The sequence below is a fragment of the Solibacillus sp. FSL H8-0538 genome, assembly GCF_038003525.1.
Taxonomy (GTDB): Bacteria; Bacillota; Bacilli; order Bacillales_A; family Planococcaceae; genus JBBOPI01.
Window position 1 is genome coordinate 2,845,001 of the sequence record NZ_JBBOPI010000001.1, and the last position, 230,686, is coordinate 3,075,686.

The following is a 230,686-nucleotide window of genomic DNA, read 5'->3' on the forward strand; positions in this document are numbered from 1 at the left end:
ATTGAGAGGGAACTTAAAAAGAAGCCGGTTGGGTTGAAAACAAGTTTAGTGATTGCTACATTCAGTTGTCTGCTGACAATTATTTCGATTGAAACGGCTTATTCTACACCCGCGCGTAATGATATTAATATTACAATGGATCCGCTTCGTCTAGCTGCACAGGTTGTAAGCGGGATTGGTTTTCTAGGTGCCGGTGTTATTTTACGAAAAGGAAATGATAGCATTACGGGTTTGACGACAGCCGCTATGATATGGGGAGCTGCTGGTATCGGTATTGCTGTTGGAGCAGGTTTTTATTTTCAAGCATTTGTTACAGTTGTAATTGTCGTGATTGGTATCGAGCTCTTGGCTCCGTTCCTATTAAAAATCGGACCTAGACGCTTACGCATGCGCGAAGTTTCACTTAAGATTCTGATTAGTGAGGTTTCACATATTGAGACACTTATTACTTATATGAAGGAACATGATATGATGGTTGAAAATATTCGCATAAAGGATATTCCATATCATACTAAAGATTTCCACGAGGTAGATATTCGCTTTTCTACCTATAGAAACAATAATACCGTGTCACTTTATAATACACTCCACACATTAACTTATATCGAACGAATCGAAATAGAATACTTAGCATAACGGAGGCGTTTTTTTATGAAAGAAATTTTCTCTTTATTAAAAGGGGGGAATAAACCTTCTTTATTAGCAGCATTTGTAAACACATTTTTAGGCATCATTAAAGGTGTTGCATTTTTCTTAACAGGGAATGTTGCAATGTTTGCGGAAATGATGCATTCACTCGGTGATGCGGCAAACCAATTTTTCGTTTTTATCGGCTCCGCCTTATCCAAAAAAGCACCAACACCACAGTTTCCTAACGGCTACGGGCGAGTTGTTAACCTTGTCTGTTTAGGTGCTGTGTTAATCGTTGGTATTTTGTCTTACGAAACGATTAAAGAAGGTTGGCATCATTTTGTACATCCCGCTACTGAATCAACAGGCATGTGGATTGCACTGGGAGTTCTAGCGCTCGGAACCATTTTAGAGGGTGCCGTACTTCATAAAGCTGCAAAAGAAGTGTTGCACGAAGTTGGCGTTGACAGCAAAGGATTTTTAGCAGTATTTCAATCTGCTACCTATTTAAAACGAGCAAAACCTGCCACAAAGCTCGTTTGGATGGAGGATTTAGTCGCAACAAGCGGGAATGTCCTAGCATTTGTTGCGATATTAATCGCTCACTTTACAGGTTGGTACCGCTTAGAAGGACTCGTATCCATAGTTATTGGACTAATGATGTTTTATGTAGTGGGTCGTGTGTTCCTTGATAATGCGCGGGGAGCAATCGGCGAAACTGATGAGGAAATGCTCGTTCATATCGGAACACTCGTTATGCAAGACCCAAATGTAGATGATATTGCTCGGTTAGAAGTAGTGAAGGAAGGCGAATTTTTACATGTGGAATTGATTGCCGAAACAGACCCCAATTTATCATTAGCGTATCTTGATGATGTACGCGATCATTTATCAGAGATGTTATTAAGTCAAAAGGGCGTAACAAAAGTAACCATCGCTTTTGATGAAGATGACGGGACACTTGATTGGAAACATATTGTATCGAAAGAACCCAACGAAAAAGGAATGATTTAAGAACAAAAGCGCTAAAGCGCCTGCTTAGCCCGGACAAGCTGCTTGCGAGTCCGAAGTGAAGGCGCGCTCTTTGCCTTCGCCCGAGGGATCGAAGCGACCTCGAAGGACTGGCGCTTTAGCCTAGACGTTGCATTTACTTATTTGATTGTTAACCACATGGCGAAATTTTATAATTTCCTTAACAAGAACAAAAGCGGGACAGTTCCAATTTAATTTGAGAACTGCCCCGTTTCTTATTTATAATGACATTTCTAAAATTTCGCGTACATCGCTCGCTTGTAGTTTGGCAAAGTTTCCGAAGGGGCCGTTTATCATCGCATGCTCGACAATTTTATCAAACTGATTGTCGTCAATATTATAATCCGCTAACCGACTCGGCGCACCTAATGAAGACCAGAATGAACTTAGACGGTCAATTCCAGCAAGTGCCACTTCCTCAGTCGTTTTCCCTTCCGTACTAACTCCAAATACACGCGTAGCCATTTGAGCAAAGCGCTCAGGATTCACATGTAAATTATGACGCATCCAGTTCGGGAATAAAATCGCTAATCCCCCTGCATGCGGAATGTCATATACCGCTGATATGGCATGTTCAATATTATGAGATCCCCAATCTCCTCGGGAACCCATTGATAAAAAGTTATTTAACCCAACTGTACCCGCAAGTAAAATTGTCTCACGCAGCTCGTAATTTTCTAAATCCTCTATTAACTTTGGCGCTATATTAACGACCGTTCTTAACACACCTTCTGTCATTTCATCGGTAATCGGTGTATTTGTTGCGTTATTAAAATATTGTTCGAAGCAATGCGACATGATATCGACCATGCCGTAAACTGTGTGGTTTTTAGGCACCGAAAATGTATAGGTCGGATCCAATATAGAGAACTTAGGGAATGTATATGGTGCACTACCCCAACCAAATTTCTCTTCCGTTTCCTCATTTGTAATAACCGAACCTGCATTCATCTCAGAGCCTGTTGCCGCTAAAGTTAATACAACTCCGAACGGCAATGCGTCATTAGCAGGGGCCTTACGAATGACCAAATCCCATGCATCTGCATTACTTTTTGCGCCAGCCGCGATTAACTTCACGCAATCAATAACTGAACCACCACCTACCGCTAAAATAAAATCGATATCCTCGCTCTTACAGATTTCTATACCTTTACGAGCCGTTTCAACGCGTGGGTTTGGTTCGACGCCAGCCAGTTCAAATACTGTTACATTAAGTTTTCCAAGTGCCGCCGTTACTTCATCATATATCCCATTGCTTTTAATGCTACCCCCACCATAAACGACGAGCACTCTGTTACCATAAGTAGGTAATTCTTTACCCAACTCTTGTAAAGCACCTTTCCCGAAATGTAACTTTACCGGATTGTAAAAAGAAAATGTATTCATTTATTTATCCTCCTTTTTATGTACGAACAAAAGCGCCTGATTATTAGCCCTGACAAACTACTTGCGAGTCCTCTGGCGAAAGCACTATTACCTAGAAGTTACTTTTACTTATTTATATGTTCTCCACAAGGCAACATTTTCTAATTTCCTTAACTATTAGAAAGGCACACTTCACCCCCAAAAAGGGTGAGACAATTTCCTGAATTATTTAGTTAAGTAAATAATGAAACTTTACTTAGCCATTTTCTCATATGTATATCCATTTATGGAAGTAAGGTGCTTCAAACAGTACTAAATACAATGTTATTCATATTGTAAGGACAATACTAATAATTTTGTAATTGTATTAGTAGAGAATTAGAAAGACTCCTCTCGTCCCGAAATACGGTAAGATGATGAAACTTATACGATCTTATCCACGAACAAAAGCGCTAAAGCGCCTGCTTAGCCCCGACAGCTGCTTTCGAGCCCGAAGTGAAGGCGCTCTCTTTGCCTTCGCCCGAGGGACCGAAGCGACCTCGAGGGGATGGCGCTTTAGCCTAGACGTTGCATTTACTTTTTTAAAAATTGTCCACATGGCGAAATTTTATAATTTCCTTAACAACAAAAAAATCCTCATTCAAGTTTTTCTACTTGAATGAGGATTTCATTATTTAGCTATTGTAATACTTATACCCATCCACGGAAGCGAGATGCTTCAGCAGTACGGCGCACACCAACCATATATGCTGCTAAGCGCATATCGATGTTACGGTTTGTTGCAGTTGTATAAACGTTTTCAAATGCTGTAACCATTTTTGCATATAATTTTTCGCGTACTTCTTCTTCAGTCCAGTAGTAGCCTTGGTTGTTTTGTACCCACTCAAAGTAAGATACTGTTACACCACCAGCAGATGCTAATACGTCTGGCACTAAAAGGATGCCGCGTTCAGTTAAGATTTTTGTGGCTTCAGTAGTAGTTGGGCCGTTAGCTGCTTCTACTACGATGCTTGCTTTAATATTATGAGCATTTTCAGCAGTAATTTGGTTTTCAATTGCAGCCGGTACTAAAATATCGCAATCTAATTCTAGTAGTTCTTGATTCGAAATTGTGTTTTCGAATAATGTTGTTACCGTACCGAATGAATCACGACGGTCTAATAAGTAATCAATATCTAAACCGTTTGGATCATGAAGTGCGCCGTGTGCATCAGAAATACCGATAACTTTCGCACCTAAATCACTCATGAATTTTGCTAAGAAGCTACCTGCGTTACCGAAACCTTGGATAACAATACGAGCGCCTTTAATATCAAGATTACGTTTTTTTGCTGCTTCTTCAATAACAATTGTTACACCTTCTGCCGTTGCACGGTCACGACCTTGTGAACCACCCAGAACAAGAGGTTTACCTGTGATAAAGCCTGGTGAGTTAAACTCATCCATACGGCTATATTCATCCATCATCCATGCCATAATTTGCGCGTTCGTGAATACGTCTGGTGCTGGAATATCTTTTGTAGGACCTACGAATTGTTTAATCGCACGTACATAGCCACGGCTTAAACGTTCTAATTCACCCATAGACATTTCACGTGGGTCACATATAACCCCACCTTTACCACCGCCGTACGGAAGATCTACGATACCACATTTAAGTGTCATCCACATAGAAAGCGCTTTCACTTCCTCTTCACTTACCATTGGGTGGAAACGTACCCCACCTTTAGTAGGTCCAACTGCATCATTATGTTGTGCACGGTACCCAGTGAATACTTTCGTTGAGCCGTCATCCATTTTTACAGGGATACGTACAGAAAGCATACGAATAGGTTCTTTTAATAACTCGAACATTGCTTCGTCATAACCAAGTTTGCTTAAAGCATCTTCGATTACTACTTGAGTTGATGTAAACAGGTTTAAATTTTCAGCCATTTTAATTTCGCCTCTTTAAAGTTTAATGTGTGATGTTATATCGCAAACATTGTATCACACTTCTTCTAAACTTTGTCTATTATTTTGTCACATTTTGAACACTTTTAACGTTTTTTTTACATAACCAGGTTTAGAGACCTTATATTTTATTAAAAAAAGAGGCGTTTAGCGAATTTAAGTCCTATTAGCGTGAAAGTCTTCAGAACTAAAAGTATTTTTGAATTACAAATTTTCGCCTTGCCATGTAAACCTCTTTATTAGAAAGACACAACTCCCCAAAAATAGGGCGAGTTGATGTCCTTCCTTTTGTGAATGCGAAAGTTAAGCTTTGTTATCCACCAAAATAAAATACGAGAAACGTTCTTCAAAAATAGACGAGCGTTCACCGCTTATTTTTACTGGCCAGATTGTTCAATCCACTCTTGGAGTTTATCTTTTAATAATTGGAAGCCGTCCGCATCTACTTCATTTACGCGGTCCTGGAGTGATTTACGTGGCAGGACTTCTTTTTTTCTTTGAGGAGGTGCTTCTTGTAAAATACGGATGGATAGGCTAATCTTTTTCGATGTTTCATCGACTTCAAGTACTTTCACCGTAATTTCATCGCCAACTTTTAAAAACTCACCAACATCCTTTACAAAACCATATGTTATTTCAGAAATATGAACGAGACCTTGCGTTTGTTCATCTAAAGCAACAAAAGCTCCGTAAGGTTGGATTCCAGTTACTTTGCCAGTTAGCACGTCACCTACTTCATATTTTTTGGCCATAACTTTGTTCCTACCTTCTATTCTTTATATACGAAAATGTCATGTTAAATTATAACATATGGTAACAATCGGAACAAAGAATCCCCTTAACCTAGCAAATTGGTTCAATATTACAGACAGCACTCTCTTGATTAAGGGATTTTTGTAAGTATATTTTATTTGCTGTGGCCTTATTATACGAGCAAATTCTTATACAAAAGAGCAGTGAATTATAGTTAGATATATCCTTCTGTACCTGTTTTCAAGCTATATTTCAAATTTTTTTACAATTGCTTAAAATATTTTGTTTATCGCATTAAAATATTGTAGAATAGTTACTTGTTATACATTTTAAGGAGGTAGTATTTTGTCATCTAGAGATCATTTCACATCTAGGATTGGTTTTATCCTCGCTGCTGCTGGTAGTGCAATTGGACTGGGCGCTATTTGGAAATTCCCTTATATGGCCGGGACAAATGGTGGTAGTGTATTCATCTTACTATTCATTTTATGTACGATTTTTATAGGACTCCCTATTTTAATATCAGAGTTTATGATTGGAAGACGTGGACAGAGGGACCCAATTAATTCATTCAAGGAGCAGGCACCAGGAAAGCCTTGGTATACGGTTGGATGGATTGGATTAATCGCGGCAGGTCTTATTTTGTCGTTTTATAGTGTTGTGGGTGGCTGGATTTTAAGTTATTTATTCCGTGCTCTAACCTTTAGTTTAACAGGGAAGGGCTTAAATTTCGCCTTGTTATTTAATGATTTAATTACTAATCCGTGGGAAGCTATCTTTGCTCAAGGGACTTTTATGCTACTAACATTACTTATTGTTCAGGCAGGCATTAAAGGTGGTATAGAAGTTGCTAGTAAATGGATGATGCCATTACTTTTCATTTTCTTCATTTTGTTATTTATACGTTCTATTACGTTAGATGGTGCTGTTGAAGGCATTAAGTTTATGTTCATACCAGATTGGTCGTACTTTAATGTAGATACGTTAGTGTTAGCACTTGGACAAGCATTCTTTTCATTAAGCTTAGGTGTTTGTGCCATGATTACGTACGCTTCATATTTAGCAAAATCAGAAAAGATCGTTAATTCTGCAGTGAATGTGGCAGCGATGAATATTATTATTTCCCTTTTAGCGGGACTTGTCATCTTCCCTGCTGTTTTCGCGCTTGATTATTCACCGGAACAAGGACCTGGACTAGTTTTCATTATGATCCCAGCTGTGTTTGAACAATTGCCAATGGGCAGTATATTATTAATTGTTTTCTTCATTTTGTTATTATTCGCTACTGTAACATCTTCGATTGCACTGCTTGAAGTTGTTGTGGCTATTGGAATTGGGAACAAAACGCAAACACGAAAAAAAGCAACATGGATTTTTGCCATTATTATTTTTGTAATTGGGATTCCAAGTGCTTTATCATTTGGCTTACTATCGGATCTAAAGATTTTAGATAAATCGATTTTTGATTTCGTTGATTATTTAACGAGTGGTATTTTATTGCCGATTGGTGCACTGATGATTTCATTATTTGCAGGCTTCCACTATTCAAAAAAAATCTCACGCGAAGAAATGCAGTCATCTCCCTTTATTTACTGGACATGGCTCATCATCGTTCGCTTTATTGCACCAATTGCCATTTTAGTCATTTTATTAAATAGCGTATTAGGCTAAGAGAAGAGCATTTATCATCTGGATAAATGCTCTTTTTAATTTGATTTTTAGACAAGAAAACTTCATTTACTCTATGCGCTTTTCATATATATATTAAAATTACTAACAAATTTGGAGAGGAAGTGCTCGAAACTTGAATATACAATTTCACGAACAACTAAAAATTTTACGTCAAGAACGCAATTTGTCGCTTGAAGAGTTGTCTAAAAAAACTCAAGTAGGCGTTGATAAACTTGCTTCTTATGAGAAGGGTGAACTCACTCCTTCCATTCAAACAATTTTAAAGTTATCAACGGTTTTAGAAGTGCCAGCATCAAATTTAATGGACGGCCTATAAGCATTAGAAAAAAGGCAAATCACAATAAAACGTGATCTGCCTCTTTTCTATTGGTCCTGAGAAATTCATTGTAGTTTTTCGAGTGCATTACTAATAAGGCGAGGGTTCACGCTACTGTTGTTTTTAGCTAACCCCACCGTGCTAAAGGACAACGTGATGGTGATCGTGGAGGCGATGTCGCATTGGGCTCGCATGTTTGCCCTCCTCCTGTGCAAGGATCAGCTCCAGTAAGTTTTCACTAGTATTGTTTCCTTTCATAAAAACAAAAATGTTGTTTAACATAGCCAAAAATAAATCACTCATATCCAATTATCCCACATTATTTGCTGAGACATAATTTTCTAACGGGATTTGTCTCAATTGGTGAGATTGAGCTACAACTTATTTGAAATTAAGCGTCAATGACACTTATTTACAGTTAAGTCGTATATTCAAATCATCTATTTTCGTATTTCTTTAAAAAAAAAAGCCGTTAATAAAATAAATTTAAATAATACACTTCGCCTCAAACTTTATCGCAATCAGTTTATACGCGATTGTCACACAGTTTTCAAACGGAATCCATTGTTCAAACGAATGCTCATATACTGTTTGAATAACTTTAGCGAGTTCTGTAGGATCATCTATACCTTGTAATGCAGCAACGACATCCGCTGTTTCTGTATCATAGCTGTTTACTCCTAGATTGAAAGGATCCCATGCTGCTAACATATGTACCGACTTTTGGTTCATTTCCACATTTTCCATTTTTCCTCACCTGACTACTCATAATGTTATTTCGTATGATAACATATTACGTAGAATATCAAAAAGAAAAGAGTGATTTTGTATGTCTATTTTTAATGAAACCGTTAGTCGAAGAAAATCTCAATCTTTTAAATGGGATCAAATGGAGAAGATTTATAACATTCCAGATGCGTCTGATATTTTACCTATGTGGGTAGCTGACATGGATTTTGCTGCACCAAAAGAAGTTATTGAGGCAATTGAAAAACGTCTCCAGCATCCCGTGTTTGGTTATTCTTATGTATGCGATGGCTGTAAGGATGCGATTGTTCAGTGGTTTGAACGCCGTTACAACTGGACGATTGATCTTCAAAGCATTTTATTCCATCACGGGGTTGTTCCCGCAATTGCGAGCATTATCGAAACGTTTACAGCACCGGGAGATAAGGTTGCGATTTCTACTCCAGTTTACCCACCCTTCTTTAATATTCCAACTGCACAGGGCCGTGTTGTTGAAGCTTGCGATTTAGTTGAAAAGAACGGAAGCTATGTATTTGATTTTGCCGCGCTGGAGGAAACGTTTAAACGCGGTGTGAGAATGTATATTTTATGTAACCCACATAATCCAGCTGGGGTAGTTTGGAGTCGGGAGGATTTAGAACAGCTCGTTTCGCTATGTATTCAGTATGAAGTTTACTTACTATCGGATGAAATTCATGCAGATATAATATTTGATAATAAAAAATACGTACCTATTTTAACAGTGAAGGATGCAGAGAAGGCGAAAATAATTAGTTGTATTGCACCAACAAAAACCTTTAACTTAGCTGGGATTCAAGCAGCAATGATGGTCGTGCCAAATAGTAAACTACTCGCACAACTTGAGCTTAATGCACAAGCACACGGGCAAATGGCGCTGAACGCATTTGCCTCTGCTGCTGTACAAGCCGCGTATAGTCACGGCGAGGCTTGGTTAGATAAGCTGATTTCATACTTATCAATTAATATGGCTTATGTTTTGAAGGAATTAAATGCACTTGAAGGGATTTCAGTGACGCAGCCGGACGGAACATATTTATTATGGATCGATTATCGACAAACTGGCTTGTCGGAGAATGATATAATGGAGCGCCTTTTAACGAAGGGCAAGCTAGCACTTGAACCTGGAACAAAATACGGACAAGCAGGTGAGGGCTTTTTACGCATGAACGTTGCCTGTTCCCTTGCCACTGTCCAAGAAGGGGTAAGTCGCTTTAAACAAGCACTTGCATGATTGAAAATGGGGTTTCCATGTAAAATTGGACTACTCCTTTTTTATTACTTCATAACACAAAAAACATAAACCAATAAAAAAATAGATACTTTACTCATATATGTTAATATAATACTTATTAAGACTTTTCAATTGGAGTTACCTTATTTAATACAGTCTTTCAAAAGAGGTGTTAAATCTCGCTCACAACGGGTGAAGCTAATTATGAAAAATGTATCACTACGATTAAAAATGTTCATTTTCTCCTTTGTCATCGTGTTGTTTTCGATTATGACAAGTGGAGTGATGATGATTCACAATATTTCTGGTGCGTTCGAGAAGGAATTCGGGGCACGCGCAATTGCCATTGCACGAACTGTCGCTCAACTTTCTGATATCCAGAAAACAGTTGGCACAAACAAAGGTTTTGAGGTTATCCAACCAATTGCAGAGCGTATCAGACTGGCTACAGATGTCGACTACATCGTTATTTTCGATACTGACGGCGTTCGCTATTCCCATCCTTCCCAATCGAAGGTCGGAACCCTTTTTGAAGGCACCGATCAAAATGAAGCATTATCCCAACACGAATATATCTCAAAGGGGCAGGGTGTACAGGGGTTTTCAATTCGGGCTTTTGTACCGATTTTAAATGTTGAAGGAACAAAGCAAGTAGGCGTCATTAATGTAGGGATTCTATCTCCGAAATGGCATTTGCTTTTTAAATACTACCGTTCGGATATATTAATTTCATTGTTTTGGGGTATTTTAATTGGGCTTATTGGCTCTGTATTAATTGCGAATCATTTGAAACGTCAAACACTTAATTTAGAACCTTATGAGATTGCTCGAATTGTACAAGAACGTTCCAGTATAATGCAGGCGATGGATATTGGGATCTTGGCAACAGATGCACATGGCAATGTTACGTTTATTAACCGACTGGCAAGGCAGTATACACACTTCTTCGGTAATACAACAAGACTAACTGAGTTATTTGATCAAACGTGGCTAGCAGACGATCAGCTTGAAACACATGACAATTATCGACCTCTACTCATGTATGATCAAATGTTTTTAGTCCGTACCTTCCCGATGAGTATTAATGATCGCAATGCTGGTTATTTAATTATGATGACAGACCGTAAAGAAGCGCATATGCTTGCCGAAGAACTGACAGGCATTCGAACGCTTGTTGATTCGCTTCGTGCTCAGCATCACGAGTATATGAACAGGTTACATAGTATTGCAGGGCTTATTCAGCTCAATCGTAACGAAGACGCGCTTAGCTTAATTATTGATGAAATTTCTGATGAGGAAGAATTGACGCAAAACCTGCGTGATAAAATACATGACTACTCCATTCAAGGGTTATTACTCGGGAAATATTCACGGGCAAAGGAACTTGGGATTTCACTGATGATTGATGATGAGTCTTATTTAGATGAGTATATGACAGGGTTTTCAAGTGGGGATATGGTAACGATTATCGGCAATCTACTAGATAATTCGATGGAGGCGTGTCTGCAAAAGGAAATACAAGATGTTAGTCTACTTATCCAAGGCACGAAGCATTCGCTCATGATTGAAGTACAAGATAGTGGACACGGCATTATAGGACCAGCCCAACGTATTTTTGAATATGGTTATAGTACAAAAAAAAGAGAGGGGCATGGCATTGGCTTAGCATTAGTGAAGCAACTTGTCGACTCCAACAAAGGCACTGTACATGTAAAATCTGAAGTCGATATTGGCACAACAATAACAATTAAAGCGGGGATGAACTAAACGATGACGAATTTATCGGTATTTATCGTAGAAGACGATCCAATGGTACTTGAAGTAAATAAAGGGTTCTTAAACCAAATGACTGGCTTTCAACTCGTTGGAGAAGCTTCTTCCGGCAAAGAGGCACTGCAGCAAATTTATCTTCTTCAACCAAACTTAATTTTACTCGATATGTTTTTACCAGATATGACCGGAATGGATTTATTTTTAAAATTACGAAGCGATCGTATTCCAGCAGATATAATTTTGATTACTGCCGCACGTGATGCTCCTACCGTACGAGAAGCAATTCGCCTTGGTGCAGTCGATTATTTAATTAAACCTTTCCGTTTCGAACGCTTCCAAAAAGCACTTCAGGGATACTACCGTACATCTAAAAACACGCCTATTTCTAGCACCCTCAAACAGGAAGATGTTGATCAGTGGCTTGGGCATACGGAAGATGGGATTAGCTTACCAAAAGGACTAAATGACATGACGATGAAACAAATAATCGAGGGGCTTATTGCCGCAAATGCTGCCATTACCTCCGAGCTCCTTGCACAAAATGTCGGAATGGCACGCGTAACCGTCCGAAAATATTTAGCTTTTTTAGCAAATAAAGGAAAAGTACATATTGATTTAAAATATGGCACAGTTGGACGCCCAACGAAATATTACTCTCTAAGATAATGCTATTAAACGCTTGTAAACACTATGTTTACAGGCGTTTTCTTTGTTTTACAACAGATAAAACCGAATAATTTTTGTAATATATCACAAATACCATAATGTTCATTAACACCATAATATTGTTATTTTTTATCTATAGTTTACAATTCAACTAGTTGCAACGGTCATGTGAGGAGATGATTTTAATGAAACAGTTATTCGGAATTATTGCATTTGGTTTTCTACTTTTTATTCCGCTTATACTCGTCTCCTGTCAATCTTCCACGCAGTACCCTGTCGATTATGAGCAATTAAGTGAAGACCAACGCATCGTTATTCGTTTCTCGCACGTCGTCGGGGAAGATACGCCAAAAGGAATGGCAGCCCGCAAATTTGCCCAACTTGTCAAAGAACGCAGTGAAGGCTACATCGAAGTACAAGTATTTTCCAATGGCACCCTATATAAAGACGGTGAAGAAATGAATGCACTCCAGCGTGGTGACATTCAACTAATTGCACCAGCAACATCAAAACTTACAAATTTAATTCCTGAGTTTGCTATTTACGATTTGCCCTACGCCTTCCGAAATTACGAGGAAGTGCACGCTTATGCAAATGGTGAAGTTGGGCTAACACTAACAGAAAAATTAAACGAACATAATTTAATTTCTGTCGGTATTTGGGATAGTGGGTTTAAGCAGTTAAGTAATAGCATCCGCCCTATTTCACATTATAGTGATCTGCGCGGCTTGCGTATGCGCATTATGCCGAGTGATGTTATCGAACAGCAATTTGTAACGGTTGGGGCTAACCCGAAACGGATTGACTTTAACACCGTTTTCAACCAGCTCCAAGAAGGCAATGTTGATGGGCAGGAAAATACATTGTCCAATATTACTAGTAAAAAACTACACTCCTTGCAGAGCTATTTAACGATTAGTAATCATGGCTATTTAGGTTATTTTCTATTATTTAATCTCGAATTTTGGAACAAGTTACCCAAAGATGTACAAACACTTTTAACTGATACGCTTCAGGACGTACAACAATGGCAATGGCAATTTGCCGAAGAAATGAATGAAGAAAAGCTTCAAGATATCGAGAACTGTTCGTGTATCGACGTCAACTACTTATCCGAGGAAGATATTACAGAATGGGAAAAAGCGTACATACCCGTTTACGATTACTATCGTAAAAATTATTCAGATAAATATGTAAACGCTTTACCAAAATTCTCGAACTAACTTTGGTTATTAAGAAAGCGCCTATGCACTTTCTTTTAACAATAAAAACACAATCTATAGGGGGATAAATCATGAAAAAATGGCTATTAGTGTCAATTATAAGTGTATTCGCACTTGTTTTGACAGCATGTGGTGGCAACGATGACAAAGCGTCTTCAGCTTCTGGTGGTAGTGAGTACACGGCTGAGAAACCACTTGTAATTAAATTTTCTCACGTAACATCAATTGAATCAGTTAAGGGGAAAGCGGCTGAGCAATTTGCGAAGTTAGTTAGTGAGAAAACAGAAGGTAAAGTAAAAGTTGAAGTTTACCCTTCTTCTCAATTATACGGAGACAATGACGAGCTCGATGCGTTAATGTCTGGAAACGTTCATATGATCGCTCCATCTGTAACAAAAATGGTAAAGCTTGACCCACGTTGGCAATTCGTAGACATGCCTTTCTTATTTGAAAACCAAGAGCATGTACACGCATTCTTTAACTCAGATTTAGCAAAAGATTTAATGAACTCTGATCAATTAGCAGCAAATGATATTAAAGGTTTAGTATTCTGGGAAAACGGTTTCAAACACTTCTCTAATAATAAACATCCTTTAGTAACAATCGAAGACTATAAAGGTCTTAAATTCCGTGCACAAGCTGGTAAAGTACTAGAAGCACAATTCCATGCTTTAAACGCTGGATCTGCAACAATTGCATTTGGTGAAACATACGCTGCCCTTCAACAAGGTACAGTAGACGGACAAGAAAATACTTATAACAACTTTGATACACAAAAATATCAAGAAGTTCAAAAATACTTCTCTAATACTGCTCATGGTCGTCTTGACTATGCCATCTTCGTAAATAAAACTTTCTGGGAAAAAATCCCTGCTGATTTATTAGCACAAGTAGAAGCAGCATTAGAAGAATCAACTACTCTTGCGTGGGAGCTTGCTGGTGAAGAAAATGAAAAATCATTCGAAAACATCAAAAACTCTGGCACTGTAGAAGTTTATGAAATGTCTCAAGAAGAGCGCGATGCATTAAAAGCGGCATTACAACCAGTGTACGATGAGTTCGGCGAAGTAATCACAGCTGAATTAATCGATGGCATTAATGCACTTAAATAATTACCCGGAGTGTCGGCCACGTGCCGGCACTCCCTCTTTTCCAAGAATAAACTCATAAAGGAGTGTACACGATGAAAATGTTAAAGAAGGCATGGGCATTCATTGAAGAAGTAGCTGCTGGCTCGTTTTTTACTGTTGGGATTGCCTTAATTTTCTACGGTGTTGTCATGCGTTACGTATTCAATGAACCAAAAGCATGGGTAGAGGAAGTCGCACGTTATACAATTATTTGGGGTGTTTTCTTAGGCTTCAGTTTAGCACTTCGTCATAACCAACATATACAAGTAGATATTTTATACGATAAATTAAAGCCAAAAATGAAACGTGTACTAGATATCGTAGCAACATTAATTAGTATTGCTTTTTGTGGCATTTATACATACTACGGTTACATTTTAGTAGAAACGCGTTTCAATTCTGGTATGGTATCTTTAGACGTTGGTATTCCGATGTGGATCATATATTTAATCTTACCAATTTCAGGTGTACTGTTCTTACTACGCTTCGTTGAGCGATTAGTACATATCCTAATCGGAAAGGATGAAAACTATGCTAATCCTCTTAATTAGTTTCTTTGTTTTAGTATTTTTACGTGTGCCTGTTGCAATCAGTTTAGCAATGGCGACAATCTTTGTATTATTCCAAGCAGACTTTAATATGGACATGATGCCTCAGCGTATGTTTACAGCGCTTGATTCATTCCCAATGATGGCCATTCCAGGGTTCGTACTTGCGGGGATTTTAATGGCTCGTGGTGGGATTTCTAAATATCTAATTGAAGCCCTGCGCTCTTGGGTAGGTCATTTACCTGGTGGATTAGCGGTAGTTACTATTTTAGCTTGTGCGATCTTTGCTGCCATTTCAGGTTCTTCTCCTGCAACGGCTGCTGCAATCGGTTCAATCATGATTCCAGCGATGCTTGCTGCTGGCTATGAAAAGCGTTATTCTATGGGTCTAGTAGCTGCTGGTGGTACATTAGGAATTTTAATTCCCCCAAGTATTCCGTTAATCATTTATGGGATTACTTCTGAGGAATCAATCGGGGAATTATTTATGGCCGGGGTTATTCCTGGCCTTGCTTTAACAGGACTTTTAATTGTTATGGCCATCATTTATGCGAAACGTAACGGCTTTAAAGGCGATGTACCTGCTTCAATGGCAGAGCGTGGTAAAAAATCACTAAAAGCAATTTGGGGCGGTTTCTTACCAATCTTAATTTTAGGTAGTATTTACTCTGGTGCAGTAACGCCAACTGAATCAGCTGTTATTGCGGTTGTTTATGGTTTAATCGTATCCATCTTTATTTATCGTGAACTAAAGTGGGCAGATGTGCGTCCGATTATCGTAGAATCGATTAATATTACAGCGATGATTTTCTTAATTATCGGAGCGGCTTCTTTATTCGGGCTCTATTTAACAAATGCACAAGTACCTCACCTAGTTGGACAATGGATTTCTGATAGTGATCTGAACAAATGGCTGTTCATGTTCATTATTAACGTACTCTTCTTCATCATGGGGATGTTCTTAGAGGCAGTATCAATCATTTTAATTACACTGCCAATCTTATTACCAATCCTTGCACACTTTGATATTAACTTAATTCACTTCGCAATCATTATGACAATCAATATGGAGCTTGGTATGATTACGCCTCCTGTTGGTCTGAACTTATTCGTAGTAAGTGGTATTGCTAAAGAAAAGCTTGGGGAAGTTGTAAAAGGGGTAATCCCATTTATCGTCATTATGATTCTTTTCTTAGCGGTTGTTGTGTTCATTCCACAGCTATCACTTTGGCTACCTGAAATCATGAAAAAGTAGGGATTGCCTATGACAAAGGGATACACAATTAGGGATCGCCAATTTTGGGTTATTGTGCTGAGCTTAGGTCTTGCATCGATGTTTATATTTGCTGCAATGTATTCGCTTCAGCCCCTCATCCCCTTGTTTACAAGTGAATTCAATATTTCAATCTCTTCTGCAAGCTTGTCGATGTCACTAACCACCGTCTCGCTGATTGCAGGGTTAATTGTACTTGGATTTTTTTCTGATCGAAATGGACGTGTTTTATTTATTAAACTCTCCATTTTTCTTTCATTAATACTATTTTTACTCATTCCTTACACCGATTCATTTTTCATCATACTAATTTTACGATTCATACAAGGGTTTACATTAGCAGGGGTGCCTGCTGCGGCAATTGCTTACATTGGGGAAGAAATTGATAGTCAGTATAGCGCACTTGCGACTTCGCTCTATATTTCATGCAATGCTTTAGGCGGAATGATTGGGCGCATCGTTACTGCCTATGTGTCTGAACAGTATTCATGGCAGCTTGCGTTCATCTTGTTATGTATTTTTGGTACTGTTATTTTGATAATTGTATTATTCGCCTTACCAAAGTCACGAAATTTTGTGCGTAGCGAGCGCCTGCTACGTGAGGATTTTAAAAGTTTTTTATTTCATTTAAAAAATCCTAAACTACTCTTATTATTTGGACTCGGAATCATTTTACAAGTTTCATTCACAGGGGTGTGGACATATATTCCGTTCTATTTAATTAATCCTCCCTTTTCCCTGACGCTCGATTCGATTTCGCTCTTATATTTTGCATACGGGATTGGTATTCTTGGCGCCCCCATTGCAAGCTGGCTATCTAATCACCTAGGAGTCGCAAAGGTTAGAGCCATTGCAATCTTTATTATGATTGCGGGCATTTTAGCTACACTGAGCACGTCACTTGGGGTCGTCATTTTTGGCTTATGTATTTTATGCTTTGGCTTCTTTACGTCGCATTCCTTAGCTGCCGCTACAGTTAGTCGTACGGCAACACATCAAAAAGGAAGTGCCTCAAGCCTATACTTAGTTTCCTATTATCTCGGTGTTGCCTGTGGAAGCACGCTCTTAAGTTCGCTTTGGAGCACCGAAAGTTGGCTAGTGCTCGCTAGTTTTACCGCAAGCTTACCATTACTGTATTTGATTTTTTTAACTTATCAATTTAAAAAGGTGAATTGAACATTCTTAGAAGTGAGCTTTACTTCTAAGGATGTTTTTTTACGTTTGAAAGACACATCTCGCCCCAAAGAAGGGAGAGATGATGTCCTTACTTATGTGATTGAAAAAGTGATATTTTCTTATCCACAAAAAAAACCAGCCTCCTAAAGAGACTGGGCGAAAATCTAATCTTGTAATTCCTTTGCTAAACGAGCATCGCGTTCTCTAATGACGCGTACTTCTAATTCTTTCGTTTGCTCTGCTTGGCGTTTCGCAATACGACGAATCCATTTAAATGTCGCAAAAACAATAAATATTAAAATGGCAAATTCAATAGCGGCAGGAATATAGCCTGATTTATCTTCAGGGAAATACATAAAACCACCAGAAAAATTCATTAAAAATTGATTCATCTACTCACACTTCCTTTAAATATTATTCAAAAACTGTGATCGATTCAATTTTAACATCTTCTTTAGGTTTATCGCGCATATCTTTAGCAACGTTCGCAATATTGTCAACAATGTCCATACCTTCAACAACTTGTCCAAATACAGTATGTTTGTGATCTAACCAAGGAGTACCACCATTTTCAGCATATGCTTTAATTACTTCTTCTGGGTATCCAGCTTTCTCCATTTGACGGATCATGTCAGGTGAAATGTTTTTCATTTGCACGATAAAGAACTGAGAACCGTTTGTGCCTGGACCTGCATTCGCCATTGAAAGTGCGCCGCGTAAGTTAAATAAATCTGAATGGAACTCATCTTCGAAAGAACTACCCCAAATTGATTCGCCGCCCATACCTGTACCAGTTGGGTCGCCACCTTGGATCATGAAATCAGTAATTACACGGTGGAAAATAATACCATCATAATAACCTGATTTTGCGTGACCTAAAAAGTTCTCAACTGTTTTAGGAGCCTGCTCAGGGAAAAGCTTGATTTTAACTGAACCCATTGTTGTGTTCATTTCAACTAATACTTCACCAGGATTTAATTCTGTCGTTAACTGTGGAAACATATTTGTCTCTCCTTTTGTTCAATAAGTGGATTTTTGAGGGTATATATACTTAGATTAAGTCGTTTCTATACCTCGTAACAGTGTACCATATGATGACTATTATCTGCTAATCACACATGCCAATACTTTCTTCGAATACCGAAATAAGTTATACTAGACGGATGTAATTTTTAATACTACTTGGAAGAATGTGATTTTTTTGCAAAACAAACGACATAACTTTTTCATCATTTTGGTCGCAAATTTTATTGTTGCTGCATCCGCAACAATGATAATGCCTTTCTTATCATTATATATTGATACACTTGGCGATTTCTCAGAAATATTTGTACAAAAATGGGCAGGCTTAATTTTTGCCGCGACATTTATTACAGCCTTTCTTATGTCACCGATTTGGGGGCGCATAGCAGATAAGCATGGCTTTAAACCGATTATGATTATTAACTGCTTCGGTATTGCAACGAGTATTTTCTTAATGGGCTATGTGCAAACCGTGGAGCAGTTTTTCGTATTGCGCCTATTGATGGGGGTTGTTACAGGTTTTATTCCAACATCGATTGCCTTCATTAGTAAGCATACACCAAAGGAAATTGCTGGGAAGACACTTGGTACGTTACAAATGGGCAGCGTCGGGGGGTCTCTTTTTGGACCGGTTATTGGTGGTGCGTTAGCTGATGCAGTTGGTTTTCAATATACGTTTATTTGTACAGCTATTGCCATTGCCATTGCCGCCATTATTATTATAATCGGTATTCATGAACCTAAAATTATTCAAAAGAAAAAAAGCGCTGTCTATTCACGCAAGAATGTTATTTGGGCGATTTTCCATCATCGCCTTATTTTGAACGTCATGCTTGTGACCAGTTTAATTCAAATTGGGAACTTTAGCATTCAGCCGCTGCTGTCATTATATGTTTCACATTTAACGACGTCTCAGGAAGTCGCTTTGCTCGCAGGTATTACCTTTAGTGCAGCAGGTCTAGGTAATATTGCATTTGCGCGCTTTTGGGGCAGGCTTAGTGACAATATCGGCTACGAAAAGGTATTGACCTATTTACTGCTTAGCTGCGTGATTTTTATTATTCCGCAAGCATTCGTCACCGATTTATGGCAGCTAATCATTTTACGCTTCATTTTCGGCATTGTATCAGGCGGGTTAATTCCAGTTACGTCGGCCCTCATCCGACGTGAGGCAGCAATTGAAGTACAGGGGGAAATTATGGGCTACAACCAAAGCTTCCGATTCTTTGGTAATATTATCGGACCTGTACTCGGCGGTATTGTTAGCGGCTACGGTGGCATCCATTCTGTTTTCTATACAACGGGCTTGCTTTTTTTAATTGCTTTTATCGTTGTCTATTTCATTCGGAAATTACCGAAACAATATATGGATGATGTATTGAGGGAACACGTGTAAACAAAGCTATCTGTTCATGTGTGTTTGTGATAATCTTTCATCATGAAGTGTTTTTTTGGAGGAATATAAATGAAACAAATCGTAGGCTACCTACTGATTATATGTTGTGTTCCGGTGTTGCTCTATTTTGGCAATGAACTTTGGAATGAAGTCGCAACAGTCAAGAAATATGAACAGAAAATTGAACAATCAATTGTACTTCCAGAGGTTCAAGCTCAGCTACCGGTTACACTCATTGACTCAGCGGGTGAAGTATTTAGTGAAGAGTATGTTGAATGGGCACAGCCACTGCCGATCAACAAAATACCGAAGCTTGTTAAGGAGTTATTTTTACTAAGTGAGGATGAAGATTTTTATTCGCATATCGGCTTTGATGTAAGTGCAATCGGGCGTGCAGTCGTAGCTAATTCCTCCGAGCAATCGATTCAGCAAGGTGGTAGTACAATTACTCAGCAGCTCGTGCGTATGCGTTACCTCTCTGAAGAGAAAACATACGAACGTAAGTTAATGGAGTTATTTTATGCCTATGAACTAGAAAAAAAATATGAGAAAGAAACGATTTTAGAAATGTACTTGAATGAAATCTATTTCAGCAATCAAGTGTATGGCATCGCTGGGGCTGCAAGTTATTATTTTAATAAAGAGCTTACTAGTTTAACATTGGCGCAAACTGCCTTTATTGCAGCCATTCCAAACAACCCGTCGTTATATGATCCACTTAATAACTTTGACAATACAAAAAAACGGCAGGAACGCTTAATTGATAAACTAGCTGAACATGAAGTCATTTCGCTTGCAGAGGCAGAGACACATAAAGCTGAAGCAATTACGCTGTCAATTAAAAATAAAATACAAAAATACCCGACCTATAGTACTTATGTGTTACAAGAAATGAAATGGTTAGTGGCAGCTCAGGACGGCTTTGACGAACAACTAGCAAATGCCCAAACAGAAGAGGAAAAAAAACAATTGCAGAGCACATTACAAGATAAAATCAATCAATTATTGCAAACTGGAATTATTGTTTACACAGCGTTAGATGCCCAAAAGCAAGAACAGGATGAGGAGCAGATTAATTCGCTTTTAACCGTAAATGATCTGCAAGCAAGTGCGACTGTTATTAATAATACAACCCGAGAAATTGTGAGCTTATACGGGGGGAAAAATTACGAGAAATTCGATTTACATCGCGCATTCCAAACACCACGGCAGCCTGGTTCTTCATTTAAGCCTTTAGCTGTTTACGCACCTTTTTTTGAAACGACGACAAATACAGCGAATTCGACTGTCAGCGGTGGCCATTACTGTGTTGGCAACTTCTGCCCGCAAAACTATGGTGGGGGCGTTTATGGTAACGTCTCGATTTCAACAGCGTTTAAATATAGCTACAATACAAGTGCGCTTCGTCTATACGACACAGTTGGCAACGACACGGCATTCAGCTATTTAGACCGCTTTACTTTCCGTTCGCTTGTAGAAGGTGATCGTACATATGCTGCTGCACTTGGAGGACTCACATACGGTGTCACTACACTAGAAATGACGGATGCCTATTCAAGTTTTATTGATGGCATGTATACACCAGCTCATAGCATTCGGAAAATAACAGATTTAGCTGGTAATACACTATATAGCTGGCCCACTGAGCGGGAGGAAATGTGGTCCCCTTCGACCGTGAAAACGATGCGTTCCTTATTAAATGATGTTGTTCGTAGCGGCACTGGGGCTGGATTATATAGCAGTTCTTCATATATTGGTGCGAAAACGGGAACAACGAATGATTATAAAGATTTCTGGTTAGCTGGATTAACCGATGACTATACCGCTGCCGTTTGGGTTGGTTATGATAAACCGCGCTCGATGCAATCGCTTGAAAGGGCACGTATTCACTTCTCCATCTTCAATGCGATTATGAATTAACTGTGTATTCACGCCCGTTTGCACTCGGGCAAGCAGCTTGCGAGCCCGTAGCGAAAGTTTACGCTCCACCACTTTCGCCCGAGGGAAGACCTCGAGCGTGTGGCGAGAATGCCTAGATGTTACTAAAAAATTTCACCTTCTTATCCACAAAAAAAGGTTTGAGCCCCCTAGCTCAAACCTTTTTTTGTTATTTAGCGAATGGTAAACTCGCTAAAATACCGTTATACAATTTAAAGATCGCGTAGATGACTAGCGTTAACAACATTGACCACATTAAAATTTCAAAGAATATTAATCCAATCATGCCACTAAAAGACATGAAATGACTCATTTTATACACGATATAAATGAAATAGATAAATACCGTTGCTATAAGAATAACTACAAGCACGATAATCGACTGAATCCCCATCACCGACGCAAAAGCACCAAAGAAGAAAATCACATAGCCACCGCGCGCTACACTAATCGTCTCCCCTGCCTTGTCTTTAGAAAAAAACAACATACCTAGTTCGTGGATTGTTTCTCCAATTAATTTTAGTGCAGAAAATAACATAAAAAAGCATAGCGCAAAGACAATTAGTAAGACAAAGCGTAGTTCAATATCTGATAAAAACTCGCGCATTCCACCATAGACACCAATCGCCCGAAACAACTCGAGCGATTCCGTTACAGCAAAAATCCCGAATGTTAAACTAAATAATACAATTGTGAAAAGTGGTAAATAACCATATAAATATGGATTTTTCATAAACTTTTTTTACTCCAAACATTTTATTTCCTACATATTTATAATAGCTAAATTGTATCATCGGTTGCAATAGTAGAAATGCATACATAGGTATGCATTCAAATTAAATATAAGGTATAATTATTATTATTCACTGTATTAACTTGCATTACGGAAGGAGGATTATCTTGATTCAAGTTTTAACTATTTTCATTCCGGTTATTGCGGCAATTTTAATTCCTTTATTATTTAAAACTGTACGTAGTATTCATACCGGTTGGTTTGTGTTAATTGTACCAATACTGTTGGCCACATATTATGCAACTTTTGTAGCAAGCATTGCAAATGGTGATACGTTTATTCAACAATTTGATTGGATACCATCACTGAATATCGCATTCGTTTCGTATCTAGATGGACTAAGCTTACTGTTCTCTCTTCTCATTACAGGAATCGGCGCACTCGTAGTTTTATATTCCATCTTTTATTTAGACAAAACGAAGGAACAGCTACATAATTTTTACATTTATTTACTGATGTTCATGACGGCAATGCTTGGCGTTGTGCAGTCAGATAATATGATGACCCTTTATTTATTTTGGGAGTTAACATCGATTTCGTCATTTTTGCTTATTGGTTATTGGTTTAATCGTGACAAATCTCGTTTTGGCGCGTTGAAGTCCATGATGATTACCGTTGCGGGCGGTTTAATGATGCTTGGAGGCTTCGTGTTACTAGCCATTATGGGTGGTACATATTCGATTCGTGAGCTTGTCCAAAATGCGCCACTACTAGTAGAACTAGATTATTTTGTATTTGCACTAGTATTAGTGTTACTCGGCGCATTTACAAAATCTGCACAGTTTCCTTTCTACATTTGGTTACCCGATGCTATGGAAGCACCTACACCTGTCAGTGCGTATTTGCACTCTGCCACAATGGTTAAAGCTGGTATTTATTTAGTTGCTCGCTTTACGCCGATTTTTGCGGCTAACGAAGTTTGGATCTGGCTCGTAACGGGCATTGGTTTACTGACTTTATTCTGGGGTTCTTTCTTTGCTGTAAAACAAACTGATTTGAAAGGTATATTAGCGTTTTCTACGGTTAGTCAACTCGGTTTGATTATGTCCATGCTTGGCGCTGGTGCTATCGCCTATCATGTAGACGGCGCGGAAAATACGGTATTTAAATATGCCGCTTTTGCAGCGATTTTCCATCTTATTAATCACGCTACTTTTAAAGGCAGTCTCTTTATGATTGCTGGAATTGTCGATCATGAAACAGGGACGCGTGATATTCGTAAGCTTGGCGGCTTAATGAGCGTTATGCCACTTAGCTTTACTGTCGCTCTAATTGGTAGCTTCTCTATGGCTGGTTTACCACCGTTTAATGGTTTCTTAAGTAAAGAGATGTTTTTAACTGCAATGCTGTCGATTAAAGAGTTCGAATTATTCGAATATGGTACTTATGGCATTATATTCCCTATAATCGCTTGGATCGCTAGCGTATTCACGTTTGTGTATAGCTTCTATTTCGTATTTAAAACATTTACAGGTAAGCTTCAGGCAGAGCAATTGCCGAAAAAACCACATGAGGCACCGATTGGCATGCTCATTTCACCGATCATACTTGCGGTATTTGTTATTACGATTTTCTTTATTCCAAACGTGATTGGTGATACATTCGTGAAACCAGCCGTTGCTGCGATTCAGCCATTTCTTTATAACGCACCAAACGAAGTTGATGTGCATATCGCAGCTTGGCATGGGGTAAAAACAGAGCTATTAATGACAATTGGTATTATAGTGCTTGGCTTGGTACTGTTCTTGACACTTGCAAAATGGCAAAAGGCGTACCTTGTTATTCCAGCAAAATTATCACTAAATGCACTTTATGATTTCATAATGGATTCTGTATTAGACCGCGGCATGAACCGCTTCTCGAAGCTTTATATGACGGGCTCTATTCGTCAATACTTAACGTATATGCTTGGCTCCATTGCAGTCATTGTAATCGGAACGCTATTTATTAAAGATGCGTTTAAGCTAACATTTGATGGCGGTACACCGATTCAACTGTACGAACTTACATTACTCATTGTTTTAATAATTGGTACATTAACCACATTACTAGCTAAATCACGCTTAACGGCGATTATTGGCTTAGGTGCAGTGGGCTATACTGTCGCATTGTTTTTCGTTATTTTCAACGCACCAGACTTAGCTCTAACACAACTCGTTATTGAAACGATTTCTGTCGCATTATTTTTACTCGCTTTCTATCATTTACCGAAGCTTGGCAAAGTAGAGGAACGTGTTCGCTTCCAACTTGGACGTGCAGCTGTATCAATTGCAGTCGGTGCGATGGTAACACTTCTTGCTTTGTCTGCACATTCACAAAAGATGATTCCGTCCATTAAGACGTACTACGAGGAAACGGTGTACTCTCTTGCAGGTGGCGGAAATATCGTAAACGTTATTTTAGTAGACTATCGTGGCTTCGATACATTATTCGAAATTACGGTACTTGGCATTGCTGGAATGGGCATTTACGGAATGATTAAGCTTCGTTTAAGTAGAAAGGAGAAAACAAATGAAAACGAATAATGTTATTTTGCAGTTCACTGCGAAAATCGTCTTTTTCATCATTTTCTTCTTCTCGATTCATATTTTCTTCGCTGGTCACTACACGCCTGGCGGAGGATTTGTCGGAGGATTATTGGCATCTAGTGCCGTTGTGCTTTTAGTAATTTCCTTTGATTTAAAAACAGTGCGTTCAATTTTACCGTTTAACTTTATGTTCGTAACTGCTACAGGGTTAATCTTAGCGTTATCAACTGCAGCGTTTCCGATGTTTGTAGGCAAGCCATTTTTCACACATTTCTTTGATTATTTCACATTGCCAATTATCGGAAAAACATCACTTCATACAGCTGCACTTTTTGATTTAGGCGTATTCTTGGTTGTTGTCGGAGTTACGATGACCATTATTCAAACGATTGGAGAAGATGAATAATGGAAATAGTGATGGCATTTGTGTGTGGCTTTTTATTTATGGCTGCCATTTATTTAATTTTATCGCGTAGTTTGCTGCGTATTATTATTGGGACAGGTCTTCTGAGTCATGGCGCTCATTTGCTCATTTTAACAATGGGTGGACTTGGTGGTACTGCGCCACCCGTTTTATCTGAAGGGGTAACAGATTTTGCAGACCCTCTCCCGCAAGCACTTATTTTAACAGCGATTGTTATATCCTTTGGTGTTACAGCCTTCTTCCTAGTACTAGCTTATCGCGCGTATCAGGAATTAAATACGGATGATACAACATTAATGAAAGGAAGTGACGAGGATGAGTAACTTCCTGCTACTACCGATTATTATTCCATTTTTCTTCGGTATGATCTTAATGTTTTTCCAAAAAAACATTCATTTTCAGCGTAAACTCACATTACTTGGCTTACTCGTTGCAACTTTTTGCGCGTTTATACTAATCGTCGATGTGTATAATACGGGTATTAAAGTGTTAACGTTCGGTAACTGGCCTGTTCCATTTGGAATTACGATGGTGGCGGACGGCGTTTCAACACTGCTTGTTTTTACAACATTAGTAATCGCCTTCTTCGTTGTTTGGTATGCGTTTGAATCCATTGGCAAAGAGCGCGAGAAATTTTTCTTCTATCCGGGTATCATGCTTATTATTACTGGGGTAAACGGCGCCTTCACAACGGGCGATATTTTTAACCTTTTTGTATTCTTCGAAGTATTATTAATGTCTTCTTACTTGCTCATTGTTTTAGGTGGCGAAAAGGCACAGCTTCAAGAGTCCATTAAGTATATTTTAGTAAATGTTATTTCTTCAGCATTATTTGTTATTGCTGTTGCTTACTTATATTCAGTCGTAGGTACATTGAATATGGCGGATATTTCAGTTAAGATTGCGGATATTAATCAGCCTGGAATTATTACGACGATTGCTGTACTATTCCTAATGGTATTCGGACTTAAGGCGGCGATTTTCCCGCTCTACTTCTGGCTACCTAGCTCATACGCAGCACCACCAATTCCCGTACTTGCACTATTCGGGGCACTGTTAACAAAGGTCGGTATTTATGCGATTACACGTACATATACGTTATTTTTCGTACATGAAGCATCATATACGCATGAATTACTCCTTATTTTAGCGGTAATTACGATTGGAGCGGGCTGTATTGGTGCACTCGCAACATTCGATGTGAAGCAAATTATTATTTACAACATCGTCATTGCAGTTGGCGTTATTTTATTCGGAGTAGCACAAATGAATACAGTTGCTCTACAAGGTGCTATGTTCTATTTAATACACGACATGATTATTAAAGCGGCCTTGTTTATGCTAGTTGGCATTGTCATTTACGTAACGGGTACAACCAATTTGCGTAAAATGGGCGGGCTTATGAAGCACTACCCCGCACTCGGTTGGTTTTATTTAATTGCAGCATTCGGTTTAGCTGGTATTCCACCGCTTAGCGGCTTCGTTGGTAAGCTTCTTATTGTTCAAGGTGGTTTTGCTGCCGGTAATATTTGGAGCAGCTTATTCATTTTAGCTTCTAGCTTACTCGTATTACTTTCGGTCATTCGCATTTTCGTCTATGCCTTTTGGGGTGAGGGCGGTCAGCTTGAGCCGAACGTTAATAAACAATCGTATAACCGTTTATTTTATCCAACAGCGATTTTAGTCGTTATTTCAATCGCTTATGGTGTCGGATCTGAATGGATTACACCCTTTATGGATAATGCAGCAAATGTACTTAGCAACCCATCTGTCTATGTGGATGCTGTTATGAAAGGAGGAGAATAATATGGCGTTACAACTAATATTAAACTTCTCCCTCGCCTTTCTTTGGATGTTCTTGTCCGATAATTATACAGCTAGCGGCTTCATTATCGGCTTTTTACTCGGGATGCTAAGTGTTATCTCGATGCGTCGCTTCTTCCCAGGACGTCTTTATACAGGGCGTATTTGGGCGATGATTAAACTTACAATCTTATTTTTGAAGGAATTAGTGTTAGCGAATGTCGCGGTGCTTAAGGTTGTTTTAAAACCAAAGCTTGATATGGCACCTGCCTTCTTCAAATATGAAACAACATTAACGAGAGAATGGGAAATTACGCTACTTTCAAGCTTAATTACCTTAACACCAGGAACGGTTGTTGTGCATATTTCCGATGACTCAAAATACTTATTTGTCCATGCAATTGATGCTGCGGATGTAGAAGGTACTATTCATTCCATCCGTGATTCATTTGAAAAAGCAATTTTGGAGGTGAGCCGCGCATGATCTACTTTATTGGGGGCTCCATCGTAATTATTACACTGTCAATGATTGCAGTTATTTACCGTCTTGTCGTTGGACCAAGTGCATCAGATCGTGTTGTAGCACTCGATGCACTTGGCATTTCACTGATTTCATTAATCGCCCTTTTCTCGATTATGGTAGACACGAGCTATTTCCTCGAAATTATTTTACTGCTGGCGATTTTATCATTTATCGGTACAGTAGCTTTCTCAAAATTTATTGAGAAAGGAGATATTATCGACCGTGACAATTCTAGCAAATAGTTTAGTCGTTATTTTTATTTCAATTGGTGTACTATTTATCGTCGTAGCAGCAATCGGGGTTTTCCGCTTGCCGGATCTTTATACGCGTGCACATGCGGCTTCAAAAAGTGCAACGCTTGGTGTCATGTGTCTTTTAATCGGGGTTTTCTTTTATTTCTGGTTACTCGATGGGCATTTTAATCCGCGCATTTTATTGGGGATTTTATTCTTATTCATAACTGGGCCAGTAGGGGGGCATATTATGACGCGCTCCTCTTATATTGCCGGTGTAAAACCTTGGTCTGGGACAGTTCATGATGATTTACATGATGAAATTGCTCGTATGAAGAAAGAACAAGGAATTGAATAAAGAACAAAAGCGCTAAAGCGCCTGCTTATCCCCGACAAGCTGCTTTCGATCCCTCGGGGGGCTGGCGCTTTAGCCTAGACGTTGCATTTACTTTTTTGAATGTTATCCATATGGCGAAATTTTATAATTTCCTTAACGATGAAAAATGGGCTGTGTCAAACGTGAGTACCTCACATATGACACAGCCCTTACTACTGGAAACAGTTCTGCCATTGAAGTTTTTTTACGGCTTTCGGCAATACCTTTCAACGCATAAAAAAGGTGTCTCAGTGATCTTATGAGACACCTTTCTATCAATATGGACGATATGGTGGGTATGGTGGGTATGGTTGATACGTTGGATATGGTGGGTATGGTTGATACGTTGGATATGGTGGGTATGGTTGATAGTATCTTGGCGGTGGTGGATACCGGTAGTAAGGAGGATAACGATTAAACGCCCCCCCTAAAAAACTACCTAAAAATCCACCAATAAACGGCGCACCAAAAGGATAAAAATTCCCGAAACCTGGTGACCCATAAAAGCTGTTATTTCTCACCATCAAATGCCTCCCTTTTCAGCTAGTGTATGTGAGAAAGCCTAGTAGGCATAGTGATTGGCCTAATTTAAACGACTTGCCTATGTTTAAGAAAACTGTGATTGCAATACTTTATCCACGAACAAGGGCTGTGCCAAAAGTGAAAATCCCCACTTTTTGACACAGCCCTTCTATTTTTAGTTTTCTTCACCTAATTGTTCTATAAATGTTGCAATTGATCGTACCATCACGCCTGTGCCGCCTTTTGGTCCTAAATCATGCGGGCCTTGTGCATCAGAAGTACCCGCAATATCTAAATGGATCCACGGTGTTTCTTCAGCAAATTCGCCAACAAAACCACCTGCAAAAATCATATGACCATCACTTCCTGGTGAATTATTTAAATCAGCTACAGTTGATTTTCGAATACGCTTTTTATCATTTTCTGTTAACGGCAGACGCCAAACGAATTCGCCTGTTTCGATTGTTGCTTCCATAAAGCTATCAAAGAACGCTTCATTATTTGTTAGCGCACCTGTTTTATCAAAGCCTAGCGCCGTAATAACACCACCTGTTAGTGTTGCGACATCAATTAAATAGTTAGCACCCTGCTGCTTCGCATACGTTGTTGCATCAGCAAGTACTAAGCGCCCTTCAGCGTCCGTATTTAACACTTCAACGGTTTTGCCATTGTACATTGTAATGACATCATCTGGCTTGAATGCATCGCCTGAAATCATATTATCTGTTGAGCCAATGACCGCGACAACATTTTGATTCGGACGTGTTTCACCAATAATTTTCATCGCGCCAAGAATGGCAGCAGCACCACCCATATCGCCCTTCATACCGACCATGCCTGTCTTTGTTTTAATAGAATAACCACCTGTATCATACGTGACGCCTTTTCCTACTAAGCCGATAACATCTTCCCAATTGTCGCGCGCTTGATATTTAATTGTAATAAGACGCGGCTCTTGTGTTGAGCCAAGGTTTACGCTTAAAATACCACCCATGCCAAGCTCCTGTAATTGAGCTCGATCGAGTACTTCAATGTCAAAATCATATTGCTTTGCCAGGGCTGTTGCATAATCCGCAATATCGGTCGCTGTCAGCATATTTGGTGGTAAGTTAACTAAGCTACGTGCCTCATTTACTGCATCCGCATAAATACGCCCCACTTCAAAGCTTGCAGCCACTTCATCAATATCTGCCTCCGTTACAAAATGAATTGTTTCAAAGTAAGTATCTACATCATTTGAGGTAGTTTTATAGTTAGGTACTGTATAAAACCCTAGTCCAGTGCCCTCTGCAGCTAAAAAGGCTACATCAGATTCTTTAATAGCATCCGTTGTAAATGATTCTAACCAAATCGTTGCATCGCTTGCTTTAAGTGATTTCAGTTGCATTCCGACTAAACCAAATGTTTCACGCAGCTCATCCTCTGTTAATGTTTTGCGCTCACCTAAACCAACAAACAAAATTCGTTTAATGTGCTTGTTTGTACCTGCATACGGCAGCTTCATGATCTTTTTACGATCGGCAGAAATTTCACCTGTACGTAGCCACGCATCTACTGCCTCGCCTGAAAACACACTAAATGCATCCCAGTTTTTCATTTGCCCACGATGCTTCTGTACCCCGATAATTAATGTTTCAGTTGTAACCGTTTCAAAAGTTTTCACATCTTTTACGATATTCATAAAATAGTAGCCTCCTACTCAATAGATACCCCCATTATATACCTTAACAATTAGTTCAGGTATCGAAACAAAAAAAGTTTTCTAATAATTGAAATATTTAATGGTATACTAATGATAAAAGTGTCGAAGGTTGGATTGCATATGGGACTATTACACAATACACCTCTCTTGCTCGGGCTATTTGCCATCGTCTTTGCTCAATTCCTAAAAGTACCGATTTCCTTTGTTATGACGAAAAAAATTAATTGGGGCCTACTTACCTCTACTGGGGGCATGCCAAGCTCTCACTCTGCCGCTGTGACGAGCATAGCCACCGCTGTAGGTTTTGAAACGGGCTTTGAATCACCTACCTTCGCCGTAGCTACGATGCTAGCGGGAATCGTCATGTACGATGCAAGTCATGTGCGCTTCCAGGCTGGTCAACATGCCGCCGCATTAAATGAAATTCGCCATGATCTCCATATTTTCTTCAGTGAAATTAAACGCTGGCCAGGCAAAAATGAGGAAGAAAAAATTCAAGAGCTGAAAACATTGCTAGGTCATAAAAAAAGCGAAGTATTTATCGGAGGACTGTCTGGCATTTTATTAAGCATTTTTGTGTATGCTTTTATTGCCTAAACGCACAATTGAGAACATTCTCCTCTGTGCTTTTTCCTATGGATTCTGTTAAACAAAATTGTTGTTTTTATATAATAAAGATTAGTATTGAAAACTTACTACGACCGTTCCTTGCACAGTGGTTAGCAAACATGCGAAATCGCCCAAAAGACCACACCCGCGTTGGTCTTTTGCACGGTAGGATTAGCTAATACAACAACAGGGGTGTTTAAACTAACGCCTTTCCAAAACAAAAGTGCTAAAGCGCCTGCTTAACCCCGAAAAGCACTGGAGAGTTCGAAGTGAAGGCGCCCTTTGCCTTCCCCGAAGACAGACCGCGACCTCGAGAGGCTGGCGCTTCCGCCTAGGCGTTGCATTTACAAATTTGAATGTTATCCACAAGGAAAATTTTAAAATCCCCTTAAAATAAGGCTCTGTTTAACTACATTGTTGTTTATGTGCAATATTAAAGGCCTATATGAGTAAATTCACATACGCTTTAATTTCATTTATGTATGAAACATCAATTAAACTTTAACTATCCTGAACTTCTTTTCTTCGGAAAAACCAACTTGTTATACCAAAGATAAATCCAGAACTTAGAAAGAATGCATGGAACAGCATTGCTTCTGCCGAGAATATGGCTAATACACCGCCGAAACTAAGTGTAATAAATGCGGTAGGTATGAAAAAGGCAAGCATACAACTTAACGGATAAAAGAAATGCTTATGTTTACTAAATCTAGTATCTATTAGATTTATCATTAATAGATATATAGGAACAGCAATTATGAGGAAAGCTTGACCTCCCCAAAACAAAACAGAATAAGCATCCCCGCCAAGCGATTCGTTCCAAACGAGCTTCAAAGTTAAAACATAACACATAATACCAACTATAAATGATAACAACCCGGCAATAATCGACTTCACTATTATCCCTACCTCTTTATTAATCTATTCTTTACTATAAAACGCACATTCTTTCTAGTCAAAAAAACAACAGTTTCATTAAACAGAGCCTAAAATAAAAAAACGCGTGCACCAAGGAGGTACACACGCAACTGATTAAAACATTCGATATCCTGCTTTTCGTAAATAAATCATGACAATCCCTGCAACAATAGCACCACCAAAGCCCCCCGCTAAAATGACAAAATCAACAATTTGCAGTACTTGTAGCTTGTCCATTAATGCAGGAAATGCAGTACCAGGTTTAAAAATATAATCAAGGAAGCTAACTTCATCAATAATAAATACGACAACAATAGGATACAAGACAGCCATTAACCAAGTCATGCGCAACAGCATGTTTAAAAGAAACCCAATGCCGAAAAACATAACGAAGAATAGAACGACCGAAATAATTAATTGAACTAATGAAACTGAACCACTCATGCTATGTAGACCCCCCATTTTCCTCTCATAAGTTTACATTATTCAGAGGATGCTTTCAATTGAATCCACCACAAAATCATCTGATTCATTATTTTTTAAAAAATAGATTATATTCTGTATAACCAAAAATATCGCCAGGATTAATACCATCGATTTTATCGAGCATATGACGTTGCACATTATGTTTTGCCATTTCGACAAGCATGACAGACGCAATTTCATCTTGTGCAAGGAGCGTTGGATGAATCCATTTTGCCTCTAAAATTTCATGTTCCTGCACAATAATGTTGCAGCTTCCCGGTACAGGTTTACAATAAAAAATAGCCATATTATCACTTATCTCATTGCGAATGACGCCTGTACGAAATCCAATAATACCTTGTACAACACAATCAATGCCGGTTTCTTCTTTTACTTCGCGTATTGCAGCCGAATTGACAGTCTCACCTTCATTAACAAACCCCGCAGGCAATGACCAACGCCCCTTTAAACCACTATACGCTTTTTTCACGACGAGCCATTCACCGTTTTCATTTTCTACTACTGAGGCAACACCTAACCACACTTTCCCACGATCTTTTTTCATCTAAATCACCCTTTTTCTCTTAACTATTTCTATTATAATAGTTTCTCTAGATTAGAAAGACACAACTCGCCCAAAATAAGGCGAGTTGATGACCTTACAAATGTGAATGGGAAAGCTATACTTTCTTATCCACATAAGAAAAACACCGTCTTCTATAAAAGAAGACAGTGTAAGGAATTATTGATTATAGCAATTTAAATTTACCTTTTTTAACTGTAAGACTAACGCCACCTACTAAGTAAAGTGCACGGTTATCTACTACTTTCTTAAGAGCAGAAGCAGATTTACCTAAGAATTTACGGCCCATTGCGTTACCGATTGCATCGTCATGTCCTAATGAACATACTGCACCTTTATCGTCGTAAACAAATTCTTCAGTATCTTCACCTTTAATAAGGTGTTTGATATTTTTCGCAATGTTTACAGCTTGTTGCATAGCGATTTGAGCTGTTGGTGGGTAAGGACGGCCCGCTTCTTCATTTAGAAGGAATGCACAGTCACCTACTACGAATACATCATCAAATTCTGGTGCACGCATATCTTTACGTACAGCGATACGCGCACGGTTAGATGCGATACCAGAAGTTTCTACTAACTTATTTCCACGGACACCAGCTGCCCAGATAACAGTACCAGCTTTGATGAACTCGAACTCATCTTCGCCTTTTTTGATTTTAACGCCTTCTTCAGTTGCTTGTACAACTGGAGTACCGATTGAGAATTCGATACCTTTTTTCGCTAATTGAGTTTTTGCATACTCTACTAATTGTGGGTCAAAGCCTGGTAATACCATTGGAGCTGCTTCGACACATAGTACGCGTACTTTTTCTTGAGGAACATCAAACTCTTTGCACAGTTCAGGAACACGGTTGCCAAGCTCCCCTAATAATTCGATACCTGTGAATCCAGCTCCACCTACAATAATTGTAAGCTTGCTATCATCTTTCACTTCATCTAATGACCAAGAAGCGAATTGATATTCAATATGCTCGCGAATTTGACGAGCTGAATTTAAGTTTGCTAAAGATAATGCGTATTTATCTAAACCTTCAATTCCGAAAGTTTCACCCTCGAATCCAAGACCAAATACTAAATAATCATACGTAAATTCACCAGCAGATGTTTCTACTTTACGTGCGTTTACATCAACATTTTCTACTGTGGCTTGTACAAATTTCACATTGCTGTTAATAACGCTTGAAACTGGGTAACGAGCTGCTTCTGGAGCAATTGTTCCTGCTCCAACTTCATGTAACCAAGTTGATTCATAATGGTAATCATTTTTATTTACTAAAATGATTTCCGCTTCTTCGCCACTAACCAATTTCTGTAAATTAACTACAGTTGTTAAGCCACCGTAACCCGCGCCTAATACTAAAATTGTCGGTCTTTTCACTTAAATCAAAACCCCTTTAATTTTATTGTACTAGCGCAAGTCAAACAAAAAAGTAAATAGATACTTCACACGTTTGTTACGCTAGGTCGACATATTTTCGACAAAATTTCCTAAATACTATATTAGCCCTTTTCCTATACAATTTCAATACATTAGTACACGTTAAAACAAAAACAAACATTACTAGTTTTAATTAAGTCATATCGGATATAACTAGTGAAAAACTACCAAAACAAAAAGATCCAAAAAGCTAATTTTCACCAGATTATTTTGTATACGAAATATATTTTCCGGAATTCTGACTATTTTCAGTTCACAATATTGTGCTCATATAAATAGTCATATGAAATATCTACAAATAGAAATTCATTGTTGTGAAGGGCCATCGAAAACGTTCGTGTGAGCTCTCCCGTTTCAATATCACTATAAATAGCAGAAAACTCGCCTTTTAGATCATTACGCATTTTTATAATATTTAATAAAAAATATGGACGCCAACTCCAGTTTTTCCCTTTCGCTTCTTTTTGAATTTCCCACTGGTGATCTTTCCACATAATATTTGGAGCAGTTTGGAATCCTCTGCCATTACAAATATAAATACGGAAAGCATATTTTTCTAAAGCCTGAGCAAGCTGTAATAGCTTACCTTCATCTGTACTTGATGGATTAAGTTGCTCCACAATTGTACAAATCGTTTTTTCTAAACGTTTCATTTCCTCATATTTTTGTTCAAGTAATTTCTTTTCAGTGACGATGAACTGCTCGCATTCATCTCGGAAACGCTCCTTTAAGCTGTCACGCGGTATAAACCCTTTTTGCGGACGTTCTAAATATTCACCCTTATAGTAACGCGCGCCGTTTTTCCATCCGTGTTGAAGTTGGTAGACTGTTTCAACTTCTTCAATCATAAGCGAGGCACCTATTTTCAATGCTAATGCGCGCAATGTCGCAAAGACGTGATTTTGTGCACCCCATAAATTATAATTTAACTGGCCTACATTTATCTTTAATACAGTTGGCTCTAATAAGAGAATATGGTCTAACTGGCTTTGAGAGCCTACATCTTGTAGTGCAACTTTAATACCGTACGTTTTTAAATAACGGACAACGTGATGTAATTGTTGAATATCACCGACGTATTGATGCTCTGCCATTACAAGTATGATTTTCCCAAGTAACTCTTCTGGCAGCGTTTCCTTTAACATGGCAAAATAACTCTCTCCAAAATCTAGCATTAGTAAATTGGGGTTACATGGGATATATAAATCAATTTCATGTAATGACTGTTTGACGGCCTCGATTGATTGACGAACGACTAGCTGTTCAATTTCGGCGCAAATATCTCCAGGCGCATCCGATCTATATGTAAACTGTTTAATATTCACTGTTTTCTCTTCATCTCGAATTTGCCCAATTACTTCATAAGCAACAATTCGATGCTCATCGGCACTATAAATGGGTTCAAATAATATTTCTATTTGATCAAGCCTATCTAACATATCTAGTACATCCACAGTAAAACCTCCTAAAGCAAATCTGTTATTCCTATAATAAAGCATCTTTTTAGTGAATTCAAAGGCAGTCGCCATTCCTCAGTTACATTCTAGGAATAATATACTTTACTATAAATAGAGACGAATAGACGGCTGAAGAGTGTTCCTTAGAAAAACACATTTGGCCAATAAAAGCGAGATTATATGGATAAGAAGTTTATACTCTCTTAACCACATAAAAAAAGAGAAATAACTACCTCCTAGTCATTCCTCTCCTTAATATTTATTCACAGTTTCCTGGCGTACCCGTTCGTTGTGGCGCTCTAAAGGAAGTCCCACAGCCACAAGATGCAATGGCGTTCGGATTATCGATGGTAAAGCCGCCACCCATTAATGATTGTTTAAAGTCAATTTTTGTACCAGCTAAAATTGGGGCATCTTCACGGGAAACAAGAATTTGAATACCGTGTTGTTCATCTGTGAAATCTTTATCCGTAATTTCTTGATCAAAAGCCATTCCATATGAAAGTCCGCTACAGCCACCACCTTTTACAGCAATGCGTAAGCTTGTATTTTGTTCTTCGTTTTGTAGCATCATTTCCTTCACCTGAAACGAAGCTGCTTCTGTTAGGATAATCACTTGTTTTTTACTTGTCATCCCAGTCACCTACCTTCTTCCTTCATCATATCAATTGTTTTTACTATGTGACAACAAAACTGCTTTTTAGAAAGACACATCACGCCCAAAATAGGTAGGAAGATGTTCTTTTTATATGGTTGAGAAAGGTATACTTTCTTAAGCACATAAAAAAAAAATAGATTAAAATCACTACTTTATGTACTGATATTGTTATAATAGAACTAATATATTTTACGAAAGGTATGAAAATAAATGGAAATATCCCCTTTTTATGAGAAAAACATTGACTGTCTTCACTGTAAGAAAAGTTTTCCTACTCTAAAAGTACGAACAAAAGCTATTAAAGTTGCGCATTCAGAAAGTGACTTCCAGCCTATTTATGCGGACGAAAATGTAAATGCCCTTTATTATAATGTATTCGTTTGCCAACATTGTGGCTTCTCCTTCACGGAAGATTTTACAAAATATTTTGCACCTGGTATTATGGAAGAAATTAACAATCAAATTTCGAATAACTGGGTACCACATAGCTTTAAAGGTGAACGAACTGTATTTGATTCGATTCAGGCATATAAGCTTGCCTTTTTATGTGCCACACTAAAAAAAGAAAAGTTCGTCATTACATCGGGGTTAGCTCTTAGGATAGCTTGGCTTTACCGTTCATTAAAAAATGAAGGTCAGGAAATGCGTTTCTTGAAAATTGCACGTGATCATTATATGGAAACGTTCTCAAATGAAGATTATGCTAGCACACAAATGTCTGGTGTTCGTGTTATGTATATGATTGCAGAATTATCTCGTCGTTTAGAGGACTATGAAAATGCGACACGTTTCTTCTCACGCGTTATAGAAAGCCAACGCGTTGGTGGTGAAGCCAAACTTGTTGATATGGCGAAGGAACAATGGGAACTAGTGCGCCAAGCTCGTGGTCAAGCTATAGGGGCTGAGTAATTGAACATAAAAGGGATAGCGACAAATTAACACGTCGCTATCCCTTTATTAGTTGCTCCTACGATTACTCGTCGCAAAGGAAAATTTGCTCCTGCATCGCGTGCATTCGGCTTCGCTCAATGCACGCTAATTTCGGAGCAGAGTATTTTATTTAGCTCGGCGCTAATTAAAATACTTGCTCTACTTCAATAATACCCGGAACCTCTTCTAGTAACGCTCGTTCGATACCTGCTTTTAGTGTGATCGTAGAACTTGGGCAGCTTCCGCATGCACCTAATAAACGTAACTTTACGATACCGTCTTCAATATCTACTAATTCGCAGTCTCCGCCGTCACGTAATAGGAACGGGCGTAATTTATCTAAAACTTCTAGTACTTGGTCTCTTTGTTCTGTTTCTGTCATTTTACTCGACTCCCTTCACTAAAATTATTATAATGTGAAGAAGTAAAAAAATCCAATGTTGAATAACGGGAGGTCGGAATTAAGTGAAACAAATGAATCCAGTAATTGAAGTTTATGGTGCAGATATTATGTGTGCCAGTTGCGTGAACGCACCATCCTCAAAAGATACATATGAATGGTTACAGGCTGCAATTGACCGTAAGTATCCAAATCTATCGTACACAATTCGTTTTATCGATATTGAAGCGCCTCTTGAAGATGCTCGTGATGCAGATTATGCTGCACGTATCCAGGACGATGAATTTTTCTACCCGCTTGTTCTAATTAATGATGAGGTTGTTGGAGAGGGCTATGTACAAATTAAACCAGTCTTCGCCGCTCTTGAAAAACTAGGCTTTATTTCAGCTGAATAATAAGACGAATCCACTTGCATTGTATTGTGTGCAGGTGGATTTTTAGTTTACTGGCGACTTTGAGTAGTTTACTGGCGATATTTTTTGTTTACTGGCGACTTCAAGGGATTTACTGGCGATAATCTTTATTTACTGGCGACTTCAAGGAATTTACTGGCGATAATCTTTATTTACTGGCGACTTCAAGGGATTTACTGGCGATAATCTTTATTTACTGGCGACTTTAGGCTAGCTCCCTCTAACCTCAAAAAAGACAGCACCGTAGCACTGTCTCCATTAAGTCTATTAATTATCGTTTTGACGTTTATACATCCACAGTAAACCAGACTTCATTAACCGCGCGATACGACCTGTTACTGTTGTATCCGCTAGGTGTACAAAGCCTTGTTTCTTACCTAGTGAACCCATAAAGCCTTTAAGTTTAATTTCAGGCATAACATCTGGTAAATTCTCACCATTCCAACGATGGCGTAACACACGAACAACGCGCTCGGCCTGTTCCTCTGCTAGCTGTGCAGTTGGTGGTAATGGTGATGATGCACAGTCCCCGATTACGAAAATGCTCTCGTCATCTGGTAAATGGAAGTATTGCGTAATTACAGGACGACCAAAATTGTCCTTTTCCGCCTCCATATCACGTACGATTTTTACTGGTTGCACACCAGCAGTCCATACAATGGCATCTACATCGATCACTTGATCATGATTATATAAACGTGTTTCTTCTACACACGTAATATTGGATTCAGCAATCACTTCTACGTTATGTTTTTCAAACCAAGATTTTACGTAATCGCTTAACTTCTCGGGGAAATCGCGTAAAATACGTGGTGAACGGTCGAATAATTTAATTTTTAAATCCGAACGACTTTCGCGTAGCTCACTTGCCAGTTCGATACCTGATAATCCAGCGCCAACAATACCTACAGTTGAGCCTGGTGGAAGACCGCAAAGTTTTTCAAATGTCGTACGTGATTTAGCAATTGTCTGAATACTATACGTAAACTCCTCTGCACCCGGTACATCGTGGTATTTATCTTCACAGCCTAAACCTACAACTAAATCATCATATTCAACTTCTTGTCCATCTTCTAAAAACACTTTCTTTTCTTCACGGTCAATGCGAGTAATTTCTCCAAACACTCGATTTAAACGGTCATTTTCTGGAAATGCAACGCGGATCTCTTTATCAGTGGACGTACCCGCTGCTAATGCATAAAATTCCGTTTTCAAGCTATGAAATGGTGTACGATCAACTAATGTAATTTCAACATCTGATGGAAAATTCGGTAGTAGGCGTAATAAAATGCGCATATTGCCATAGCCGCCGCCTAATAATACTAATTTCTGCATAAGTTTCTCCCTCTATAAAAAATTGATAAGTTATGTTCACAAAGTATCCATAAACGAGTATATCCCATTGTGAGATGTTTCACAATATAGCAATAAACTTTTTGTGAATATTTTCACAAGAAGCGTATTATTGACGAATTCAATAAAACCGAGTAGCATGACAATGAGTGAGGTGACGGTCGTGAATCCAATGGTAGAATTTTGTATTATTAATCTTGCAAACGGTGCACAGGAGACATATGAGGTGCTTGACAAGGACCCCAATATTGATGTACTTGAATATGGTTGCTTAAGCTATTGTACAAAATGTGAAGAGTCTTTTTATGCGCTAGTGAATGGTGATATTGTGGAAGCAGATTCACCTGCTGAGTTAACAAAAAGAATCTATGAATATATTGAAGATAACCCTTTATGGTAAAGATAAACGCTAACATATGTTGGCGTTTTTATTTTGTTATAAGAATTCTACCACAACAGTGCTTTTGCCTAGACGTTGCATTTACTTATTTCATTGTTAGCCAAAAGGCGAAATTTTATAATTCCCATAACAAATAGAAAGCGAACCGAGTTTCACATCGATTCGCTTTCTAATTAATATTCGTCTAAAGAGTTCACTACATAAGTCGGTTGCTGTTCCTTTAAACGAACCTGCTCTGTTGGGGTCACGCCGGTATTGACATGAATCGTATCACAGCCGAAATTGATGCCGCACAAAATATCCGTGTCATAATTATCGCCTACCATGACCATTTCTTTTTTACTAAAACCGTGATCTTCTGCGATTGTTTGTAGCATAACCGGGGATGGCTTGCCTATAAACACTGGTTCCACACCCGTTACATTTGCTACTAATCGTACAAACGAACCGTTCCCTGGCAGGAAGCCGATTTCTGTCGGGAATTTCACATCTCCATTTGTTCCAATTAACTGAGCCCCATTTTGCACCGCTACACAAGCATGCGCGAGCTTTGAATAATCAACTGCTCGGTCAATGCCCATAACAAATACACCTGGTTGATCTTCAGTAACCGTTATTCCTTCTGCCGCTAATGCTACACGTAGTCCGTCTGAACCGATCACTTGAACACTAGCCTGCGGATGATGTTGTACAATATATTTCGCCGTCGTCAGTGCACTTGAATAAATATGCTTAAGTGGTGCATCAATACTAATTTCTTTTAATGCCTGCTGAAGCTGCTCGCGTGTTTTTGAAGAATTATTTGTCACATAAAAAGGCTCTATCCCTTGCGTTTGTAATTTATGAATAAATCGTATTGCCGAGTCAATACCAGACTTGCCGCGATACACTGTGCCGTCTAAATCAAAACAATAAGCCTTATATCGTTTCATTACGCTTCCTCTGGTAAAAAGGCAGACACAGGACCTAATTCATGTGTTAAAAAATTATATACTTTGCCTGAGAATTGTTTTAAGACCGGTAAATTTGCTGTTATCACCTCTACAACCTCCGCATTATCTACTGCTAAAAATTCACGTACTAGCATTTTACGTAAGCCAACAACCGCTTTTAACGGTGCATCCATTTCAGGTGTAATTACTTTTTCATCCACAAAAATATCGATAATGTCTTCATAACTACCTGGATCACGCATAATAAAGCCATCGATGACTAAATTCCCAACGTCCATCATCGCTTCCATCACATTATGACCAATGCGCTGTAATGCTAATTTCGAAATATCATCTTTTAACCAATTTTTCTCTGATTCAAAAATTGCTAAAAGTTCATCTAAATGCGATAAATTCAGTGTAATCTTGTTTCTATCTACGAAATACATAGATAAAGCCCCCATTCAATTGATAAAAGTTGATAGTCATTTCTAATATATAGTACCATATTCTAGAGAACTGGAAGGAGCACATTGCAAAATGGAACGATTTTTCTTATATGATGATGTAGAAGACACAAAAACACGCTTTGTCAGCTTTGCAGGTAAGACGCAACGCTATGATTTAGCCATTTTACAAAGCAGCCGATTTTTTGGTAAAGTGCTTGTATTAGATATTCAGTTTGGACGCTTTGCAATCATTGGCCCAGACGATGTCGAGGAGCCAGGCTATCTTGAACATGTGTACAATCGCACAGAAGAGGAAGCAGCCGATTTACGCGAATACTTAAACGAACTACTAAGTTAATCGTAGAAGAACAAAAGCTCTAAAGCGCCTGCTTAGCCCCGACAACTGATTGCGAGCCCGAAGCGAAAGTAAACGCTCCACCACTTTCGGTAGAGGGCAGACCGCGACCTCGAGGGGCTGGCGCTTTAGCCTAGACGTTGAATTTACTTTTTTGAATGTTGTCCACATGGCGAAATTTTATAATTTCCTTAACAACGAAAAATACCGAACGAAGTAGAATATGCTACTTTCGTTCGGTATTTTTATTCCACCTGTTGCGGCAGTTCGCTTAACTCTGGAACATGAACCTCTATCTCTTTTGGTGCGCGACCCGTTTTACGTAAAATAAAATACGCACAGCCAAAATTACAATACTCATATAAATAATCTTCAAGTGTGCTAATCTTTGTATCAAATGTCGATTTTTGATTTTTATCGTCAAAAAAGCCTTTTAGTCGGAGCTGACCGTAGCCCCAGTCTCCAACTATATAATCGTATTTCCCTAAAATATCTGAATAACGGACGATAAAGCTTTCCTCGTTAAACCCTTCACGAACATCTTTAAGGATTTCATATGCATAGCCTTCAGCAATAATCACCTGGACACCACCTATCTTCTATCCATCATGTTAAGCAATATTGCGCATGAAATCAATATTGTTCACTTGTATTTTGCATAAATTATTTTGAAAGACACATCTCCCCCAATATAGGGCGAGATAATGTCCTTACTTATGTAGATACGAAAGACATGCTTTCTTATCTACTGAAAAAATTTTTTAAACTTCTGCCTTTGCCTGTCTTTCCTTCGCAGCTGCATTTACTTGTTCATCAGCATGATAGCTACTACGTACAAGCGGGCCTGCCTCACAATGGCTGAAGCCCTTTTCCATGGCGATTTTACGCAGCTTGCCAAACTCTAACGGTGAATAGTATTTTTGCACAGCTAAATGCTTCTTAGATGGCTGTAAATACTGGCCAATCGTCATAATGTCGACGTTATTTGCACGCAGATCATCCATTACTTCATAAATGTCTTCCAGTGTTTCACCAAGACCAATCATAAGCGAAGATTTTGTTGGAATCGTTGGTTGCATTTCTTTCGCACGACGTAAAAACTCTAGTGAACGCTCATATGTTGCACGTGCACGAACTCTTGGCGTTAAGCGACGCACCGTTTCAATATTATGGTTTAAAATATCCGGCTTTGAATCCATTAACATTTGTAAGTTTTCTTCATGACCACCTAGATCTGAAGGTAATACTTCCACCGATGTTAACGGGCTTTTACGGCGAATTGCACGGACAGTTTCAGCAAGTACAGCAGCTCCACCATCTTTCAAATCATCGCGTGCAACCATCGTAATTACGACATGTTTTAAATTCATTAATGCAACAGAATCTGCTACACGTTCTGGCTCTGCTAAATCTAATTCATTAGGTAACCCTGTTTTAACCGCACAAAAACGACATGCACGAGTACAGATCGAACCTAAAATCATCATCGTTGCTGTACGGCGCTCGCCCCAGCATTCATGAATATTTGGACAGCGTGCTTCTTCACAAACAGTATGCAAATTTTTCTCACGCATTAGCTTCTTTAAACCTTTATATTCATCATTCGTATTTAACTTAATTTTTAACCAATCAGGTTTTCTTACATGTTCTCCTTTGTTGCTCGTCGGTTTACAAGATGTCATGAATTTACGCCCTTTCGATTTGACCATTAATAGGTACATTACTGATGTCAATGTAACATATTCCACCACTCGCAACAACAAACTTTTCAATTCACACTAATAATTCTTACTATACTGGCAACTATTCATATGGAACTGGTACTTCTAACGAAGGTTGCACGCCTTCACCACCATTAGTATAAATATGTGGGACAGTTCCTCGTATTAATCCGATTGCCACTGGGATACGTTGCTCTACTGTCGCCGAACTGCTTGCAAAAGGAACAATAATTTGGACATTTACTTTAAGAAGGATATTAACCTCTACTTTGGCGTTATTTATACCAAATTCCGTAACGGAAGATTCAACATTACTAGTAACATTCCCTATAATATGAAAGCGAATCGGAATTTTCGGTCCTAAATTACCGATAATAGGTATATTGGCTGCCTGACCAAGCGGGACAAAAAATACAATTCCATCTCCAGCTTCCATTCTGCCTACATCATATTCAACATTTTCCAAGTTCGGTAAATGGGTTAAATCGCCGTTTTCTGCCTGCTCTAAATATTCTTTTACGAGTGTTTGTGTTTCCGCACGCACTTGGTTTATTATTTCAGTGTTAAACTTAGTCGTAATCATATCGGTTGATTGGGATGGAAGGTCCACAATAATATCATTCACGTTGAGTACACGAGATGTTCTTGAATCTATGGCCTTACTTACTACAGATGAGGCTACCTTATATGTTTGTACCTCGGCATATTGTAAATACGTTGGCATCAGTCGTATATTAATAATATATAAACTAGCAACAACCATTATTAACAAGCTCACAAAAAGTAGAACAGCCCAGTTTGATTTCCGACGTTTGACGCGGTTAAAACGCATCCCCTTTTTTCGACGAGAAAACAAAAAAAACTCCTCCTCTTCATATTTTATGAAAAGAAGGAGTTAACTATTCGACATATGTAACATAATCTGTTTCCACTTTTTCGACTTGGACGTCGGGATATTCTGCTAAACTCATTTCATATGTAGCGGTTAACATAGTTTCGTCTTCTTGAAAAACACGTACCCAAGGGCGAGCAGGGTTGTCCATATTTTGCTTTGAAACAATTCCGCGGCGTAGATCTGATAGAACAACAATACAGCCATTTGGATAATGGACAATGCTTCGTTTTAAAGCCTCGACAACACGTGCATCATAAATTTTTCCACTCCCACCCTCAATGATAGCAATTCCTTGAGAAGGAAGCATTTTTTCACGGTATACACGGTTTGAAGTAACTGCATCAAACACATCTGCTACACCAATAACTTTGGCAAAAGGATGGATTTCAAAATCAACAATGCCTCGTGGGTAACCACTACCATCAATTCGTTCGTGATGCTGGAACGCACAATGTGCCACTAAGAGTGACACTGAATGTAAATTTCTGAGTAGATCAAAGCCGTAACGTGTATGCTGCTTCATGACCTCAAATTCCTCTGTTGTTAAACGTCCAGGCTTAAATAAAATCTCTGATGGAATGAGTAATTTACCAACATCATGCAGCATGGCGCCAATGCCAATTAACCGTAAATCTTCGTATGAATAACCCATTTCTTTTGCAATCGCGATTGAATAAAGCGTTACTTGAAATGAATGTTGATACAAATATTCATCATATAGATACGCATCCGTTAATACAGTTAGAATTTCTTTACTATCTAAAATCGAATTTAATAAATCTTCAACGATTGATCCAATTACCTTTGATTGTTGATCAAGTACATACGATGCTTGACCCGACTTCACTTGTTTCACGGCAATAAATGAATCTGTAATATTTTTTACAGCTTTAATACGCTTGGCAGGAGAAACCGTTTCCTCTACTTCAATACCTGTTGAAATTTTATCTTCAATGTATAAATAACGTATATTCAACTGCCTTAATCGATCGATAATACGTTCACTGACTACAGCATCTTTTTGCAACAAAGGATGACCAGCTTCATTCCAAATAGTCCTACCAACTACCATGCCTGCTTTAAGAACATTAATTGATATTAGTCGCATCTATATACTTTTCCCCATTCCATCTACTACATTACGTATTATTATAAAGACAAATTTAAAAATATGAAAGTAATGCCAAAAATTTGTTATTTAAATTTCATTTTACACGATTCTCGAAAAATATCACGTAAAAATAATGGTAGAAAATACTCTTTTTTCGCATATTTAAAATTTGGAAAGAAATAACCAAATGTAAATAAATCAAGTGTTGCCAATTTGTATATTTTTTCTGGGTCTGCTACTTGACCATTTACAATGAGTTCTCGTTTGTCATTCATCTTGAAGCTGTACGTTAATAGCTTACCGAAGATGACTCCACGGAAACCAAGTCCTTTAATTTCAAGCAATGGCCATTCTTCATTTTTCGTCTGTAAAAATACTTCTTTTAATTCACTACCAGTTAAATGTAAGACACAAGTATTTATCGGATGTGGTAAAATTTTGTGAATATCATAAGCGGAAATATCTCCTTTATTCATATCTTCCACAAAAATACCCGCATTAAACATGGCACAGTCAGCCTGCGTATAATCTAATAGTGCATGGGCGAATAGATTGGATAGCTGTGAGCGGTGAAACCATTCTTTAAAATACGTTTTCGTCGTCGTAAAGTATGGTTGCTCGAGCAATGTTTTGGCGTGTTCATGTAGCGTATTTAGCCACGCCGTTTCTCCGTCTACTTCAGGCAATAATGCATTTTCGTAAAGTGTATCCAGCTTGTCCACAATGCACTTGCTATCATGATCAAATTCAATTGTCAAATGCCCTATAAATTGGCCAAATTTCCCTCCACCTGTAAGTAATACGTCGTTCACTAGCTTGCCTTCAGGTAAAATATGATGTGTATGAGAGCCGAAAATTACGTCTATAGCTGCACATTCCTTTGCAAGTAACTCATCTTCTGTAATACCTAAATGCGATAAGCATAAAATAATATCTACTTGGTCACGCAAGCTTATTGCCAGTTCGATTAACTTTGCACGCGGCTCGCTCACTTCCCAATTTAGCGCCCGGTAAAATGCATCAAATTGAGCTGTGGCACCAATGACCGCTATTTTCGTGCCAAACTTTGTCGTTAAGATCGTATAAGGCTTGAGCCACTGAGGATTTTCGCCGTCTAAAGCTTGTAAATTAGCAACGACCACCTCAAATTCCGCCTCTGCATAAAGTGTTCGTAGCTCTTCGTAAGACAGTGTAATGCCTTCGTTATTGCCAATTGTGACAACATCATATTGGGCAGCATTTAGGATTTCGACATTACCCCGCCCAAGCGTCGCCTCTGTATAAATATTCGAACGATCCATATGATCACCGATATCGAATAAAAAGCTTGGCTCATTTCGTGTTGCATAAACTTTTCGCTGCGCTTTTATAAACGACTGCATCCGTGGCCAAAACCCAAAATGACTATGCAAATCATTTGTATGAAAAAAATGAATCCTCTCGCGCACTATGGCCACCTCTTTCAAAAGTTAAAGTAATCCATCTAAAATCGAACGAATTCCTACTATTAATAAAATAATACGCAACACAACAACGAGCGTATTAGAATTTAATTTTTTATTCAATTCTGCCCCTATTTTTGCCCCCATATAGGCAGCAGGAATAACCGGTAGCGTATAAATCCACTGCACATGCCCGAAGTAGATATGACTAGCTGAATTGACAAGTGCTGTTAAAAACACTAAAAACATCGACGTCGCAATCGCCACATGTGGTGGGAATAAAAATAAAATAAGCATAGCCGGTACAAGCATCGAGCCGCCACCAATACCAAAAAGTCCTGAAAGTATGCCCACAAAAAAAGTTAACATCAGGGCAAACCAAATCGGATAGCCGTAAACAAACTCTTTTCCTGCCGAGTCCACGTATAAACGCTTCGTTCCATGTTTAACAAACCACTGAACAGGTTTTAAACGGTCCCTCACGAGTAAAATTGTTGCTAATACAATTAACAAAAGACCAAAATATAAATTAAATGATGGCAAATCAAGCCCTTTATTAATATAAGCACCAATTATTGTACCTGGCACACTACCCGCAAAGAAAATAAAGCCTGATTTAAAATCAACCATTTTTGATTTTACATAGGAAATAGTTGATGCGAGCCCCGTAAAAATCATCATAATAACCGATAAGCCAACTACCTTCTGCGGGGTCATATCCTGAATATAACCTAAATTAATGCCTACAAATATTGTTGCTGGCACTAAAATTACGCCACCACCTAGTCCAACAAGCGCACCAACAGCGCCTGAACATAGTGCAATGACAAATAAAAATATGAACTCCACAACTATTCTCCTTCAAACATGTTTAATTGCTTTGGTGATAATCCTTCATAATCTAGCTGTAACATCTGCTGTAAGCTTTTCGCATTCGCAGTTGCATGTCCCCCAGAGTTATTATTGAATAGCACGAAAACTTCCTTTGCTTGCTTTTGTAAAAACTGAATTTGTGTGCTAAGACCTTGTAGCTCTGACTCATTATAATCGTATAAAAATCGAACCTTGCGCCAATTTTCGTTATTGCCGATATTGCGCCAGCCATGTATATTGCGTCCATGAATACGTACGAGCGCTGTACTCGCTGTCGCAATTGCAACAAACGGAACCGATCCTACACCTGCTTGCGGTTCAACGCATTATATTAGATAACCCGTTGGGTGAAATTAACCTTTTCCTTTATTATCATATGTTATATCAATTTCCACACAATAAGACTTGGGTGGAATAAATTAAAAAACACATTTTTTGTTTATTTCATTGTATCTAATACATATTTATTCACCAAGGTATCGCTCTTTTCTAAGCTAAAAGAATAAAATTCTTTTACGATTTAATTTCTTCAATAACTGTAGAACCTCCTCTGTGTTTGCTCTTCTGTTCAACTCTTTTCCGATATAGTTGAAATACGAGAATAAACCCTGGCTTTTCTTTCAAACTTTTTCACCATAGACCCTCCTGCTCTGATGAATAAAAGAAGACCACAAATTAAGAGTGGTCATTCTTCTTAAATAAATATCCCATTGAAAAAATTCTAATGAGTCAAATTAAACATTTAAACTCTGCTTTAATGGAATAAATATGTTTTCATAATTAAATCGAACACATACACTTGAGAATTCATGTTCTAGAACTTTTAATTCTGTATTGTGTATTTCACTTTTTTCGTCAATATGAATAATCCTCTTAGGATTCATTGGGTCTAAAGCTATTATACCAAGGTCAAACAAAGTGTGATGATTCGGGCATAATGCAATCATATTAGGCAAATCATCCATTCCATTATGCTCTGTTCCATGAGGCTGTATATGATGGACTTCCGAATAAGAAATCGAATCTATTAAAGTAAAACTTGTTCCACATATTTGACAAGTATTATTGTACATTTTTTTATTTCTTTCACCTTTTTGGAGTCTCTATGCCGCTTCATAAGAATGTGGAGTAGTAGCTTATCTTGTTCATCCTCCAATTTTTCTTCTTCATCACTGGAGGTTTCTTCGTTATCATTTTCAAATGATGAAGTTTGATTAAAAAAATCGTTAAAACCGTAATATATCGTATGGTTTGTTGATTCACAATAATTTCCAAAAGCTTTTTGGATGAACTCTGGAAAACCAAATACCTCAATAATCCCATGCAGTGATGCACCTGATGAATTTAATAGTGAATGGTAAACCATATTCGTTTTTAAATGTTTTGCTTTTAAGATATTATTTAAATTCATTTGAACTGAAATATGTTTAAGTGAATAATTTAACAATTCGTGAGGTTGCTTCGGCTTTTGCCTCCAAAGGTTTTTGTCATATTTAAGATTACGGTTATCCCATATTACATAGATAAAGTCATCTTCACTAACAGATGCATTTATTCTACGCTCATAATATTTTCTTATATACTCTGCACATTTTCCTCTTATTATAATTCTTGGAATTGTTGATTTTTTTGAGTAATTAGGGACAGTTACAAAATCATTAGATATTTCCACATTTTCTAACTTTAAAGGAACAGGTGTATTATTGCTCTTAGAAAAATCACCAGTATCATAACCAGCAGATAAACAAAGGGCAATACATGCCTTTATTGTTGTAATGCCATCATATCAACATAATTTTAAGTGTACATAATCAATTTTTTTATTAAAACCCTTTAATCCCAAATATATCATCAATTAAATCAATATGTACATAAAAAATCGATGTACATATTAATCATTTAATATGTACAGTTTTGATTCTAGCATCTAAATTTATTAAAAAAAAGTTCACTTGCATTAAGTTAATGCAAGTGAACTTTCAAAGTAATTTATATTTTTAATAGCCGCATTTAACCTAACTTCAACATCCCTGTTTTACAAAAGAACATTAATAGATCACTGAAGAATTTTTCGAACTTGATGTATAAAGTGACTTTAGCATCTATTTCTTCACCGTTACATTCAATTACTACTAGCCGATCTTTTATTATCGAGGTCATTTTCGAAGTTTCACTGTATGTTAGAACTTCTATTATTGCACCTTTTCTTAAGTTGTCTAATTTTTCATCCCAATCATATCGATCACTATCATATTTTTGGTAATGCTTCACTAGGCGAATTGAAACTTCCCCACTCTTAATGTCATATTCAATATCCCCATGATTTAAAAAATCAATTACAATATCCATTTCTTCATCTGATCCGTAAAAGTAATACTTATATACATCATTGCTCATTACAGAACAAAGCTCTGAGAACTTCTTATTAAAATTATCTGTATTAACCATCTCTTCACTTCTCTCCTTACATGGTCACCTCATGCTATTTGCACATTTAAATTAGGTATTCACATCTTAATACTAAAAGATATTATAAAGCAAACGAAATTACCTTATAAGTTAAATATTTTATATTTAAGTAGTATTTTATGTTTCTTCTAGCTCAATTAGGCTTTAATTGAGGTGATTCAAATGAATTTAACAAAAAGAGTAGGTATGAACATTAGGGCAATAAGAAAGGCTCAAAAACTAACAATCGATGAATTAGCAGAGATGTGCGATTTTCAAGCTCCCTACTTATCAGACGTTGAACGTGGCGAAAGAAATATTACGTTACAAACATTAACGAAAATATTAGACGCTCTACAGGTCGATGCAGCGAATGTGCTCATACCCGAAGCAAGAGCACAACCTGATTCACCGAACAGTAGAAATGAGATTTTAAGCCTTTTAATAAATACACTGGAAGATAAAGATGAAGATGATATTCGCATGTTATTGAATGTATCTAATGAGATTTTTGGTCGATTTAAGGGAAATTAAAAGTGGCTTGGATCAAGAGGAGAAGCTCTTCAGAAAAATGCGGATTTGTAACGCTAAGAATATACAGGATTTTATACAGAATGAGGAATACGTTTTGTAAGCACAAATTCAATCGTTTCAACGTTTTAAACACGCTGCATAAATATTGTTGATAAGAAAAGCACGAAACGTTGATGTGACAACATTCGTGCTTTTTTCGTGTATTCCCAAACTTTTGTTTGGGAAATTTCTTTCGCTTAACGTTGTAAATACATATAAATCTGACCGGACCCTTTTAGATTAAAGTTAAATCGAAAGGTATTTTTTGCGTATTTATTATATCACCATCATTAAGTTCAAAAATCCGAGTTAAACCAGGTGCATATGAAGGACTTATGTTATTGGCGTTTTTAATTAAATAGGATTCAACTGTATTTTGGTAAATATATTTATTTTGCATCGTCATTTTTATTTTTTCGTTCTTGTTTCCAACCACAAGTTTTGGTGAGATCTTACTGGAACTTCCAATAGGGATAACGAAATCTAGAGTTTCGTTGGAATTCCAAGGGAATTGTCCATTTAAATTATAAATAGCTTCCACAGTAGTATTTAATATTAATGTGTCCTTAGTTGGATCATATAAAATATGACTTTGTAAAAATATAATTCCTGAAGTTGAAGAATAATTATTTTTAAATCGCTTTAAAAAATGTTCACACACGTTTGTTATATCGAGATATCTAGGGATTTTAATAACAGTAATATTTTTCTTATTGAGTTTAGTGACATCTTTAAATTTGGCATTCGCTTTTTTTATGATTCGGTCAATTCTTGATAGCTCATTTTCCAAACTAAAATCAAAAAAAGAAGTGTAATCATAACTTATATTATTAAGTGAGTAGCCTTGGGTACCAGGTATTGTAGGTAATCTATGTTTGAAAGAATAATAATTATCAGAACAAATAAATTCAGTAGGTTCTTGTTGTTTAAAATATCTTTCTATATTTGCACCAAACATAAATTTAATTTGTTCCAGTGTAGGAAAAGAATCTATCCTATTTACTTGTGAGGTTAACGTCCAACCAGTAACATTATAATCTTTTTGAGCCTGAATAAATTTATTCTCGGTATCTTTTGAATATGTTTCGAATTCGTAGTAATTGTCGGAAGGAAGACAGACTTTACAGGAAACTTGCAATTCTGTGCCTTTTAAAGTTGTAATATCTAGATCATAACCTTGAGCTGAAGGTGGTAGTAGTTGAACTTTATATTTATTTTCAGAAAAAAGGGTACTGACTAAAAGTTCGAAAATATACCCATTTTGATTTGAAATTTGTTTTCCTAATATTTCAGTTTTTTTTCCATCAAAATCCGTTCTCTTATGACCTTGTTTTCTTAAGTATAAAATTGAGTAGCCAATTAAATATAGTTCTGTGTCTGAAGCCCAATTAGGGTTTTGCCACATTATTTGAATAGGGTGTGTTCCTTTTTCTTGATTAAGCCATTCTTTCCCCAGCCACCATTGACATGCAGCGTAGACTTTAATTAAATTTTTTCTAGAAATATGTTGACTTAAAGTAGATCCTATTTGTGAAATTCCCTTCATAATATACTCCTTTTATTTAGTGGAAATATTGTATACTTATATAAATTTTATTCGCTATCTTACAATAAAAAATCAAACCATTTCACTAAGTCTCTATTATTATGTGAAACATCTTCTAAAATTGGTTTTTCTAAAAATATAATGTTATATTCTATTGCTGAGTCTAAGTAATTTAAATTCTCTTCTATTATAGAGAAAAATATTTGTCTATTAAGACTAAAAAGGTTATTTTCAACATATTTAAACATTGCTGATTTAAATTCTTGTGAAGTTTCATTTTTAATAAAAGAGTCCATACCAAATGGCAATATATAATTAGAATGACTAACAATAATATTAAAATAGATAATATATAGTGCTAAAATATTTTGATTGGCATCATTACCACTCGATTTAATTTCTCTAAAATCGAAATATTCAATCGCATTTAGATTAATTTCTTTCAACTGAAGATTAGCTTTATTTTTCAATTGCTGAAACAAAGTTTTACTTTTTATGGATTTTTCTTTGATTGTTTTTTTTCTATCACTAATTGACTTAGCTATTTCATTTTTTCTTTCTGTCTTAGTTAAAATTTCATTTTTTATTATTCGTTCTGTAAATAAATAATTTTGAGCCAATCTTTTATTAGTTTCTAACTCGATATAATGATTTACATTTGCTGATTTTTCTAATTCAATTAGCGATTCTTTAAGCCTTGTATATAAATTAGTATTTTCTACTTTTATGTTTATAAGAAACTCTAATTTATTTTCAAATTTATTTAATTCATTCTGTTTTATATCTACTTGATGATTAATTTCAAATAAATTGTTTCTTATTTTTAATCGTGTTAGAGACTGTTCATATGTTAGTTTTGAATTACAATGCTTACACTCATATTTTATTTCCGTCTGTATTTCCTTATAACTAGCTGCTAATTTTTCCAATTCGTTTATATCGTATTTCAAAGTGTCAATCTTCTTTTGGATTGTAAAAACTTTATTATTATTTTCAGCAATTACTATTCCAATCTCATTAAATTTATTTAGATGTTCCTCTATTTGTTTTTGATAATACTTTATATCAATTTCTTTATTTTGATTTGTGGCTATATATTTTTGCTGGGATTCTAATAAAATTAAAGAACTCAATTTCCGATTAGCAGTTAAAATTTCTTTCGACAAATTTGCTTTTTTAACTTCTAATTCGATAATATCGGCATTAGATAAACCTATGTAATACTCTAAAACATCTTTAACTATATTACTGTATCTACCATAAGAATCAGATGAATTCTTAAAAATATAACCACTCCATGATTTATCTTGATCTACATAAAACGGTAACAAAACCTCACTTGCATATACGCTTTTTAATTCTTCGCTCATTTTTTCTTTTGAAAGAATATTAATTCCTATCTTATTTTGTAACCATACTGAATATTCCATTTCTGTTAATGGAGATTTCTCTTCATCAATGTAAAATAAATTTTTTAATCTAGTAATTTTATACTCAGTTCCATTAAATAAAATACAGACTTGGACTACTTTATTATCTATTTCCCAACCTTTTGGAAATATTTTAATTGAATAACCTAAACTATAATACAAAGTTTTCATTAAACTAGATTTACCAACAATATTTCCTTTACTAACAAACAAGTTCACCTGAGATGTGAATTCAAATTTATTGATTTTTTTATCTACAAAATCATAAATTACTAGATGCTGTATTTCCAAACATTTCACTCCCTTTCGAACTAATAATTTCTATTGTTATAGCTACTAAAACACTATTTTCAGCTTTTCCCTTAAATCGATTCAAAACTTCATCGATAATTTCTCTATCTGGTTTTAATTCAAAATCAATTCCTTCTAACCAAATTTCAATATCCCTCTTTAAACTCTTATACATTAACTCAATTTTTAATTGTTCACCTTTAACCTTTGCCATAAATGCTGTTGGAAACGTTAATCGATTCAATATATCATCAAAAGTTATAAGTTCTATTGTTTGTATCAAGGTTTTCTTAAAATACTCCTGAGAAAGCTCTTTTAATATTAATTGCCCCTCATCTTCTATAACAATTTCACTTTTTTGATCAATCATTAAAGACAGCTCTGCAATAATTTCTCGCCCTTTATTGTTATCTATTTTTATCCCTTTAATATTTAATTTTCCAGTCAAATAAATAATCACATCTGTAAGTTCATTGGGAAACGGTGGAAAATAAATTTTAAAATTATCTAGCCTAGCTTCTACATCATTCAAATCACCTTTTAAAGTTTGAATTACAGTATTTTTTTGATCAACACTTAATATATATACTCTTTCACATATATCCCCAGGAGTCTTGGTTTCTAGTAACTTCTTTTCTTTTTCAATAAAATCTCGTAAAAATATTTTATGATGATTGTTAGGAGTACCTGTCTCTAAGTTTTTTTGAAGAATAGATGGGAAGACTTTTTTCTTTTTCGTTTGTGATTTAATTAAATTTGAAACACTTAATTTTTGATTTTTACATTGCACAAAAGCTTTATAATTAATATATTCAATTACAAAATCATCTTCCCCCTCTACAACTACAGTAAAATTTTCTTTTAAAAAATTATCTATTATCACATTAATAATGCTAGCTTTTTGAAAATTAAATCCTCTTATTGCATATGCTCCACCATTATCTAAGGCCATTTTATTAACACCTCTATTCACTTTTTACATTTAATTGAGGAAGAATTTCTGGAATGATATCTAAATACATAAAAAAGAATTTTGTATATCACTATAAATAATAACTTAAATATAATTTTTTTCCATATTTATGTTATATAATTATTTATATACAAAATTACGAAATGAGGAATCTCTATGAAGGTTGCTGATTATATAAAGATTTTTACTCAAGCATTGAATAAAGTAAATAATGTTTATTATGGTAATAAGGATTGGGTAGATTCTATGTTAAACGGTAATAATGTCTTTGAAAAAGATCCTCGAAGAGAAAAGTTAATCCCTCTTCTCAGTAAGCACCATGAAAGAGTTTTTTGTTACGAACTTTATCATCAAGCAAGAAAAATAATGGAAACTAAGCAACTTACTAACCAAGTATTTCTTCAAGCAGAGCTTCGAAAAAATCAAGTAACATCAGAAATTGAAGAATTATTCGAAATTAAAAATATTAACGGACCATATTATCCCGACTTTTTAATACATAATCCATTATCTTTTGATGATCAATATTTAATTATAGAAGTAAAGGCAAATCCTGAATTAAATATTAACGATATGGTAAGAGATATTAAAAAAATTGATGAATTTATCAATAAGTATAACTATCAAAAGGGAATTTTCTTAGCTATTAATCTTTCTGAAAAAAGACTGAAAGCACTTCTAAATAACAATGAATTTTTGAAAGAAATCAATGATAGTATTAGTTACAAAGATAAAATATTATTAATTTTTAAAGAGGATGCAAATAAGAATCAAAAATTAATAAACCTTAATACACTTATAGAAAATAAAGGAGTATCTGATGATTTTTGAATACAAATGGCCTCATGCGAATCCAAATATGAAACTTATTAAATCTTTAGAAAACAAGATCACGATTCATAACAATAATACTATGGATAAAGTCTTCTATGAATATGCATGCAATTTCAAAAAATCTGCTAGAATTGTTGTCGATAAATTGGTTAATAATCAAAATATTAGCGAATTGGACAGTTATTTTTTCTCAGTAGCTTTCTTATATAGGCATTCTCTCGAATTGCTTTTAAAAGCTATTGGGTTTAAATCCATTCAAAATGCTGAAGAAGGAAAATTATTTATTAAAGATACATTTCACAATCTATCGGGTTTATTTGAATCTATAATTCCATTTATTAATTGTATTGATTTAGATAGGGTAGAATGGTTAAGAGAATATTTTAATAGCATTAATTCCATGGATAAAGAATCGGATTCTTTTCGTTATCCATTTAGCATTAAGTTCAAAAAAGACGAAGGGAACCCTAAAACATATTTTATTGAACCTTTCTTTGCTAAACAAACCCATATAGATTTAGTATCATTTGTAAATAAAATAGAAGCGGCATTTTCAATTTTAAATAGTTTCTATAAAGAATCTGCTACTTATGATGAATTATATAAAGATTACTCACCTACTTTTTTAGATGAAGGAGGCAATTATCGCCTTCAAAGCGTTATAGGATACAATTATCAAAGACAGCGATTTTATCCACTAATCAGGGCTTATACTGAATGTGCACAGCTGTTATTTTTAGAGTATAAAAATAATAAATATTTAGGCTATACTATCTTTTTCCCGATGACATATTTATTTAGAAACGGGTTAGAATTATCAATGAAGGAAATTCTTTTTGAAGAATGTAATTTAGACTTTCAAACTTCAGCGAAACTTTTGAAAGATTGCAGCCATAATGTAAATAAACTCTGGAAGAATATAAAACCAGAAATTATTAAACACTCTCTTCATTCAGAAGATAATCATACTTTGGATTATGTTGAAAAGTACATATGTCAAGTTCATGATTTTGATGGAGCATCTGATAAATTTCGCTACCCAACTAATAAATATCTTAATTTTTATTTTAATAAAAAAACTAATTTTGATATTGAGAATATTTATGAGTTTTTCACAGAGGTCAACAATTTCTTCGGAGGTGCATCTTCAATGATGTCTTCACAAAATGAATTATTGGCTGACATGGAAGCAGAGTATAGGGCTGAAATGCAATCATACTACGATTATTACTAAAACATCCCATTACTTATAATCAAAATTATTTATTCAAAAAAATCCCTAAAAAACAGCGATTCTTCTTTCTGTACATTAGAAGAATCGCTGATTAAATTTAAAAAGTATCATTTGAATTTTCGAAGATCATACCAGAAATTACATAATTGTTTATTTCATAACTCACAAATTTTTAATCATATCCTGTGTTCTTGCCTCGTTATCAAAATAATTTTTAATCATATAATAAATATCTAATTTTGTTTTTCGCTTCTGAATAGGAATATTAGAAATAATAGAATATAAATACTTTAGCTCTGGAAGAGTAATCATATTTATAAATTGGCTATCCTCTATATCAGAAAATAAATTAGACAGCGAATTATAGTAATAGCTCCTCAATTCATCTATTTGTGTAATATTTGCAATTTCATCACGAAGTACTTCTTTTTTTTCTATTTTTAATTCTTTACTCTCTGATGCGAAAAGTATTTCATGAACCTCTTCTGGAGTATATTTGAAGTTTTTTATAAACTTAGAATTAAAAAATGTTTGTGGTTTAGAACTATTAATTATAGGATATAAAGCTTTGTAAATTTCAAATAAATCCTTTTCTATGGCTTCCTTATCCATGTCTAGCCTCCTAATATTTCAATTAATACATTCGATATTTTCTTATAGGATGGAGTAATTTTTCCCCTAGCTGTATTTTGAGGAATACTTTCTCCACCCGAACGATTATCTTTATTAGCTATATAGTCTTTAAATATATGTTTTGTCTCAAAACTATCTTCACTTTTATTATATCTATATTTATCATAATTTTTACTTGATAGAACCGATTGAATATTTATCTGTGTAATATTCCTATCTAAACTTTCAATTTGATGGCTATTATCTGCATTACCTCTCCTTTCTTTATAAATAGTTTCAAACACCCCCAAAAATTTCGGCTTTGATTTAAAGATCTTAGTTACCATTATGCCACCAACCTGTTCATGCATACTAAACTTATTATAAGTTTTTTCAATTTCAGTGATATAATCAGGTACACCCTTAGTACTTACCTCATCACAAATAGTTGGTACAATATAATAGTCTGAGGATAAAAATACACTTTGTATTAACAAATTGCTTGTAGGTGGACAGTCAAAGAAAATATAATCAAATTTATCCATTCTCCTTATATTTTCGATAAATAATTTCATCAAAAACACATTATTTATATTATCATTCATCCGTTGTGCTAACTCATTTAATCGGCTATTCTCATAGCTTAAACTTGAGGGAATATAATACAAGTTAGATTGTGTTTCCAAACTACACTTTTGGATGGCGTTTTCTATATGTACATTAAATTCGACGATGCCCTCATCAAAATTCCCTGTTAATAACATAAAATCAAATAATGGTGTATTTTTAATATATCGAATATATAGCTCTACAATATAATTAAATGTCTTTTCAACTTGTACATTATTCGATTGATTTGAAGCACATATATTACTTAATGAACATTGTGGGTCCAAATCAATTACCAACACTTTTTTTCCATTTAATGCAAAGTGTCCAGCTACCTGATATACACTTGTAGTTTTCCCTACTCCACCTTTATAATTTCCCCAAAAAATCGTCTTCATTAAACCATCCCCCTTAATTAACTATATAAAAAAATCGATCACACCTACAATAATATACAATTTTCCATTTTTGAACAAAAAATAATTTACCAATCGTTATAACTGTCTCTATTAGTTAACCATTTGAGAGCTTATTCACTTGATTTCAAAGCAAACTTCCCCTAACTAAATTAAAATAAATTTTCAAATTTATCTTTAAGTTTCTCCATATTTATCGAATTTTGTTCCTCCTTCGTTTGCTGTGGTGCAGGGAATAATCATGTAAATTATTTAAACCTAAATTTCTATTAACTGATTCATTAAAATTGATTAAGTTATTTTTCAGCCCCATTTGATTTCTTAAAGTTGCATCTACACTGGCTACAGTAATTTGTTCGTACAATTGCCTGTAGTGCTCTTTTTCTAACTTCAGCTTACCAATATACTCTTCTTGTTCTTTAGCTCTTTCTGTGACCTTCTGGACCGCTTTAAACTTAGCCTTCAATTCATTTCTCTCTTTAAATAAATGTTGAAATAATATTTCGAAATCCTGAAGTTCGTTAATAATTTTATCAGTGTTATTTCCATACAGCTAAAAAATACTTTCAATATTTGGAAAGTACATTTCATCGCCATCTACATTATTAATTTCACGAACAATTGGAGTATTTAATTCTTGTATAAAGCTCTCCAATCTCCTTTTCCAAGTATTTCTGCTTATTGCCACTCGCCCCTTATATATATCTATTTATCATCACGAAAATTATCTGTTATTTGTTGTAGTCTGCTTTTTCTAATCGGAGTAACTATGGTATCTTTTTTTGAATTCTCGTCAATTGTATTTTTCTTTCTATACTCTTCAAACTTTTCATAACCCTCCATTGGATTAGAAAATGCAGTTTCAAAAAACAAATCAACGATAGGTTGTCTCGATTTTCCTGTTGTAATTAAATTTGTCAAAGGAACATCGGTTTTAAGACTTGCGTTGAACCAAGAGAATAATATCATTTGTTGTTGTTTAACTAATGCCTGTAATTCCTTATTTTTTTCATGGTGTACAGACAATTCCTCTTTCATAGTATCTATTTTTACTAATAGATTATTCGATTCTTTAGCCTTTTTCTCATTTATTTTTAAGGCTTCTATTAATCTTTTTTTATCAGATGGTTTCCCCGAAAAGAACTTATTAACACATTCTTCGGTATCCACATAAACACCATGAGATTTATCATTTTTATTAATTATTGTGTTTTCGTATAACTTATTTGTCTTATCAATTATTTCTTTTCCTTGTCTACCATCTCTTCTCCAATAATCTTCACTTAATTTATAGTTTATAACCCTCTCCTCATATAGTTTGTTAGCGAAACGATAGACTTCTGAATACTTAATCCACCCTGTAACTTTTTCCTTTTGAGTAAATAGGTAAATAATATTTTCAATCTCTGCTTGAGGATATATGGAAGGCTTTCTACCCCTTGTTTCCAATTAATTCAATCCTTTCTTTTACTTTTGCGAGATTCACATATTTTCTCACTGCATTGTCTATTCGTTTAGATTTATTAATTAATTCTTTACGAATATCATTGTTATCATTTGAATAAAATTCATCTTTTCCAATATTAGCGTAGATCCCTTTATATAAGTCTTTAAGATTCTCTATCACATTATTTAACTCAGATTCACTGTCTGATAATTTCCTCTCTAAAATACACCTCTTTTCAATAAATTCTTCTTCTGAAATCCTCCATGAAGTACATTGCCAACAATCCTCAACTTTGCACCGTTGGTGCGGGTCAGTACAATAACCATCTATCATTTTCATTTTGAAATTTGTTTGCGACGGTCTTAATACATATTTCTCAATGAAGGACATGCTTATTTGTTGCTCATGGTTGAAATCCGAATCAATTTTATGTTTGTAGCTATCCAAATCACTGTTGGTAATTAACTCTAATACTTCAAGGTCTACAAAACTCTGAATATGGTTAAAGTAATGATTCTGTGTTTGTAATGTAACATGTCCGCCCAGCCTTGCAATCTCGGTAGGATGATAGCCCTGTCTTTTTAGATTGATGAACGCCAAGTGCCTTGTATCACCCACTCTAAGTTGTTGAGAAATACAGGATAAAGTATTTTTACTGGATTCGTTTTTATCTAATCTAACCTTATACTTCAAAAAAACTATATGTTTGTAAAAAGAAGATAAATTATTTCTAAAAAGTGTCAAAGAAAATTTGTATGGTTTAAGTCTAAGTGTATGGTAATAAACATTTTCAACATACTCGCCATTAACGATATTGGGCATTGAAAGATAAGAAATTAATGTTTCTGTTCTTCCATATGATGCTGTTCTATGTTTATATTTTTCTATCTCACTATATAATTTTTCAGAAATCCTAACTTCATTTAAAATTTGTATATTTCTTTTGTTATTCAGCTTTTGTTTATGTCTTGGAAGTTTTATATAATAATTATCACCTTTTTTAAAAATACAGTCTCTGTCTATATTGCAGTATTCACTTGGTCTTATAGGAATCAGAGTAGTTAAGTTCCACCATAACCATACTGGGAACCATTTTCTATATTCTAAATCGGACATCTCATTAGAAAAGTAATCTTCTAAAAGCTTTGAAAAAAAAAGGATATCTTTAGAGGGAGGAAGAAGTCTTGCCTCAACTTTATTTATTACTTTAAATGAATATATCATCGATATATATTCTTCAATTTCAATTGGATAATCATTATAATAATCAAAAAAGTTCAATATACTATTACGAATAGTATTTTTCCTTCTATTTGAGAAAGCAGCGAATTCTTCGGCTATCTCTTCATAATTATTACTTGTAAATCCATTTGTTAAATTAAGAAATGATCTCAATCCTTCGTGTACCATTTGTACAATAACAGTAGAATTATAGCCTTGGTTAATTAATGAAGCAGTCCAACATTTAACTATATTGATAAACTCTGTAGTGTTTATTTTTTTGTTAAATTGTATAGATTTTTTCACTGTATTGAAATCAACAGAAGCTCTTTTAGACTCCAAAGGTAACTCAATGTACCATTTGTTTTCTTTAAATTCACATTTACTTAGTTGATGTATCCTCATTTCATCCTCAAGGATTATTTTCGATTCCTCAATAGAGCTGTTTAAATCATAACTACTATCCGAATATTCCTGAACTTTATCTATTAATTCCTCCATAATATCCGTTATCGTAGTTTCCATAGAATCCCTCTTTCAATCTATAAATTGTAAGTTCTCTGGGTCTGGCTGTTCTTCTAATTCATTTATTACATTATTTAATTCATTATTAATCAACATCACTATTATTTCTTCCCCAAACTTTCTTTTGGCTTCCATAATACTTGTATAATCTCTAAGCAATAAGTTATAAAGTTTATTTTTCTCTCCTAATGGAATATCTGCTTTTCTTGCTATGTCCTTATACTTAATAAGAGTTCGCTTTATCCTCTTAGCAATAACGCTAATTGTATAAAAATGTGGGATAGAAAACGGACAATTACTACATTCAATTTCATTAGAGATGCATTTAGAAAATAAACATTGGTATGTTTGTTCTTTTGCTGGTGAAAGACCAAGATTAATTAAATTTAATTTTTTCTTTAACTCTTCTTTAGGCATTTCTTCAAATAATTTACCTAAATCTTCTCGTTCTTGTGATAAATAATTCAAATAAGCTGTTGTATCTTCCAATTTAACAACGTCACCAAATAAAGCCCTTAGTTCGATTGACTTTTTTGTTTGCTCTATTCTACTGACAGGACTCTCTCCAATTAAGAAATGATTTAATTGAGAATATATAAATCCAAAGTAGCCTGTATCAAATAGCTGCCCCATGATAAAATCTAAATGCTCTGGAGGAAGTTGAATGTAAATGTTAGAAGTTTCCCTGCTTACATGACCCCGTAAATGTTGAGCAATCGTTACCGGATCGCTATCTAAAGTAGATTCAATTACTGAACTTGTATAAGTTAAAACAGTTCTATTCATTTTTCTGGATTCAAATCTAAAATCATCTGAATGATTTTTAAAAAATGAATCATGAGAACTGGAGCTAACTCTATTCTCCTTAGTATAAAAATGAATTAGATTCGATTCATCATCAAGATGTAATTTTCTACACCTAAACTCACATATTAAAATTGCATAAGCCATTGGCAAGGTTAGTAAACTGGAACAATAAAATGTTGCCTTTTCTTTAGTCTTATTATGTTCAAACCATTGTACCTGATAAAAACTTACGATTTTTAATGCATCACTGTAAGTTAATTTAAGGTTTTCTAATGATTCAATAGTATTTATATTCAATTCATCAAACGAGGAACTATGAAAGCGTGGAAAGTCTAAAACAGTGCCATTTCTCCAACCATTGTTCATGTGTAGCAAAACATATAACCACATAGAATCATATTTTTTATATTCCTTACTATTTGTTAATCCTTTTTTAATATCTTCTATCGCTAATCTTTTATGGGTATCATAGTCACTAACATAATTATTCAAACTCAAATATTCCTCAACAGAGTAAATTTCTTTTTCTTTTATGCCTTTGCTATTATTGCTATGTTTAAAATTTATTTTTGACAAGTCAAAAATTCTTTTCCCAAATCTCTGTTCACTATTTTGTGTGATGTTAAACAGGAAAGAACGTAGTTCTTTTCTATGCTTAAACGAGACATGGTTATTAAACAACCCTAAATTAAGTTCTTTCTCAGAGAACTCACTAATTTCTTTACTACCTATAAAATCAACAAAGATTTTTGTGATTTTAGATAAATCTACCACTCTTCTAATACAACTTGTTCTATTTCCGTTCATTTTTTTCAGTTTCCAATCAACATATTGAAACCAAAGTTTTTTAGTTATAGGAGCCTTAAAGACAACATTTTTAATCTTTAAAATTTCTCGGAATAAAAGATGAAAATCATTTGTTGTTACATCACATAATTTTACTATTTCTTTTTCTTTCGTAAGTTCATAAAGGTAGTTATCCATTTCTGCTTTGTAATAAAGAGTAGTTCTACCTTTATATTTATCTATTCGTGCTAAATGTGGAATCTCAGCTGAAAAGGTATATTTTTTTAAAACTTCATGATTCCCTTTTGTTGCACCATAATCGTTATACAATTTAGTTACTTCATCATAGGTGTAAGTTTTTTGTAATAACTCATTACAAGCCTTAATTTGCGAGTCTTTTAAAAATTGAAAATCTTCTTTTTGTATGTATGTTTTCTGATTTCTTCCTTTAAAAATTTCAATGTTATATTCTTTAATTGCCGCATAAAAATTATGAGGAGATAATTTCAAATCTCTCATAGCATCTTTTACTCCTATTTTGTTTTTAAGCACAATTAAGTCTACTTTTTTAACATACATATGTTCATATTTTTTTTGGAATAAAAAAATCCTAATCTTTCTTTTTATTAAACTATCTTTAAAGTGACTAATATCTGAATATATATTGAGTTCGTTAAAGGCTTCAGAAATTGAAATAAACTCCTGCTGAAATTGAAAATAACTACTTTTCTTAATCCAATTTTTTTGTTTTCCGTAAATATGATTATCGAAATTTATCATTTCAAGACATGTTTGTTCAACTAAATTTTTTACACTGGAAATATTCACTCTAGGATTCTCATTCCCTGTAAGGCTGCAAACAAATTCACGTATTGAAATATGATCTTCACGAAACAATTCTATCTTTTTTAGAAATGTTTCAAAAGATTTTATAGAAATATAAGTAAGTCCATTTTCTTCTTTTGCTTCAATTTCACCTTGTTTTATAAGCTCTTGTACTTTTGATTGACTTGCTAATCTATAATTTTTTAATTTATAAATTTCATTTAACTGGTAAAAGAATGCGTATCCTTCCATTTATAAGTTCCTCAAATCTTCGATTTTAGTGTATATTTTATTATTAGCCTGAACAGTTGCTCTTGCTAAAATTTCAATTGCATCTTCAGTTTTCTTTTTAACATTCTGCTCTTCAATATAACTTTGTGCTGATTCTATATTTGAATCTCCTCTCGCAATAGCAACTTCACTTGCAGACCATCTGAGTAAAAACACAAGCATATTAGTGTAAATCCCTCTTCCAATATGCGTAGACCAAGGTTTTGAGGTTAAAAGCAAATAATCCTTTTCACTTGCTTCTAAAACATACTCCAAGAATTTATCTTTTATCTTTGTATAACGTTCCCAATATGCCATTCCTGTAATTGGCTTTCCAGTGTGAATAGAACAAAACATCGCTTTGTTATTTTTTATTTTTCCTGCTCTTTCTAACCTTAGTAAAATCTCTTTATGCTTTTCATACAACTCTAATACAATTGGTACTTTAAATATTGCTTGAGTCCTTACTTTTTTCACTTGTTCAAAAACAGTAAGTTCCTTATCAGAAAAAAGTATTCTCCAATTGTCTTGTATATTAATTGTAAACTCTCCCGAACCGTTCTTCTGAGGTTCTTTAATGCTCCTTCGTAACAGATTTACAACTTCTCCTCTCCTTAACCCTCCATAGAATTGAAAAGCAATTCCTAACGCGATATCAGGGGCTTCTAATTCTGCAACTCTTAAAAATAGATTTACAAGATCTAATCTACCCATACCAAAATCATGTAACTTTCTTTCTTTTATTTGCTGTTTATTTATTTTTTTATTGGGATACTCTGTACCAAGTTCAAAATTATCAAAAGGTGAGATGGTTATTATTTTCCTGTCACCTTTAAAGTTTCTTATTTCTTCCCTATATTGTACATTTTCTTTAATAATTTGTTGTTCCTTTAACCAACGAAAGAATCTTACAAGAATACGCTCAGAACGAAAAACTTGTGAAGGTTGAATCTGTTCTAATTTTACCCTATTAGTTAAGAACGAAATATACCTTGCTCCATGTTGTAGTTCTAATCCATAAATACCTTCCTTCTCCAAATGTAAAAACATTTCATCTTCGTTCTCAATACACTCTAAAATAAAATGTAGAAACTTTTTTATCTCTTCTGCATAATTTTGCTGAGTGTTAATAGATAACGATTTTCTATCCAATTCGCTTTTTATAAAATTTGTTAATGGATGTGGGTATAATAAACCCGTTTCCTTGTCTTTAGTACACAAAAATACTTTCACATTTGAAATTAGTTCGCCATTCCTAATTTCATTTATTTTCATTTGTTTTACTACAAATTCAAAATCTCCCATAATGCCCTCCTCAGAAAATAACTACACCTCTACTCTTTAGAGGACTTTATTCCCCTAGCACCCATAAGTAAATATTCTCAACACATTATTCATCTAATATTATCTTAATAAAGAAATATTTACCACAAAAAAAGGACTATTCGTGTGAAATAGTCCTCCCAAAATACATTGATATATATGGTTATTAATATATATATATATAACCATGTTTATATTGTACCAATATCCCCTAATATAAATCACAAACCGTGTGAATCAATTCATGCGTTTTAAGAAAAGCAAGCGTTTTATCCTTCATAGTATTAGCGTACCATGTTTGATTACGAAATTCGATCGCTATTGGAAAACCCTGTAATTGTTGTTTCACATAGCGAATATATTGTACATTTTTACTCGTACAATCAAACCAAGGAGGAAACTGAACAAGAATCATCGCTAGCTTGCCATACTTTTGAAACACTACGGCACATTCTTTAAATGCATTGAACATATCATTGCGCGTTTCGTAAGGCAAATCATCGCGTAAGTGCCCAGTCATCCCTTGAAAAGCTTTCACAACAAAACGAAAATTATCTGGTGTATCCTTGCACCATTTCTCTATATTAGCGGACGACGGAATGGCATAAAAAGATGTATCTACTTCGACAGTCGGAAAATGGCCACTGTAATCAAATAATTTGTCCCGTGCAGACGTTACCTGACTATATAATGTTGGATGATCGCCCCAGCCTGTTAAACCTATATAAATCAACGTCTTCACTCCTTTTCCCTATCATAGCATACTAATAGTTGTTAATAAAAACGTGCCTTCCCACCGTTATTGAATTTGCTTATGTAGTTAAAAGTGACTCTAATTAATCGTTTTACGCATGGGGTAATAAACGAAAGACTCGAATAATAAAATGCATCAGTTGTAGAGAATTTCTAAAGTAATTTATGGGTCTCTACCCAAACAGTTGCTTTACTTTAAAAGAAAGTGTACTACTTTATAAGCACATGGAACGGAAGGCGGCGAGTGTAGCTGACGGCATTCGCCTTTCGCTACAGAGCATAGCTTCCTGCGGGAAAAGCAAGCGAACCGAGACCCTGGACTGAGGCCAACACGATGTTGGTCACAAAGGCGTTGCCACAGGACGTGGCGTACTTAGCCTTTGTTCCTTTGTTCCACTGAAGCGGCTCGGTGCTTGCCCGCGGAAAGCGTCCGCCTGGAGTGCAATGTGCAGTTAAGTACAGATTTTTGCGTAGCGCCTTATTTATTAAAGGAGATTATCCAAATGAAACGGATAGCTATTATTTTAGTTGTCGTCATAGTTGGTCTATCGCTATTTTTATTCATGAACAATCAAAACCAGCTTCCACAACAATTTTTACAAATTTCGCATCGAGGAGCCTCTGCTTATGAATTAGAACATTCGCTAGCCGCTTATGAGTTAGCTCTTGCTCAAGGGACTGATTACTTAGAGGTGGATGTTCAGCTAACCAAGGATGGACAGTTAGTTGTAGTTCATGATGATGTTCCTACCTTTGGGGATGGACGGCGCGTTGAACACTATTTATTTAGCGAACTGCAACAGGCCCATAGAGCGGATTACGGTGTTCCATTATTAACGGTAGAGGATGCATTTCAGACATTTCCATTTGCAAAATTTTATATTGAAACTAAATCCAATAGCAAAGACCTCAACGAAAAGCTACTACGTTTAATCGAGCAATATCATTTAGAAGATTCTACTATTATTCAATCCTTTCATAAAGGTAGTCTTAAGTGGTTTCGAAAGAACAATGATTCCATTCCGCTTATTCAACTACTATCTAAAATAGAGACTGCTAGATTGAGCCGATTAGACTTGTTTTTTATTAAACGCTATGCAGATGGCGTTGGGGTAAACGATGCAGTATTTAAGCTTGAAGACGTGGAGAAAATTCACCGAACGCAGTTGAAAGTTCATGTATATACGGTGGATGATGCTGAGCGAATGAGAGAACTAATAGAAGCTGAAGTAGATGGAATTTTTACGAATCGGCCGGATGTGCTACACCGTTTGATTGAAGGAACAGTATATTAAATAAAACATTAAAAGATAAACGATTTTTCTGCAGAAGTTTTTACACATTGCCCATAGTAGAAAGTCAGTAAAATCAACGCATTGCGAATTACTCTTTTCAAATAAATTTATTCTTTTTCAAACGCTATCGGCACGTTATACATCAAAGACCACCCATTACGGAGTGGTCTTTTTCTGAGATATTTAACTGGAGCACTCGTTATTTTAAAAATGCAAAATCTTAACTATTGGTTATCATCTTGTTGATCATTTTGATTATCATTTTGATTTTGATCTTCTTGTTGTTCAGAAGGTTCTTCAGTTGGATCTGGCTCCTGTTCATCATTAGGTGTACCACATCCGAACAATAATCCAATAGATAGTATTGCTGTAAACGTACCTAATATCCTTTTTTTCATGTATTCACCTCATTCTAAGGAAATTTTATTCACCATTATTATTGTCTATATTTTTATTACGTATACGGTATAAGCAGCAGACCGAGTTAGATTTAAATAAAAGTAAGAAAATTGAACAAAATAGACCTTAAAACTTCTATCAAAAGTTTCATTGTAACTATAGAATATTTTGCAAGTCTAAATGAAACTTGCAATGTAAGTACTTAAATATAGATCTACGTCAAGATTTCAGACAAACTTCAGTTAACTTTTTTAATGCGCAACTTCCATTTTGCAGATTAGCTGCATCATAAATTCTTTGGATGTTACAGCAACAAAGACCTGTTCATGTTCTTTTGCCCTACCCTTCCTCCCCTTTGATGAATAGAATAATGAGGAAAGGAGGTGTTTTTATGGGGTACTCTGGAAATGTAGGCAGTTATAATTGTAATTACGGAGACAATAATTATGGCTATGGTTCAACATTCGTCCTAATCGTTGTCCTATTCATTCTTCTAATTATTGTCGGCGCTACTTTCATGCATAAAGGGTATTAACGTTTCTATTGTTTTAGTGTAAAAAATTAGGCTATATCTTCTATTTAGATTGTATGTTAATGGATATGGATAAAGTTTTCACCATTGTCCTAGATGTTTCTAAAATCAAATAGCCTCCAAAATCTCTTTCGTAAGCTATAACCCCATTGTAATTGTAGTGTAAAGCTAATTTATCCCCACACCTCTTGGGTTATTATTTTGGGTCATTTTGTATAGGAAGTGATCCTTTTTCTCCCTTTACTGAACAATATCTATAAATTACCCAATAAAACTTTCTGCATACTCGAGCGTCATGCCTTCGATAAATTACTTGTAGACAATTTGATTTTCTAATCCACCGAAGGAAGGTAATCCCGTATTCAAATAACACAAATAAACATGCAGCGCCTCCCGGTATTATAAAGCAATTTTAGCCAAGCGTTCGAAGGTTTGTATGAAGCCAGCATCCCAAGCGTTGGGCACGTAATACAAGAGATTGGGCGGTACGCGAACAAGTGGCGTTAAATCAGGTACGTGAGGAAGAACAGAAGGCTTCATTACGGAAAACTTGATGTCCATTTATCCTGGTGGTATGGATCAAAAGAACGCTTTTCCCTTTTGATCCACATCACCAGGCGGGCAAACGCAGTGCGCTTAGCTTGAAAAGATATGTGGCAAGAGCAGGATAAAAAATAAGAGCACTATATCTACTACATGCGACAACTATATTGACAAACACCGTGTCCTTACTTATGTGGATGAGAAAGTTATACTTTCTTATTCACTAAAAAAAGCGACTAACACCAAAGTTGGCATTAGTCGCTGTTAATTTTGCAGGAAGGCTCGGATTACCCGATAGACCCTTCCATCTCGAATTTGAATAATTTTGAAAATAATAATAGATTAAATCACATGGAAAAAGGCTTTAAATCAATGTTTTTAATAATATATTCGTCAAAATCCATCATACAAAATCAAACGAATTTGGCACGTGCTGAATTCGCATGAAATAAGGGTTTTGAAAAACATGAATTCACTGAATGGGAACTGTGAGTTCTTTTCATTTTACTCATAAATTTTCAGGTACTTTTGTGTGTCTTATTAAATTAACGCACCCCGTTAGTTGCACAAGGACTATCCTATTAATTGTACAATTGAATCGTATTGTTCATTATCTATTCTAATTCCTTTGAATTTCCCGAATCACTCTATAAACTATTAAAGCCATAGTAGTGTTTTTATTCTTCCTATCGGTAAAAAAGGCTAAAGACAACCATTTTTCCATGTTCTTCATGGTGTGTTTGCCCATACTTTTTTCGTTGAAAATCATAACCTATTTAAGTAACCAAAAAAATGGAGGAATATGACTATGACAATAATAACAAAAAAAGAATTTATTTATACAATTCGTAAAGGGGATACTCTTACTTCGATTGCAAAGAGATTTGGAAGCTCTGGAGATGCAATCGCACAAGCCAACCACTTAATGCCACCCGTTACAGACCCTAACCTTATCTTTCCAGGGAATGTACTTGTAGTTCCCAGCCTTTCAGTTTCAGGAAAAGCATCCTATGTTGTAAAATCTGGTGACACTGTCAGTGGAATTGCTTTGAGATTTAGCACATTTACTGATTTAGTTTCAGGTATCAATAACTTGACTAACCCTAACCTAATTATTCCTGATCAACAGTTACTGGTTCCTGTTTTTATCTATGAAATTAAATTGGGGGATACGCTATCTGCTATTTCGAGCAGATTTGGAATTCCACTTTCAAGAATCATTAAAGCAAATCAGGGGCGCCCGGGTTTTCAGAAAGACCTTATTTGGCCGAAGTTTCATTTGATTATCCCCCTGCCGACATCCAAAAATATTGTTGTATGGACTCCTCTTCCTGGGACAAAGATTGCTAGCGGGCAACGCGTAAAAGGACAAGCAAGAGCATTCGAAGCGGCTCTTAATCATGAACTAAGAGATGCAAATGGAGTTATTGTTTCAAATGAGGGCTTTATAACAGCCGATGCAGGAGCCCCTGTGTATGGAAATTTCAGCAGCACGTTGCCCTTTGACAGAAAACCTACATCAACAACAGGGGAACTTCACGTTTTTACTAGAAGCGCTAAAGATGGAAGTATCCAAGATCTTGTAAAAATAAAAGTTCTTTTTAAATAAAATAAGTACCCTGCTTACCCAACAATCATTTGGCTATTCTTGATTTTTTTCAATTCGGGAAAGCCTTTATTTTCACACATTCGCCTAACTTAGTGCGCAATATTTGTCAAATGCACATTAATGAAGTGTTGTTCCTTCTTACACTAACCTGACTCTTTAGTTCAATAACAATTATTTCAAATTGCGAAAAAATTTACAACATTTTCTTTCAAGTATTTGGCCCTTTTAGTTGAAGAACAAAAACGCTAGCACCTCTTTATACACGACCCAAGTGGACTTATTCGCTTGGGTTATTTCTCGTTTGAAACATTTCACCGTTACATTTCGGGCATTCCAGAGATACTTCTTCTCCCTGTTTTTTATCCACCATAAATTTACCAATTAAATAAGCAGGTACCTCATCGATTTCATGACATTTTGTGCATACGAAAGAAACCAGCTCGATTGGTTCATTTAAACCAAATGGATCCTTCTCAAATGCTTCAATCATTCGTTGGCGGTATGATTTTTTCTTCGGTACTTTCCCAAATAAAAGTGATAGTTGTTTTGTACGCACAAATTCATACAAAACCATAGCTTGATTCGTTTTTCATAGCTTCTCCTACTTTATAACCCAAAACGCCCAACCATTCGAAAATGCTTGGGCGGGATGTACTGAAGTAAATTGAATAGAAAACGATAATTCGGTTGTTTCGTTACCACTTTCTTTCCCGTTCGATGATCTTCATACCAAAATGTCACATGTGTCTTGTCGTATCCTTGAATGCGATATTCCGCAATCGCTGGACGCGCTAAATAACGACCAATATATTTCGCTGCCTTCTTCGCATTCTGCATCTTTTTTTCAGCATTCACATAAAAAAACTTTCGTATAGCGTCTATATAAATCATTAATTAATTTTTGAACAGCCGTGTTATTGGGAAACCACCTTTTCATCGAGTCCATCACAATTTTCTGCCAAGACTTCTGTAAATATTCATAAGAAATAAATGTTAGTGGTTTCCAATCATTTGAAGAATCCATTCCACCTTCTGTCACAAGTACATGAATATGTGGATTGAACTTTAAATCTCGTCCGAATGTGTGAATGATTGTAATAATACCAGGCTTGATTTGAAGCTGTTTATTTCTACGCTCATAGTAATAATCAAACACTTGCGCAACTAATTAACTGAATTCGTTTAACTTTTTTCGATCTAGAAAAAATACATTTCGTATTTCTTCTGGAATCGTAAACACCATATGACGATGTGGCACATTGAAAACAGGCTCCTGTTGTTTATCTGACCAATCATCCGTATATTTTTTTCGCATTTATTACAAAAACGGCTTTTACAAGAGAAGTAAACAAAAACGGGTTTTGAACCACCAGGACAACCAAGACATTCATAACGTATGTGCCCCATATCTTTTGAACCGCATCGAATGGTTTTTTGAACTGTTTCTAAAATATCTTGACGATAAGCTGCAGGAAATGCCTCTTGGTTCATCCGCCAAAATCCATCAAAATGATCGTTTAACATTCGTTTGATAATTCCTCGATGATCAAATTGCATTTCCAACACCTCCATCATTAATGTTATTTTACACCAAAGTTATCCCCAGGCTAGAATTATATTATTTCCTTTACAATAAAAAAGCGACTAACACCAAAGTTGGCATTAGTCACTGTTAATTTTGTTGTAAGGTTTGGATTACCCGATAGAACCTTCCATCTCAAACTTGATAAGACGGTTCATTTCTACTGCGTATTCCATTGGAAGTTCTTTCGTGAATGGTTCAATGAAGCCCATTACGATCATTTCAGTTGCTTCTTGTTCAGAAATACCACGAGACATTAGATAGAATAATTGTTCTTCAGATACTTTTGAAACTTTCGCTTCGTGCTCTAAAGATACATTATCATTTAAGATCTCGTTGTATGGAATTGTATCTGATGTGGATTCGTTATCCATAATTAATGTATCGCATTCGATGTTTGCACGAGCACCAGTAGCTTTAGGGCCGAAACGTACTTGACCCATGTAAGAAACTTTACCGCCTTGTTTAGCGATTGATTTCGATACGATTGTTGAAGATGTGTTTGGTGCTAAGTGAATCATTTTCGCACCAGCATGTTGGTGTTGGCCTTTACCTGCGATTGCGATTGATAATGTCATACCACGAGCGCCTTCACCTTTAAGGATACAAGCTGGGTATTTCATCGTAAGTTTAGAACCGATGTTACCATCAATCCATTCCATTGTACCGTTTTCTTCAACAACTGTACGTTTCGTTACTAAGTTGTACACGTTATTCGCCCAGTTTTGAATTGTAGTGTAACGGCAATATGCATCTTTTTTAACGATGATTTCTACTACAGCTGAGTGTAGAGAGTTTGTTGTATAAACAGGGGCTGTACAACCTTCTACATAGTGTACAGAAGCACCTTCATCAATAATGATTAATGTACGTTCGAATTGACCCATGTTTTCAGAGTTAATACGGAAGTATGCTTGTAACGGTGTTTCCACTTTTACGCCTGGTGGTACGTAAATGAATGAACCGCCTGACCATACTGCTGAGTTAAGTGCTGAGAACTTATTATCTGAAGCTGGAATTACTGTACCCCAGTATTTTTTGAAGATGTCTTCGTTTTCACGAAGTGCTGAGTCTGTATCTTTAAATACGATCCCCAAATCTTCAAGATCTTTTTTCATGTTATGGTAAACTACTTCAGATTCGTACTGAGCAGATACACCTGCTAGATATTTTTGTTCTGCCTCAGGAATACCTAATTTATCAAATGTAGCTTTGATTTCTTCAGGTACTTCATCCCAAGATTTTTGAGTTGCTTCTGATGGTTTTACGTAATACGTAATTTCATCGAAGTTTAAAGAAGCTAGTTCTCCACCCCATTGTGGCATTGGTTTTGCATAGAAAATTTCAAGAGCCTTTAAGCGGTAGTCTAACATCCACTGTGGTTCTTTTTTCATATTTGAGATTTCACGAACGATGTCTTCAGTAAGTCCACGTTTTGAACGGAAAATTGATACGTCCTTGTCATGGAAGCCATACTTGTAATCGCCGATATCAGGCATTTTTTTAGCCATTTTTTCTCCTCCGTTCAGGTTTATTTCACTTCGTTTTGCACGCCTTTTTCCATTGCTTTCCAAGCCAATGTTGCGCATTTAATTCGTGCTGGGAATTTAGCTACACCTTGAAGTGCTTCTACATCCCCTAAATCATATTTATCTGTATCAATCTCTTCACCAAGCATCATTTTCGAGAAAAGTTCCGCTAGCTCAAGCGCTTCGTCTAATTTTTTACCTTTAACGATTTGCGTCATCATTGATGCAGAAGACATAGAAATCGAACAGCCTTCGCCGTCAAATTTCGCATTCTGCACAAGACCATCGTTAATTTGTAGTGTTAAATGGATACGGTCACCACAAGTTGGGTTATTCATATCGATTGTGACACTGTTTTCTTCTAAAGCCCCTTTGTTACGCGGGTTTTTATAATGATCCATAATAACTGAGCGGTATAGTTGATCTAAATTATTAAAAGACATCGTTAAAATACTCCTTCGCCGAACGCAATCCTGCAACTAAAGCATCGATATCCGCTTCGTCATTATACATATAGAAGCTTGCACGTGCTGTTGCTGACACAGATAACCATTTCATAAGAGGTTGAGCACAGTGATGCCCTGCACGTACGGCAATCCCACTCATATCTAGAACAGTTGCGACATCATGAGGATGCACATCATCTAAATTGAATGTTACGAGACCGCATCGTTTCATTGGATCACGTGGACCAAAGATTGTAAGACCACTAATCGTTTCTAGCTGGTCCATCGCATAACCTGCAAGCTGATGCTCATGAGCTGCGATATTATCTAGTCCAATTTCGTTTAAGAAATCGATTGCTGCACCTAAACCAACTGCACCTGCAATGATTGGTGTGCCGCCTTCAAATTTCCACGGAAGCTCTTTCCATGTTGACTCGTTTAAACCTACGAAATCAATCATTTCTCCGCCAAATTCAACTGGTTCCATGTTTTCAAGAAGCGTTTTTTTACCATATAGTACACCAATTCCAGTAGGAGCACACATTTTATGTCCTGACATTGCAAAGAAATCACAGTCTAAGTCCTGTACATCCACTTTTAAGTGTGGTGCAGCTTGTGCTCCGTCCACTACCATGATGGCACCGTTTTCGTGTGCAATTTTCGCAATTTCTTTTACTGGATTAATTGAACCTAGTACATTTGAAACATACATAACAGAAACAATTTTTGTTTTTGGCGTAATCGTCTCACGTACTGTCTCAAGAGAGATTGTCCCGTCTGCTTCGAGGTCGATATATTTTAGGACAGCGCCTTTTTCTTTTGCCAGCTGCTGCCAAGGAATAATGTTTGAGTGATGTTCCATGTAAGAAATAACAATTTCATCACCCTCGCACAAGTTTTGACGGCCATAGCCAGCAGCAACTGTGTTAAGAGACGTTGTAGTACCGCGTGTAAAGATGACTTCCTCAGTAGAAGAAGCATTAATGAATTTACGTACTTTTTCGCGTGCGCCTTCATATAAATCTGTTGCACGGTTACCTAAAGTATGAACTCCGCGATGCACGTTCGAATTGTCCAAGTTATAGTAGTTTGTTAATGCCTCGATTACTTGAACCGGCTTTTGTGACGTCGCTGCGCTATCAAGGTATACGAGCGGATGCCCATTTACTTCTTGATTCAAAATTGGGAAATAGCGTTTAATGTCTTTTAGTATCATTATCGAACTTTCCTTTCGATAACCTCCGTCAGTTGTTTTTTAACACCTTCGATTGGCAGGTTGTTTACAACTGGCGCAAGGAATCCGTGAATTACAAGGCGCTCTGCTTCTGTTTTCGAGATACCACGGCTCATTAGGTAGTAAAGTTGAATCGGGTCAACACGTCCTACAGATGCTGCGTGTCCTGCTGTTACATCATCTTCATCGATTAAAAGGATTGGGTTTGCATCGCCACGTGCTTTTTCAGAAAGCATTAATACGCGAGATTCTTGTTCTGCGTTCGCTTTTGTAGCACCGTGTTCGATTTTACCAATTCCGTTAAAGATTGTTTGTGCTGCGTCTTTCATAACGCCATGCTTCAGAATAAGACCTTCAGAGTTTTTACCCCAGTGGCGAACTTCAGTTGTGAAGTTTTGTTTTTGGTTTCCGCGTCCAACAACTACTGTTTTTGTATCAGCGAATGAACCATCCCCAATTAAATGTGTAATGTTTTCTGAAATTGTATCTGAATCGTTCATTAAACCAAGAGCCCAGTTAATTTTTGCATCACGAGCCATGTTAGCACGACGGTTTACGTATGTTGTGAAGCCTTTTGCAAGAACATCTACTGCACCGTATGTAACTTGGGCATTATCTAACGCTACTACTTCCGCAATGATGTTTGCTTGACCTTTTGATTCTTCCACAGTTGAAACATAAGTCTCTACATAAGTTACAACTGAAGATTGTTCAGCAACAACTAATACATGGTTGAATAGTGAAGCTTCTGCGTTATCGTTTACAAACACAACTTGAAGCGGTTTTTCTACGATTACGTTACGTGGTACGTATACAAATACACCACCATTAACAAGTGCCGCATGGTAAGACGTTAATTTGTGCTCATCTACTTTTACAGCAGTTGTCATGAAGTATTTTTGAACTAGATCGCTATGTTCGCGAATCGCAGTTTGAATGTCAGTGAAAATAACACCTTTTGCTTTAAGTACTTCAGAAACTTTACTAAACGCCGGTGTATTGTTGCGTTGGATATAAAGGTTTTCTTGGCCTTCTGTATCGATTAATGCTTGTACTTCTTCAGGAAGTTCCTCTAATGAAGTAAATCCTTTGCTTTCCACTGTGTGAATAGGGAAATCTAAGAAGTTCCATTTCGTAATATTTGTTTTATCAGGCGTTGGCATGGGTAGCTCAGCCGCTTTAGTAAGAGCTGCTTCACGGAAATCAGCAAACCAAGTTGGTTCGTTGTGGCTTTGCGAGAACGAGCGTACTTCTTGTGCTGATAACGCCAATTTTGTTTCAACCGTCATCTCATTCGTCCTCCTTAGTTATGCTTCTGTTCCAACAGTCTCGTCTTCAATGCCTAGCTCTTGTTTGATCCAGTCATATCCTTCAGCTTCAAGTTTTTGAGCTAATTCTTGACCACCCGATTTAACAACTTTACCTTGCATCATAACGTGTACATGGTCAGGCGTGATGTAGTTAAGTAAACGTTGGTAGTGAGTGATCATTAGGCAACCGAATCCTTCGCCGCGCATTTCATTGATTCCTTTCGATACAACTTTAAGTGCATCGATATCAAGTCCTGAGTCAATCTCATCAAGGATAGCGAATGTTGGTTTGATCATCATTAATTGAAGGATTTCGTTACGTTTCTTTTCCCCGCCAGAGAAGCCTTCATTAAGGTAACGTTGAGCCATTTCTTCTGGCATTTCTAAGAAGTCCATTGTTTTGTCTAATTCACGGATGAATTTCATTAGAGAAATTTCTTGACCTTCTTCACGACGTGCGTTGATAGCAGAACGTAAGAAGTCCGCATTTGTAACACCAGCAATTTCTGATGGATATTGCATAGCTAAGAAAAGTCCTGCTAGAGCACGCTCGTCAACTTCCATATCTAATACGTTTTCGCCATCCATTAAAACTTCACCTTGCGTTACTACGTATTTAGGATGCCCCATAATTGCAGATGCTAACGTCGATTTACCAGTACCGTTAGGACCCATAATTGCGTGGATTTCATTTGTGTTAATTGTTAGGTTTACACCTTTTAAAATCTCTTTACCGTCGATTTCAACGTGAAGATCTTTAATTTCTAAAGTTGCCATTAGATTACCTCCATAAGTTCATTGCATGGGCAAAACCATTGCTAATTTATTGTCATTACAATCTTAACTGAAAAGGGTATAGGTTGCAAACAGTTTAGAATGATTTTAATTAAAAAATCTTTCGCACATTTTGGAAATGCTAACAAGAAGTTTATTTATACGATATTAATAGGAGTTTGAATTAATTTTTCATTTTCAATTCGAAATAGATAAATGAGAATTAATTTCACTATTCTAGTTGCATTTTTTCATTAAGACTATTTACGCTACCAATTAAGGCGACATACGTAGTCCCACTGTATGTCAGCCATTGCATCATCTTGTATAAGCCCATAAATAGCCTTTTGTTTCTAAAAGGGGCACTTTAACATTTAATGGAGGCAGTCGTAAAATTGCATTATTTGCTATTAGCTCATAACCATCATTGATCCGTTCAATTTGAATAGGCAGATGAAGCTCTATAAAAAGCTGCCGCATTCGATAAATCGTATTATACAAGTTCGCTAGTGCCCTCTTTTCCTCATGATTCGGCCAAATATCATCTAAAATACTGTATTTTGATACAACCTTCCCTTCTTGGACAAGTAAATAATAAAATAGTTCTTCCGTTATTTTCGTAGGCCATTTCACTGTTTGACCATTTATACGTACTTCAGCCTCTCCATACAATTTAACTTCTAACCTTGCCTCATCTTGTTGTTTATTTACTCCATAATATTTAGAAAGTCTTTCGTCAAGTTGGCGAACCATATTTGGAGTCATTGGTTTTAGTACGTAATCTAACGCTTGTACACGAAATGCATCTACTGCGTATTGTGAGTACGCTGTGGAAAAAATAATCGGTACATCAATTCCCTCATCTACAAGTTTTTTTGCAAGCTCAATTCCAGTCATTTTAGGCATCTCGATATCTAATAAAAACGCATCTGCCTGAATTTTTGTTAGCTCTAAGGCTGCTATTGTAGGAGATGAATAGCTAGCAATCACTTGAAAGCGATGATCTTTTTCAAGAATTCGTTTGTGCAAATCTAAAATCGGTTGTTCATCCTCCACCATTGCAATTTTCCACATCGCTATTCTCCTTCATTCGGTAATTTTAATGTAATAGTTGTTCCTTCATTTGCTTTAGACTTCACTGTCAATTGTGCATTTGGGATTTCTCGTACACGGCGAAGTACATTACTAAAGCCAATGCCGCTGTTACTCATAATTTTCCCTTCCATAAGCATCCCTATCTGCTCATCAGTCATCCCAACACCGTCATCAATTACTTCAATCTGTAACATCTGAGGCAATTGTTGAATGCGAAGTGTAACATGGCCATCCCCCTCTTTTTCAAAAATCCCATGTCGGACAGCATTTTCGACAAAAGGCTGTAAAAGTAAGCTTGGCAACTCTACCTTCTTCGTATCTATCGCACGATCAATATCGATTTGTACAATTAGTCGTTCTCCAAAACGTGCTTGCTCGATTTCCACATAAGCTTGAATAATTTCCAGCTCTTTTTCCAATGTAGCTAGTGTATTTTCTTTACTCGAATTTAATATATATCGCAAATAAGTTGAAAGCATTGTTAATAAGTGTCCGGCCTTTTCACCATCTGTATAACAAAAATAAATAATACTACTAAGGGCATTATATAAAAAATGTGGTTTTATTTGTGCCTGTAAAAATGCCATTTCATGCGCCAACGCGTTGTTCATTGCCTCTTTTGTTAAAGAAATTGCAGATAGCCTAGCCATAATTGTTTCTTTTGTCGCTGGCTTCCGAACATAATCATTTGCTCCTGCATCGAAAACGAATGAAATATTCGTCGGATATTCATCAGCAACAAGCATAATAATAGGTAAATCAAAATAACTATACTTTTCTCGTATAATCCTTGTTAAAGATAAACCATCTTTATATGGCATTACTTCATCTACTAATAGAAAATTAGGCTTATATTCTTCTAATTTTGCCAAAGCAGTTTCTGCATTATGTGCTAACTGAATTGAATAATCACTACTCAGCAACGTTTGTAGAACCTCTGCGTGTGCATAATCATCCTCTACAATTAGCAGTTTAGGCAAAAGAACGTCACTTTCTAAGCTTGGTATTTGGACATTAGAAGCAAGCTGAATATTATGCTGTTCTACATATTTGGAAAACGGTAATGTAATCGTGTAACAGATGCCATTGTCGACAAAATGAACACCATAAGAACCACCCATCTGTTCAATAATGGCTTGCCCAATTGATTGTCCTGTTTCATCTGCTGCTATTTGCCTTGTATCTTCTGGTCCATTTCCTTCTACAGTAATACGAACATCTGTGTCAAGTTGAATAACGGATATGATCACATTCCCATTGACTGCATGGTGAATGGCCGTTTCAAGTATTCGGTACATAATTTGGCTTAGTTTTTGTTCATTCGCTATCACTTCTAAAGAAACATCTGCTTGCACGAATAAACGTATTTTTTCCTTTTCTATCGTGAGTGAGTGTAGGGTAATGACATGCTGGAGTATCATTTGAAGATTAATCGATGCCACATCAATTTGAAATTCCTCAAAACGAATACGTGTGAAATCCTTCAAGTCACTTACTAAATAAAGTAAGCGTTCTAATTGCTGTTCAAGTAAACGTTGCTCATCGGACGGTGTTTTGGCCGCTATTGTCCTCGATACATTTAGTGCATGATAAAGAGGCTGCTCTAACTCCTTGGTTGTTACTTCTAAAAAAGAGTCCTTTCCTATCGTTGCTTTTTCGAGTCGCTCACTGAATCGCTCCGCATCCGTTGTTCGATTAATTAATCGCATTGCGAGAAAAACGTTCATGCTTAAAATAAAGAAAAGCATTCCAATACGATTAAAAATGTTCCGTCCAGAGAAAAATAACTGATCAAAAGTACCACTAAGTGCAAACATAAATAACGAAGAAAAGATAAAAATCAACGTGATTAACTCATTTTTAGGAGCCTTTGTTTTTTTCGTAATAAATATGTAGAAAAAGCGCACGATTAAAATAACCGTGAGTAAACTCATATAGCCGAAAAAAACATATTGCTGACTTGATAATGATCGTGCAGGAAATAACAAAACCGCAATACTATACACGATTAAAGGCATCGATAAAAGGAAAACAGTCCTACGCTTAAGCACTTCTTGGACTGTATAATAAACAAAACAAATGAGCATAAAGCCATTAATAAATGTGATAAAATCCTGGAATCGGAAATAAAACTCAAAAGGTAAATTTGTAAAAAGTCTTAACAGTGTACGCTCTCCACGAGTTAACACAAGAAAAGCCAATGAGATAAAGTAAAGTGCACTATAAAAAAACGCTTTATCTTTCGTTCTAAGTAAAAATAAACTAAAGTGATAGATAGCAAAAATGAGAAAAATAAATATAACAGTACATTCTAAATTCACATCTTTATTGACATCTTTTTTAATTGTTTCTGCTATACCGATATCAATGGGGAAAACGATCCCCTGTCTTGCATTATAAAAATCTGCTACTTGGATTGTAACGATAATTGTTTTTTTTTGGGGTGTAAAATATAGCTCATACGTTGGATTACTTGGCTCTACATCTGCTTTACTAGTTCCTAATGTTCCATGAGAGGCTAGCTCCTCTCCATTCACATATAGTCGATGTGCAGACCAAATATTTCGGACCCGTAAACCAATTTCTTCGAAGTGTTCCGGTAATTCAATTTTGAGCTGATACGTACCAAATTGCACATCATCCTTCCAGGCTCCTGGTACCACTTGTGTAGAAGCATCTTCTTGAAAAACTTGAGGTGAGCTAAATTGTTCAGGTATGAATTTCCACGCACCTGAAAGCGAGACAATTTCCTCATCTAAAGTAATAGACGTTAAATCTAGCACCCCATTCTCTGCTTTAATCTTCGTTTTCCGGGTATCTTGATCATTAAATAACATAAATAAAAGTATCGTCATTGATAGGAATATAAGTATCCAACTCGTTATCTTTTTCCACAAGTTCATTCACCTCTTTTTCATCATACAGTACAAAACTCTCAAAATACTAACAAGTGTCAATTCAACCCTTTTACTATAAGTGTTAGCAAGACACATCTCGCCCAAAAATTGGGCGAGATGATGTCCTTTCTTAACCATAAAAAAATGCTGCTCGAGTTTTCCTCAAACAGCACTTTTATTTTGATGAATTATGCGTTTACTTTAACACGAGTTAAATGGTAATCAACACACACCGCCACCGCACGACCTTCTTTAATCGCCCAAACAATTAAGCTTTGGCCGCGGCGCGCATCACCTGCTGCAAAGACGCCTGGTACGTTTGTTTCAAAATCCTTCATCGATGCCTGAATACGGTTGTTAGTAACGTTGACACCGAAATGCTCCGGTAATGTTCTTTCCGTTCCTTCAAAGCCAATTGCAACAAAGACATGCTGTGCTGGCCACACTTTTTCTGTCCCTGGAAGCTCTTTAAAGTAATGGAAGCCATCATCGCCCATGATTTTTGCCATTTGAATTGTGTGTAGTTCTTTCACATCCCCATTTTTATCCGCCACGATTTTTTGTGTTTGGATGCAATACTCACGTGGATCACGGCCGTATTGTGCGTCCGCTTCCGCATAGGCATAATCTAATTTGTAAATGTTTGGATCTTTCGGCCACATTGTTTCATCCGTACGTGTTAATTCTTGCTGTGGATGCTTCCCGAATTGATACACTGATTTGCATTTTTGACGTAGTGCGGTTGCCACACAGTCCGCACCTGTATCCCCACCACCAATCACAATCACATCTTGGCCTTTGACATCTAAAGCTTTACCGTCTTTAAAGTTTGAATCGAGTAAGCTTTTTGTTGTTGCTGTTAAATAGTCCATCGCTAAATGGATATTCCCTGATTCAGCCCCCTCCATACGAAGCGTACGTTGCTTTTGCGCGCCGACACATAAAATAACTGCATCATACTGAGAACGTAACTCTTCAGCTGTAATAGCTTTACCGATTTCGGTATTGACAACAAAATTAATTCCTTCTAAGCGTAGCAAGTTTACACGACGCTCGATAAGGTCCTTTTCTAGCTTCATATTTGGAATACCGTACATTAGTAAACCGCCTAAACGATCCGAGCGTTCATATACTGTAACACTATGTCCTAGTTGATTTAGTTGATCGGCAGCTGCTAAACCTGCTGGACCTGAACCAACGATTGCGACTGTACGACCAGTGCGCTTTGCTGGAATTCGTGGCGTTACCCAGCCATTTTCAAAGCCTTTATCAATAATTGTGCGCTCAATTGATTTAATCGCTACTGCTGGATCGGTAATTGCTAGTATACAAGAGCCCTCACAAGGCGCTGGACAAACGCGCCCTGTGAATTCCGGAAAGTTATTCGTCATATGTAGACGATCAAGTGCTTCCTTCCACTGCCCTTTATACACTAAATCATTCCATTCCGGGATGACGTTATTAATTGGACAACCCGCTGCTGTACCGCGGATTTCGATACCCATATGACAGAATGGTGTGCCGCAATCCATACAGCGTGCGCCTTGCTTTTGCAAAGATTCATCTGTCAGCCTTGTCGCATACTCATTCCAACTTGAGACGCGCTCTAGTGGCGGTTGTTCTTTCATTTTTTCTCGTTTATATTCCATAAATCCAGTTGGTTTACCCATTCTAGAACCCTCCTCTTATTTAGAACAGTTATTAGCGCCAGCTTAGCAGTAACAAGGGCTAGAGCATTCGGCAAAGTGTGCTTGCACTCGCATGATGAAGGCGAAGCGACCTCGAACGGGTGGCGCAAATGCCTAGACATTACTCGAAATAAAGTAGTTATTGCTCAGCTTATTTGGAAATCGCTTGCTCTTTATTGCCGCCAGTCGTTTCTTCAAATGCTAGCATCGCTGCTAATTCATCCGTTAGCCCTTTAAGTTTATGACGCTCGATTTTTCCGATAATCACCTTATAATCGGTTGGCACTACCTTCACAAATTTCGGTACCAAGTCATTCCATTTCGCTAATACATCCAGCGCAAGAGAGCTATCGGTTTCTTCTAAATGCTTAATAATAAACTGGCGTACAGATTCGATTTCACCTTTATGTTGTAAGCGTTCGAACTCAATCATTTCCATATTACATTGCGCTTTAAATGCTGCCTCGTCTGTTGGGAGTATATATGCAATCCCACCTGACATACCAGCACCGAAGTTTTGACCCACATCGCCAAGAACAACAATGCTGCCACCTGTCATATACTCACAACCGTGGTCACCAATGCCTTCAACGACAATGTTGGCACCTGAGTTCCGAACGCCGAATCGATGCCCTGCGCGTCCGTTAATAAATGCTGAACCACTTGTTGCACCGTAAAGACATACGTTACCAGCAATTACATTTTTCTCTTGCGCCCCTTTAATCGGAGCAATCGCCACTACCTTACCACCTGATAAACCCTTACCGAAGTAATCATTTACATCGCCAACACAGCTCATTGACATCCCACGTGGAATGAAGGCACCAAAACTTTGACCTGCATGACCTGTAAATTTCAATGTAATTGTATTTTCTTCTAAGCCCGGTTCTCCGTATTTTTTCGAAATTTCACTTCCGATTATTGTTCCCATTACGCGGTTTGTATTTTTAATGTTGTATTCCAGCTCGATTTTCTTTTTTTCTACGATTGCTTGTGACACTTTTGGAAGCAACACACGGATATCGAAGCTTTCATCGATATGATGATCTTGCTGAATTTGCTTAGTACGTGTACCTTGCACCTGATGTAGAAGGGCAGATAAATCAAGCTGATTTGCTTTCCAGTGCTGTTTTGTACGCTCTGAAATTTCAAGGACATCTGTACGTCCAACCATTTCCTCTACTGTGCGGAAGCCTAAAATCGACATGTACTCACGCATTTCCTCTGCGATAAAACGCATATAGTTGACTACATGATCCGCATTCCCCATAAATTTTGCACGAAGCTCTGGATTTTGCGTTGCGACACCAACTGGGCACGTATCTAAATGACAAGCGCGCATCATAACACAACCTAAAACGATGAGCGGTGCTGTTGCAAATGCATACTCCTCCGCGCCAAGTAATGCGGCCATCACAACGTCTTTACCTGTCATTAATTTACCATCTGTTTCTAAAATAACGCGGTCACGCAGGCCATTAAGCATTAATGTTTGGTGTGCTTCTGCAAGACCTAGCTCCCACGGAAGACCTGTATGCTTGATCGACGTTTTTGGAGAAGCACCCGTCCCGCCGTCATAACCAGAAATCACGATGACATCCGCCGCACCTTTTGCTACACCAGCCGCAATGGTCCCAACACCTGCTTTTGCTACAAGCTTTACAGAAATACGAGCGTGACGGTTAGCATTTTTCAGGTCATGAATCAGCTCTGCCATATCCTCGATTGAGTAAATATCATGATGTGGAGGTGGTGAAATTAAACCTACACCAGGCGTAGAGCCGCGAACTTCTGCTACCCACGGATAGACTTTATTTCCCGGTAGCTGACCGCCTTCACCAGGTTTTGCACCTTGCGCCATTTTAATTTGCAGCTCATCGGCGTTGACTAAGTAATGCGACTTCACACCGAAACGACCCGATGCAATTTGCTTGATGGCACTGCGGCGGTTATCGCCATTTACATCTACTGTGAAGCGCGCTGGATCTTCCCCACCCTCACCAGAATTTGAACGTGCGCCTAAGCGGTTCATTGCAATGGCTAATGTTTCATGCGCTTCTTTTGATAATGAACCAAATGACATCGCACCTGATTTAAAGCGTTTCACAATTAAATCAACAGACTCCACTTCTTCTAATGGAAGACGACGCTCTGCTTTTTTAAAATCAAATAAATTACGTAGGAAGCCGATGCGTTCTTCATTCGCCATTTCTGCGTACATGCGGTAGAGGCCGTAATCATTTTTCCGTGTTGCCCACTGCAATGTATGAATTGTTTTCGGATTGAACGCATGATGCTCGCCGTCCGCACGCCACTGAAAATTACTTCCGGATTCAAGTTCCGCACGCAGTGATTCAACGGCGCTATCATGACGACGTTTTGCTTCCTCGCCAATTGTTTCTAAGCTAATACCGTCAATTTGAGATGCAGTTCCTGTAAAGTGCTCATCAATTACTGCTTTTGAAATACCGACCGCTTCAAATACTTGAGCGCCACGGTATGATTGCACTGTTGAAATCCCCATTTTCGACATTACTTTCACAACGCCATCTGCAGCACCTTTACGGAATTTTTTCACTGCATCTTTATAAGAAATTGCTAAGTGGCCATTGTCAATCGCTTCTTGAATTGTTGCGTATGCTAAGTACGGATTAATCGCATCGACACCGAAGCCAATTAGCGCTGCAAAATGATGTACTTCACGCACTTCACCGCTATTGACGAGGATGCTCACTTTCGTACGTAACCCAACACGGATTAAATATTGATGCAGTGCACTTGCTGCAAGTAATATGGGCACCGTTAGTTGGTTCGCATCTTCTTCGTAATCCGTCAGCACTACTAAAGTTTTGCCACCAATGACCGCAGCCTCTGCTTCTGCTTTAATACGATTCAACTCTTTTTCTAAATCTTCAGTAAATGAAAGGCGGATTTCAGCTACCTGGAAATGTTCTTCATTATTATTAATTAAGTTATTGTACTCTGCGTTTGTTAGTACCGGTGTATCTAACATAATACGGCGTGCATTTTCTGCCGTTGGATGAAGTAGATCACCTTCTGCACCAAGTAAGGTCATCGTAGAAGTTACGACATGCTCGCGGATAGAATCAATCGGTGGATTCGTTACTTGGGCAAATAACTGCTTAAAGTAATTGAACAGTGACTGTGGGCGCTCGGATAACACCGCAAGTGGTGAATCATTCCCCATGGAGCCAAGTGGATCCTTCCCTTCTTTAGCAAGCGGTACGATATATTTCTGCACATCTTCAAATGTGTAGCCGTTAATTTTTTGGCGTAGCGTTAAGTTCGTTACTTCCACTGCTTGTTCTTCATCCACTTGGACTTTTAACATATTGTCTTCAAGCCACTGTGCATAAGGATGTGCGCTTGCTATTTCTTCTTTTAGCTCTTCGTCTGAAATGATTTTCCCTTGTTCCAAATCAACAAGTAGCATGCGGCCTGGACTTAAACGATCTTTGTACAATACATCTTCCTCTGCCACATCTACTACACCTGTTTCAGATGAGAAGATTATATGGTCATCCTTTGTCACATAAATTCGACCAGGACGTAAGCCATTTCTGTCCAAAATCGCACCAATTTGTTTACCGTCAGTGAAGCAAATTGCTGTAGGACCATCCCACGGCTCCATTAAGCTTGAATGATATTGATAAAATGCTTTACGGTCTTCTGCAATTCGCGGGTTTTCTGTCCACGGCTTTGGAATCATCATCATTGCTGCATGGGCCGGTGTACGACCTGCTAAAACGAAAAATTCGAAGGCATTATCGAGCATAGATGAGTCCGAACCTGTTGTATCAATGATCGGTAATAGCTTTTCTAAATCATCACCAAATGCTTCGGATACAATTTGCTGCTCACGTGCGCGCATCCAGTTAATATTGCCGCGCAGTGTATTAATTTCTCCATTATGAATGATGTAACGATTAGGATGGGCACGTTTCCATGACGGGAACGTGTTTGTTGAATAGCGTGAGTGCACGAGTGCTAGTGCGGAAATGAAGCTTGCGTCTTGTAGGTCCATGTAGAAGTCACTTACTTCCTCTGGAGAAAGTAAACCTTTGAATACCATTGTTTGGCTCGACATGCTTGGGCAGTAGAATTCATAGCCTTTAGCATCTGTCCAGTGTTCTGTTTGTTTGCGGATTAAATACAGTTTACGTTCAAATGCTAATGTGTCTTTTGTGTTCGTTGCTTGAATAAATACTTGGCGTACAACAGGTGCTGTCGCTTTTGCAATATCACTCAGGTTTTCTTTATTCGTTGGAGCAGTTCTCCAGCCAATCAGTACCTGGCCTTCTTGCTCAATTAATTCGTTTATTTTTGCTTCGATTGCATGACGCTGTTGTTCATTTTCTGTGAAGAATAGCTGCCCTACACCATACTCGCCTTTTACTGGTAAATTTAACTCCCTACAGTTTAACTTGAAAAATGCATCCGGAATCTGGACCATTAAGCCGGCTCCATCGCCCGTTTTACCATCTCCTCCACGGCCAGCACGGTGCTCTAAGCGACATAACATTTCTAATCCGTTTTTTACAATTTCATGTGAAGCACGACCTTTAATATTGGCGTACATTCCGATTCCACAAGCATCGTGCTCGAACTCCGGTGAATAAAGGCCTTGCGCTTTCGGTAATTGATGAAAAGTCATTAAAATCCCCCCAAAATCTTTCAATTGCTTATTTACATTTTAAAGTTTTCGAAATAATATAAACAATATATAGTTTGGATGGAATTAATCTAAAAAATAGATAAATGGGGTGAGAACGTTGGAACTACGCCAATTACGTTACTTTGTAGAAGTGGCAGAACGCGAACATATTTCTGAAGCAGCTGAACATTTGCATGTCGCTCAATCCGCAATTAGTCGCCAAATTGCCAATTTAGAAGAAGAACTAGGTACACCACTTTTTGAGCGCATCGGCCGCAATGTCAAGCTAACGCCAGTAGGGAAAATCTTTCTTGAACATACCGTTACTGCCTTGAAGGCAATTGATTTCGCTGCCAAGCAGGTGGAAGAATTTATAGACCCGGCAAAAGGGACAATCAAGGTCGGCTTCCCAACAAGTTTAGCTAGCTATGTTTTACCAACTGTTATATCTGCATTCAAAAAGGAATACCCAGATGTGTCATTCCACTTACGTCAAGGATCCTACAAATTTTTAATTGAAGCGGTAAAAAGTCGCGAATTAAATTTAGCTTTTTTAGGCCCACTACCTCCTAAGGATGAATTAATCGATGCAACCGTACTGTTTAGTGAAAACATTCATGCGCTACTACCTGCAACACATCCATTAGCAAAAAATTCGTCGATTAATTTAATTGATTTACGCAACGATAATTTCGTTTTGTTTCCGGAAGGCTATATTTTGCATAAAGTAGCCGTTGAAGCATGTAAATCAGCAGGCTTCATCGCCAAAGTTACTTCTGAGGGTGAGGATATGGATGCACTGAAGGGGCTTGTTGCTGCAGGAATTGGAGTCACTCTATTGCCAGAGAGTTCACTATATGATTCGACACCACGTTTAACAGTGAAGGTTCCGATTGCTATGCCAAGCATTCGTCGCACAGTCGGCGTCATCTCTCCAACAAATCGCGAGCTCGCTCCATCTGAAAAAGTATTTATTGAGTTTGTTAATAATTTCTTCTCGAGACTAACACAGTTTCAGTAGGGCGTTTTAGTTAATCGACAGTTTTATTTGGTTAATAGACCGTGGGCTCCTGGTTATAGACACTCTTGCGTTGCTAATAGACAGTTCGCTTCCGGTTATAGACACTCTTGCGTTGCTAATAGACACTTCGCTTCCGGTTATCGACACTCTCGTGTTGCTAATAGAGTCTGCGCTTCTGGTTATAGACACTTTTGCGTTGTTAATAGACGCTCCACTTCCGGTTAAAGACACTCTTGCGTTGTTAATAGACGCTCCACTTCCGGTTATAGACACTCTTGCGTTGCTAATAGACAGACACTGCGCTTCTTGTTTATAGACACTCTCTTCGCATTAATAGACAAAACAAAGGACGCCTCTCATTGAGAAGCGTCCATTTTTAGTAATAATTATTTGCTTACAGGAACTACTGCCCCGCCCCATTCTTCAACGATGAAGTCTTGGATTTCTTTAGAATGTAGTACTTCAATTAACTTCACGATTGTTTCGTTGTTTTCTTCACCAGCACGTGTAGCAATTACGTTTACGTATGGAGATTCAGATCCTTCAATGGCAATAGAATCTGTAATTGGGTTAATACCTGCATCGATTGCGAAGTTTGAGTTAATTACAACTGCATCACCTTCACCATTTTTATAGTATTGAACTAAAATTTCTGGTGCAGAGCTTGCATCAATGTTTAAGTTTTTAGGGTTTTCTACAATATCTTTTAATTCAGCAGCTGTTTTATCAATACCATCTGCTAATTTAATTAAGCCTAAATTTTCAAGTAACGACAAAATACGACCTTGGTCAGAAACTGAGTTAGAAATGATAATTGTTGCGCCGTCTGGAAGTTCATCTAAAGAAGCATATTCTTGAGAGTATATCCCGATTGGCTCGATGTGAATTCCACCAGCATTAACAAAACCGTAGCCTTTTTCAGCGTTTTCAAGCTCTAAGTACGGAATATGTTGGAAATAGTTAGCATCTAATTCGCCAGACTCTAAATCTTGGTTTGGCATTATATAATCTTGATAAGGCTCGATTACTAATTCGATCCCTTGTTCAGCTAAAAGTGGTTTCGCTTGCTCTAAAATAATATCATGTAAACCATAAGAAGCACCTACAACTAATTTTGTTGGTTCAGTTGTACCTTCTGTTGCAGCTGTATCGTTTGTATCAGCTGTTTCAGTTGTTCCTTCATCATCGCTTCCACAAGCTGCTAAAGCTAATACAAGCACTGATAAAAGTAAAAATGATAATAATTTCTTCATTAAATTTCTCCCCTTCTCTATATGCTTTCTCTATGTGAACGACCTATGCCGCCGTCACCTAAACTAACGCTTGTCTGTTTTTGATGTAATCGCATCGCCAATAAACTGAAGAACGAAAACGATAGCTAATATAATAATTGTCGCCATTACGGTTACGTCAGATCGGCTACGTTGGAATCCATCAATAAATGCTGTATTCCCTAGTCCACCTGCACCAATAATACCAGCCATTGCTGTATAGCCTACAAGTGCAACCGATGTTACTGTAATACCAGAAATAAGCGCTGGCAATGATTCTGGTATTAGTACTTTCCAAATAATTGTTGATGTTTTTGCACCCATTGAGCGAGCTGCTTCAATAACACCTTTATCAATTTCACGAAGTGCGATGAGGACCATACGTGCATAGAACGGCGCCGCACCGATAATAAGCGCAGGTAATGCCGCATTTACACCACGAATCGTGCCAAGTAAAAAATTTGTAAATGGAATTAATAAAATTATAAGCACGATAAACGGAATGGAACGGAAAATATTTACGACAGATCCTGTTAAAAAATGCGCTACTTTATTTGCCCCTATTTGATTGGGACTCGTTAAAAATAGTAAAATCCCGATTGCTAGACCGAGCACAAAGGTTACACCTGTTGAAATTACAGTCATATAAAGTGTTTCATACGTCGCTTCCCACATTTTGTCCCACACGACGTTCGGAAATAATTGACTAAGCATGCTCAATCACCTCCGTTTTAATTTCATGCTGCTCAAGTATTGCTAGTGCAGCATCTATATCCGCTTGCTGTCCATCAATATGCACGAACAATGTACCGTACGGACCACTAGTTGTATGAGAAATATCACCTTGAACGATATTAATGGCAATATCAAACTGCTTAATAATTTGCGAAATGACTGGTTGCTCTGTCGTTTGTCCAACGAATGATAGCTTAATGATGTTCCCAGATTTATATTTCGCTAAAATTTGCTCTAAAGATTCTTGCGTTTCTTGTGTTGCACCTGATACTTGTGAAACGAATTTTTTCGTAATTGGTGCTTGCGGGTGTTGGAATACTTGTAGCACCTCACCTTGCTCCACTACTTGTCCAGCTTCCATAACAGCGACGCGGTGACAAATTTTACGAATAACGTGCATTTCGTGTGTGATTAGTACAATCGTTAAGCCAAGTCTTTTATTAATATCTAAAAGAAGCTCTAAAATTGAATCCGTCGTTTCCGGGTCAAGTGCAGATGTTGCTTCATCACATAAAAGTACTTCTGGGTTATTCGCTAAGGCGCGCGCAATACCGACACGCTGCTTTTGTCCTCCCGAAAGCTCTGAAGGATACGCTTTGCCGCGACCAGTAAGACCAACAAGTTCAATTAACTCTTCTACACGTTTTACACGTTCTGCTTTGGGAACACCTGCAATTTCAAGCGGGAAGGCGATGTTTTCCGCCACAGTGCGTGACCATAAAAGGTTGAAGTGTTGGAAGATCATACTAATTTTTTGACGAGCCTCGCGTAGTTTTCGTCCTGAAGCAGATGATAGCTCATTGCCACTAACTGTAACTAAGCCCTTTGTTGGCTTTTCTAAACCATTTAACAGGCGAATCATTGTACTTTTACCGGCACCACTATAACCGATAATGCCATAGATTTCTCCTTGCTTAATCGATAAGTTTACATTTTCAACAGCTGTTAAGTCGCCATTTTTCGTTTTATAAACTTTCGTAATATTTTTTAATTCAATCATTACTGTACTCCTTCTAAAAACAGCATCCTCTGCGCTGCTTTATTTTGTAAACCAAGAGTGTTAATGCGCCGGTTTACACCCGAACTGGCGAACTGACCAACATCATGTTGGCATCGAACTCGAGGGCGTGGCGATTAAACCTAGACGTAAACGAAAAAACCTTTCTACTTGAAGACATAGTAGAAAGGTTTTCGCATTTTTATACGTTCAACCGTTCTCTCATCTCTCAAAGCTTAACTTTGTGTGACTTGGCACCTTTTCATCATACATGCTGGTTGCCGGGCTTCATAGGGCACTTCCCTCCGCCTCTCTTTATAAGAGTAACGCTATTAAATTTTTTATTATGAATGTTACTTTATCACGCTATCAATTATGCGTCAAATGTTTTTTTAATATTTCATACAAAAATGGTACGGATTGAAATGCATAGATTTTATCTACGATTTCACCTCTTTGCGATATAACTAGGCAGGGCACACTTTCTATTTCAATATCATAAGCGAGCTGCTCCATATAATTTAAATTGGCTTTCCCTAATGGGAGATTTGGGAGTAATTGTTCCACAACATCCATCATTTTTGATGCAACTGCACACGTACCACACATCGGTGTATATAAATAAAAGGCAGTTAACGGCTGCTCTTGCATTTGTTGTTCCCACTTTTGTCTAGTCCATTCGTTCATCTGCTTCATCCTATACTTTTATTTGTGAACGGCAAATTTTGCTACCTCTAATAGCTGAAGTAAAATAGCACTTGGAGTTTCGGCTACTTCTATATATTGCTTCGGGATGACGAGCTGTATCGCATCAGAATAGCAACGCTTCATGAGCTTACGTAATTTCTCTCCGTTTTTATCGGCATCAAACATTGTATACAGATCGCAATGCTCATAAGGCTCGATAAGCGTGATTAAGTCTTCTTCACTAATCGTACCATTTGTACATAAAATCGTAGCGTTTTCGGCTAATAGAGGGATTATTTTCAATTTGTCCGAACGACCTTCTACGATTATACACTTTTCCACATTCATCTTCCTCCTATAGAAAGACAAATCTTGACCCAAAATAAGGTAAGATGATGTCGTTTATTATGTGATTAAGAAAGCTATAGTTGCTCAACCACGAACACAAGCATCGGAGAGTCCGAAGTGAAAGCGCTCTTAGCCTTCGCCTGAGGACAGACCGCGACCTCGAGGGGCTGGCGCTTTCGCCTAGACGTTACATTTACTTATTTAATTGTTATCCATATGGCGAAATTTTATAATTTCCTTAACAATAAAAAAAAACGCCAAACTCCTGTGACGGACTTTGGCGTTTCAAGAAATTATTCTGCGATTAACTCTTCGTATTTCTCAGCAGTCATTAACTCTTCGATTTCAGAAGGGTTAGTAAGTTCAACTACAACCATCCATGCTTGTCCATACGGAGATTCATTAACAAACTCAGGGTTATCAGAAAGTTCTTCGTTTACTTCAACGACTTTACCTGATATTGGTGCGTATAATTCTGAAACTGTTTTAACAGATTCAACACTACCAAATGGTTGGTTTAATTGAATTTCGTCGCCTACTGCTGGTAGTTCAACGAAAACGATATCGCCAAGTTCATGTTGTGCGAAATCTGTAATTCCTATACGTGCTTTGCCATCTTCAACTTTTACCCACTCATGTTCTTCTGAGTAGCGTAATTCTTTAGGTGTGTTCATCAAAACCCCTCCATATCATATGTAGTACATTCATGTTCAGTGTGCCATATTTCGTTCGGAAATTCAATACAATACGTTGTTTATTTCCATGATTCTAAGAAGTCAGACTCCTTAAATCCTAATGTTACTTTTTTTCCATCTGTTACAATTGGACGCTTAATTAGCATACCATCCGATGCTAGTAGAGAAATTTGCTCTTCTTCAGACATATGTATTAGTTTGTCCTTTAACCCTAATTCTTTATACTTGTTACCAGAAGTATTAAAAAACTTTTTCAGCGGCAAGCCACTTGCTTCATAATATGATTTTAGTTGTTCTTTAGATGGCGTTTGTTCTACTATGTGAACCGCCTCATAAACAATGCCATTAGCATCTAACCATTTTTGTGCTTTTTTGCATGTCGTACATTTTGGATATTGAATAAATTGTAATGTCATAAAATGTCCCCCTTTTATACGAATCGTTTCTTTTCATTGTAATCGAAAACGAATATCCAATGCAAAAAGATGCTGCTGCCGACCTAAAATAAAACCTAAGCGCGGCGCCCCGCACTTAGGTTGATCGTTCTTATTACACCACAAACTTCTCTGCTTTAATTAGTTTTGCACCTGTCGCTTCTCTTTCGGTGCAGAAATACACTGTCTTCATATACAGATCTTTCTTTTGTAGTAATTAAATCTTAAACCACAAACTTCTCTGCTTCAATAAGTTTCGCAGCTGCTTCACGTTTTTTCGGAATTAAGTTGTATGGGTTGTTACGTGTTAATTTACGTAGTGCTGATAAGATCATACGGCCAGCATCACCTTCAACTGAAGCTAGTAATGTATCTTTCGCTTCTTTTTCGATTTCTGAAAATGCTTCTTGTGTGAAGATTTGAGTGTAAAGAATTTTTTGTTGTGATTTTTCAACACCATCGCGAGCAATCGCTTTTTGCGTACGAATTACAGCTGATTCCATTGCGTATAATTGGTTCGCAATGTTCGCGATGTTCACAAGTACTTCTTGCTCTGCATCTAGTTTTGCTCCGAACGCCTGTGCAGCAGCACCAGCAGCTAATACAGCAATTTTCTTCGCATTTTTCACAAGGTATAATTCTTGCGCTAATGGCTCATCACCAATTTCTTCAGGCATTAACATTAGGAGCTCTGCTTGTAATTGGTGTGCTACTTGTAGAAGTGGTAACTCGCCTTTTAGAGCTTTCTTCATAAATGTACCAGGAACAATCATACGGTTAATTTCATTTGTGCCTTCGAAAATACGGTTAATACGAGAGTCGCGGTAAATACGCTCTACTTCGTACTCTGCCATGAAGCCGTAACCACCATGCAATTGTACTGCTTCGTCTGCCACATAGTCTAATGTTTCAGAACCGACTACTTTTGCAATTGAACATTCAATCGCATATTCAGCAATAGCACCCGCAATTTTTTGGCCGTCTTTTTGCTCCTCAAGAGACAACTGGCTTAAGCGGTCCTCGAAGTAACCGACAGTACGATAGTTTAAAGACTCTGAAGCATAAATATGTGATGCCATTGTCGCTAACTTTTCTTTCGTTAAGTTGAATCCCGAAAGTGGCGTTTTGAACTGCTGACGTTGCTTTGTATATTTAACCGCTAGCTCGAATGCACGTTTAGATGCACCGACAGTACCTATTCCTAACTTATACCGACCTATGTTTAAAATGTTGAATGCGATAATATGACCGCGACCGATTTCACCAAGTAAGTTTTCAACTGGCACTTGTGCGTCTTGTAAAATTAAAGTACGAGTAGAAGATGATTTAATGCCCATTTTCTTCTCTTCTGCTCCTACTGATACGCCGTCGAATTTGCGGTCAACGATGAATGCAGTGAATTTATCGCCATCGATTTTTGCGTATACTACGAATACATCCGCAAATCCTGCGTTTGTAATCCATTGTTTTTCACCATTTAATACATAGTGAGTACCTGCTGCATTTAATTTGGCCACTGTTTTTGCACCTAAAGCGTCAGAACCTGAACCTGGCTCAGTTAATGCATACGCAGCGATTAATTCGCCAGAAGCTAACTTTGGTAAGTAGCGTTTCTTTTGCTCTTCGTTACCGAAAAGAACGATTGGTAAAGAACCGATTCCTACGTGTGCACCATGAGTAATTGAGAATCCACCTGCTGGAGACAATTTTTCAGCGATTAAAGCGGAAGAAATTTTGTCTAAAGCTAAACCTTCATATTCTTCTGGAACATCCGCCGCAAGTAATCCTAGTTCACCAGCAATTTTTAATAAGCGTACGGAGTGATCGAATTCATGGTTCTCAAGGTTTTCTACAACAGGTAATACTTCGTTATTTACGTAATCCTCTGTTGTTTTGGCGATCATTTTTTGCTCATCGGTGAAATCCTCTGGCGTGAATACGCGTTCGATTTCTACGTCCTCGATTAAGAAAGCGCCGCCTTTAATAATGTTTGAAGTTTGTTCCATATTAAATTCCTCCCCTAAGGTAATTGTTCGGAAACGCTTAGACACTTCTGACAAAAGCAGCGTTTAAACTTTTGTCTATGAAACTTACAAATTTATTGCTAAGCTACGGAATTGTGCATGGATACACTGACCTTTGCTTTGGTGACGAATTTGGAAGCATCAAAAAACTCGTGACCGCAAACTAATCTTCCTCTTACAGTACTTCGAATACACCAGCAGCACCCATACCGCCGCCGATACACATTGTTACTACACCGTATTTACCGCCACGACGTCTTAACTCATTGATCAATTTTAGTGTTAAAATGGCACCTGTTGCTCCTAGTGGATGGCCAAGTGCGATTGCGCCGCCATTTACATTCACTTTTTCTACGTCGATGGCTAAATGGCGAACAACTTGTAGTGATTGTGATGCGAACGCTTCGTTAATTTCCCATAAATCGATGTCGCCTTGTGTAAGACCTGCGATTTCAAGTGCTTTGGGAATCGCTACGATTGGGCCAATTCCCATTACTTCTGGTGGTACGCCGCCAACTGCAAAGCCTAAAAACTTGGCTAATGGTTTTAATCCTTGTGCTTCAGCTTCTTCACGGTCCATCACAAGTACAGCTGCTGCACCGTCTGAAGTTTGAGAGGAGTTACCTGCTGTTACAGAACCTTTCACGTTGAACGCTGGGCGTAATTTCGCTAAGCCTTCAATTGAAGTACCAGGTCGTACCCCTTCATCAGTATCGAACGTAAACTTCTTCTCTTGTAATTTATTATTCTTGTCTACGTAATACTCAATAACTTCAACCGGTACAATTTCGTCTTTAAATTTTCCTTCGCGAATGGCTTTTTCTGCTAATTCATGAGAACGAACTGCAAATGCATCTTGATCTTCTCGGCTTACTTTATAGCGATTTGCTACCTCCTCAGCAGTGTGACCCATTCCGATATAGTATTGCGGTGCTTCTTCAGCAAGTTTTGGATTTAAACGAACTGTGTTACCAGTCATCGGAATCATACTCATTGATTCTGTACCACCTGCAATTATTGCTTTTGAATGACCAAGCATAATACGTTCAGCAGCATATGCAATTGTTTGTAAACCTGATGAACAGAAACGGTTTATTGTAAGTGCTGGTGTTGTATCCGGCAGTCCAGCTAAAGCACCAATATTACGCGCTACATTCATTCCTTGCTCTGCTTCGGGCATTGCACAGCCTATAATTAAATCATCAATCGGACCTTCATAGCCCGCTCTTTTAAGTGTTTCCTTTACTACTAGCGCACCAAAATCATCTGGGCGAACTGTTGCAAGTGAACCTTTTTTTGCTCGACCAATTGGCGTTCTTGCTCCTGCCACAATTACAGCTTCACGCATATTAATGTATCCCCCTTATCGTATGCTAGCGACGTTTTGTAACTAGCTATAAATTGTTCTATTAAGTTGGCTCTACACCAAAATCTGAACTTGACAGCACATTCCACTCCAGGCGGACGCTTTCCGCGGGCGTGGCTTGAGCCTCCTCGGGCCAACACGATGTTGGTCACGAAGGCGTTGCCACAGGACGTGGCGTTCTTAGCCTTCGTTCCTAAACGTTCGTGCGGGGTCTCAAGGCTCACGCTTTTCCCGCAGGAAGCTTTGCTCTGTAGCGAAAGGCGAATGCCGTCAGCTACACTCGCCGCCCTCCGTTCCATGTGCCTATAAAGTAGTACACTTTCTTTTATAGTAAAGGACATATTTTGGTAAAGACCCATTAAGTTACAAGCAAATTTACCGTCCAAATTTTGAATCGTTCTGACCTTATACGGTTCAAAATCGATGACATCCGCCAGAGACCAAGACTTTCCTGAGTAGACATCTAGCCTGTTGAAGAAAGTCCCTTTAGTTACGTAATGGTTTACCTTTTACAAGCATTTGCTGCATACGCAATTGTGATTTTTGATCTGCTACTAGTTGTAAAAATGCGTCTTTTTCTAAGCCTAATAAATACTCTTCAGACACTTCTGTTCCGTATGGTACTAAACCACCTGCGATAACATACGCTAATTTCTTCGCGATTTTCAGGTCATGATCGCTAATCATACCTGAATTGTAAAGGCCTTGTGCTCCTAAAAGTAATGTTCCATAACCTGGTGCTCCAACAACTTTTACTGGCTTCTTCACTGGTGGCACATACCCCGCGTCATGTAGCGCAATCGCAGCTTGTTTTGCATCGAAAATTAAGTGATCAGAGTTCACCGACACGCCGTCTGCAAAGTTTAAGAAGTTGGTTTCACGGGCTTCTTCACCAGAACCTGATACTTTTGCCATTGCAATTGTTTCAAATACTTTATTTGCAATGTTTTGATAGTCTATTTCAACACCATTTGGTAAACCTTTAATGAATTTTTCGTAAAGACCAATGTTACCTCCACCGCCTGGAATTAAGCCTACACCTACTTCAACTAAACCCATATACGTTTCTGCTGATGCTTGAATGTGAGCAGCTGGTAAACATACTTCCGCGCCGCCACCTAAAGTCATTGAAAATGGTGCCGCGACAACTGGCTTCACACTGTATTTAATACGACGCATCGCTTGTTGGAATGATTTAATAACAAAATCAAGTTCAAAAATATTGTCGTCTTGCGCTTCCATTAGGATCATACCGAGGTTAGCTCCAACACAGAAGTTTTTACCTTGATTACCGATTACAAGCCCTTTGAAGTTTTTCTCTACTTCATCAATTGCGAAATTAATCATTTGGATAATGTCTAAACCGATCGCATTTGATTGTGAATGGAATTCTAAAAGTGCTACCCCGTCACCTAAATCTACTAAACTCGCACCTGCATTTGATTTAATAACTCCGTTTTTCTTTTTATAGCGTTTTAAGTCAATCGCTTTTTCGTTCACAGGTACTTTCACATATTCAGTGCCATTGAAGTAAACAAGATCACCATCAATTTCTGTGTAGAATGTTGAGTAGCCTTTTGCAAGTAAATCTTTTGCAAACGCAGGTACTTCGCGGCCCTCTGCTTCCATTTTAGCAATGGATTTTTCTACACCGATTGCATCCCATAGTTCAAAAGGACCTTGCTGCCAGCCGAAGCCCCATTTCATTGCGTTATCGATTGCAACAATATCATCTGCAATTTCTCCGTTTAATTGTGCAGAGTAAATTAATGTTGGTGCAAAAATATTCCACAATAGTTCTCCAGCGCGGTCATTTGCATACACTAATGTTTTTACTTTGTTTGCTAAGCCTTTTGTCTGTTTTGCCAGCTCAACTGAAGGCGTTTGCAGTTTTTTTGTTGGACCGTATTGAAGTGTGGATAAGTTCAGCTCATGAATTTCTTTTCCTTGTTTAAGGAAGAAACCTTGGCCAGACTTTGCACCTAACCAACCGTTTTCAATCATTTTATTTAAAATTGGTGATTCTTCAAACACTGCCTGTTCTTCACCAGTTGTTTGGTCATAAACGTTTTTCGCAACGTGTGCGAATGTATCTAAGCCCACTACATCAAGCGTACGGAATGTTGCTGATTTTGGACGGCCAATTAGTGGACCTGTTACCGAATCCACTTCGCCTACTGAATAGTTACGGGCAACCATTTCTTGCATGGTTACTAGTAGTCCGTAAGTTCCAATACGGTTTGCGATGAAGTTCGGTGTATCTTTTGCAATTACAACACCTTTCCCTAGCACATTTTCACCGAAAGTTTGCATGAAATCTACAACTTCTAGTTTCGTTGTTATTGCAGGGATTACTTCTAAAAGTTTTAAATAACGTGGCGGGTTGAAGAAGTGTGTTCCAAGGAAATGCTTTTGGAAATCTTCCGAACGCCCTTCAGCCATTGCGTTAATACTAACGCCAGAAGTATTTGAAGAAATGATTGTGCCTGGTCTACGCACCGTATCGATTTTTTCAAATAATCCTTTTTTGATTTCTAAGTTTTCTACAATAACTTCTATGATCCAATCTACATCCTTTAGCTTTACTAAATCATCTTCAAAGTTACCTGCAGTAATTAATGCTAAGTTTTTCTTGGCAGCTAATGGTGCTGGCTTTTGTTTTAGCAGCTTTTGCAATGCTCCGTTTGAAAAACGATTGCGGACTGCAGACGATTCGAGCGTTAACCCCTTCGCTTCCTCATCCTTTGTTAGCTCTTTTGGTGCGATATCTAATAATAATGTTGAAATACCAATATTTGCTAAGTGAGCAGCAATTCCTGACCCCATTACCCCTGAACCTAAAACGGCTGCTTTTTGAATTTTGTAAGACACGAGCAATTCCCCCTTCTTCCCTCTTTGAATGAATAGTCATTCATTTTTGAACGAAAAAAAACTTGAAACAGCTTTTCTGTTCTTAGTGTAGTATAATTTGTCAATTTTATCAATCTTTTTTAACGCAATTTTCTATAATTTTATTATACTGCTTTAATAATAATAGGTTCATCTGTTATTTCAATGAGTAATCATTCAGTAAGTCAATTTCCTTTTCTGTGTCGACCAAAATGTGTAAAATAGTGTTAAGGAGTGTGATTAATCATGCAAGAAATTACTACATTAGAACAATTTAATGAAATTACAGGCACAGAAAAATCAGTTGTTATTAAATTTTTCGCAGGCTGGTGCCCAGACTGTACACGTATGGACATGTTTATTGATCCAATTATTGAAGAATACACACAGTACGATTGGTACTCAATCAACCGCGACAACTTCCCAGAGCTAGCTGAAAAGTATCAAGTAATGGGTATCCCATCACTATTAATTTTCAAAAACGGTGAAAAACTTGCTCACTTACATAGTGCAAATGCAAAATCACCTGCACAAGTAACAGAGTTTTTAGACGCACAAGTATAATAAAAAATGGGCCGCAAAGTGCGCGCCCGTTTTTTTATTGTTTAACTGCCTGTTCAAGTGAATTCAGATTATAATAGTAGGTTTTTTGGAAAAATTCTTCACTATAGCTTAGTCGGAAATTCCCCCCTAAAAATTCTACCGATAGGAAATCTTGTAGCCAAGCTGGACCTTCCACATGATTTTCTATAAAGGTATGAATTAGCTTTCCATCTTTCACCGTCACAATTTGCCCGTTTTCCCCTTCTAAAAATAGCAGTTCTTCACCGATTTCTTCCCTGTTGTACATCGTACCTCCCGTATACTCCCCTGGCACTCCTTCAACATATTGATATGCATCCAACTGTTCATTATAGTACACGTAGCGAATTTGCTTATCTTCAAAGGAGCTGAAAACGATTACTTCGTCTCCATTTGAAAAGCTATGAATGCCCGCATGATAAGGTTGGTCCGCATTTTTATCATACGGACCGATATACCCCAAATCAACGATATGTTCCCCGTCTATTAAGTAAAGTTGCACATTCTCTTCTTTAATAAGCGGCCACAGTTGAACTCCATTGGGCAATTCCAACGTGCCATGCGCAACCATTAAATTATGCAGTGAGCCGTTTGGTGCCGTCTCTGCTACTGGCGCCTCCCTATAAGTAAGTGCAATCGATTTTGGCGCAACATACGGCTCATACAGAAGCCACTCTTCATACACATCTTCATACACTCGGACATCTGATTTGGAAATCATTTGTATATTTAGATCATGAATATACGTCTGACCATCTATAAGATTTTCATGCTGCATATATAACTTCGTAATTCCTTCTTCATTAGGAGGCATCATCTTTAAAATACGTAACGAAGCAAAATCCACGTTGGCGTATTTTTGAAATACTTCTTTTGGAGATGCTACCACTTCAGTAGCCGATACCTTCTCAAATGCCTCATAATCTTCCCATTCAATTGCAGTTAAATAAGCAATTGCTCCTTCTGCCTGTTGTTCTGACAATAGTTTATTAAAATAGACTTCACTAAAGCTCGCCGGTTGCTCGACAGACTGTTCACCCATTGATAAATATGAAAATGAGCCGATAAGGCCGATTACTAGTAGTACAAATACAGGCTGAAGTGCTTTTATGAAAGATTTATTGGATTTTCTTTTCTTAGAAGCTATTTTTGTCACGAGGCGATCCGTTAGCCATTGTTCCTCCCCAATGACCTCACCAATACTTTTCTTGATTTTGGAATCCTTCATAGAGCGCACTCCCATCTAATTCGACTTTTAATTTTTCTCGTCCGCGTTTCAGTCTTGTTTTTATTGTATTTACCGGGCATTGCATTAGCTCAGCTATTTCCTCAGTTGACATTTCTTTATAATAGTAGAACACAATGACTTCTCGGTATTTCACCGGCAATTTTAGCACGGCATGACCAAGCAGTTTTGACTCATCATTTTCAAGGACTAGCTGTTCTGCAGACACACTGCCTTTAAAAATAGACTGTATTTTTGTTGTGACAAAGGTATTTTTGTAGTGCCAGCTGCGTAAGTAATCATGACAGCGATTAATCGTCATCCGAAATAAATATGTTCTATACGACGAACCCCCGCGGAAATCAGTTCGCTTTTCAAACGCCTTCAACAATACGTCCTGAACAATGTCTTCTGCAATTTCTCTATTTTTCACATATGTAAAAGCAAGGCGGAGCAATTCTTCCCCGTGTATTTTAATAAATGCTTCCAGTTGTTCCGTCTGCACGTAATTCCTCCCTTATTTATCAAATTCACCTCACGTTAGACGGAGCAAAACAGCAAACCGTTTCACTATTGTTGATTTTTCCCACAAAAGTGGTAAGATAATTGAAATCTCATTTTTTGGGTATATTATAACTTAAATCTTAATGGAGGTGACTAGGATGCGAGTACTATTAAATGTGAATGGAATGTCCCAGTATAGTGCGGAAGTTCGTCCTGAGTATCAAAGTTCTGCATGTGGTCCCACAACTGCGCACGTTATTTTAAATTATTTATCCCAAGATGAAGCAATCATTAATAAAGATGTAAATGAATGGTACAAAACGCTTGGCGGCACTAAAATTGGCCTTTTCAAGTGGCGCATGATTAAAAATCTACGCAATGCACTTGGTCCTAATTGGACAATCGATAGCTGCTCTTTAACGGAAGCTATTGAACAGCTTCGAATTGGTAATCCAGTTGCCATGAAGTTCGACAATTATTTTACATTGCAGTTTTTATCAAAAATTAAGCCACTCTTCAAATATCACTGGGTTCCACTTATCGGCTATGAAATTAAGGACGATGAACTTCATTTAATTATTCATGATAACGGCGGCCGCAACCGCGAAAGTCAATTGCGCACATTCCGCTACGAAGATAATCGCCGAGTATTAAGCTTTGTAAAAATTGAACCGAAGTTTTAACACAGCAGAAGCGATCTGCTGTTTTTTTATGTTTGTGTTAAGAAATATGGCAGCTCTATTTAGTGCTTTCCTCACTCTAATAAGTTATATCCTACTTCTCCCCTCCACCCATACAAAAAGACAAGCCCATTTCTAGACTTGTCCTTCATTTATTATAGTAATGAATACAGTGAACGCGCATGCTTCGCAATTAAACGGTAACCTTTACCTTCTAAGTTCGCAAAAGTGCCGTTCTCATAATCTTCTAATCGCAAACGTTCAAGCTCAGTATCAATCTGTGCCTGACAATTAATTTCTGCAAGCTGATGAGATAGCTTCAGCATGTCTACGTTTTCACTAATTTTCGAACGTTGCCCTGGCTTCAACGTATCAAGCGCATTTAGTACACCGTCAATGGAGCCGTGATTTTGAATAAGTTGAAGTGCCGTTTTTGGACCAATCCCCTTAACACCCGGATAGCCATCGCTCGAATCGCCCATAAATGCTTTCACCTGAGCGAATTGTTTTGGTGAAATAGCATATTCCTCGACAAAACGTGCCTCTGAATATACATCATATTCTGTATACCCCTTTTTCGTAAACGCGATTGTCGTTGAAGGATTTAGCAGCTGCAGTAAATCCTTATCGCCACTAATAATCGTAATATCCGCGTCGTTCTTCCACTTCTCCACCATCGATCCGATCAAATCATCTGCCTCTAAGCCTTTAACACCGAAGTTTTTCCAGCCGATCATTTCAGATACTTCTTTTGCCATATCAAATTGCGGTAGCATTTCCTCTGGTGGTGCTGGACGGTTTGCTTTGTAGCCGTCGAATAAATCATTACGGAAAGTATGTGCCCCCATATCCCAGCATACGGCTAAATGCGTTGGCTTCATTAAGTTTTGTGCCGTTAATACGTGACGCGCGAAGCCTTGTACACCATTAGACGGCGTGCCATCCTCAAGTCGAATAAATTGGTTCATTGCGGCTGACGCGAAAAACGAACGGAATAATAGTGCCATCCCGTCTACTACTAGTAAATGTGGTTTATTTGTCATTTCATTAATTCCTCTCTCTTTAAGTCCTCCTATTATAGCAAAATATTAATTGTTCTCATTGAAATCTGTCCTCGAATATTTCTTAATACTTATACTTCCCTCGCATTTATTGACTATACGGATCCAGAAATAACATTATCACAAGACAATAATTTAACACGTATGGAACTAGCAGCTTGGATGGCTGATTTTTTCGGATTACAAGGTAGCACTTGTAGGTATCGTTTTTTGGAAACGTAAATCTACTAAATAGACAAATAAATAACCCAGATGTCCCCCAAAACTGAGGGCCATCTAGGTTTTTACGGTGCTAAGTACAGCGCAAGCATTTCAACATCTTTACTAAAAATTCGGTCTCCCGTAATTGCAGGAACTATCGCACGCACCTCCTGCCACTTTTCAAACAGCTTTGGCGCCATTAAATCCGTTCCCCGATATTCTGCTGCCTGTGCCGCACAAAAGGCCTCAATCGCTAGCACTCGCCTAACGTTTTGAATAATAGAATAAGCATGACGTGCCCCCGTTGTTCCCATACTGACATGATCCTCTTGATTGGCCGAAGACGGAATGGAATCAACCGATGCCGGGTACGCCAGCGTTTTATTTTCTGAAACTAAGCTTGCCGCACTATACTGCAAAATCATGGCGCCCGATTGCAAACCAGGCGCTGCACTTAAAAATGGTGGTAATCCTACGTTTAATGAAGGATTGACTAAACGCTCAATGCGCCGCTCGGACACATTAGCTAATTCGGACATGCCAATTTTTAAAAAGTCCATTGCAAAGGCAATCGGCTGCCCGTGGAAGTTCCCACCTGAAATAACGAGTGCCCCGTCCTCAAAAATAAGCGGATTATCCGTTGCTGCATTCATTTCAATTTCCAATTTATCTTTAACATAACCGAGCACCTGCCAGCTAGCACCATGGATTTGTGGAATGCATCGCAAGGAATACGGATCTTGCACGCGCATCTCCCCTTGAACAGTTGTCAGCTGGCTCCCTTTTAGCCATGCTCGCATACGTGTGGCAACATCACTTTGCTCCTTAAAGCCGCGCGCCTCATGCACGGCCGGGTGAAACGCATCAAGGATTCCGCGCAAGCTCTCTAACGTCATTGCCGCAATCCATTCACTAGCATACGCTAGCTTTTCCGCTTCAATATAATTGACGACGCCTTGCGCGGTCATTGCCTGTGTACCATTAATGAGAGCAAGTCCTTCTTTTGCACGAAGTTCAATCGGCTCAAGTCCTTGCTCAGCCCATACTTCATTTGCTGGCCTCTGCTGACCATTTACCACAACTTCCCCTTCACCAATAAGGGCGAGCACTAAATGCGAAAGCGGCGCTAAATCACCGGACGCACCGAGCGAACCTTGCTGAGGAATCACCGGATGAATAGACGCGTTTACCATAAATTCTAAGCGCTCTAACACCTGTAAACGAATACCTGAAAATCCTTTTAATAACGCATTTAATCGCAGCACCATCATTGCCCTAGAAACAAGCTCTGGAAATGGCTCGCCTAAACCGCACGCATGCGAACGAATTAAGTTTAACTGAAGCTCATTCACTTCCTGCTCGGCAATTTTTAAATCACTAAATTTCCCAAACCCTGTATTAATCCCGTACACCGTCTTACCTTCTCTTACAATTCGCTCAACTGCTTGACGGCTTTTTTGAACACATGCCTTTGCTTCCTCATCAATCTTGATTTTGGCACCGTCATACAAAATCGACTTCATTTGCGCAATTGTTAATGCACTACCGTTTAGTATAATCATCATTTTTCGCATCCTTTACGTAAAATGAAATTAACCTACAACTTTCACGCCCTTTTTCCATACTTCATGTACATGATTCACACCAAATATATAGTGGAGCTTTTGATAATTGGGCACATCCCATACAACTATATCTGCCTGTTTGCCTACTTCAATGGAACCAATCTTGTCCGCCATACCAATCGCACATGCCGCATTATACGTTGCCGCACACAGTGTTTCAGCTGGACTCATTCGCATAGTCATACATGCTAGGTTCATGACAAGAGGCATAGATGTCGTAGGAGAAGAGCCAGGATTACATTCTGTTGAAATCGCAACAGGCACACCTGCAGCTATCATATCTCTCGCACGTGCTGGTTGTTCCTGTAAACATAGAGCCGCAGCAGGAAGTAAGCACGCAATCACACCTGCATCTGCAAGTGCCTCAATGCCTTCATCACTTGTTTTTAATAAATGCTCTGCTGAAATCGCCCCAACTTTAGCTGCAAGTTGTGCTCCATCAGAAGCCTCCATTTCATCTGCGTGGATTTTCGGAATTAATCCGTGCGCCTTACCTGCTTCTAAAATGCGCTCGGCTTGCTCCGTTGTGAACACATCTTTTTCACAAAACACATCACAAAACTTCGCTAACTTTTCTTTGGCGATGTGGGGAATCATATCGTTCACGACTATATCAACATACGCATCTGCATCGTCCTTGTATTCTTCTGGGATGGCATGTGCCCCCATAAAAGTTGAGACAATTTCCACAGGGTGCTTTTCATTTAAGCGTTGCATTATACGTAATTGCTTCAGTTCTGTTTCTAAATTTAAGCCATATCCACTTTTACTTTCCAACGTTGTAACACCGTGCGCTAAAAAGGAATCGAGACGTAACGCGGTCGTATTGTAAATATGCTCTTCTGATAGTTCGCGTGTTTTTTGCGTTGTCGCTAAAATGCCACCCCCAGCATTTAAAATCTCCATATACCCTTTCCCCTGGATACGCATTTCGAATTCAAATTCCCTGCTGCCCCCATGCACAATATGCGTATGCGGATCAATTAATCCAGGCGTCACGATTTTACCAGTGGCATCCACAATATATGCTTCACTCGCACGTGGTGTACAAAGTGGAATTAATTCCTGCATGGTCCCAACTAGCTGAATAACTCCATCCTCAATCCAAACACTTCCACCTTCGATAATACTAAGCTCAGACATTGCCTCTTTTGTACGTGGCCCTTTATGGTCGTTTTTTAATGTAATAAGTTGTGCAGCATTTTGAATCCAAACTGATTTTGACATTTTTGCATCCCCCTTTGTATCATATGAACGATTAATCGCCTCGTAATTTTAATCCGAATCTTATATTCCATTATTAGCTATAAAATACATTTTTTCCACACGTATTTTCTTATATTCCCTAAACTAATAGGCTCATATGTTTAGAAAAGCACAGTCGCGCCTATTTGCACGCGACAAGCTGCTTGCGAAGTAAACGCTTCACGACTTTCGCCCCTGGAATAGAAGCGACCTCAAGCGTACGGCACAAATGCCTAGACATGGTTAAAAAGTTATACTTACTTAGCAAAAAAAAGATTGCTTCCAACGTGTGACATCACGCTCGAGGCAACCTTTACTTATTGCGTTCGCTTCATATCTCGAATCGCCTGGATTGACAGACGTACGAGTAAAATCGCACATAAAAACAGTCCTAAATATGCAGCTGTATTTAAATAGATCGCATAAGCGCTATGCATAAACTGCGAAATTGCAAGCAACGCGACTGAAATGATCCCAAATGTAATCCCGACGAATAATAGCACAAGCCTTGAAAATAGCTGCGTCACAAACATGGCATTTTTCTTATCGGAGAAAATGTCATGATGCAGTATGATTTTGCCGCTCTCAACCTTTTTAAAGAGTTGATCTATGCGTCGTGGTAGCTTGCTCAAATTCGGTAGTATCATTGCAAGTTCTTCTTCAATACGGTCCTTCGTCGCTAGTGGTTCCTTAAACGGCTGCTTGAGGCTTGATTTAATATAGGCGTTTGAGAAATTCTTTGCCTCACTAAAAATATCAAAATTCTCATGAATAATTCGTAGCGTCCCGTCCAATGTCACAATTGCTCGAAGTGCTACACTTACGGCTGGGTAAAAGTGCAAACCAAATTCACGGACAACGGAAAATAATGAATAAATAAGCTCATCAGTTGGAATGCGCTCAACATAAGCAATTTTCAACATAATTTGGCTGATGGCCTGCTCAATTTCCTGTCGTTCTACCTCATCTGCATTTTCCACAAGTAACGTAATCCCATCAAAAATAACTCCTGCATCATTCTGATGAATACCTACTAAAAATAACTTTAACCCTTCCTGCTGTTGGCTCGCCAGTCTCCCTACCGCACCAAAATCAAGGAGCGTCGTGGCGCCGGACCAATTATCAATATAAATATTTCCTGGATGTGGATCCGCATGAAATATCCCTGAAATGAGTGCCTGTTCTAAAAAAGAGTAAAGTAAGGTTTGCGCAAATTCATGACGATCGATATTAAAGTGCTCAAACACTTCATCACCATTTGTTACAGACTTGCCTTCCACATATTGCATGACAAGCAGATTGGCATTACTATGCTCCGCATAAACACGCGGAATATTCACTTTTAGCAAGCTTTTCTTCATCACATTTGTAACTTGTATCATATTGCGTGCCTCAATATTAAAATCAATCTCTTCGCGCAGTGCATGCGCGAAACCAACTGCTAGTTCACGGAAGCCCAAGTTTTCCGCCCACTGAGATTTACTTGAAACCCAGTTCGCAAATTCAACTAAAATACTTAAATCCTCACGCATAATATTCCTGACATCCGGTCGTAAAAGTTTCACGACAACTTGTTCATTCGTTTTACGCAAAATAGCCCTATGAACTTGACCAATAGATCCAGCTGCAAGTGGCTCTTCATTAAAATAAGAGAAAACTTCTTCGACTTTCACATTTAAATTATTCTTTAAAATGGTGTTAACCTGCTCTTTTGAAAGGGGTCGAACGTTTTTTTGTAATTTTTCTAGTTCTTCGATAAATACCGGTGAAAATAACTCTTTACGCGTTGAGAGCACCTGACCGAACTTAATAAAAATCCCGCCGCACTGTTCGAGTGTATCGCGTAGTGCTTTTGCCAATTCACGTTCATCATCACGGTACCTTGCATACTTCATCGTACGCGTAATTCCATTCGTCACAGCAATACGTAGTACTTGACGCAATCGCTTCTGCTGACGCCAATAGCTATACAAGGTTTTTATTAGGGAACGTTTTCCGGTCATTCGTTCACCGTTTTCGTTTAATTCAATCGGATCAAATAGCTCGAAAAATAAATAGAGTAGCATCGAAATTAATAACATACTCCCTATCCACAAAAGTGTTGCCACATTGACCACATTCGGCATGAGACCTTTCTCTAAATAACTCGTTTCACGTAAATACGTATACCAAAATACAAAGGTTGTAAAAGACACACTTATAACTACGGATAAAAATCGCTTCGTTAAATTAATATTCGAGCCAATTAATCGACCGCTTACGAAATAAATAATAACGGAAACGATAATTATTTGAATGATAAACGGTATACCACTCATTCACTCACATCCCTTAATTCAATGTAATAGTTAGCTTAATTTCCACATTTCCTCTAAGTGCCTTACTAATCATGCAAGTTTGCTCCGCCTTTTCACCTAAACGGTGGGCCATTTTCTCATTGCGCTCAGAACGCTCCTGCAAACTAATCGTGACATGATGAAGTATTTGTTCATAAGTAAAGACGCCATTTGTCACGTCCACGATTCCTTCCGATTGCAATTTAAGCTTGGCTTCAATTCCGCTCCGCTCAAGCATGGCCGCAAGTGAAATAATATAACATGTTGCCGCAGCTCCGAGTAACATTTCATCTGGATTAGTACCAATACCTGGTCCATCCATCTCCTCAGGAATAGAAATCTCTGTTTTTAATTTCATTGCATCTAAACTGCCGACATCATTTCTACCACCTGGCCAATTAATATTCGTAAAAAATTTGTGCTGTCCCATTAATCCTCTTCCTATCCCATTACTTTTTTGTCAGAATAATATGTTTAAATCACTATAACATGTTTAAAAGGTGTGAATACAATATACGCTTCGTCATCTATAAAACAGTCATCAAATAGCTCCACAATACTTTTCGACTAGCGCTAATTCGTAAGTTACAACAAAAAACGGTAGTTGGAATATGACTTCCAACTACCGCTGATATTATTAATACACTTAGTCCCTACTTATTTAAATAATCGAATACTGATTGCGGCCCTTGTGCTTAGACTGCTTTAGTGCCTGCTGGGCTAAATCAAATAGTTCCTCAAATTTGTTAATTGCGCCTAATTCATTATGGGCAATACCCATGCTTACTGAAAGAGGAATCACCTCATCCTCCCATATAAACGCACTTTCTTGAATATGGGTAAATAAATTAATTGCTTGATCAATTCCGCCCTCAAACGAACAATAACGCCAAAATACGGCGAACTCATCATCGCCAGCACGGGCCACAAATGCATGCTCACCTTGAAGTAACTCCTCACAGACATTCGCTAAATGCACAAGAATTTGATCGCCTACAGGATGGCCATACAATTCATTCACTGATGCAAAATAATCAATATCAATTGTTGCACAAATCACAACATGATTACATAAAGCCGCTTCCTCTAACCATGCCTTCGCTGTGTCAACTAAAAATTGCTCAGTATAGCTTCCCGTTAACTGGTCACACTGCCCTAACTCTTTTCGTTCAGTTTGACGACATGATATTATCTTCGCTTGCATACCTTTATCATGAACACGTCCACACACATGGACCCTCACCTGCTGCTCATGTAATCGCTGTTGCCTCTGCATCTTTATCACCCCAACAAAAAGTAGTCATTAAAACAATATACCTTTAATATATGATTAATAAACCTAATTTATTGTAGTTATGTAAATAAAATCTCCAAAGTCTTCTCACGTCGCAATTTTTAAGACAGTAGTTGAAATACCCTGTGCTGTAACACCATGAACGATCATTTCATTTGAGCCTTTTTCAAAAACAACACCGTTCAGTCGGCCATTTTCATATAAACTTCCGCCATCTATGCCGATTTTTTTACTGCAAGGAGAAATCCAAATTTGGCTACTTGCTTCTTCATTTAAATAAATTGTTGGTGTATGCCCAAAAACAATTGTTTCCTTTGCCATATGTGGAAACTTTGTAAATTCATCGCGAATCCATAAAAAATCCTCTTCCGAAGAAAGTGAAAAATCCTCTACATAGGGATCAATCCCCGCATGGACAAATACAAAGCCTTCCCACGAGTAATAAAATGGACAATTTTCAATAAATGATAGCAAATCCGTATGACGTTCTTTCATCATTTGTGCAATTACCGTATCTGTCGAGTGCTTCGGTAAATCAACTATTGAAAAACTCTGAATCGTTGCAGCTCCACCAACATTAAAAAAGCTATTCGCTTCAAGCTCTGGATGCTTCAGCCACTGCAAAAACATCTGTTCATGATTTCCCAGTAAAGCAACCGCAGCATGTGTTTCCGTCAGCTCCTTCACTTTTCGCAAAACATCCAAGCTTTGCGGACCACGATCTATATAATCTCCGACAAAAACGAGCTGCTCCTCGCATGGATTCCACTTCAGCAAGAGCTTCTCAAGCAATTCAAAATTCCCATGAATATCACCAATCGCAAAAACTTTCTCCATTGTGCTCACCCCTCAAAAATAAATAACCAAACCCTATCCAATATCATACTTATATGTTATTATTGCTCTATAAACAATTATATCATTAGTCGATTATTTTTTAACGGTCTTGTAGCTCAGTTGGGAGAGCACCACCTCGACAAGGTGGGGGTCGCTGGTTCGAGACCAGTCGGGACCATCCTATTGAAGAAGCCTGTAAACGTTGATAATTCAATGTTTACAGGCTTTTTTTGAGGAGAAGCATCTATCAATGGAATAACCTACATTTACCTGTTGCAGCTAATTTAAGTGTAATCGCTGAAATCAAAAAACTCTTGCCCTATATTCCGGTAAAGGTCCTTTTAGCTAAACGTAAGCTTCGTACTTCGCTCAAGCATTACTTCAATTGCATCGTGACGTTCAACGTAATCCAGGAGCTGTCCTGAAGGTAGACGCAGTTGCACGTCACTAGGTATTAACAACTTTGGAATTATGAGGATAGCTGGCTTTGTTAGCTGGACTTCCCTTCTCATAGTCGTCATATTAACCTCTAAGCCTTTATGCAGTAATAGATCGACCGTCAGCTGCTTCATCGAATCCTGTAAAAGTAGTCGCATGCCGTCCTTACTCTCAAATGCGACGCACGCTTCTTTACCTTCATAGCTACCAAACCAACTATCGCCAAAACTAAGTAATGGCACAACTGTATCGGGTAAATTTTTGGCCACTCCCAAATGTTCTTCATTTGACTCCGATTTTGTCAAAATAAATTGCTCATCATTTTCATATGTCACGACGATACGCGCTTCATTGGACTTGATGCGTGTTACCTTCTCATCGCTAAGCTTATGTAGCACTCTTGCTTCAACATCATACATATATAAATAGCCATGGTCACTATAATTGCTAAAATACAATTGCTTGTCGTGCATCGTACAAAATTGCGCACGCACCTCGAGCTCTTTTTTAAAGACTAGCTTCGATAGGTCAATTGTCGCTAACTGTGCTGTTTTCGGATGCGGAAAATAAAGTGTTCCGTCGTAAAGAGCGGCGTCATAAAGGGCCGCGAGTTTTTCGAAGCGGTCACTTGTACACGGCGGATAATGGTCCAAATCCCACTGATGGTCACGCTTGAAAAATTCGTCCGAACGTAAAAAATAACGGTAACGGATTTCGTGCGTAGCTGTTCTTGTGCCAAGATCATTCCATGTCGCATCAACATGATACCATTCACCGTCTAGCTTCACCATATTCCACGCATGTCCTAGGTCGCTTTCGCCGTCAGCCTTCCCGACAACGTAATAGCACGGAATGCCAAGCTCTTCCATCATTTTCTCAAACAACAGTGCATATGCCATACAAACGCCCTGTTTTTCATGCATGAACGTATATACCGTAAACGGCGAGCCTTGCGTCTGCATTTCATAATCATAAGCTCGAATAATGTAATCATGCACGGCAACGACTTTTTCAACATCGTTCATCGCTGTATGCGTAATTTGTTTTAGTATGTGGCGAATTTCGCCCACGACCCACTTTTCTTCCTCACGTGACATACGGTAACTGAGCGTAAATTCTATCTTCACACGGTTTTTGGATGTGGACATGTAACGCGTACTACGACTTGCACAATGCTGTGTATAAAACGGATGCTGTAAATGGCATAGGTCAAATACTTCTTCTAAAAGTGCATCCATCGATTTCGGCAATCGTCCATTCACTTGTAGCGTAAATTTGCGGTCCATCCGTTGCATATGTGCAACAACGGCTGGTAATAACTGTTTTGCTGTAATCGTCGTCGCCTTCATTCCCCCACTTGCTTGGAATTGTTGTAACGTTTCAAAATAAATGGTCATCATTTCTCCTTCATACATTTTAAAAAATTTTATATTACACTGATTTCGGTTAGTAAAGTAGAACTATCCAAACAAACGTTTAATACTCTTCAAATGATTTAGTAGCCTTTTAAATCGATTCTATATTCAACCAGTAGAATAAAAACTACCATAACTTTCCCTTTAATATACCGCAGTACTTAAAAAATGCCCAACCGTAAATTTCGCGCGCAAAATCATGAGGTGTTATCTGAATCTGGCCAAGCAAAGATTAACAATGACTTAGTATAGCCTATCCATCAAGTTAGTTGGTACCAAATGTTCACGCTAAATAAATTAGGAAAGCATTCTGTTCAACACAGAACATTTTCCTGGATTATAAACCGCCTCAGCGTCTTGTGTATGCAGGAAATTAATTGTAGTAATTATTTCAAATAATATTAAATTCTGAAAAAAGAACTTGACCTTCGGATGTTATCATACTATAATTTCGATTATTATTCTAAAAATCAAATGAGCGTTGACGAGAACATATTAAGCTAGATCTCCCTGTTGGCAGAGAATCAGTGGTTGGTGGAAACTGATACAAAGATCTATGTGAATTTCATTCTTCGAGCTTTTTTTATACTACAACTTAGAACAAGTAGTATAAAAACGGATTAAACCGTTATTTAAACCAAGTGGGAAACATGGTTTGTTTCCAATTAGGGTGGTACCGCGTGAACAGCCACGTCCCTATCGTTACAGATAGAGACGTGGCTTTTTTTGTCTTTTTCTTTGTTTTACAGAGGTTGAGACGCAATAAAAATAGATTGGATTGATTAGCATTCAAACATCAGAGCAATGGTCATCGAAGATTGGTTTTATTTTATCTGCTGCTGGATCAGCTATAGGGGTAGGCGCAATTTGGAAGCTTCCTTATGTAACTGGCGTAAGCGGGGGAGGTGCATTCTTTCTTCTATTTATTTTATTTTCTTTGTTTATAGGTTTTCCATTATTATTAGCAGAGTTTATTATTGGGAGAAGCACGCAGAAAGAAGCAGTTAGTGCTTATCGTACTTTAGCGCCAAATACAAGTTGGCATTGGGTCGGAAAGTTAGGGGTATTTACCTGTTTCCTATTGCTATCGTTCTATAGTGTAATTGGCGGTTGGATTGTTATTTATTTTGCCAAAGGTTTATTTGGTGGAATCATTAGTGAGAGCGCAGATTATGTTTCCATCTTTAACGAAACAATTGGAAATCCTGCCTTAGTTATTGGCGCACAATTTGCATTTTTAGCGATCACTGTTTTAGTCGTTGCAAAAGGGATTCAAAATGGGATTGAAAAAGTAAGTAAAATTTTGATGCCTGCCTTATTCATCCTATTTTTTGTTCTAATCATTCGCTCACTTACACTCGATAATGCGATAGAGGGTGTGAAATTCTTTTTAGCGCCTGATTTTTCAAGTATTACATCTCAAAGTATTTTGTTTGCTATGGGGCAAGCTTTCTTCTCTTTAAGTGTCGGCGTTTCCGTAATGGTGACGTATAGTTCTTATCTTTCGAAAAAAGAAAGCTTAATTCAACCGGCTATTTCGATCGTTTCCATGAATTTATTCATTGCTTTATTAGCAGGATTAGCCATCTTCCCAGCTGTATTTTCTCTAGGTTTAGAGCCTGCTGAAGGACCTGGATTATTGTTTGTTGTACTACCTGCTGTGTTTGATCAAATCATTTTCGGAGAAGCTTTCTTATTAGGATTTTTAGCATTATTTTTATTCGCCACATTAACCTCCGCCTTTTCTATGTTAGAAATCATTGTGGCATCTCTCTTGAAAGGCAAAGAGGAGCAACGTACAAAATATGCCTATATCATTGGTGTTTTAATTTTCATAGTCGGCATTCCTTCAGCATTATCGTTTAGTGTGTTTGCTGATATTTTAATCTTCTCGAAGAATATTTTTGACTCAGCAGATTATTTAGTTAGTAATATCTTAATGCCACTTGGCGTGTTTTTAATCTCGATTTTCGTACCACTAAAGATTAAGAAAAGCACTTTACGAGAGGAACTTTTACAGCATTCTCGTCTAGGAGCCACTGCATTTACTATTTGGTTCTTTATTATGAAGTACATTATTCCGCTAGTCATTATCATCGTGTTCCTTGATATTACGGGCATACTTGATAAAATCATTGGGCTTTTTTAGCTTAACACCACCTGCTATTTAAGTGCACAAATAGAAAGTGCTGAACGCAAGCAGAGTGGACTAACATAATTTTATAAGACAACATAAAACACCTCCAATTGGAGTACGTTGAAAATACGTACATAAATTCGGAGGTGTTTTTGCATGGGCAAAACAAATTATGCAGCGGATATTAAATGGGCAGTAGTAAAGGAAAAAATTACAGGTGAGTTAACAAATGAACAACTCATGATTAAATATGGTATTAAAAATAGATCACAAATTAATTCATGGATGATATGGTATAGAAACAATTAACTCTATCGATTTGACCAACCGATTGGCAAGCAATATTCCTATGGTCATGGTCCTGAGGGTCAATCAGAAACAGATAAAATGAACCGAAAAATGGCGCAGAAACTATCCAGAAGGTGTGATTGTGCATTCGGATCAAGGAAGTGTGTACACATCGTATGCGTATCAAAATTATGTGAAGGAAATGAATTTGGTAGGGAGTATGTCGCGTCGTGGGAACTGTTGGGACAATGCGGTTATTGAATCGTTTCATGCGATTTTGAAAACAGAAGAATTTCAATATGTAAAATTTAATTCGTTATCATTGGAAGAAGTACGCAAACGTGTAAACGAATATATTTTGTATTACAATGAGGAACGAATTCAAGAAAAATTAGACTACTTGACGCCAAAAGAATTTGGTCATCAAGCAGCCTAAAATAGGTGTTTTATGTGTGTCTCAAATCGTTATGTCAGTTCACTTAAAAGGATTTCTAATTATTTTCATTATTTACATTTAGCCCATATATCGGTCAAGATTGGGAATAAGCTTTTCACTAAAGTGATACCCCTCATTGATTGCGAAAATTCTTGATTGTTTTTGATTATCTTTTTTCATGCTTTTCTCGAAAGCCTTTTCTCCATGATATTGATATTTTTGCACCCAATAGTGAAGTTTACTTGCAGAAATATTTACTTCTTTTGATAGATTAGTAAAACCTTCATTTCCATTTAAGTACTGTTTTACGAGTAGTAATTTCAATTCACTTGTATATTTAGTCAATAAAAAAGCACCCCAAATTATAGACAGTGTCTAAAATTTGGGGTGCAGTTCATTTAAAGTGATAACGTTACTCCTTTTTTATAATACTCATGCATTATTTCTTTAGGAACCATACTTCCACCAGTGGCCCACATGAGATGTAAAGAATTTTTCATTTTATCCTTTAAGTTATGATTTTTTAAATACTCCTTACCTTGTTTCTCATTCCATAATTTTACTGGTCCTATTACACCTGCTAATGCAGAAGGCTCTAGGTGAATATTTTCTGTATCGGCCAAAGTGCTCAATAATTCAAATAATCCATTGTCACTTACCGTATAACTTCCGCTTAATAAAGATTCAATGATTGGACCAACGAACCCTGATGGTCTTCCGACCGCTAGACCATCTGCTGAAGTTATGTTGTCAATTCCAAAATCTTGTACAGTCACCTTATCATGTAGCCCTGTCATCAGTCCAAGTAACATACTTGGTGAATGTGTAGGTTCTGCAAAGAAGCAATGTACACAATTTTGATATATTAGTTTCAAACCATAAGCTACTCCCCCAGGTCCACCGCCCACTCCACATGGAAGATAAACAAATAGCGGATGATTTTCATCTACTATTACATTTAAATCCTCTAATTGTTGTTTTAATCTGCTTGCTGCCACTGCATAGCCTAAAAATAGATCATGAGAGTTTTCGTCATCAATGAAGTAACAATTCGGGTTGCTATACGCCTGCTTTCGCCCTTCTTTTACGGCTTCGCCATAATCTCCCGTATATTCTATAACCGTTACTCCTTTGCTTTTTAAAAGATCTTTTTTCCATTTCTTTGCATCAGCAGACATATGGACTGTTACTTTAAAGCCTAATTTGGCACTCATAATGCCTATACTCAACCCTAAGTTGCCCGTAGATCCCACTGCGATTGAGTATTGCGAAAAGAAGTTACTGAATTTTTCACTAGCAAGGATGGAATAATCATCATTTACCGTCAATAAACCATGTTTAAGAGCCAACGTTTCTGCGTGTTTCAATACTTCGTAAATACCGCCGCGTGCCTTAATGGAACCTGAAATAGGGAGATCGTTGTCGCATTTTAACAAAAATGTCCCTTCTAACGGATGCTTATACATGTTTGATAATTTTTTTTGCATCGCCGGGATGGGTACAATAGGAGATTCAATGATTCCGTTGAGGTTTCTTGTTTCAGGAAAAACTTTAGCAATGTATGGAGCAAAACGCTTTAATCTTTCTTCGGCATCTTTTATATCTTTTTCATTAAACGGAAGATAATCACCATTTTCTTGAAATGGTTCGTATTTAGGATTTGACCAAAACACTTCCTTTGTAGCAACTAACTCGTTTATTAAAGGATATTCTTTTATCCATTCTTGAATAGTTTTCATCTCTCTTCTCCTCCATAGGGATCGTACCTTTTATCGGTATCTACTTATTGCCATTTAAAACCGTGATTTTAATGTCCAGAAGTCATTTTAATACCTACAGCTCCTGCAATAATACACATAATAAATAGGGTTAATCTTAAACTTCTAGGTTCATTAAAGAAGAACATTCCTGCTAAAACACTTCCAACCGAGCCGATACCGGTCCATATTGCATAGGCAGTCCCAACTGGAAGAGAAGTTAAGGACAACGAAAGAAAATAAAAGCTTAAACTCCCCAAAAAAAGACACGTTACAGATGGGCGAAATTTTTTAAACCCGTCTGCATGTTTCAGGCTTATAACACTACCAATCTCGGCAAATCCGGCAATAAGAAGAAAAAACCAAGCCAATGAATCATCCCCTAACCTTGTATAAATCATTTCATTTTCTTTAATGTTTAGGTTGTGCTGGACTAACTTTTATTCCAATTATACCCAATATCATTAAAGCCAAAAAAAATACTTTCAATGGATTAATGGTCTCTCCCAAAAAAAGCATCCCAGTTACTACTGTTCCCACCGTTCCTAATCCAGTAAAAATGGCGTAACCAGTTCCTAAGGGAATTGAATGTAAGGCTTTTGAAAGTAAAAAGAAACTTAAGATTATAATAACTACCGTTACTATACTTGGTATAATTTTTGTGAATCCGTGTGAATATTTAAGACCGATCACCCAGACAATTTCTAAAAGTCCTGCCATTAAGATATATATCCATGCCATTTTATCGCACTCTCCTTCGGCATTGGTACTTATTTTTGAACCGAGAAGTTCTCTATATACCGGTAAATTGCATAAGCTACCCCATCTTCATTGCTTTTAAGAGTTGTCGTTGTACAAACAGCTTTTATGGTAGCTTTCGCATTTCCCATTGCTACACTGTATCCCACTTTCTCGAACATGGATAAATCATTGTTGCTGTCCCCGATGGCCATAGCCTGACCTAAGGAGCCATTTATCAAGAAAGCCAATTTTTCAAGGGCCATTCCTTTTGAAGCCCTTTTGCTTGTAATTTCAATGTTATGATCGGCAGACGAAACAACCATTAACTCATCAAAATTTTCAAATTGGTTCCATGCTTCCTCTAATTTCTTTTTATCAAACGAACATGCTAAAATATTATAAAATTCTTCCTCCTTTTTTAAGATCTCATGATAGTTTTCAACTAAAACATATCCAAACTGATCAAACTGTCTTTCCGCTACTTCAACTAATTCTTTTATATTTGAATCCAAATCTGCGCTTTTCAACCTTTGAATCTCATTATGGAAATGATCTCTACCCTTTTTAAGAGTATATATGGCTTTATTAGTAAACACTTCGTAATAATAATTCCGTTCATCTAGCCATTGGAGAATAGATTCGACACGATCTTTAGTTATCGTAATAGAAGAAATACACTCCCCATTTTTTGAATGAATGGTTGCTCCATTTGTCCCGATTACGAATGGAGAAATCCCGGCTTTTTTGCAAATTTCTTGAACATCAAAATAGGCACGCCCTGTTGAAATAACTACTTCAAAGCCTCTATCTTGGGCATATTGAATCGCCTTTATATTTTCATCACTAATTTCATTCTGGTCATTTAATAATGTTCCATCTAGATCTGTTGCAATGAGACTCATATTTTATTGCTCCTTTTAATAAATTTACTATGCTTGAATCATATTGATTTTCTCTAATTTTAAATGATTTCTCCATTCCTCTGGAAATGGTTGCTCGCAGACAATTACATCGACTTTTTCTAGAGGACAAACTTTACAAAATGTGTCGACACCAATTTTAGAGTAATCCGTTAGTAATATAACTTGCTTTGATACCTCGACCATCCTGCGTGAAACTAATGTTTCATGTAGATGATAATTACTAACCCCTCTTTGAATAGAAACGCCACCAGCTGAAATGAACGCTTTATCAATATTAAATTGATTTAACATTTGTTCAGTGAGACCGCCGCATATAGATTGCTGCTTTGGATCAATTTGTCCACCTAGTAATAGAATTTGACCTGTAAACTTATTTTGATTGAGCGATTCGGTCAACACAGACGACACAGGAAGAGAATTGGTTAAAATAGTAATGTCTCTTTTATTTTCAATACACTGCGCAAATTCAAGCATGGTTGTCCCTACATCAATGATAATCACATCTCCGTTAGAAATGAGTTCTACTGCTTTTTTGCCAACCTTAACTTTCGCTTCTTGATTCACCGTTGTACGTTTTGTAAATGGAGGTTCCTCAAATTCAAAGACTGTTTTAATCGCTCCACCGTAAACCTTCTTTAAAAGTCTCTTTTCCTCTAACATCATCAAATCGCGTCGAATCGTTTCCTCTGAAACATTAAATTGATCAACTAATTCCATGACTTTTACTTTTCCTGTTTTATTCAGTTCTTTTAAAATTTCGTTCTTTCTTTCTTCAGGTAGAACAGACATATTTCTCGCCCCGTTATCATTCATAATTTATAAAATAATACACTCTTTCTTTGGTAAAAACATTTGAACACGTGTTCCTTGTTCAAACATTGTTCCTTGATGATGAAGATAGTCTACATAGAAAGAGGACTCTTCTGTTTCTACCTCATATCTTAAAACATTCCCTATCATAGAAACATCTTTAATAACCCCTTTAATAACCCAGTTCTCTTGTAAATCCAAGCTACCCTCACCAACATGAACTAATTGTAAAACTTCAGGACGAATGGCCACTTCATTTCCTTTTAATTCTGTGCAACGAACGAGTTTACGGAACACTTCCATAGTACAAACATTGTAGTTGCCAATAAACTTTGCAACAAATGTATTGACTGGAGAAGTATAAATTTCCGATGGAGAACCGGATTGTACAACTTGTCCTTTATTCATGACAAAAATTCGATCAGACATCGTCATGGCTTCTTCTTGATCATGCGTAACAAAAATAGTTGTAATATCTAATTCTTTCTGTATTCTCTTTAATTCTTTTTGCAAACTTTTTCTAATTTTAGCATCTAATGCGCTTAAGGGCTCATCCAAAAGCAGTACTTTCGGCTCCATGACAAGCGCACGGGCAAGAGCAACCCTCTGCTGTTGTCCACCAGATAATTGATGAGGATAAGACTCTTCTTTTCCTATTAAATCCACCATCTCAATCATCTTTTTCACTCTTGATTTAATATTTTTTACTTTCTTCATTTTAAGGCCGTATGCGATATTATCAAAAACGTTCATATTCGGGAAAAGCGCATAAGACTGAAACACCATACCAACTTCACGCTGACGCGGTGATAAATTAGTAATATCTTTTCCATCGATTAAAATACTTCCTGCATCAACTTCCTCAAGTCCTGCAATGGCACGTAATAATGTACTTTTTCCGCATCCACTTTGCCCAAGAAGTGTAGCAAATTCACCTTTTTTCAAATTTATAGAAATATTATTTAAAACGACTTGATTTTCATATCCCTTAATCACTTGGTCAATAGTTACATAGCTCATTATTTTTCACCTTCTTCAGCAGTATTTTTATGACGGTTTTGTTTTTTTAAAAACGAAAGAATTCGCTTCTTATTTGACACGACACCATTTTTTTCGCTTTTTAACGTAAGTTTTAATACGGTCCCCGTTAACAGTAAAATCATTGAGTAATAAGTAATAACAATTGCACTTGTTAAGTGGCCGCTGCTGTTTAGTTTGTCTGCAAGATAAATTTGAATGGTTTCAAATCGGCCACCGACAAGCAAATTGGCCATGGCAAACTCACTAAATAAAAGAGCGACTGATAATAAAGTAGACACTAAAATTCCAGATATAATATTTGGGAACACTACTGTACGAAACGCCTGGAATTTTGTGGCACCTAGTAATTCAGCTGCATCAACCAACTGTACTGCATTAAGCGTACGAAGACTGTTACGAATACCTTGATACATAAATGGTAAAATGGTTATGAAATAAGCACCAATTAAAATCCAAGGCGTTCCGGCAATTTGAATCGGTCCATCTGAATATACCTTGATTAATCCAACAGCTCCAACAATAGGAGGAATACCATAAGGAAGCATAGCTGCTGCTTGTAGCAATCTTTCCCACTTACTGAAATATACTGTGATGATAAAAATAGTTGGTAGCATAATAACAACACTAAGACCTACAGACATGACAATTAAAAACAGCGTTCTTCGAAAAGCATCATAAAACCGTTCATCTTGAAATAATTCTAAATACCATTTCATTGTATAACTCTCAGGTAAAATAGTATGATCCCATTTACCAGCAATTGAGAATAAAAATGTTCCTATAAGTGGAATTAATAAATATATAACTAGTAATCCAACAATCACTTTATGGAAAGTTAATGAAGCTTTCATCGTAAGTCCCTCCTAATGCGGCGCATCATTCGTTCATTGAACCACATTGAACCTATCATGGTTGCTGCTAGAAGCACTCCCAACGCACTACCTAGCTGCGGCTTTAATGCAACGTCACTAGCAACTAGTGATGCAATTTGTAACGACAATAAGTTATAGTTGCTGCCGACCAATGCATAGGCTGTAGCGTAAGCTCCCATCGCATTAGCAAACAAAATACTGAATGTACCTACAATACTAGGTAAAAGAACTGGAATCCCGATGTGAAGCCAAAATGAGAATGATGACCCTCCTAATAATGAAGAGGCTTCTTTCCATTGTTTCTTAATTCCTTGATAGGAAGGATAGATAAGCATAACGGCAAGTGGAATTTGGAAATAAATATAAACGAGAATGAGACCTGTCCACGAATACAAATTAAAATCCGCAAACACTTCCCAACCAAGCTTGGCAAAAAGCAATGTAAACAATCCATTATTTCCAAGTAAAATAATATATGAAAATGAAAGGGGAATCCCCTCAAAATTCGACGTCATATTAGCAATCATCAATAGACGGTTTTGGATTTTTTGTGAGAACTTTGTAATTGAATAGGCAGCAATGACAGCAATAATGACAGAAACTACAGCAGAAAATAAGGAAATGACAAGACTATTTTGAATGGCTTGTAAGTAAAATTCACTTTTAAATATGGTGATATATTGATTAATCGTAACTTGTATTCCATCGTCTGCATAAAAACTATTTTTAATCATTGCCACTAAGGGCCCTATTTCAAACCCAATCACAAACATAATAAATGGCAGTAAAAGAGCTAATAAGTAAACTTTTTGTTTTTTTATTTTTCTCAAGACTTCTCGCTCCTCTTTGTTCTCTAACAATTGGGGAATTGGTTTAACAGTACGTTCGTTAAACCAATTCCAGCCAACCTTCATTCTTCAACTGGTAAATTCGCCCTAAAGACCTGGCAATTGATATGAAATCATTTTATCGGACGGCTCAATATTCAAAAATTCACAAACGAGCGGTGCAAAAGCTAATTGCGGAACTACATCATTGTAAACGCCAGGTTCAACTTTTGGACTAATAATGAAGAGCGGTACATCACGCTCACCATCCGTTATGCCGCCATGGTTCCCAGTTTCACTCATGCCATGATCAGATGTAATTAAAATGTGGTAGCCTTCTTTAATCCAAATTGGCAAAAGTTGTGCCAACAAGCTCCCCATTTTTAAGATTTGTTCACGATATTCTTTCGATTCTGAACCAAAAATTTCTCCTTTTACATCTACACTAAGCGGATGGATATATAAAAAGTGTGGGTCATACTTTCTGCGTAAAGCTTCTGCATCCATTAACACATGACTGTCTGGATAGTCATCATCCCAATAAAATTTTCCGTATTGAATCGGTTTGGACTCATCCTCTTGCTCACGATCTTCAATAAAATGGAATGGCGCTCGATTATACAGTTCGCTTACCCAGTAATACGATGCCGTTCCATTTCTTAAGCCATTTTCTTTCGTAAGGTGAAAGAGACTTTTCTCGGTAGATAGACGAACAGCTTGATTAGACGTAATTCCGTTCACTGATGCTGGTGTACCCGTTAGTAACACCTCATATAATGGGCGGGAAAGACTCGGCAATTCCGACTTTACTTTATAAAGTGCCGCCTGATTCGTTTCAACTAAATGTTGAATATATCCAAGAGCTTCACATGCTTTATCATATCTCATACCATCAACAACAATTGCTATTACTTTATTTGACATGGACTAACACCTCTTCTTGCCAAATTTGTGGTAACGTTTTAGCCGTTGCTTCCCACGATTTGTAATCTTCAACTGGTTTTGCATTTTTGTACTGCTCTTCTGGAACCATTTTTTCAGCTACTTCTTTCGGAAGTTCTACATCACGAATTGGACGGGCAAATCCTTTAGCTAAGTTAATTTGTCCTTCATCGCTTAAAATATATTCTCTCGTTGCCATCGCTGCATGAGGATGTTTTGCATATTTGTTAATAATTGTTGCGTAACCACTAACTACTGAACCCTCACTTGGAATGCTCACATCAAATTGATCGCGGCTGATTTGTTCAGCGTAACCAAGAGCATTGAAGTCCCATACTAAGGCAACTTCCACTTCCCCTTTTTCGATGTTAGCTGGTTTAGCATCTGTTAAGCTTAGACGACCTTGCTTAGCAAGCTTCGCAAAAAAGTCAATTCCTGGTTGAATATTTGTTTCATCACCGCCGTAAGCCATCGCAGCAGCAAGAACGGCCATTTGGTTCTGTGCACCACGCTGAACATCTCCAACCGTTACTTTATAATCTCCTTTTAATATGTCATCCCAAGATTTAGGCGGGCTATCTACTAATTCTTTATTAGTAAAGAATGCAATTGTTCCTTGGTAGCCAACAACCCAATCCCCGTTGTCATCTTTTGCCCACGCAGGAACATCATCCCAATAAGATGTTTTATAGGCAAGCGTTAATTCTTTTTGTTCCGCGATTGGCCCAAAGGCAATCCCTACATCGCCGATATCAGCTGTCGCATTCTCTCCTTCAGATTCCATTTTGGCAATCTCTTCGGCACTCGATAAATCTGTATCATTGTGTTCCAATGTATATTTTGTCATCACTTCATTCCACGTTTCGCCCCAGTTAGCCCATGAATCAGGCATACCGACACTATTAATTGTTCCCTCTTCTGTTGCCTTTGTTTCAATTTCTTTCAGGGTTAACGAACTTGTTTCCTTAACAACTGGTGCAGCCTCCTCTTTAGTAGCTCCACAAGCAGCTAATCCTAGTACACTCATCCCTAACACTGCAACTTGAATAGACTTGTAACAATTCTTCTTGTAAGTGTAATTCATAAAAAATGCCTCCCTATAATGTGGTTTTTTTAATGTTTATTACTGTTTGTTACGGTTTAATAATAATCTGACAGTATTAATACCTCATTAATCCCACATTAAGACTTTGTAAATCCAATTTTTATTTCTCCAGTTCATCAGCTTTTATTCTCATAATTGAGTCCCAATAGCAAAATACAGAAACAAATCCACTTTTCATTATTTTTGTAACCGTATGGACGGTTGATTTAGGTAAACTCCTTAAATTCTCCCTCCAGCGACTAAGAAGCCAAAATAAAAAGAGCAGCAAAAAAGCGAGGCCACTGAAAAACTTAAGTTTTTATAATGACGAATCTTTTTCAGTTAAGAATAAGGCACTTCTTGTTCAATTTTGAACAGGAAGTGCCTTATTTCTTTCTCTATGCCTTACTCTTTTTCATTAAGTAGCTTTAATATTCGTTTCAGATTAACAGCGAATATCGTTGTGGCACCTTGAATTTCCATGCCAAATAGACCCGCAGCCGACACCGTATCGTACTCGCCCCCAGAAAAGCGTTCGCCGCAACGGAAATCAACGACATCGAAGAAAAAAGCCAGTTCTTAAACGATGTCTCGTTCAAGAACTGGCTAAACTACTTTATAGGCTTTTTCAGTGGCTTCACTAATCATGAAGTTCCCTTTTTATTTCGTGAGATAAAATTACACCAAAACAAGGTTTGGAAAAAATAGGATTCGGTTAGGGTTTGAAGCTTTTTTTCAACCGATAACTGTTACATTACCTACAAGAGTTTAATCGAATGAATATTGTTGGCTAACAGTACCTACGACTGAAAATGTTGTACTCAAAGCATCAAAAAGGAAAAATTTCAATAAAACTCCTAAATTAAAAATAGCTCCTAGACAACCTAACCGTTATAAACACTTTCACATGTTCCAACTGCTGGTTCATAAAAACAATGACTTTTAAATTGACCAGCAAAAGGTTGACCGTACCATGTTGGAGGGCATGGAGCATATGGATTAAAATACCAAAGCGCATATTTCCCTGGGTGATCGCTCCAATAATCCAAAGCCTGTTTTGCTAATTTTTTTCAGTAGGTCTCGCTCTTTGATAAAATAAATTCCCTTTTTGAACAGCTTCAAAAGAATAATTTCCTCCTTGTACCTGATAAATGACATCTTCAATTGTTCTTACATCTTTAAAGTCTAGACAATCTGCTATAGCACGATTAACAATAACATTGCCAACATATAACATCCCTTGTTTTCCTTCAGCTTCTGCTCTCATCATCCTTGCCATTAAGTCAATATCTGCATCTCGGTATTTTACTCTTGGCATTTTTTTCATCTCAAAAAGATAGTATGAAAAAAATCCTACATTGATGTCATTGTTTATAAAATAAGGACGCTTAGTTTTTAAGGCTTACAGTTCTTAAGGGACTGTCAATATTTTGATTGTTTTTATTGGCTAATGCAACCGAGCTAATGGCCAACACGTGGGTGGTCATGGTGGCAGTATGTTGTCACTTCTAATCATTTTTCCCATAAAAAACAACAATGTAATTTAACACAGCTATGTTATACGCATAATATATAGAAGGGGGGAACATATGGGATTATTCATTAATAACAGTCAGCACCCGGGAGTGTTTAAAAATAACAGCCAACTTACCGAAACAAATCAAGTCGAGTTTCGGAGCGATTATTTATCGGAGTTCGTAAAGGAACAACAAGCCTCGAATAAATCATTTCATCAAGCAATTTATAGTTTAAAAAATTCTCAAAATAAATTTAGTCAGCAACAATTAATCCAATGGAAACAAATCGACAAACGTTTACGCGAGTTACAAGAACTTACTTCTCAACACGAAGAAATTGAACGCCAAGTAATGGAGTGGTTGGAAAAACTAGAGGCCCGAAATACGGAGCTTCACACGATGATGACGAATGAACAGCTAGAAAAGAAAAACTTAATAAATCAAGTCGAGAGTATCGGTCAATCTCATGGGGAAATCGAACATCTATTGAATCAATTTGGTGAGACAAATGAAGAAATTTTTAATCGGCTCGACCAATTTGCAGAAGTAAATGATGAAGTCGTTAATTGCTTAGAACAAGTTGGGTCAACTAATGAGGAAATCATCGTAAAAATAGATGAACAGCATACGCTACATCAAACAATGGCGAATCAAATTTCTACTATTGAACAAACACAAAAAGAATTACTAAATCGTGTAGATACTCATGAAGGATTAATGGATAAAATATTACGCCAAATAGACAATATGCGTTTCATTTTGTATGAACGAACAAACTTTTTAGAAGAAAAAATTGAAAAGGCATATGAATATTTTAGTCGTATCTATTCAAAGAACTGATCTGCTTCCATTTTATAAACCCTCTAAACGTAATTCTAGTTTGGAGGGAATTTTTGTGTTCTTTTATCTATTAGGCGCATCTGAACGCTTTAGTTATTATTCGCTTCATCTCTCAGAAAAACGTATAATTAACTTCTAAGAAAGGGGCGGCTTCATGAAACAAATTACACTAAATTCTAAAGAATTTAATCAAGTTTTGAAAAACCTTCAGCTTGAAAACATGTCTCTCACTCCCTCACTTCAACTAAAAGCATTAGAAATCGTTAACTCGAGGGTAGAAATCACATCGGACCTCATTAAGGACGCTTTGAATAATGTCAAAATATAACGAGCATCATAATGACGACTATTTACTAAAGCACAATCTGTTAGGTGTGACGACATTTGAGAAATTAGCGGAAGCTGAGGCATTTGTATTCTCCATTCGCGCTTTGCAAGTTGAACAACAAGCATATGAAATTCATTCTTTTACATTAAATGAATTTAAACTGCTACATCATCATCTGTTTCAAGACGTTTATCCGTTTGCAGGGGTTTTCCGAGATGTGCAGCTGATGAAAGGCATGACTCGTTTTTGTCAGTTCCAATATATTGATTTGTACGCAGAAGATTTATTTAAACAATTACAAAAAGAACCGATTTGGACTACCCTTGAAGAAGCAGCGAAAAGACTTGCTTACTACAAGGCCGAGCTTAATATGCTTCATCCATTCCGTGAAGGCAACGGCAGGACAACCCGTATTTTCATACAAAAATATGCCGAATCCCAAAACATACGATGGCATTATGCGAAAATGGAACGCACCATCTATATTGATGCGATGATTAGGTCAAAGGGCTATCTTGATAAACTCGAAAGTATTTTTTTTAAAACAATTGAATTCATAGATTAATAGAACCCCCTACAAATTGACATGTCAATTTGTAGGGGGTTCTTTGTAGAAGCTTAAAATCTACGCCACTTTTATAACGGCAATCTACTAGTTACACTTCCACTTTCTCTATCAATCGGAATACAAATGTATATAGTATTTCATACACTTGCTCCAATGTTAGTTGGTCGTTAAAATCATCCATCGCTTCAAGCGCGATATTCATTTCCCATAAACTTTCTTGCGCGTTAAATGCGACACTGCATTTCGCTCGTTCAATATCCAAGCTAGATAGCAAATGCGCTTGAATATCTGTTTTATGTTTCTTTTGTAGCTGCACTGCAAATAACGCAGTATATGCCTCAAACTCTTCGTCAAACTCTAACGCAAATGCATCCACACGCACGCGGTCCAACTCTTCTGTCGCCGCATAAATAAATTCATTTTGATGCGCTTTTAAATAATGTATCGGTGTCGCTAAAAACGTAGCCTCTTCCTCTGCAATCAACTCTTCTGATTCCTTATCACAGCGCTCTAACACTTCAAACTGGAAATGCTTTCGCCCTGCTATTACACCTTGTGGCAGTAGGTTGTGCTTTTTTGCATATGCCTTCTCCACCTCAAATAACGCAAGCTCCTCCCCCTGCTCTGAAATGTAGACTTGCATTCGTTTTTTCAACATATTGTTAACTCCTCCAAAGATCAAATGTCATGTATTAGTATAGCGTAGATGAAGATATGTTGTGCTTTTTTGATATTGATACAAGAATAGTAATGATTAGCAATAGAAAACTCCTAATTTTGTACATCTTTATGGAAGCGAAAGTGTACAGAACTGTGTTGACGCATAAGTCGAAGTTAAACTCCACCATATAAATAGTATAAGGGATGGTGGAAAAGTGATATTTGAAGATAACACAGGAAAACGTTGGTTCAAAATAAAGGCCCTTTTTCTCATAGGATTGATGTTGTTGCTTGCATCACTTTCGACATATGTACTTAATCTATACCGAATTATAGATTTCCCAATAATTAATGTGATAAATATGCATTTGTTCAATGTGATGAAAAAGTTATTTATATCTTATCTATTTATTACGATCATAATTGGGTTTCTTCGCATGTTAATAATATTCTACTTTTGTTTTAGACAACTGAGAAGGCAAAAAATAATTCGAGAGCATCACAGTGTAACAAAGAATTTTTTCAAATTGTATAGACCAAGTGTAACGGTAATTATTCCCGTCTTTAACGAGGAGGTTGTTATTAATAGAACGATTAAAGGAATATTAAAAACACGGTATTATCCATTAGTTGAAATTCTTGTTATCGATGATGGGTCGACGGATCAAACAGTGAAAATCATTGAAAAAGAATTTGCCAATAATCGTAGAGTGAAATTAATTAAGAAAAATAATGGTGGCAAATCTTCTGCACTGAACTTAGGAATTCAATGTGCACAGGGCGACATTATTATCACCATTGATGCAGATACAATTATTGAAAAATCTACAATTGCTCATTTAGTCAGTAATTTTTCAGATCCTCGTGTTGCAGCTGTATCTGGAAATTGTAAGGTTGGGAACATTAAAAACCAATTAACGCTCTGGCAACATATCGAGTTTGTTACCTCAAATAATTTAGATAAAAGAGCGTTTGAAGAACTTAGTTGTATAACAGTTGTACCAGGATCAAATAGCGCTTGGCGTAAGAGTGTTATTGAAAAAATCGGGTATTTTCATCATGATACATTAGCAGAAGACACCGAACTAACATTTAGAGTCTTGAATGCTGGGCACAAAATTGTATATGAAGATCGCGCCCTTTCTTATGAGGAAAGTCCTGAAACATTAAAGGATTTCATTAAACAGCGGATTCGTTGGTCATATGGGATTTTACAAGCCGCCTGGAAACACAAAAAGAATATTATTACCTCTTCAAATAAAACACTAAAATACTTCGCAGTTCCAAGCTTGTTATTTTCATACTTACTTTTTTTAACTTCTCCTCTGGTAGATATCATTTTTATTGTTTCAGTTTTATCGGGAACAACATCAATCTATTTGTTTGCATTGCTTTTTTATCTGACTGACTTTTTAAACTCTTTTATTGCATTTAAGGTTGGCAAAGAAAAGATGAAGCCGCTTATATGGTTGTTTATCCAAAGAATAGGATACCGTTACTTATTAGCTTACGTTACATGGAAAGCTCTAATATCGGCCTTACGCGGTGAAAGTATAGGTTGGAATAAGTTAAATCGTTCAGGAAATAACGAATACAAATCTTGAGATTCTTGACACCTGTTTCAAAAGGAAGGTAGTGAGATTATGAAAATAGCGATTCATCAACCGAACTATTTACCATGGATTGGGTACTTTGATAAGTTGGAACAGGTAGATCAGTTTGTACTATTGGATAAAGCAGTTCATTCAAAAAGTGGATTTATTCATCGAAATAAAATTAAAACGCCTAATGGTCCCCTAGTTCTAACTGTCCCTTTGAAGAATAAAGAACAACCAATTAACGAATTACAAATAGCGAATAATGTTAATTGGCCAGTTAGTCATTGGAAAGCAATCGAGGCGAATTATAAAAAATGTCCGTATTGGGCTACGTATAAAGATGGGTTTGAACAACTCTATCGCAGTAAGTGGGAGAATGTTGCTACGCTAAATATTACGCTTATTAAACATATCAATGCACTGCTAAATATTACGACCAAAATATTACTGGAATCTGATTTCGAACTAGATTTTGGCAATGGCAATACGAGAAATGTGAACATCGTATCCCATTTAGGTGGCGATGTTTATTTATCTGGGGTTGGCGCACGAGTTTATAATGATATACGTGAATTTCATGATAATCAAATAGAGCTTGTATACCAAGATTTTAAACACCCTGAATACCCTCAACGCTTTGGAGATTTCCAGCCTAATCTTTCAATTATTGATATGCTCTTTAATTGCGGTCCTGAAACGATGGAAATGATTCGAAAGCAAAGACGCTAAAATGGTTGGTGTTAACATCAATGGAGAAAATAAAGGAGGTGAAATTATGATTACGTCAGGATTGGAAAAAATCTTAATAATTGCCCCACATGCAGACGATGAAGTTCTAGGTTGTGGCGGACTAATCGAAAAGGCATGTAGATATAATAATCAAGTTAAAGTTGTTGTATTATCGGTTGGCGATATAGTTTTCCCGCACAGTAATGAAAAGGTATTAGGAACAACGCGAATAAAGGAACTAGAAGAAGCATTAGAGGTACTCGGATGTAGTGATTTTGAAGTAATGTATCAGGATAAGGATTCTCTTCTCGACACGATTCCGAAAGCTGAGATCATTGCAAAACTAGATAAAATTTTAAATGATTTTATTCCTACCATGGTATTTATCCCTCTCCCTAGCTACCACCAAGACCACGTTGTTCTATTTGAAACTTGTTTTGCAGCACTTCGACCAAAGCCCAACCGATTTATCAAACTGATTGCCATGTATGAATACCCACTTATTTCGTGGCAGTATCAAAAGTTTTGGAATACGGGGGAATTATACTTAGATTTATCCAATACCATTCAAAAGAAAGTAGAGTCGTATTTAAAGCATAAATCCCAAATTCGTCCTCATAACCATCTTATTTCTCCAGAAAGCGTAATAAAATGGGCTGAAATGAGAGGATTAGAAACCGGGCTGGCGTATGCAGAAAAATATTATATTTTGCGTTCCCATTTGCTCTAGACAGGAAAAAGGCAGAACTGTAAAGGAGGAAGTGATTTCACATAAATAAAAAGAACACGCACAAGTCGAATAGTCTTGGTCCTATCCCGCATAATCGTCCAACATTAGGGCAAGAAGAAGAAAATATGGCGATAAACGTTCTTCAGTCAGGATGGCTTGCCCAAGGAACTGCAGTGGAACGTTTTGAAAATGACATGTGTGACTTTTTAGGTTTACCGCAAGGCTCAGCAGTGGCCGTCTCAAGTGGAACTGCTGCACTCTATTTAGCGCTAGTAGCTCTTGAAGCAAAAGGAACGAATATTGCTTTTCCAGCCTATTCATGTTCTGCCTTAAGAAATGCAACTGCTTTAGCTGGAGGAAATCCATTATTAATCGATAGTAGGATGGATAGCCCGAACATGAATATTGAAACCATCGACCATGCAACAAATATAGCCATTATTCCACATATGTATGGATTGCCGCAGGACTTTTCAAAACACCCTTGTAAGATACGTGTAATTGAAGATTGCGCTCAAGCATTAGGAGCTAGTGTAAATAAAACTCCTGTTGGATTACAAGGAGATGCCGGTGTATTTTCATTTTATGCGACAAAGTTAATAACATCTGGTGGCCAGGGGGGGATGGTGGTGTCAAAGGACGCTGCCATGATTGAAGCCCTTAAAGATTATCGGCTATTCGACCGGAGATCCGATGCAAAAATCCGATTCAATTTTCAAATGACTGATTTACAAGCTGCCATTGGAAGTGCTCAGTTACGACAATTCTCAAAATTCCTGAAAAGAAGAGCCGAAATTTTCCAACAATATCAAGAAGCCAACTTCCCTTTACTCGATGCAAGTGCGGGCGTACAGCCTGTTCGTTTCCGCGCCATTTTACGGACAACGAAGCAAGAAGATATAATCGCTGCGTTAGCTAGGCATAATGTTTCAGCAGGTGTACCCCTTCAAGATTGGGAATTGCTCGGTCCAAAAGAACTCTATCCAGCTGCCTATTATTGGACTCAAAATACGGTTTCCTTGCCTATCTATCCTTCGCTTACAGATGAAGAAGTAAATCTAATCATTAATATTGTCGGAAATGTATTGTGAGTAGACATCGCACATTTAATTTGACCATAGTAAAAAGAGTGTAGATACAGTTGAAATCCAACTATATCTACACTCTTAAATTTTTTTATTCCTATAGTTCAAATCGTGTCATTGACTGTCGTAATTGTTCACCCATGGTAGCTAAATTAGTTGCTGATGAAGCAATTTCTTCGATACTCGCTGACTGTTCTTCTGTTGCGGCCGCTACGGTTTGAATGTTTGATGTACCTGTTGCAACCGAGTCATTGACATCACGAATAGTTGTTGAAATATTAGATAAATCATCATTAACTGTTTGAATCGATTTTTGAACTTCGATCATTTTCGATGCAAGTTCATTAACCGATTGATAAATATCACCGAAGGAAGTACCTGCAAGTTCAAATGTTTTTGTACTTTCCTCTAAGTTTTTATAGCTGTTTGACATTGCATCGACTGCAAGAGATGATTCCTTTCTAATAACATCAATCCGTGTCGTAATATCACTAGCTGCATGCTGTGATTGATCGGCAAGTTTACGTACCTCTTCTGCTACGACTGCAAACCCTTTACCATGTTCGCCAGCACGCGCCGCCTCAATTGATGCATTTAATGCTAATAAATTTGTTTGTTCTGTAATAGCTGTAATTAAATTTACAATTTCACCAATTTCCTTTGTATAGTCACTTAAGCGATTAACAATACCTGAAGTGTCTGAAATCATGCTAGTTGTTACCGACATTTGACTAACAGCGTTTTGAATTAAATTATTCCCTTCTTGAGCAGATGTTGTTGTTGTATAGGCATTTTCAGTAACGTCTTTTGCAAATTCCGTCACGTCTATTAACTGTTGAGAAATGCCGGATACCGTAATTGAAACACTATTCATCGCATTCGTTTGACCATCTGCATTTTGTGCAATTTCCTGAACTGATGATGTAATTTCTTCGATTGTTGCACTCGTTTGTTCTACACTAGCAGATAACTCCTCTGAGGTAGCTGCTACGTGCTTTGAATTTACATTCACTTGTACAATTAGATGACGTAAATCATCAACCATCGTAAATAACCCCTTCGCTAACATAGATATTTCATCTTCATTATTCAGGTTAAACGTTGGTACATTAAGTTTCCCTTGTGAAACTTCAGTTACATACGCCAAGGCATTATTAATTGGTTTAATCGTGCGGCGACTAATGACATATGAAATAATAATTCCCGAGATAATTGCTAAGATGGATATAGCTGTAGAAATCCATAAGATGATATTTTGAATATCTTTAACAAATGATGCATCCATATCTAATCCTAAGATGATCTCAGTTCCCTCAAATGGAACGAAAATAGACTTATGTATACCATATTCATCTTCATATACTTCACTAATCTCGACCTTTTGATTATCGATTGCACTATGCATTAACGAATTAAATACATATCCCGCATCATGATTATCCGTTTTACTTAATGCTACAATATGTTCTGTACCACCAGCTCTTGATAGTAAATAAACATTTTCGACCCCATACTTACGTTGCATTTCATTGACCAATTTTAATAATTGGTCATACTTTGACATATCGTCCTCGTCAGCACCAAGCACTAAATCCTTGTCTGTACCTTCCTTTATTTCACCAGATATTATTTTTAATGAAGATTCAAATTGTGTAATAACATAATTATCAATGATTTTTGTTGAAGTTATATACAATACCAAACTGAATAAAACTGAAATGATAGCAATGGGTAGGATAAAACTTAACATAAATTTGAAAAACAATGAATTTTTAAATTTCAATCTATACTTCAACGTGAATACCCTCCAAGTTTGATAATGAAAGCTTTAATGATTCGATAATGGCTGGAATATGATGCACTTCTGTATAAGGTGATATTGCAAATAATTTTGCAGCAGCAATGGGTACTAGTTCACTCGTATCACTTGCTCGTACTGTACAAACTCGCGTCGTGTCACCAAAGAAGATTTGATCCCTATTTTCTCCCAAAATTTCAAAAAGCTTTTCATTCATCTCATTAATAGAAGTAATTTGCGCTTTCGTCATGACGCCATTCTGTTCTTTGTTCCATGCATTGCCTGCAGGATAAAAACGAAATGCCGTGACAGGTCCAATATTTTCTGGATTTACGATTTGGAAGCTTAAGTTCGACTGAGTCAGCTGCTTACGAAAAGCTAAATTAACTCTTACATAGTTTGCCAAAATTGTTTGATAACCTGTTTTCCCGAATGCAGTTAGTGCTGCAAAAATGGCGATAGAACTGCCCATACGCGAGCATTCCAGTGTATATCCTGTATGATATGTACCGTAGCCTCGATTTCCTACATATGGTGTATCAAAATCATCTAAATCAAGTAAGCCTAAACTACTCCCATCCTTCACTAAAAATAAACTTGTTAAGTACGGTGTTTGACCTAGCTTTTGAAAATCAAAGCATAGAGAATCAGCTAAGTATAAATTTTTCATGCGCTTCGTAATTTGTTGCAACCCTTCCAGTACATCCTGCTCAAACTGTAATGGGTTACTCGCGTAATCATAATCATTGAAAAACGCATAAAATCCACCTAAAGCCGAATCCGCATGAATATGGATTGGTTTTAGATTGTAACGTTGCTCAATTGACATTGTAATGTATTTAATAGTAGCCATATCATCAATTCCAAAGCTGTCTGTGGTACCAGTAGTAGCTACGATGTACACAGGAATACCGCCTTTAGCAATTACTTCTTCAAGGCGATATTGTAGGTCTTCCATATCCATGGCATGATCTTTACCGGCCTTTACTCTTATTAAGTGATTGCTACCAATTCCTACCGCTTCAATCGATTTCAATAAACTATAATGCGCATTTTCAGAGGCAAAACAGTATAAATTATTCGGTACACCCTCTTCTTTCGCATGAGGGAATTGTTTAGCAATAGCTAGTCGTAAACCACTAAATACAGCACCTTGCCCTCCCCATGTTGTGTAGCCAAAGCTTTTCGTAAAGTCATAACCTACGATTTTAGACATCATTGAAATGATTTTCACTTCACACTCTGCCGCCGCTGGACCATAAACATCCCATAGGTTATTACCATTTAACAAAGAATTCGTAAGCGAACCTAGTACACCAGGAACACTGGCCATTGGTAATACATTTGTCACAAAATTATGTGTATGGTATGGATGACCTTCCATTAATTCCACTAAATCCTCCACAACCGTGTCCAGTGAAGAGCCTATTTCTGGAACAGTATGCTGTTCCATTAGCTCTTGATAAAAAAGAGGAGATCTCGATCTTTTTTCACCAAGTATTGTTTTATTCGGATCTTTTAGTTCATCCATTGTAGTCAATATCTTTTCGATATGATTTAAGATTACTTCCCTCTGAGAAGTGTTCCCGTCCTCGCTTTGAAATAATTGTTGTACTTTTTTCATTTATTACTGCCACTACCTTCCGAAAAAAAATTAGATAAATTTACATATTTACATAACTGTAATAATCCCTAGATATATTACTATAAAATCCCATAAAACAACACATTTATTGGAATATAATTCAAAACAGATAAAATGACCTAAATTTTCGGCATTCAAAATCACTATTAATTTTACAATAATTTCAATTAAAATCTTAGGAGTAAATTCTTTAATACACTCTAGTTATTATTTTTAAATCATTATCTCGAAAAAATTCCAAAAACTATTTCGTTACCTGGCACGTACACCATTCATCGTAAAAATACTATTTTTTATTTCTAGTCATATAAAAAACCTTCCAATTCTTTGTTTGAATTAGAAGGTTTAAGAGCAAAAATCCGTATAAAAATAGTGAAAATCTCTAGTTAGCACAATGGGAATCTTACAAAGGAGTTTGCCTATCATTCACTTTCTCTCATCTACCATAAAACGAATTAGGTCTTATATTATTTAGATTAAATCAAAACTTCTACCGTGAAAATTTATGATTTACGTTCATGAAACGAATAAAAATACATTTATTAAATCCTTATTTTCATATCACATCCTTAAGCACAGCTGTGTATCCTAGTGAAGGAACCTAATTCTAAAGTTCAACAGTAGGTTTAGGAAAGGAGTGAATATATAGTGTACCCTTACTCAAATACGTATTACTCGTATCCTCTAAACGCTGCCTATCAACCTTCTTCATACTCGCAATATACCGCACCAATTAGACATTTATTGAAACAACATCCGTACTATAATGATTGTCGTTGCATTAGCAAGGCAGAAGTCGAATTAAAAAGTATGAACCGCTTGCTTTGGTTGGAGCATGTCAACTGGACTAGGATGACCATAAGTAGTATTGTATTTAACTTACCTGATTTACCATTTGTACAAGAGCGACTTTTGCAAAATGCGACCGATTTAGGGAATTTCCTTCGTCCTTTTTATGGCGATCAACTTGCAGACCGTTTTGCTGTACTTATCAAAGAACATTTAGTGATTGCTGCTGAGTTAGTAACAGCAGCTGTAAAGGGCGATACCCAAACAGCAGATGCTAAAGAGAAGGAATGGTATCGTAATGCAGATGATATTGCAGCATTTTTAAGCAGCATTAATCCATATTTAGGAAAAGAAGAACTACAGAAAATGTTCTACACACATTTAGCTTTAACGAAATCGGAAGCAGTTAGTATGATTCAGAAAAACTATAAATTATCTATTGATATTTTTGATCAAATTGAAGCACAAGCCTTGGAAATGGCAGATATGATTTCATCAGCTATAATCATGCAATTTCATTGTCTGTTCTAGCGTTTCTCCATTAAAGAATTATAGTATTTAGTGCTTGGCACATACACAATTTAGAAAGCCACAACTCGCCGAAAATAGGGCGAGTTGTGTCCTTACGCATGTGGACGGAAAGTAATACTTGCTTACCCACAAACAAAGAGAGTGGTCTCAAATACTTTGAGACCACTCCTCCTTAATACAGCACTTTTAACTTTACTGTTTTGACTCCCCATGCCATCGCATTTTCATGAGATGGAATAAAAACATCAATTTTATTCCCTTTAATGGCCCCACCTGTGTCGCCAGCAATTGCCTCTCCGTATCCTTCCACCCAAACCATTGTCCCAAGTGGAATAACCCGCGGATCAACTGCAATTACTTTTTGATTTGGATTGGCACGTAAATCAATCCCATAAGCTGTCGTCCCCGAACATCCTGTACAGTAAGCTGTATAGGCGGTTGCTGTAACAACCATCTCTTTAGACATTTCTTCAGCTGGGGGTACATCGATTTTCTCTTTCGATTCAACAATCGCAGGAGTAATTGGGTTAGACACTAACTCTTCCTGTTTTTCTGGCGCATTGCTTTTTAAGTCCACTTCGTTTACTTCTTCACCAAAGACCTTCAACTCATCTCCAGGGTAAATCGAATAACTCGTCAAATTATTCCAACTCATCAGCGACTCAAGTGAAACATTGTACGTCAATGCAATCCGATATAAGTTATCTCCTGCGGCAACCGTATGCATTTTGGGTTCTAGTGGAACATTCACGGTGTCTGTCGGTTCTGGTTGACCATTTGCAGTATCTGTCTGCTCTGGTTGCTCCTTCACAGTGACTGTCCGATCCGAATTATCCCTTGAATTACTATCCCTTTTCCAAGAACTATCCCTATCAGCAGAATCATATGGTGAATCTAGATTATTTGTGGAAATAGGAAAAACTGTAGATGCATAGGTTATTGAATACGTTGAGAATACGAGAAATGTAGTGACTAAAAACAACTTAATTTTCAACATAATATACCTCCAATGTATTTTTTTGTAATTTACCATCCAGTAATACCCAAATAATCTAAAAACCAAACACTATTATTTAGAAAAACACAACTCACTCAAAAGAGGGCAAGTTAATGTCTTACTTATGTGGGTGAAAAAGTTACCTTTTCTAATCTACATAAAAAAAGAAACCACCCTCCAAAACAGCTAAAATCTGTTTTGGAAAATAGTTTCTTAATGGCATATTCTAATTTTACAAAGACTCATAATTAGCCTAGCTAAATTACACTTACCTAGTCCTGTTTCATATAGCAATCCTTACTTTTAGCCTTTAACCTGACCAAGCTCCATTAATTTTTGACCAATTTCATGAATACCTGAATATGCGTCACTCATTTCATGCATGCTAGCCGTATATTCCTCTGTAAACGCAGCAATCTGAGTTGTAGACCCATTAATATAAGTAATTGATTCTTTTATTTTTTCAAGCTGTTTTGCGATATTATCTGCACTCTCAGTACTGCTTTGGGCCATCTTCTGAATTTCATTTGCAACTACTGCAAATCCACGTCCATGCTCACCTGAACGAGCCGCCTCAATGGATGCGTTTAATCCGAGAATTTTTGACTTCAGAGCTATATCCCTAACTACATTAACAATCGAATTAATTTGTTGGATATCGTTACTCATCGAATCGGAAAATCTTGCTAACTCTTCCAAACGCTTCGACACATCCGTACTAGCCACTGTTAATTCTTCAGTAGTTGCCGTCATTTCTTCAACAGAACTAGACAGTTCCGTTGCTACTCTTCGCATATTGTTTGTTTTTTCGTTTGAAATAACGCCTGTTACAACACCAACTAGTTTACCTTCGTCATAAATTGGTAGCGAAGATGCAATATAAGCAAATCCAAAAAGCTCGGGTCCTCTCTCTTCTCTTAAAAACTTACCGCTTCTAAGTGCTCTAATACTAGTAGTTTTACTATGTTTTTCAACAGTTTCGCCTATCTTAATTTTCAGATCTACTACTTTACCTCGTTTATACGCAACTACGCGTTCTGTATCGAAAATTAGAATACAAGCGTCCTCAGGGTACGTCGCTTGGTAAAATTCAATTGAATCAATTACAGCCTTTAGTTTAGTATTCATCGTATCCCCCATCCCCAAATTTATATCTATGTACTTGTATATTAATTATAGCCGAATTAATTTTTAATGCCTGTTTTTTATGAAATAAACAATTTTTTCTAAAAAAACACGAATATCCATCATATAAATCACTATTTTTTCTACATTTCATACTCATTAGACGAAGTATCTATATTCAATATGCATTAGTTTTTGTTGCCGAACTAATTAGAAAAGGATGTTCCATTATTAATCTGGAACATCCTCCTTTTGCGTTATTAAGAGTTAGATACGTGAAGTCAAGATATTTCATCTTTCCACCTCGTATGATTACTTTACTGAAACCAATTCAGAAATAACAACCCCCTGCTCGCCAACTTCTTTAAACGCACGGTGATCAATAGCACCGGCAACAGTTTCAAAAGGAATAAAACGACGAATGCCTGATGTAACGAATTTTTTAGCTAACAACACAGCATCCTGCACAGTTAAACCTTGTGCTAATCCAGCCGTAATTGCAGCAGAGTAAGAACAACCTGCACCATTTGTATGCGTCGTTTCGATACGCGGTGCTTCCAGTTGGATCATCCGATGACCATCATAAAGAATATCAATAGCAGGCCCATCTAGTCTTCCTCCTTTGACAAGCACATACTCTGGCCCGAGCTCATGTAAGTCATGTGCAGCATCTTGTAAGTCCGATAAAGTTGTTATCTCTCTACCTTCAAGTAAATACGTTGCTTCTGGCATATTGGGGGTAATAATTTTCGCTTGTGGCAACAGTTTCGTTTTCATCGCATCCATTGCCCCCTGTTCCATAAGAGCGGGTCCCACTTTCCCGAACATAACTGGATCGACGACGATATTTTTAACAGAAGTTGTTGGGAGCCAGTTTGCGACAAGCTCGATAATGTCCTTCGTAAATAACATACCTGTTTTTAGTGCATCAATATCAACTTGTTCGTTAATCGTATATAGTTGTGCCTCAATAACTTCAATGGGTTGTGTAAAGATGCCTTGTTTGGTTGTTGGATGCGTTGCAACAAACGCTGTAATGGCAGATGTTCCGTATACACCTAACTCTTGAAATGTTTTTAAATCGGCTTGAATACCTGCTCCACCGCGTGCAGCAGAACCTGCAATTGTACATGCTTTTGAAATACTCATATTCATTCAATTCTCCTTCTTTTTGAGGAGCTATCGCTTTAGCCCACGACCGCAATGTAACGAACAATGAAAATATTCGCTAATTTACCCATAATGTATGCCCAAGAGGTACTTCAAACGATAGCCATATATAGTAGAAGATTACACAACTCAGCCACAACATCAAAGTACCTATGCTTCATTTTTCACCTTGTTGAATCGAACTTTTTCTTCAGTGTTGTATGTGTTGTTCAAAAGGTGCTCCCTAAATTTCTAAATACTTCGTAAATTTATATCATGTTATTGGACCGTTTAAAATAGCCAAATCAACAAAATTATTAAAGGTCAGTTTTTATCGCTTCAATGCCTACAGCTTTATCTACTTATTCACTAAAGTAAGAGGTCTAAATTGAAGAAAGTACTTAAAGACAAAGGTAGATCAGTCAGCTTCCTACCTAAAAAATTGATTATTTTAATTCAAAAAAAGCACCACAAATCCGCTATGATTACGGGTTTGTGGCGCTCTATTTATTTATTTTTGCTCCTACTTATTCTTCACTAATAGACAATACTAGTGCCATTATTTTAGAGAATTGCGCGCGTGTCAGGTTACCTTTAGGATTGAATTTCCCACCATCCCCCCCAATAAGCCCTAATTGTTGCAAGAAGCCAATTGGTTTTACTGTGTCCTCTTGCATTTGCCCCTGATCTACAAATGTATTATTCATGCCAATTAACTTTGCATCATAGCCTTTTGCGACCAATAAACTTGCCGTTACATAGGCCATCTCCTCACGTGTCACAGGTTTATTTGGCTCGAAGGTATCGCCTTTAAAAATACCGATTAACCCATACTCTTGCAAAATCGCTACTTCTTTCGCACCCCAAAAGTTGTGAAGGTCGGTATATGTTGCTGGTCCTTCATAATCTGCATCGACATCTAAACCCGTTGTGCGGAAAATCATCGCCGCTAATTGACCACGTGTTACTTGACCATTTGGATTAAATGTTGTTTCAGATGTACCATTAATAATTCCTACTTGATAAAGTAATTGGACATAGCTTTCTGCCCAATGTCCAATTGTATCCGTGAAATACCCACCCGCTTTTAAATCGAAATCTACACGATTGATTACCTTAAAAAATTCATCAAGGTCTTGGCCACTTAACGCTTCCCATTTACCTGAAGCATAGATTTCTGCTTTAAAAGCTTGTCCAGCTTGGATAAATTTCAATTGAATGGCTTCCCCAAAAAGTTTATTAAACTCTTCATAGCTCTTCCGAAATTCATCTTCACCTTCCGTATAAAGGTTCGTGCCATCCTCGTACGATTGTAAAATTGTTTTTAACGGTATCTTTACCACAAAGCTATTTTGGCTTTTATTTGGAATTAATGTCATTCCGGCTTCCAAAAATTCTAACTTGGAGATTATGAACATTTTGTATAGGTCTTGATACGATATGCCTTGTACCTGAATCGTGTTCGTTGCAGCAAACAATTGCTTTTCATGGACAATACTAGAAACCTCGATATGTCCTTGTGCCTGTACTTGAAAACCAAACCCTGTTGTTAAGTAAGCAATACTTAATGCGCCTGCTAAAACTGACTTACGCAATTAACATTTCCCCTTCCTCTGTTTAGAGCTAGTGTACTTACTGGGCGCTTTCAACATGTTTCAAAACACAATTAATAAATGTATTCACCTTAATGGCATTTAACTCTAGCAATTGACCTTTAAATAAAATGAGGTAAAACATCCTTATACTAACATTCAGCAATTTAGCGTTATTACCTTCCGAACAAATTACCCCTTTTTAAAAGCATACTAAAGTATTAATAACGGCTACTGTTTTAGGAGTTAAATCCCATTAAACAGCAAAAACCCTTTGATCCATTTAGGAATCAAAGGGTTTTGTATATATGGAGAACGGCTCGAGTCAGACTCGCTGCTAGAAACTCCAAACCAACGCTTTTATTAGCATTTTTCTACTTTTACTTTAGTTTCTAGGAATTAATAATAACTTCCTTACCTTCTTTACGATTTTTAGCGTATTCAGCTGTAGCTGTGAAAAGTACGTCAGAAGATGAATTAAGTGCCGTTTCACAAGAATCCTGAATAACACCAATGATAAGACCAACCCCGACAACTTGCATAGCAATCTCATTTGGAATTCCAAATAAGTTACATGCTAGAGGAATCAGTAAAAGAGATCCACCGGCAACACCTGAAGCACCTGCAGCTGATACAGCGGCTAAAATACTCAGCATCAGGGCAGTTGCCATATCTACTTCAATCCCTAACGTGTGAACAGTGGCAAGTGTCAAAACAGCAATTGTCACCGCTGCCCCCGCCATATTGATTGTCGCACCGAGTGGGATCGATACCGAATACGTATCTTCATCTAAGTCTAGTTTTTCACATAAACTCATGTTCACTGGAATATTTGCAGCGGAGCTACGCGTAAAGAAGGCTGTAATACCACTCTCTTTTAAGCATTTAAGTACAAGTGGATATGGATTTTTCCGAATATAGATAAATACGATAATTGGATTCACGACAAACGCGATAAACAACATACATCCAACTAAAATTACAATTAATTTTCCGTATTCAAGTAATGTTGACAAGCCATTTGTTGCAATGGCATCAAAAACAAGACCCATGATACCAATAGGTGCTATATTAATTACCCATTTCACTACTTGAGAAACTGCATCTGAAAAATTATCGAGCGTGTTTTTCGTAGACTCACTCGCATTTTTCAATGCAATACCCAGAACGATCGCCCATGTTAGAATCCCAATATAATTGGCATTTAATAGCGCATCTACCGGATTATCCACAATGTTAAATAATAATGTTTCAATGACAGCAAGAATTCCTTCAGGAGGCGTAACACCTTCTGCTCCTGTAGTCAGTGTTAACGTTATAGGAAAAATAAAGCTAGCAACAACTGCTATTAATCCTGCTAAAAATGTACTTATAGCATAAAGAATAATAATAGATTTCATATTCGTTTGATGGCCACTTCTATGTTTAGCAATGGCATTCATAACTAAGAATAATACCAAGATTGGTGCAACCGCCTTTAATGCACCGACAAATAATGAACCGAAAATTGTGATCCCGCTTGCGGCATTCGGCATAGTTAAAGCCAAGATTGTCCCGACAATCAGACCAACAAGAATCCTTTTTACTAAACTCACATTGTTCCATTTAAGAATTAAATGTTTCATTTGTTTCCCTCCAAAATTTTTTGAAACTAGTAAAATAAAAGAGAGTACAGCCGATTCTCATCGATGAGAAAGTATGCACTCTTTTCATTTCGAAATAGTCTGATATTATACAATCTTAACATTATATTTAGAATAATAAAACAATTTTATTACTTTTACATATTTTTTTGATTTCTTTAAGAGAGTCTGAAGAGGGTTAGACTCTTTAATTTACATAATGGTACACGTAAGGAAAATGTGAACCGTGGCGTTGTTGCACAAGCATTATCACCTATTATTTCATTTAACCAATCTCTTGAAATAGTAACTATGAATTTCACAACTATTTAGGTGAAGGTGCACCGATTAATTTGAATGAATTATATTTTAAAGCGACGAACCAGCTCATTAAGCGAATCGGAAATGGTCGTTAATGTTTGCGCAACCGTTTGAATTTCTTCCATGGATGCTAGCTGTTCTTCTGTTGCAGCCGCCACTTCATGTGTGCTTTCAGAATTTTCCTTAAATAGTGAGGAAACCATTTCATACTTTTGTGTAACCATCGTGAAGTCAGCTGTTAGTTGTTCTGTTGCAGCAGCTATTTCTTGCACTTTTCCGGATACATGCGAGATGGATTGTATAATTTCATTAAATTGAACTGATGTAGCGGATGTTAATTGGACCCCACTACCGACATTTATTTTAACCTTTTTTATTGTTTGAACGGTTTCATTTGTTGTCTCTTGAATACGAGTGATTAGTGCTCTAATTTCATTTGTGGATCCACTTGATTGTTCAGCTAATTTACGTACCTCTTCTGCAACAACGGCAAATCCTTTTCCATGCTCTCCTGCTCTTGCAGCTTCAATTGCTGCATTTAAAGCGAGAAGATTTGTCTGGTTTGCTATTTCATTAATAAATGTAGTTATTTCACCAATTTTCACAGCATCCTCTGCAAGTGAATTGATATTTTTATCTGTTTCATCTACGGATTGATGAATTACCTCCATTGAAGAAACCATTTTCTCTACAGATTTTTCGCCATTATCCGCTTGTATGCTAACTTCATTCGTATACTCTGAAACTTCCGCTGTATAGAGTGTCATGCTTTCCAACCTTTGTAATGATTGCACTATTGCAATAGTGCTTTCACCCAAAATGTTAGATTGATTATCCATACTAATGGAGACATCATGTATACTTTCTGCAATTTGATTGGAGGTTAGTTTGGATTGTTCCGCACTCGCTGAAAATTCTTCCGAGGACGCTGCAACTCTTTCAGATGAAGAGCTAATTTGTGTAATCATCTTTCTTAATGAAGAAATAAACTGGTTAAACGAAGTTGCTACTTCCCCTAACTCGTCCTTGTTTTTTACATGGATCGTTTTCGTTAAGTCCCCGTTACCCTGAGCGATCTCATTCATCTGATCTTTCAATTGGCGTAAAGGTATTAAGATGGATTGTAAAAGTAATACGCCTAAAATGATTCCAGATCCTGTTGCTGCTGCAGAAACTGCCATCAATATTACTTGACTTAATTTAGATTGCGATTTCAAACTTGCGCTTGCTTCTTTTATTTTTTTATCTAATTGCTCCGTGTAACTTTCAAACGAAGGATCGAGTACCTCCTTACGAATTCTACGTTCTTCCCCAAAATGAATTTCTTCTGATTTCTTAGGATTGATTGTACTATTTTGAATAACTAACTGACTTTGATTCCAATATTCTTCGTAGTTTTTCTTCATCTCATTAATCATCTTTTGCTCTGAAGAAATAATTGTTAAGTCGCTTAATTTATCAAATTCATTTATTATATCTTTTGATTTTTCTTCCATTTGCCTCGAAAATGATTGATCATTTGTTAATAGTAGTGCCCGCTCATCATTAGAAAGTCCAGCAAGTCGATATTGAATTTGCTTAGTGATCGTTTTTATTTCCATCAGTTTATTTAATTCCTCATCTTTTGAGACAATCTTAGATACAGACCATGTACTAAATCCACCAATAGCCATGATTGATACTACCAAAATTGAGGTAACAAGAATAAGTCTTGTTTTAATACGCATACAGATCCTCCATCTATTTCATTAAATTTTTTCTACTAGCTAAACTAAGTGTAGTGGTTTCATTAAATTCATCATTAGGCTCGTACTCAATAGGGCAATGAAAAAGTTGATTTCTACTGAAAATTCTAATAAGTATATGCTAAATAGTGATAGGTCATTGGTGCTCTGGCACTCGCTTTCCGCGGGCGGTGGCGAGCCTCCTCGGGCCAACACGATGTTGGTCACAAAGGCGTTGCCACAGGACGTGGCGTTCTTAGCCTTCGTTCCTAAAAGCTCCTGCGGGGTCTCACCTGTACCGCTATTCCCGCAGGAGTCTCGCGCCGCCGCACCAATGCTTTCTGAATAAAATAAAGCAGAAGCATAAAATTACTATGAAAAAATACTGTTTCGGGGTTTTTCAGTACCCTCGCACTCAATAGCCGCTTTTTGCATTCGAAAGATAGAAACAAAATGCGAAACTATACAAAAGGTCATTTATCCAAAAAAATTCTTAAGCAAAGTTAGCACGCCTTATTGACTATTACTATTTTAATCACTACATATTTTGTACTAGACATTTTTTTATATTAACAAAATATTCAAGTTCAATCAAATTTATAAAAAAATCCCATTTTAACAGTTGTATCTTTATATTTTTGGTAAGGTTTTCTTGCTAAACATTCTATTAATTAAATTAAAAAAGGTAGTTTCCTACATTCCGATAATGTTTGGATGGCTGGCATTGATTGATTGGGAGAAACATATATTTAGGGAAAATTGTTATACTGCAAGAAAACAGGCTAATTGAGAGAAGCATTTATGCAGTCAGCTATTGAAGAAAAAAATCGAGCAGTTTGGCTTTTATCACATTTTCTAATCTATAAACAAGAAAAATTGAGTGACTCTACGCTTATGAGTCACCCAATAGTTGAAGAATCCATTCTTTCAGATCAACAAGTCGATTAGATTGAGGAGATTTATTCGTTCCTACAATAATAAGCGGCACAACCGAATCAACTTTATGGAGAGATCCATGCGCTCCCCCTCCAGCATGATCATGACTATGTTTTTCAATGAACTCATATGATGGTTTTGCATCCACTATGATCACATTCCCTTCTTGTGAATGAAGCGCACCATTTAGTCTTGCGAGGGCATCCGGATAATTATTATAGTGAATAACTCCTTGCTCATTAATTTTTAAATCTAAAAGAGATAAATCACCGTCTAATTGCCAAGATTGATTGTAAATATCGACATATGACCCGTTTGGTGAAAACGTCAATTCTTCATCGCTTTGTGTACTGACTACATGGTTGGTTTGTTCGTCTTTCCAAGCAATAAAACCAATTCGTTCATCTTCTTTTAGAATGGTAACAAGCTCTGATAACTTTACCTGATTATATTTCACATAAATGTAGGCCATTCGCTCATTAATCGCAATTGCTAGTTGACCATCTTCATTTTCGCGCTCCCAAAAAGTATAGTTCGGCAATAGTTCATTTAAATTAATTAAAGAAGTTTCTTTATCTTTATTTATGAACGATTGACCACTATCACCAAGCACAATCCATGTTACCTCTTGAACGGCTTCCTCCCAGGATGAATAGCTATTTAAAAGTTCTTGAAGTGCTTTATCGGCTTTCTCAATGCCCTTTAAATCAGTGGGGCCATTTTTGTGTATTGTTGCATCGGCATCGGGAAGATATGCGAGTGTAAATGAAGGTAGTTTATTTTGTTCGATTAAATAGCTCAGCTCATTTACAGTAAAATTATTATTGCCACCCAAACGATCCCAAATAAATTTATTACGGTCATTCTCTGGATTGTACTGAGATAAAGTGCCCAGAGAAAGCAATGTTGGTCCGTTCATCTCAATCTCTTTTGGCAAAAGATTGGCGATTGAAATTAGTTTGGGAACATGTAACTTGTGCGGATGACTTCCACGATAGATAAGACCATTAATGGAAGCAGATTGTAGATTCCGTATTGCAAGTTCTTCATGAATCGTTTTAATGTTTTGACTTAAATGCTCTTTATTGAGTTGAACAACACTATCAAGAGCTACGTTTTTAACCCCAAGATTCCATATTTCACTAACACCACTCCCATAGCTAATTACTCGATTTTCGTTTTCATGAAACCAAATAAGACCCGGAACTTTATGCTCGTTTGGATAAACGCCTGTTAGTATAGTACTATCTATCGTTACAGACATTGTCGGATACGAGCTCACTACATCGGTGTACAATTGGCCGTTATTGATCAAAAACGAGAAAGCAGGTGCTTTTCCCTCTCCAATCGCTTTTTGTAGAGGCTCCGCCATCAGCGAATCCACGGTAATTAGAATTATAGGTTTCTTAGGTGGTTCAACCGCTATATCTTCTAACTCCTTTGTCTGTGACATTGAAATTCCGAGTACAAGTCCTACACAAACCACAATGAATAAAATAAAAACAGTAAGTATTGTTCGTTTCAATAAAGTCACCTTTTTCTTTTAAGTAGAATTAGTATGGTGATTATTAAGGAATACATGCCCATAGAAAAAACCTCTTTTTAGGCTATAAAAAGAGGTTTTCCATGTATCAATATTAAAATTTTGTTTGTAATTTTGGCTCTACACCAAAATCTGAACTTGACAGAACTTTCCACTTCAGGCAGGCGCTTTCTTTTAAAGTAAAGGACATGTTTTGGTAAAGACCCTTCATTTTTAAGAGTTACCTTATGAACCCAACTTCACGAAAAGCATACTGAATTGAGCATCGTCTTTTTGATGCGCTTTACACATCGCTGTTATTACAGTGTCTTTTGGGAATTTTACGCCTATTTGTTGCTGCGTGAAACTTTCAGTAGTGATCGATTGACTGCGGTTCAAAATAATTCATTCAAAAAATTGGCTACACTTTATAAATCATGAAAAATGCGATATGGCGGATTTTATATACAACATAATTATTAATAAGTGCAAAACTGAATAAAACGTTGGTGCATGTGCGTTATTTTAAAAGAACTGACACTTATTTATTTTTAAGTTGTATCGCGATTGTGACAAATGAAGGTTTTAGCGATAAATTTTTTGGGGGGAAATATTTTTATTAACAAATTTGCTGCCATTATTTTTAGGTCGTTGAGTAATTTTTATATAAATGCGCCAGGTACAGACACAATATATTGTGTGAGTGCCTGGCACAAACCTTAAAGGACTCCAACCACATGAAAAAAGAGAATGAATTCATTATGAAATCATCCCCTCAAAGTTTGAAATTACTTATACTGATATTACTCATCAATGACTCGCTAAACGTTTTTCAAAATCCGCCTTAAACAACAGAATAGCATCAATATTTACAGCAAAATCGTGGTCACTGATATTAAAATTAGTTATAAACTCGTCAGATCTCTCACGAACCATAATTGTCGGACGGATATTGTCTCCAATGGCGTCCTGAGTTACAGTACTTCCATAGAAATACCAGTTAGTTTCAGTAGGCGCATTTGCTGCATTCTTAGATAAGTCATTTTTTATTATTTCGCATAAATTATCCATAAAACCTTCATTAAGCATAATGTTTTTTCCATACTCACCATCAACAGTTATATCAGCATATCCATACCAAATATTCCTGCTTTTTCGCTTTCCGTCATTTGAAGTGAATGTTTCATCAAACAAAATCTTCATTTTCATTACCCTCCTTTGAAATATAATTTATTCACACTATTATATACCAATTACAAATTTTAAAATAGCTTGTGTGAGTGCCTGGCACAAACCGCGAGTTACTAAAATAATGATTTCATTTAACGCGAAAGCCCCCTGATTCTATTGCGAATCAAGGGGCTTTTACTATGTCTAACTATTACTTTTGATCTTCAATCGCATGTACTAGTTTTTCAAAAAGCTTCGTATCTGCTACGTCTTCATCCGTGATTTCATGAATAATTTCACCAGCTGCAACATCCACTAATAAAACACTCTGTCCGTCTTTAATAAATTCGTCCGCCTCTACTTCACCTTCATAAAATTGATACCCTGCAAGGACAACATCTGCGCCCGATTCTTCATCTTTGAACATATATAGCATTGTGCTATTTCCATAAACGTCTTCTAATAACGTTTGTAACTCAGCTGACCCTTGAGACCATTTCATTTCGCCTGCGATCGTTGCCACTAGCATTGATTCGATAAACTCATCACTCGTATTATTCATTCTTGCCTCCATGTATAAGCCACATTTTTCTTGTGACTGATTTTCTATAGCATATCGCTTAGTTTGTTCTAGTGCTAGTAAAAAGGCTAGCGATCCGACGAAAGGTTTTCCATTAGCTTGTCAATCTTAGGTCTTAGACAAAATCATTCTAAGGAACCATGGGAATAATTTTCCTACATTTCACAATAAATGTGCAACTGAACCGATGGAAAGGGGAGGACATAGGTCAGATTAGATTATGTAATTTTTTCGATATCAGTATAAGTATGGATTCTAATTTTTCATTAGTAGCAATAGTTTTTTTGGTGTGTAATTTTTAACTTTTAAGAGGAGGCTTTTTATGTCGGTATTTACAAAGTGGGCATTTGGAAACAAAGCTGCTGTCGCCGTATTGACCACTTTAATATTTATTATTGGTGTAGTCAGTTATTTTAGACTGCCTATGGAATTTTTACCTTCTGCAGATAACCCGCAAGTTACCATTATTTCCATGGGCCAAGGAACTGATTCCAAAACAATGGAATTAGAAGTAACCATTCCGATTGAAAGAGCCGTTATTGGATTGAACGGAAAAACATCCGTCTATTCAACCACTGGAGACGGATTTTCAAAAGTGGATCTATTCTTCGAAGCAGGATATGATATGAAGCAAGCTAAACAGGATGTACTAGATGCATTAAGCAATGTACCTTTGCCTCTCTATATATCCAAGCCAATCATTTCACAACTGAATACGTCTATGATTCCAATTACGAACATTGCCGTTACCTTTAATGAAGGATTGACTACAGAAAACTTGGATTTTGCACGTGAAGAACTTCAATCACGCTATCAAGAAATCAAAGGGGTTTCCAGTGTAGATGTATATGGCGTGACAGAATCCGTCATTTCGCTCAATATCGATGATGAGAAATTGGCTGAAAATCAAATTTCTCTTTAAGCCGTTTTAGGTATCCTCAATGGTCAAAATACGGCAGTAGCTGTTGGTGAAAAGATTATTGACGGAAAATCAAGCAATATAAAAGTAATCGGTGATTTAACAAGCATCGAAAAACTGAAAGGATTAACGATCGCACCAAATGTAACGCTTGGAGATATTGCAACGATTGAAGAAACAAAAGATGCGAATTTCATGAGCCGTTTCAATGGCAAAGATAGCATCGATATTAGCATCACAAAGGACAGTCAATCCAATGCGGTGACAATCAGCAAAGAAATTGAAAAAGTAACAAAGGAAATCAATGAAAAATACGATCAGCAGGAATCCGTTCTATACATTTCCTCCGCTGATTTGGTCGAAAATTCCGTTCACACGATGATAAAAGAGGTCCTTCTCGGAGCGCTATTTGCAACGATTGTCATTATGGTCTTCCTACGAAATATCCGCTCTACCTTTATTACGATCGTTTCAATTCCTTTATCACTTTGCTTCACACTATTCTTACTATCATGGTCTGGTGTGACATTGAATATTTTAACCCTTGGTGGTGTAGCGGTTGCAGTTGGGCGTTTAGTTGATGACAGTATTGTTGTCATTGAAAACATTTTCCGCAAAATGCAAACGGAGAAATTCTCTGTCCAAATGATTATTGACGCAACGAAGCAAGTGGGCGTCGCGATTACTGCTTCTACATTAACAACTGTTGCCGTTTTCTTACCCATGAGTTTATTGAATGGCGGACTTCAAGAATTCCTTTTACCGTTCGCTTTAACGGTTACCTATTCCTTACTTGCTTCTTTGCTCGTCGCATTGACGGTTGTTCCGTTATTAAGTGCGGGATTATTAAAGAATACAAAGATGCCCGTGCATAAACCAGCTGTTCGTTTTCCAAAAGTAGTTACCTGGTCTTTAAACCATAAATGGATTGTCTTCTTGATTTCAATTCTTCTTTTCATTGGATCCATCAGCATTTACTTTGTCATTCCAAAAGGTGCAGTTGACAACTCTTCTGCTGACTATGTTGTGGCAACGCTGAGTTATCCGAATGATACACCCATTGAAAAAGTAAAGGAAAAGACGATTGAACTTGAATCCTCTATTCTAAAACTGGATGAGGTTCAGTATGTATTTTCACAGGTAGGTTCTCCAGCTGAAGCCGCTCGATATGGATATATTGGATCACCGACAGAAGCATCCTTCAGTATTTTATTGGACGATAAAAAGGATACTGATTTAATTGTGAAAGAAATGGAAAAGAAAAAAGATCAATATCCTGATGCCCTTTTAGAAGTAACCGCAGCCTCCTTTATGATGGGGGGAGCAAGTACAAATATCACCATTGATGTCGTCGGTGATAATTTAACGGAGCTTGAAGAAGTGGCAACTAACATTAAAGAAACAGTACAGAACATTGAGGGCGTAGTGGAAGTAACGACCAATCTAGATGAAAAGAAAAAGGTATACTCTCTCATGGTGGATCCAACAAAAGGAAACACGGAACAAATCGCACAGCAATTGGGCGTGATGTTAAATAAGACACCAATTGGAACGATACGTTTAAATGACAAGCAAAAAACTGTATTCCTGGAACCTTTGCTTGATACGGAAACACCTGAAGACTTGGAGAATATACCCGTCATGACCAATACTGGTCTTGTACCTGTATCAACCATCGCTACGCTACGAGCTGAAGAGCGTTCAACCAACCAATATCATAAAGATGGGGAAACCTACCTTCGAGTTACGGCATCTGTTGAACCTGCAAAGCTATCTGAAATCTCAAGTAAAGTCAATCTAGAGCTTTTCGGCGATAAAAATGACAATGATGGGATGGATCTTCCTGAGAATGTCGAGGTCCTAGTCGGTGGAGCAAGTAGCCAACAGGCAGAAGATTTTACAGATTTATTTCTTATTATGCTTGTTTCAATTGGGATTGTATTTTTAATTATGGTCATCACATTTAAGTCGATACGAGCACCAATCGCCATCCTTTGCTCTCTGCCACTTGCTGCGATTGGCGCCATTTTAGGAATCGTCATCAGTCGCATTTCCGTTGATATTACAGCACTTCTTGGCGCATTAATGCTAATTGGTATCGTAGTAACAAATGCGATTGTACTTTTAGACCGAGTCAAACAGAATGAACAAAAAATGATTATTCGTGATGCACTTGTTGAGGCAACAGCAACGAGGATGAGACCGATATTCATGACGGCCATTGCAACGATCTGTGCGATGCTTCCACTATTAATGAAACAAGCCGAAACAGGAAGCTTAGTATCACAAAGTCTCGCTATTGTTGTTATTGGTGGATTAGCCATGGACACACTTCTGACTTTGATTGTGATTCCATGTATATATGAATTACTTTATTTTAAAAAATCTAAGAAACAGCGAATGAGCCAACTAACTGACCAAGATACATGAGTATCGTATAAAGGTCTTTGTAGTAAAAATAGGTGGGAATACAAATAGGGATATTGAACAAGAGTTGACCTCTTGTTCAATATCCCTTTAAGTAATAATAAATTTTGTGAGTGCCTGACACAAACCCTCAAATTTTGTGTGTACCTGGCTCCTATTTTATCTAGGTCCGTCTCGATCCAAAATAGCTGATGTGTTCTCGTCATGAAAAGTATTTAATTTTGTCGTTGAACTGTCTACCTTGGCATTTTTATTTAGCTCATCTAAAGGAATGATATCCGTTGTTTGTACTTCCGCTGCATGTGTAAGTAATGCTTTGCTATCATTTTGCGAAAATCCAAATGCTCCCTTTACTTGCTGGATTGTCTTTTCTTCTTGATTGGTTTTCGAATTCTCCTTCACCTTTTTCACACCTCCTCTTTTTAGGATGTGTGTTTCTTTAATCATTATGTAAAAAACATCTCAGCTACTTGTTAATCGCTAAATTGGCTCCTTAAATTTTGTGCGTGCCTGGCACAAACCATATCTGAGTGCTGGGTACCTAATCTCAGAAAATCACGCTTGCTCTTATGACATTGGCTTCCGCTTCGGCTCTATTGAATAGTGTTATAGAGCTGCTTGTTTCCAAATGTTCTCTGTTTAATAGGATGAAGTCACCCTCTTCTAGATCGATAGCTGCCTGGTCGCCGATCGTTATATGAACCGGGCCGTTGATGCAATAAAAAGCTTCAGCTATTTGATGTCCATCCGGATTTTTTGGATTGACTGTTTCGTGATAACCGCCTTTTTCTACCGTTATGGCTTCAAGGTCTCCGCTACAGCCCTCCGCCAGCATAAGATTGAAATCTCTTACTTTGCCAAAGCTTCGAGTAGTCCATCCTCCATTGAAGCGATCTTGTTCATAAGGCTTTAAATGTACGTGATGATGCCCTTCATGCTTTAGCGTCATTTCCCCATCAATGACCATAATTAATCTGTTTATATCCGGGAGAGGGGTGAACACAGACTCTTCAAATTCAACGATAGCTGAACTAATTCTCCACTTAAAGTTCCGCTCTGTATAATCTGCATCCTCAGGATAAATGGCTAGCTGCGTAGTGAGCCCACCTGACCACTCATTGGTCGTTTGTTCATTTTTTCTAATCAGTTGTATTGAATACGGCATATTTTACATTCTCCTTCTCTCATTCTGGATACCTGTACATTAACCCATTCCGGTAATACAGTGCAATTATTTGAATTTTGTATTGAAGTTTCGTAAGCCCGTAATCAAATAACGCATATATATGACAGGCACCTCCCGGTACGATAGATATATCAAATAAGGGAGGTGTTTTCTATGCCAACAACTAAACTAACAATTGTCCCCGTGTCGCTAGACCCTATCATTGACGAATCTTCATTTACAAATTCACCGCAATCTCCTTCTGATCCAAGCTGCGTAATTAAAACAGCTACCGCAGTAATCTCTTTCTTCAATGGCGTAGATGAGCACATCATCCAAACGATCGTGAAGGAGCTGAATAATCAATGAAGCATGATTTTACGAGCGTGCAGAACATCTACATTATTTGCGGTAAGACCGATATGCGTAAAGGTATTGACGGTCTCGCAACACTCATTCAGGATTCTTTTAAACTTGATCCATATAGTGATTCCATCTTCTTATTTTCTGGAACGAGTAAAGACCGTTATAAATGTTTGTATTTTGATGGAGATGGCTTCGCCATGCTTTATAAACGATTAGATAATGGCAAACTGCAATGGCCAAAAGATGAAAAGGAAGTACGTAACCTTTCACAAAAGGAACTTCGCTGGCTGTTAGAAGGTTTATCGCTTCAGCAGCCAAAAGCGATTGCGAAATCTGCAAAAGGTGTCTTTTAAACCCACCTATTAAGGTGGTATAATCATCCATAACTTATACTGAACGGAAATGTGGTGAATGATTTGACGAACGTTTCTCCTAAGCAAGAAAATCAAAATGAACGATTAATTCGAATGCTTGAGCAACAATTAGCTCAGTCAAATCGACAAATCGAAGCGTTGACTGAACAAGTTCGCCAATTAACCAAGGCTTTATACGGTTCAAAATCGGAAAAATCAAAGTATAAAGCACCAGACGGACAAGGTTCTTTATTCGAAGACGATCCGTCTTTTAGCGATTCTGAGCAGACAGAAGAACAAAGCACGGCAATGATTACGTATACCGTTGTCCGTAAATTACATAAGAAAAAACGGAATGATTCTTTTCGTGACGGGATTGAAATAGAAGAAATTCACCATCATCCTGAAAACACGCAATGTGACTGTTGCCTTGGTCAAATGACCGAAGCTGGTACGACCATTGCGCGTGAGGAAGCAAAATTCATTCCGGCTACAATGAAGCGTGTTCAACATATTGAACACGCTTATGAGTGTAGGCATTGTAAAAAAGATACTACTCAAAAAGCGCAGATGAAACGTGGAAAAGCACCGCAAGCTGCCATTCAACGTAGCATTGCAGGACCTACTGTTTTAGCAAAACTCATCTACGATAAGTTCATCCAGTACTTACCTCTTTACCGCCAGGTGAAGGAGTGGGACCGATTTGGTCTGCTTACCAATGACAAAAACTTATCGAATTGGGTCATTCGTGCAGCAGAAGATTGGCTTCTACCGGTTTATGAGCAGATGAAGCAGACATTAACAGCAAAATCTGTTCTGCATGTGGACGAAACGTATGCGCAAATTATTAAACGATCAGATGGTAAATCAGGTCAATCGAATGCCTACAATTGGGTGTTCCGAAGCGTGCCAAGCCAAGGACCAATCATCGTTCTTTTCCAAAGTGCTTTATCGAGAAGTCGTTCTGTATTAGAAAACTTTACAGCTGGCTTTAAAGGAACCGTGATTTGTGATGGATATTCTGCATACGGCAATCTACCTGATGTCACGTTCGCCAACTGTTGGGCGCATGTACGACGTTATTGGCTGAAAGCTGATAGCAGAAACGGTCAAATTGGTGTGGATTACTGTGACCAACTGTATCACTTAGAACGTCAATTTAAGCATCTTTCACCAGGTAAACGACGAAAAGCACGGCAAAAACATTCGAAACCGATTGTAGAAAAGTTTCTAAAATGGGTAGATGAATCCCCTTTCTTCGGAAAAAATGCCTTGGCAAAAGCTGCCGAATATACATTAAATCGTGTACATGGGTTAAAAGCTTTTCTGCTCGATGGTCGCATTGAAATCGATAATAATCCAGCTGAAAATGCGATTCGCCCTAATGTGATCGGCCGAAAGAACTGGCTTTTCTCTGTTAGTGAAGCTGGTGCTAAAGCGAATGCGATCTGCTTAAGTTTGGCTGAAACAGCAAAAGCAAATGGTATCGACTTCTATCAATACCTAGTAACGTTAATGACAGAGCTGCCGAATTTACCGATCCATCAGCAACCCCAAATTTTAATTAACTACATGCCTTGGTCAAAAAATATCCAAGCCACATGTGCTAAATAGCCATCTATCCGAAAAAATTTCAGATAGATGGCCATTCGTCGTGCGTACCGAAAAGGTGCGCTTTTTTATATTTCGGGCTTACGATGAAATGCAATTAATACTTGCTGTTTCTTTTCCAAACCAATCACCTCTATATCCCCCCAACTATTTACAGTTAGGATTATTTTGATATAAAGTGGCTCACATTTCAATTGCGTTAGTGGCTCAGTTTTAGATTACCAAATACAACCGTCTAAATAAAAGAACTCCAAGAAATGTCATTACATCTCTTGGAGCGATTTTTTGTTTATTCATTATTCCGCCACTGCATAACTTCTCACTATTATATAGAGTGAAAAATTATATAAAATACTTAATTAAAACTTAATACTAAAGAAGCCTTTTCATAGACATTCGGCAAGTCATTTTTAATCTCATATGGTGAAAAATACATAATAAATTCCTCATCAATTCTTTTTTCGATATTATTTTTCAAGCCTATTTTTTTACCATTCCTTAATTTAATCACCTCTTCTTGCTCACACCATTCAACAAATGACTTATCATGATGTAACTCAAAGGCTTTTATTAAAGGGAGTAAATATTGATATTTCTTTTCTGAGTCATACTCACTACTTTCGCCTAAAGTTAAATAATTAAATAACTCCAAACCTAAACTTCTATCTATTTGAACATGCTTCATTTGATTTTGATAATTTCTTAAGCATTTATAACAAGACCCATCACAATCATTTGGACAATTTTTCAAAACATGAAATACCTCGTTTTTGATTTCTTCAATACGTTGTCCAGCAACATATGAATATCCAGCTCCTCCTGATAAATTATCAAAAAGATAAAGGTCTACATTGTAGCTACCATCATCTAGAATTTTTATTCGATGCCCTACAGTCAACTCTTGAGGGTCAATATCTAAAACTCTACTTGTAGCTAAAACAAAGGCTTCTCCCAATGTAATAAATGCATCTTTTGCCCACTTCTTATTAAAATCAAAATCAATATGTTTATCTAAAATTACTCGAACTAAAAGCAAGTCTGTTTTAAAATCATTTCCTAAAAACACATTAATCAGCTTTCCTGTGCAGCGTGAATCCTTATTAGATTGCACTTTAAAAGGCTTATCATGTTTTGTTTGCTCTTGAAACTGACTTTTTTTAGTTACGGCTTGTATGAATCCACAATCTTCACAAATAGAAAAACCGCTTTCCCCATCAATTCCTTTATTTGTTACTACTAATTCTTGATCTGCACCATGAGCAGATAGCATTAATTTAGTACCCTGTATAGGTTTGAATTCAAAAGCTTCCTCGTTATTAGGTATAAGTTGTGGTGTACTAGCATAACTAAAGTTTTGTTTTTTATCACCTTTTTGAACTTCTCTTCCCTTTTCTGGAGAAAACCCTAGAGGACGGATATAATGCTTTTCTGATAATTTTTGTTTACAAATTGGACACTTACATACTTTATTTAACTCATCTTTCTTAGAAATATAATTACAATTCAAACAATAAAGCATCTTATTTGTTCTCAGATTTACTTCTGCTAAAGGCTGCTCAGGATTTTTGGCAAATGGATTATAAATTCCACCAATTCTATATGTCTTTTTGTTAACAACTACTTGTCTTCCCGGAGCATATTCTCCTAAAGCGCGATTTAAATCCAGTTGTGGTCGCTGTTCAATTACAACTTTTCTAGTAAATGGATTCCATTTTTGAATATACAAGCTAGTTAAGTCACGTGGGAACGCATAAGTCGGTAAAAATCCATAATTAAATAAAAACGATAAAAACTGTGAATCAGGATGCTTTTCCTTATCATATTCTTCATCCGTCTCCATATGATATTGATTTAACTCCGACTCTATCCCTTCATAGGCTTGCTGAAGGTTCCCCCCTAAGTAATCCGCTGCATTTTTTATTATTTCCCATTTAATCTCTAAAGTTGATGCTGCTTCATCTGGAACAATTGAATAAATTTCAGGAAACTCTTTAAACCTTTTATTAATTTGCTTGTTTAGCCATTGTTCGAAACTATTTAAATCAAATGGTGCATTTGAACCAAAGAAATCTATAGTCTGTCCTAGAGATTCAATGATATTACTTAAAGCTTGTTCATCATCCTCAGCATACTTATGAAAATAAGTTTGAATCATAAAGGCATTTAAATGTCTCGTAATAATTTTTTTATTATCAATATAAATAAGTGCCTCTCTTGTATCACCACTAATAATATGCTGCGGATTTTGGAAATAATATGCATCGTGTGGTCCATTTTGAGCATATGTTATAACCGTCGATAAGGAAGAACCTCTTCGACCTGCTCGACCCGCTCTTTGCTGATAATTTTCTCTTTGTGGTGGAATATTACGAAGTCCAACGGCTGTTAATGACCCTATATCTATCCCGACTTCCATCGTTGTAGTACAACTCAAGATATCTACAGTCCCCAAACTTTCGTCTAAAATTATATCTTGGAAGGCCATTTCATATTTCTCTGTCGTAGCAAATGCAACACTCGGATCTTTTTGAGATAGTTGAGCTGTATGTTCTTCTACGGATATATTTGAAATTTTATCTCCCTCTAAAATATCTTTTATAGGTGTTCTCCAATAGCCTTTCTCAGCACTTAAAATTTCGCTCTTTGGTAATAAAACATCTAATCCATTTGAAAGGCAAGTTGGACATGTATTGTTCGGATTAACTGCATGGATTTGTTTACATTTAGAACAACGATACCATGTATGATTAATTCCATCTTGAATAGCTAAACTATTTAAATTTAAATAGTACTTATCATGTTCATGCTCACATAAACGTTTACTAAATAAGACTTCAATCACTTGATTCAGCTCGTCTTCATTTCCAACGTACATCTGAATAATTTTTTTTAACTCGTCAGATATAGAACCTTTTGTTCTACCCCATTGCTCATCATTTCTATAAAAACCAAATATTTCGCATCTATCTTCGTTTGAAATATCTTTATCGACTGCAACTTCTTCTAGCATTTCTCGGATAAACAAGATAATTATCTTTTTGAAATCTTCGAGTGATATAATATCCTTTACTGAACGATGAATTGTTTTCACCATAATAGGTACAACAAAACCTACTGTTGTTTCATATAAAGAATAACCTGGAGAAGCAAGTACATGAACTAATCTAACTTTCAATTCATTATTAATTTTAAAGTTTCTGAACGCTCGACCGTCAAACTCTATATCTTCGAATTCGTTCGTTCCAAACTCTTCATCTATTAATTCAACGTATTCTTTTACATCTATTAATAAATCTTTTCTATCCGGCTCATTTAACAAGCGCACATTATTTTCATTTATATAGTGTAAAATTGCTGGGTATAACTCTTCTCCAATTGCACCCTCAATATCTAAATTATTCAATTGATATGCTGCTTTAACTAATAATTGACGTACTACATCTTTTTCAACTTCTTCTGGAATATCTCGAGCTAGACGAGCTGCACGTTGACGACCATCTGAAAAAATTAATACTTTACGTCCTTCATTTATATTATCTTCAATTGACATTGAAGGCGGTTGAATAATAAATTGTTCACGAATAAGGTTGGCGAAGGGTTGCTCTCCCTTTGTTCGTAAGTCTCTTATATTAAATTTTGCGTTCTTTAAACAACATGGACATTTATCAAATGAGATGACATTAGAATAATCGCTTTTTTTATTACCGCGCTTTGATTTCCCAATAAATTTATATACTTTTAAATAATCATCTAATTCTTCTCTATTTGGCATATTATCTACTAAGAAACCTGTTTTCACATGTAACCACATGGCCTCAATATTTTTAAGCGCCTCTTCTCTAGGCTGCTCTACTAAAAAATGAATTTCTGTTAATTTGTCACCAACAATGCCGCTTCCGCTCTCATTCCATAAAAAGGTTTTTCCAGTATGTTCTTCTGAAATATAGCCTCTCAAATAAACTGATCCACAATAGCGATGTGTCATTAATTCGTATACTTTAGAACCGCATTTACATACACTCCTACGATCATCATATAACTCACCTAATATATCCCCTTCTTGATTAGAATCACAATAAGGGTTAATACAGCTATAAGCCCCTGCTAAACCTCTAAAAAATATATGAACACGTGCTGGAAGTAAGATTTTGTCCTCCTTTTTTGCTGCATTTGCTAATAACAATAAATTACTCACCGCTTTTTTAGCTTTATCTAACTCTGCTTCTGGACAAAAGAAGTTTGCTAATTCTTCTAATCTAGTTCCATTACCACTGATTTTTTGAAAAACTAAACTTAAAGGTGGGTAGTTTTCTAAATGATCGTAAAGGTACTCTTGAAAGTTTTTTAGCTCAGCAGGCGGTTCTGACCAACCTAACGCTTTAAAGCTGTGAGCTAAATCTAATTTAGTCTTTTTATAATTTTTTATATACTCAATAAATGATTCTGAATTAATATTAGCTAGTATGTCTACATCTTGAATAGATGCCTTCATTGGTGCAACTCTTGATTGTTGAGTACCTTCAATTAGCTTAAAGTCACGCAAAATAGGCTTCCCAGTCAATTGATAAGCAAATTCTTTGGCTTTAGTTTCATCACCTGGCTTACCTAAACTTGCCGAAGTTAAAATACAGCGAATTCGATCACGATTAATTCCTAAACGACCTTGTAAACGTCGAATTAGTAATGCCACTTCTGCACCACCTGTTCCACGATACATATGAGCTTCATCTAAGATTAAGACAAATTGATTATTTGCATCTTCTTGAAGCCATTTCTTTGTATTTTCCCATATTGAACGTTCAATAGGCCTCATTAACATATATTCTAGCATCGAATAATTGGTTACTAATATATCTGGCGGAGTTTGTTGCATTTCATGCCTTGTTAATAGTTCCGCATCTGTCAGGTTTCCTTTATAAGGCCCTTTTCCTTTTACTTTAGAGTTCACAAATGCCTCGAGATCCTTTGCTGGCCATTTCCCTCTTAACTTCATTTTCTCTACTTCTTTAGGATTAGATTTCTCTAACTCCAAATAATAGTTTAAAATATCATTTAAATGATATTTATCTTTTTTATCGGAGTGTGCTCCAGCATAAGGCGTTCGAGATGTATACATACCAAATTGAATATTTCTATCTGCTACTTCATTAAATAGACTCTTTAATTCATCGCTATTAAATAGCCTTCTTAACCTTGTCATCTGATCATTTACTAAAGCATTCATAGGATACAGTACTAACGCGCGAACAGCTCTCTTTTTAAATGTTTTAGGAGAAGTTTCAGCTTCTCTATATAATACGTTAAGCATAGGATGTAAAAATGATTCTGTTTTACCTGAACCAGTTCCTGTAGAAACAATTAAATCCATATTATCTGTTAAAAATGATTCTAGTGCTTTTTGTTGGTGTACGTATGGACGCTGAAAAACACCAACAGAATTTTTTAGCCCTGCCAAATGTGTCATTAACTTTTTGGCTGTTTCAGGAATATCCATTTTGTTATAAGTCTCACCAATTTCATAAATTGGTGTGGCTTCAATAAATGGCTCTGTAGAAATCGTCCCTGAGCGCTTTAATAAATCCGTACGTTTTCTTTGAGTACTAATTTCACTTATTGGATATTGTGTTTCAATATATTCACTTAGTTTTTTATGTAATCTTTTTGTTACTTCATCTATTGTATATTCCACCTATACTCTCTCCTTTAAATTTAATTTTTCAATGACTACTCGAACATTGTTCAACTGCACTTCATGAGTAATAAATTTTTTAGGGTTTCTCAAACAATTAGGTAACGCGATTAAGTTTAATAAGCTTATTTCTTCAATTGGTAATTGTCGATTAAAAGAAATTTCAACCAATCTATTTTTTAAGGGTTTAACTATGTAATATTTATCTATTCCATAAACATCCAAAAGCGCAAAGAAAATTCTTCTATAATTTGATTTAGGAATATGCGTACCATAAATTATCTTTCCTCTTTTTACCGCTATATAAATATCCCTACGTTTAAAAGCTGTTTCGTGAATTGCAATGAACCATTCACCTTCTTTAATCTTACTAACCATAGTAGTCTTAAAGTGCCTTCCACCAATGAATAAAATATACTCGGCTATCTCTAAATTCAGAGGCATTATTTTTTTTTCAAAGCTAGGCAAAACATCCGAAATTTCTGATCTATACGCATAATCATCTACTTGCAACACAGGGTAATTTGATTGTTTGGCTAAGTAAACCTGAGTTAATCCATAATACGATTCATTTGATTTAAACTCATCAGCACTTATTAATACACTTGTTTCTTCACTTGGAAATTGAACTATTCTCGCTGGTAGCAAAGAGTAATATCCATTATCTTGTTTTAAAATCTCTCCTTGTTGATGCATTAATTGCAAGAGCTGCCATGACTTGTTTTCTTCCCCATTAAAAAAGTTTAAAAATTCCTCACTTTCTTTAGAAAACATTCTGTCTATTATAGGAGTAATTCTTCTATAATGAATTTTTTCTACTTGTACCTCTTCAGAAAAACTAAGAATTAGATTTTTCACGTATGTCATATAATAGTTTAATTTTTTCTGTACAATCAATTGATTATGCATTCTACCACCTCTAGAGCCCTTCTGATGGTAAATACTTATTGAATAGTTTAGAAAAAGCCATATATCCATCATCTACACCTATTATGTTGGTATAATAGTATAGCCATTCAACAAGATCTGTTGTTAATTCAAGGTCTTCTATTTTCTCATTATTAGCTAAATACCATTCTATAAAGTCTTTTTCGAGACCGCGTATATCTTCAAACTTAATAAATAAGTCTAGATTTTTTAAATTTAATTGACCCATAGTTAATTCTTGAACTTGCTTTTTTCGGATAGAACTTTGAATAAATTGCTCTGAATTAATAACGGGCACTTCACCTAATGTACTTAATAACTCATTTGCATCATCTTCTTTATCTAATGTTAACATCCATAAATTTGGCGTTAAGTTATTTTTAGACCATTTCAGTTGCTTAAAATACATAGGCAAAGAGTATTGTGCTGTAGTTAAATGTATATTATGAAAGATTAATGACTTAACATTTTCCTCATCTGTATATTGATAAAATAAAGACTCTAACGCCTTCACTCCAAAAGATTCCAATTCAGGGATCACTGTTAGTACTTCTTCACTAGAAATTGTTTTTGATAAACAGTTTGCAAGTTCCAACGAATATTTACCTGTAATGATTAAGGGGAGTTCTCGCATAATAGCAGAAATTATTGTACTAGATAATGCCTTCTTAGAATCCCTCGCATTAAATATCTTCAAATTCAACTTCAAAATATCAATTACGTCTTCTAATGAATTATGTTGAAAGCCTTTTTCCGAAGAAAAATCAAAATACATAGCATACTCGGACTGTTGTCTCGAATTTTGAATTCTAGGTTGAAATTCAATCGATGACTTTAATAGTTCATTAGCGTAGACTGTAGTATAGTCATTTTGAAGCCTTTCAATTTTTTGGTGAAATGTTTGCTCAATTGTACTCAGCAGTTTTTGTGTATTGGATAACTTTTCTTCAGTCTCATTTAATTCTCTAGCTTTCTGACTAAGTAAACTATGATTACTTTTTATTTCATCAAGTAATAGCTTATTCTCCTTAGCAAATTTATTATATTCATCTTTGAACTTCTGAGATGTATTGTGCTCTATAATTGTTTGGGTTAGTTCTAAAGACAACAATTGAGTAGTGTAATGCTTTTGGAACCCATCATCTAAAGTTTTATTATCAATTAGTGTTATTATCCGGTTAAAACGATCGACGATATACTTTTCTTCTATTACTTGTGTAGTTAACCATGCACTCAAATTTTGCTTTAATTTCCTAGAAATTTCTCCTAACTCTGTGTTAGCTTTTAAGTGTTGCAGTACAAATGATAATATTGTTTTATCATCTGCCAAATCAAAATTACCTATAGCGATTTCTGTATTAAATTCATATACAAAAAATGAGCGATTTTTTCTAATAAAATCATCAAATATCGTGACAGCATTAATTTGCACTTTGTAATATGGAACAAACCCAATATTTTTCAAACCATATCCAAATTCGTTTTCAATTAGCTTTACAGGGCCAATTAAGTATCCATCTTTTGTGCGAAACACCACATCATTTTTAGGTAAATAATCAAGTCTTATACCTTTCCTTAAAAGCCTTATAATTGTTTCATAATCATTTTCAACGCTATAAAATAGATCAATTAATTCATAAAAAGAATGACTAAATTCTTCCTTACTTAAAATATATTTATTTGAAGTTATACGATCACTTTCAAAAGTATTTGATTCACTTAATTGATACAATGCAAAAATTTGTTCTACATTATGCTTATAAGGTACAAATATTTTCCCAGTATTAGGGAAATACTCTACATAATCCTCTTCTGATTTTAAAATGGTGAAATTTCCTTCCTCATATATTGCAAAAGGCTTTGCTGCACCATATTCATTACCCTCTCTATATGATCCCTTGTTAAATAGTTTAACTAATACAATCATTTTAATTCACCTCATCTTTTCTAATTCATTAATTAATGGCTCTGGAATATAAATATATTGTTTTCGAATCAAACTTAATAAAAATCCCCTATGCTTATAGTCACTTTTTTTAAGTTGATTTTTTAACTGCTCTATTATATGTCTATCATAAATTCTTTTAGGAAATTTTTTTGCATTCAAACATGTATGTAAAATATTATCCCAATCAATTATGTATTTCGCATTTTCTTGTGATTGTTTTTTTAACTCCCATTTACCAATTCTCGGTAACGTTAAAGTTGCAGGTGCTTCTATCGTATGAGTTCCACCAGAAGTAAAGCGATAACAAATTTCAGTTGCATTATGCAAATTGAAAGGGAGTTTAGTAGATACTTTAATTTCATCTCTATAAATTATTTGGGAGTCTAATAGAACGTTTTTATCATCAACATTAAAATACTTAGAATTTATAGGATTATTAATAAAATTCTCTACCTTTCTAACTGTATAAAGTTCTGAAGTTCCTGCTTCAACTATTAACTTATAATCTCCTGGGAAATCCAAAACTAATGAGAAAATCCCCTTTTCGTTAGGACGAACCCTATTTAATTTCCCCAAAGGTGACAAAATACATATAGCAGGATTTAAAAAGCTAATACTACTTTCTTTACTTGTATATAGAAATTGACATTCGTCCTCTAAAATATCATAGGTTGTTCCTAGCTTCTTAAATTTCACAGGAGTTATTAAATCTAAAATACTAGTGGCTGGTAACAACGTATAATTTAACTCTTTATAAAACCAATTGACCAATTCTTCATCCAAATTCTCTGGCATAACTAAATCATATAAATATAATTGATTTATTTCATTTATAGAAATGATTTCAATACTTCGGGGTATATTTTTTAACTTTAATTTCGTTATAACAAAAAAACGACTCATTAGTGTAAGTTGACGATAATGGACTGATCTATATTCACCTTGTATATTTTTAAATAGTAAAGGTCCCTTTTCGAAAAGCTCATACTTTCCGGATGCATTTAAATCTAATAATTTTTCAAATTTAGGGTTATCACAAGTAATAGTATAGGTTTCTTTTAATGGGACATTTACTAAACATTCGTCTATTGAAAGTAATAAACGTTTATTATTCAAAATAAATGAATCCACCTCTTCACAGTAATAATTAAAATAAATATCATCAAAAATAACTCTAGGTGTAAATTTATCTTCTATAGACGGAAAACGTAATGAAAAAGAATATCCATTATTAATTGGACAAATTACTACGCGAATTCGTTGATTTGCAAGATCCTCTTCTTCAAAATAATTAAATAAAGACGGTGTAGGTACATAAAGTTCACAAAGCTTTTCAATTTCTTTTGCCACATAATCTTTATGTCTAAAATGTGGCTTGTTTTTTTTACCTGGATGAAAACTTAGTTTTCCTCCACATACTGGACACTCATAAATTTCATATTTAAGAGCCTTATTTGCTGATACTAAGTTATTTTCACTATTATATGCATAATGCATTTCTTCACCTCATGTCACTGCCACTATATTAATTGAATATATATTTTAGAATCATCTTGAAAAGTGTAATATTTTACTATATTGAAATATCCCCCTCTCTTCGTTCTGGATTACATATATTTAATTCGATAACTATTAGTTTCATATTAACAAAAAAGACTCATAAAAACTCTAAATTTTGGGTTTAAACTAAATTTATATACCTATTATTAATAACGTGGAAATTTTCCTCATAAACTAATAAATCCAGCATCTTCAATACTGGGTTTATTATGCATTTAATTCATTTTTCAATTACCTATACAATTTATACTTATTATGTTTATTCCCTCTACATTACATCCATACTGGATGTAATGTAGAGGCATGGACACACTTACGCTAAGTTAGTAAAATAACCTAAACGAGAGGACGTGTCCGACATGAGTCAAAAAAAGTATAATCAAGAGTTCAAACAAACCGTGGTGGAGCTTTATCGCTCTGGCACGCCGGTCAATCAACTATCAAGCGAATATGGTGTATCAGAAGTAACGATTTATAAATGGATTAAACTTCATTCTCCCATTGAAGGAACAAATGAGTTAACGGCAGCGGAAGCCGCTGCGATCCAAAAGTAAAATCTACGCTTGAAACAAGAGGTAGAAATCCTAAACATACTAACATTAGTAGTACAAACCAAGGCCATGGTTTGTGCTACTATTTTTTTATAGTAGAAGTGAAGGAAAGTCGAATAGCCTTTGGGACCATCTGAGAGTCCGTATTTTAAACCGGCTAACTTCACACCCTTATTTGAATCAGTTTAGTATGTTGGGTCCAAAGAGATCGTGTATAAGAAAGTGGAATCAATAAGGCTATGTGAAGACTTCTATGATTGGCTAAAAAGGAGAAACTATATGAAACATGTCATTGCGTTAGATGTCAGTAAAGGAAAAAGTACAATTGCAATTTACAATGGGTATAAACAATGTGAATTTGAAGGTGAATTCTATCATAAGCGTGTTGATTTCGAACGATTACACCAACGTATCGAAGAAATTACACTACTTGATGGACAAGCGCCAGAAATCGTCTTTGAAGCAACGGGTGTCTATTCAAAGCCTATAGAAGCGTTTTTTAAAGATTACGGTTATACATACTACCGCATGAATCCACTTGAAGCGAATTTACAAATGGCAAAGATGCGACGTCATAAAACCGATATGAGTGATGCCCATGAACTCGCAAAAACACACTTCAAAATGGAGCACGAAACAACGTACATACAAGACGAATATTATGAACAGATGCGCGCATTGACTCGTTATTATGATGAAATCGACGAAGAAATCATTCTACTCAAAAGTAGAATGCATGCGATCCTACAACTGAGTTTTCCAGAATTAGAAACGCTTATTACACCTAGTTCGGCACTATTTTTAAATATAGTACAACTGTACCCACATCCAGCACTTTTACAGGCACATTCGAAAACAATCATTAAAAATCGGTTAAAAGCCAATACGCGAAAAAACCTATCACTAACGCGTGCGGAGAAAAAAGCAATTACATTATTAGAAGCAGCTGAAAATAGTTACCCGGCTATTAAGCCGACAGATATTCGATGTGACCAAGTACGAGATTACGCTGCTCGCATTTCCGAATTACTGGAAAAGAAGGATTCACTTGTAAAGCAAATGGTGGAATTGTCACAAGGACGAAAAGAATATATAGTATTCCGATCGATTCCTGGCATTGGCGATTCAACGGCGTGCAGATTAATTGGCGAAATCGGTGACATCCACCGCTTTCAAAATGCGAAACAACTGAACGCTTACGCAGGCATTGATATTATGCGATACCAATCAGGCAATACGCAGTACAGAGATCGCATTAATAAACGTGGAAACAAACATTTACGGAAGATTTTATATTTCATGGTATGCGCCATGCTTATGGCAAAAGGAAAACCGAATCATTTTGTGGATTATTACTATAAATTAAAAACGCAACCTCAGAGGAAGCCCCATAAGGTTGCGATTGTCGCCTGTATCAATAAGTTTCTGAAAGTGACATTTCAGTTAATAACACAAGGCATATTGTACGATTATGAGTCCGCACTACCAGCTCAGAAATCGTAATCAAATGTAATTAAACTATATCATACTGGCCTTTCGAAAAAAATAAAAATCGTTAGGTCATTTTGGCGTATCTAAAAAATGTAAGTGAAGTGTGGAGGGATATCCCTCCACACTTCACTTACATAAAAACATAATCTATTTTTAATAATTAGGTTGACTAATCGTAAGGAAAAAGGCTATGACCATATTCGCGCAAAAATAGAAGACCAAGAACTCATCGATCACATTGAAAAAGAAAGCGAGCATCAGCCTGTTCAACTGATGTGTCGCGTATAAAGATACCTAAAAGTACGTATTATCAATCGTTTCATAAGAAGCCAAACAGCTATCATGTCGCCAATGAGAAGCTTTTAGTACGCATTCGTGCCATCCACGCAGACAGTAGTGGGCGGTACGGTGCGCCAAAGATTTTCGCCATTTTAAATCAAGAAGGCTATACCGGCAGTATTGATCGCGTTCAGCGTATTATGAAACACGCAGGCATCCGTTCGAACATTGTAAAAAAGTACAAACCGACCTCATCTAGTGGTCATGTGGAAGAACGTGAAAACGTAATCGAACAGGACTTTACAACCGAAACCATCAACGAAAAATGGGTAGCGGATATTACGTATATCCACACCGTTCAAGATGGCTGGTGCTATTTGGCGTCGGTACAAGATTTACACACAAAAAAGATTGTCGGCTATAAATTTGGTCGCCGTATGACGGTAGACCTTGTTTTAGACGCGCTCGAAAACGCCGTGATGGCCCAGCAACCCGCATCAGGCTTAATTTTGCATACCGATTTAGGGACGCAATATACAAGCGAAGATTTTCGTAAAAAGCTCGAGCAGCATGGCATCACGCCATCATACAGTCGCAAAGGTTGTCCGTATGATAATGCGTGCATCGAATCGTTCCATGCGACATTGAAAAAAGAAGAAGTTTACCGCACACGCTACGCCAATTTTGAAGCAGCTCGCATGGCTTTATTCCGCTACATTGAAGGCTGGTACAACCGCAAGCGAATTCATGGTAGCATCGGCTATTTATCGCCAGATGCATTTGAAAAAATCTGCCGTGCCGCAGCGTAAACATGGATGATGCAAATCCCCACCCCCACATTTTTGTCTGGCAACATCCGTATCTTTTTCGCGCTACATCCCAAGTAGGCGGTCAAAGGCTCTTTTCACTTTGACGGGCTACTTGGGATGTGGAACAATCCAGTCCGGATGTTGCCCAAGAAAAAACTTAGGCAGAATGTGTCCAAAAACTTGACGTAGATCCATATCTCTACCAATAAACTCTATTAAGTACTGTAAAATTAGGCACAAAAACTACCGATAAACAAAATTTTTATCGGTAGCTTTCTTTTGTTTCTAATTAACCTCTAATTTCTTTATCAATTGACTGCTCATTCATTGAATCATTTATAATTTGATCGATATCTTCATCAGATAAAGCATTGTTCTCATTAGACCTCTGTGTGTTTTTTATACCCTCTCTAAAACTATCTATTGCTGTTAAATCATTTTCTGTGTAATCAATAAGGTACTCTTTCAAACTTCTACCTTTTGACTCATAATCCCAAATTTCTTTTTTATTCAATTGGCCTCTATTATTAGCCTTATTAAGATATAAAAGTGTTTGCTCTTGTCTGTGGTACTCTTGTCTTCTAATACTTACAATTTTCTCCCAATATTTTTCAGCATCATATAGATAACTACTTACAACAAATTTTTTTGGTACTAGAACAATTGGAAAATCTCTTTTACCTACACCTTTAATACTTGGAACATATTCAACAAACTCTTCCCATTTATTATTCATATGGTTCCAAAATTTTCTTTCTAATTTAAAATCTCTTTTAATGTTATATATTTCACATTGTTGTATAGTAAATTCTACAAGCTTCTTTTTTATTAGGCTTGCGATTAAATCTGACATTTTATCACAGCCAAATTTGTCTATAAAGACATGTAAGTCTTCGATTCGTCCAATTAAACCTTTTGAAATTAATTCTTTTATATGAATAAAATTAAAAATTTCATTTAACTCTTCTTCACTATTTCCAGTTCCTTGTGGAAAGCCTTCCGTATATCCCAAATAAATTTCATTTGATTCGCCCGAATAAACTAAGTTGCTTCTTGCTTCTTCAATTTGCTTATTCTCATACAAATCTAATACCGTGTTAAAAAAGTCTAAAATTATTTGATCACATTCAATAGCTAATTCGTCATTTTCAGCTTCAATACGTGTTGGGTCAATAAATAATTTATTATCCCAATCGATTCTAATATCTATAAATTCGAAATCTTTCTGAGAATATTCTTTTAGTTTAAAATACTTAGAAAATCGCATTATCTTACCGCCTTATACTTTTCTTTTGTTATTAAATTTTTTATAAGATAATACTCTAAGTACTACATTGATTTTATTTTAAAAGAAATATAAAATAATGCTGTAGTCAACGAAGACCTAGAGTATTTAATTTTAATTAATTGCCGTTAATTAAAGTTCAATTACTTGTCATTGAAAGTATAACTGGTTGCCGCCTTTATACTTTCAATGTTTTTCATCTTGATGCTTTTTCAATATTTTTGCAGCTTTACTTTTTTCCTTCTTAGAACTGCCCTTACTACTTAATGTTTTACCTGCTTTTCCAACTTTTCCTCCTGAATGCTTTGCCATCTTCAAGCCCCCTTTATAAGTTTATTTTCTTTTATCATCTAAGAATAACAATCCAAATACTATAACCGCGATTAAAAATACACCTATAACGGCCTTAAGTGCATAAAGTATAGTTGCTATTGATATTCCCAATATTATAACTGATAAAATAATATGAATACCTACACTATATTCATAATAAGTGTATTTAATTGACTCCCATGTAATTTTCAACATAACCAACGATGCTGACATTTGTAAAGTAATCCCAGTTATAGATAAAATACCAAAAATCAATAAACTATTAGCATTTGAACTAAATAAAATTTCTATAGCTTTATCAATATTTTCTACATGTACATCTACAAAATAACTATTAGATATAAAAATTATCAATAAGCCTAGCAATACCAGCGCCAAAGCAAAATATGATTTAACATTTATACTCACTTTACCACCTCCTTTCAAAAATTTATGTTCCCACTCTTTGGTTTTCAATTTTTTTTTTGAAAACCATTTATTTTTTTAAGGAAGTTTCCTTCCTTAAAAAATACTTTGGTATATATATTGTCTACCACCCTCTATAAGTGGCTCCTCTACTCTTCTAATTAGTCTTTGTTTATATAGCGAGTTTAAATGAGTACTCATTAAATTTGGTTGCTTGTTTAAAAGTTCGGCAACCTCTCTAGCTGTAGTTTTTTTTAATAAGTACACTTTTTCTAAAATTTTTTGATGAGTTCCTGAAATATCACCTATAAAATTTGCTTTACCATCAGAGAGCTTCTCAACAATTGCCAACTTTGTGTCAGCTAAAGTGGTTTCAATATTGTATGTGTGTTCATGAACTTCATTATTCAAATTGATGAAATATAAAAATTTATCATTCTCACAATCACACAAGTACCGAATTACTTTACTAATTACTTCATCTACACCAGAACTATTAATAGCTTGTACATCCTTAAAGTCATAATAAAATATAGTACCAATATCAGCTTTAGAGATACTATCTAAAATTTCATCCTTAATTGGTGCTACTTTAACTCTACTAATAAGATGTTTATTACTAATTAATTCTGGACAAAGCACCGTAGCAATAATAATCACCTCCTGATTTCAATTATAAATTTGAAAACGATAATTTAAAACTATTACATATTCAAATTTATGTCAAGCAATTTCAATACAAAAATCATAGTAAGTCCCTGGATAAATGGAGGTAGTTTTAAAAATTTGAATATCCTTAGTAAGAATATTATATATATTATTCCCTGTTTTAAGTAGAATTCTACTTTCTTTAAAGTTATCAGAAAAAGAATTCTTTCTCATTGTATTTAACCCTAACCCACCTGACGATTCCCTTGTACTTTCATTAACCATGAAAGCTTTTTTTAAAATATCATGTTGGGTATCAGTTTCATCTGCCTTAACTTTAAATCTATTAATAATACCTACTCCATCATCAGCAAGACCTATACGTATTTTATTTGAAGACTTATAAAGTTGGATAGTTACAAAACCATTTCCTCCACTATGATTATAAATATTTGTTCCTAACTCCGTTGTAATGTTGATAATATTATTTGTAATCTTAGATGAGAAATTATTTTCTGAAAATATCTTTAAAATGGAGTCTGTCATACACTCTAAATCATCGTCATTTCTCAAAGGTAATATTTCTAATAAAATAGAACTTGTATCATTTCTATTTCTTGACTTATATTCTTCTAAACTACAATTACTAGAAACACCCTCAGGTAAGTATTCAAAAAAATTTAACCTTTCAAGATAAGAAACAATTTCACAATGTTCTAAATCTAAGTAAACTTTCATATATCTATTTAAATTTTGAATTCCTAAAACAAAACTAATCATACCTAGAGGTGTTATAAAAGCTAAATTTGAAGCATCAATTACTATAGTTTTATAATTCTTATTAATTGATGCATAAACTTGCTGATTAAAACTATCAATACTTGTAATCGAACTCACAATATTAGGTAATAATATTCTCAACCTATAGTCCTCCTAAATTTCAAGTAATTACATAATAGCAAGAAAACATTTCTAACCTCAAATAAAAAGAAATAAAATTCATAATAATCAATTTTATATTAAAAATAATACTTATTTACAATAAGATTAATTATCTTAAATACGGTATAATTTTAAAGTCTCCAAACTGCTCCACAAGCACACATGGAGGACAACATGGCAATTACAATCAAAAAAGAAACACTTAAAAATGGAACCACATCATATAAATTCGTCGTTAATTTAGGAATTCCTGAAGGTGAAACTAAACCTCGAATCGTTACTCGACGAGGCTTCACATCTACAAAAGAAGCAAAGCAAGAGCTAAAAAAATTACAGGCTCAAGCTGCACTTGGCATCTATCCTGAAAAGAAAGTGCGCGGTAGCAATGAAGCGGCGAGCTTGCAAACAGTAACTACAGTTGAAGTTGCACTCGCTTCTTCAACAAATAAAACAATGACATATCAAGAAGTGTTTGAGATTTGGAAGGAAGCATACGAGCTGAAAGTCGAATCAACAACTGTCGACAAAACAATGGGCTATTTTAGAAATCACATCCTGCCTGAATTCGGTACGCGTCCAGTCGATTCAATTACGTACCTAGACTGCAAGCAGCTTATGACGAAGCTGACAAAAAAGCTGAAATCAAGTCGCAAAATTCTTTTCTACTTCAGTCGTATTTTAAAAGAGGCTGTACAGATGGATCTGATTCCAAAAAATCCGATGACAGGCATTGAGCTTCCTTCCGAAAAGAAGAATCAGTTTGAGCATGAAAATGAGGTTTTTAAAGAGAACTACTATGATCGTGAGGAATTAGCGGAATTTCTAGCATGCTGCAAGAACGATTTATCGCAGCTGAAATATACGGCATTTCATTTGCTAGCTCATAGCGGTCTACGTAAAGGTGAGCTTTTTACGCTTACCTAGGCGGATATTAATTTCGAAGCGGCAGTGTTGAGGGTTAATAAGGCTGTAGGCTATTCGACGACACGAGGGCTTCATATTAAGAACACAAAGACGTCAAAACCGCGCGTTGTGGATTTGGATGAAGAAACCCTTAGCTTATTAAATGATTGGGCGGAAATGCAGCGTTTAGAGCTTTCAAAAGCGCGGCTGAAAGTTAAACCTGATAGCAAGCAGCTGTTATTTCCAAATATCTATAATGAGTTGATGCATCCCTCGAAAACGAGTAGATGGATTCGCGATGTACAGAAGAAACATAACCTTCGCGAAATTTCTACCCATGGACTGCGTCATACGCATTGTTCCTTACTTTTTGAATCTGGCTTCTTTACCCCAGCACAAGTAATGGAGCGATTAGGCCATACTGATTTAGAAACAACGATGAAGATCTATACGCACGTGACTCGTCAATCGCTCGCGAGCAGTACAAAAAATTATTTAAGCTTTATTAAAAATGATGATAACGAATAAAAGTTGTCAAAAACCGTGACAACTTTTTGGCAACTATTTTGGCAACTTTTAAACTGTGCTTAGATGAGTGTCTATGCGCGGACAAAATAAAAAACCCTTGATATACAAGGGTTTTGAGGACTCATATGCGTTTATATGACGCCATATGATTTCCAGTATATGGAGACGGCGGGAGTCGAACCCGCGTCCAGAAACTCCAATACTCCAGCTTCTACGCGTGTAGTTTACCTATTTGCGATTCGCGTGGCATTATGCCGGTAAACAGGCGTCCTGCACGCTAGCTTGGAAATCTCTTGCCGGTGACTCAAGCAGCACCACCGACCGTATCCCACTAAAGTTGGGCCCTACGTTATGCACATGGGCGATGCATAGGCAGAGCGCTTACGAGCTTACGCTGCGAAAGCTAAGTTTTGTTGTTTGCCAGTTATTATATAACTTCCGTTGATGACGAAGACGAGACCTCCGACGCGCGACTAGAGCTTGAACCATCCCTGTCGAATCCGTAACGTCCCCCTATAAGTCGGTTTTCGATAAGCACTTGCTTCTCGAAACCATTCGGTGAAATTTAGGATTAACTAAATCACTTAGGAGTAGATACTGATTGCTCAATATCGTACGGTCAGATCTGCATAAGCAGTCTGTAAAGAGTATCGTATGAGTAGACACTCACTGGCAACTGTATTACAAAGTATAAGTCAAAAAAGGTTAAACTGCAAGTAATCCTTTCGATCTTCCTAATAAATATTATTAGGAATAATGCCAAAAATGAACATTAAAAAAGCACAACTCGCCCAAAATAAGACGAGTTGATGCCCTTACTTATGTGGATGGGAAGGTTTTTCATTTACCTCATCTTGTTAATCTACAATAAACAGTTTGGCTCCGGTACTCGTGTACGATCGATGTGGGCTTGTATCATCTGCTACCTGATAACTGACTCCGGGCGTAAGTTTGAATTTTCGACCATCTGAAAGTTCTGTATCAAGTTCGCCTTCAAGTACTAATAAAACATGGCCTTTGTTACACCAGTGGTCTGCTATGTATCCAGGCGTATACTCTACCATTCTAACTCGAATATTCCCCATCTCAAATGTTCGCCAATAAGCATTCCCTTCAATTCCAGGATGTTGCGTAGCGCTTATTTCATTCCAGTCAATTGTAGAAAACGGAACATCGGTAATCTTCATATTTTTATCCACCTTTCCCAAAACTATATTAAAACTCGTTTACTAAACCATTCGTATAAATAATAAATAGTTCTTGTTTAGAATGACAGTTCCCTTTTGGAATAGCAATATTTGTTGGGTGAAAATAGGTAATAATCAGAAAACTTTTTATTCCTTCCATCACTAACCCTACCCGAATACCACCAAAATAAAACCACTTAGCTCCTCTTGAACTAAGTGGTCTTATCTTATTGATTTCTTCCTTTAAATGCACGTTCTATATCACGTTTCGCCTCTTTTTTGCGGAGGTCATCGCGTTTATCGTAATCTTTTTTACCCTTACCAATACCAATTAGCAGTTTGGCATAACCGTCTTTAATGTACATTTTTAGCGGTACGATTGTGTAGCCATCTCGTTTGACTGAGCCAATGAGTTCAGAAATTTGCCTTTTATGTAATAGAATTTTGCGGCTACGTAGTGGTTCATGATTGAAACGGTTCCCTTGGTCGAACGGGCTAATATGCATATTATTAATCCACGCTTCGCCATCGCGCATGCCCACGTAGGAATCTTTTAGTTGTACTCTGCCTGCACGAATCGCTTTGATTTCTGTACCTGTTAAGACCATGCCGGCTTCGATTGTTTCTTCAATAAAGTAATCATGCCCTGCTTTTTTGTTTTGTGCTAATACTTTCCCTGCGCCTTTTGCCATTTGTAACACTCCTCACAATGGGTGAGGTGCGGCAGGCGCCGCACCATCATTTATTTCTTATTATTTCTTTTCTTTTTACCTTTTTTCGCTACGCCTTCGAAAAATTTCGGCTTGTCACTTGCTTTCCCGTCTTTGCGACGGCCGCGTGGATCGCGGTCGCTTGAGCTTGCTCGTTCACCACGTTTTTCTGCTGATCGGGCAGTACCAACACTTGAGCCATCTCGTTTTTTGCGGTCTCGTTTTTCACCTGTGCGTTCGCCACGCTTTTTGTCGCTGCGACCTGCATGAATTACTTTCGGTGCAACCTTGCGGGATGGACGACTACCTGACGACACCATGCCGACGATTTCAAAGTCTACGGAAGATTCCTCAATCGTTACGTTTGCCACGCGGATTGTTACTTCATCCCCAATACGGAACTGGCGACCAGTGCGCTCTCCGATCATAATCATTTGACGGTCATCAAAGCGGTAGTAATCATCCGTCATATTACTAATATGCACTAAGCCTTCTACAGTGTTTTCTAGCTCGATGAACATACCGAAGTTTGTAATAGACGACACAATCCCTTGGAATTCTTCACCAATTTTATCAAACATGAATTGCGCTTTTTTCAGTGCGTCCGTATCGCGCTCAGCTTCAACGGCACGACGCTCTCGGTTTGAAGTATGGTCTGCGATTTCGTCCATTACCTGACTCCACTGGAATACCGTTTCCTTTGACGTATCCCCGTTTATTAAATACGTACGGATTAAGCGGTGTACGATTAAATCTGGGTAACGACGGATTGGTGATGTAAAGTGCGTATAATAATCTGTTGATAAACCGAAGTGACCTAGCGATTCCGGATAATATTTCGCCTGTTGTAACGAGCGAAGTAGCATCGTTGAAATAACTGGCTCCTCTGGTAAACCTTCAATTGACTTAATAATTTCTTGTAATGCTTTTGGATGCACAGAATTTCCTGTACCTTTAATAACTAATCCAAAATTCGTTACGAACTCGAAGAAGCGTTGAAGTTTCTCAGGTTTCGGGTCTTCGTGAATACGGTAAAGGAATGGTACTTCCATCCAGTGGAAATGCTCTGCAATTGTTTCATTGGCCACAAGCATGAATTCCTCAATTAACCGCTCAGCTACTGTACGTTCACGTAGCACGATATCTGTTGGCCAACCTTCTTCGTTTACAAGCACTTTTGATTCCTTGAAGTCAAAGTCAATTGCCCCGCGCCCCATACGTTTGCCACGTAACACCTGTGCCAGCTCTGCCATATCCTTGAACATCGGAACAAGGCTAGCATAGCGCTCCATTAATTCAGGGTTTTCATCCGCATGCTCTAATATTTTAAATACATCCGTGTACGTCATACGTTCTGTCGTCTTAATGACGCTTTGGAAAATTTCGTGTTTAATCACTTGACCGCTGCCATCAATAATCATTTCACAAGATAATGTTAAACGGTCTACCTGTGGATTTAATGAACAAATACCATTTGACAAGCGGTGCGGGATCATCGGAATTACGCGGTCTGTTAAGTACACAGAAGTCCCGCGCTCATACGCTTCCAGATCAAGTACTGAGCCTTGTGTTACATAATAGCTTACGTCTGCGATATGAACGCCCAATTTATACGTGCCGTCACTATTTTTCGTTACCGTTACAGCATCATCTAAATCTTTTGCGTCCGCGCCATCAATTGTAACGATGGTTTCGTTACGTAGATCACGACGACCAACTAAATCTTGTTCCTTAATTTCATCCGGGACTTCAACAGCAGCATCCACCACTTCTTTCGGGAATTCGGGTGGGATATCATATTTGTATAGGATTGATAAAATGTCCACTCCTGGGTCATTTTTATGGCCTAAAATTTTGGTAACCATGCCAGTTGCAGATTTTGTTTCATCTGGCCAATGCGTTACTTCTACAACTACTTTATGGCCATCAACCGCACCTAATGCATCCTCCTTGGCGATAAAGATATCCATATTTAATTTTTTGTCATCTGTTACGACAAAGCCAAAGCCTCGATTTGCCTGGAATGTCCCAACGAATGAAGTTTTACTACGTTCGACAACTTTGGTTACGGTACCTTCGCGGCGTTCTCCAGATGCTTCTTTTAATACGCGTATTAGTACTATATCCCCGTTTAGTGCCCCATTAATTTCATATGGCGGAATAAAAACATCGTCCATGCCTTCTTCTTCAGGTGCAACGAAACCAAAGCCCTTTGCGTTCCCAATAAAGCGTCCACGTAGTAAATTCATGCGCTCTGGTAAACCGTAGCGATTTGAGCGTGAGCGTACGACATGCCCTAGCGCTTCCATTTTCACAAGTGTTTTCACAAGCTCACGGAAGTCATCTGCCTCTTCTAGTTCAAATGCTTCTTCGATTTCAGCAACCGTTAGTGGCTTATATTCTTCTTCTTTCATAAACGCTAATAAACGCTGTTGTAATTCGTTATTTTGTGTCATATGTTTTCCCTCCTTTGAACAGAAAGTTTCTATTTTCAACAGTTAGACGGTCCAGTCCAGTGTTTCTAAAAACTGATGGATGTCCTCATGTAGTTGATCCTTTTCTTTATCGAGCGTAATAACATGCCCCGAATGCTCGAACCATTTTATATGCTTATCCAGTGATTCCACCTGCCCGTATATAGTATGAGCAGAAAGTGGATCAATAATTTCATCTTTTCGAGATTGCACTACAAATAATGGTGCATAAATAAGATCAATTGAATTTCGAACGTCTGAAATGAGCTGCTGCAACTCCGGTAAGGACGCCATGCCTTGCTTACGAATTGCTGCTAGTTCTATTTCAATTTCCTGTTCACTTTTTCCTTCTTGTATTTTATATTGTTTGGCATATTGTAAAACGCCCTCGAACATAATGTCCGTTGTGCGCATCGTCATTGGTGCACACATTGTTATGATTCCTTTAACTGGTGCATCTAAACCTAATTTCAAAGAAAAAACACCGCCTAAAGAAAGACCAATGACCGCTATTTCCTCATAACCTGCCCCTTTTAACATATTGTATCCGGCAACAACATCCGTCCACCACTCGGCAGGTGTCGAATTGATGAGTTGCTCAGGTGGTACGCCATGTCCTTTGTAATGGGGTGCATGCGAAGTGTAGCCCTTCTTTTCTAAAAAACGTCCAAGCATACGAACGTCAGCTGAGCTACCGGTAAAGCCATGCAGCAGTAATACCGCGCGTTGTCCAGCTTCAAAGAAAAACGGTGCTGATAGTGCTTTTCGCATTTGAATTTCCTCCGTTATTTTCTAGTTAGATATGAAGTTGCAACTCCAAATCTACATAAGTAAGAACAGTATCTCGCCCTATTTTGGCGGCAAACTGTGTCTTTCCAATATATGCACATAATCCCATTATAAAAGAAAAAGCCCAACCATGCTCGGTTAGGCGTTTAATTTCGTTATATTAAATTTTTGTAATAGCTAGTGCTAACACAAAGAATAATACAGCAAGAACGATTGTAATGCGGTGTAAGACTAAATCCATGCCGCGCGCCTTCTGTTTTCCAAATAGTTGTTCAGCTCCACCCGAGATGGCCCCTGATAACCCAGCACTCTTACCTGATTGTAATAACACCATTACGATTAAGCTTAAAGCTACGATAATAAGTAATGTCATAAATAAAGTATGCATTTTGTTCCACCTCCTAGATTCGAAACGTCACAATAAGTTCTAGTATACCAAAAATAGGCTAGGGTGACAACGTGCTTCTTTTTTGATTACTGAAAGTTTTTGTTTATTCTGACCATTTATTCGTTCTGTTATACATGGTGAAACAAAATAATTTTTTTGAAGGCTTCTTCACAGTGTTCAAGTCTATTAAATGTATATGATTTACCCCGATTTTTGTAAAAAAAATTAGGCAAACCGTTATTAGAAAGACACTCCTCGCCCAATATAGGACGAGATGATGGCTTTATCTACAAAAAAAACTAGCTTACCAATGAAAAAAGTAAGCTAGTTTCCTTCATTCAATTTAAATTTCTTCGCGCACGTTTTTTATAAACAGCGCAATGACTAACGCAATGATTGCAATAATAAGTCCAAACGTAATTGAGTTTTGCACACCACTAATCATACCTTCAGTCGGATCCACAGAACTACTAGCTGTGATAGACATAATCGTCACTGCAATCGCCGTTCCAATCGCACCCGATACTTGCTGTAATGTATTCATGACGGCCGTTCCATCTTGGTACAATTCTTTCGGTAATTCATTTAATCCATTCGTCTGCGCAGGCATCATCACGAGCGATATACCGACGAACATAGCAATATGAAGCGCCACAATTAAATACGGTGACGTCCCCGCATCAATTGTTCGTAACATCGCTAAACTGACGATAACTACAACTAACCCGCCTGGCACCATTTTCTTTGGTCCAAACTTATCAAATAAATTACCGGCTACAACAGACATGAACGCATTCACAATCCCACCAGGTAATAGCACAAGTCCTGCAAATACGGGCGCGAGCAATAATACATTTTGCAAGTAAATAGGCAGCAGTACCATCGTTGATAAAATCGTCATCATGCCGACAAGTAAAATCAGTAATCCTACCACATACATAGGATACTGGAAAACACGTAAATTTAGCATGGGTTGTGTTAAATTAATTTGGCGGATGGAGAATATGATTAATCCTGCTGCCCCTATACCAATAGACAGCATAACTTCTTTTGTGAAAAAGCTTCCAAGTTCTCCTGAAATACTAAATCCATAGACAATACCACCGAATCCAATTGTTGATAAAACGAAAGAAATTATATCAAATTTAATCGGTTTAATTTCACTCACATTTTGAATGAACTTCAGTCCGATAAACAGTGCAATCACTAAAAATGGAAGGCTAAACCAAAAAATCCAATGCCATGTTAACCTGTCCATGACAATTCCGGCGACAGTTGGCCCAATCGCAGGCGCAAAAATAATAACGAGTCCAATTTTCCCCATCGCTGCGCCACGTTTATGAATCGGATACACAAGTAAAATCACGGTCATCATTACCGGTAGAATAATTGCCGTTCCAATCGCTTGAATGATACGACCTGCAAGTAACACACTAAACGTTGGAGAAACCGCGGATACAATTGTTCCTAAAATCGAGAATACTAATGATACTGTAAATAGCTGGCGCGTTGTGAATCGCTGCATTAAATACGCAGATACGGGCACAAGAATCCCCAGCGTTAATAAGTATCCTGTTGTTAACCATTGAATCGTAGACGTTCCTTTTTCAAAATCTTTCCCTAATTCAACGAATGCCATATTCAGTGCCGTTTCATTAAAAATCCCGATAAAAGCCGATACTAAAAAGGCTACGATAATTTTATTACGTTGTTCATATAAATTTCCCATAAAACTTCCTTTCAAATTCCACAATCTATTTACACACGTTAACAAATTCCTAACTATTTGTATACCTCGTATTTGAAGGATTAGCTATAGTTGCATTTATCATGAGCTTTCCTCTACGATAATAGTAAATCCAATTTAAGGAAGGTGTGTTTATGGCCAATCGCATTTTAATAATTGAAGACGAAGAACAAATTGCACGTGTTTTGCAGCTAGAGCTCGAGTTCGAGGGCTACGAAACAGGTGTTGCACATACTGGCGCTGCGGGCTTAATTGCATACCGAGAGCACCAATGGAACTTAGTGTTACTCGATGTTATGCTACCTGAAATGAACGGACTAGAGGTGCTAAAGCGCATTCGAAAGGATCAACAAATGACTCCGGTAATTTTATTAACAGCAAAAAATGATGTGAAAGATAAAGTAGCGGGCCTTGATTTAGGGGCAAATGATTATATTACAAAACCATTTGAGTTTGAGGAATTACTTGCACGTGTTCGTGTAGCGCTCCGATTTAAAGGAGATCATGCACCTGCACCTGCACCTTCAACTATTTATACGTTTTCTAACTTAACATTAAATGAACATACGCGAGACGTTATGCGCGGAGGCACTTCTATTGAATTAACACCTCGTGAGTTTGATTTACTGTTACATTTTATGAAGCATCCGAAAAATGTTCAGTCACGTGAGCAGCTTCTAAATGCTGTATGGGGATTTGATTATTACGGGGATACGAATGTTGTCGACGTGTATATTCGTTATGTACGTCAAAAAATTGGTGCACAACATTCCCCACTTATTCATACAGTGCGAGGCGTCGGTTATGTTTTAAAGGAGAGTTAAGATGAAACTTCATACAAAGGTAAATCTTTTTTCGACTTTACTGACCTTTATTATTTTAGTAGCAAGCTTTACGGGCATTTATTTTTTATATGAAAAGCTCGCATACGAAACCGAGTACGCCCAACTGCAGGACCGTGCGGATGAGCTACTCGTTGCAGTTAGTCATCTTGAAACGACGGAAGGTATTGAAACAGTTTTTCGGGCTTATATTCCTTCGAACGGATTATTGCGTGTCGTAAATAATAACAACAACAGTTTAATCACGATGCAGGCGACGTCTACTGTTGAAAAAATCCCTGTCATACTGAACTCTCCTGATGGCTATACAATATCGCATTGGCAAGGTATTCCGGTCATCGCGATGCAAATTCCCATCATTTGGCCAAACAATGAAGTTGCAGCAGCACAGCTCGTTCAACCACTTCCAGATGTTGCAAACAATATGGAGTTACTTCGTTGGATATTAATTGTCATTACATTAATGGCGTTTATACCTATTTATTTCTCGAGTTCGGTGTTAGCCAAACTTATTTTAACGCCCATTCAAAGGCTTACTTCAACAATGCAAAAAAACATTTCGAATGGAAGCTACGAACAAATTGACATAAAAAAGCAGTCAAAAGATGAAATTGCACAAATGACGGACACGTATAACGCGTTAATGGTGCATTTAGAAAACAACTATGCAAAGCAGCAACAATTTGTCGGCAATGCCTCGCACGAATTAAAAACGCCACTCACGGTCATCGAAAGTTATGCAAAATTACTGGAACGTCGAGGCTTTGAAAATGTCCAAGTTGCACAGGAAGCTGTCCATGCCATTACAAAAGAAACCGCTACTATGAAAGCGTTGATTGAACAAATGTTGCAACTTTCCAAAGCAAATGAAAAACTAAAAATGGACTGGGCTGAAGTAAATATCCTGCACCTGCTCACACATATTGCTACTCAAATGAAGCAAGCTTATGGCACAACCATTATTATTTTAGGAAATGGTGCCACGATTATTTCTGATGAAGAAAAGCTAAAGCAGTTGCTTTTCATTTTTTTAGATAATGCACGCAAGTATAGTGATGACGATATATGTGTGCACGTCACTACCACTACTACTGTCCAAATTTCCATTCAAGATAAAGGCATCGGCATTCCGAAAGATGATCTCCCTCATCTATTTGACCGTTTTTATCGTGTCGGTGAGGACCGCAATCGTAAAACAGGAGGCACAGGTCTTGGTCTAGCGATCGCAAAACAGCTCACAGAAAGCTTATCTGCTCATATTGACATTGAAAGTGCAGAAGGCGTAGGGACAACGATTTTACTTACCTTACCGAAAGAAGGTGGCGTACATGACTAAAATGTATTTACGGATCATTGCGCTATTTTTCGTTGTCATTCTGGCGAGCTACTTATTATTTACAAGCTTCAATGACATCACAAAGGATACTCCTTTTACACAGCAGGAAATCTCATCTCGCGTCGAGCTTTTGTATGCTGGGAACGTCGAGACAATTGTTCATCAAAACGATGCCTATATCGTCTCCTTCTTAAAGAATTCGGTTGTTTATGAAGTCGTCGTGGATCGTCAAAGCGGAGCATTTTCTAATTTAAAGCTTGTTTTTGAGCAACTCGATCAAACTACACAACAGCCAACAACTGAAAAGCCTGTTGAAAAACCACCTGTCACACCTATACCTGTCCATTTAACCGCGCAACAGGTGCAACAAATTGCTTTAAAGCAGCTTACAGGGAAGGTCGAAAGCATCGATTACTACGATACAGCAGATGGCGGCTATTACTTAGTTGAGGTGGATGGCGAGGATGAGGAAGCAACCCTTCAAATCCACTCGATCACAGGGAAAGTTCTATCGGTCACATTTGATGACTAAATTCTCATCGTTTTCTAATGTTTCTCTCAGTGTTATTTCATTTACTTCCCTTACAATAAAATTATCAACAACACATTGGAGGAATGAAAAATGAAAAAATGGTTAGTCATTGCAACAGTATTCATTGGTATTCTTGGTGGATATGCATTCGCTCAGACAGACATTTTAGGCTCGGCAGAAAAAGCTACAACAATCTCGGCAGCAGAAGCGAAAAAAATTGCCTTAAAGCAATTCGACGGGAAAATTTCTGACTTCGAATTTGATGGCGATGATGCTGTTCCTCATTACGAAGTCGAAATTAAAAATGATACTGAAAAAGTAGAAATCAAGGTAAACGCACAAGATGGTACAGCAACGATTACTGAACGCAAAGCTTTGAAAGCAGCAAAAACAACAAACTCTTCATCAACTACAAAAGCTCAAAATGCAAAGCTCTTAACAGAAGCGGAAGCGATTGCAATTGCCCAAGCAAAAGCAAGTGGCACAGTTGTAAAAGCCGAGCTTGATACAGAAGACGGCGTACAAATTTACGAAATTGAAATCCGCAACGGTCAAAAAGAGTACGACTTTGATATCGATGCAATTACAGGTGCTATTTTAAGCTACGAAGAAGATACGGATGACGATAATGACTAACAATTAAGAAGAGCACATTCGCTCCCGTTTGCACCCGACAAGCGCTGGAGAGTCCGAAGCGAAAGTAAACGCTCCACCACTTTCGCCCGAGAGCAGACCGCGACCTCAAGCGTGCGGCGCGAATACCTAGGCATGACTACAAAGTTATACTTTCTTATCCACTAAAAAAGCAAATCCACATCATTTGGATTTGCTCTTCTTTTTGTTATTTATAAGAAATTGTAAGGAAACTTAATCACTTATGACGCAACAACAAATTTCGGAAGCGGATCTACAAATGTCTTCCAGTCCTGCTGCATTTCCTGTTCTGTTAATAAGCATGTATCCAGTACGACTTCAATTTCTTCCTGATCCATATCCATGCCGATAAACACTAGCTCTGATTGGCGATCGCCTACTTTAGTAACCCAACTCCATTAGTTTTTCAACGTCGATTATTAAGTTCTTGTAGCGTACAACAGATACAACTATTTGTAATTTATGCTGATTTTCTTCCTTCGCGATTTGATAGTAATGCGTTTAAAATCGTCGTCTTCCCTGCTCCTAAATAACCACTTAATACTGTCACCGGAATCTTTTTCATCTATCTCACCTTTTTCTAAATAGTAATAATTACGTTTTAAAATCAATCGAGATAAATATAGCACTCCACAAAATAAAAATCAACACAAATAGTAATGTTTACGTTTTACTTATTAATTAGATTGAATTTTCTATTAATTGAAATTATCATTGAAACGAGGAGGTGATCATTTGTTATTACTAAATCGGAAGAAATCCATTCAACATATATATTTACAAGCCTTGCTTCGACGCTTATACGATTTGGAACATGATTACAGTACATTTCAACAACAATTAATGAAATTTGAAGCTGGCTTATCAGGTGAACAGCGCGTTGATCGTGAATTGCTAGATTTTTCAATTCCCGGCAAGCATTTTCTTTTACAAAATGTTGAGCTGTTGAATCATCAGACATTTCCCCATCAAATCGATTCAATCCTTCTTACGCCAAATTTTTTATTAATCCTCGAAATAAAAAATATAACGGGGACACTCCTTTTCAAACCGGAATTCCATGAATTTACACGAGTACGCTTAGATGGCACTGCCGAAAATTTTTTAAATCCCTTCGACCAAGCTTATCGTCACCAGCTCTTTTTGCAGCAATTGTTAAAGCAATGGAATGTGCATGTGCCGATTAAATATGTAGTCGTCATTGCTAATCAAAATGCGGTGCTAGATAATTCGTTGAAAAATTATCCGATTTTTCATTTGAGCGGCTTACGGCTATTTATAAATAGGCTATTTCAAAAATATCCGCAAGCTTCTTTGAATAGTGAAATGCTTGAAAAAGTTGCGCGGCGCTTATTAGCAAGTGTGCAACGGTCAGCTCCAAATCGCCCCGTTGATGCTAGTAGAATTAGAAAAGGTGTCCTTTGTGCGCATTGCGATTTTAAAGAGTTGATGCGTTATCAATACGGGTCTTGGTGCTGCACGAAATGCTCTGTGCGAAATAAAAGAGCGGTCCGGCAAGCGATGCATGACTACCGGTTGTTAATTAGTGAGCGCATTACGAACAAAGAGTTTAGGGATTTTGTTGGCATTGAATCCATCCAGATTGCTTCAAAAATCTTAATGCGGCTCGGATTTGAGAAAGTCGGGGAAAAACGAGGAAGATATTATATTATCCCTGAAGAAGTGTTTGAAGAATAGAATAATGACGCGTTGGATTGGAGATAAAGAGGTGGGGTTTGTCCATAATCAGGGGGCAGATGTCTATTAACTAATAGATATTGGCAATTAAATTTTGCGCTGGCGATTATGGGGGTGAGCTTGTCTATTACTGGTCTGCGGGCAGCTATTATTGCCCGCGGACTGGCTATTAACTACGCAAGGTTGTCTATTATATCTGCCGCTATCTATTTGTAGCCGGAGTTTGGCTATTACTTGGCCGCGACTGGCTATTATTGCCGGCAGATTGTCTATTAACACCGCGATACTGGCTATTATTTCTGCAGCTGTCTATTAGTAGCTGGAGTTTGGCTATTACTTCGCCGCGAGTGGCTATTATTGCCCGCGGACTGGCTATTAACTACGCAAGATTGTCTATTATATCTGCAACTGTCTATTAGTAGCCAGAGTTTGGCTATTACTTCGCCGCGAGTGGCTATTATTGCCCGCGGACTGTCTATTAACTACGCAAGGTTGTCTATTAACGCCACGATACTGTCTATTAGTAGCCGGAGTTTGGCTATTAACTACGCGAGAGTGGCTATTATTGCCCGCGGACTGTCTATTAACTACGCAAGGTTGTCTATTAACGCCACAACTCTGTCTACTAGCTAAACAAGACTGGCCATTACTCAAAAGAAAACCGAGCCTCTTAAAGAGACCCGGTCATAGTAAATATTATTTCAAGTTATAGAAAGAATTTAAGCCGTCGTATTTTGCAGTGACACCAAGTTGATCTTCAATGCGAAGAAGTTGGTTGTATTTTGCTACGCGGTCTGTACGTGAAGGAGCACCTGTTTTAATTTGGCCAGCGTTTGTTGCTACTGCGATGTCTGCAATTGTTGCGTCCTCTGATTCACCAGAACGATGAGAGATTACTGCAGTATAGCCTGCGCGTTTTGCCATTTCGATCGCTTCGAAGGTTTCAGTTAATGTACCGATTTGGTTTACTTTGATAAGGATTGAGTTACCAACGCCTTCTTCAATACCGCGCGCTAATTTTTTCGTGTTTGTCACGAATAGATCGTCACCAACTAATTGTACGCGGTTACCGATGCGCTCAGTAAGTAATTTGTGACCAGCCCAGTCATTTTCGTCTAAGCCGTCTTCGATTGAGATGATTGGATATTTAGAAGTTAGTTCCTCGTACCAAGCAACCATTTCTTCAGAAGTTTTCACAACACCTTCACCTGATAAATGGTATTTGCCGTCTTCTTTGTTAAATAACTCAGAAGATGCTACGTCCATTGCAAGTTGAACTTCTTCACCTGGTTTGTAGCCAGCTTTTTCGATTGCTTCTAAAATCACTGTAATGGCTTCTTCATTTGAACCAAGGTTTGGTGCGAAACCACCTTCGTCACCTACTGCAGTGTTGTAGCCTTTCGCTTTTAATACTGCTTTTAAATGATGGAAGATTTCAGCACCCATGCGTAATGCATGCTTAAAGTTTTCAGCACCAACAGGCATAATCATGAATTCTTGAACGTCCACGTTATTATCTGCATGCTCACCACCATTAATGATGTTCATCATTGGTACTGGTAATTGTTTCGAGTTAAAGCCACCAAGATACTGGTATAAAGGCACTTTTAAGAAGTCCGCAGCTGCGTGTGCTACAGCCATAGAAACGCCTAAAATTGCGTTTGCACCGAAGTTCCCTTTATTTTCTGTTCCATCAAGCTCGATTAACATTTGGTCAATTACTACTTGATCAAGAACTGAGAAATTCTCTACTAATTGATCCGCGATTTGTGTGTTTACGTTGTCAACTGCTTTTAATACACCTTTACCTAAGTAACGAGAGCTATCACCATCGCGTAGTTCAACTGCTTCATATTCACCAGTTGATGCACCAGATGGCACGATTGCGCGTCCGAATGCGCCTGACTCTGTAAATACTTCTACTTCTACTGTTGGGTTTCCTCGTGAATCTAATACTTCGCGAGCATAAACTTCTGTAATAATTGGCATAATTAATTCTCCTCTATTTTTCCATTTTTCTAGGCGAAATGCGTGACATCCGCCAAAGACTTTTGCTTTGTAAGTTCAATACTGAACAAAGTTAAAATAATGATTTCCCTGTCATTTCTTCAGGTTGCTCTACTTCTAAAAGTTTTAACATAGTAGGTGCTAGGTCAGCTAAAATTCCATCATTACGCAGTACAACACCTGGTTTTGTCACAATGACTGGCACTGGATTTGTTGTATGGGCTGTCATCGGCTGATCATCTAATGTAATCACCTCATCCGAGTTGCCGTGGTCCGCTGTAATAATTGCAGCGCCGCCTTTATCAAGAATTGCATCTACTACTTTACCTAGACATTCATCTACCACTTCGATTGCTTTTATGGTTGGCTCTAGCATGCCGCTATGACCAACCATGTCTGGATTCGCGAAGTTTAATAAAATCGCATCAAACTTGTCCGCAGCAATTTCTTGAAGCAAGGCATCCGTTACTTCATAGGCACTCATTTCGGGCTGTAAATCATACGTTGCTACTTTCGGTGAAGCGACTAAAATGCGTTCTTCTCCGTCAAATTTCTCCTCACGTCCACCGCTCATAAAGAACGTTACGTGCGGATACTTTTCTGTTTCGGCAATACGTAATTGAGTTTTCCCATTTTTAGCTAATACTTCTCCAAAAGTATTTACGAGATTATCCGTTTCAAAAGCAACAAGTGCATTTACTTCATCACTATATTGTGTAAATGATACAAATTTCAAATTCGTTGGATGCTTGTCTGAAAGCTCGAAGCCGTCAAACGCTGGATTCGTAAATACTTTTGATAGTTGAATCGCACGGTCTGGACGGAAATTAAAGAAAATTACTGCATCGTTTGATTCGATTGTATCGACTGGATGGTTTTCCTGTGTAATAACTAGTGGAAGGACAAACTCGTCAGCAACATCTTGCGCGTACGATGATTCTACACCGGCAACTGCTGACACTGCTGTTTGACCAATACCATCTACTAAGGCATTGTAAGTTAACTGTACGCGGTCCCAGCGCTTATCGCGGTCCATTGCGTAGTATCGTCCATGAAGTGATGCGAATTTACCAATACCGATTTCTGCCATTTTCTTTTCTGTTTCTTCGATGTAGCTAATTGCTGTTGTCGGTCCAACATCACGTCCGTCAAGGAAGCCGTGAACATATACTTCCTCTAGCCCGTTTGCTTTTGCTAGCTTTAAGAGGGCAAAAAGGTGTTCATAATGACTATGCACCCCACCATCAGAAAGTAACCCCATTAAATGAAGCTTTGAGCTGTTTTGTTTGGCATGATTTACTGCTTCTAAAAACTGCGCGTTACGGAAAAAATCTCCCTCACGAATGGATTTATGAATGCGCGTTAAGCTTTGGTAGACAATGCGGCCCGCACCAATATTTAAGTGACCAACTTCGGAGTTTCCCATTTGACCTTCTGGTAGTCCTACTTCTTCACCACTCGCAATCAATGTGGCGTTTGAATAAGTGTTCCAATAACGATCAAAATTTGGTTTATTTGCTTGTGCTACGGCATTCCCTTTCACTTCATCTCGAAAAGCTAAGCCGTCTAATATGATTAGTGCAACTGGCTGTTTAGGCATTAGCTGCTGCCTCCAATAATTTTAAGTAAGAATCTGGTTGTAGGCTTGCTCCTCCTACAAGAGCTCCATCAATATGCTCTTTCCCTAGTAATTCCACGATGTTTTCCGGTTTTACGCTACCGCCATACTGAATGCGTACTGTTTCTGAGGTTTCTGAGTCGTAAAGATCTGCAACAACCGCACGAATCGCGCCACATACTGCATTTGCATCGTCTGCTGTTGCTGTTTTACCAGTACCGATTGCCCAAATTGGCTCGTATGCTAGTACCATATGCGCCACTTCTTCTGCTGTAAAGCCTTCAAGGGCCGCACGAATTTGACCAGAAACTTTCGCTTCCGTCGAACCTGCCTCGCGCTCTTCTAAAGTTTCACCGCAGCAAATAATTGGCACAATACCATGATTTAATGCCGCGCGTACTTTTTTGTTCACTGCTTCGTCTGTTTCATTAAACAATTCGCGGCGCTCAGAATGCCCTAAAATCACGTAATCTACATGGATTGTCGAAAGCATTGCTGGACTAATTTCCCCTGTAAATGCACCTTCATCTTCAAAATGCATGTTCTGTGCACCAATTGCCAAATCCGTATCTTCTGCTGCTACAACTAATGTTGGCAAGTATAGTGCTGGTGCACAAATGACCGTATCTACCTTTTCTTCTGAAGGAATTGCTTCTTGGATAGCTTCCACAAAATCTACTGCTTCATCAAATGTTTTATACATTTTCCAGTTTCCAGCTATTATCGGTTTACGCATCCTACATCCCTCCATTACTTATCATTCAATGCTACAATTCCAGGAAGTTCTTTGCCTTCCATTAACTCTAGAGACGCACCGCCACCTGTTGAAATGTGGTCCATCTTGCCTGCTACTTCAAATTTTTCTACTGCTGCAGCTGAATCGCCACCGCCGATAATTGTGTAGCCTGCCGTACGCGCCATTGCGTCCGCTACAGTTTTCGTACCATTTGCGAATTTGTCCATTTCAAACACACCCATTGGCCCGTTCCAAATGATTAATTTAGAGCTTTCAATAATTTCTGCATATTTCGCCGCTGTTTTTGGTCCAATATCAAGGCCCATCCAGTCAGCAGGAATTGCATCCACATCGACTACTTTTGTTTCTGCATCTTTTGAGAATTCATTTGCCACCACTGTATCGATCGGCATATGAAGCTCGACGCCCTTTTCTTTCGCTTTTTCAATAAACGATTTTGCTAGCGCAATCTTATCTTCTTCAAGTAGTGACTTTCCGATAGCGTGGCCTTGCGCCTTAGTGAACGTGAAAGACAAGCCGCCACCGATAATTAAGTGATCTACTTTATCTAGTAGGTTTTCGATGACACCAATTTTATCCTTCACTTTTGCGCCGCCGATAATTGCTGTAAATGGACGCTCTGGCTCTGATAATGCCTTCCCAAGTACATCTAGCTCTTTTTCCATTAAAAGACCTGACACAGCCGGTACAAATTTTGCGATACCTTCTGTAGAAGCATGGGCACGGTGAGCAGCGCCGAATGCATCATTTACATATAGATCCGCTAGCTTTGCAAAGCTTCTTGATAGCTCTTCATCGTTTTTCTCTTCGCCTTTATGGAAGCGTACGTTTTCAAGTAAAACGATCTCGCCGTCCAGCATTTCATTCACAGCTGCTTCTACCGCTTCACCAATTGATTCGTCAAGTTTCTTTACTGGACGTCCCATTAATTCAGCCAGGCGTTCACCCACCGCTGTTAAACGCAACTCTTCTTTTACTTCGCCTTTTGGACGACCTAAATGAGAGGCTAAAATTACTTTTGCCCCTTGTTCTACTAGCTGTTTAATTGTTGGGATGGCTGCGCGAATACGTGTTTCATCCGTAATACGACCATCTTCCATCGGTACATTGAAATCAACGCGCACAAATACGCGCTTCCCTTTAACATTTACATCATTCATCGTCTTCTTTAAAAACATGAAGAAAACCCTCCTTCAATTTTGGAAAAGGTGTCACCCTTTTGTTATTAAAAAATAGACTTGCTACTTCAAATAGTAACAAAACTCTATATGTATGTCTTGCATGAACAAAGCGTTGCCTATGTCCAATTACAAAAAAAGGAGCGAATAGGTAATCCCTTCCGCTCCTTACCCTCATATATTATAAATGCTATGCTATTTAAAGGCTATACTTTTCATAACAGTTTACGTGTAATATGTTACACTTTTTCACCGATTTGAAAAAAGTATGTCACATTTAGATTTTAGTCTTCTAAACCTTGTCTTGCGATGTAAAGTGCTAAGTCCATAAGTCGAGTTGAATAGCCGATTTCATTGTCATACCAAGAAACAATTTTCACCATTTGACCTTCCATTACCATCGTAGATAAACCATCAATTGTTGAGGATGCTGAGTTTCCATTGTAGTCAATTGATACTAAAGGTAATTCATTGTAAGCAAGAATGCCCTTTAATTCGCCTTCAGATGCTTCTTTTAGTGTTGCGTTGACAGATTCCGTTGTTACTTCTGTATTTAGCTCAACAACTAAGTCTACGCAAGAAACGTTCGGCGTTGGTACACGCATCGAGAAGCCGTCTAATTTACCTTTAAGTTGTGGTAATACTTTTGAAACGGCAAGTGCTGCACCCGTTGTTGTTGGAATCATTGATACTGCGCCTGCACGTGCACGGCGAGGATCAGAGTGTGGGAAGTCAAGAATTCGTTGGTCATTTGTGTACGAGTGAATAGTTGTCATCATACCACGTTTAATACCAAATTTTTCATCCAACACTTTCGCAAGTGGTGCTAAACAGTTTGTCGTACAAGAAGCATTAGAGATTACATTTTCTGATAGGTCGTAATCTGTATGGTTAACACCCATTACATACGTTGGCATATCACCTTTTGCTGGTGCTGAAAGGATTGTTTTTCTCGCGCCTGCTTCGATATGTTTTGAAACTTCTTCCATTGAACGGAATCTACCTGTACATTCAAGCACAACGTCAACGCCTAGTTCACCCCACGGTAAGTTTGCTGGGTCTTTTTCAGAATATACATGAACGCGTTTACCATCTACGATAAATGCATTTTCTTCTGCTTGAACATCCGCATCATACACACCATGAACTGAGTCGTATTTTAATAAATGTGCTAGTTGACCTGCATCTGTTAAGTCATTTACTGCTACTACTTCAAATTCATCATGCTTCATTGCCTCACGGAACACTAAACGTCCGATACGACCAAATCCGTTAATTGCTAATTGTAATGCCATGTCTAATTCCTCCAATTAATAAATTTATTTAAATAGTATGCGCTAAGCGACACTATAAAAAACACCATCAACTATACAACTGCATAATTGCGTTGAGACTAACTTCGTACAGCGGGCGTTTAAAGCGCACTATACGAAGTTAAAATTTCATTTGCTGCACGTTCATCAGTAATTAATATTGTTTGGGGTGCGGCATTTTTGAAGTAGGCTTGAATGGCGTTAGCCTTCTCTACTCCTGCAGCAATCGCAATGACTTTATCGCTTTTCCGAACTTGGGTAAGCTGAATACCAATTGTGTGAATATGATGAACGATTTCACCCTGCTCGTCGAAATAATACCCAAATGCTTCTCCAACAGCACCTTTTTCGGCTAGCAATTGTCGGTCTTGCGCTGAACTATTGCGCCTATTTGCCATTTCCTTTGCTGCGCCAATGCCATGAATCACAATATTCACCGTATCATAGAGCGCCATCATATCTTTAACAATTGGCTCTTCCTTCATCGCTTGGTATGCCTGCTCACTTAAATATTCGGGTAAAAATAGTGAACGGTAAGTGCTGTCACATTGCTCTGCAAACTGTGCAACAAGCGTATTTGCCTGTAAGCTCATTTCATCCCCGATACCGCCACGTGCGGCAATAAACTGCACGCTGTTTAATGGCTTTACAGGTGATAAAAAACTTGTTAATGCGGCAACAGAACTTCCACCTGTAACAGCAACCTTGCTATTTTCTATCGCACTATTTGCCAGCACGGTACTGGCTTCTTTACCAAGCTGCGATAAGATTGTCGCATCCTGTGCTACATCACCTGGAACGATAATAACCTTTTCGATACTAAAACGTGCGGCAAGCTGTTGTTCTTTATGGGCAAGCCCGGATAGTTCATGGATCAATGCTTTCAGCTGCTCTAATACTTCATATCCTTGTTGCGTGCAAACCATACCCTTTTGTTGAATCGCAATTAATTGCTGTTCATTTAAGGTTGTCGTTTCGTTGCGAATTTCTCGCTCCGTAAGCTGCAATTGATCTGCTAATGTGCGCCGCCCAATTGGACCTGTTAAAAAAACTGCTTGTAAAATACGAAACCGCTTTTTTAATAGCATATCCATTTCAGGCATAAGCCTTCGCTCAGCTTCAAAAAATGAAAATCCGTCCAAAAAAAATCACCTACTAAATATAGCTGGGCGATTCCTGTCCCATGCCGTAAAATTTTGTCCCACTTGTAGCAAAAAAAATACTTCCTGCACTTATTATAAGATGAATACTTTTCGGAAGCAAATGTTTTTTCATTTATTAGATAATTTATCTATTAAAAGGCGTCAGCTCAATCGCTAAACGCCTCAAGTAATGTGGGATAATCAAGTAGACCATATTGAATGATTTGTCCATCTCGCTCCACAACAGGAATCATGACCATGAATTTCTCATGTAGCGCTTCGTCTTCTTCAATATTAATAATGTCGATTGCAAATGAGAAATCCTCTTGTACAAGTTTAAGCTGCTGCAAGCCTTTAACACATAGCTCACAATTCGGTCTACTGTAAAATTGAACCTTCATAAAATGAATCGCCTCCTGTGTTTATTATAAGGGAATTTTTAGTTGAGATGTAGTTGGTTTAATCGATAACTACCTATTCATTTTTTGATAAACCAATTACTTCATTCAAAACTTACGTATAGATCATTACGAAAACGACCAAACTTTTCAATGAACGATGAAGAAATGGAGGAGAACAAATTGAACGAAAATATGTCTAACGATTATTCAGCCAATAATGAAATACCCCCACTATCTATGAATCACGGTGCCCATGAAGTATTGGATGTGCATGAAGTACTCAGTTCAATGATTGGTGGTTTAAACCATTACGTTTTACTACGTGATCAAGTACAATGTCCGGAGCTTCTTTCTATTTTAGACAAACAATATGCATTCATGCTTGATGAATACAATATTACGGTGGAGTGTTACAAAACAGGGCAAGATCCAAAGCATCCGACACGCTCCTACAATATGCAAACAGGCAATGATTTTACGTACGGTCTAACACCAAGTGAAGCCAAAAAGCCAATTCAGTCAGCACAAGAGTTAAATGATGCGATGATTTCAGGCTTTTTACTCGGCATTCATAAAGCAGGGGCAACTGGAAAAACAGGGGCTGCACTTGAAGTAACAAACCCTGTTGTACGCCGCGTTCTGCAGGATTCCGTTCCAAACTGTATTGAGATGGCGTATGAACTCTCCATTTATCAAAATAAAAAGGGCATTTACCAAGTGCCAAAGCTATCGCCAACGGATATGAATACAATGTTGAATAAGTACGGTCCAGCACAAAGAGCAAAGAATATGCCGAACTAATAGGTGCTTTGGCGATGCTCGTACTTTTTGCGTGGAATTTTTCGAGTTATCCGCCAATTTTTTTGAGTTATCCGCCAAACTTTACGAGTTATCCGCCAAAATTACTCCTATATCCGCCAATTCACTGTGTTTATCCGCCAATTGTAAAAAAATCCATTCGGGGCAAGTTGCCTCGAATGGATTTTCTATTTATAAGACTTTCCCTAAAAATGCTTTTGTGCGCTCATTTTGAGGGTTCCCGAATAATTTATCTGGATGTCCTTCTTCCACAATATAACCACCGTCCATAAATAGTACACGGTCACCTACTTCACGTGCAAAACCCATTTCATGCGTTACGACTACCATTGTCATCCCTTCAAGTGCAAGGCTTTTCATTACTTCTAAAACCTCATTTACCATTTCAGGGTCTAGCGCTGATGTAGGTTCATCAAACAGCATAATTTTTGGCTTCATCGCGAGTGCACGGGCAATTGCTACACGTTGCTGCTGACCACCTGAAAGTTGCTGCGGGAAGTTATCTGCCTTTGCGCGTAATCCGACTTTATCTAAAAGTTCAAGCGCTAGCTGTTCTGCCTCTTTTTTAGATAATTTTCGAATTTGCATCGGCGCCATCATAATGTTATCAATAACTGACATATGTGGGAATAGGTTAAACTGCTGAAACACCATGCCGACTTCAGTACGAATTTCATTTATATTGGCTTTAGGATCATTAATTTTGACGCCTTCAATATAAATGGCTCCATCCGTTACTTCTTCCAGCAAGTTAATGCAACGAAGGAATGTACTTTTGCCTGAACCAGATGGCCCGATTACGCACACCACTTCTTTTTCTTTAATTTCATAATCGATACCTTTTAAAACTTCAAGCTTGCCGAAATGTTTGTGTAAATTTTCTACTTTAATCATGATTTAACGCGCCCTTTCTTTTACGCGGGTTGTAACTATTGTTTGCTCGTTTTTCAACAAACCCAATAATTTTTGTTACACCGTACGTTAAAACTAAATATAAGAACGCTGCAAATAAATACGGCTCCCAGAAACGTTGGTACGTTCCTGCAACTACTTTACTTACATATAAAATTTCTGAACCTGCGATGACTGTTACTAATGATGAATCTTTTAACAATGCAATAAATTCATTCCCTAGTGGTGGAATCATACGACGGAATGCTTGTGGTAGGATAACTTTGCGCATTGCTTGGTTATGAGTTAAACCAAGGGAACGAGCCGCCTCCATTTGTCCTTTATCAATTGATTGAATTCCTGCACGGAAAATTTCTGCATTGTATGCCGCGCTATTCAAAATTAAACCTATAATCCCGGATACCCACCAGCCCATTGACTGACCAAAAATTGTTGGGATTACCGCTAAGTGAATTAATAATAATTGTACGAGCATCGGTGTTCCACGAAATACATCGACGTAAAGCTTACATGGCCAATAAATCCACTTTTTCTTTGAAACTTCTCCTAGCCCTAAAAACAGACCGAAGAATATCCCACCAAAATAACCACATGCAGTTAGAACGATTGTTGCCCAAATACCTTTTATATATAATTCACGGTAGTTCCAGATTATATCCCAGCGGAAAAAATCAAAAAGCTCCATCTGAAACACCTCCATTTACTTTAGATTATTCGATTTCTTTAGTGCCTGTAATTTCAGCTAACTTACCGTTGTCTTTAATTTTTTGTAAACCTTCGTTTAATAAATCAAGTAATTCTTTGTTACCTTTTTTCACCATGAAGCCGAAGTGGTCTACTTTAAATGAATCATCTTCAATTGCTTTTAATCCTGAATCCGGATTATTTTTTAGGTAATCTAAAATAACGGCATTATCACCGATCGCTGCAACTGTCGCCCCTGTTAATACTTCTGTTAACGCAACCGAGAAGTTTTCATAGGCTAAAGTATTTGAGCTTGCAATCCCTTGTAATTCTTGTGCAGCAATATGACCTGTTGTATTGATTTGCACGGATACTTTTTTATCCTTTAACTCTTCAAAAGAAGCAATGTTTGAATCTTCTTTTGTCACGATTAGTAAAGATGCTTCATAGTATGGTTCTGTGAAATCGTATGTTTCTTTACGTTCATCTGTAATTGTGATCGCTGCTGCACCCATATCAACTTCGCCTGTTGTTACTTGGCTCATCATCGAGTCCCAACCAACGTTTTTAATTTCTGTCTCTACACCCATTTCTTCACCGATCGCTGCTAAAATCTCAGCATCAATTCCGACAACATTTCCTTTGTCATCCAGATACTCGAATGGTGCGTAAGTTGCCTCAGTACCTGCAACGATTTTTGTGATGTTGCCACCCGTATCTTTTGTTGAGCTATCCTCTGCACCACAAGCCGCTAAAATCATTGACGCAGCTGCAAATGGAGCAATTATTTTAAAGAATTTACTTGTTTTCATAATAATATTCCTCCTAAATAAATTAATGTTTTGTATACTGAATCATCAATACTTCGGTTTATTATACTGTTTGCCGAATTAATATACAACACCGAATTTTATAAATAATGATTATTATTGCACCGAAATGAATTTTTATAAACTATTCTACTATAGAAATTTAGTTTTATTCGAAAGACACATCTCCCCCAATATAGGGAGAGATGATGCCCTTCCTTATGTAGATAGGAAAGTTATACTTTTCTATCTACCAAATAAATATTCATATGACAAATCCCTTTTAGGCAAAAAAAAACGTCACATTTTGAGCATGTGACGTTTTTTATATAGTTGACGTTAACTGTTAAATGGAAATATTGTAAAAATTAGTATAAAGAGGATGAATTTGGGATAAAATAAATCGGTACAGTGTTCATACTATCCCAACCCTATTCATTCCCCATTGTATCTAATCAAGCTGCTAAACTAATCGCTACAATTGGGTAATAGCTATAAAATATATAAATTAAACAGTAAAATGGCGCCCTCGGAGGGAATCGAACCCCCAGCGGAAGAACCGGAATCTTCAGTGTTATCCATTACACCACGAGGACTAAGTATAAGAAAACAGTAAAATCATAAAGCGGATGAAAATAGGATGCTAAAACCTATTAACTGATTTTAGGCATTTTGACAATTTACTTCATGACTTTCCTATTATACAAAGGTCAGACGTACTTTTCAACTACCAATATCAGACTTTATATTTGACCATCATTGACTATTCTGTGTATGATAAGATTACAGCTGAAGTTATTTCCAATTTCAGCATAAAGTATACGAATTTACCCTTTATTAAAGGAGGATTTCCTAATGAATTTAATCCCTACAGTTATTGAGCAAACAAACCGCGGTGAACGTGCTTACGACATCTACTCACGTTTATTAAAAGACCGTATCATCCTACTAGGAAGTGCAATTGATGACAACGTAGCAAACTCAATCGTTGCCCAGCTACTTTTCTTAGAAGCTGACGATCCAGAGAAAGATATTTCTCTATACATTAACTCTCCAGGTGGATCAATCACAGCTGGTATGGCAATTTATGACACAATGAATTTCATCAAACCAAAAGTACAAACAATTTGTATCGGTATGGCGGCTTCAATGGGTGCATTCTTACTTTCAGCTGGTGAACCAGGCAAACGTTTTGCCCTACCAAATGCTGAAGTGATGATTCACCAACCACTTGGTGGCGCACAAGGTCAAGCAACTGAAATCGAAATCGCAGCAAAACGTATTTTATTCTTACGTGACAAATTAAACCGTATCATGGCAGCAAACACTGGCCAAGATTACGAAACACTTGCTCGTGATACAGATCGTGATAACTTCAAAACAGCTGAAGAAGCAAAAGCTTACGGCTTAATCGATCACATCATCGATCGCTCAGTTGAAAAGAAATAATTAGTATGTTAGAAAGGTATTTTACCCAGAAGTGGGTGAGATACCTTTTTTGTTTGGATTTAGAGTTAATTCAATTACATACCAGTAAGTGCGCCCACCATATTCTACACTCCTAGCATTTTTTCTCCACTTTTAGAAAGACACAACTCGCCCAAAATAGGGCGAGTTGATGTCCTTACTTATGCAGTTAAGAAAGTTATACTTTCTTAACCGCTAAAATATAACTCAATGTTCTCGACTAACTGCTCCGTAACAAAATGACTACCGTTGTCAATAAATTGGTCTGCTTTCGCGCAGCAGCGGTCCAAATACGTTTTACTTTCCTCACTCCAAGCAAGCGGAAATCACCTAATCCGTGATGCCATGTACTAGTAAAACCTTTATTTGTTCCATTGTGGCTTGTAGAAATTTTATGACAGCTAGCTGTCATAAATAACCACTCATCGCCACAATGGATGCTAATGACTGTCATTAAGAAAGAACCAACTAAAAATATGCTCACTAAACTGCAGTTAGCGAGCATACTCCTTAGTCTTCTTGTTCGATTAATTTTGCTAAAGACTCCACAACATTTTCTGCGTCTTGCCCGTCTGCAATTAATGTCACCTTTGTCCCTTTTGCAACTGCTAAGCTCATGATGCCCATGATAGACTTGGCATTTACTTTTTTATCTTCTTTTTGTAAAAAGATATCCGAACTAAAGCGGTTTGCTTCTTGTACGAAAAGCGCGGCTTGTCTTGCTTGTAAACCCGATTTTAATTTTACTTCTACTTGTTTTTCTACCATTCGCAAAACTCCCTTTCACAACCGTTCATAATTATATGTTTATCTTATCTAAATTGTCGGAAAAGAACAACGTCAGAATGCCCAAATAATGAAATCGTTACCATTTTAATTTTTAATTTGTTCTCCTCGACGAAGTCCATCGGCAATTTCATCAATTTTTCGTAGACGGTGATTAACACCAGACTTGCTTACGACACCCGTTGATACCATTTCTCCAAGCTCTTTTAAGGTAATATCCTGGTATTCTACGCGTAGACGTGCGATTTCTCGAAGCTTTTCAGGCAGCTGATCGAGTCCGATAGTATTTTCGATAAATCGAATATTGTCGACTTGTCGAATTGCAGCACCAATTGTTTTGTTTAAATTCGCCGTTTCGCAGTTAACTATACGATTGACGCTGTTCCGCATATCACGCACAATGCGTACGTCTTCAAATTTTAACATAGCTTGGTGTGCGCCAACTAAATTTAAGAAGTCCGAAATTTTCTCGGCCTCCTTTAAGTATGTGACAAAACCTTTTTTTCGTTCAATTGTTTTTGCATTGAGCTCGTAAGTATTCATTAAATCGGCTAGCGCCTCTCCATGCTCTTTATATAAAGAGTATACCTCTAAATGGTATGAAGAGGTTTCTGGATTGTTGACGGAGCCACCTGCTAAAAAGGCACCGCGCAAATAAGCTCGACGCTGATTATTTTTTGCAATTAATGTCTTTGCAATTGTATGATTAAGCTGAAAATCATCCGAAATAATTTGTAAATCCGTTAATAGCTCTTTTGCGCCATCGCGAACACGGCAAATATATACATTATTTTTTTTCAGTCTCATCTTCTTCCGAACTAATAGCTCTATATTATATGGATAGAGCTTTTTCATAATGGTATAAAGTCGTCTAGCAATCGCCGCATTTTCTGTTTGTACATCTAGGCTTAGCTGCCGATTTGCAAAGCTTAATGAACCATTCATTCGAATTAGGGCGGATACTTCTGCCTTTAAACTATTGTCATCTGTTTCTATTTGTGTGAGCTCTTTCTTTGTCTCTGATGCAAATGACATAGATTTGTCCCCCTTTCCTTGCAAACTATGTATGCTTAAATGATAACATACGGTTAATTATTTCTAGTATTTTCTTTGGTATTGTGCATGCTAGCATAGTCATTTAACCAGAGCGCTACATTTTTAGAATGATGACGAACAAAGCCGTTACGAATTGTAGCGATGTCTTTTTTTATAATATCAATGCCCATCTGCTCAAGTTTAGCCGTATCAAACTCGACAGGCTCGGCATTTTCTTCTTTATAATTTTCTTTAACGAGCGACGGTAATTCCATATCATTGATCAAAATGGACTGAATAAATGGTCGACCAACGTGTGCATGAATTGCTTCTACATGCTGTGAGGCAGTGTAATGAAGCGTTTCTCCCTTTTGCGTCATTAAATTGGAAATATAAATTTTATGCCCCTTTGCCCGTACAATCGCTTCACCTATTCCTTTAACGAGCAGATTTGGGATAATGCTCGTATACAAACTACCTGGCCCGATTAAAATATAGTCGGCGCGATTGATAGCTCGAATGGCTGCTGGCAGTGGCTTGACATTGTGTGGCTCTAAAAAGACACGTTTAATAGGTGCTTTACATAAAGGGATTTTGGATTCCCCTACAATATAAGTCCCATTTTGAAGCTCCGCATGTAGCGTTACCTTTTTGTTGGAGGCAGGGATAACTTTTCCGTGGACATTTAATACTTTACTCATCTCAGCAATCGCATGGTTAAAATCACCAGTAATATCGGTTAATGCCGTTAACATTAAATTCCCGAGAGAGTGGCCACCTAAATCATCTGACTGCGAAAAACGGTACTGAAACATTTGCTCTACTAATGGCTCCACATCCGAAAGGGCTGCAATTACGTTGCGAACATCTCCAGGTGGTGGGATATCATAGTCATCTCTAAGACGTCCAGAGGAACCGCCATCATCTGCTACCGTGACAATGGCAGTAATATCAAATGCATAATGCTTGAGCCCCCTAACTAATGTCGATAACCCTGTACCCCCACCAATGACAACGATGCGTGTCTTCTTTTTTTTCATTACATCAATCCTTTCTATGATTGATATCTCTGTGTGTAATAACCGTGTGCTCGGTGTTGCCTAATAATTTCCCAAAGTACTCGGCTAAAGTAACAGAACGGTGCTGGCCTCCTGTACAACCAAATGCAATGACAAGCTGAGATTTCCCTTCGTCCTTATATTGAGGAATCATAAATGCAAAAAGATCCGTCAACTTCGCAATAAGCTGCTGAGTCTCATCTGTCGCAAGCACATACGATGACACTTCGGTTTGCAAACCTGTTTTATGGCGTAATTCTTCAACATAATAAGGGTTTTTTAAGAAGCGCACGTCAAATACTAAGTCCGCATCAATTGGTAAGCCATGCTTGAAACCAAATGACATGACATTAATTGAAAATGTAGGGCTACTCATATTGGAAAACTCCGTTGCAATACGTTCGCGCAGTTCGCGAGGCTTTAAATTCGATGTATTCACAACTGTTTTGGCACGTCCCTTTAACTCAAATAACATTTTACGTTCATGCTGAATACCTTCTAGTGGTAGCCCGTGTGGTGCAAGTGGGTGTGAACGACGCGATTCCTTATAGCGGCGAACAAGTGTCGCATCATCTGACTCTAAAAATAAAATACGCGGAATAAGATCCTCTTCTTTTTGTAGTGCATCTAGCGACTCAATTAATGACTCGAAAAATTCACGTCCGCGTAAATCCATTACAACTGCAATACGCGTAATTTTTTTCTCAGATTCCTTTAATAAGGCTAAAAATGTCGTCAATAGCTCCGGTGGTAAATTGTCGACACAATAATAACCTAAATCCTCAAAGCTTTGGACTGCTACTGTTTTTCCTGCTCCCGACATGCCTGTAATAATGACTATCTCATGTGTATAGCATTGTCTACTACCCATGAATTTCATCTCCTCTACTATTGTTCAATGGATGTTTGGATGTTTTCGCTAAGTAGCTCGAATTCTTCTGTATATTCAAATGTACCATATTGCATCCCTTTATTTAATGCCGCAAATAATAAATTTGTGCGGTCACCTTGCGCCATTGGTAAATCATTTAGGCTTTCAAGTGGGTGCCAAGCTAACTTTCCTTCACGTGTTTCCTCAAACGGCGTGCCTTCTACTCCATGTGCGACAAATGTATAGAGCATCCATTCATCTAAAACGCGATCACCGTCTTTAATGACCATTGTATAAACACCTTTTAAATGTACATGTTTCGGTGTAACATTCGTTTCTTCTTTAAATTCACGAATAGCTGAATCATAAATCGATTCGCCTAATTCCATCTTGCCACCTGGTGCTACATACCAACCTCTTCTAGGTTTTTGTAGTAATAATACTTGTCCGTGCTGTACGGCTAACAAATTGGCAATTCTTTGCATATATACACCTCAAACCTTTTCTTTGCTCTTTGTTACTATTATACCGTTTCATGCGTCAACCGTAAAAGAACGCGTCCATTATCCTTTTATTTTTCACAGCAACAATAACAAAAGCGCTAAAGCGCCTGCTTAGCCCCGACAAACGCTGGAGATCCCGAAGCGAAAGTAAACGCTCCATCACTTTCGCCCGAGGGCAGACCGCGACCTCGAGGGGCTGGCGCTTTAGCCTAGACGTTGCATTTACTTATTTAATTGTTATCCACATGGCGAAATTTTATATTTTCCTTAACAATAAAAAGAGGTTGCTTCCATGTGTATCCACATGGAAGCAACCAAAAAAACTAAAAAAGGGGGTTAACAATTGATCCCGATTAATAGGCAGTAAATGCCTGATTAGTGAAACGAACAATGAACGAGAACATCCCCTATTCATTGAATTTTCACTTTATAGGTTTATCTTACACCTTCTTTGTTTCAAAACAATTACAATTAGATTAAGTACACATTAAAGATTAAGCCAGGCTAAATTTTTCTTTTAGCTCTTCTAAATAATGTTGCGCAGTTTGTGCTGCAATGCTTCCATCTCCTGTTGCAGTAACGATTTGACGTAACGTTTTGTCACGTACATCACCCGCTGCAAAAATACCAGGTACAGCTGTCTCCATTTTTTCATTTGTTACAACATAGCCCGCTTCGTTTAACACGTTCAGGCTTGCAAATGGTGAAGTTAGCGGTAGCATGCCGACATAAACGAATACACCATCCGTTGCCCACTCTGTTTCTGTACCATCTACTGTTGAAACAAGTGTTACACTTCCTACCTTTCCATCTGCTTCATGAATTTCTTTCACTGTTGTATTCCAGATGAAATCAACTTTTTCATTTGCAAATGCACGGTCTTGTAGAATTTTTTGTGCGCGTAATTTATCACGACGGTGCACAATTGTAACTTTTTCAGCGAAACGCGTTAAGTAAACGCCTTCCTCAACTGCAGAGTCTCCGCCACCAACTACAATTAAGTTCTTTTGCTTGAAGAATGCTCCGTCACATACTGCACAGTAGCTTACACCGCGTCCTCCCAGTTCTTTTTCACCTGGAACGCCCATTTTTTTATATTCTGCACCTGTTGAAATGATAATTGTACGTGTTTTATATTGTTTTTTTCCTGAGATGATTGTTTTGTATTCTTCGCCATCAATAATTTCAGTTACATCACCATATGCATATTCTGCACCGAATTTTTTCGCATGCTCAAACATTTTTGTAGAAAGTTCTGGCCCTAAAATATGATCAAATCCAGGATAGTTTTCAACTTCTTCTGTATTTGCCATTTGTCCACCGGGTATGCCGCGCTCGATCATTAATGTCGACATGTTTGCACGGGATGTATAAACTGCTGCTGTCATACCAGCCGGGCCTGCTCCGATAATCACTACATCATAAATTTTTTCGTCTGCCATGAAACTTCCTCCTCTAAGATGGAAACCAATTTAATATACATATATCGTACGCGATGCATGTAATTTGTTCAATTAAAAAGCTTAGTCTAGACTTGTCGGTACAAAGTCATATAATGCATCAATATACTTTGATAATGTTGCAACGGTTGTGTTGTATTTTAAGGCGATGTCTTTTTTTGTCACCGACTCTTCCATTGCTGCGTAATACGTAAATTCCATCGCTGCGGCAATAGCTTGAATATTCTTAAATGGATAATCATGTTCAAACGCTACTTCACTAATCGAGAACCAAATGTGTAAAATTTGCGCAACTTCCATCGTAATAGACCCATTAATGCGTACGATTTCTTCTGCGACATGCATTAATCGTTGGAAATAAAGCTCTTCTATCACCTTAGTATTAAACGGGTGCTCTAATGCGTATGCTAGACTTAACTTTTCGATATTTGAATAGTTTGATACGTCGACAATTGTTGGGTGCGAGATAATCTCTTGCTTATGCGCCGATGTTTTCAGTAAAAACAAACCAAACATACGGTCACTCACTTCTACGCTCGACAATTTACGCATGATAAGCTCACGGTTGTTTTCTGCTGATTTTTGGTAGTCCCCTGTAGCCGTATTTGACCACGGTTCATACCCTTCTTTCGTTGGGTCAAGCTCAATAAGTGATTTCCATGTTGCCTTCGCCACTTCCTCATGACCAGAGAAATACGCAGATTGTGCCAGCCAGAAGTAAAATCCAGGATCCCCCTCATAGCCGCGCTTGCTCATTGATCGAAGCCATTTATACGCGTCCTCATACTGCCCAACTAGCGCAAGACTTGCACCTAATTTATAGCGATTTTCCCATTCATAGGGTTGTATTTTCCGTAATAGCTCTAATAATGCGTTTAACTCTTTGTCATTTTTTTCGTAATAGGCAAATACAGTTAAGTTACATAAAGCATGTAAGTTGCCGTGATTTTCACGTAAAACCTGATGCAGTAATGCCTTCGCCTGTTCCGCTTCACCTACATAAAAATAAGCAAGTGCCAAATTATTATACGCTGCCCATAATTCTGGGTACAGCTCAATCGTTTCCTCAAGAATCCCAATAGCACGTGGGAATTCACCTTGCTCCATAAAGCGACGTGCCTTTTCCTGAGCTAACATTTTAGCCGAGTCATTGTCATCTATTTCCTCATAGTCATCCTGTTCAAATTCGACGAAATCTAAAATTTCCATCGCATCCTGCACATACATGCCGTCAGGATCCATCTCTAGATATTGGTTCGCATATTTTTTGGCATCATGCATAAGCCCCATGCAGCCAGAAACTTCTGCTAGCATAAAAACAATTTCAGCTTCACTTGGCTCTAGACTATAAGCTGTATGAATAAGCTCGTATGCGTGTTCGAAATTTTGTACTTCCATTTCTAAAATCCCATATTGTAATAATACAAGAGCATCGTCCGGGTTAAGTTCTGCCGCACGCTTAATATATTTATACGCTTTGTCCATTTCATCGCGATCAATCGCCTTTAGGGCTTTATTATAATAATAATCACCGTTCGGAATAAATGAAACGACATTACTACTTTTCACTTTTAAACGTTTATTTTCCAAAAAAATTCCTCCGAAATTAGAAAGACACATCTCGCCCAAAACAAAGGCGAGATGTTGTCCTTACTTATGTCGTTAAGTTAGTATGCTTTTATTAACGACCAAAGAAATAAGGAACGCTAGACACGTTCCTCACACAATTGTTTCTATTATAGCACATTCGCTTGTGCTGTCATTTATTTCTCATCATGACGCTTCGCTTTCAGTATAGTTTGTATCTAAAGCTCTTATTACTTTCTGTTATGTCGCTCTTCTAATACTGCTAATACGTCATACACATTCACTTTTTGCTCTTGTAGTAATACAAGTAAGTGATACATTAAATCCGCTGATTCCCATTTCACTTCTTCTGTATCACGGTTTTTCGCGCCGATGACGACTTCGGTTGCTTCTTCGCCAACCTTTTTACAAATTTTATCGATGCCTTTATCGAATAGGTACGTTGTGTACGCGCCTTCTGGCATATCGATTTCACGCTGACGGATAACGTCAACGAGCTGAGGTAAAATCGCCACTGAGCCAACTTTTGAGTTTTCAACGATTGTTTCTGTAAAGCAAGACGTTGTGCCGTTATGACACGCCGGGCCTGCTGGAAGTACTTCTACAACTAGTGCATCTTTATCGCAGTCTGTTTTGATTGAGATCACTTTTTGTGTATTACCGCTTGTTGCCCCCTTATGCCAAAGCTCTTCACGAGAACGTGAGTAAAACCAAGTTTCGCCTGTTTCTAGCGTTTTTGCTAATGATTCTTCATTCATATAAGCAACTGTTAATATTTCTTTTGATTGCGCGTTTTGAACAACGGCTGTAATTAAGCCTTGTTCGTTAAATTTTAATCCTTCAATCATCTGATAGGAACTCCTTTATCACGTAGATAAGCTTTTACTTCGGCTACGCTCGTTTCTTTATAGTGAAAAATAGATGCCGCGAGTGCCGCATCTGCATTAACGTCTTGTAAAACGGCAGCGAAATGCTCCGCGTTACCTGCTCCGCCACTTGCGATAACCGGAACTGTCACCGCATCACGCACGGCTTTTGTTAAGCCTAAATCAAAGCCCGACTTCTCACCATCTTTATTCATGCTTGTTAGTAAGATTTCACCTGCACCTAGGCGCACAGCTTCCTGTGCCCAGTCAACCGCTTTCCATGAAGTTTTATTGCGGCCACCATGCGTATAAACCATCCATGTACCGTCCTCTTCACTGTACCGTGCATCGATTGCGACAACAATGCATTGTGCACCGAAATAGTCAGAACCTTCTTTTATTAGCGTTGGACGTTCTAAAGCAGAAGTATTCACCGACACTTTGTCTGCCCCTGCACGTAAAATACGTTTCATATCATCTAGCGTGCGAATACCGCCACCTACTGTGAATGGAATGGCTAAACTTGCCGCTGTTTGGCGCACTACATCCACCATCGTCTCACGGCCTTCATGAGAAGCGGAAATATCGAGGAATACTAATTCGTCTGCGCCTTGCTCATCATAAAACTTCGCAAGTTCTACTGGATCTCCAGCATCGCGCAGCTCGACGAATTGAACTCCTTTTACAACACGGCCTTCTTTTACATCAAGGCACGGAATAATACGTTTTGTTAGCATGTAACTGTCACTCCTTTGAGCCATTGTGCTAGTAAATAGACACCGAACTGGCCTGATTTTTCTGGATGGAACTGCATGCCTGTAAATGTGCCATTTGCAACAATGCCAGGTACTTGTACACCTTCGTAATCAGCGCATGCTACAAGCTGCTCCTTGGCAATATTCGCCGCATAAAATGAATGCACGAAATAGACGAATTTGTCAGTCGGAGTTGCCTCTGATTTTAGCCAGTTTGGTACTTGGGCTAACTCCAACTCATTCCAGCCCATATGCGGAATACGTGAAACATCATGGAAGCGTTCAATGCGGCCTTTAAAAATACCAACGCCCTTAGTTAAAGCGACTTCCTCACTTTCCTCGAATAATAATTGCATGCCTAAACAAATGCCTAAAAGGGGCTTGTTCACTTCCTTCATTTCGTAAAGGAATGGAATTAAATTCGTCTCTTGTAAACGTTTCATTGCGTCGGGAAATGCACCAACACCCGGTAGTACCAGTGCATCTGCTGTACGGAGCTCCGCCACATCGCTTGTGACAACCACTTCACAGTTTAAGCGTTTTAACGCCTGTTCCACGCTAAATAAATTTCCCATGCCATAATCAATTACACCAATCTTCACGTTAACAGTCCTTTCGTTGACGGTACACCTTTCACACGTGGATCAATTTGTACTGCGTCATCAATTGCTCGTGCTAATGCTTTGAAAATTGCTTCAATAATATGATGTGTATTTTTTCCGTATGGGACGATAACATGTACATTCATGCGTGCTTCAAGTGCAAACTTCCATAAAAATTCATGTACAAGTTCTGTATCAAATGTGCCGACTTTTTCTGTTAGTGTAGGTTCAATTCGATACTCTAAATGGGGACGATTTGAGCAATCAATGACTACTTGTGCAAGAGTATCATCCATTGGTACGAAAGCATTGCCATAGCGTTTAATACCTTTTTTGTCGCCAAGCGCCTCGCGAATAACTTGTCCTAGCACAATACCGATATCTTCTGTTGTGTGGTGATCATCAATATGTATATCACCATTCGCGATAATTTTGCCATCAAATAATCCGTGCTTCACGAATAGGTCTAGCATATGGTCCATGAACGGTACGCCTGTATTGATTTCGGCTTGTCCAGAACCATCTAAATTTAACTCGACAGAAATTTTTGTTTCATTTGTATTGCGTTCGATTTTTGCAAAACGTGTCATATTTATTCTTCTCCTTTATCCCAGCCGCGCGCTTCTACTGCACGTGCATGTCCTTCTAAGCCTTCCATACGTGCAAGGCGAGCAATTTTCTGTGCATTTCGTGCCCACGTTTTTTCACTATAATAAACAACGCTCGTGCGTTTAATAAAATCATCGACATTTAAACCACTAGCAAAACGAGCTGTACTATTCGTTGGCAGTACGTGATTTGTACCCGCAAAATAATCCCCGACCGGCTCCGAGCTAAAACGTCCGATAAAAATAGCTCCAGCATGCGTAATTTTTTCTGCATCAGCTTCAGCATTTTCTGTGACAACTTCTAAATGTTCAGGTGCTAATGCATTGACGGCATGAATGGCCTCTACCATCGTTTCTGCTACATAAATATGACCGAAGTTTTCTATGGATTTACGTGCAATGGCCTCACGCGGAAGCTTTTGCAATTGCTTTTCTACCTCATCCACTACCGCTTCTGCAAGTGCGTCAGATGTTGTAATCAATATAGCGCATGCTAATACATCATGCTCTGCTTGTGATAATAGGTCGGCTGCTACTTCATCGGCATACGCCGTGTCATCTGCTAACACACAAATCTCACTCGGACCAGCAATCATATCAATTGCTACCTCACCGAATACTTCACGTTTTGCAAGAGCAACAAAAATATTGCCTGGACCTGTAATTTTATCGACTGCAGCAATCGTTTCTGTCCCGTAAGCAAGTGCGGCAATGGCTTGAGCACCTCCGACTTTATAAATTTCGGTAACCCCTAAAATATGTGCGGCCACAAGAACTGCTGCTGGTAGCTTGCCATCCTTGCCTGCTGGCGATGTCATCACAATGCGTTTCACACCTGCTACTTGTGCAGGGATTACATTCATTAGTACAGAAGATGGATACGCTGCAGAACCACCTGGAACGTAAAGACCCACTGCATCAAGCGGAATAATGCGCTGTGCAAGCCACGATCCATCCGCCATTGGAAGCTTGTAGCCGTCTCGTTTTTGCTCTTCATGGTATACGCGGATATTGGCAGCCGCCTCTGATAAGTCTTGTAGTAATTGCGGATCAAAGCCTGTTACAGCCTCAACAATTTCTTCCTTTGTTACGCGGAAGCTATCATGCACAACACCGTCCCATTTTTCTGTATAGGCACGGACAGCTGCATCTCCTTGTTCACGAACTGCTTGTAGTACTTCCCGGACAACTGCAAGCTGCTGCTCATTGCCGCTTTCAAGTGGTCGTTTTAAAGAAATTTCATTTGTTAATGTCGTAATTTGCATTTGTGCACCCTTCTTTCTACTTCACGCACTTCTTCAAACGTGATACTAAATCACGGATACGCGCGCTCTTCATACGGTAACTTACTGGATTGGCAATCAGGCGTGATGAAACGTCAGTAATATGCTCATACTCGACTAAGCCGTTCTCCTTTAATGTGCGGCCCGTTGATACGATATCAACAATGCGATCAGCGAGGCCGATCATTGGGGCTAGCTCAATCGAACCATTTAGCTCAATAATTTCAACTTGCTCGCCAATCCCTTTATAATATTTCATTGCAATATTTGGATATTTTGTTGCAATACGCGGTGCAATTTCATTCATCATTGTGTTTGGTAAACCCGCTGACGCGATATAACATTCACTAATTTTTAAATCCAGTAGCTCATGTACTGTACGCTGTTGCTCAAGTAACACGTCTTTACCAGCAATGCCGATATCTGCAACACCATGCTCTACATAAACCGGTACATCCATTGGTTTTGCTAAAATAAAGCGGATTTTTTCTTCTGGGATTTCAATCATTAGCTTACGTGACATTTCTACTTCTTCTGGTAAATTAAACCCTGCCTCAATAAGCATTTGATATGCTTCCTCAAAAATTCTTCCTTTTGGCATGGCAATTGTTAGTTCAGTCATTGACTTAATCCTCCTGCCTTACATAGACAACTTCTTTAAACTGCTTTTTAAACGTTTCGACATCCTGTAACCCTTTTGTTGACTGCATCGTAACACGCTTTTGCTGTTCACGTAGCAACTGCGCCTGATGAAGCGCTTGAACATAACGCGTATCATCAAATAACACAAGTGCCGTTACATTTTCAATATCTTTTAGTGGGACAACTTCTAGTAAACGGTCAACGCGTAAACCAAAGCCTGTAGCTCCCACGCCATTGCCGAAGTGCTCTAGTAGACCGTCATAACGTCCACCGTTACCAAGAGGGAAGCCACTGCCTTCTGCAAATACTTCAAACAGCATACCTGTGTAATAATTCATATGGCTCGATATCGTAAAATCAAACGCAATATAGGAATCTAAGTTTGCCTGCTCAAGTAATTGCCAAAGCAACTGCATATACTCGAGCGCATCATTTTTGCGCACGTATTTTTCAATATCTTCTATAGAAGAAAGATTTGTCGCCTCTTCAATAAATTGCCGTAGCGCATCGGATTTTGTTTTCGGTAAATCGAACGTACGGACTGCTTCTTCAAAGCCCACATAATTGCGTTCGACTAGAAGTTGGCGTAAACTTTCTGACTGTTCATCGCTTTCTGTATAATCTTGCAAGATGCATTGCAGCACGCCTGCATGGCCAATTGTTAATTTGAATTTCTGAATACCGAATGCTTGAACGAGCTCAATCGCTGTTAGAATAACTTCTGCATCGGCAAAAACGGAATTATCACCGATTAGTTCAACGCCCATTTGCTCGAATTCTGCGGGACGGCCACCTTCAGTTTGCTGTGCACGGAATACACTTGCGAAATATGCTAAACGTTGCGGAATTTTTTCTTTTAATAATTTTGATGTGACAACGCGAGCAATCGGCGTCGTCATATCTGGACGAAGAACAAGCGTATTCCCCTGGTTATCGACCAATTTAAATAACGCAGCTTCTTTAATAGCTGAAGCTCTACCGACTGTATCGTAATATTCAACAGTTGGCGTTTTAATAAATTCATATCCACGCGCACGTAAAAAGCTTCGTCCGATTTCACGTACACCTTCTAATTTTTCATAAATTTGCGGGAATGTATCGCGCATTCCAACTGGCTTTTCGAATAATTTGATTGACGACATTTGAACACATCCTAAACTTTTTACTTTAATGCGCTAGAGTATTAGAGAACTAGTATATGAAAGTTATTTTACGACTATATAACTTTTCAGTCAATGATTATTGAGAAATTTTTAAATTCACAAAATATTTAGATATTATTTACACATTATACACCAAATAAAGTTTAGAAAGACACACCTTCCCAAAAATAGGGCGAGATGCTGTCCTTTCTTATCTACGAAAAAAATCAAAAAAAAAAAGGATGTGACATAGTTTTGTCAAATCCTCTTTTCCGAAGTAATTCACTGTTTTTATATGTAACCTAGGCATTATGCCACTTCGGCACATCTGCTTTTTTACGTGAAGCCATTTGCTCTGCTGTATAAATAATTCTCATTGGATTTCCCCCGACCATACAGCCTGCTGGTACGTCTTTATGCACGAGGGTTGCAGCAGAAACAACTACACCGTCTCCAATTTCAACACCTGGTAAAATCGTTGAATTTGCACCGATCATAACATTGCTACCAATAACGACATCACCTAGACGGTATTCTTCAATCAAATACTCATGCGCTAAAATCGTTGTACTAAAGCCGATTACTGTATTATTTCCAATCGTAATACGTTCAGGGAACATTGTATCTGGCATTACCATTAGAGCTATGGACGTTTGCTTACCAATGCGCATTTTTAAAAATGTGCGATAGAGCCAGTTTTTCACCGTTAAAAACGGCATGAAACGACCAATTTGAATAATGATGAAGCATTTCATTACTTTCAAAAATGATACCGTTTGATAAATATTCCATAGCGAATTGGCACCTTCTACGCGGTAGCGTTCCGTTCTCCTCATCTTATGCCCCTTTCACAATTGCCAGCAAGTCCGTCATATGCTGCAACATATAATCTGGGTTCAACTGTTGTAAAAATTCCTCGCCCTTAATAGACCAAGCAACACCAGCTGTACGTACGCCTGCATTTTTTCCGCCTTCAATATCGTGGAAATTGTCACCAATCATAATGACTTCCTCTTTTTTGACGCCTAGCTTTTCAAGTGCAAGTAAAATCGGCTCCGGGTGTGGTTTCACATGCCTCACATCTTCAAGTCCGATATAAAACTCAAATAAATGCGCCGCCCCTAAAACGCGAAGTCCTCGCTCGATACCATCATGGCTTTTTGTCGAGACGATCGCTAACCGAATCCCTGCTGCCTTTAATTGCTCCAATGTAGAAAGGACTGCATCATAGCCTGTTACAAGTTCATCATGATACGCTATATTCCATTCGCGGTATTTCGCAATCATTGCGTCCGTTTCACCGGGTGTAATGTCGTCAAATGTTTCTTTTAGTGACGGACCAATGAATTTTAAGCAGTCTTTTGGCGAATATTGCCCAGGAAATTTTTCTTCCAGTAAATGCATAAATGTTTGAATGATTAAATCATTTGTATTTAGTAATGTACCATCAAAATCAAATAGTAATGCCTTTGTGCTCATCGTGAAGCTCCTTTTGATTTCCCTTTTTTACTTTTTAATTTTTCCGGTTGATCTAAATAATGAACTACAGGACGTACCTTCAGACGACGGTAAACAATCGCAATGATGCCAATTGCAATTCCAATAATTGAGACCACCTGCGCTGAACGTAACTCTCCGATTAAGTACAAGCTGTCTGTACGTAAGCCTTCAATGAAGTAACGGCCTGCTGAATACCAAATTAAATAGAAGAAGAACATTTCCCCTCGTCGCCAATTTAATTTACGCGCAACGATTAAAATAATTAAACCAATAAAATTCCAAACCGATTCATAAAGAAAAGTCGGATGTACATACGTATTTTCTTTCGCGATATACATCTGCTCAATCATCCAGTTTGGTAGCATTAGATTTTCTAAAAACGTACGTGTTACTGGGCCACCATGCGCTTCTTGGTTCATAAAGTTACCCCAGCGCCCAATAATTTGACCAACCAAAATGCTCGGTGCTGCAATATCCGCAATACGAAGGAAGCTCACATTACGGCGTTTTGTAAAGAGATATGCAGTAATAAACGCGCCGATTAACGCACCATGAATAGCAATTCCACCATTCCAAATTTCAATTATTTTGCCCGGATTCACACTGTAATAATCCCACTTCATCGCCACGTAATAAATACGCGCTGATAAAATACCAATCGGGATTGCCCAAATAAGCAGATCGGCAAAAAAATCATCATGTAGTCCGAGCTTTACTGCCTCTCGCTGCGCAAGTAAATACGCTAGTACAATTCCTGTGGCAATAATAATACCGTACCAACGTACCTCAATCGGACCTAAATGAAATGCGATTGGGTTAATTAATAATAAGCTAATGTCCATCCTGTTCTCCTTCCAATGCTAACTACTTTTACTAAAAATCATCCATTTCGTCATTTGATGCAATGACTTCTTCTAAGCGGCGGGCAAATTCCTCCGCTGCGTTGACGCCCATCTTTTTCAGACGATAATTCATAGCAGCTACTTCAATAATAACGGAAACATTTCGACCTGGTTGCACAGGGATTGTTAGCTTCGTTACGTTTGTATCAATAATTTTCATTTTTTCTTCATCTAGACCGAGGCGATCATACCCTTTATCTGGGTCCCATGTTTCAAGCTCTACAACTAGTGTAATACGCTTATAAGGACGCACTGCACTCGCCCCGAATAGCGTCATAATATTAATGATACCAATGCCACGAATTTCAAGTAAATTCTCAAGTAAGGGCGGGGGATTCCCAATAAGCATATTTTCCGCTTCTTGACGAATTTCTACACTATCGTCTGCAACTAAACGGTGACCTTTTTTGATCAGTTCCAGCGCAGTCTCACTTTTTCCTACACCACTTTTCCCCATAATCAATACGCCAATCCCATAAATATCCACTAACACTCCGTGAATAGCCGTTGTCGGTGCAAGCTTACTTTCTAAAAAGTTTGTCAAGCGACTCGAGAAGCGCGTCGTCGTTAACTGTGTGACCAATACTGGCACATTGTTATCATTTGATGCTTCAATTAATTCCTGCGGTACATCCAGCCCGCGAGAAATAATAATAGCTGGTGTCTCCTGTGAGCAAAGCTTCGATATACGCTCTTGCTTAATATCTGGCGGTAGCATATCAAAAAATGATAATTCGGTTTTCCCTAAAAGCTGTACGCGATTTGCCGGATAATGCGTAAAATAACCCGCCATTTCGAGTCCAGGCCTTGAAATATCACTTGTCGTTATATAACGTCCAATTCCTTCTTGACCGCTCACAAGATGTAATTTAAATTTTTCCATTACATCCTTTGTTATTACTTGAATCATCACGTCAACTCTCCAATCTTACGCATTGCCTATCTTTATTTATTTTAACATGTACGCCTTATTTTACTATTATTTTGCAAAAAGAAAAAACGGTAAGGCATCGAAGCACCTTACCGTTTTTGAATCACTTATTTTTGAGTTGCTAACCAAGCTGCAGCCGCTTCTGCATCTGCTCCAGTAATTAAGCCACCCGGCATACCGTTTCTACCATTAACAATGATGCCTAAAATTTCTTCTTCTGATAAGCGAGAACCAACGTTATTTAAAGCCGGTGTATTCCCCATACCCTGTAGTTGTCCACCGTGACATGTTGCACAGCTTGTCATAACAATTTTTTCGCCGGCTGGTTTTTCCGTTTCTCCCGTTGTGGTTGGTTCTTTATCGCCACCACCACATGCTGCTAAAAATAGTGCTGATCCAAAAATTATTGTTAATAAACTTTTCTTCATTTTGAATCTCCTCCAAAAAAGAATTTTTATTACATTTAGTATTATAACAAAATTAGGCTCGTTTGAAACCTTCTCCCAATACCTCATAGGCATCTGCAACAATGACAAATGCTGTCGGGTCAACGCTTTTAATGAGTTGTTTCAGCTTTGTGAATTCTGTTTGATAAACAACGACCATTAAGATTGGCCTATCTTTACCTGTATAACCACCAACTGCGGGAAGCTTCGTGACACCGCGATCAATTTTTGCATAAATCTCATCGCGTATCTCATCTTGCATATTCGTAATAATATACACCATTTTAGACTGACTGAAACCAAGCTGTACGATATCAATCGTTTTCGTCGTTACATAAAGTCCAATTAACGCATACAAACCTTTTTCTAAATCAAACACAAGCGCAGCACTAACTGCGATAATTCCGTCAATAAGCAGTACACTCGTCCCAAGCGTTAGTCCAGTATACTTCGTAATAATTTGCGCAAGTAAATCTGTTCCACCAGTAGAAGCTTGCCCTTTAAATACAAGACCTATACCGAGTCCGACCATAATACCGCCAAAAATTGCACCGAGAAGTGGATTCATCGTCCACGCATCCCAGTCCTCCGATAAAATAACGAACAACGGTAAGGAAAGCGTTCCGACAAATGATTTAAACCCAAATGTCTTCCCTAAAACGAATACACCTGCAATGAATAAGGGAATATTAAATGCATATTGAATAAGTCCTGCATTCCACCCGAATAAGCCATGTAAAATCGTACTAATCCCACTTACACCACCAGATGCCACTTGATTTGGAAATAAAAATACATTAAAACCAAAAGCGACAACCGCTGCTCCAGCTATTACGCATACATATTCCATCACTGTATCTTTTGTAGAAAAACGTTCATTATGTAGTGATAAATTTCCCATAAAAACCTCTCTTTATATTAAAGTATTTCACAATTATAACAAACGCTCCAATAAAAGAGAACTTCGATAAGATGAAGTGTTCTTCCATAATAGAGTAATGCTTTTTTACCCCATGGCATTATTAGACGCTATTGTCGTTTTATTAACAAACCCAAACGTGCAGATGGTTACTGCAGATGTGGTCATAGAGTTAATTACTGTCACAAGGATGTGCATGTTTACCACCCACTATGCAAGCCAAGGTAACAGTAAGTCACTAATTTCATAAAAACAACCATATAATTTAACTGATCTTAACGATTAAAAAGACAGAACTCGCTCAAAATAGGGCAAGTTGAGGTTATTAGCTATGTGGATGAGAACGTTATACTATCTTATCCACATAGAAAAAAGCAAAGGCATTAATGCCTTTGCTTTTTTTTAGTGCAGCGAAATTGCATCATCTACCCATGCATTTGCTTCGTCATAAATACGCACGATTGCTTCATTTGATAGCTTAAGCTGCGTTGATAACTTCTCTAGTTGATTCCAGTCTAGCTTATTTAAAGCTAAACTAAATTGTAAATACGGTGTCATCTCCGTTATCGTTCCGCTAATTGTTTCTGCAATACTTTCAGATAATGGGAGCTGACTCAAGATTATATTCATCGGTCTCTTAAGCAATGAATCAATTAACGAAAATAGGCCGACAAGGAAATACTCCGAAAAATTTTCTCGGTAATTAATCTTTGCTACCTTTTCACACACTTTCGCTCTGAATAAGGACGCACGCATTAATTCTTTAAATACATCGGATTCTTTTTGATTTTCTACTTCACGCATTGCTAATAAATAGACCCATTTTCGCAGCTCTGAAAGCCCTAATAATAAAATCGCCTGCTTAATTGAACGTACCTTGGATTTTGTACGCTTATTTGAGTTATTAATTAATTGTAGTAATTTGTATGAAAGTGAAATATCTCGTTCAATATTTTCTGCAAGCATATTAATATTAGGTTCCTCATCCTTCAATATTGAAATGATTTGGAAGTACTGCAATGTATTCGCTGGGATGTCCGTTGATTTGATAATTTGTGGCTGTTCAAAGAAATACCCTTGGAACAAAACATAATCAGAGTGCTTTGCTACCTCAAATTGATTACGTGTTTCAACTTTCTCTGCTAATAATTTTATATTGGGGAAATTTGTTTTCACTTTGTTTTCGATTTCCATCCGCTCTAATAAAGGCGAAAGTAAAAAATCTACCTTAATATAATCGATATAATGGAATAGCTCATCATACACCGTTACATTTTGATCTAATACAAAATCATCGAGGGCAACTTTAAATCCACGTTCTTTTAACTCAGAAACGCGCTCTACTAACTGAGGAGTAATCGGTACATCTTCTAATATTTCAATTACTACTTTTGTCGGATCTAAATAATCAAGCATCGTACCCATTAATAAATTTTCTGTAAAATTCACAAAGCACGGGCGACCATTCGTTACTTCATCGATACCAATTGATAAAAATGAATTGACTAAAACGTCCACAGTGGCTGCGTCTGAATCTATTAGTGGAAATGCATTCACATTTTTATTTCGGTATAATAATTCGTAAGCGACAATTTGCTCGTGAATATTGAATATTGGCTGTCTACCGATAAAAACTTCCACTTCTTTCTCCTCACTTTTTTCATTCATTTTTTTAATCTATAATTCAACTATATTGCTTTATTGTCATCTTGTAAAATATTTGGTTAAAGTTTCCATATTTTTTAATAACATTGTACTATAAAAATAGTATAAAATACAAAATAAAATCGGGAGGCATTACTATGACTGTTCTAAAGTATGAGCAAAAAGAGTTTATAGCCTATATTACACTGAATCGTCCGGATGCTTTAAACGCTTTTAATTACGAAATGCTTGAAGAACTACAAAAAGTTGTTGAATCCGTCCGCATCCATCCAGATATTCGTCTTGTTATTATTACGGGAACGGGAAATAAATCGTTTTCTGTTGGTGCCGATTTAAAGGAACGAAAATCTTTACCTGATTCACTCGTAAAGCGTAATCTAAACAAATTCGGTGAAGTATTTTCGATGATCGAGCAACTACCACAGCCAACGATTTGTGTATTGAATGGGTATGCTTTTGGTGGTGGGTTAGAACTTGCGCTCGCTTGCGACTTTCGAATTGCCTCTGATCATATATCGGTTGGACTGACTGAAACTAGCTTAGGCATAATACCTGGGGCTGGTGGCACGCAACGTCTCCCACGCCTAATTGGAGAAACGAAAGCACTAGAACTTATCTTAACAGCCAAAAAATTAGACGCAGCTGAAGCACTTAGTATCGGTTTAGTTACACAAATCGTCGGAGAAGACACACTTCAACAAACTACCGAGGACTTTGCTTCCCGTATTTTACGTAACGCACCAATCGCCATCCAACAAGCAAAATTTGCGGTCAAACAAGGTATGAAGGTTGATCTTCATACTGGTTTACAAATTGAACGAAAAGCGTATGAACTCACTATTCCTACTGAAGATCGGATTGAAGCGTTGAATGCCTTCTCTGAAAAACGGAGTCCTCAATTTAAAGGAAAATAATTTTCTTCTTTAAAATATCAACAACGAAATTTAAAAATGCCTAAAACTAAAATAGACGAATTTGAGATACAACTTATCCGTAAATAAGTGCCAATTATGACGCTTAATTTCAAATAAGTCGTATGTCAATTTGGCCGATTGAGACAAATCACGTTTTCTAAAACTCTTTTGTTTTTATGGAAGTAAACATTAGTAGTGAAAACTTTCTACAACCGTTCCTAAAAAACATAGCGAGAGGAAATCCTTTAAAATTGGTTAAAAAAGCTATACTTTTCTTAACCATAAAAAAAACGCTGAGCAACTATACGTGGGCACTGAAAAACTCACGCACTTATAAATCGCTTAATTTATGAATCAAAATAAGGCACTTTCTCTTTAATTATGAACAGAAAGCGCCTTATTTCTTTGGCTATTCCTCGTTTTTTTCGTGGAATAGTTTCAATATAAGTTTCAAATTCAATTGAACCTCTTTTTTGTTTGTATAGATTATCTTTCCCTAATAAGCTGTATCTCCAGTTACTGTATCAACTACCATGCCTGTTGCTTTACTTTTTCCAATTAAATCTTAAAGGTATTTCCCGTCACTTTGTTCACTTTTTGTCACCATTGCCGCTGAAATAATTCGCTCATGGCGATATGTGTTTTATAGCCAAAGAAAGAAGAATTGGCGGAGCCTATTATCTATTGCAAAGATTAAATTATGGAGCCCATGTATGGACTTAAGTTGAGTATTTCTTGGTTTGTAATCATTGGGAACTTCACCTGCATTTACTTTATTTAAGTATATAAGAAGATGCGGCATTATTTTAGCAAAGGAATATTCTTTTCATTGGCAAATTGAGTGGATTGGGGTGGAATGCGGCGACTCCTGCCGGAAAGCGTCCGCAATGGAACGGAAAGCCACGGGTTCAAAGAAAAAGCAAGAAGCTGAACGAATTTTCGTTCAGCTTCTTGTGACTAAACCCTGGAAGGGACTTTTTCAGTGGTCTCGCAACTATACTAAGCGTATTTTTTATGTGGATGGACTTCCACCCATATAAGTAATGACATCAACTCGCCCTATTTTGAGGGAGTTTTGTCTTTAGAAAGTTTGGCACGAACTGCGCCGATAATTGCCGGTAGTATTGAAATGAAAATAATTAAAATTAACACTGTTGAAAAATTATCTTTAATAATAGGAATATTCCCAAAGAAATACCCTATTAACGTACAACTCATCACCCATAAGAACGCACCGACCACATTATAAATAAGGAAATATTTATAATCCATACGGCTGGCACCTGCAACAAACGGAATAAATGTACGAATAAACGGCATGAAGCGTGCCATAACAATTGTTTTGCCACCGTGCTTATTAAAGAAATTTTGTGCTATTTCCATGCGCTCACGATTAATAACACGTCCTAAAAAGCTACCCTCTGGAATTGAAGTACCGACTGTTTTCCCGATCTGATAGTTGACAGTATCCCCAAGCACAGCCGCTACAAAAAACACAATTAGTAACGTAAGTAAATTAAATGCGCCTAATGCTGCTAATGTTCCACTTGCGAACAACAGCGAATCGCCCGGTAAAAATGGCATTATAACAATCCCAGTTTCGACAAATACAATAGAAAATAAAATTCCATATGACCAAGCACCGAACTGTTGAATGATGTCCACTAAGTGCTCATCAATATGCAATATAAAATCGATTAATCCTTGAATTATTGACATCGGTCTACTCTCTTTCAAATCAAATTTCACTCACCATTTTAGCATACTCACCCTATAAATAGTGCGTGAATCTCTGTACGTTTAATGAATAAGACGTATTTCCAGTCTAGATGTTGCCACTTTTCACGATGATTTCTTAAATTTACAAACCTGTAATAATTACATGTATTGATTAAACCATTCCACAATTTGATTTAGACGTTCTATCCGCAGATTCGGCTTTCCTGTACGCGATAAATTGTGATTACTGTCCGGGAAACGCACGAAGCCTACTTCTTTGCCCATCGTTTTTAACGTAATATAAAGTTGTTCTGCTTGTTCAATTGGGCATCGGAAATCCTTTTCACTATGCAAAATTAAGAGCGGCGTTTCTATGTTTTCTGCGTACTTTAGCGGTGAGTGCTTCCAAAGTGTTTCAACATCCTTCATGCCAGCTTTCATTTGCCAATCGCTAAAATAATAGCCGATATCCGATACGCCGTAGAAACTAATCCAATTTGAGATCGAACGTTGCGTAACGGCTGCCTTAAAGCGATTGGTATGACCAACAATCCAGTTTGTCATAAAGCCTCCGTAGCTACCACCTGTTACACCTAAACGATTCTCATCAATCCAGCTTTTTTCACTGAGTACATAATCAAGTCCTGCCATAATATCCTCATAATCTCCGCCGCCGTAATCACCGCGGCAACCGTCCACAAATGTTTGGCTATAGCCGTGACTACCACGCGGATTCACATATAAAACACCGTAGCCTTGTGCTGCTAATAACTGAAGCTCATGGAAAAACGTATTCGCATACATTGCATGAGGTCCACCATGAATTTCAACGATTAATGAGTATTTATCTCCCTCGACGAAATTTGCCGGCTTCATTAACCATCCGTGCACTGTTTGATTGTCCGTACTGTCATAAACAATTGGCTTTGGCTCCACTAACGTCACTTCTGCTAACAAGGCTTCATTAAAGTTTGTCAGTTGCTTACGCTCACCTGTAGTAATGTCTAAATCAAATAATTCCCCAGGGAACGTCGGATTAGACACGGTAATTAGTGCCCCGTTGCCATCCTTTTTAATCGCATAGCCGTAAATATGCTCACCCTCTGGAGACGCGGGGTAAATGGCACCTTCTAATGTCGCGTAGTATAAGCGTACATCTCCCATCGTCGACAGTTGGAAGTATAAATCATTCGTTTCTGTCCACATGACGGACGGTGATGTAGCGCCTTGCTGTACGTCTGCTACAGCATAATCGCCCACTGGTGCATCTAGGCCAACTGTTAGGTTTTGTGTTATGCCGGTTTCTGTATCGTAAATATAAATTTGCGCGTGCGTTGCGTTTTTAAATGTGTTGTCACTACCAACATATGCTATAAAACGATTATCATATGAATAAATAGCATCTCCATAATAGCCATCCAGTTCAACTAGCACTGTTTCTTCCTTTGTTTCTACATCCACTAAATACAGGGGCGTGCGAAAATCATAGTCCATGTTTTCTGTGCGATTTACACCGACAACAAGCGTTTTGCCGTCACGAGAAATCCCGCTTAACGAATGGGAGTAATTCCCCTCAGTGAATTGTTCGACCGCTCCTGTAGCAATTGTTACTTTAGCGGTTTGTGTGTACCTGTTTTGTTCACGCAGACCGTCTCCACCTATACCGTCCATTTTATATTTCATTTGATCCACTACATGAACTTGTGGGAATTTCTTGTCATCTTTTTGGGGCTTATCCATAAATGTATTACCTACTTTTAAGCTGCCGGTTACCCAAATCATGTCACCACAAGGACTCCATAAAAACGAAGTAACGCCTGCTTCAAAATCCGTTACTTTTTTTGCTTCGCCACCATTTTTATTTAGTACGAACAGTTGATTTTTTTCATCGCGATTCGATAAAAATGCGATTTGCTTGCCGTTTGGTGACCATTGAGGACTTGAAATTCGTTCTTTGCCAAATGTCCACTGCGTTACTTCACCATCAGTGAGTGCCACATGAAAAAGGTTGGTATTGTATTCATTATCTTCCTCATTGATGATTGTGCGCAAAACTATAGCTTCTTGATTATCTGGAGATAAAACTGGATTAGTAACGGACTGTAATGCAAATAAATGTTCCTTCGTTAAAAATTGCTTCATCTATAACCCTACTTTCTACTATTTCGATTTTCGTAATAATAAGTTTACCACCGTTCATCTATGTGTCAATCGAAACAGCGTCAATATTCCGAAAATAAGAGGCATATCTCGCAGGCATAAATAGGGCGTGTTGATGTACTTAAAAGTTATACTTGCCTAACCACAAACAAAAGAGATGTCCCAGTTAGGACACCTCTACTTCTTATACTGTTGATGCTTCTTTTAACGAACGGCGTAAAATTTTCCCTGTCGTATTTTTTGGAAGCTCGTCTAATAGTTCTATTACTTTAGGAACTTTATATTTTACAATATGCTCTGCGCAGAATGCTTGTAGTTCAGCGAGTGCTTGCGATTTATCCTTTAGTACCACATAAGCATGAACTGCTTCGCCAAAGTCAAGATCTGGGAAGCCAACAACTGCAGCTTCAATAACATTTGGATGTGCATATAATACTTCTTCCACTTCACGTGGATACACATTGAAGCCACCAACGATAATTGTATCTTTTTTGCGGTCTACAATATAGAAGTAACCTTCATCATCTTGTTTAGCAAGGTCTCCTGTATACAACCAGCCATCGCGAATTGTACGAGCTGTTTCCACAGGCAATTTATAATACCCTTTCATCACATTTGGTCCACGTACGATTAGTTCACCTACTTCGCCAATCGGAACTTCAACACCATTTTCATCCACTACTTTATTTTCAACGTTCACGACGGATGTTCCTATTGAGCCTGCTTTACGCTCACGATCAATTGGATTAAAGCATGTTACCGGCGACGCTTCCGACAAACCATAGCCTTCTGACACTCTTACATTAAACTTATTTTCAAAGTTATGTAGCAGTGATACCGGAAGTGAAGAGCCACCTGAAATGGCTAATCGTAAAGTTGAGAATGCCGACACGTCCCCTTGCTCATATTGATATAAGAAGTTAAACATCGTTGGTACTCCAGCAAACACTGTTGCTTTATGCTTCGCTGCTAAATCAAATATCTCACCTGGGCTAAAGCGCGGTGTAAGTAGAATCGTCGCACCTTTTGACAAGGGCGCGTTTACTACAACTGTTAAAGCAAATACATGAAACACCGGTAATGTCGCAATAACACGGTCTTCTGAAGACATTTTTAAAGAATCACTAACATCTCGAGCATTTGAAAATATATTACCATGTGTTAACATCGCACCTTTTGGATGACCTGTTGTACCAGAAGTATAGAGGATAATTGCAGTATCATCATCCTCTACCGCTACTGGATCCACTGTATTTGTAGTCTGAGTCAGCACTTGCGTAAACAACTTTGTTTTCGCCCTTGCTTCATCATTTAATGCTGCATACTTTTCTTCAATATCTGACGTTGTTTCACAAACGATATAGCTTTCAACTTGTGGGAATAATCGCACCCCTGCTTCCACAAGCGGTAATAACATATCAAGTGCAATGACAACTTTTACATCTCCATTTTGGATAATGTATGAAATTTCGTCTGGTGTGTAAATTGGATTGACCGGAATCGCCGTTGCACCAATTCGCATCGTCGCATATAACGAAATTAAATAATGTGGTGTATTGCCGAGTAATAAGGCCACATGATCGCCTTTTTGTACACCAATATTTTGTAGTGCAGCTGCAAAGCGAGCTACTGTTTGTTCAAACTCTCCATAAGAAGTGTCTGTCCCCATAAAATGATACGCAGTTTTTTGTGGTTGATCGAAAGCCTGTTGTCTTACTTTTCCAACTAAATTCAATACACCCAACCCCCTCGTGTGTAAAATGAATGAATATTCACTTTATTGTTATTATAGAATAAGTATACTAGAAAAACAATAGCGAATTTACATAAAAATACAACAAATCATCAGAAACAGCATCTTTCTTCTATGTTGGGACATTTTTTTGTTAGCTCTTCATATGCGCAATATAGCGCCAGCGAATTAAATAAAAGTACACTACTTGAATAATGACAAAGAAACCAAAGGCAAAAACAACTTCCTTTACAATAGAAATATTCAACACATCATTGAGCACAGTTTGTAGCGCAATGAATGCAAACCCACTATGAACAAGCGCTAGTCCCCACGGTAAAAAGAACTGCGGGATTAAATAACGAGTAATTAAATTTTTCAATTCGGCATCTGTTAACCCAATACGCTTCAAAACTTCAAATTGTTTTTTCTCACGATCCAAGCTTGTGTACAGCTTAAAGTAAACAAAGCTCCCTGCTGCTAATAAGAAAACTGCTACAACTAATACCCCTACTAATGTAAATAAAGAGTACGTCGCTAAAATATAAGAATAATTTAATCCTGTATTCTCATAATAAAATGGCAGTGTATATTCCTTATTGTTCAAATACTCTTTGGAAACAAGTTGCTGGACATCTAATCCTATTTCCTTCGTTTCGACCCAGTTTGGAATATCAAATGTAAATAAATGATAACCTGGTTCCATTAAAGGAATTTGTTCCAATGGATTCACAAGCAATAAAAAATCCTCATCGCTCACGATAATGGAGTTTTTACTAACGATTGAAGAAGGAAAAATAATTTTAGGATAAACACTATCAATTGTAATCGGTAAATTATTTTCCATTAAGACGGTTTGTACAATCGTATTTTCAAGCTGTATAATCGAGTCCTCTGAATACGGAATAAACATCGCCTCGCCTAGCTCAAGCCGAACCATTGGATACCCGAAAGAAAATAACAAATTATTAATATCAGACTCACGAAACACTTCTACGATATTTGATGTATACGTTGACGTTTGGCGCTTCACTGAAAAGGGTGTCAAATGATAAGATAACCCCTTCTTCTCGAGCTCTTGTACAAGCGATGTAATATGCTTGCCCTCATACTGATTATCGATATGTCCTTTATAAATCATACCGAGTGGATTGATTTTATCGTATTGTGACGTGTACGATGACAAAGCCGACAGTAGCCCAACACATAAAAAGGCAAGTGTTGAAACCATCGTAACGACAAAAAACATCCGCGCATTAGATCGTAAAATATGCGTTTGCTCTGCTATCGATAACATTCGTGATTTTTTCCAATAATAATTTTTTTTTCTCTTCAGACGATCTAATAAAAAAATCATTGAATCCGTAAAAAAATAATACGTTCCAAATGTCACGACAATCGGAATGAGTAGCGTAAAATTAAATAAGGATGTTTTCGTTGTAATAAGTGCTAGTACGTACCCGATCGTAATGAGTCCGAGTCCTAAAAACGCATTACGTGTAGAATATGCATCCGACACATCCACGTATGTTTGCCCTTTTAATAAATCAATTATTTTTGTTTCAGGTGTGAACATCACACTAACAAATGAAATGATAACAAAGGCACTTAAAAAAACAGATAATGTTAAGACAAAAGGCTGCCATGATAAATACAGCGGTAACGCCTCTAAATGTAAAATTTCGCGTACAATCATAAAAAAGAACTTCGCGAACGCAAAGCCAAAAATAATGCCGGCGACGCTCGACAAAATACCAATAATCATCGTTTCCAAAAATACAAGCTTACTTAGCTGTTTGCGTTCCATTCCAAGATGCAGTAGTATGGCAAATTCCTTTGACCTCGCCTGTAAAAAGGCCCGCATGGAGTAAAAAATAAAAAACCATGAAAATAACACTAAAATGATTTCAGCAAATACCATGCCAACAATGGACATTCCCCCTAAAAACC

At 37.4% G+C, this 230,686-nt stretch carries 210 protein-coding genes, 2 tRNA genes, 1 other RNA gene, 7 pseudogenes, 1 riboswitch and 1 other annotated feature (2 of these 222 cut by a window edge); of the genes and pseudogenes, 64 read left to right on the plus strand and 156 right to left on the minus strand.

The window, feature by feature from the left end; genetic code table 11:
- Together MHH87_RS13610 and MHH87_RS13615 are read left to right on the plus strand one after the other, a co-directional pair.
- Nucleotides 1–636, plus strand: partial view of an MgtC/SapB family protein gene (locus MHH87_RS13610; RefSeq protein WP_340749802.1) — the 3' portion only. 84 nt of this gene lie to the left of the window's left edge; only the last 636 of its 720 coding nucleotides appear in the window; its start codon lies off the left edge, out of view; its stop codon occupies nucleotides 634–636.
- A gap of 15 nt (nucleotides 637–651) precedes the next feature.
- Nucleotides 652–1,644, plus strand: a complete 993-nt coding sequence (locus MHH87_RS13615) for a cation diffusion facilitator family transporter (RefSeq protein WP_340749803.1) — start codon at nucleotides 652–654, stop codon at nucleotides 1,642–1,644.
- 237 nt (nucleotides 1,645–1,881) lie between these two features.
- On the opposite strand, the gene MHH87_RS13620 is transcribed toward MHH87_RS13615, so the two are convergent.
- From MHH87_RS13620 to yugI, 3 genes are all read right to left on the minus strand, one after another.
- Complete coding sequence (locus tag MHH87_RS13620) at nucleotides 1,882–3,048, minus strand: iron-containing alcohol dehydrogenase (protein ID WP_340749804.1); 1,167 nt, start codon at nucleotides 3,046–3,048, stop codon at nucleotides 1,882–1,884.
- A gap of 669 nt (nucleotides 3,049–3,717) precedes the next feature.
- Nucleotides 3,718–4,962 carry a Glu/Leu/Phe/Val family dehydrogenase gene (locus MHH87_RS13625; RefSeq protein ID WP_340749805.1) on the minus strand — a complete coding sequence of 415 codons (1,245 nt, stop codon included), beginning with the start codon at nucleotides 4,960–4,962 and terminating at the stop codon, nucleotides 3,718–3,720.
- 395 nt (nucleotides 4,963–5,357) lie between these two features.
- Complete coding sequence (yugI, locus tag MHH87_RS13630) at nucleotides 5,358–5,732, minus strand: S1 domain-containing post-transcriptional regulator GSP13 (protein ID WP_340749806.1); 375 nt, start codon at nucleotides 5,730–5,732, stop codon at nucleotides 5,358–5,360.
- A 346-nt stretch (nucleotides 5,733–6,078) separates the two neighbouring features.
- On the opposite strand from yugI, the gene MHH87_RS13635 reads away from it, so the two are divergent.
- Together MHH87_RS13635 and MHH87_RS13640 are read left to right on the plus strand one after the other, a co-directional pair.
- Complete coding sequence (locus tag MHH87_RS13635; protein ID WP_340749807.1) at nucleotides 6,079–7,404, plus strand: sodium-dependent transporter; 1,326 nt, start codon at nucleotides 6,079–6,081, stop codon at nucleotides 7,402–7,404.
- Nucleotides 7,405–7,537: 133 nt separating this feature from the next.
- Nucleotides 7,538–7,741: a helix-turn-helix domain-containing protein gene (locus MHH87_RS13640; RefSeq protein ID WP_340749808.1), complete on the plus strand. Its 204-nt coding sequence runs from the start codon at nucleotides 7,538–7,540 to the stop codon at nucleotides 7,739–7,741.
- A 486-nt stretch (nucleotides 7,742–8,227) separates the two neighbouring features.
- Here MHH87_RS13640 and MHH87_RS13645 read toward each other — a convergent pair whose 3' ends face one another.
- On the minus strand, nucleotides 8,228–8,488 hold the full coding sequence (locus tag MHH87_RS13645; protein WP_340749809.1) for a DUF1871 family protein: 261 nt from the start codon (nucleotides 8,486–8,488) through the stop codon (nucleotides 8,228–8,230).
- Between the two features lie 82 nt (nucleotides 8,489–8,570).
- Here MHH87_RS13645 and MHH87_RS13650 point away from each other — a divergent pair, with 82 nt between their 5' ends.
- The 8 genes from MHH87_RS13650 to MHH87_RS13685 all read left to right on the plus strand — a co-directional run bounded on the left by MHH87_RS13650 (nucleotide 8,571) and on the right by MHH87_RS13685 (nucleotide 17,529).
- Entirely contained in the window at nucleotides 8,571–9,740 is a 1,170-nt protein-coding gene (locus MHH87_RS13650; protein ID WP_340749810.1) for a MalY/PatB family protein, read from the plus strand.
- Nucleotides 9,741–9,944: 204 nt separating this feature from the next.
- Nucleotides 9,945–11,507 carry a sensor histidine kinase gene (locus MHH87_RS13655; protein WP_340749811.1) on the plus strand — a complete coding sequence of 521 codons (1,563 nt, stop codon included), beginning with the start codon at nucleotides 9,945–9,947 and terminating at the stop codon, nucleotides 11,505–11,507.
- A gap of 3 nt (nucleotides 11,508–11,510) precedes the next feature.
- Nucleotides 11,511–12,179 (plus strand): response regulator, encoded by a 669-nt coding sequence (locus MHH87_RS13660; RefSeq protein ID WP_340749812.1) that lies wholly within the window; start codon nucleotides 11,511–11,513, stop codon nucleotides 12,177–12,179.
- Between the two features lie 185 nt (nucleotides 12,180–12,364).
- On the plus strand, nucleotides 12,365–13,402 hold the full coding sequence (locus tag MHH87_RS13665; RefSeq protein ID WP_340749813.1) for a DctP family TRAP transporter solute-binding subunit: 1,038 nt from the start codon (nucleotides 12,365–12,367) through the stop codon (nucleotides 13,400–13,402).
- Nucleotides 13,403–13,473: 71 nt separating this feature from the next.
- On the plus strand, nucleotides 13,474–14,514 hold the full coding sequence (locus MHH87_RS13670) for a DctP family TRAP transporter solute-binding subunit (protein ID WP_340749814.1): 1,041 nt from the start codon (nucleotides 13,474–13,476) through the stop codon (nucleotides 14,512–14,514).
- 71 nt (nucleotides 14,515–14,585) lie between these two features.
- On the plus strand, nucleotides 14,586–15,083 hold the full coding sequence (locus tag MHH87_RS13675) for a TRAP transporter small permease (RefSeq protein ID WP_340749815.1): 498 nt from the start codon (nucleotides 14,586–14,588) through the stop codon (nucleotides 15,081–15,083).
- Nucleotides 15,064–16,335, plus strand: coding sequence for a TRAP transporter large permease (locus MHH87_RS13680; protein ID WP_445683096.1), 1,272 nt, complete (start codon nucleotides 15,064–15,066; stop codon nucleotides 16,333–16,335). Before MHH87_RS13675 ends, MHH87_RS13680 begins: the two co-directional genes overlap by 20 nt.
- Before the next feature lie 9 nt (nucleotides 16,336–16,344).
- Complete coding sequence (locus tag MHH87_RS13685; RefSeq protein ID WP_340749818.1) at nucleotides 16,345–17,529, plus strand: MFS transporter; 1,185 nt, start codon at nucleotides 16,345–16,347, stop codon at nucleotides 17,527–17,529.
- 164 nt (nucleotides 17,530–17,693) lie between these two features.
- Here MHH87_RS13685 and MHH87_RS13690 read toward each other — a convergent pair whose 3' ends face one another.
- Nucleotides 17,694–17,921 carry a hypothetical protein gene (locus MHH87_RS13690; RefSeq protein WP_340749819.1) on the minus strand — a complete coding sequence of 76 codons (228 nt, stop codon included), beginning with the start codon at nucleotides 17,919–17,921 and terminating at the stop codon, nucleotides 17,694–17,696.
- Between the two features lie 22 nt (nucleotides 17,922–17,943).
- Nucleotides 17,944–18,531, minus strand: coding sequence for a peptidylprolyl isomerase (locus MHH87_RS13695; RefSeq protein WP_340749820.1), 588 nt, complete (start codon nucleotides 18,529–18,531; stop codon nucleotides 17,944–17,946).
- Between the two features lie 199 nt (nucleotides 18,532–18,730).
- On the opposite strand from MHH87_RS13695, the gene MHH87_RS13700 reads away from it, so the two are divergent.
- Nucleotides 18,731–19,948, plus strand: coding sequence for an MFS transporter (locus tag MHH87_RS13700; RefSeq protein WP_340749821.1), 1,218 nt, complete (start codon nucleotides 18,731–18,733; stop codon nucleotides 19,946–19,948).
- 69 nt (nucleotides 19,949–20,017) lie between these two features.
- Nucleotides 20,018–21,868 (plus strand): transglycosylase domain-containing protein, encoded by a 1,851-nt coding sequence (locus MHH87_RS13705; protein WP_340749822.1) that lies wholly within the window; start codon nucleotides 20,018–20,020, stop codon nucleotides 21,866–21,868.
- 187 nt (nucleotides 21,869–22,055) lie between these two features.
- Here the strand turns inward: MHH87_RS13705 and MHH87_RS13710 are convergent, their stop codons facing one another.
- Nucleotides 22,056–22,619 (minus strand): DUF5366 family protein, encoded by a 564-nt coding sequence (locus MHH87_RS13710; RefSeq protein ID WP_340749823.1) that lies wholly within the window; start codon nucleotides 22,617–22,619, stop codon nucleotides 22,056–22,058.
- 167 nt (nucleotides 22,620–22,786) lie between these two features.
- Between MHH87_RS13710 and MHH87_RS13715 the strand changes: the two genes are divergently transcribed.
- The 7 genes from MHH87_RS13715 to mnhG are packed head-to-tail and all read left to right on the plus strand — an operon-like array spanning nucleotide 22,787 to nucleotide 28,548.
- On the plus strand, nucleotides 22,787–25,204 hold the full coding sequence (locus tag MHH87_RS13715; RefSeq protein WP_340749824.1) for a Na+/H+ antiporter subunit A: 2,418 nt from the start codon (nucleotides 22,787–22,789) through the stop codon (nucleotides 25,202–25,204).
- A complete protein-coding gene (locus MHH87_RS13720; RefSeq protein ID WP_340749825.1) occupies nucleotides 25,191–25,613 on the plus strand; it encodes a Na(+)/H(+) antiporter subunit B in 423 nt (140 codons plus the stop codon). Before MHH87_RS13715 ends, MHH87_RS13720 begins: the two co-directional genes overlap by 14 nt.
- On the plus strand, nucleotides 25,613–25,954 hold the full coding sequence (locus tag MHH87_RS13725) for a Na(+)/H(+) antiporter subunit C (RefSeq protein WP_340749826.1): 342 nt from the start codon (nucleotides 25,613–25,615) through the stop codon (nucleotides 25,952–25,954). The genes MHH87_RS13720 and MHH87_RS13725 overlap by 1 nt, the downstream gene beginning before the upstream one ends.
- Nucleotides 25,947–27,437, plus strand: a complete 1,491-nt coding sequence (locus MHH87_RS13730; RefSeq protein WP_340749827.1) for a Na+/H+ antiporter subunit D — start codon at nucleotides 25,947–25,949, stop codon at nucleotides 27,435–27,437. Before MHH87_RS13725 ends, MHH87_RS13730 begins: the two co-directional genes overlap by 8 nt.
- A 1-nt stretch (nucleotide 27,438) precedes the next feature.
- On the plus strand, nucleotides 27,439–27,918 hold the full coding sequence (locus tag MHH87_RS13735) for a Na+/H+ antiporter subunit E (RefSeq protein ID WP_340749828.1): 480 nt from the start codon (nucleotides 27,439–27,441) through the stop codon (nucleotides 27,916–27,918).
- A complete protein-coding gene (locus MHH87_RS13740) occupies nucleotides 27,915–28,199 on the plus strand; it encodes a Na(+)/H(+) antiporter subunit F1 (RefSeq protein WP_340749829.1) in 285 nt (94 codons plus the stop codon). The genes MHH87_RS13735 and MHH87_RS13740 overlap by 4 nt, the downstream gene beginning before the upstream one ends.
- Entirely contained in the window at nucleotides 28,180–28,548 is a 369-nt protein-coding gene (mnhG, locus tag MHH87_RS13745) for a monovalent cation/H(+) antiporter subunit G (RefSeq protein WP_340749830.1), read from the plus strand. The genes MHH87_RS13740 and mnhG overlap by 20 nt, the downstream gene beginning before the upstream one ends.
- A 293-nt stretch (nucleotides 28,549–28,841) precedes the next feature.
- Here mnhG and MHH87_RS13750 read toward each other — a convergent pair whose 3' ends face one another.
- Together MHH87_RS13750 and MHH87_RS13755 are read right to left on the minus strand one after the other, a co-directional pair.
- The gene (locus tag MHH87_RS13750) at nucleotides 28,842–29,090 is read right to left on the minus strand and encodes a hypothetical protein (RefSeq protein WP_340749831.1); all 249 of its coding nucleotides are present in this window, start codon (nucleotides 29,088–29,090) and stop codon (nucleotides 28,842–28,844) included.
- 173 nt (nucleotides 29,091–29,263) lie between these two features.
- Entirely contained in the window at nucleotides 29,264–30,769 is a 1,506-nt protein-coding gene (locus MHH87_RS13755) for a leucyl aminopeptidase (RefSeq protein ID WP_340749832.1), read from the minus strand.
- 141 nt (nucleotides 30,770–30,910) lie between these two features.
- Between MHH87_RS13755 and MHH87_RS13760 the strand changes: the two genes are divergently transcribed.
- Nucleotides 30,911–31,387 (plus strand): divergent PAP2 family protein, encoded by a 477-nt coding sequence (locus MHH87_RS13760; RefSeq protein WP_340749833.1) that lies wholly within the window; start codon nucleotides 30,911–30,913, stop codon nucleotides 31,385–31,387.
- A gap of 513 nt (nucleotides 31,388–31,900) precedes the next feature.
- Here the strand turns inward: MHH87_RS13760 and MHH87_RS13765 are convergent.
- From MHH87_RS13765 to MHH87_RS13790, 6 genes are all read right to left on the minus strand, one after another.
- On the minus strand, nucleotides 31,901–32,296 hold the full coding sequence (locus MHH87_RS13765; RefSeq protein WP_340749834.1) for a hypothetical protein: 396 nt from the start codon (nucleotides 32,294–32,296) through the stop codon (nucleotides 31,901–31,903).
- 135 nt (nucleotides 32,297–32,431) lie between these two features.
- Nucleotides 32,432–32,761, minus strand: a complete 330-nt coding sequence (locus MHH87_RS13770) for a YuiB family protein (protein ID WP_340749835.1) — start codon at nucleotides 32,759–32,761, stop codon at nucleotides 32,432–32,434.
- An 88-nt stretch (nucleotides 32,762–32,849) separates the two neighbouring features.
- Nucleotides 32,850–33,347 carry an NUDIX hydrolase gene (locus MHH87_RS13775; RefSeq protein ID WP_340749836.1) on the minus strand — a complete coding sequence of 166 codons (498 nt, stop codon included), beginning with the start codon at nucleotides 33,345–33,347 and terminating at the stop codon, nucleotides 32,850–32,852.
- Between the two features lie 184 nt (nucleotides 33,348–33,531).
- Nucleotides 33,532–34,743 (minus strand): NAD(P)/FAD-dependent oxidoreductase, encoded by a 1,212-nt coding sequence (locus MHH87_RS13780; RefSeq protein ID WP_340749837.1) that lies wholly within the window; start codon nucleotides 34,741–34,743, stop codon nucleotides 33,532–33,534.
- A gap of 308 nt (nucleotides 34,744–35,051) precedes the next feature.
- Nucleotides 35,052–36,257, minus strand: coding sequence for an EAL-associated domain-containing protein (locus tag MHH87_RS13785; RefSeq protein ID WP_340749838.1), 1,206 nt, complete (start codon nucleotides 36,255–36,257; stop codon nucleotides 35,052–35,054).
- Between the two features lie 262 nt (nucleotides 36,258–36,519).
- A complete protein-coding gene (locus MHH87_RS13790; protein ID WP_340749839.1) occupies nucleotides 36,520–36,894 on the minus strand; it encodes a HesB/IscA family protein in 375 nt (124 codons plus the stop codon).
- A 234-nt stretch (nucleotides 36,895–37,128) separates the two neighbouring features.
- Between MHH87_RS13790 and MHH87_RS13795 the strand changes: the two genes are divergently transcribed.
- Nucleotides 37,129–37,827: a DUF2225 domain-containing protein gene (locus MHH87_RS13795; RefSeq protein ID WP_340749840.1), complete on the plus strand. Its 699-nt coding sequence runs from the start codon at nucleotides 37,129–37,131 to the stop codon at nucleotides 37,825–37,827.
- Nucleotides 37,828–37,993: 166 nt separating this feature from the next.
- Here the strand turns inward: MHH87_RS13795 and MHH87_RS13800 are convergent.
- Nucleotides 37,994–38,286, minus strand: a pseudogene (locus tag MHH87_RS13800) (NifU family protein).
- Between the two features lie 36 nt (nucleotides 38,287–38,322).
- On the opposite strand from MHH87_RS13800, the gene MHH87_RS13805 reads away from it, so the two are divergent.
- Nucleotides 38,323–38,643: a YuzD family protein gene (locus tag MHH87_RS13805; protein WP_340750998.1), complete on the plus strand. Its 321-nt coding sequence runs from the start codon at nucleotides 38,323–38,325 to the stop codon at nucleotides 38,641–38,643.
- Nucleotides 38,644–38,928: 285 nt separating this feature from the next.
- Here MHH87_RS13805 and MHH87_RS13810 read toward each other — a convergent pair whose 3' ends face one another.
- Nucleotides 38,929–39,996 carry an NAD(P)/FAD-dependent oxidoreductase gene (locus MHH87_RS13810; protein WP_340749841.1) on the minus strand — a complete coding sequence of 356 codons (1,068 nt, stop codon included), beginning with the start codon at nucleotides 39,994–39,996 and terminating at the stop codon, nucleotides 38,929–38,931.
- A gap of 181 nt (nucleotides 39,997–40,177) precedes the next feature.
- Between MHH87_RS13810 and MHH87_RS13815 the strand changes: the two genes are divergently transcribed.
- Nucleotides 40,178–40,414: a YuzB family protein gene (locus tag MHH87_RS13815; RefSeq protein ID WP_340750999.1), complete on the plus strand. Its 237-nt coding sequence runs from the start codon at nucleotides 40,178–40,180 to the stop codon at nucleotides 40,412–40,414.
- A 173-nt stretch (nucleotides 40,415–40,587) separates the two neighbouring features.
- On the opposite strand, the gene MHH87_RS13820 is transcribed toward MHH87_RS13815, so the two are convergent.
- Both MHH87_RS13820 and MHH87_RS13825 read right to left on the minus strand, forming a co-directional pair.
- Nucleotides 40,588–41,346 carry a TIGR01457 family HAD-type hydrolase gene (locus MHH87_RS13820; RefSeq protein WP_340749842.1) on the minus strand — a complete coding sequence of 253 codons (759 nt, stop codon included), beginning with the start codon at nucleotides 41,344–41,346 and terminating at the stop codon, nucleotides 40,588–40,590.
- The gene (locus tag MHH87_RS13825) at nucleotides 41,346–41,795 is read right to left on the minus strand and encodes a DUF86 domain-containing protein (RefSeq protein WP_340749843.1); all 450 of its coding nucleotides are present in this window, start codon (nucleotides 41,793–41,795) and stop codon (nucleotides 41,346–41,348) included. Before MHH87_RS13825 ends, MHH87_RS13820 begins: the two co-directional genes overlap by 1 nt.
- 91 nt (nucleotides 41,796–41,886) lie before the next feature.
- On the opposite strand from MHH87_RS13825, the gene MHH87_RS13830 reads away from it, so the two are divergent.
- A complete protein-coding gene (locus tag MHH87_RS13830) occupies nucleotides 41,887–42,153 on the plus strand; it encodes a DUF3055 domain-containing protein (RefSeq protein ID WP_340749844.1) in 267 nt (88 codons plus the stop codon).
- A gap of 242 nt (nucleotides 42,154–42,395) precedes the next feature.
- Here MHH87_RS13830 and MHH87_RS13835 read toward each other — a convergent pair whose 3' ends face one another.
- From MHH87_RS13835 to MHH87_RS13875, 10 genes and pseudogenes are all read right to left on the minus strand, one after another.
- Nucleotides 42,396–42,731 (minus strand): YutD family protein, encoded by a 336-nt coding sequence (locus tag MHH87_RS13835; protein WP_340749845.1) that lies wholly within the window; start codon nucleotides 42,729–42,731, stop codon nucleotides 42,396–42,398.
- 180 nt (nucleotides 42,732–42,911) lie between these two features.
- Nucleotides 42,912–43,832: a lipoyl synthase gene (lipA, locus tag MHH87_RS13840; protein ID WP_340749846.1), complete on the minus strand. Its 921-nt coding sequence runs from the start codon at nucleotides 43,830–43,832 to the stop codon at nucleotides 42,912–42,914.
- A gap of 121 nt (nucleotides 43,833–43,953) precedes the next feature.
- A complete protein-coding gene (gene yunB / locus MHH87_RS13845; RefSeq protein WP_445683097.1) occupies nucleotides 43,954–44,727 on the minus strand; it encodes a sporulation protein YunB in 774 nt (257 codons plus the stop codon).
- 43 nt (nucleotides 44,728–44,770) lie between these two features.
- Nucleotides 44,771–45,874: an HD-GYP domain-containing protein gene (locus MHH87_RS13850; protein WP_340749847.1), complete on the minus strand. Its 1,104-nt coding sequence runs from the start codon at nucleotides 45,872–45,874 to the stop codon at nucleotides 44,771–44,773.
- Nucleotides 45,875–45,960: 86 nt separating this feature from the next.
- Nucleotides 45,961–47,325: a bifunctional metallophosphatase/5'-nucleotidase gene (locus tag MHH87_RS13855; protein ID WP_340749848.1), complete on the minus strand. Its 1,365-nt coding sequence runs from the start codon at nucleotides 47,323–47,325 to the stop codon at nucleotides 45,961–45,963.
- Between the two features lie 21 nt (nucleotides 47,326–47,346).
- The gene (locus MHH87_RS13860; protein WP_340749849.1) at nucleotides 47,347–48,168 is read right to left on the minus strand and encodes a sulfite exporter TauE/SafE family protein; all 822 of its coding nucleotides are present in this window, start codon (nucleotides 48,166–48,168) and stop codon (nucleotides 47,347–47,349) included.
- Between the two features lie 2 nt (nucleotides 48,169–48,170).
- Nucleotides 48,171–48,482: pseudogene (locus MHH87_RS13865) on the minus strand (DUF72 domain-containing protein); the annotation flags it as partial.
- A gap of 444 nt (nucleotides 48,483–48,926) precedes the next feature.
- Nucleotides 48,927–49,265 (minus strand): HNH endonuclease, encoded by a 339-nt coding sequence (locus MHH87_RS18935; RefSeq protein WP_445683098.1) that lies wholly within the window; start codon nucleotides 49,263–49,265, stop codon nucleotides 48,927–48,929.
- Nucleotides 49,220–49,864, minus strand: coding sequence for a hypothetical protein (locus tag MHH87_RS13870; RefSeq protein ID WP_340749850.1), 645 nt, complete (start codon nucleotides 49,862–49,864; stop codon nucleotides 49,220–49,222). The genes MHH87_RS18935 and MHH87_RS13870 overlap by 46 nt, the downstream gene beginning before the upstream one ends.
- Nucleotides 49,865–50,202: 338 nt before the next feature.
- On the minus strand, nucleotides 50,203–50,640 hold the full coding sequence (locus tag MHH87_RS13875) for a hypothetical protein (RefSeq protein ID WP_340749851.1): 438 nt from the start codon (nucleotides 50,638–50,640) through the stop codon (nucleotides 50,203–50,205).
- Nucleotides 50,641–50,823: 183 nt separating this feature from the next.
- Between MHH87_RS13875 and MHH87_RS13880 the strand changes: the two genes are divergently transcribed.
- Nucleotides 50,824–51,174, plus strand: coding sequence for a helix-turn-helix domain-containing protein (locus MHH87_RS13880; protein ID WP_340749852.1), 351 nt, complete (start codon nucleotides 50,824–50,826; stop codon nucleotides 51,172–51,174).
- 274 nt (nucleotides 51,175–51,448) lie between these two features.
- Here the strand turns inward: MHH87_RS13880 and MHH87_RS13885 are convergent, their stop codons facing one another.
- Genes MHH87_RS13885 through MHH87_RS13895 form a run of 3 tightly spaced genes read right to left on the minus strand, consistent with a single transcriptional unit; the run spans nucleotide 51,449 to nucleotide 55,432 of the window.
- On the minus strand, nucleotides 51,449–52,759 hold the full coding sequence (locus tag MHH87_RS13885; RefSeq protein WP_340749853.1) for a hypothetical protein: 1,311 nt from the start codon (nucleotides 52,757–52,759) through the stop codon (nucleotides 51,449–51,451).
- Nucleotides 52,760–52,818: 59 nt separating this feature from the next.
- Entirely contained in the window at nucleotides 52,819–54,480 is a 1,662-nt protein-coding gene (locus tag MHH87_RS13890) for a hypothetical protein (RefSeq protein ID WP_340749854.1), read from the minus strand.
- Nucleotides 54,452–55,432 carry a dsDNA nuclease domain-containing protein gene (locus MHH87_RS13895; RefSeq protein ID WP_340749855.1) on the minus strand — a complete coding sequence of 327 codons (981 nt, stop codon included), beginning with the start codon at nucleotides 55,430–55,432 and terminating at the stop codon, nucleotides 54,452–54,454. Before MHH87_RS13895 ends, MHH87_RS13890 begins: the two co-directional genes overlap by 29 nt.
- A 177-nt stretch (nucleotides 55,433–55,609) precedes the next feature.
- Here MHH87_RS13895 and MHH87_RS13900 point away from each other — a divergent pair, with 177 nt between their 5' ends.
- Both MHH87_RS13900 and MHH87_RS13905 read left to right on the plus strand, forming a co-directional pair.
- Nucleotides 55,610–56,284, plus strand: a complete 675-nt coding sequence (locus MHH87_RS13900) for a hypothetical protein (RefSeq protein WP_340749856.1) — start codon at nucleotides 55,610–55,612, stop codon at nucleotides 56,282–56,284.
- Nucleotides 56,274–57,521, plus strand: a complete 1,248-nt coding sequence (locus MHH87_RS13905; RefSeq protein ID WP_340749857.1) for a hypothetical protein — start codon at nucleotides 56,274–56,276, stop codon at nucleotides 57,519–57,521. The genes MHH87_RS13900 and MHH87_RS13905 overlap by 11 nt, the downstream gene beginning before the upstream one ends.
- A gap of 162 nt (nucleotides 57,522–57,683) precedes the next feature.
- Here the strand turns inward: MHH87_RS13905 and MHH87_RS13910 are convergent, their stop codons facing one another.
- From MHH87_RS13910 to MHH87_RS13945, 8 genes are all read right to left on the minus strand, one after another.
- Entirely contained in the window at nucleotides 57,684–58,133 is a 450-nt protein-coding gene (locus MHH87_RS13910) for a hypothetical protein (RefSeq protein ID WP_340749858.1), read from the minus strand.
- Nucleotides 58,134–58,135: 2 nt separating this feature from the next.
- Complete coding sequence (locus MHH87_RS13915; protein ID WP_340749859.1) at nucleotides 58,136–59,140, minus strand: ParA family protein; 1,005 nt, start codon at nucleotides 59,138–59,140, stop codon at nucleotides 58,136–58,138.
- A 211-nt stretch (nucleotides 59,141–59,351) separates the two neighbouring features.
- Complete coding sequence (locus MHH87_RS13920; RefSeq protein ID WP_340749860.1) at nucleotides 59,352–59,624, minus strand: hypothetical protein; 273 nt, start codon at nucleotides 59,622–59,624, stop codon at nucleotides 59,352–59,354.
- A 239-nt stretch (nucleotides 59,625–59,863) separates the two neighbouring features.
- The gene (locus MHH87_RS13925) at nucleotides 59,864–60,607 is read right to left on the minus strand and encodes a hypothetical protein (RefSeq protein WP_340749861.1); all 744 of its coding nucleotides are present in this window, start codon (nucleotides 60,605–60,607) and stop codon (nucleotides 59,864–59,866) included.
- Nucleotides 60,591–62,351: a hypothetical protein gene (locus MHH87_RS13930; protein WP_340749862.1), complete on the minus strand. Its 1,761-nt coding sequence runs from the start codon at nucleotides 62,349–62,351 to the stop codon at nucleotides 60,591–60,593. The genes MHH87_RS13925 and MHH87_RS13930 overlap by 17 nt, the downstream gene beginning before the upstream one ends.
- Before the next feature lie 12 nt (nucleotides 62,352–62,363).
- Nucleotides 62,364–65,021 (minus strand): hypothetical protein, encoded by a 2,658-nt coding sequence (locus MHH87_RS13935; RefSeq protein WP_340749863.1) that lies wholly within the window; start codon nucleotides 65,019–65,021, stop codon nucleotides 62,364–62,366.
- Nucleotides 65,022–66,344, minus strand: a complete 1,323-nt coding sequence (locus tag MHH87_RS13940) for a hypothetical protein (RefSeq protein ID WP_340749864.1) — start codon at nucleotides 66,342–66,344, stop codon at nucleotides 65,022–65,024. It abuts the gene before it with no gap.
- 229 nt (nucleotides 66,345–66,573) lie between these two features.
- Nucleotides 66,574–67,095 (minus strand): DUF72 domain-containing protein, encoded by a 522-nt coding sequence (locus MHH87_RS13945; protein ID WP_340749865.1) that lies wholly within the window; start codon nucleotides 67,093–67,095, stop codon nucleotides 66,574–66,576.
- A 523-nt stretch (nucleotides 67,096–67,618) separates the two neighbouring features.
- Between MHH87_RS13945 and MHH87_RS13950 the strand changes: the two genes are divergently transcribed.
- Complete coding sequence (locus tag MHH87_RS13950) at nucleotides 67,619–68,410, plus strand: glycerophosphodiester phosphodiesterase (RefSeq protein ID WP_340749866.1); 792 nt, start codon at nucleotides 67,619–67,621, stop codon at nucleotides 68,408–68,410.
- A gap of 224 nt (nucleotides 68,411–68,634) precedes the next feature.
- Here the strand turns inward: MHH87_RS13950 and MHH87_RS13955 are convergent, their stop codons facing one another.
- Nucleotides 68,635–68,808 carry a hypothetical protein gene (locus MHH87_RS13955; RefSeq protein ID WP_340749867.1) on the minus strand — a complete coding sequence of 58 codons (174 nt, stop codon included), beginning with the start codon at nucleotides 68,806–68,808 and terminating at the stop codon, nucleotides 68,635–68,637.
- Between the two features lie 392 nt (nucleotides 68,809–69,200).
- Here MHH87_RS13955 and MHH87_RS13960 point away from each other — a divergent pair, with 392 nt between their 5' ends.
- The gene (locus tag MHH87_RS13960; RefSeq protein WP_340749868.1) at nucleotides 69,201–69,344 is read left to right on the plus strand and encodes a YjcZ family sporulation protein; all 144 of its coding nucleotides are present in this window, start codon (nucleotides 69,201–69,203) and stop codon (nucleotides 69,342–69,344) included.
- 1,348 nt (nucleotides 69,345–70,692) lie between these two features.
- A complete protein-coding gene (locus tag MHH87_RS13965) occupies nucleotides 70,693–71,493 on the plus strand; it encodes a LysM peptidoglycan-binding domain-containing protein (protein ID WP_340749869.1) in 801 nt (266 codons plus the stop codon).
- A gap of 277 nt (nucleotides 71,494–71,770) precedes the next feature.
- On the opposite strand, the gene MHH87_RS13970 is transcribed toward MHH87_RS13965, so the two are convergent.
- From MHH87_RS13970 to gltB, 13 genes are all read right to left on the minus strand, one after another.
- On the minus strand, nucleotides 71,771–72,067 hold the full coding sequence (locus tag MHH87_RS13970) for a hypothetical protein (RefSeq protein WP_340749870.1): 297 nt from the start codon (nucleotides 72,065–72,067) through the stop codon (nucleotides 71,771–71,773).
- A gap of 32 nt (nucleotides 72,068–72,099) precedes the next feature.
- Nucleotides 72,100–72,330: a transposase gene (locus MHH87_RS13975; protein ID WP_340749871.1), complete on the minus strand. Its 231-nt coding sequence runs from the start codon at nucleotides 72,328–72,330 to the stop codon at nucleotides 72,100–72,102.
- Between the two features lie 7 nt (nucleotides 72,331–72,337).
- Nucleotides 72,338–72,649: a transposase gene (locus tag MHH87_RS13980; RefSeq protein WP_340749872.1), complete on the minus strand. Its 312-nt coding sequence runs from the start codon at nucleotides 72,647–72,649 to the stop codon at nucleotides 72,338–72,340.
- Nucleotides 72,650–72,690: 41 nt separating this feature from the next.
- The gene (locus MHH87_RS13985) at nucleotides 72,691–73,050 is read right to left on the minus strand and encodes a transposase zinc-binding domain-containing protein (protein ID WP_340749873.1); all 360 of its coding nucleotides are present in this window, start codon (nucleotides 73,048–73,050) and stop codon (nucleotides 72,691–72,693) included.
- A 138-nt stretch (nucleotides 73,051–73,188) separates the two neighbouring features.
- Complete coding sequence (gene sufB, locus MHH87_RS13990) at nucleotides 73,189–74,586, minus strand: Fe-S cluster assembly protein SufB (RefSeq protein ID WP_340749874.1); 1,398 nt, start codon at nucleotides 74,584–74,586, stop codon at nucleotides 73,189–73,191.
- A 20-nt stretch (nucleotides 74,587–74,606) separates the two neighbouring features.
- On the minus strand, nucleotides 74,607–75,047 hold the full coding sequence (gene sufU, locus MHH87_RS13995; protein ID WP_340749875.1) for a Fe-S cluster assembly sulfur transfer protein SufU: 441 nt from the start codon (nucleotides 75,045–75,047) through the stop codon (nucleotides 74,607–74,609).
- Nucleotides 75,037–76,266: a cysteine desulfurase gene (locus tag MHH87_RS14000; protein ID WP_340749876.1), complete on the minus strand. Its 1,230-nt coding sequence runs from the start codon at nucleotides 76,264–76,266 to the stop codon at nucleotides 75,037–75,039. The genes sufU and MHH87_RS14000 overlap by 11 nt, the downstream gene beginning before the upstream one ends.
- Nucleotides 76,266–77,573 (minus strand): Fe-S cluster assembly protein SufD, encoded by a 1,308-nt coding sequence (gene sufD, locus MHH87_RS14005; protein WP_340749877.1) that lies wholly within the window; start codon nucleotides 77,571–77,573, stop codon nucleotides 76,266–76,268. The genes MHH87_RS14000 and sufD overlap by 1 nt, the downstream gene beginning before the upstream one ends.
- An 18-nt stretch (nucleotides 77,574–77,591) precedes the next feature.
- Nucleotides 77,592–78,371, minus strand: a complete 780-nt coding sequence (sufC, locus tag MHH87_RS14010; protein WP_340749878.1) for a Fe-S cluster assembly ATPase SufC — start codon at nucleotides 78,369–78,371, stop codon at nucleotides 77,592–77,594.
- A 315-nt stretch (nucleotides 78,372–78,686) separates the two neighbouring features.
- Nucleotides 78,687–79,442, minus strand: coding sequence for a response regulator (locus tag MHH87_RS14015; protein WP_340749879.1), 756 nt, complete (start codon nucleotides 79,440–79,442; stop codon nucleotides 78,687–78,689).
- 2 nt (nucleotides 79,443–79,444) lie between these two features.
- Nucleotides 79,445–82,360 carry a histidine kinase gene (locus MHH87_RS14020; protein WP_340749880.1) on the minus strand — a complete coding sequence of 972 codons (2,916 nt, stop codon included), beginning with the start codon at nucleotides 82,358–82,360 and terminating at the stop codon, nucleotides 79,445–79,447.
- Nucleotides 82,361–82,548: 188 nt separating this feature from the next.
- A complete protein-coding gene (gltD, locus tag MHH87_RS14025) occupies nucleotides 82,549–84,030 on the minus strand; it encodes a glutamate synthase small subunit (RefSeq protein ID WP_340749881.1) in 1,482 nt (493 codons plus the stop codon).
- Nucleotides 84,031–84,199: 169 nt separating this feature from the next.
- Entirely contained in the window at nucleotides 84,200–88,723 is a 4,524-nt protein-coding gene (gltB, locus tag MHH87_RS14030) for a glutamate synthase large subunit (RefSeq protein WP_340749882.1), read from the minus strand.
- A 118-nt stretch (nucleotides 88,724–88,841) separates the two neighbouring features.
- Between gltB and MHH87_RS14035 the strand changes: the two genes are divergently transcribed.
- Nucleotides 88,842–89,744, plus strand: coding sequence for a LysR family transcriptional regulator (locus MHH87_RS14035; RefSeq protein WP_340749883.1), 903 nt, complete (start codon nucleotides 88,842–88,844; stop codon nucleotides 89,742–89,744).
- Between the two features lie 386 nt (nucleotides 89,745–90,130).
- Here the strand turns inward: MHH87_RS14035 and MHH87_RS14040 are convergent, their stop codons facing one another.
- From MHH87_RS14040 to MHH87_RS14085, 10 genes are all read right to left on the minus strand, one after another.
- Nucleotides 90,131–90,997 carry a MetQ/NlpA family ABC transporter substrate-binding protein gene (locus MHH87_RS14040; protein ID WP_340749884.1) on the minus strand — a complete coding sequence of 289 codons (867 nt, stop codon included), beginning with the start codon at nucleotides 90,995–90,997 and terminating at the stop codon, nucleotides 90,131–90,133.
- 63 nt (nucleotides 90,998–91,060) lie between these two features.
- Entirely contained in the window at nucleotides 91,061–91,729 is a 669-nt protein-coding gene (locus MHH87_RS14045) for a methionine ABC transporter permease (protein ID WP_340749885.1), read from the minus strand.
- A complete protein-coding gene (locus tag MHH87_RS14050) occupies nucleotides 91,722–92,750 on the minus strand; it encodes a methionine ABC transporter ATP-binding protein (protein WP_340749886.1) in 1,029 nt (342 codons plus the stop codon). The genes MHH87_RS14045 and MHH87_RS14050 overlap by 8 nt, the downstream gene beginning before the upstream one ends.
- 216 nt (nucleotides 92,751–92,966) lie before the next feature.
- A riboswitch (SAM riboswitch) is annotated at nucleotides 92,967–93,071 on the minus strand.
- A 45-nt stretch (nucleotides 93,072–93,116) separates the two neighbouring features.
- Complete coding sequence (locus MHH87_RS14055) at nucleotides 93,117–93,434, minus strand: thioredoxin family protein (RefSeq protein WP_340749887.1); 318 nt, start codon at nucleotides 93,432–93,434, stop codon at nucleotides 93,117–93,119.
- 18 nt (nucleotides 93,435–93,452) lie between these two features.
- Nucleotides 93,453–93,782, minus strand: a complete 330-nt coding sequence (locus tag MHH87_RS14060; RefSeq protein ID WP_340749888.1) for a toprim domain-containing protein — start codon at nucleotides 93,780–93,782, stop codon at nucleotides 93,453–93,455.
- 293 nt (nucleotides 93,783–94,075) lie between these two features.
- Entirely contained in the window at nucleotides 94,076–94,456 is a 381-nt protein-coding gene (gene gcvH, locus MHH87_RS14065) for a glycine cleavage system protein GcvH (RefSeq protein WP_340749889.1), read from the minus strand.
- 80 nt (nucleotides 94,457–94,536) lie between these two features.
- Nucleotides 94,537–94,893 (minus strand): arsenate reductase family protein, encoded by a 357-nt coding sequence (locus MHH87_RS14070; protein WP_340749890.1) that lies wholly within the window; start codon nucleotides 94,891–94,893, stop codon nucleotides 94,537–94,539.
- A 242-nt stretch (nucleotides 94,894–95,135) separates the two neighbouring features.
- A complete protein-coding gene (locus tag MHH87_RS14075; protein ID WP_340749891.1) occupies nucleotides 95,136–96,917 on the minus strand; it encodes an acyl-CoA dehydrogenase family protein in 1,782 nt (593 codons plus the stop codon).
- A 193-nt stretch (nucleotides 96,918–97,110) separates the two neighbouring features.
- On the minus strand, nucleotides 97,111–98,283 hold the full coding sequence (locus MHH87_RS14080) for an acetyl-CoA C-acetyltransferase (RefSeq protein ID WP_340749892.1): 1,173 nt from the start codon (nucleotides 98,281–98,283) through the stop codon (nucleotides 97,111–97,113).
- Nucleotides 98,284–98,787: 504 nt separating this feature from the next.
- Entirely contained in the window at nucleotides 98,788–101,172 is a 2,385-nt protein-coding gene (locus tag MHH87_RS14085; RefSeq protein WP_340749893.1) for a 3-hydroxyacyl-CoA dehydrogenase/enoyl-CoA hydratase family protein, read from the minus strand.
- Between the two features lie 264 nt (nucleotides 101,173–101,436).
- On the opposite strand from MHH87_RS14085, the gene MHH87_RS14090 reads away from it, so the two are divergent.
- The gene (locus MHH87_RS14090; protein WP_340749894.1) at nucleotides 101,437–101,754 is read left to right on the plus strand and encodes a thioredoxin family protein; all 318 of its coding nucleotides are present in this window, start codon (nucleotides 101,437–101,439) and stop codon (nucleotides 101,752–101,754) included.
- 34 nt (nucleotides 101,755–101,788) lie between these two features.
- Here the strand turns inward: MHH87_RS14090 and MHH87_RS14095 are convergent, their stop codons facing one another.
- Nucleotides 101,789–103,000 carry a hypothetical protein gene (locus tag MHH87_RS14095; RefSeq protein WP_340749895.1) on the minus strand — a complete coding sequence of 404 codons (1,212 nt, stop codon included), beginning with the start codon at nucleotides 102,998–103,000 and terminating at the stop codon, nucleotides 101,789–101,791.
- Entirely contained in the window at nucleotides 102,966–103,502 is a 537-nt protein-coding gene (locus MHH87_RS14100) for a sigma-70 family RNA polymerase sigma factor (protein ID WP_340749896.1), read from the minus strand. Before MHH87_RS14100 ends, MHH87_RS14095 begins: the two co-directional genes overlap by 35 nt.
- A 157-nt stretch (nucleotides 103,503–103,659) precedes the next feature.
- Between MHH87_RS14100 and MHH87_RS14105 the strand changes: the two genes are divergently transcribed.
- On the plus strand, nucleotides 103,660–104,184 hold the full coding sequence (locus MHH87_RS14105) for a C39 family peptidase (protein WP_340749897.1): 525 nt from the start codon (nucleotides 103,660–103,662) through the stop codon (nucleotides 104,182–104,184).
- Nucleotides 104,185–104,336: 152 nt separating this feature from the next.
- On the opposite strand, the gene MHH87_RS14110 is transcribed toward MHH87_RS14105, so the two are convergent.
- From MHH87_RS14110 to MHH87_RS14140, 7 genes are all read right to left on the minus strand, one after another.
- On the minus strand, nucleotides 104,337–105,224 hold the full coding sequence (locus MHH87_RS14110; RefSeq protein WP_340749898.1) for a 5'-3' exonuclease: 888 nt from the start codon (nucleotides 105,222–105,224) through the stop codon (nucleotides 104,337–104,339).
- Nucleotides 105,225–105,526: 302 nt separating this feature from the next.
- A complete protein-coding gene (gene hutH, locus MHH87_RS14115) occupies nucleotides 105,527–107,005 on the minus strand; it encodes a histidine ammonia-lyase (protein ID WP_340751004.1) in 1,479 nt (492 codons plus the stop codon).
- A gap of 30 nt (nucleotides 107,006–107,035) precedes the next feature.
- Complete coding sequence (gene hutI / locus MHH87_RS14120) at nucleotides 107,036–108,295, minus strand: imidazolonepropionase (protein ID WP_340749899.1); 1,260 nt, start codon at nucleotides 108,293–108,295, stop codon at nucleotides 107,036–107,038.
- A 335-nt stretch (nucleotides 108,296–108,630) separates the two neighbouring features.
- On the minus strand, nucleotides 108,631–110,631 hold the full coding sequence (locus tag MHH87_RS14125; RefSeq protein WP_340749900.1) for an ABC1 kinase family protein: 2,001 nt from the start codon (nucleotides 110,629–110,631) through the stop codon (nucleotides 108,631–108,633).
- Between the two features lie 13 nt (nucleotides 110,632–110,644).
- The gene (locus MHH87_RS14130) at nucleotides 110,645–111,079 is read right to left on the minus strand and encodes an OsmC family protein (protein WP_340749901.1); all 435 of its coding nucleotides are present in this window, start codon (nucleotides 111,077–111,079) and stop codon (nucleotides 110,645–110,647) included.
- A 231-nt stretch (nucleotides 111,080–111,310) separates the two neighbouring features.
- Nucleotides 111,311–111,925 carry a GGDEF domain-containing protein gene (locus tag MHH87_RS14135; RefSeq protein WP_340749902.1) on the minus strand — a complete coding sequence of 205 codons (615 nt, stop codon included), beginning with the start codon at nucleotides 111,923–111,925 and terminating at the stop codon, nucleotides 111,311–111,313.
- A 105-nt stretch (nucleotides 111,926–112,030) separates the two neighbouring features.
- Nucleotides 112,031–112,780 (minus strand): metallophosphoesterase, encoded by a 750-nt coding sequence (locus MHH87_RS14140; RefSeq protein ID WP_340749903.1) that lies wholly within the window; start codon nucleotides 112,778–112,780, stop codon nucleotides 112,031–112,033.
- 105 nt (nucleotides 112,781–112,885) lie between these two features.
- Here MHH87_RS14140 and MHH87_RS14145 point away from each other — a divergent pair.
- Nucleotides 112,886–112,958: transfer RNA gene (locus MHH87_RS14145), tRNA-Val, on the plus strand.
- A gap of 163 nt (nucleotides 112,959–113,121) precedes the next feature.
- Here the strand turns inward: MHH87_RS14145 and MHH87_RS14150 are convergent.
- Nucleotides 113,122–114,615, minus strand: coding sequence for a transglutaminase domain-containing protein (locus MHH87_RS14150; protein ID WP_340749904.1), 1,494 nt, complete (start codon nucleotides 114,613–114,615; stop codon nucleotides 113,122–113,124).
- Between the two features lie 490 nt (nucleotides 114,616–115,105).
- Nucleotides 115,106–115,334, plus strand: a binding site (T-box leader).
- 86 nt (nucleotides 115,335–115,420) lie between these two features.
- On the opposite strand from MHH87_RS14150, the gene MHH87_RS14155 reads away from it, so the two are divergent.
- From MHH87_RS14155 to MHH87_RS18945, 3 genes are all read left to right on the plus strand, one after another.
- The gene (locus MHH87_RS14155; protein ID WP_340751006.1) at nucleotides 115,421–116,782 is read left to right on the plus strand and encodes a sodium-dependent transporter; all 1,362 of its coding nucleotides are present in this window, start codon (nucleotides 115,421–115,423) and stop codon (nucleotides 116,780–116,782) included.
- Between the two features lie 144 nt (nucleotides 116,783–116,926).
- Nucleotides 116,927–117,079 (plus strand): hypothetical protein, encoded by a 153-nt coding sequence (locus MHH87_RS18940; RefSeq protein WP_445683099.1) that lies wholly within the window; start codon nucleotides 116,927–116,929, stop codon nucleotides 117,077–117,079.
- 121 nt (nucleotides 117,080–117,200) lie between these two features.
- Nucleotides 117,201–117,494, plus strand: coding sequence for a transposase (locus MHH87_RS18945; protein ID WP_445683100.1), 294 nt, complete (start codon nucleotides 117,201–117,203; stop codon nucleotides 117,492–117,494).
- Nucleotides 117,495–117,572: 78 nt separating this feature from the next.
- Here MHH87_RS18945 and MHH87_RS14165 read toward each other — a convergent pair whose 3' ends face one another.
- The 12 genes and pseudogenes from MHH87_RS14165 to MHH87_RS14220 form a co-directional block, all read right to left on the minus strand.
- Nucleotides 117,573–117,839: a transposase gene (locus MHH87_RS14165; RefSeq protein ID WP_340749905.1), complete on the minus strand. Its 267-nt coding sequence runs from the start codon at nucleotides 117,837–117,839 to the stop codon at nucleotides 117,573–117,575.
- 53 nt (nucleotides 117,840–117,892) lie between these two features.
- Nucleotides 117,893–119,233: a D-serine ammonia-lyase gene (locus MHH87_RS14170; RefSeq protein WP_340749906.1), complete on the minus strand. Its 1,341-nt coding sequence runs from the start codon at nucleotides 119,231–119,233 to the stop codon at nucleotides 117,893–117,895.
- 68 nt (nucleotides 119,234–119,301) lie between these two features.
- A complete protein-coding gene (locus MHH87_RS14175) occupies nucleotides 119,302–119,622 on the minus strand; it encodes a DMT family transporter (protein ID WP_340749907.1) in 321 nt (106 codons plus the stop codon).
- A 40-nt stretch (nucleotides 119,623–119,662) separates the two neighbouring features.
- Nucleotides 119,663–119,992, minus strand: coding sequence for a DMT family transporter (locus tag MHH87_RS14180; protein WP_340749908.1), 330 nt, complete (start codon nucleotides 119,990–119,992; stop codon nucleotides 119,663–119,665).
- Between the two features lie 29 nt (nucleotides 119,993–120,021).
- Entirely contained in the window at nucleotides 120,022–120,894 is an 873-nt protein-coding gene (locus MHH87_RS14185) for an HAD family hydrolase (RefSeq protein WP_340749909.1), read from the minus strand.
- A 27-nt stretch (nucleotides 120,895–120,921) separates the two neighbouring features.
- Nucleotides 120,922–121,704 (minus strand): DeoR/GlpR family DNA-binding transcription regulator, encoded by a 783-nt coding sequence (locus tag MHH87_RS14190; protein ID WP_340749910.1) that lies wholly within the window; start codon nucleotides 121,702–121,704, stop codon nucleotides 120,922–120,924.
- 27 nt (nucleotides 121,705–121,731) lie between these two features.
- A complete protein-coding gene (locus tag MHH87_RS14195; protein WP_340749911.1) occupies nucleotides 121,732–122,745 on the minus strand; it encodes an ABC transporter ATP-binding protein in 1,014 nt (337 codons plus the stop codon).
- Nucleotides 122,745–123,617 carry an ABC transporter permease gene (locus MHH87_RS14200; RefSeq protein WP_340749912.1) on the minus strand — a complete coding sequence of 291 codons (873 nt, stop codon included), beginning with the start codon at nucleotides 123,615–123,617 and terminating at the stop codon, nucleotides 122,745–122,747. The genes MHH87_RS14195 and MHH87_RS14200 overlap by 1 nt, the downstream gene beginning before the upstream one ends.
- A 140-nt stretch (nucleotides 123,618–123,757) precedes the next feature.
- Nucleotides 123,758–123,880, minus strand: a pseudogene (locus MHH87_RS18950) (ABC transporter permease); the annotation flags it as partial.
- A 693-nt stretch (nucleotides 123,881–124,573) separates the two neighbouring features.
- Complete coding sequence (locus MHH87_RS14210; protein WP_340749914.1) at nucleotides 124,574–125,389, minus strand: alkaline phosphatase family protein; 816 nt, start codon at nucleotides 125,387–125,389, stop codon at nucleotides 124,574–124,576.
- Nucleotides 125,379–126,491 carry an ABC transporter substrate-binding protein gene (locus MHH87_RS14215; RefSeq protein ID WP_340749915.1) on the minus strand — a complete coding sequence of 371 codons (1,113 nt, stop codon included), beginning with the start codon at nucleotides 126,489–126,491 and terminating at the stop codon, nucleotides 125,379–125,381. Before MHH87_RS14215 ends, MHH87_RS14210 begins: the two co-directional genes overlap by 11 nt.
- A gap of 884 nt (nucleotides 126,492–127,375) precedes the next feature.
- Nucleotides 127,376–127,809: pseudogene (locus MHH87_RS14220) on the minus strand (cell wall hydrolase).
- A gap of 271 nt (nucleotides 127,810–128,080) precedes the next feature.
- Here MHH87_RS14220 and MHH87_RS14225 point away from each other — a divergent pair.
- The 3 genes from MHH87_RS14225 (at nucleotide 128,081) to MHH87_RS14235 (ending at nucleotide 129,741) form a co-directional block, all read left to right on the plus strand.
- A complete protein-coding gene (locus MHH87_RS14225; protein WP_340749916.1) occupies nucleotides 128,081–128,848 on the plus strand; it encodes a hypothetical protein in 768 nt (255 codons plus the stop codon).
- A gap of 154 nt (nucleotides 128,849–129,002) precedes the next feature.
- A complete protein-coding gene (locus tag MHH87_RS14230; protein WP_340749917.1) occupies nucleotides 129,003–129,176 on the plus strand; it encodes a Zn-dependent hydrolase in 174 nt (57 codons plus the stop codon).
- Nucleotides 129,163–129,741: a Fic/DOC family protein gene (locus tag MHH87_RS14235; RefSeq protein WP_340749918.1), complete on the plus strand. Its 579-nt coding sequence runs from the start codon at nucleotides 129,163–129,165 to the stop codon at nucleotides 129,739–129,741. The genes MHH87_RS14230 and MHH87_RS14235 overlap by 14 nt, the downstream gene beginning before the upstream one ends.
- Before the next feature lie 91 nt (nucleotides 129,742–129,832).
- Here MHH87_RS14235 and MHH87_RS14240 read toward each other — a convergent pair whose 3' ends face one another.
- Nucleotides 129,833–130,402 (minus strand): protoporphyrinogen oxidase, encoded by a 570-nt coding sequence (locus tag MHH87_RS14240; protein WP_340749919.1) that lies wholly within the window; start codon nucleotides 130,400–130,402, stop codon nucleotides 129,833–129,835.
- A 217-nt stretch (nucleotides 130,403–130,619) separates the two neighbouring features.
- Between MHH87_RS14240 and MHH87_RS14245 the strand changes: the two genes are divergently transcribed.
- The 4 genes from MHH87_RS14245 (at nucleotide 130,620) to MHH87_RS14260 (ending at nucleotide 134,552) form a co-directional block, all read left to right on the plus strand.
- Nucleotides 130,620–132,008, plus strand: coding sequence for a glycosyltransferase (locus tag MHH87_RS14245; RefSeq protein WP_340749920.1), 1,389 nt, complete (start codon nucleotides 130,620–130,622; stop codon nucleotides 132,006–132,008).
- 39 nt (nucleotides 132,009–132,047) lie between these two features.
- Nucleotides 132,048–132,731 (plus strand): WbqC family protein, encoded by a 684-nt coding sequence (locus MHH87_RS14250; protein ID WP_340749921.1) that lies wholly within the window; start codon nucleotides 132,048–132,050, stop codon nucleotides 132,729–132,731.
- A gap of 46 nt (nucleotides 132,732–132,777) precedes the next feature.
- Nucleotides 132,778–133,461, plus strand: a complete 684-nt coding sequence (locus MHH87_RS14255; RefSeq protein ID WP_340749922.1) for a PIG-L deacetylase family protein — start codon at nucleotides 132,778–132,780, stop codon at nucleotides 133,459–133,461.
- An 83-nt stretch (nucleotides 133,462–133,544) separates the two neighbouring features.
- Nucleotides 133,545–134,552 carry a DegT/DnrJ/EryC1/StrS family aminotransferase gene (locus MHH87_RS14260; protein WP_340751008.1) on the plus strand — a complete coding sequence of 336 codons (1,008 nt, stop codon included), beginning with the start codon at nucleotides 133,545–133,547 and terminating at the stop codon, nucleotides 134,550–134,552.
- 91 nt (nucleotides 134,553–134,643) lie between these two features.
- On the opposite strand, the gene MHH87_RS14265 is transcribed toward MHH87_RS14260, so the two are convergent.
- Together MHH87_RS14265 and MHH87_RS14270 are read right to left on the minus strand one after the other, a co-directional pair.
- Nucleotides 134,644–136,341 (minus strand): methyl-accepting chemotaxis protein, encoded by a 1,698-nt coding sequence (locus MHH87_RS14265; protein ID WP_340749923.1) that lies wholly within the window; start codon nucleotides 136,339–136,341, stop codon nucleotides 134,644–134,646.
- Nucleotides 136,331–137,968 carry a pyridoxal phosphate-dependent decarboxylase family protein gene (locus MHH87_RS14270; protein ID WP_340749924.1) on the minus strand — a complete coding sequence of 546 codons (1,638 nt, stop codon included), beginning with the start codon at nucleotides 137,966–137,968 and terminating at the stop codon, nucleotides 136,331–136,333. Before MHH87_RS14270 ends, MHH87_RS14265 begins: the two co-directional genes overlap by 11 nt.
- Before the next feature lie 669 nt (nucleotides 137,969–138,637).
- Between MHH87_RS14270 and MHH87_RS14275 the strand changes: the two genes are divergently transcribed.
- Nucleotides 138,638–139,309, plus strand: a complete 672-nt coding sequence (locus tag MHH87_RS14275; RefSeq protein WP_340749925.1) for a hypothetical protein — start codon at nucleotides 138,638–138,640, stop codon at nucleotides 139,307–139,309.
- A gap of 172 nt (nucleotides 139,310–139,481) precedes the next feature.
- Here the strand turns inward: MHH87_RS14275 and MHH87_RS14280 are convergent, their stop codons facing one another.
- From MHH87_RS14280 to MHH87_RS14320, 9 genes are all read right to left on the minus strand, one after another.
- Complete coding sequence (locus MHH87_RS14280) at nucleotides 139,482–140,306, minus strand: 3D domain-containing protein (protein ID WP_340749926.1); 825 nt, start codon at nucleotides 140,304–140,306, stop codon at nucleotides 139,482–139,484.
- 303 nt (nucleotides 140,307–140,609) lie between these two features.
- Nucleotides 140,610–141,434 carry a methyl-accepting chemotaxis protein gene (locus MHH87_RS14285; RefSeq protein ID WP_340749927.1) on the minus strand — a complete coding sequence of 275 codons (825 nt, stop codon included), beginning with the start codon at nucleotides 141,432–141,434 and terminating at the stop codon, nucleotides 140,610–140,612.
- Between the two features lie 309 nt (nucleotides 141,435–141,743).
- A complete protein-coding gene (gene thiD, locus MHH87_RS14290) occupies nucleotides 141,744–142,580 on the minus strand; it encodes a bifunctional hydroxymethylpyrimidine kinase/phosphomethylpyrimidine kinase (RefSeq protein WP_340749928.1) in 837 nt (278 codons plus the stop codon).
- A gap of 527 nt (nucleotides 142,581–143,107) precedes the next feature.
- Nucleotides 143,108–144,175 (minus strand): S-layer homology domain-containing protein, encoded by a 1,068-nt coding sequence (locus MHH87_RS14295; RefSeq protein ID WP_340749929.1) that lies wholly within the window; start codon nucleotides 144,173–144,175, stop codon nucleotides 143,108–143,110.
- Between the two features lie 389 nt (nucleotides 144,176–144,564).
- Nucleotides 144,565–145,797: a serine/threonine transporter SstT gene (gene sstT, locus MHH87_RS14300; RefSeq protein WP_340749930.1), complete on the minus strand. Its 1,233-nt coding sequence runs from the start codon at nucleotides 145,795–145,797 to the stop codon at nucleotides 144,565–144,567.
- A gap of 359 nt (nucleotides 145,798–146,156) precedes the next feature.
- Nucleotides 146,157–147,842: a methyl-accepting chemotaxis protein gene (locus tag MHH87_RS14305; RefSeq protein WP_340749931.1), complete on the minus strand. Its 1,686-nt coding sequence runs from the start codon at nucleotides 147,840–147,842 to the stop codon at nucleotides 146,157–146,159.
- An 889-nt stretch (nucleotides 147,843–148,731) separates the two neighbouring features.
- The gene (locus MHH87_RS14310) at nucleotides 148,732–150,309 is read right to left on the minus strand and encodes an alkaline phosphatase family protein (RefSeq protein ID WP_340749932.1); all 1,578 of its coding nucleotides are present in this window, start codon (nucleotides 150,307–150,309) and stop codon (nucleotides 148,732–148,734) included.
- 798 nt (nucleotides 150,310–151,107) lie between these two features.
- On the minus strand, nucleotides 151,108–151,500 hold the full coding sequence (locus MHH87_RS14315) for a hypothetical protein (protein ID WP_340749933.1): 393 nt from the start codon (nucleotides 151,498–151,500) through the stop codon (nucleotides 151,108–151,110).
- A gap of 178 nt (nucleotides 151,501–151,678) precedes the next feature.
- Nucleotides 151,679–152,029 (minus strand): hypothetical protein, encoded by a 351-nt coding sequence (locus MHH87_RS14320; RefSeq protein WP_340749934.1) that lies wholly within the window; start codon nucleotides 152,027–152,029, stop codon nucleotides 151,679–151,681.
- Between the two features lie 340 nt (nucleotides 152,030–152,369).
- On the opposite strand from MHH87_RS14320, the pseudogene MHH87_RS14325 reads away from it, so the two are divergent.
- Nucleotides 152,370–155,396 (plus strand): annotated as a pseudogene (locus tag MHH87_RS14325) (efflux RND transporter permease subunit).
- 156 nt (nucleotides 155,397–155,552) lie between these two features.
- On the opposite strand, the gene MHH87_RS14330 reads toward MHH87_RS14325, so the two are convergent.
- The gene (locus tag MHH87_RS14330) at nucleotides 155,553–155,795 is read right to left on the minus strand and encodes a cAMP-binding protein (RefSeq protein ID WP_340749935.1); all 243 of its coding nucleotides are present in this window, start codon (nucleotides 155,793–155,795) and stop codon (nucleotides 155,553–155,555) included.
- Nucleotides 155,796–155,940: 145 nt separating this feature from the next.
- Nucleotides 155,941–156,558, minus strand: coding sequence for a HutD/Ves family protein (locus tag MHH87_RS14335; protein ID WP_340749936.1), 618 nt, complete (start codon nucleotides 156,556–156,558; stop codon nucleotides 155,941–155,943).
- A gap of 174 nt (nucleotides 156,559–156,732) precedes the next feature.
- Here MHH87_RS14335 and MHH87_RS14340 point away from each other — a divergent pair, with 174 nt between their 5' ends.
- From MHH87_RS14340 to tnpC, 3 genes are all read left to right on the plus strand, one after another.
- On the plus strand, nucleotides 156,733–156,927 hold the full coding sequence (locus MHH87_RS14340; RefSeq protein WP_340748614.1) for a hypothetical protein: 195 nt from the start codon (nucleotides 156,733–156,735) through the stop codon (nucleotides 156,925–156,927).
- Nucleotides 156,924–157,277, plus strand: coding sequence for an IS66 family insertion sequence element accessory protein TnpB (tnpB, locus tag MHH87_RS14345; protein ID WP_340748613.1), 354 nt, complete (start codon nucleotides 156,924–156,926; stop codon nucleotides 157,275–157,277). Before MHH87_RS14340 ends, tnpB begins: the two co-directional genes overlap by 4 nt.
- A 63-nt stretch (nucleotides 157,278–157,340) precedes the next feature.
- Entirely contained in the window at nucleotides 157,341–158,891 is a 1,551-nt protein-coding gene (tnpC, locus tag MHH87_RS14350) for an IS66 family transposase (protein WP_340748686.1), read from the plus strand.
- A 352-nt stretch (nucleotides 158,892–159,243) separates the two neighbouring features.
- Here the strand turns inward: tnpC and MHH87_RS14355 are convergent, their stop codons facing one another.
- Genes MHH87_RS14355 through MHH87_RS14370 form a run of 4 tightly spaced genes read right to left on the minus strand, consistent with a single transcriptional unit; the run spans nucleotide 159,244 to nucleotide 168,949 of the window.
- Nucleotides 159,244–164,577, minus strand: a complete 5,334-nt coding sequence (locus tag MHH87_RS14355; protein WP_340749937.1) for a DEAD/DEAH box helicase — start codon at nucleotides 164,575–164,577, stop codon at nucleotides 159,244–159,246.
- Nucleotides 164,578–165,486 (minus strand): hypothetical protein, encoded by a 909-nt coding sequence (locus MHH87_RS14360; protein WP_340749938.1) that lies wholly within the window; start codon nucleotides 165,484–165,486, stop codon nucleotides 164,578–164,580.
- 10 nt (nucleotides 165,487–165,496) lie between these two features.
- Nucleotides 165,497–167,431 carry a hypothetical protein gene (locus tag MHH87_RS14365; protein ID WP_340749939.1) on the minus strand — a complete coding sequence of 645 codons (1,935 nt, stop codon included), beginning with the start codon at nucleotides 167,429–167,431 and terminating at the stop codon, nucleotides 165,497–165,499.
- Nucleotides 167,432–167,437: 6 nt separating this feature from the next.
- The gene (locus MHH87_RS14370) at nucleotides 167,438–168,949 is read right to left on the minus strand and encodes a DUF7828 domain-containing protein (RefSeq protein WP_340749940.1); all 1,512 of its coding nucleotides are present in this window, start codon (nucleotides 168,947–168,949) and stop codon (nucleotides 167,438–167,440) included.
- A 422-nt stretch (nucleotides 168,950–169,371) separates the two neighbouring features.
- Here MHH87_RS14370 and MHH87_RS14375 point away from each other — a divergent pair, with 422 nt between their 5' ends.
- The 3 genes and pseudogenes from MHH87_RS14375 to MHH87_RS14385 form a co-directional block, all read left to right on the plus strand.
- The gene (locus tag MHH87_RS14375) at nucleotides 169,372–169,566 is read left to right on the plus strand and encodes a transposase (RefSeq protein ID WP_340749941.1); all 195 of its coding nucleotides are present in this window, start codon (nucleotides 169,372–169,374) and stop codon (nucleotides 169,564–169,566) included.
- Nucleotides 169,567–169,842: 276 nt separating this feature from the next.
- Complete coding sequence (locus MHH87_RS14380) at nucleotides 169,843–171,066, plus strand: IS110 family transposase (protein ID WP_340749942.1); 1,224 nt, start codon at nucleotides 169,843–169,845, stop codon at nucleotides 171,064–171,066.
- A 144-nt stretch (nucleotides 171,067–171,210) separates the two neighbouring features.
- Nucleotides 171,211–172,142: pseudogene (locus MHH87_RS14385) on the plus strand (IS3 family transposase); the annotation flags it as partial.
- Nucleotides 172,143–172,431: 289 nt separating this feature from the next.
- Here the strand turns inward: MHH87_RS14385 and MHH87_RS14390 are convergent.
- The 5 genes from MHH87_RS14390 to MHH87_RS14410 form a co-directional block, all read right to left on the minus strand.
- On the minus strand, nucleotides 172,432–173,409 hold the full coding sequence (locus MHH87_RS14390) for a hypothetical protein (RefSeq protein ID WP_340749943.1): 978 nt from the start codon (nucleotides 173,407–173,409) through the stop codon (nucleotides 172,432–172,434).
- A gap of 204 nt (nucleotides 173,410–173,613) precedes the next feature.
- Nucleotides 173,614–173,739: a hypothetical protein gene (locus MHH87_RS14395; protein ID WP_263618316.1), complete on the minus strand. Its 126-nt coding sequence runs from the start codon at nucleotides 173,737–173,739 to the stop codon at nucleotides 173,614–173,616.
- Between the two features lie 21 nt (nucleotides 173,740–173,760).
- A complete protein-coding gene (locus MHH87_RS14400; RefSeq protein ID WP_340749944.1) occupies nucleotides 173,761–174,168 on the minus strand; it encodes a hypothetical protein in 408 nt (135 codons plus the stop codon).
- A gap of 93 nt (nucleotides 174,169–174,261) precedes the next feature.
- Complete coding sequence (locus tag MHH87_RS14405; protein WP_340749945.1) at nucleotides 174,262–174,825, minus strand: hypothetical protein; 564 nt, start codon at nucleotides 174,823–174,825, stop codon at nucleotides 174,262–174,264.
- A gap of 63 nt (nucleotides 174,826–174,888) precedes the next feature.
- Nucleotides 174,889–175,734, minus strand: a complete 846-nt coding sequence (locus tag MHH87_RS14410) for a hypothetical protein (protein WP_340749946.1) — start codon at nucleotides 175,732–175,734, stop codon at nucleotides 174,889–174,891.
- A gap of 195 nt (nucleotides 175,735–175,929) precedes the next feature.
- On the opposite strand from MHH87_RS14410, the gene MHH87_RS14415 reads away from it, so the two are divergent.
- A complete protein-coding gene (locus MHH87_RS14415) occupies nucleotides 175,930–176,679 on the plus strand; it encodes a tyrosine-type recombinase/integrase (protein ID WP_340749947.1) in 750 nt (249 codons plus the stop codon).
- Between the two features lie 6 nt (nucleotides 176,680–176,685).
- Complete coding sequence (locus MHH87_RS14420) at nucleotides 176,686–177,186, plus strand: tyrosine-type recombinase/integrase (protein WP_340751010.1); 501 nt, start codon at nucleotides 176,686–176,688, stop codon at nucleotides 177,184–177,186.
- 157 nt (nucleotides 177,187–177,343) lie between these two features.
- Here MHH87_RS14420 and ssrA read toward each other — a convergent pair.
- From ssrA to MHH87_RS14460, 8 genes are all read right to left on the minus strand, one after another.
- Nucleotides 177,344–177,699: a transfer-messenger RNA gene (gene ssrA / locus MHH87_RS14425) on the minus strand.
- Nucleotides 177,700–178,043: 344 nt separating this feature from the next.
- Entirely contained in the window at nucleotides 178,044–178,373 is a 330-nt protein-coding gene (locus MHH87_RS14430; RefSeq protein ID WP_340749948.1) for a DHCW motif cupin fold protein, read from the minus strand.
- A 28-nt stretch (nucleotides 178,374–178,401) separates the two neighbouring features.
- On the minus strand, nucleotides 178,402–178,626 hold the full coding sequence (locus tag MHH87_RS14435) for a hypothetical protein (protein WP_340749949.1): 225 nt from the start codon (nucleotides 178,624–178,626) through the stop codon (nucleotides 178,402–178,404).
- Nucleotides 178,601–179,065, minus strand: a complete 465-nt coding sequence (gene smpB / locus MHH87_RS14440) for an SsrA-binding protein SmpB (RefSeq protein WP_340749950.1) — start codon at nucleotides 179,063–179,065, stop codon at nucleotides 178,601–178,603. The genes MHH87_RS14435 and smpB overlap by 26 nt, the downstream gene beginning before the upstream one ends.
- A 50-nt stretch (nucleotides 179,066–179,115) precedes the next feature.
- On the minus strand, nucleotides 179,116–181,539 hold the full coding sequence (gene rnr / locus MHH87_RS14445; protein ID WP_340749951.1) for a ribonuclease R: 2,424 nt from the start codon (nucleotides 181,537–181,539) through the stop codon (nucleotides 179,116–179,118).
- 42 nt (nucleotides 181,540–181,581) lie between these two features.
- The gene (locus MHH87_RS14450) at nucleotides 181,582–182,328 is read right to left on the minus strand and encodes an alpha/beta hydrolase (protein WP_340749952.1); all 747 of its coding nucleotides are present in this window, start codon (nucleotides 182,326–182,328) and stop codon (nucleotides 181,582–181,584) included.
- 178 nt (nucleotides 182,329–182,506) lie between these two features.
- On the minus strand, nucleotides 182,507–182,734 hold the full coding sequence (secG, locus tag MHH87_RS14455) for a preprotein translocase subunit SecG (RefSeq protein WP_340749953.1): 228 nt from the start codon (nucleotides 182,732–182,734) through the stop codon (nucleotides 182,507–182,509).
- A gap of 343 nt (nucleotides 182,735–183,077) precedes the next feature.
- Nucleotides 183,078–184,463 carry a DHA2 family efflux MFS transporter permease subunit gene (locus tag MHH87_RS14460; RefSeq protein ID WP_340749954.1) on the minus strand — a complete coding sequence of 462 codons (1,386 nt, stop codon included), beginning with the start codon at nucleotides 184,461–184,463 and terminating at the stop codon, nucleotides 183,078–183,080.
- A gap of 152 nt (nucleotides 184,464–184,615) precedes the next feature.
- Between MHH87_RS14460 and MHH87_RS14465 the strand changes: the two genes are divergently transcribed.
- From MHH87_RS14465 to MHH87_RS14480, 4 genes are all read left to right on the plus strand, one after another.
- The gene (locus MHH87_RS14465) at nucleotides 184,616–185,305 is read left to right on the plus strand and encodes a response regulator transcription factor (RefSeq protein ID WP_340749955.1); all 690 of its coding nucleotides are present in this window, start codon (nucleotides 184,616–184,618) and stop codon (nucleotides 185,303–185,305) included.
- Between the two features lies 1 nt (nucleotide 185,306).
- On the plus strand, nucleotides 185,307–186,659 hold the full coding sequence (locus tag MHH87_RS14470; protein ID WP_340749956.1) for a sensor histidine kinase: 1,353 nt from the start codon (nucleotides 185,307–185,309) through the stop codon (nucleotides 186,657–186,659).
- The gene (locus MHH87_RS14475) at nucleotides 186,652–187,191 is read left to right on the plus strand and encodes a PepSY domain-containing protein (RefSeq protein ID WP_340749957.1); all 540 of its coding nucleotides are present in this window, start codon (nucleotides 186,652–186,654) and stop codon (nucleotides 187,189–187,191) included. Before MHH87_RS14470 ends, MHH87_RS14475 begins: the two co-directional genes overlap by 8 nt.
- Nucleotides 187,192–187,281: 90 nt before the next feature.
- Nucleotides 187,282–187,827: a PepSY domain-containing protein gene (locus tag MHH87_RS14480; protein ID WP_340749958.1), complete on the plus strand. Its 546-nt coding sequence runs from the start codon at nucleotides 187,282–187,284 to the stop codon at nucleotides 187,825–187,827.
- A gap of 239 nt (nucleotides 187,828–188,066) precedes the next feature.
- Here the strand turns inward: MHH87_RS14480 and MHH87_RS14485 are convergent, their stop codons facing one another.
- Nucleotides 188,067–188,201: a hypothetical protein gene (locus MHH87_RS14485; RefSeq protein ID WP_445683102.1), complete on the minus strand. Its 135-nt coding sequence runs from the start codon at nucleotides 188,199–188,201 to the stop codon at nucleotides 188,067–188,069.
- 113 nt (nucleotides 188,202–188,314) lie between these two features.
- Nucleotides 188,315–188,410, minus strand: a pseudogene (locus MHH87_RS18955) (GTP-binding protein); the annotation flags it as partial.
- A gap of 170 nt (nucleotides 188,411–188,580) precedes the next feature.
- Here MHH87_RS18955 and MHH87_RS14495 point away from each other — a divergent pair.
- The gene (locus MHH87_RS14495; protein ID WP_340749959.1) at nucleotides 188,581–189,543 is read left to right on the plus strand and encodes a nuclease-related domain-containing protein; all 963 of its coding nucleotides are present in this window, start codon (nucleotides 188,581–188,583) and stop codon (nucleotides 189,541–189,543) included.
- A 696-nt stretch (nucleotides 189,544–190,239) separates the two neighbouring features.
- Here the strand turns inward: MHH87_RS14495 and eno are convergent.
- The 7 genes from eno to MHH87_RS14530 all read right to left on the minus strand — a co-directional run bounded on the left by eno (nucleotide 190,240) and on the right by MHH87_RS14530 (nucleotide 197,959).
- On the minus strand, nucleotides 190,240–191,532 hold the full coding sequence (gene eno, locus MHH87_RS14500) for a phosphopyruvate hydratase (protein ID WP_340749960.1): 1,293 nt from the start codon (nucleotides 191,530–191,532) through the stop codon (nucleotides 190,240–190,242).
- A gap of 91 nt (nucleotides 191,533–191,623) precedes the next feature.
- Entirely contained in the window at nucleotides 191,624–193,150 is a 1,527-nt protein-coding gene (gene gpmI, locus MHH87_RS14505; protein WP_340749961.1) for a 2,3-bisphosphoglycerate-independent phosphoglycerate mutase, read from the minus strand.
- Entirely contained in the window at nucleotides 193,143–193,904 is a 762-nt protein-coding gene (tpiA, locus tag MHH87_RS14510) for a triose-phosphate isomerase (protein ID WP_340749962.1), read from the minus strand. Before tpiA ends, gpmI begins: the two co-directional genes overlap by 8 nt.
- Nucleotides 193,905–193,918: 14 nt before the next feature.
- Nucleotides 193,919–195,103, minus strand: coding sequence for a phosphoglycerate kinase (locus tag MHH87_RS14515; protein WP_340749963.1), 1,185 nt, complete (start codon nucleotides 195,101–195,103; stop codon nucleotides 193,919–193,921).
- A gap of 284 nt (nucleotides 195,104–195,387) precedes the next feature.
- Nucleotides 195,388–196,398: a type I glyceraldehyde-3-phosphate dehydrogenase gene (gene gap, locus MHH87_RS14520; RefSeq protein WP_340749964.1), complete on the minus strand. Its 1,011-nt coding sequence runs from the start codon at nucleotides 196,396–196,398 to the stop codon at nucleotides 195,388–195,390.
- Between the two features lie 119 nt (nucleotides 196,399–196,517).
- Nucleotides 196,518–197,558 (minus strand): sugar-binding transcriptional regulator, encoded by a 1,041-nt coding sequence (locus MHH87_RS14525; RefSeq protein WP_340749965.1) that lies wholly within the window; start codon nucleotides 197,556–197,558, stop codon nucleotides 196,518–196,520.
- Nucleotides 197,559–197,725: 167 nt separating this feature from the next.
- Nucleotides 197,726–197,959, minus strand: a complete 234-nt coding sequence (locus MHH87_RS14530; protein ID WP_340749966.1) for a glutaredoxin family protein — start codon at nucleotides 197,957–197,959, stop codon at nucleotides 197,726–197,728.
- Nucleotides 197,960–198,151: 192 nt separating this feature from the next.
- Between MHH87_RS14530 and MHH87_RS14535 the strand changes: the two genes are divergently transcribed.
- The gene (locus tag MHH87_RS14535; protein WP_340751012.1) at nucleotides 198,152–198,760 is read left to right on the plus strand and encodes a spore coat protein; all 609 of its coding nucleotides are present in this window, start codon (nucleotides 198,152–198,154) and stop codon (nucleotides 198,758–198,760) included.
- A 189-nt stretch (nucleotides 198,761–198,949) separates the two neighbouring features.
- Here MHH87_RS14535 and MHH87_RS14540 read toward each other — a convergent pair whose 3' ends face one another.
- The 4 genes from MHH87_RS14540 to MHH87_RS14555 form a co-directional block, all read right to left on the minus strand.
- Nucleotides 198,950–199,672 carry an amino acid ABC transporter ATP-binding protein gene (locus MHH87_RS14540; protein WP_340749967.1) on the minus strand — a complete coding sequence of 241 codons (723 nt, stop codon included), beginning with the start codon at nucleotides 199,670–199,672 and terminating at the stop codon, nucleotides 198,950–198,952.
- Nucleotides 199,665–200,375, minus strand: a complete 711-nt coding sequence (locus MHH87_RS14545) for an amino acid ABC transporter permease (protein ID WP_340749968.1) — start codon at nucleotides 200,373–200,375, stop codon at nucleotides 199,665–199,667. The genes MHH87_RS14540 and MHH87_RS14545 overlap by 8 nt, the downstream gene beginning before the upstream one ends.
- Before the next feature lie 25 nt (nucleotides 200,376–200,400).
- A complete protein-coding gene (locus MHH87_RS14550) occupies nucleotides 200,401–201,186 on the minus strand; it encodes a basic amino acid ABC transporter substrate-binding protein (protein ID WP_340749969.1) in 786 nt (261 codons plus the stop codon).
- 518 nt (nucleotides 201,187–201,704) lie between these two features.
- Nucleotides 201,705–201,779, minus strand: a tRNA-Arg gene (locus tag MHH87_RS14555).
- Between the two features lie 259 nt (nucleotides 201,780–202,038).
- Between MHH87_RS14555 and clpP the strand changes: the two genes are divergently transcribed.
- The gene (gene clpP / locus MHH87_RS14560) at nucleotides 202,039–202,632 is read left to right on the plus strand and encodes an ATP-dependent Clp endopeptidase proteolytic subunit ClpP (RefSeq protein ID WP_340749970.1); all 594 of its coding nucleotides are present in this window, start codon (nucleotides 202,039–202,041) and stop codon (nucleotides 202,630–202,632) included.
- Between the two features lie 238 nt (nucleotides 202,633–202,870).
- Here the strand turns inward: clpP and MHH87_RS14565 are convergent, their stop codons facing one another.
- The 22 genes from MHH87_RS14565 to MHH87_RS14670 all read right to left on the minus strand — a co-directional run bounded on the left by MHH87_RS14565 (nucleotide 202,871) and on the right by MHH87_RS14670 (nucleotide 222,187).
- Nucleotides 202,871–203,104, minus strand: coding sequence for a hypothetical protein (locus MHH87_RS14565; RefSeq protein ID WP_340749971.1), 234 nt, complete (start codon nucleotides 203,102–203,104; stop codon nucleotides 202,871–202,873).
- A 56-nt stretch (nucleotides 203,105–203,160) separates the two neighbouring features.
- Nucleotides 203,161–203,418, minus strand: coding sequence for an HPr family phosphocarrier protein (locus MHH87_RS14570; protein WP_340749972.1), 258 nt, complete (start codon nucleotides 203,416–203,418; stop codon nucleotides 203,161–203,163).
- A 105-nt stretch (nucleotides 203,419–203,523) separates the two neighbouring features.
- Entirely contained in the window at nucleotides 203,524–204,471 is a 948-nt protein-coding gene (gene whiA, locus MHH87_RS14575) for a DNA-binding protein WhiA (RefSeq protein WP_340749973.1), read from the minus strand.
- A gap of 53 nt (nucleotides 204,472–204,524) precedes the next feature.
- Nucleotides 204,525–205,511 carry a gluconeogenesis factor YvcK family protein gene (locus MHH87_RS14580; RefSeq protein WP_340749974.1) on the minus strand — a complete coding sequence of 329 codons (987 nt, stop codon included), beginning with the start codon at nucleotides 205,509–205,511 and terminating at the stop codon, nucleotides 204,525–204,527.
- Between the two features lie 4 nt (nucleotides 205,512–205,515).
- Nucleotides 205,516–206,400 carry an RNase adapter RapZ gene (gene rapZ / locus MHH87_RS14585; protein WP_340749975.1) on the minus strand — a complete coding sequence of 295 codons (885 nt, stop codon included), beginning with the start codon at nucleotides 206,398–206,400 and terminating at the stop codon, nucleotides 205,516–205,518.
- A gap of 17 nt (nucleotides 206,401–206,417) precedes the next feature.
- A complete protein-coding gene (locus MHH87_RS14590) occupies nucleotides 206,418–206,885 on the minus strand; it encodes an 8-oxo-dGTP diphosphatase (RefSeq protein ID WP_340749976.1) in 468 nt (155 codons plus the stop codon).
- A gap of 512 nt (nucleotides 206,886–207,397) precedes the next feature.
- Nucleotides 207,398–208,345 carry a thioredoxin-disulfide reductase gene (gene trxB, locus MHH87_RS14595; protein WP_340749977.1) on the minus strand — a complete coding sequence of 316 codons (948 nt, stop codon included), beginning with the start codon at nucleotides 208,343–208,345 and terminating at the stop codon, nucleotides 207,398–207,400.
- A gap of 81 nt (nucleotides 208,346–208,426) precedes the next feature.
- A complete protein-coding gene (locus MHH87_RS14600; protein ID WP_340749978.1) occupies nucleotides 208,427–209,953 on the minus strand; it encodes a tetratricopeptide repeat protein in 1,527 nt (508 codons plus the stop codon).
- Between the two features lie 227 nt (nucleotides 209,954–210,180).
- The gene (gene hisIE / locus MHH87_RS14605; RefSeq protein ID WP_340749979.1) at nucleotides 210,181–210,798 is read right to left on the minus strand and encodes a bifunctional phosphoribosyl-AMP cyclohydrolase/phosphoribosyl-ATP diphosphatase HisIE; all 618 of its coding nucleotides are present in this window, start codon (nucleotides 210,796–210,798) and stop codon (nucleotides 210,181–210,183) included.
- Nucleotides 210,795–211,553, minus strand: a complete 759-nt coding sequence (gene hisF, locus MHH87_RS14610; protein WP_340749980.1) for an imidazole glycerol phosphate synthase subunit HisF — start codon at nucleotides 211,551–211,553, stop codon at nucleotides 210,795–210,797. Before hisF ends, hisIE begins: the two co-directional genes overlap by 4 nt.
- Nucleotides 211,547–212,173: an imidazole glycerol phosphate synthase subunit HisH gene (gene hisH / locus MHH87_RS14615; RefSeq protein ID WP_340749981.1), complete on the minus strand. Its 627-nt coding sequence runs from the start codon at nucleotides 212,171–212,173 to the stop codon at nucleotides 211,547–211,549. Before hisH ends, hisF begins: the two co-directional genes overlap by 7 nt.
- Nucleotides 212,170–212,763 (minus strand): imidazoleglycerol-phosphate dehydratase HisB, encoded by a 594-nt coding sequence (gene hisB, locus MHH87_RS14620; RefSeq protein ID WP_340749982.1) that lies wholly within the window; start codon nucleotides 212,761–212,763, stop codon nucleotides 212,170–212,172. Before hisB ends, hisH begins: the two co-directional genes overlap by 4 nt.
- Before the next feature lie 2 nt (nucleotides 212,764–212,765).
- Nucleotides 212,766–214,046, minus strand: coding sequence for a histidinol dehydrogenase (gene hisD / locus MHH87_RS14625; RefSeq protein WP_340749983.1), 1,281 nt, complete (start codon nucleotides 214,044–214,046; stop codon nucleotides 212,766–212,768).
- Nucleotides 214,047–214,062: 16 nt separating this feature from the next.
- On the minus strand, nucleotides 214,063–214,686 hold the full coding sequence (hisG, locus tag MHH87_RS14630) for an ATP phosphoribosyltransferase (protein WP_340749984.1): 624 nt from the start codon (nucleotides 214,684–214,686) through the stop codon (nucleotides 214,063–214,065).
- Between the two features lie 4 nt (nucleotides 214,687–214,690).
- On the minus strand, nucleotides 214,691–215,848 hold the full coding sequence (locus tag MHH87_RS14635) for an ATP phosphoribosyltransferase regulatory subunit (protein ID WP_340749985.1): 1,158 nt from the start codon (nucleotides 215,846–215,848) through the stop codon (nucleotides 214,691–214,693).
- A 302-nt stretch (nucleotides 215,849–216,150) separates the two neighbouring features.
- Complete coding sequence (locus MHH87_RS14640; protein ID WP_340749986.1) at nucleotides 216,151–216,684, minus strand: acyltransferase; 534 nt, start codon at nucleotides 216,682–216,684, stop codon at nucleotides 216,151–216,153.
- A 1-nt stretch (nucleotide 216,685) separates the two neighbouring features.
- Nucleotides 216,686–217,327 (minus strand): pyrophosphatase PpaX, encoded by a 642-nt coding sequence (gene ppaX / locus MHH87_RS14645; protein ID WP_340749987.1) that lies wholly within the window; start codon nucleotides 217,325–217,327, stop codon nucleotides 216,686–216,688.
- Nucleotides 217,324–218,190: a prolipoprotein diacylglyceryl transferase gene (gene lgt / locus MHH87_RS14650; protein WP_340749988.1), complete on the minus strand. Its 867-nt coding sequence runs from the start codon at nucleotides 218,188–218,190 to the stop codon at nucleotides 217,324–217,326. Before lgt ends, ppaX begins: the two co-directional genes overlap by 4 nt.
- A 31-nt stretch (nucleotides 218,191–218,221) precedes the next feature.
- Complete coding sequence (gene hprK / locus MHH87_RS14655) at nucleotides 218,222–219,160, minus strand: HPr(Ser) kinase/phosphatase (protein WP_340749989.1); 939 nt, start codon at nucleotides 219,158–219,160, stop codon at nucleotides 218,222–218,224.
- A 128-nt stretch (nucleotides 219,161–219,288) separates the two neighbouring features.
- The gene (cccB, locus tag MHH87_RS14660) at nucleotides 219,289–219,609 is read right to left on the minus strand and encodes a cytochrome c551 (RefSeq protein WP_340749990.1); all 321 of its coding nucleotides are present in this window, start codon (nucleotides 219,607–219,609) and stop codon (nucleotides 219,289–219,291) included.
- A gap of 52 nt (nucleotides 219,610–219,661) precedes the next feature.
- Nucleotides 219,662–220,528: a YitT family protein gene (locus tag MHH87_RS14665; protein ID WP_340749991.1), complete on the minus strand. Its 867-nt coding sequence runs from the start codon at nucleotides 220,526–220,528 to the stop codon at nucleotides 219,662–219,664.
- Nucleotides 220,529–220,948: 420 nt separating this feature from the next.
- Nucleotides 220,949–222,187 carry an EAL and HDOD domain-containing protein gene (locus tag MHH87_RS14670; RefSeq protein WP_340749992.1) on the minus strand — a complete coding sequence of 413 codons (1,239 nt, stop codon included), beginning with the start codon at nucleotides 222,185–222,187 and terminating at the stop codon, nucleotides 220,949–220,951.
- A 161-nt stretch (nucleotides 222,188–222,348) separates the two neighbouring features.
- Between MHH87_RS14670 and MHH87_RS14675 the strand changes: the two genes are divergently transcribed.
- A complete protein-coding gene (locus MHH87_RS14675; protein WP_340749993.1) occupies nucleotides 222,349–223,125 on the plus strand; it encodes an enoyl-CoA hydratase-related protein in 777 nt (258 codons plus the stop codon).
- A gap of 1,059 nt (nucleotides 223,126–224,184) precedes the next feature.
- Here MHH87_RS14675 and MHH87_RS14685 read toward each other — a convergent pair.
- The 4 genes from MHH87_RS14685 to MHH87_RS14700 form a co-directional block, all read right to left on the minus strand.
- A complete protein-coding gene (locus MHH87_RS14685) occupies nucleotides 224,185–224,844 on the minus strand; it encodes a DedA family protein (protein WP_340749994.1) in 660 nt (219 codons plus the stop codon).
- Between the two features lie 159 nt (nucleotides 224,845–225,003).
- The gene (locus tag MHH87_RS14690; RefSeq protein ID WP_340749995.1) at nucleotides 225,004–226,986 is read right to left on the minus strand and encodes a S9 family peptidase; all 1,983 of its coding nucleotides are present in this window, start codon (nucleotides 226,984–226,986) and stop codon (nucleotides 225,004–225,006) included.
- A gap of 202 nt (nucleotides 226,987–227,188) precedes the next feature.
- The gene (locus tag MHH87_RS14695; protein ID WP_340749996.1) at nucleotides 227,189–228,739 is read right to left on the minus strand and encodes a fatty acid--CoA ligase family protein; all 1,551 of its coding nucleotides are present in this window, start codon (nucleotides 228,737–228,739) and stop codon (nucleotides 227,189–227,191) included.
- Between the two features lie 151 nt (nucleotides 228,740–228,890).
- Nucleotides 228,891–230,686, minus strand: the 3' portion of a protein-coding gene (locus MHH87_RS14700; protein WP_340749997.1) for an ABC transporter permease. The gene runs 139 nt beyond the window's last position; 1,796 of the gene's 1,935 nt are visible here — the last part of the coding sequence; its start codon lies off the right edge, out of view; the stop codon is at nucleotides 228,891–228,893.

Bases quoted from the DNA above. Each gene is read 5' to 3' on its own strand.
- MHH87_RS13615 (WP_340749803.1), top strand. From the start codon at position 652: ATGAAAGAAATTTTCTCTTTATTAAAAGGGGGGAATAAACCTTCTTTA.
- MHH87_RS13620 (WP_340749804.1), bottom strand. From the start codon at position 3,048: ATGAATACATTTTCTTTTTACAATCCGGTAAAGTTACATTTCGGGAAA.
- MHH87_RS13625 (WP_340749805.1), bottom strand. From the start codon at position 4,962: ATGGCTGAAAATTTAAACCTGTTTACATCAACTCAAGTAGTAATCGAA.
- yugI (WP_340749806.1), bottom strand. From the start codon at position 5,732: ATGGCCAAAAAATATGAAGTAGGTGACGTGCTAACTGGCAAAGTAACT.
- MHH87_RS13645 (WP_340749809.1), bottom strand. From the start codon at position 8,488: ATGGAAAATGTGGAAATGAACCAAAAGTCGGTACATATGTTAGCAGCA.
- MHH87_RS13650 (WP_340749810.1), top strand. From the start codon at position 8,571: ATGTCTATTTTTAATGAAACCGTTAGTCGAAGAAAATCTCAATCTTTT.
- MHH87_RS13655 (WP_340749811.1), top strand. From the start codon at position 9,945: ATGAAAAATGTATCACTACGATTAAAAATGTTCATTTTCTCCTTTGTC.
- MHH87_RS13660 (WP_340749812.1), top strand. From the start codon at position 11,511: ATGACGAATTTATCGGTATTTATCGTAGAAGACGATCCAATGGTACTT.
- MHH87_RS13665 (WP_340749813.1), top strand. From the start codon at position 12,365: ATGAAACAGTTATTCGGAATTATTGCATTTGGTTTTCTACTTTTTATT.
- MHH87_RS13670 (WP_340749814.1), top strand. From the start codon at position 13,474: ATGAAAAAATGGCTATTAGTGTCAATTATAAGTGTATTCGCACTTGTT.
- MHH87_RS13675 (WP_340749815.1), top strand. From the start codon at position 14,586: ATGAAAATGTTAAAGAAGGCATGGGCATTCATTGAAGAAGTAGCTGCT.
- MHH87_RS13680 (WP_445683096.1), top strand. From the start codon at position 15,064: ATGCTAATCCTCTTAATTAGTTTCTTTGTTTTAGTATTTTTACGTGTG.
- MHH87_RS13685 (WP_340749818.1), top strand. From the start codon at position 16,345: ATGACAAAGGGATACACAATTAGGGATCGCCAATTTTGGGTTATTGTG.
- MHH87_RS13690 (WP_340749819.1), bottom strand. From the start codon at position 17,921: ATGAATCAATTTTTAATGAATTTTTCTGGTGGTTTTATGTATTTCCCT.
- MHH87_RS13695 (WP_340749820.1), bottom strand. From the start codon at position 18,531: ATGTTTCCACAGTTAACGACAGAATTAAATCCTGGTGAAGTATTAGTT.
- MHH87_RS13705 (WP_340749822.1), top strand. From the start codon at position 20,018: ATGAAACAAATCGTAGGCTACCTACTGATTATATGTTGTGTTCCGGTG.
- MHH87_RS13710 (WP_340749823.1), bottom strand. From the start codon at position 22,619: ATGAAAAATCCATATTTATATGGTTATTTACCACTTTTCACAATTGTA.
- MHH87_RS13720 (WP_340749825.1), top strand. From the start codon at position 25,191: ATGAAAACGAATAATGTTATTTTGCAGTTCACTGCGAAAATCGTCTTT.
- MHH87_RS13725 (WP_340749826.1), top strand. From the start codon at position 25,613: ATGGAAATAGTGATGGCATTTGTGTGTGGCTTTTTATTTATGGCTGCC.
- MHH87_RS13730 (WP_340749827.1), top strand. From the start codon at position 25,947: ATGAGTAACTTCCTGCTACTACCGATTATTATTCCATTTTTCTTCGGT.
- MHH87_RS13735 (WP_340749828.1), top strand. From the start codon at position 27,439: ATGGCGTTACAACTAATATTAAACTTCTCCCTCGCCTTTCTTTGGATG.
- MHH87_RS13740 (WP_340749829.1), top strand. From the start codon at position 27,915: ATGATCTACTTTATTGGGGGCTCCATCGTAATTATTACACTGTCAATG.
- MHH87_RS13750 (WP_340749831.1), bottom strand. From the start codon at position 29,090: ATGGTGAGAAATAACAGCTTTTATGGGTCACCAGGTTTCGGGAATTTT.
- MHH87_RS13755 (WP_340749832.1), bottom strand. From the start codon at position 30,769: ATGAATATCGTAAAAGATGTGAAAACTTTTGAAACGGTTACAACTGAA.
- MHH87_RS13760 (WP_340749833.1), top strand. From the start codon at position 30,911: ATGGGACTATTACACAATACACCTCTCTTGCTCGGGCTATTTGCCATC.
- MHH87_RS13770 (WP_340749835.1), bottom strand. From the start codon at position 32,761: ATGAGTGGTTCAGTTTCATTAGTTCAATTAATTATTTCGGTCGTTCTA.
- MHH87_RS13775 (WP_340749836.1), bottom strand. From the start codon at position 33,347: ATGAAAAAAGATCGTGGGAAAGTGTGGTTAGGTGTTGCCTCAGTAGTA.
- MHH87_RS13790 (WP_340749839.1), bottom strand. From the start codon at position 36,894: ATGACAAGTAAAAAACAAGTGATTATCCTAACAGAAGCAGCTTCGTTT.
- MHH87_RS13795 (WP_340749840.1), top strand. From the start codon at position 37,129: ATGGAAATATCCCCTTTTTATGAGAAAAACATTGACTGTCTTCACTGT.
- MHH87_RS13805 (WP_340750998.1), top strand. From the start codon at position 38,323: ATGAATCCAGTAATTGAAGTTTATGGTGCAGATATTATGTGTGCCAGT.
- MHH87_RS13810 (WP_340749841.1), bottom strand. From the start codon at position 39,996: ATGCAGAAATTAGTATTATTAGGCGGCGGCTATGGCAATATGCGCATT.
- MHH87_RS13820 (WP_340749842.1), bottom strand. From the start codon at position 41,346: ATGAAACGATATAAGGCTTATTGTTTTGATTTAGACGGCACAGTGTAT.
- MHH87_RS13825 (WP_340749843.1), bottom strand. From the start codon at position 41,795: ATGTATTTCGTAGATAGAAACAAGATTACACTGAATTTATCGCATTTA.
- MHH87_RS13830 (WP_340749844.1), top strand. From the start codon at position 41,887: ATGGAACGATTTTTCTTATATGATGATGTAGAAGACACAAAAACACGC.
- lipA (WP_340749846.1), bottom strand. From the start codon at position 43,832: ATGACATCTTGTAAACCGACGAGCAACAAAGGAGAACATGTAAGAAAA.
- MHH87_RS13850 (WP_340749847.1), bottom strand. From the start codon at position 45,874: ATGCGACTAATATCAATTAATGTTCTTAAAGCAGGCATGGTAGTTGGT.
- MHH87_RS18935 (WP_445683098.1), bottom strand. From the start codon at position 49,265: ATGTACAATAATACTTGTCAAATATGTGGAACAAGTTTTACTTTAATA.
- MHH87_RS13875 (WP_340749851.1), bottom strand. From the start codon at position 50,640: ATGGTTAATACAGATAATTTTAATAAGAAGTTCTCAGAGCTTTGTTCT.
- MHH87_RS13880 (WP_340749852.1), top strand. From the start codon at position 50,824: ATGAATTTAACAAAAAGAGTAGGTATGAACATTAGGGCAATAAGAAAG.
- MHH87_RS13885 (WP_340749853.1), bottom strand. From the start codon at position 52,759: ATGAAGGGAATTTCACAAATAGGATCTACTTTAAGTCAACATATTTCT.
- MHH87_RS13895 (WP_340749855.1), bottom strand. From the start codon at position 55,432: ATGGCCTTAGATAATGGTGGAGCATATGCAATAAGAGGATTTAATTTT.
- MHH87_RS13900 (WP_340749856.1), top strand. From the start codon at position 55,610: ATGAAGGTTGCTGATTATATAAAGATTTTTACTCAAGCATTGAATAAA.
- MHH87_RS13905 (WP_340749857.1), top strand. From the start codon at position 56,274: ATGATTTTTGAATACAAATGGCCTCATGCGAATCCAAATATGAAACTT.
- MHH87_RS13910 (WP_340749858.1), bottom strand. From the start codon at position 58,133: ATGGATAAGGAAGCCATAGAAAAGGATTTATTTGAAATTTACAAAGCT.
- MHH87_RS13915 (WP_340749859.1), bottom strand. From the start codon at position 59,140: ATGAAGACGATTTTTTGGGGAAATTATAAAGGTGGAGTAGGGAAAACT.
- MHH87_RS13930 (WP_340749862.1), bottom strand. From the start codon at position 62,351: ATGGAAACTACGATAACGGATATTATGGAGGAATTAATAGATAAAGTT.
- MHH87_RS13935 (WP_340749863.1), bottom strand. From the start codon at position 65,021: ATGGAAGGATACGCATTCTTTTACCAGTTAAATGAAATTTATAAATTA.
- MHH87_RS13940 (WP_340749864.1), bottom strand. From the start codon at position 66,344: ATGGGAGATTTTGAATTTGTAGTAAAACAAATGAAAATAAATGAAATT.
- MHH87_RS13950 (WP_340749866.1), top strand. From the start codon at position 67,619: ATGAAACGGATAGCTATTATTTTAGTTGTCGTCATAGTTGGTCTATCG.
- MHH87_RS13955 (WP_340749867.1), bottom strand. From the start codon at position 68,808: ATGAAAAAAAGGATATTAGGTACGTTTACAGCAATACTATCTATTGGA.
- MHH87_RS13960 (WP_340749868.1), top strand. From the start codon at position 69,201: ATGGGGTACTCTGGAAATGTAGGCAGTTATAATTGTAATTACGGAGAC.
- MHH87_RS13965 (WP_340749869.1), top strand. From the start codon at position 70,693: ATGACAATAATAACAAAAAAAGAATTTATTTATACAATTCGTAAAGGG.
- MHH87_RS13970 (WP_340749870.1), bottom strand. From the start codon at position 72,067: ATGGTTTTGTATGAATTTGTGCGTACAAAACAACTATCACTTTTATTT.
- MHH87_RS13975 (WP_340749871.1), bottom strand. From the start codon at position 72,330: ATGCAGAATGCGAAGAAGGCAGCGAAATATATTGGTCGTTATTTAGCG.
- MHH87_RS13985 (WP_340749873.1), bottom strand. From the start codon at position 73,050: ATGCAATTTGATCATCGAGGAATTATCAAACGAATGTTAAACGATCAT.
- sufB (WP_340749874.1), bottom strand. From the start codon at position 74,586: ATGGCTAAAAAAATGCCTGATATCGGCGATTACAAGTATGGCTTCCAT.
- sufU (WP_340749875.1), bottom strand. From the start codon at position 75,047: ATGTCTTTTAATAATTTAGATCAACTATACCGCTCAGTTATTATGGAT.
- MHH87_RS14000 (WP_340749876.1), bottom strand. From the start codon at position 76,266: ATGATACTAAAAGACATTAAACGCTATTTCCCAATTTTGAATCAAGAA.
- sufD (WP_340749877.1), bottom strand. From the start codon at position 77,573: ATGACGGTTGAAACAAAATTGGCGTTATCAGCACAAGAAGTACGCTCG.
- sufC (WP_340749878.1), bottom strand. From the start codon at position 78,371: ATGGCAACTTTAGAAATTAAAGATCTTCACGTTGAAATCGACGGTAAA.
- MHH87_RS14015 (WP_340749879.1), bottom strand. From the start codon at position 79,442: ATGTGGAAAATTGCAATGGTGGAGGATGAACAACCGATTTTAGATTTG.
- gltD (WP_340749881.1), bottom strand. From the start codon at position 84,030: ATGGGTAAACCAACTGGATTTATGGAATATAAACGAGAAAAAATGAAA.
- gltB (WP_340749882.1), bottom strand. From the start codon at position 88,723: ATGACTTTTCATCAATTACCGAAAGCGCAAGGCCTTTATTCACCGGAG.
- MHH87_RS14040 (WP_340749884.1), bottom strand. From the start codon at position 90,997: ATGAAGAAATTATTATCATTTTTACTTTTATCAGTGCTTGTATTAGCT.
- MHH87_RS14045 (WP_340749885.1), bottom strand. From the start codon at position 91,729: ATGCTTAGTCAATTATTTCCGAACGTCGTGTGGGACAAAATGTGGGAA.
- MHH87_RS14050 (WP_340749886.1), bottom strand. From the start codon at position 92,750: ATGATTGAATTAAAAAATATTACGAAAGTTTATAAAACGAAAAATGGC.
- MHH87_RS14055 (WP_340749887.1), bottom strand. From the start codon at position 93,434: ATGAACGAATGGACTAGACAAAAGTGGGAACAACAAATGCAAGAGCAG.
- MHH87_RS14060 (WP_340749888.1), bottom strand. From the start codon at position 93,782: ATGAATGTGGAAAAGTGTATAATCGTAGAAGGTCGTTCGGACAAATTG.
- gcvH (WP_340749889.1), bottom strand. From the start codon at position 94,456: ATGAACACACCTAAAGAATTACGCTACTCAGAAGAACATGAGTGGGTA.
- MHH87_RS14070 (WP_340749890.1), bottom strand. From the start codon at position 94,893: ATGACATTACAATTTATTCAATATCCAAAATGTACGACATGCAAAAAA.
- MHH87_RS14075 (WP_340749891.1), bottom strand. From the start codon at position 96,917: ATGGAACAAACTTCAAACATTATTAAAGGCGGCGCTTTCTTAATCGAG.
- MHH87_RS14080 (WP_340749892.1), bottom strand. From the start codon at position 98,283: ATGCGTGAAGCTGTAATTGTGGCAGGAGCAAGAACGCCAATTGGTCGA.
- MHH87_RS14090 (WP_340749894.1), top strand. From the start codon at position 101,437: ATGCAAGAAATTACTACATTAGAACAATTTAATGAAATTACAGGCACA.
- MHH87_RS14095 (WP_340749895.1), bottom strand. From the start codon at position 103,000: ATGAAGGATTCCAAAATCAAGAAAAGTATTGGTGAGGTCATTGGGGAG.
- MHH87_RS14105 (WP_340749897.1), top strand. From the start codon at position 103,660: ATGCGAGTACTATTAAATGTGAATGGAATGTCCCAGTATAGTGCGGAA.
- MHH87_RS14110 (WP_340749898.1), bottom strand. From the start codon at position 105,224: ATGACAAATAAACCACATTTACTAGTAGTAGACGGGATGGCACTATTA.
- hutH (WP_340751004.1), bottom strand. From the start codon at position 107,005: ATGATTATACTAAACGGTAGTGCATTAACAATTGCGCAAATGAAGTCG.
- hutI (WP_340749899.1), bottom strand. From the start codon at position 108,295: ATGTCAAAATCAGTTTGGATTCAAAATGCTGCACAACTTATTACATTA.
- MHH87_RS14125 (WP_340749900.1), bottom strand. From the start codon at position 110,631: ATGAGTGGTATACCGTTTATCATTCAAATAATTATCGTTTCCGTTATT.
- MHH87_RS14130 (WP_340749901.1), bottom strand. From the start codon at position 111,079: ATGGGACAGCACAAATTTTTTACGAATATTAATTGGCCAGGTGGTAGA.
- MHH87_RS14135 (WP_340749902.1), bottom strand. From the start codon at position 111,925: ATGCAGAGGCAACAGCGATTACATGAGCAGCAGGTGAGGGTCCATGTG.
- MHH87_RS14140 (WP_340749903.1), bottom strand. From the start codon at position 112,780: ATGGAGAAAGTTTTTGCGATTGGTGATATTCATGGGAATTTTGAATTG.
- MHH87_RS14150 (WP_340749904.1), bottom strand. From the start codon at position 114,615: ATGACCATTTATTTTGAAACGTTACAACAATTCCAAGCAAGTGGGGGA.
- MHH87_RS18940 (WP_445683099.1), top strand. From the start codon at position 116,927: ATGGGCAAAACAAATTATGCAGCGGATATTAAATGGGCAGTAGTAAAG.
- MHH87_RS14170 (WP_340749906.1), bottom strand. From the start codon at position 119,233: ATGAAAACTATTCAAGAATGGATAAAAGAATATCCTTTAATAAACGAG.
- MHH87_RS14180 (WP_340749908.1), bottom strand. From the start codon at position 119,992: ATGGCATGGATATATATCTTAATGGCAGGACTTTTAGAAATTGTCTGG.
- MHH87_RS14185 (WP_340749909.1), bottom strand. From the start codon at position 120,894: ATGAGTCTCATTGCAACAGATCTAGATGGAACATTATTAAATGACCAG.
- MHH87_RS14190 (WP_340749910.1), bottom strand. From the start codon at position 121,704: ATGTCTGTTCTACCTGAAGAAAGAAAGAACGAAATTTTAAAAGAACTG.
- MHH87_RS14195 (WP_340749911.1), bottom strand. From the start codon at position 122,745: ATGAGCTATGTAACTATTGACCAAGTGATTAAGGGATATGAAAATCAA.
- MHH87_RS14200 (WP_340749912.1), bottom strand. From the start codon at position 123,617: ATGAAAGCTTCATTAACTTTCCATAAAGTGATTGTTGGATTACTAGTT.
- MHH87_RS14210 (WP_340749914.1), bottom strand. From the start codon at position 125,389: ATGTCAAATAAAGTAATAGCAATTGTTGTTGATGGTATGAGATATGAT.
- MHH87_RS14215 (WP_340749915.1), bottom strand. From the start codon at position 126,491: ATGAATTACACTTACAAGAAGAATTGTTACAAGTCTATTCAAGTTGCA.
- MHH87_RS14225 (WP_340749916.1), top strand. From the start codon at position 128,081: ATGGGATTATTCATTAATAACAGTCAGCACCCGGGAGTGTTTAAAAAT.
- MHH87_RS14230 (WP_340749917.1), top strand. From the start codon at position 129,003: ATGAAACAAATTACACTAAATTCTAAAGAATTTAATCAAGTTTTGAAA.
- MHH87_RS14235 (WP_340749918.1), top strand. From the start codon at position 129,163: ATGTCAAAATATAACGAGCATCATAATGACGACTATTTACTAAAGCAC.
- MHH87_RS14240 (WP_340749919.1), bottom strand. From the start codon at position 130,402: ATGTTGAAAAAACGAATGCAAGTCTACATTTCAGAGCAGGGGGAGGAG.
- MHH87_RS14250 (WP_340749921.1), top strand. From the start codon at position 132,048: ATGAAAATAGCGATTCATCAACCGAACTATTTACCATGGATTGGGTAC.
- MHH87_RS14255 (WP_340749922.1), top strand. From the start codon at position 132,778: ATGATTACGTCAGGATTGGAAAAAATCTTAATAATTGCCCCACATGCA.
- MHH87_RS14270 (WP_340749924.1), bottom strand. From the start codon at position 137,968: ATGAAAAAAGTACAACAATTATTTCAAAGCGAGGACGGGAACACTTCT.
- MHH87_RS14280 (WP_340749926.1), bottom strand. From the start codon at position 140,306: ATGTTGAAAATTAAGTTGTTTTTAGTCACTACATTTCTCGTATTCTCA.
- MHH87_RS14285 (WP_340749927.1), bottom strand. From the start codon at position 141,434: ATGAATACTAAACTAAAGGCTGTAATTGATTCAATTGAATTTTACCAA.
- thiD (WP_340749928.1), bottom strand. From the start codon at position 142,580: ATGAGTATTTCAAAAGCATGTACAATTGCAGGTTCTGCTGCACGCGGT.
- sstT (WP_340749930.1), bottom strand. From the start codon at position 145,797: ATGAAACATTTAATTCTTAAATGGAACAATGTGAGTTTAGTAAAAAGG.
- MHH87_RS14305 (WP_340749931.1), bottom strand. From the start codon at position 147,842: ATGCGTATTAAAACAAGACTTATTCTTGTTACCTCAATTTTGGTAGTA.
- MHH87_RS14315 (WP_340749933.1), bottom strand. From the start codon at position 151,500: ATGAAGATTTTGTTTGATGAAACATTCACTTCAAATGACGGAAAGCGA.
- MHH87_RS14320 (WP_340749934.1), bottom strand. From the start codon at position 152,029: ATGAATAATACGAGTGATGAGTTTATCGAATCAATGCTAGTGGCAACG.
- MHH87_RS14335 (WP_340749936.1), bottom strand. From the start codon at position 156,558: ATGCCGTATTCAATACAACTGATTAGAAAAAATGAACAAACGACCAAT.
- MHH87_RS14340 (WP_340748614.1), top strand. From the start codon at position 156,733: ATGCCAACAACTAAACTAACAATTGTCCCCGTGTCGCTAGACCCTATC.
- tnpB (WP_340748613.1), top strand. From the start codon at position 156,924: ATGAAGCATGATTTTACGAGCGTGCAGAACATCTACATTATTTGCGGT.
- MHH87_RS14360 (WP_340749938.1), bottom strand. From the start codon at position 165,486: ATGCATAATCAATTGATTGTACAGAAAAAATTAAACTATTATATGACA.
- MHH87_RS14365 (WP_340749939.1), bottom strand. From the start codon at position 167,431: ATGATTGTATTAGTTAAACTATTTAACAAGGGATCATATAGAGAGGGT.
- MHH87_RS14370 (WP_340749940.1), bottom strand. From the start codon at position 168,949: ATGCATTATGCATATAATAGTGAAAATAACTTAGTATCAGCAAATAAG.
- MHH87_RS14375 (WP_340749941.1), top strand. From the start codon at position 169,372: ATGAGTCAAAAAAAGTATAATCAAGAGTTCAAACAAACCGTGGTGGAG.
- MHH87_RS14380 (WP_340749942.1), top strand. From the start codon at position 169,843: ATGAAACATGTCATTGCGTTAGATGTCAGTAAAGGAAAAAGTACAATT.
- MHH87_RS14390 (WP_340749943.1), bottom strand. From the start codon at position 173,409: ATGCGATTTTCTAAGTATTTTAAACTAAAAGAATATTCTCAGAAAGAT.
- MHH87_RS14395 (WP_263618316.1), bottom strand. From the start codon at position 173,739: ATGGCAAAGCATTCAGGAGGAAAAGTTGGAAAAGCAGGTAAAACATTA.
- MHH87_RS14415 (WP_340749947.1), top strand. From the start codon at position 175,930: ATGGCAATTACAATCAAAAAAGAAACACTTAAAAATGGAACCACATCA.
- MHH87_RS14430 (WP_340749948.1), bottom strand. From the start codon at position 178,373: ATGAAGATTACCGATGTTCCGTTTTCTACAATTGACTGGAATGAAATA.
- smpB (WP_340749950.1), bottom strand. From the start codon at position 179,065: ATGGCAAAAGGCGCAGGGAAAGTATTAGCACAAAACAAAAAAGCAGGG.
- rnr (WP_340749951.1), bottom strand. From the start codon at position 181,539: ATGACACAAAATAACGAATTACAACAGCGTTTATTAGCGTTTATGAAA.
- MHH87_RS14450 (WP_340749952.1), bottom strand. From the start codon at position 182,328: ATGCGAAAAGCACTATCAGCACCGTTTTTCTTTGAAGCTGGACAACGC.
- secG (WP_340749953.1), bottom strand. From the start codon at position 182,734: ATGCATACTTTATTTATGACATTACTTATTATCGTAGCTTTAAGCTTA.
- MHH87_RS14460 (WP_340749954.1), bottom strand. From the start codon at position 184,463: ATGGGAAATTTATATGAACAACGTAATAAAATTATCGTAGCCTTTTTA.
- MHH87_RS14465 (WP_340749955.1), top strand. From the start codon at position 184,616: ATGGCCAATCGCATTTTAATAATTGAAGACGAAGAACAAATTGCACGT.
- MHH87_RS14470 (WP_340749956.1), top strand. From the start codon at position 185,307: ATGAAACTTCATACAAAGGTAAATCTTTTTTCGACTTTACTGACCTTT.
- MHH87_RS14475 (WP_340749957.1), top strand. From the start codon at position 186,652: ATGACTAAAATGTATTTACGGATCATTGCGCTATTTTTCGTTGTCATT.
- MHH87_RS14480 (WP_340749958.1), top strand. From the start codon at position 187,282: ATGAAAAAATGGTTAGTCATTGCAACAGTATTCATTGGTATTCTTGGT.
- eno (WP_340749960.1), bottom strand. From the start codon at position 191,532: ATGCCAATTATTACAGAAGTTTATGCTCGCGAAGTATTAGATTCACGA.
- gpmI (WP_340749961.1), bottom strand. From the start codon at position 193,150: ATGCCTAAACAGCCAGTTGCACTAATCATATTAGACGGCTTAGCTTTT.
- tpiA (WP_340749962.1), bottom strand. From the start codon at position 193,904: ATGCGTAAACCGATAATAGCTGGAAACTGGAAAATGTATAAAACATTT.
- MHH87_RS14515 (WP_340749963.1), bottom strand. From the start codon at position 195,103: ATGTTTTTAAAGAAGACGATGAATGATGTAAATGTTAAAGGGAAGCGC.
- gap (WP_340749964.1), bottom strand. From the start codon at position 196,398: ATGGCATTACAATTAGCAATTAACGGATTTGGTCGTATCGGACGTTTA.
- MHH87_RS14530 (WP_340749966.1), bottom strand. From the start codon at position 197,959: ATGAAGGTTCAATTTTACAGTAGACCGAATTGTGAGCTATGTGTTAAA.
- MHH87_RS14535 (WP_340751012.1), top strand. From the start codon at position 198,152: ATGTCTAACGATTATTCAGCCAATAATGAAATACCCCCACTATCTATG.
- MHH87_RS14540 (WP_340749967.1), bottom strand. From the start codon at position 199,672: ATGATTAAAGTAGAAAATTTACACAAACATTTCGGCAAGCTTGAAGTT.
- MHH87_RS14545 (WP_340749968.1), bottom strand. From the start codon at position 200,375: ATGGAGCTTTTTGATTTTTTCCGCTGGGATATAATCTGGAACTACCGT.
- MHH87_RS14550 (WP_340749969.1), bottom strand. From the start codon at position 201,186: ATGAAAACAAGTAAATTCTTTAAAATAATTGCTCCATTTGCAGCTGCG.
- clpP (WP_340749970.1), top strand. From the start codon at position 202,039: ATGAATTTAATCCCTACAGTTATTGAGCAAACAAACCGCGGTGAACGT.
- MHH87_RS14565 (WP_340749971.1), bottom strand. From the start codon at position 203,104: ATGACAGTCATTAGCATCCATTGTGGCGATGAGTGGTTATTTATGACA.
- MHH87_RS14570 (WP_340749972.1), bottom strand. From the start codon at position 203,418: ATGGTAGAAAAACAAGTAGAAGTAAAATTAAAATCGGGTTTACAAGCA.
- whiA (WP_340749973.1), bottom strand. From the start codon at position 204,471: ATGTCATTTGCATCAGAGACAAAGAAAGAGCTCACACAAATAGAAACA.
- MHH87_RS14580 (WP_340749974.1), bottom strand. From the start codon at position 205,511: ATGAAAAAAAAGAAGACACGCATCGTTGTCATTGGTGGGGGTACAGGG.
- rapZ (WP_340749975.1), bottom strand. From the start codon at position 206,400: ATGGGTAGTAGACAATGCTATACACATGAGATAGTCATTATTACAGGC.
- MHH87_RS14590 (WP_340749976.1), bottom strand. From the start codon at position 206,885: ATGCAAAGAATTGCCAATTTGTTAGCCGTACAGCACGGACAAGTATTA.
- trxB (WP_340749977.1), bottom strand. From the start codon at position 208,345: ATGGCAGACGAAAAAATTTATGATGTAGTGATTATCGGAGCAGGCCCG.
- hisIE (WP_340749979.1), bottom strand. From the start codon at position 210,798: ATGATTGAAGGATTAAAATTTAACGAACAAGGCTTAATTACAGCCGTT.
- hisF (WP_340749980.1), bottom strand. From the start codon at position 211,553: ATGCTAACAAAACGTATTATTCCGTGCCTTGATGTAAAAGAAGGCCGT.
- hisB (WP_340749982.1), bottom strand. From the start codon at position 212,763: ATGACACGTTTTGCAAAAATCGAACGCAATACAAATGAAACAAAAATT.
- hisD (WP_340749983.1), bottom strand. From the start codon at position 214,046: ATGCAAATTACGACATTAACAAATGAAATTTCTTTAAAACGACCACTT.
- hisG (WP_340749984.1), bottom strand. From the start codon at position 214,686: ATGACTGAACTAACAATTGCCATGCCAAAAGGAAGAATTTTTGAGGAA.
- MHH87_RS14635 (WP_340749985.1), bottom strand. From the start codon at position 215,848: ATGTCGTCAATCAAATTATTCGAAAAGCCAGTTGGAATGCGCGATACA.
- MHH87_RS14640 (WP_340749986.1), bottom strand. From the start codon at position 216,684: ATGAGGAGAACGGAACGCTACCGCGTAGAAGGTGCCAATTCGCTATGG.
- ppaX (WP_340749987.1), bottom strand. From the start codon at position 217,327: ATGAGCACAAAGGCATTACTATTTGATTTTGATGGTACATTACTAAAT.
- lgt (WP_340749988.1), bottom strand. From the start codon at position 218,190: ATGGACATTAGCTTATTATTAATTAACCCAATCGCATTTCATTTAGGT.
- hprK (WP_340749989.1), bottom strand. From the start codon at position 219,160: ATGATTCAAGTAATAACAAAGGATGTAATGGAAAAATTTAAATTACAT.
- cccB (WP_340749990.1), bottom strand. From the start codon at position 219,609: ATGAAGAAAAGTTTATTAACAATAATTTTTGGATCAGCACTATTTTTA.
- MHH87_RS14665 (WP_340749991.1), bottom strand. From the start codon at position 220,528: ATGGGAAATTTATCACTACATAATGAACGTTTTTCTACAAAAGATACA.
- MHH87_RS14675 (WP_340749993.1), top strand. From the start codon at position 222,349: ATGACTGTTCTAAAGTATGAGCAAAAAGAGTTTATAGCCTATATTACA.
- MHH87_RS14685 (WP_340749994.1), bottom strand. From the start codon at position 224,844: ATGTCAATAATTCAAGGATTAATCGATTTTATATTGCATATTGATGAG.
- MHH87_RS14690 (WP_340749995.1), bottom strand. From the start codon at position 226,986: ATGAAGCAATTTTTAACGAAGGAACATTTATTTGCATTACAGTCCGTT.